This is a genomic window from Pseudomonas sp. CAU 1711 (genome assembly GCF_039888625.1).
Taxonomy (GTDB): domain Bacteria; phylum Pseudomonadota; class Gammaproteobacteria; order Pseudomonadales; family Pseudomonadaceae; genus Aquipseudomonas.
In genome coordinates this window covers 55,361-239,417 of record NZ_JBDQQT010000007.1, presented here as the reverse complement: position 1 = coordinate 239,417, position 184,057 = coordinate 55,361, and the positions used below count along the sequence as shown (strand labels likewise).

Sequence of the window (184,057 nt, the reverse complement as noted above, 5' to 3'; positions counted from 1 at the left end):
GAGCATCCGTTCCGGGTGATCAAGCGCCAGTTCGGCTACACCAAGGTGCGCTTCCGTGGCTTGGCCAAGAACACCGCGCAACTGGTGACGTTGTTTGCGCTATCGAACCTGTGGATGGTGCGCAGACATTTGCTGGCGAATGCAGGAGAGGTGCGTCTGTAATACGGAAAATGGCTGCCGCGAGGTGCTTGCGGCGGCCAGAAACACCGTAATGAGCGAGCCATCTGGTCGATTTTGACCCACTGGCCGCTTTCAAAGTTGGCGAAGGCCGAAGTCAGCCAGAAAAACCGGTCTAGTTCAGACCTTCCTTAGCGGTATCACGGCCACGGCCGGACTTTTCTTGGTTCAGGTCTGCGGCTGTTGTTCTCCCTCTCCCCCTGGGAGAGGGTCGGGGTGAGGGACTCGCCGAAACACCCTCACCTCCAGCCCCTCTCCCGGCGGGAGAGGGAGCACTTAGGACGCCTTTTACCGGGAGAACATCCAAGCAAGGGCATTGCGCAGTGTGCCCTCAGGCAAACACAAGCCAGAAAAACGCCGCGGCTCTGTAAAGAAGTCGCGGCGTTTCTTAAGTGAACAGCATGACCGCATTGGCGGGGCTCTTCATGTTGCGGATGAACTCATTCGTCCATCTGCGACTGCAGGTAGTTCTCCAGGCCGACTTTCTCGATCAGGCCGAGTTGGGTTTCCAGCCAGTCGATATGCTCTTCCTCTGACTCGAGGATGTCTTCCAGCAGCTCGCGGCTACCATAGTCGCCGACGGTTTCGCAGTAGGCGATGGCCGCCTTGAGGTCGGGCAGGGCGGCCTGTTCCAGCTTGAGGTCGCAGGCCAGCATTTCCTTGGTGTTCTCGCCGATCATCAGTTTGCCGAGGTCCTGCAGGTTGGGCAGACCCTCGAGGAACAGGATGCGCTTGATCAGCTTGTCGGCGTGCTTCATCTCGTCGATGGACTCGTGATACTCGTGCTCGCCGAGTTTCTTCAAGCCCCAGTCTTCGTACATGCGCGCATGCAGGAAGTACTGGTTGATCGCCACCAGTTCGTTACCGAGGATCTTGTTCAGATGCTGGATGACTTTCTTGTCGCCTTTCATGATTCGCCTCGAATCCGGATGGTGGTCGGTAAGCCCCGAGTCTGCGCCAGGTATTGCTCTTCGTCAAATGTAAGTGTCTGAATTATATATAAAAATAAATATAAATAAGAATGCTTAAGTTCTTCATCAAGGTAGTAAGTTATTGAATATTCTGGACAAGTTTAGGCGCCCAGGTTTAATGCGCATGGGCGTGCTGGAGAGGGAGCGAATAATGGAATTAATCGCAGTGGCCATGTCGCAACTTGGCATAAATCCACGGGGGCCTAGGCGATGAGCCTGCGTCTGGCGGCCGATGCCGTGGTGGTGCTGCACCTGGCCTTTATCCTGTTCGTGCTGTTCGGCGCTCTGGTGGTGCTGCGCTGGCCGCGTCTGGCCCTGCTGCACGTGCCGGCGGTGGCCTGGGGGGCGGCGGTGGAGCTGCTGCACCTGTATTGCCCGCTGACGCCGCTGGAGAACGAGCTGCGCCGGGCGGCCGGGGAGGCCGGCTATGCCGGCGGCTTCGTCGAGCACTATGTGATTCCGCTGATCTACCCGCCGGGGCTGACGCCGGAGCTGCAGCTGTGGCTGGGGGGGCTGGTGCTGCTGGTCAACCTGCCGGCCTATGCCTGGCTGGGCTGGCGACTGTTGCGGCGTTAGGGCCCGTCATTCAGCCGCCTGATGCAGCGCCGCGTGGCGGAGGGCCTTGGCTACACTGGCCGCAACCTCACCACAGAACAAGGCAACAAGAGTATGCAGAACCGCATGATGATCACCGGTGCCGGCTCGGGACTCGGTCGCGAGATCGCCCTGCGCTGGGCCCGCGAGGGCTGGCGTCTGGCATTGTGCGACGTCAACGAGGCCGGCCTGGCGGAGACCCTCAGGCTGGTACGCGAGGCCGGCGGCGACGGTTTCACCCAGCGCTGCGACGTGCGCGACTACAGCCAGCTGACTGCGGTGGCCCAGGCCTGCGAGGAGCGTTTCGGCGGCCTCGACGTGCTGGTCAACAATGCCGGCGTGGCGGCCGGCGGCATGTTCGCCGACCTCAGCCTGGAAGACTGGGACTGGCAGCTGTCGATCAACCTGATGGGCGTGATCAAGGGCTGCAAGGCCTTCCTGCCACTGCTGCGCGCGAGCCAGGGCAGGATCGTCAACATCGCCTCCATGGCGGCGCTGATGCAGGGACCGGCGATGAGCAACTACAACGTGGCCAAGGCCGGCGTGGTGGCGCTCTCCGAGAGCCTGCTGGTGGAGCTCAAGGCCGAGGGCGTGGGCGTGCATGTGGTCTGCCCGTCGTTCTTCCAGACCAACCTGCTGGATTCCTTCCGTGGCCCGACCCCGGAGATGAAGCAGCAGGTCGGCAAGCTGCTGGAAGGCAGCCCGATCAGCGCGGCGGACATCGCCGGCTATATCCACGACGAGATGGCCAAGGGTGAGTTCCTGATCCTGCCGCACGAGCAGGGACGCATGGCCTGGGAGCTGAAACGGCACAACCCGCAGGCGATCTACGAGGAGATGATTCAGATGTGCGAGAGGATGCGCGCCAAGCTCGGCGCGGCCTGATTGCACGGGCAAGCAAAGGGGCAGCCTAGGCTGCCCCTTTGCGGTTGCGCGCGTGTTCCCTCTCCCCAGTGGGGAGAGGGTTAGGGAGAGGGGGGGTGGCTGCACCCTCTCCCCCGGCCCCTCTCCCGCACGCGGGAGAGGGGAGGTCGCGTAGCCCGGATGCAATCCGGGCTACGGCACGATGCGGGACGAGCCTATCAGCCCGCCACCAGCACCCGGATCGCCTCCAGGCGCAGGGCCGCCTTGTCGAGGAAGGCCAGGCCGCTGTCGCGCTGCTTGCGCAGGGCCTCGATCTCGGCCGGGCGTACCGTCGGGTTGACCGCCTGCAGGGCGCTCATGCGGGCGATTTCCTCGTCCAGGGCGGCGGCGAAGCGCTGCCGCGCCTCATCCACGCGGGCGGCATGGCGCGGCTGCACCTTGGCCTCGGCGGTGCCGATCTGCTTGGCCAGCACGTCGCGCTGGGCCTGCACGAACTTGTTGGCGCTGGCCCGCGGCACGCTTTCCAGCTGGTCGTTGAGGGTGTCGAAGGCGACCTTGCCGGCCAGGTCGTTGCCGTTCGGGTCGAGCAGGCAGCGCAGTGCCACCGGCGGCAGGTAGCGCCCCAGCTGCAGCGCCTTGGGCGCCACCACCTCGCTGACGTAGAGCAGCTCGAGCAGCACGGTGCCGGGCTTGAGCGCCTTGTTCTTGATCAGCGCCACCGCGGTGTTGCCCATCGAGCCGGACAGCACCAGGTCCATGCCGCCCTGCACCATGGGGTGTTCCCAAGTGAGGAACTGCATGTCCTCGCGGGCCAGGGCCTGGTTGCGGTCGTAGGTCACGGTCACCGCCTCGTCGTCGCCGAGCGGGAAGCTGGCGTCCAGCATCTTCTCGCTGGGGCGCAGCACCAGGGCGTTCTCCGAATGGTCCTCGCTGTCGATGCCGAAGGCGTCGAACAGCTCCTCCATATAGATCGGCAGGGCGAACTGGTCGTCCTGTTCGAGGATCTCCTCGACCAGCCGCTCGCCCTCGCCGGCGCCGCCGGAGTTGAGCTCCAGCAGGCGGTCGCGGCCGCTGTGCAGCTCGCCCTCGAGGCGCTCGCGCTCGGCACGGGCCTCGCCGAGCAGGGCATTCCAGGCGCCCTCGGCGTGTTCTTCCAGCAGCGGCAGCAGGCGCGGGCCGAACTGGTGCTGCAGGGCGTTGCCGGTCGGGCAGGTGTTGAGGAAGGCGTTGAGCGCCTGGTGGTACCACTGGAACAGGCGCTCCTGCGGGCTGCCCTCCAGATAGGGCACGTGCAGCTGGATGGTGTGGCGCTGGCCGATGCGGTCGAGGCGGCCGATGCGCTGCTCCAGCAGGTCCGGGTGGGCCGGCAGGTCGAACAGCACCAGGTGGTGGCTGAACTGGAAGTTGCGGCCCTCGGAGCCGATTTCGGAGCAGATCAGCACCTGGGCGCCGAACTCCTCGTCGGCGAAGTAGGCGGCGGCGCGGTCGCGTTCGAGGATGCTCATGCCCTCGTGGAATACGGTGGCGGGAATGCCGGAACGTACGCGCAGGGCGTCTTCCAGGTCCAGGGCGGTCTCGGCATGGGCGCAGATCACCAGCACCTTGAACTTCTTGAGCATCTTCAGGGTGTCGATCAGCCAGTCCACGCGCGGGTCGAACTTCCACCAGCTCTCGTCCTCGCCCTGGGCCTGGTAGCCGACTTCCGGGTACAGCTCGGCATGCTCGCCGGGCTGCAGCTCGGCGTACTGCTCGGGGCAGGGCAGCGGGTAGGGGTGCAGCTGGCGCTCGGGGAAGCCCTGCACGGCGGCGCGGGTGTTGCGCAGCAGCACGCGGCCGGTGCCGTGGCGGTCCAGCAGCTCGCGGATCAGCCGCGCGCGGGCGCTCTCGTCGCCGCCGGCCAGGGCATCGAGCAGCGCATGGCCGGCGTCGCCGAGGAAGCCCTCGATGGCGGCGCGGGCGGCCTGGCTCAGGCTGCCCTGGTCGAGCAACTGCTGCACGGCTTCGGCCACCGGGCGGTAGTTGGCGCTCTCGGCGCGGAAGGCGTCGAGGTCGTGGAAGCGATCCGGGTCGAGCAGGCGCAGGCGCGCGAAGTGGCTCTCCAGGCCCAGCTGCTCGGGCGTGGCGGTGAGCAGCAGGACGCCAGCGATGGCGCGTGCCAGCAGCTCGACCAGGCGGTATTCGTCGCTGGCCTTCTCCGGGTGCCAGACCAGGTGGTGCGCCTCGTCGACCACCAGCAGGTCCCAGCCGGCCTCCAGCGCGGCCTGCTGGGCGCGCTCGTCGTCCTTCAGCCATTCCAGGGCGACCAGCGCCAGCTGGGTGTCTTCGAAGGGGTTGTCGGCATCGCTCTCGGCGAAGCGCTCGGCGTCGAACAGGGCCACCTGTAGGTTGAAGCGCCGGCGCATCTCCACCAGCCACTGGTGCTGCAGGTTCTCCGGCACCAGGATCAGCACCCGTGCGGCGCGGCCGCTGAGCAGCTGGCGGTGGATCACCAGGCCGGCCTCGATGGTCTTGCCCAGGCCGACCTCGTCGGCCAGCAGGACGCGCGGGGCGATGCGGTCGGCAACGATGCGGGCGATATGCAGCTGGTGGGCGATCGGCTGGGCACGGGCGCCACCCAGGCCCCACAGGTCGGACTGCAGCAGACGGCTCTGGTGCTCCAGGCTGTGGTAGCGCAGGGCGAACCAGTTCAGCGGGTCGATCTGCCCGGCGAACAGGCGGTCGCTGGCCAGGCGGAACTGGATGAAGTTGGACAGCTGGGTCTCCGGCAGGCTGTAAGGCTCATGCTGAGCGTTGAAGCCGTGGTATACCAGCAGGCCGTCGATGTCCTCGACCTCCTGCACGGTGAGCTTCCAGCCCTCGAAGTGGGTGATCTCGTCGCCCGGGGCGAAGCGCACGCGGGTCAGCGGGGCGTTGCGCAGGGCGTACTGGCGGGTCTCGCCGGTGGCCGGGTAGAGCACGGTGAGCAGGCGGCCGTCGGAGGTGAGGATGGTGCCCAGGCCGAGTTCGGCCTCGCTGTCGCTGATCCAGCGTTGCCCCGGTTGGTACTGCACGATGCCACTACTTGCCATGAAAAGCCCCAGCTGCGAAAAAAGCCGCGTATGTTAGCGGAACGCCGTGCCGAGGGCGACGTCCGCGCGAACCGATGCGTGCGTCCCGAGTCGCAAGTGTAGCGAGCGCCGCTTCAAGTTGGAGGCCACTCGGCCGACACTGGGGGTATCCAGGGAGAAACGCCGATGCTGCCGCCCATTCCACACAGCCTGGTTCCGGTCACCGCCCAGCAGGACGTGCCCAAGCCGCGCCCGGACATTCCGCCGGTCACGCCGAGCAACGAGAGCTCCAAGGAGAGCGCGGTGGAGCTGGACAAGCGCCACCCGCAGGAGGCCGAGATGCTCCTGCGCGAGGAGCAGAAGCGCCGCCAGCGCCGCGGCTACAGCGCTGAGGAGCTGGCCGAGGGCGAGGTGAGCGAGGACGACGAGACGCTGCTGGAGGAGCTGCCGCGCCAGGGCCTGTGGGTGGATGTGGAAGTCTGATCGGCGGACAATGATCGCCCAACCCCGTATTACGACCGCCGTGGACCTGTTCGCCGATACCCCCATCGCTCTGCCCGATGCCGAGCTGCAGTTCCTGCCGCACTGGCTCGATGCCGCCACCGCCCAGGCCTGGTTTCGCCAGTTGCAGGCCGAGACGCCCTGGCAGCAGCCGGAGCTGTTTATCCATGGCCGGAGCATCAGAGTGCCGCGCCTGCTGGCCTGGTACGGCGATGCCGAGGCGAGCTACCGCTATTCCGGGCTGGAGCACCGGCCGCTGCCCTGGACGCCCCTGCTGGCCGAGATTCGCGGGCGCATCGAGGCGCTGGCCGGCCAGCGCCTCAACGGCGTGCTGCTCAACTACTACCGCGACGGCGACGACTCCATGGGTTGGCACAGCGACGACGAGGCGGAGCTGGGCGCCAATCCGCTGATCGCCTCGCTCAACCTCGGCGGCACTCGGCGCTTCGATCTGCGCCGCAAGGGCGGCGGCCGCATCGTGCATTCCCTGGAACTGGTCGACGGATCGCTGCTGGTCATGCGCGGCGCGACGCAGCATCATTGGCAGCATCAGGTGGCCAAGACCCGCAAGGCGGTGGCGCCACGCATCAACCTGACCTTTCGCCTGATCCGGGGCAGAGCATGAGCGACGACAAGCTGATCGATTTCGCCGCCGAGCGCGGCAAGCGTATCCACGACCTGCACGACAGAAAGCTGGACGATATGCGCCAGGCCTTCGAGCAGGCCATGCCGCTGGCCAAGGCGAAGAAGAAGGCCAAGCCGAAGAAGAAGCGCTGACCCCTGCGGCGCCCTGTCGCGGCGCCCACCTCGCCGGACATTGATCCGGATCAATTGTCCTCCGTGCGCCTGCCCTAAGCTGGAGCCCAGCAAGACCAGGCTCCAGCGCAAAGGAGGCAGCCATGTTTCTCGACACCGTGGTTCTCGCCGGTATCGGCACAGTCGCCCTGATGCTCGCCTTCTTCGGCGGCGTCGGTTACTTCATCTGGAAGGATGCGCACAGGCAGGCCAAGGCCGGTGCCAAGGGCCGGTGAGCCTTCCGCAATCGTGCACGCAAGGCATTTGGGCGACTTCGGTCGCCCGTTTTTTGCCTGGCTTTTGTAGTGGCGAGCCCGGCTCGCGAGTTCTGCCGGGCAAGAGCGCTAGGCGCCTTCCTCTCGCGGATGGATTCGCTGCCACAGGCGAAACGCCGGCTCGGCGAGAAACAGTACGCAGACCAGGCGCAGCACCTGCAGCCCGGTGATCAGCGGCACCGACAGGGCCAGGGCCTCGGCGGTCAGGCTCAGCTCGGCGATGCCGCCGGGCATCATGCCCAGCAGCAGCGCGCGCCGGTCCAGTGCCCCCAGCCAGCCCAGGGCCAGCGCCCCCAGCGTGGCGGCGAGCATGGCCAGCAGGGTGGCCAGCAGCACCAGGGCGACGAAGCGCGGCGCGTGGCGGAAGAAGGCGCGCTGGAAGTGGCAGCCCAGGGCGCTGCCGATCAGCCACTGGCCCAACTCGCTGGTGCCGAGCGGCAGACTCAGCGGGAGGTCGAGCAGGACGGCGGCCACGCCACTGAACAGCAGCGGCGCGAGCAACCAGGGGTTAGGCTGGCCCAGGCGCTGCCAGAGCAGCGCCAGCAGCGCGCCACCGCCGAGCAGCGCTCCCAGCAGCGGCAGATCGTTATCGCCGGCGCCGTGCGCCAGGACGGGAGGCACGCCCAGCCACCACTGGAACAGCGCCGGCACGCAGAGCACCACCAGCAGCAGGCGCAGGCTCTGCCCGGCGGCCACCCGGCCGGGATCGGCGCCATTGCGCAGGCCCAGGTTGACCATTTCGCTGGCGCCGCCGGGCAGGCTGGCGAAGAAGGCGGTGGCGCGGTCGTGCCCGGCGCTGCGCAGCAGGACTATGCCGATCAGGCAGGTCAGGCTGGTGAGCAGGGCGCCGCTCAGCAGCAGGCCGCCGTGCGCGACCACCTGCTGCAGCACCACCGGGCTGAAGTGCAGGCCGATGCCGGTGCCCACCAGCCACTGTCCGGCCTTGCGCGCGCCGGGCACCTCGCGCAGGTTCAGCCCGGCCAGGCAGCGCAGCAGCAGGACCGCCAGCAAGGAGCCGACCAGCCACGGCAAAGGCCAGCCCACCAGGCTGGCCAGGACGCCGCCGGCGGCGCCGGCGACGGGGGTGAACAGCCAGTCAGGCATGTGCCAGCTGCAGCTTGCGCCGGTTGCGCCACCAGCGCAGGCCGGGCAGGGCCAGCATCAGCAGGGCCAAGGCCCAGAGGGCGATGGTGATCGGGCTGGACCAGAGGATCGCCAGGTCGCCGTTGCTGATCGACAGGGCGCGGCGCAGGTTGGATTCCATCATCTCGCCGAGGACGAAGCCCAGGATCAGCGCCGACAGCGGGAAGTCCATCTTGCGCAACAGGTAGCCGAACACGCCTAGGCCGATCATCAGCACCAGATCGAAGGTGGTGCTGTGCACGGCGTATACGCCCACCACCGAGACGACGGTGATGGCCGGCACCAGGATCCAGGTCGGCACGCTGAGCATGCGGGCGAACAGGCCGACCAGCGGGATGTTCATCGCCAGCAGAATGACGTTGCCGATGAACAGCGAGGCGATCAGGCCCCAGACCACGTCCGGTTGCTGCTCGAACAGCAGCGGGCCGGGGGTGATGTTGTACAGGGTCAGGGCGCCGATCATCACCGCGGTGGTGCCCGAGCCCGGCACGCCGAGGGTCAGCATGGGGATCAGCGAACCACAGGCCGAGGCGTTGTTGGCCGCCTCGGGGGCCGCTACGCCGCGCAGGTCGCCTGCGCCGAAACGGCCCTTGTCACCGGCCATGCGCTTCTCGCTCATGTAGGTGATGGCGCTGGCGATGGTCGCCCCGGCGCCCGGCAGCACGCCGATGACGAAGCCGGCCACGGCGCTGCGCAAGGTGGTCCACCAGACGCTGGCGAACTCCTTGAAGTTGAACAGCATGCGCCCGCCGGCCTTGACCGCCTGCTGGCCGGTGGCGGTGTGTTCGAGCATCAGCAGCACCTCGCTGACGCTGAACAGGCCGATCACCACGATGACGAACTGGATGCCGTCGGACAGGCTGACGCTGTCGAAGGTGAAGCGATACACGCCGGTGGTGGCGTCGACGCCGACCGTGGCCAGGCCCAGGCCCATCAGCGCGGCCATCAGGGTCTTGACCGGCTTGTCGCCGACCATGCCGCCCAGGCAGGCGATGGCGAACACCATCAGCATGAAATACTCGGCCGGGCCGAAGGCCACCGCCCAGCCGGCCAGGATCGGCGCGAACAGCACCACGCCGAGGGTGGCGACGGTGCTGCCGATGAACGAACTCATGGCCGACAGCGACAGGGCGATGCCGCCCTTGCCCTGGCGTGCCAGCGGGTAGCCGTCGAGGGTGGTCATGATCGCCGCGGCATCGCCCGGCACATTGAGCAGGATGGCGGAGATGCGCCCGCCGTACTCGCAGCCCAGGTACACGGCGGCCAGCAGGATCAGCGCAGTCTCCGGCGGCAGGCCGAGGGCGAAGGCCAGCGGCAGCAGGATGGCCACCCCGTTGATCGGTCCCAGACCCGGCAGCAGACCGACCACGGTGCCAACGAAGGCGCCGAACAGCGCCACCAGCAGGTTGGTCGGCCGGGTGGCGACGTCGAAGCCCTGCATCAAGAAATTCAGCGTTTCCATCTCAGCTCTCCAGGAAAGCGGCGAACAGGCCGAGCGGCAGCGGCACGTCCAGCAGATAGTCGAACAGCAGGTACAGCAGCCCGCCCATCAGGGCGCCGCTGAGGGCGCTGGGCAGCGGGCGGCCGCCGAACAGCAGGCCGAGGGCGAAGCCGGCCAGGGCGGTGCTGAGGATGAAGCCCAGTGACTCGAACAGCAGGGCATAGGCGAGCAGGGCGGCGACGCACAAGCCGACCCGGAGTGCCAGGGGCCAGGAGATAGGCGGGGTCGGCTCGTCGCTGGGCTTGCACAGCAGCCACAGGGCCGCGGCGGCCATCAGGGTCAACAGCAGCAGCGGGTAGGCGCGCGGGCCGACCGGGTCATACGAGAAGGGCGCCTGGAAGCCCCAGGCGATCACGGCGAGAAAGGCGCAGACGAGCAGCCACACCGCGGCAAACAGGCGGACGTACATGGTGGTATTCCTGAGTAGGCATGATCGTTCCCCTCTCCCCTCGGGAGAGGGGCCAGGGGTGAGGGAGGTAGTGCCCCTCACCCGGCCCTGTGGGCCACCCTCTCCCGGGGGAGAGGGAAGTCCCTACTACTGCACCAGACCGAACTCGCCGGCCAGGGCCTTGTAGTCCTGCACCTGCTTGAGTACGTAGGCCTTCAGCTCGTCGCCAGTCATGTTCAGCGGGAACAGGTCGCGCTGCTCGCGCAGCTTGGCGAACTCCGGGCTGGCCAGCAGGCTGTCGAACTGGCCCTTCCACCAGGCGTAGTCTTCATCGCTGACCTCCGGGCCCATGTAGAAGCCGCGGATCACCGGCCAACTGATGTCGTAGCCCTGCTCCCTGGCGGTGGGGATGCTCGCCAGCTTGCCCGGCAGGCGCTGCTCGGAGAGCACCGCGAGGATGCGGATCTTGTCCGCCGCCAGCTGCGGGGTGACTTCGCCGAGGCCGCTGGAGGTGACCTGCACATGGCCGCCGAGCATGGCGGTGAGGGTTTCGCCACCGCCTTCGAAGGCCACGTAGCGCAGCTTCTGCGGGTCGATGCCGGCGGCGCGGGCGATCAGCGCGGTCTGCATCCAGTCCTGGCCACCGATGGTGGCGCCGGCGCCGAAAACGATGCTGCCGGGGTCTTTCTTCAGCGCCTGGACCAGCTCGTCGAGGCTCTGGTAGGGCGAGTCGGCGCGCACGCTGATGGCGCCGTAGTCGGTGCCGATGCCGGCCAGCCAGCGCACGGCGTTTTCGTCGTAGCGACCGAACTTGCCCTGGGCCAGGTTGAGCAGGGAGCCGGAGGAGAAGGCGGTGATGGTCCCGGCCTCTTTCGGCCGCTGCGCCACCACGGCGTTGTAGGCGACGGCGCCGACACCGCCGGGCATGTAGGTGACGCGCATCGGCGCCTGCAGCAGGCCGTTATCCTTGAGGCCGCTCTGGGCCAGTTTGCAGGTCAGGTCGAAGCCGCCGCCGGGCTTGGCCGGGGCGATGCATTCGGGGCGCTTGGGTTCGGCCAGCAGTTGGCCGGACAGGGCCAGGGTGGCGCAGGCGAGGGCGATGCGGGACAGGGCAGTTTTCATCGTGGGTCTCCCGTGGAGTCTTATTGTGGCTTACCAGATCGGCAGGCTGTAGCCGACGATCAGGCGGTTCTCGTCCGCATCGCGGGCGAAGCTGGAGCGGAAGCTGGCATTGCGCATGCGTACGTAGAGGTCCTTGAGCGGGCCGGACTGCACCACGTACTTGAACTCGATGTCGCGCTCCCACTCGCGGCCTTCTTCCGTGCTGCCGGCCACCCGGGCGTCGTCGCCCTTGATGTAGCGGGTCAGGAAGCTCAGGCCGGGCAGGCCGAGGGCGGCGAAGTTGTAGTCGTAGCGGGCCTGCCAGGAGCGCTCGTCGGCGTTGGCGAAGTCGTTGATCTGCACGAAGTTGACCAGGAAGGGGTCACTGCCATCGATGTAGGCGAAGCCGGTGTCGCCGCTCATCTGCTGGTAGCCGAGGCTGAACTTGTGGCCGCTGTGGGCATAGCCGAGCATGCCGTTCCAGGCGCGGTTGTCGATCGTGCCGGCCTTGGCCGAGCCGCTGTCGTCGCTGATCGACACTCGCAGGTCGGCGCTCAGGGTGCCGCCGCCCAGCGCATGGCTGGTCAGCAGGCCGAGGAAGTGCTGGCGGTAGATGTCTTCGACGTCGGCATAGTAGTAGCGGCCGGTCAGGCCCTTGGCGAACTGGTAGTCGATGCCGGCCAGGTCCATGTGATCGGCCGTCACGCCGCTGGCGAAGCGCTTGTTCTTGCTGTTGAGGAGCAGCTCCTCGGAGTTGGTCGAGGCGCGGTCGATCACCTTGTCCAGGCGCCCGCCGATAAAGCTCAGGTCGTCGATCTCGGCAGAGCTCAGCAGGCCGCCCTCGAACACCTGGGGCAGCAGGCGGCTGTCGCTGGCCTTGACCACCGGCAGCTCGGGTATATGCGAGCCGTAGCGGAACTCGCTCCGGGACACTTTCACCTTGCCGGTCAGGCCCAGGCGGCCGAACTGGTCGGGGGTGCCACCGTCGTCCTGCACCGGCAGCAGGTCGGTACCGGTGCGGCCGCCACCGGAGTCGAGCTTGACGCCGAGCATGCCGAGCGCGTCGAGGCCGAAGCCGACGCTGCCTTCGGTGTAGCCGGACTGGATGTCGAGGAGCAAGCCCTGGCCCCATTCCTCGCGCTTGTTCTGCCCGTCGCCTTCGCGGAAGTCGCGGTTCAGATAGATATTTGTGGTGCTCAGGCTGGCGCTGCTGTCTTCGACGAAGGCGGCCTGCGCCGTGGAGGCGGCTGTGGCGGCGAGAATCGCCAGGGCGAGGCGGTGTGCAGGCAATGCAATGCGCATGCAGGTGGTCTCCGATGTTGTTTTTGTCGCGCCGGTGCAACCACGCGGCCGGCGCTCTGGCGGGTGGTTCTTGCCACCCTGAGAGCGATGCTAGGAGGCGAAACTTTCGCCAGGCTTTCAGGCTGAAAGATTCCGCACGCACCCTTCACAGGGCCCGCGCGCTGGTTAAACTCGGCCGCACAACGACAAGAATGCGGAGCGACTGCCGTGCGAATCCTGCTGGTCGAAGACCATCTGCCCCTGGCCGAGAGCGTCGCCCAGGCCCTGCGCGGGGCCGGGCTGACGGTGGACGTGCTGCACGACGGGGTGGCCGCCGAGCACGCCCTGGCCTGCGAGGACTACGTCCTGGCGGTGCTGGACGTCGGCCTGCCACGGCTCGACGGCTTCGCCGTGCTGGCGCGCACCCGCGACCGCGGCAAGACCCTGCCGGTGCTGATGCTGACCGCCCGTGGCGAAGTGAAGGATCGTGTGCACGGCCTCAACCTGGGCGCTGACGATTACCTGGCCAAGCCCTTCGAGCTGTCCGAGCTGGAGGCGCGGGTCAAGGCCCTGCTGCGCCGCAGCGTGCTCGGCGGCGAGCAGCAGCAGCGCTGCGGCGCGCTGCTTTACGACCTGGGCACGCGGCGCTTCAGCCTGAACCAGCAGCCGCTCAACCTGACCTCGCGCGAGCAGGCCGTGCTGGAGGCGCTGATCGCCCGCCCGGGGCGGGTGATGAGCAAGGAGCAGCTGGCCGACCAGGTGTTCGGCCTGGACGAGGAGGCCAGTCCGGACGCCATCGAGATCTACGTCCATCGCCTGCGCAAGAAGCTGGAAGGCGGTAGCGTGCGCATCGTCACCTTCCGTGGCCTGGGCTACCTGCTGGAGGCGAGTGGTGACTGAGGGGCGTGCCGGCAGTCTGCGCGGCCGTCTGCTGCGCCGGCTGGCGATACTGCTGGCCATCCCGCTGCTGATCGGCAGCCTGAGCGCCTACTGGAACGGCCGCGCCGCCGCCGACGCCGCCTACGACCGCACCCTGCTGGCCTCGGCGCGGGCCATCGCCGATGGCCTGTATACCGAGGACGGCAGGTTGCGCGCCGACGTGCCCTATGTGGCGCTGGACCCCTTCGCCTACGATCTGCAGGGGCGCATCTTCTACCAGGTCGGCGATCTGCAGGGGCAGCTGGTGTCCGGCTATGCCGACCTGCCGCCGCCGCCGCCGGGCACTCCGCGCACCGACGACTATCCGGCCCTGGCGAGCTTCTACGACGGCGAGTACCAGGGCGTCGGCGTGCGCCTGGTCAGCCTGCTGCAGCCGGTCAGCGAGCCGGGGATGAACGGCATGGCGGAGATTCGCGTGGCCGAGAGCGACGTGGCGCGCGAACGCATGGCGCGTGGCCTGCTGCTCGACACCCTGTGGCGCATGGGCCTGCTGGCGCTGATCACCCTGGCCCTGGTGTGGCTGGCGGTGAGCGCCGCGTTGCGCCCGCTGGAGCGCCTGCGCGCGGCCGTCGAGGAGCGCCAGCCGGACGATCTGCGCCCGCTGCCGCTGGTCGAGGTGCAGGACGAGCTGCACCCGCTGGTGGCCTCGCTCAATCACTTCACCGAGCGCCTGCGCCAGCAGTTCGAGCGCCAGGCGCAGTTCATCGCCGATGCCTCCCACGAGCTGCGCACGCCGCTGGCGGCACTCAAGGCGCGCATCGAGCTGGGCCTGCGCGAGCGCGAGCCGGCGCTGTGGCATGCCACGCTGGAGAAGGCGGCGCAGAGCACCGACCGCCTGACCCACCTGGCCAACCAGCTGCTCTCGCTGGCGCGCATCGAGCGCGCCGCCCGCGCCATCGCCGAGGGCGGCGCGCAGCGGGTGGAATTGGCGGCGCTGGTGCGCGAGCTGGCTATGGCGCTGGCCCCGCTGGCGCATCAGCGCGGCGTCGCCCTGGCCCTGGAGGCCGAGGAGGGGGTGTGTATCCAGGGCGAGCCGACCCTGCTCAACGAGCTGGTCTACAACCTGGTGGACAACGCCCTGGCGCATACCCCGCCGGGCGGCAATCTGATCCTGCGGGTCATGGCGCCGGCCGCGCTGGAGGTGGAGGACGACGGTTCCGGCATTCCGGTCGAGGAGCGTGAACGAGTGTTCGAGCGCTTCTACCGGCGCAACCCGCAGGGCGGCGGCGCCGGACTGGGCCTGGCCATAGTCGGTGATATCTGCCGTGCCCACCTGGCGCAGATCGGCCTGCACGAGGGGACTGGCGGCGGCCTGCGGGTGCGAGTGGATTTCCCCGGAGTTAGGGCACCAGACTGATGGGTTGCTGGATCTCCAGCAGATACTGGGACACCTTGCCGCTGTCGCGCAGGGCCTTGAGGCCGCGATTGAATAGCTCCATGCGCTCGGCGTTGCCGGCCACCTTCCTCGATAGCAGCAAGTGCAGGCTGTCGCTGCGCAGCGGCAGCGGGTGGAAGGACAGCTGGGCGCGCTCTTCACGGCTGAACTTGCTGTACAGCATGTCGAAGGCCACCACCTTGTCCATCGGGAACACGTCGAGACGGCCGGCCAGCAGCATGCGCATGCCCTGTTCCTCGCTGCTCAGGCGGCGAACCTGGATCAGGCCGTCACGCTCGGCCTGTTGGAAGCTCTCGCCGTAGTCGTAGTCGATGGCGCCGCCGATGCGCAGCGGCGCCAGGTCGCCGACCTGGCGCCAGTCGAAGGCCTTGTCCTTGTGGTGGAACAGGTAGTAGCCGCTCTCCACCACGGGGTCGCTGATGAAGAAGGCCTGCTCGCGCTCCGGGCTGCGCAGCCACACGGCGCTGCCGTCGCTCTTGCCGCGCTCGGCGCTGCGCAGGGCGCGGGCCCAGGGGTAGAACTCCCAGTGCACGCGCACGCCCTCCAGGGCGAAGGCCTCCTCGACTATGCGCGAGGCGACGCCGTGATGGGGCAGGTTCTGGCCGAGGTAGGGGCTCCACTCGCCGTTGGTCAGGCGCACTTCGTCGGCGGCCGTGGCGTGCGTCGCCACGGCGAGGGGCAGCAGCAGAGCGAAGAGTAACGACTGCAGGCGCATGGCACGCTTCCTTACCCGGGGCCATGCGGGGCGGGGCCGAGTCCTTCGGCGCCGCGGCGTACGGCCTGGATCGCCGCCCGGCGTGGTCCGGGCATGCTTGCAGTCTAGTCGTGATGTATGCGTGCTGTCGCGGGTTATTGCAGCATGCTGGCGGCGGCCTCCATGGCCGCCGAGAGGTCCTCGTCGGCCTGCATGTCGACGTTGGGATCGAGGCCGAGCTTGGCGAAGGCCGGGATCTTGCTCCAGTCCAGCTGGGTGTAGGGGTGCTCGCTGCCCAGGTAGCTCTGCAGGGTGGCGACCTGAACGATGTCCACATAGTCGGCCTTGGCCGAGTCGCGGGTGAAGTCCAGGTGCTGGCTCGGCACTATGGCGATCGGCTCGGGGAACTCCCAGGCGCGCAGGATCTTTTCGCCGATGATCGGGTGAATCTTCTCGATCACATGGTTGAGGCTGATGGAGTCGGCCAGCAGGGCGTTGTTCTCTTCGGCGTAGGTGAGGATCGGCAGCACGCCGATCTGGTGCACCAGGCCGGCGAGGGTGGCCTGGTCGGGCATCAGCTTGGTGTAGTGGCGGCACAGGACGTGGCAGATGCCGGCGATTTCCGTGCTCTTGTTCCAGACTTCGCGCATCTTGCGGTCGACCACGTCGCTGGTGGCCTGGAACATCTGCTCCATGGCCAGGCCGGTGGCCAGGTTGCAGGTGTAGTTGATGCCCAGGCGGTTGACGGCCATCTGGATATCGGTGATTTCCTTGCTGGTGCGCAGCAGCGGGCTGTTCACCACCTTGATGATGCGCGCGGTCAGCGCCGCGTCGTTGCCTATCACTTTGCTCAGGGCGGGAATGCTGACGTTGGGGTCTTCGGCCGCCTCGCGCACCTTGAGCGCCACTTCCGGCAGGGTCGGCAGGACCAGCTCGTCGTTGTCGATGGCCCGGATCAGTTCTTCTTGGACTTTCTCGGCAAGCTTGCTCATTTTGCTTCTCTGCTTGGGCGACCACCTCAGTTTAGGCGGCGCTGCGAATCGATTCTCGGATGCCTGTTTTTACCGTGTTTTGCCCCGGCCACGCATCCGCTTTTTCTTCTAGCGCTGGATTTCGCGATCGGCGTCCAGGTTGTAAGGCAGGTCGAGCAGGCTCAGCGCCGGGCCCTCGGCGCTGCCGAGGCGGATGCGGCCATCGGCCGCGGCATCTTCCTGCAGCACGGCCAGCAGTTCCACGCCGCTCTCCGCGCGTGCGGCCAGCACCACCTCGCCGACGCTGGAGCCATGCACCGGGGAGAACAGCTCGGTGCTCGCCGCCGGCGGCTCGTCGCCGGCCAGGGCCAGGCGCTGCAGGCGGCGCTTGAGTTTGCCCAGGTACTGCATGCGCGCGACGATTTCCTGGCCGGTGTAGCAGCCCTTCTTGAAGCTGACCCCGCCCAGCGCCTGCAGGTTGATCATCTGCGGGATGAACAGCTCGCGGGTGGCGCCGAACACCTGGCCGATGCCGGCGCGCACCTGGCCGAGCAGCCAGTCGTTGAGCGGGGCCTCGGGCAGCCGGGTGGCCAGTTGCGCGCGCAGGTCGTCGGCCTGGGCACGCGGGGCCCAGAGCTCGGCGCGCCCGCCGGGCAGGCGGATGGCGATCAGATCGTCCGCGCGGGCCATGGCGTCGGCCTGGGTCGGCAGCTCCAGGCCCAGGGCCAGGAGGGTGGCGTCGCCGCCGGCCAGGCCGAAGCGCGCCCAGGCGGCGGATTCGTCGGCCAGGGCCGACTTGGAGAACACCGCGTACTTCTTCAGGTCGCTCAGCTGCGCGTCGAGCAGTTCGGCGGCCATGGCCAGCAGGTAGCCGTCGCCGTCCTGGACGATGCGGAAGCTGGAGGTCATGCGGCCCTTGGGGGTGCAGCGCGCGCCCAGGCTGGAGGTGTTGGCGCCCAGGTAGTTGAGGTTGCAGGTGAGCTGGCCCTGGAGGAACTTGGCGGCGTCCGGGCCGCGCACGGCGAGCAGGGCTTCGTGGTCGAGCGGGGTGAAGAAGGCGAGATCGGCCATGGGGATCGCAGGTAGAAGAGTCCGGGGCGTCATCATAGAGGCCGCTCGTCGCCTTGTCAGCGGGTGCCGAGTGCGGGCGGCGCCGTTATACTGCGCGTCTTCTCAAAGGAGCCGATGCATGGCCGACGATATCGAACTGAAGCGACTCTTCTGGCACAGCCGCCGCGGCATGCTGGAGCTGGACGTGCTGCTGGTGCCCTTCGTGCAGGAGGTCTACCCCGGCCTGGACGCCGAGGACCAGGCGCGCTACCGCAAGCTGCTGGAGTGCGAGGACCAGGACATGTTCGGCTGGTTCATGCAGCGCGGTGAGCCGGAAGATGCGGACCTGCGCCGCATGGTTCGCATGATCCTGGACCGTGTCCAGCCCAAGTGAGCGCTTCGAGTGCCGCTGGCGGGCCTCGCGCCTGCTGCTGGCGGCCTATCTGGCGGCGCTGAGCCTGGCGCTGCTCACGCTGTTGCTCATCGACCTGCCGTTGTGGGGCGCCCTGCTCGGGACCCTCGCCTGCCTGGCGCATGCCGCCTGGGCGTTGCCGCGGCAGATACTGCTAAGTCACCCCGCGGCCTTTACCGGCCTGCGCCGCGACGAGCGGGGCTGGCAGCTGTTCAGCGCGCGTGGCGGCTGGCAGGCGGTGCAGCTCAGGCCAGACAGCCTGGCGCTACCGCTGGCGGTGGTGCTGAGTTTTCGCCTGGCCGGCGAGCGTCGGGTGCGCGGGCTGTGCATCCCGCGCGACGCGCTGCCGCGGGATCTGCACCGACGCCTGCGCGTGCGCCTGAAGTTCAGCCGGCGTAGGTGGGCGGCGCCAGAATAGTGTCGCGGGCCTCGGGCAGCAGCCCCGGGTGGTCCAGGGTGTAGTGCAGGCCGCGGCTCTCGCGGCGCAGCATGGCCGACTCGATCATCAGTTCGGCGACCTGGGCCAGGTTGCGCAGCTCGATCAGGTCGCGGCTGACCTTGTAGTTGGAGTAGAACTCGTCGATCTCGTCCAGCAGCAGGCGCACCCGGTGCCGGGCACGCTGCAGGCGCTTGTCGGTACGCACGATGCCGACGTAGTCCCACATGAAGCGCCGCAGTTCGTCCCAGTTGTGCGCGATGATCACGTCCTCGTCCGAGTCGGTGACCTGGCTGGCGTCCCAGTCGGGCAGGGAGGCGGGCAGTCGCACCCGGTCGAGTTGGGCGAGGATGTCCTCGGCGGCCGCGCGGGCGTAGACGAAGCACTCCAGTAGCGAGTTGCTGGCCATGCGGTTGGCGCCGTGCAGGCCGGTGAAGCTGGTCTCGCCTATGGCGTACAGGCCCGGCACGTCGCTGCGGCCGTGGCGGTCGACCACCACGCCGCCGCAGGTGTAGTGCGCGGCCGGCACCACCGGAATGGGCTGGCGGGTGATGTCGATACCGAACTGCAGGCAGCGCTCGTACACGGTGGGGAAGTGCGACTTCACGAACTCGGCCGGCTTGTGGCTGATGTCCAGGTATACGCAGTCCACGCCCAGGCGCTTCATCTCGTGGTCGATGGCGCGGGCGACTATGTCGCGCGGGGCCAGCTCGCCGCGCGGGTCGAAGCGCTCCATGAAGCGCTCGCCATTCGGCAGCTTGAGGTGCGCGCCTTCGCCGCGCAGCGCCTCGGTGATCAGGAAGCTCTTGGCCTGTGGGTGGTACAGGCAGGTCGGGTGGAACTGGTTGAATTCCAGGTTGCCGACCCGACAGCCGGCGCGCCAGGCCATGGCGATGCCGTCGCCGCTGGCGCCGTCCGGGTTGCTGGTATAGAGGTAGACCTTGGCCGCGCCGCCGGTGGCCAGCACCACGAAGCGCGCGCGATAGGTGTCCACCTCGCCGCTGGCGCGGTTCAGCACGTAGGCACCGACGCAGCGCTGGCCGGGCAGGCCGAGCTTGCGCTCGGTGATCAGGTCGACCGCCACCCGCTGCTCCTGCAGCTCGATGTTCGGCCGCTGGCGAGTCTGCTGCAGCAAGGTGTTGAAGATGGCTGCGCCGGTGGCGTCGGCGGCGTGGATGATGCGCCTGTGGCTGTGGCCACCCTCGCGGGTGAGGTGGAACTCGAAGCCGCCGTCCTCGCGGTCCTGTTCCTCGTCGCGGGTGAAGGGCACGCCCTGTTCGATCAGCCACTGGATGGCCTCGCGGCTATGCTCCACGGTGAAGCGCACGGCGTCCTCGCGGCACAGGCCGCCGCCGGCATTGAGGGTGTCGGCGACGTGCGACTCCACGGTGTCGGCGTCGTCCAGCACCGCCGCCACGCCGCCCTGGGCCCAGTAGGTGGAGCCGTTGGCCAGATCGCCCTTGCTCAGCACGGCGATGCGCAGGTGCTCGGGCAGGGTCAGGGCCAGGGTCAGGCCGGCCGCACCGCTGCCGATGACCAGGACGTCGTGTTGATAGTGTTGGCTCATCTACTGCTGATTCCGCGAATGGGGGCGGGGGAAGCCGCAGTGCCTAGTATATAGAGGGGGTGGGCGGCACAATAGCTTGCTTATGACCCAGGAAAACTTCCGGGAACTTTCTTAGTCGTTCGGGTTCCATAACGAGTCACCGAGCCATCTCGGGCAACAGATTACAGGCATCGGGCGTCGATCCCGCTGCGGTGCTTCGTGCGGGTTGAGGTCAGCCGTGCGAGGCTTGTTTCGGAGGGGAGAACTTTTGCAGGGCGTCCGAGTCTATCTTGGCAGACCGACTGACTGGCAGGCGCGAGGCTCCTCCGAAGATCACGAGGAGTATTCATGCTAGCCCAGGAAGACGATCAGCGGCTGGTCGAACGAGTGCAGCGCGGCGACAAGCGGGCCTTCGATCTGCTGGTGCTCAAGTACCAGCACAAGATTCTCGGCCTGGTCGTGCGCTTCGTGCACGACAGCCACGAGGCTCAGGATGTCGCCCAGGAAGCCTTCATCAAGGCCTATCGGGCGCTCGGCAATTTTCGTGGAGACAGCGCTTTCTACACTTGGCTGTACCGCATCGCCATCAACACGGCGAAGAACTATCTGGTCTCGCGCGGCCGTCGGCCGCCGGACAGTGATGTGAGCGCAGAGGATGCCGAGTTTTACGAGGGCGATCATGCGCTCAAGGACATCGAGTCGCCGGAGCGCGCCATGTTGCGCGATGAGATCGAGGCCACCGTGCATCGGACCATCCAGCAGCTGCCCGAGGACTTGCGTACGGCCCTGACCCTGCGGGAGTTCGACGGCCTGAGTTACGAGGACATTGCCAATGTGATGCAGTGTCCGGTCGGCACCGTGCGTTCGCGGATCTTCCGCGCGCGCGAGGCCATCGACAAAGCCCTGCAGCCCTTGCTGCGGGATGCCTGAGACAGCGGCGCTAGCCAAGAGAGGAACCACCATGAGTCGTGAAGCCCTGCAGGAATCGCTGTCCGCGGTGATGGATAACGAAGCGGACGAACTGGAGCTGCGTCGCGTGCTGGCCGCCGCCGGCGAGGATGCCGAGTTGCGTGGTACCTGGTCGCGATATCAGATCGCCCGTGCGGTGATGCACAAGGAGCTGCTCGAACCGCGTTTGGATATCGCCTCAGCGGTATCCGCCGCATTGGCCGACGAGGCCGTGCCGGGCAAGGCGGCCAGCGCACCGTGGCGCAGCCTGGGGCGCGTCGCCGTGGCGGCCTCGGTGACGCTCGCCGTGCTGGCCGGTGTGCGTTTCTACAACCAGGATGAGTTGGCTGCTAATCAGCTGGCCCAGCAGGGGGCGGCGCCCAGTCTGACCCTGCCGCAGGTGCAGGGGCCCGCCGTGCTGGCCGGCTATAGCGAAGGCGCCGCCGTCCAGCAGGGGCCGGTACAGCCCAGCAGCTCGGGCTGGCATGAGCAGCGTCTGCCGTCCTATCTGCGCCAGCATGCCCAGCAGGCCGCCGCCAGTGGAGCCGACTCGGCATTGCCCTACGCCCGTGCCGCCAGCCTGGAAAATCGCTGAGAGGCTGCATGCGCATACTCCCGCTGATCGCCCTGCTCGGCGGCGCCCTGGCCGGCCAGGCGCGCGCCGACGAGGCGCAAGACTGGCTGCGGCGCCTGACCCAGGCCGAGCGGCAAGACTTTCAGGGCACCTTCGTTTACGAGCGTAATGGCAGTTTCTCCACTCACAGCATCTGGCATAAGGGGCGCGCGGGTGACGTCACGGAGCGCCTGCTGCAGCTGGATGGTCCCGCTCAGGAGGTGCTGCGCGTGGGCGGGAGGCCGCAGTGCGTCAGCGGTGCGCTGGTCGATCAGGTGGCGGACGTGCACTGGCCGGCCCGTCACCTGGATGCCGCCCAGTTGGAAAAACGCTATGAGTTGCGTCTGCTCGGTCGCTCCCGGGTGGCGGGGCGCCCGGCCATGGTGCTGGCTCTGGTGCCACGCGACCAGCACCGCTATGCCTTCGAACTGCACCTGGATGAGGAAAGCGCTCTACCGCTCAAGTCCCTGCTGATCAGCGAGAAGGGGCAGCTGCTGGAGCGCTTCCAGTTCGTCAGCCTGCAGTTGGCGGAACGCCTCGACGAACGGGCCTTGCGGCCCGGCAGCAGCTGCAAGGAGGTGAGCCTGAGCAAGGCCAGCGTGCTGTCGCCGGCCTGGAAGGCGGGCTGGGTTCCGCCCGGCTTCGAGCTGAGCCAGGCCTTGCAGCGATCCAGCCCCGCTTCCAGCGAGCCGGTGGTCAGCCTGCTGTATGGCGATGGCCTGGCGCGCTTCACCATATTCCTCGAGCCCCTGCATGGTGCGGGTGCCGAGGATGCACGCAGCCAGCTCGGGCCGACGGCAGTGGTGTCGCGGCGAATGAGCACCACAGACGGCGACCTGATGGTCACCGTGGTCGGCGAGATTCCCCTGGGCACGGCCGAGCGCGTCGCCCTGTCCATGCAGAGTGTGGCGGGCGGGCAATGATCGAGGAGCAGGGCAGGGTGGTCGCCATCGAGCCCGGCGCGGTCTGGGTCGAGACGCGGCGCCGGAGCACCTGCTCCAGTTGCTCGGCCAGCGCCGGATGTGGCCAGGGTCTGATGGACAAGCTCGGCGTCGGCCGCGAGCGCGGCCTGGTGCGCGCGCTCTGCGATCTGCGCCTGCAGGTCGGCGATCCGGTGGTGATCGGCGTGCGTGAGGACTTGCTGCTGCGCGGCTCGTTGCTGGTCTACCTGTTGCCGCTGTTCTGTCTGTTCGCCGCGGCCCTGCCGGCCCAGGGCATGGGCCTGGACGAGCCGCTGGTGATAGGCGCCGCTCTCGTGGGATTCGCCGCTGGCTGGTTGCTGGTGCGTTGGCGCAGTCGGGCGATAGCCGACCGGCCCGAGCTGCAGCCCGTGGTGCTGCGCGCCCTGCTGGCAGGTCAATGAAAATCGTTGTTTATCCGTGATGGAGCTGAAGTCGATGCCTAGCCTGAAATCTTCGCTGTCCGGCCTCTGCGCCCTGTTGCTGCTGGGGCAGATGTCCCTGGCTCGCGCGGCGCTGCCGGAGTTCACCGAGCTGGTGGAGGATGCCTCGCCGGCGGTGGTGAACATCAGTACGCGGCAGAACCTGCCGCAACGCGATGTCGCCATGCAGGGGCAGATTCCCGATCTGGAGGGTTTGCCGCCGATGTTTCGCGAGTTCTTCGAGCGCAACATCCCACAGGTGCCGCGCGCCCCGCGCGGTGGGCGCCAGCGTGAGGCGCAATCGCTGGGCTCGGGCTTCATCATTTCCGACGACGGTTATGTGCTGACCAACAACCATGTGGTGGCCGACGCCGACGAGATCATCGTGCGCCTGTCCGACCGCAGCGAGCTGGAAGCCAAGCTGATCGGCGCCGATCCGCGCACCGACGTGGCGCTGCTCAAGGTCGAGGGCAAGAAACTGCCCACCGTCAAGCTGGGCAAGTCCGACGAACTCAAGGTGGGCGAGTGGGTGCTGGCCATCGGCTCGCCCTTCGGTTTCGACCATTCGGTGACCGCCGGCATTGTCTCGGCCAAGGGGCGCAGCCTGCCCAACGAGAACTATGTGCCTTTCATCCAGACCGATGTGGCGATCAACCCGGGCAACTCCGGTGGTCCGCTGTTCAACCTGGATGGCGAGGTGGTAGGCATCAACTCGCAGATATTCACCCGCTCCGGCGGTTTCATGGGGCTGTCCTTTGCCATTCCCATCGACGTGGCCATGGACGTGGCCGACCAGCTGAAGCGCCAGGGCAAGGTCAGTCGCGGCTGGCTGGGCGTGGTGATCCAGGAAGTGAACAAGGACCTGGCCGAGTCCTTCGGCCTGGACAAGCCGGCCGGTGCCCTGGTGGCCCAGGTGCTGGAGAACGGACCCGCGGCCAAGGGCGGCTTGCAGGTCGGTGACGTGATTCTCAGTCTGAACGGCCAGTCGATCGTTATGTCCGCCGATCTGCCGCATCTGGTCGGGGCGCTCAAGCCGGGCGCCGAGGCCGTGCTGGAGGTGGTGCGCGAGGGCGAGCGCAAGCGTATCTCGCTGGCGGTGGGGGCGCTGCCGGAAGAGGGTGAGGAAATGGCGCTGGGCGAATCGTCGGGCGCCGAGCGCAGCAGCAACCGCCTCGGCGTCTCCGTGGTGGAATTGACGGCCGAGCAGAAAAAGGCCTTCGACCTGCGTGGTGGCGTGGTGATCAAGGAGGTGCAGAACGGCCCGGCGGCGCTGATCGGCCTGCGCCCGGGCGATGTCATCACCCACCTGAACAATCAGGCCATCTCCTCCGCCAAGCAGTTCGCCGAGGTGGCCAAGTCGTTGCCGGTCAATCGCTCGGTGTCCATGCGCGTGCTGCGCCAGGGGCGCGCCAGCTTCATCACCTTCAAGCTGGCCGAATAGCCGCAAATCGGCAGGAAAGGGCGGCCAGGCCGCCCTTTTTTGTGTTTGCGTGACGGCCTAGTCGTCGATCGGGTAGAATTCGCGGCTATTTTCGGCGGGCAGCCTGCCTGCGGCTTTTTCGAGTGTTGATCCGTGAGTGACCTGAGTCATATCCGCAATTTCTCCATCATCGCCCACATCGATCACGGCAAGTCGACCCTGGCGGATCGCTTCATCCAGATCTGCGGCGGCCTTTCCGATCGCGAGATGGAGGCCCAGGTCCTCGACTCCATGGATCTGGAGCGCGAGCGCGGCATCACCATCAAGGCGCACAGCGTGACCCTGCACTACCCGGCGCAGGATGGTAAGACCTACCAGCTCAACTTCATCGATACCCCCGGCCACGTCGACTTCACCTACGAGGTCAGCCGCTCCCTGGCGGCCTGCGAGGGCGCCATCCTGGTGGTGGACGCCGGCCAGGGCGTGGAAGCGCAGTCGGTCGCCAACTGCTACACCGCCATCGAGCAGGGCCTCGAGGTCATGCCGGTGCTGAACAAGATGGACCTGCCCCAGGCCGAGCCGGAGCGGGTCAAGGACGAGATCGAGCACATCATCGGTATCGACGCTACCGACGCCGTGCCTTGCAGCGCCAAGAGCGGCATGGGCGTGATCGATGTGTTGGAGCAGCTGGTCAAGGTGATTCCGCCGCCCGAGGGCGAGATCGAGGCGCCGCTGCAGGCGCTGATCATCGATTCCTGGTTCGACAACTACCTGGGTGTGGTCTCGCTGGTGCGGGTCAAGCACGGTCGGGTGAAGAAGGGCGACAAGATTCTGGTCAAGTCGACTGGCAAGATTCACCAGGTCGACAGCGTCGGCGTATTCACCCCCAAGCACACCGAGACCGCCGACCTCAAGGCCGGCGAGGTGGGCTTCGTCATCGCCGGCATCAAGGACATCCACGGCGCGCCGGTGGGCGATACCCTGACCCTGTCCGCCACCCCGGACGTGGACGTGCTGCCGGGCTTCAAGCGGATCAAACCGCAGGTGTACGCCGGCCTGTTCCCGGTCAGTTCCGACGACTTCGAGGACTTCCGCGAGGCTCTGCAGAAACTGACCCTGAACGACGCGGCCCTGCAGTACGAGCCGGAAAGCTCCGATGCCCTGGGCTTCGGCTTCCGCATCGGCTTCCTCGGCATGCTGCACATGGAGATCATCCAGGAGCGCCTGGAGCGCGAGTACGACCTGGACCTGATCACCACTGCGCCGACCGTAATCTTCGAAGTGGAAATGAAGAACGGTGAGACGATCTACGTCGACAACCCGTCCAAGCTGCCCGATCCGGCCGGCATCCTCGACATGCGCGAGCCGATCGTGCGCGCCAACATCCTGGTGCCGCAGGAGCATCTGGGCAACGTCATCACCCTGTGCATCGAGAAGCGTGGCGTGCAGCGCGACATGCAGTTCCTCAGCAGCCAGGTGCAGGTGTCCTACGACCTGCCGATGAACGAGGTGGTGCTGGACTTCTTCGATCGCCTGAAGTCGGTGAGCCGCGGTTACGCCTCGCTGGACTACAGCTTCGACCGCTTCCAGTCGGCCAACCTGGTGCGTCTGGATGTGATGATCAACGGTGAGAAGGTCGACGCCCTGGCCCTCATCGTGCATCGTGATCGTGCCCACCAGAAGGGCCGGGTGCTGACCGAGAAGATGAAGGAACTGATCCCGCGGCAGATGTTCGACGTGGCGATCCAGGCGGCCATCGGCGGGCAGATCATCGCCCGCACCACGGTCAAGGCATTGCGCAAGAACGTATTGGCCAAGTGCTACGGCGGCGACGTCAGCCGTAAGAAGAAACTGCTGGAGAAGCAGAAGGCCGGTAAGAAAAGGATGAAGCAGGTCGGCAGCGTGGAAATCCCGCAGGAAGCCTTCCTCGCCGTGCTCAAGGTGGATAGCTAAGCCCCATGTCGTTCAATTTCCCGCTGATCCTGGTCATCGCCGTCGCGGTTAGCGGCGCCCTCGCACTGCTCGACCTGCTGCTGCTGGCGCCCCGCCGGCGGGCGGCCATCGCCACCTACGAGGGGCAGGTCGGCGAGCCGGACGAGCAGGTGCTGCAGCGCCTGAACAAGGAGCCCGTGCTGGTCGAGTACGGCAAGTCGTTCTTCCCGGTGCTGGCCATAGTCCTGGTGCTGCGTTCCTTCCTGCTGGAGCCCTTCCAGATCCCCTCCGGGTCGATGAAGCCGACCCTGGAAGTGGGCGACTTCATCCTGGTCAACAAGTTCGCCTACGGCATCCGCCTGCCGGTGATAGACACCAAGGTGATAGAGGTGGGCGATCCGCAGCGCGGCGACGTGATGGTGTTCCGCTACCCGAGCAACCCCAGCATCAACTACATCAAGCGGGTGGTCGGCTTGCCGGGCGACCGCATCGCCTATACGGCGGACAAGCGCCTGCTGGTCAACGGCCAGCCGGTCGCCGAACAGTTCCTCGGCGAGGAACCGGGCAGCCTGGGGCGGGTGCTGCGCTACCGGGAGAAGCTCGGCGAGGTCGAGCACATGATCCGCAAGCAGCTGCACCGCAACATCCTGCCGGGGCGCGAGTGGGTAGTGCCGCAGGGCCACTACTTCATGATGGGCGACAACCGCGACGACTCCAACGACAGCCGCTACTGGCAGGACGCGCATATTCCCGCCGAGGAGTGGGGCATGGTCCCGGACCGCAACATAGTCGGCAAGGCCTTCGCTGTATGGATGAGCTGGGCGGATCCCAAGTTCGGCAACCTGCCCAGTTTCTCCCGGGTCGGCCTGATTCGCTGAGCTGTTCGATTTGCGAGGCGCTGTTCAATCGAGCGGCGCCCGCTTATATATAGTCACGGACTTCACAATAACTCTGAACATTGGGGTCGAGCATGAAATTTGCGCGTTCGCAGAAAGGCATGTCCATGCTGGGTTGGATGGTGGTGCTGGCGTTGGTGGCTTTTTTTGCCAGCACGGCGTTCAAGATGCTTCCGCACTACATGGACTTCTGGTCGCTGGAAAAGGCCATCACTTCTCTGGAGACGGATCGCGCCGCCGAGGTGAGGACGGTGCGTGACTTCTACGCTCATGTGGAAAAGGCGATGCAGGTCAACGGTATTCGCGATATCAAGCTGGACGATGTATTGGAGGTGCAACTCGAGGGTAATGAGTTCCTTGCCCATCTCCAGTACGAAAAACGTGAGCCACTGATCCAGAACCTCGATCTGGTTGCCAACTTCGACAAAGAATTCAGAATCCGCGCCCAGTGAGCCAATCCCTTTCTCGTCTCGAGCGTCAGCTCGGTCATAGCTTTCACAACCAGGAGCTGATGCTCCTGGCCCTGACCCACCGCAGTTTCGCCGGGCGCAACAACGAGCGCCTCGAATTCCTCGGCGACGCCATCCTCAACTTCGTCGCCGGCGAGGCGCTGTACGAGCGCTTCCCGCAGGCCCGCGAGGGCCAGCTGTCGCGTCTGCGCGCGCGCCTGGTCAAGGGCGAGACCCTGGCCGTGCTGGCCCGCGGCTTCGAGCTGGGCGAGTACCTGCGCCTGGGCTCGGGTGAGCTGAAGAGCGGCGGTTTTCGCCGTGAATCGATCCTCGCCGACGCCCTCGAGGCGTTGATCGGCGCCATCTACCTGGATGCCGGCATGGATGTGGCGCGCGAGCGGGTGCTGGCCTGGTTGGCCGGCGAGCTGGATGGTCTGACCCTGGTCGACACCAACAAGGATCCCAAGACCCGCCTGCAGGAGTTTCTCCAGTCGCGCGCCGCCGAATTGCCGCGCTACGAGGTGGTGGACATCCATGGCGAGCCGCATTGCCGCACCTTCTTCGTGCAGTGCGAAGTCGCCCTGCTCACCGACAAGACCCAGGGCCAAGGCGCCAGCCGACGCATCGCCGAGCAGGTGGCCGCCGCCGCCGCGCTGGTGGCCCTGGGCGTGGAGAACAGTCATGACTGATGCACCCGTGACCCGCTGCGGCTATGTCGCCATCGTCGGCCGCCCCAACGTGGGCAAGTCGACACTGCTCAACCATATCCTCGGGCAGAAGCTGGCGATCACCTCGCGCAAACCGCAGACCACTCGCCACAACATGCTCGGCATCAAGACCGAGGGCGAGGTGCAGGCCGTCTACGTCGATACCCCCGGCTTGCACAAGCACAACGACAAGGCGCTCAATCGCTATATGAACCGCAGCGCCAGCACCGCGTTGAAGGACGTCGATGTGGTGGTGTTCGTGGTTGACCGTACCCGCTGGACCGATGAGGACCAGATGGTGCTGGAGAAGGTGCAGCACCTGAAGTGCCCGATCCTGCTGGCGGTGAACAAGGCCGACCGCCTTGAGGACAAGAGCGAGCTGCTGCCGCACCTGGAATGGCTGGCCACCCAGCTGCCGCAGGCCGAAGTGGTACCGATCTCCGCCCTGCACGGGCAGAACCTCGACACTCTGGAGCGCCTGGTCGGCGAGCGCCTGCCGGAGTCCGAGCACTTCTATCCGGAAGACCAGATCACCGATCGCTCCAGCCGCTTCCTCGCTGCCGAGCTGATTCGCGAGAAGATCATGCGCCAGCTCGGCGCCGAGCTGCCCTACCAGATCACCGTGGAGATCGAGGAATTCAAGCAGGAGGGGCGCATCCTGCATATCCATGGCCTGATCCTGGTGGAGCGCGACGGGCAGAAGAAGATCATCATCGGCGACAAGGGCGAGCGCATCAAACGCATCGGCCAGGACGCGCGCAAGGACATGGAGACCATGTTCGATTCCAAGGTGATGCTCAACCTCTGGGTCAAGGTGAAGGGCGGCTGGTCCGACGACGAGCGAGCGTTGCGCTCGTTGGGCTATACCGACTTCTAATCCATGCTCACCGGCGCGCTTCCGGCCTTCGTCCTGCACAGCCGGCCCTACAAGGAAACCAGCGCGCTGGTCGACTTCCTCACCCCCGAGGGCCGCCTGCGTGCGGTGTTGCGTGGCGCGCGCGGCAAGACCGGCAGCCTGGCGCGACCCTTCGCGCCGCTGGAGCTGGAACTGCGCGGGCGCGGCGAACTGAGGAATGTCGGTCGCCTCGAGGCCAGCGGCATCGCCATTTGGCTGCAGGGGCAGACCCTGTACAGCGGCCTCTACCTCAACGAGCTGCTGTTGCGCCTGCTACCGGCCGAGGACGCCCATCCCGCCCTGTTCGAGCACTATGCCCTGACCCTGCAGGCGCTGGCTGCCAACCCGCCGCTGGAGCCGCTGTTGCGTGCCTTCGAATGGCGCCTGCTGGACGAGCTGGGCTATGGTTTCGCCCTGGATAGCGATATCGCCGGCCGGCCCATCGCCGCCGACGGCCTCTATCGGCTGCAGCCGGACGCCGGCCTGGAGCCGGTGGGCCGGTTGCAGCCGGGCCTGTTTCAGGGCGCCGATCTGTTGGCCATGGCCGAGGCCGACTGGTCGTCCCCGGGGGCCCTGGCCGCCGCCAAGCGCCTGATGCGCCAGGCCCTGGCCCCGCATCTGGGCGGCCGACCGCTGGTCAGCCGCGAACTCTTCATGACTCTCAAGGAATCTGCCCGTGACTGAAGCCAACCGCATCCTGCTCGGCGTCAACATCGACCATGTCGCCACCCTGCGCCAGGCCCGTGGCACCCGTTATCCGGACCCGGTCAAGGCCGCGCTGGACGCCGAGGAAGCCGGCGCCGACGGCATCACCGTGCACTTGCGCGAGGATCGCCGGCATATCCAGGAGCGCGACGTGCGCCTGCTCAAGGAGGTGCTGCAGACCCGGATGAACTTCGAGATGGGCGTCACCGACTTCATGCTCGACTTTGCCGAGCAAATTCGCCCGGAGCATATCTGCCTGGTGCCCGAGACCCGCCAGGAGCTGACCACCGAGGGTGGTCTGGACGTGGCCGGCCAGGAGGAGCGGATCAAGGCGGCGGTGCAGCGTCTGGCCAAGCTGGGCTGCGAGGTGTCGCTGTTTATCGACGCCGAGGAGCGGCAGATCGAGGCGGCCCGCCGTATCGGCGCGCCGGCCATCGAGTTGCACACCGGTCGCTATGCCGATGCCCATACGCCGGAAGAGGCCGCCCGCGAGCTGGCGCGCATCCGCGATGGCGTGGCCTGTGGCCTGGCCCATGGGTTGATCGTCAACGCCGGCCACGGCCTGCACTACCACAACGTCGAGCCGGTGGCGGCGATTGCCGGCGTGCACGAGCTGAATATCGGCCACGCCATAGTCGCTCACGCCCTGTTCGTCGGCTTCAAGGGCGCGGTGGCGGAGATGAAGCAACTGATAGTCGATGCCGCCAAGCGCGGCTGATGGGCCTAATCGTTTGCCAGCGCGAGTGTCCTGTGCCGCTGGACGATACGCGCATACTCGCCGCTGTCGCGTAGCCGAGTCAGGCCGGCGTTGAATCGCTCGATCAACGCCTGAGCGCCGGGGCGGTTACGCGGCACTATCAGATGCAGGCGGTTGCGGGCCACGACCGCCCGGGACTCCTGCAGCTCGTGCGCCACGCCGGCCTGGCGGATGGCGCGCTGGCCGAGCAGGTCGTCGGCGACGAAGAAATCGTCGCGCCCCAGGGCCACCAGTCGGGCGCAGGTGGCCAGATCCTGCGGTTCATGGCGCTGCAGCCGGCCGCTTTCCAGCAGCGTCAGCAGCGGGGTGGGGGCCTGCCAGCCGAGCGGCAGGCAGAAGCGCCTGCCGGCCAGCTGTGCAGGTTCCAGGGCTTCCCCGCTGCGGCTAAAGACCTTCTGCGTGGTCTCGTAGAGCGGCGTGGAGAACAGGAATTCCGCCTCGCGCTCCGGCGAAGGCAGGTAGGGGAAGGTGGCATCGTACTGGCCCTTGAGCGTGGCCTGATAGCCGCGTTTCCAGGGCTGCCAGGCCAGTTGCGGCGGCTGGTCGGCCTCCTGCAGCACCCGCAGTACCAGTTCGGTGAGCATCCCGCCATTGGGCAGGGTCTGCCCGGTGAAGGGTGGGTACTGGTCGCCCGTTACCAGCCTCAGGGGCGCAGCCTCGGCGAGGCCGATGCTGCACAGCAGGGCTAGCAGCGACAACAGTGGGCGAATGCTCATGGACTCTGGCGGGCCTCGGGTCGTAACGGCCATGGGCCGCCAGAGTCAGTCTAGCGGCTCACATCATCTTGCGCAGTCGGTGCAGGCGGTGCTGCAGGCCAACGGCCCAGGCCGGGCTGGCCTGGCCGGTTCCGGCCAGTTCCAGGCGCGGGTGCTGGGCCAGCGCCTGGCTGAGGATGGGCTCCTGGGCCGGGCTGACATCGACGAAGAACAGGTGCTTGCCCGCGTGCAGCTGGTCGGCGAAACGGCGGAAGGCGGCGTTGGGGCGCTGCAGGCCGAACAGGCTGCCCTCCCAGATGCTGAAGCCGAGCAGCGCCACGGCCAGAAACAGGAAGGGAATCCAGCCGGCCGCGCTGCTCGTCCAGTCGTTGAGCCAGGCCAGCAGCAGAATCAGTACGGCCAGGGCCACGCCGACCAGGCTGCCGATGCGCCCGGCGTGGACCAGATCCTGCTTCATGAAGGAGTTGACGTCATGCAGTTGGTGGCGCTCGACTTCGGCGTCGCGCTCGCTGAGCACATGAATCTGCTCGGTGGCGATGCCGCCGGCCTCCAGCTCGCTCTCCAACTGCTCCAGCTCGTCCAGGTTGTCGCTGATGTAGTAATGCCGATTCATGGCACACCTCCCATCGTCTCCAGGACCGGTGCCCCCGAACGGTCGTTGATTGCCCGTTTACAGTGTAGACAGCGTCTGGCCGACCCGGTTGTCTTCGATGACGATGCGGTCGCGCCCGTCGCTCTTGGCCTGGTACAGGCACTGGTCGGCCCGTTGCAGCCATTGCGTCCAGGACTCGTCGCGCTGCAGCAGGGCGCCGCCGATGGACACCGTCACCGTGCCGCCGGGGCCGCGCAGCCCATCGCGCACGGCCTGCAGCAGATGGCTCGCGGCCGCCTGCAGGCCTTCGGCATCGCAGTCCGGCAGGAGCAGCAGGAATTCCTCGCCGCCGAAGCGGAACAGACGGTCCTCCTCGCGCGAGTTGGCCCGGATCAGGTCGACGAAGTCCACCAGCACCTGGTCGCCGGCGTGATGACCGAATCTGTCGTTGATCTGCTTGAAGTGGTCCAGATCCATGGCCAGCACGCCGTAGTGGCGGTCGCGGCGGCGCTTGCCGGAAACGGCAATCTTCAGCTCCTCGTTCATCGCGCGGCGGTTGCGCGCGCCGGTCAGCGGATCCTGAATGGCCAGTATCTGCAGCTGGTCGCGCTGGGTGCGGGTGCGGTAGGCGAAGATGAAGGTCAGTACCCCGGCCATGGCATTGGTCACCAGGAAGGAGACCATCTGGTAGTGGCTCTCGAACACCGTGCCGGGTACCAGCAGGGCGTGGGCGACCAGGGCGGCTAGCACCGACAGCGAGGCGACGATCGCCTTGCCTGGAGAAACCATGAAGAAGTTGAACAGGATCAGCGGGTAGATCCAGAACAGACCGTTGACCCCCAGATTGATGGCGATCAGCGTGGCGCCCACGGAGAACACTGCGGCCAGGTAGATGCCGGGCTTCTCCGTGTTGCCGGTGCGCCAGGCGTAGAGCACGGCGGCCAGGGTCGACAGCACTATCACGCTGTCGGCGATACCCACCAGATAGTTGCCGCTCAGCAAGCGATAGATGGCGTAGGGCGTGATGCCCAGCACCCCGATGATGCCCATCAGGGTGATGATCGACAGTTGGAAGTTGCGTCGCAGTCGCTTGAACATCGCTCTGTTCTGGGAGCCTTGGACTCCGCTTGTTGTTGTGCGAGCAAGAATGCAGCGCTTTCCCGGGATCGGCAAGGCGCTGCTGGGCGAAGTGTCGGTGTTATTTCTTGCCCAGACTGATATGCCGGCTGGGGGTTTTCCAGTCCTGGCCGCTCACGCCCTTGGCGACCTGCTGGATTTCCCCACCCGAGTTGAGGAAGGCGGCGACCTGGGCTTCGAGGGATTCACTGGTCGCCACGGCGGCTGGTGGCTTGGGTTGCTGGGATTGCTTGGTGCGCATGCTTCCCCCCTGAGGAACTCGTCGCGGTTTGCGAAAAAAGAAGATAAAAAAACCGGCCCGAGGGCCGGTTCTCTGGCGGGCGGGTCAGATCAGATGACCTGAACCTCGTCGGCCTGCATGCCTTTCTGGCCCTGAACGGCGATGAAGGAGACCTGCTGGCCTTCCTTCAGGCTCTTGAAGCCGGCGCTCTGGATGGAACGGTAGTGCACGAACAGGTCGGCGCCGCTTTCCGGGGTGATGAAGCCGAAGCCTTTCTCGTCGTTGAACCACTTGACGGTGCCGGTTTGACGTACGGACATGGAATTTCTCCTTGAACAAAGTGGGCACGGCACTGGAACAGCCCAGGCCATGACTGAGTGCAAAGAGCGAAGAAACCGAGGGTCGGAGCCAGGACAAATGCAGCACAGTTCTATCAGGGTACAGGGATCGGCGACATTCTCCTAAGGATTTCTGCTTTTTCCGTTGAACGGAGTGCTTCAACGACAGCGGCTCAGGTCCACGGAGCCGACGAAGGGGTTGCCCCAACCCATCACACAGGCAATGCGCTGGTTGCGCTGGCGCTCCCAGGGCTCGACCGGATAATGCCGACTCCAGGCCTCGAACAACTGGCGCTGCTGGTTCGACAGGCGCAGGTCGTAACGCTGGCTCATATAGAAGTAGGTGCGGGCGATCATCCCGCGCACCCGCGGGCGCGGCATGGCCTTGCGCGCCTTGAAGTCCACCACCATGGAGCAGGCGCCGTACTGGTGCGGTGCTTGCGGCAGCCAGGCGAAGGCGAAGTTGCTGCGGTCGCCGTTGATTTCGCCGATGCTCGGCACCAGGTTGAACAGGTCTGCCTCGGCGCGGCGGAAAGCCTCGTCATGGCGCGCGCAGTGCTGGCGTCCACCCTGTTGCCAGCAGCGCCTCTGGTGGCCGATGAGCCAGGCCGGGACCAGATGCTCCCACTCGATGCGCGCTGCCCGTTGCGGATTCTTGCGCGGCTGATAGCCGCAGCTCTGCAGGTCGACCCGCTTGCCGCTGTAGCGACAGCCGCAATAGAACTCGACCGACTGCTGGGCGTAGAGCCGCCAGGCGACATTCTTGGCTTCGGCGAAGGTGCGCGGTGGTGCGGCGAGGGAGGGCAGGGCGATACAGCTGAGCAACAGCAGGGCCAAGCGCATGGGCATGGATACGGCATCCCAAAAAGCGCCGCATCATACCGATGCTCGCGCGCCTGCCAATCGTGGCAGCTGGCCAGGGGCTACTGTACGGCCTTGCCAAGGCGTAGCATCGAGCCATGAGAGCGATTGGAGCGTCGCCATGCGCAACACGATCCTGCTGCTGAGCGGCCTGTTCAGTGGCCTGGCGCTGGCCGCCGAGCCCGTGCGCCAGCCCATGCCCATCGAGTACGTCAGTCCCGGCGCCTCCGGCAGCATCAGTGGCTCCGTACGCAGCCAGAGCTACGACGTCTACGGTGGCCATGCCGTGCCCAGCCAGGGCTATGGCAGCAGTCGGGTGCAGATCCAGGGCGGTTCCAGCGTTCGCCAGAGCGGCGGCATTCGGCAGAGCATCGAGTACCCCGGCGGCATCGAGATACAGCGTCTCCCGGGGCAGCACAGCTACGAGGTTCAAGGCAGTCGCTAGCGCTTGCCGTTGCTCGGTCAGAACCACCTTTCTCGGATAACTTGCCCCTCGACCGGCATCGGATGATGGTCCTGGCATGTCGTGCCGGTCGCTGACGACTGCTTAACAGTTCGCGTCTATCGGGCTGACAGTCTCGATACGGCGTCGCATCATGCGCCTCAGTGCAGTAAGAGAGTGAAACAGTCATGTCGACGCAGTCCCTGGTGTATGCGGCGCAGAGCGTTGCCGGGCGAGTACGGACGCACAACGAGGACGCCGTGCTTTGCCAGCCCCGGCTCGGCCTGTGGGCGGTCGCCGATGGCATGGGCGGGCATCAGTGTGGCGAGGTGGCCAGTGGCCTGGCCGTCGAGCACCTGGCCCAGGCCGTGGCCGCCGGCAACGATCTGGACGGCGCCATCCATGCCGCCAACCGGGCCATCCTGGCCGAGGTGCAGGAGCAGGGCGGCCGGCGCATGGGCAGCACCCTGGTGGCGGTGCGCTTCCAGGATGACGACTTCGAACTCGCCTGGGTCGGCGACAGTCGCGCCTACCGCATCAGCCTAGAGGGCATCGAGCGTCTCAGCCACGATCACAGTTGGGTGCAGGCGATGGTCGACGCCGGCCAGCTGAGCGCCGAGGAGGCGCGCCATCATCCGCGGCGCAATCTGGTCACCCAGTGTCTGGGGCAGAACGATCAGGCCCTGGACGTGGGGCGGGTGCAGGGCAGCCTGGCACCGGGCGAGTTGCTGCTGCTGTGCAGCGACGGCCTGACCGGCGAACTGGAGGACGAGCAGATCCACAAGCTCTGCGCCAGCGCGACGACCCTGGACGCGCTGGTCGAGCAACTGGTGGGGCTGGCGAATCAGCAGGGCGGCAGAGACAATATCTCCTGCATCGTACTCGGGCGCCAACTGGACGAGTCGACCGAGGTCGACGCCAGACCCCGCAACTTCATCAGCCGTTGGCTGCAATCGCGCAGGCACTGACAAGCAACCATGAGCGACACTCTGCTGGATATCCCCGGTTACCGCGTGCACGGCCGGCTGGGCAAGGGCGGCATGGCCGAGGTCTACCTCGCCACCCAGGAGTCGCTGCACCGCAAGGTGGCGATCAAGGTGCTGCGCAGCGCCGAGGATCAGAGTTTCGGGGCGCGCTTCGTCAAGGAAGCGCACATAGTCGCCTCGCTCAATCACCCGTCGATCATCACTATCTTCGATGTCGACTGCCTGCCCGACGGCCGCCACTACCTGGCCATGGAGTTCCTCCCCGGCGGCGACCTGGCGCGGCGCAAGGGCGAGCTGTTCGCCCCCGAGCGTGCCCTGCAGATCGTCCGTCAGATCGCCAGCGGCCTGGCCGTGGTGCACGACAGGGGCCTGGTGCACCGCGACGTGAAGCCGGCCAACATCCTGTTCCGCGACGACGGCACGGCGGTGCTGACCGACTTCGGCGTGGCCAAGGACCTGGACATCGACAGCGAGCTGACCCAGTTCGGCGTGGCCGTCGGCAGCCCGGCCTACAGCAGCCCGGAGCAGGCCCAGTGCCAGGCGCTGGACGCGCGCAGCGACATCTACAGCCTGGGCGTGATCCTGCTGGAGATGCTCACCGGCAGCAATCCCTTCCGCGGCGGCAACTACACCCAGACCGTGGTCAACCACGTGCAGCTGGAGCCGCCGCTGCCGTCCAGCCTGGGCGCCTGGCGCGGCGTGCTGGCGCGCATGCTGGCGAAGGAGCCGGGCGAGCGCTTTGCCGATTGTCGGGAACTGCTCGCCGCCCTGGAGCAGATGGAGCTGAGCGACCTGGAGCAGACCCAGCTGCGCCCGGTGGCGAAGCTGCTCGAGGCGCCGCCTGCGCCGCGCAAGCGCCGCTCGGCCATGCCGCTGCTGCTGGCGCTGAGCCTGCTGGTGTTGCTCGGCACCCTGACCTCGGCCGGCCTGTACATCCGCGAGCAGCGGCAGATCGGGGCGCTGCTGGCCCAGGCCGAACAGCGCTTCGCCGCCGGCCAGTTGATCGAACCGGAGCAGGACAGCGCCGAGCACTACTTCCGCCAGATTCTCGTCCTGGACGCCGACAATGGCGAGGCCCTGGCCGGCCTGCAGCGCATCCGCGACGCGCGCATCGCCGCCTTCCTCGAACAGGCCGAGCGGCGCCTGGCCGATGGCCTGCTCACCGCGCCGGCCGAGGACAATGCCGACTACTACTTCCGCCAGGCCCTGCTCGTCGACCCGCAGCATGCCGCCGCCCTGGACGGCCTGCAGCGCGTGCTCGCCGCGCGCGTCGCACGCAATCTGCAGTTGGCCGAGCAGAGCATCGCCGACAAGCGCCTGTTGCTGCCCGAGGAGGACAGCGCGGTGTACTACTATCGACAGATCCTCGGTTGGGCGCCGGACCACGCCGATGCACTGGCGGGGCTCAAGCGAGTAGCCCTGCTGTACCGTGACCTGGCCAATGCCGCCTACCGCCGCAGCGACTTTCCCGCGGCGCTGGCCATGATCGAGCGCGGCCTGCAGGCCGAGGAACAGAATCCCGAGCTGCTCGCCATGCGCGACGAGCACCAGCGCCTGCTCGACGAGGCGCGTAGTGCCCGTGCCCGCGCGGCGACTCGCGAGGCTCGTGAGACGCGGGAAAACAAGGAAAACCCGATCAAGCGGGTGTGGAACAATATCTTCGGCCAGTGACCGTCAGGACTCCCTGCATCATGCTCAAACTGCACTTCAAGGACGGCCGTCAGGCACCCATCTGGCTGGTCGAGGAGCGTATCGCCCTGGGCAGCGACCGGCGCAACCAACTGGTCATCGAGGCGTCTGGAGTCGGCGCCTTCCATGCCGAGCTGCGCCAGGAGCACGGTCACTACTTCGTCAGCGACTGCGGCAGTGAGTCGGGCACCTTCGTCAACGACGAGCGAATCGCCGGCCGTTATCAACTGCGCGCCGGCGACTGCCTGCGCCTGGGCGAAGTGGAGCTGCTGCTGAGCGACCCGGGCAAGGCCCAGCCGCGCGCCGAGGCCGCCCAGCGCTGGTTCCTCCAGGTGCTGCAGGGCGAACACGAGGGACGCAAGTTTCATGTCGCCGGCTCCATGACCTTCGGCCGTTCGGTGAAGTGCGAGCTGTGCTTCGGCGATGCCCAGCTGTCGCGCCGCCACTGCGAGTTCTATCTCAAGGACGAGGTGCTGCAGGTCAAGGACCTGGCCTCGGCCAACGGCGTGTTCGTCAACGGCGAGAAGGTCGCTGCCGCCCTGCTCAAGCCCGGCGACCAGCTGCGCATGGGCTCGGTCACCCTGCTGGTGATAGGGCCGCGAGTGGAGGCCGAGCAGGTCGCGGAGGAGAACGAGGACGCCACCCAGTTCGTGCGCGCCGTCGATCTGCCCAAGCCGCTGGCCAAGGCGTCGCGCCCCGCTGCTGCCCAGGCGGCGCTCAACCCGCTGCATGCGGCGGCCCGGGCGCAGGCGACGCCGACGCCGCAGCCGCCGAGCAGGGTGCTGCCCATGCTGCTGGGGCTGATGCTGTTGGCGGCGCTGGGTGGGCTCGCCGCCTGGCTGCTCTGATGCCCGATCGGTGAGTGCGACTGGCGCGAGCCGACAGTGCCTGCGCGCGCTTCGCTGGGTAGGCTGGCGCGCCACAATCCGCTGTCCGGAGCCGTCGTGAGAGTCGCCGTCCTGCTGTGTGCCGCCCTGCTGGGCGGCCTGTCTAGCCAGTCCCTGGCCTGGTCCAACCATAGCCTCGGCAGCCTGCTGGCGCTGCGCGAGGAGGCGAGCCTGCGCGAGTCGGTGCAGGTGGAGCCGCTGGAGGCCTTCCTCGCCGACCAGGCGCCGGCCATCGAACGGCTGCTGGACGAGCAGGAGGCCTTCGCCCGCGAGCACTTCGCCTATTATCCGGCGCGTCCGGACCAGCTGCGCTGGCGCGCCGGCGCCGGCGGTGACCGCCGCAGCGCCTTCCTCCAGGCCCTGCGCATCAACCCGCAGATCAAGCTAGCCAGCTTCATCCAGCAACTGCCGGGGCAGGATGGCGGCGCTCGTGCGCTGCTGCGTGGCGAGGACGTGCTGGTGTTCCGCAAGGTCGGCCCCTGGACCCACTGGCGTTACCTGGCCCTGCAGGACGGCGAGCAGGTCGAGGCGCTGCAGGTGCTGGCCAGCGCGGCGGACGAGCCGGACTACGGCCACGACATCAATCTGTTCAGCGACAACCCCGGCGAGGCCGGACAGCGCTACAACTTCGGCCCGCAGCCGTTCGGCGACGCACGCTTCGAGTACTCCTCGCAGGCGCCGTTCCACATCGGCTACTACCACGAGTCGGCGCTGATCTTCGCCGCCGCGCCCTATCTGGCGCAGACCCTGCCGCACTGGCGCATCTACCAGTACAGCGGCCTGGCCCGGCTGGCCTTCGCCAGCGGTCACCCCTACTGGGGCTACCGCTTCCTCGGCTGGGCCATGCACTACCTGCAGGACCTCACCCAGCCCTATCACGCCAGCGTGCTGCCGGGCGTGGACAGCGCCGGCATGCTGCTGATCGCGGCCAAGGCCGAAGTCGGCTATCCCGAGGAGCGCGAGGCGGCGATCCAGCGCGTGGCCGACCGCCACACGGCCATCGAGCAGTACCAGTTCGAGCGCATGCAGGGGCTGCTGAATGCCGGCAGGCTGGACGACCCGCTACTGCGGGCCTATGCCGACCGGAGGCTGGACGCCGCTTATCCGGCCTTCGACGTCGACTACGCGGCGGACGTGGTGGCGGCCGAGTCGCATGCCCGCGCCGACGAGTTCGATGCGTTGATCGGCGCGTGGATGGCCAAGGAAGCGGCCGCCAAGGGCTTCAGCGAGGGCAACAGCCTGCCCCGGGCGCAACCCGATCCGGCCCTGGAGGCAGTGCTGATCGAGCTGTTCCGCCACTTCGGCGCGCACAGCCGCAACGCGCTGCGGGGCTCGCGCCCCGCCGACTGAGGCTCAGGGGCGGTACCACAGCTCGGCGCGCTGCAGCGGTGTCTGTGCCGGCAGCAGCGGGTTGTCCAGTTCGATGATCCGGCGCCGCTCCAGGCGGGCCAGGCGCAGGTCGGCGCCATACTGTTGCCGGAACAGCCGCTCGAAGGAGCCATCGGCCAGCGCCAGCTCCAGGCCGCGGCGCACGATCTCGGCCTGGCCGGGGTTGCTGCGCGAGAAGAAGAAGTACAGCGCGGTGGGGTAGTGCAGCACCAGATGGCTGTCCAGCGTCAGCTCCGAGGCGTTCTGCTGCCGCAGCTCGGCGCGGGCCTCCAGCACGGCGCGGGGGAAGTAGTCGAAGCGCCCGGCGCGCAGCATCAGGAACAGGCTGTCGTAGCTGGAACTGGTCTGCACCTGCAGGCCATGGCCGCGCAGGATGCGGGTGTCGGGCCAGTCGTGGCCCTGGCCGGCACGCAGTGCGTGCAGGTCGGCCAGGCTGTCGACGTCGCGCAGCAGCTCGCGCCGGTCGGCCCGCAGCAGGGCGATGCGCCAGCCGTACAGGCCCTTGTCCAGCGGGATGCGCACCGGCAGCAGGCGACTCTCGCGCTCGCGGCTGGTCATGGTCCAGACCACATCCACCGCCTCGCCCTGTTCCAGGCTCACCAGCGCACGTTCCTGTTCCATGGGCTGGTGCGAGGGCCGGATGCGCAACTCGCTGCCGGCCTTGCGCAGGGCCAGTTCGAGCAGGGCCAGCGGATAGACGGCGCGGAACTCGTCGCCGGCCGGTGCGCGCGGATAGCGCAGCACGCCTTCCGCGGCCAGGCAGGGCGGGGCAATCAGCAGCAGGGCCAGCAGCAGGCGCCGCATGGGCATCGATGGCATTCCTTTCCGAGCGCTGGGCGATGCGCACGCGCATCGGGTGATGGGCGCATTATGCCAGCACCGTCGAGCCTGGGGCTTATGAGTACGGCGGGCAAACTACCCGGTCTGCTCTGGCGGATAGGTGCGAGGGGGCGACACCCGGCGGAGCCGGGTGCGCGAGGGCGTTACTGGTTGGGGGAGTGGCTGCCCAGCAGGGTGTTGCCGGATTTCTTGGAGCGCTTGGCCAGGCGCTTCTCCTGGGCGGTTTTCAGAGGCTTCTTCTTCGCCTCCTTGTGCCGGTCTAGACCTTTGCTCATGGTGCTTACCTCCGAAATTGACGGGATCGACTCCTTGGCTCGAATGTCACCCTCACCTCCCAGGCTGCGCCAGCCTGAATGCCGCACTGTTTAGAGCATAGCCCCGAAGTGGGCGGGTGGCTCAGCCCTGCGCCAGGTGGCGCAGGGCCGGCAGCACGTGCAGGCGCAGCAGGGGCGCCAGGTCGTCGCCGTCGGGCTGGTGCGGGTCGTGCCAGCGCAGCTCCTCCAGCTCGGCGGCGGCCTGCACCGGACGGGGCAGGCGGGCGAGGTAGACGCTGGCGTCGATCCGGGTGTCGGCCTCGTTGGCGGCCTCGGCCCGGTAGCGCCCCAGCGGGCGCAGCGCGGTCTCGTCCAGGTGCAGGTCGAGCTCCTCGTGCAGCTCGCGGGTGAGGGCGGCGAGCAGTTCCTCGCCGGCCTCGACCTTGCCACCGGGCAGCATGAAGGCACGGGTACCGCGCTTGCGTACCAGCAGCAGGCGGCCGTCGGCGTCCAGCAGGCAGGCGGCGGCGATGGTCAGCAGGCTCATGGGCCGTTCAGGCGTTGCAGTTCGCGGCGCACCATGGCCGCGTATTCGGGCGGGGTGAGGCGGTACAGCTCGGCGGCCACCCAGTCCAGCCAGCGCGCGCCCAGGCTGGCGCGCTCGGCCAGCAGGCGCCGGGCCTCTGCCTCGGCGCGTGCGGCGTGCTGCTGGTGGTAGTCGGCTCGGCTCATCAGCCGCCGAGGCCGACGTAGACGTTCTGCACGTCGTCGTGGCCGTCGATGGCTTCGAGGAAGGCTTCGACTTCTTCTAGCTGCTCGGGCGTGAGGCTGGTCACCGGGTTCTTCGGCCGGTAGCCGAGCTTGGCCGAGTTGACGGTGAAGCCCTGCTCCGGCAGCGCCTTGCACACGGCGTCCAGGTCGGTCGGGTCGGTGATGAACAGAGTGCTGCCTTCGTCGTCCGGGGCGAAGTCCTGGGCGCCGGCCTCGATGGCGGCCAGTTCCGGATCGGCACCGCTGTCGCTGCTGGCCTCGATCAGGCCGACGTGGTCGAAGTCCCAGCTCACCGAGCCGGAGGCGCCCAGCTGGCCCTTGCGGAACAGCACGCGGATCTCGGCCACGGTGCGGTTCACGTTATCGGTCAGGCATTCGACGATCAGCGGCACCTGATGCGGAGCGAAGCCCTCGTACAGGGTGCGTTCGTAGTTGACCACCTCGCCGGAGAGGCCCGCGCCTTTCTTGATGGCGCGCTCCAGGGTGTCCTTGGGCATGGACGCCTTCTTGGCCTGGTGCACGGCCAGGCGCAGCTTGGGGTTCATGTCCGGGTCGGCGCCGTTACGCGCGGCGATCATGATTTCCTTTACCAGTTTGCCGAAGATCTTTCCTCGGGCATTGGCGGCGGCTTCTTTGGGTTTGGCTTTCCACTGGGCGCCCATGATGTTGCTCTCACGGTTTGCGGGTAACGAAGCCCCGCGTGGCGGGGCGCATTGAGGGGGTGATTCTAACGGGTTGCGACGAGCCCGGCATCCGTGCCGCATGGATTGCGTCGGCTTGCCTGGCTGTTCAGAATTCGCGCTTTTTCAAGGAGAGAAACGATGCGTGCGACGAACTCACTGGCGATGGCGGCGGTGGTCCTCTGGCTCGGGGGCGCCCAGGCGGCGGCCCAGCTGGAGCGGGAGGCGAGCTGGAATTGGCAGGGGGCCGAGCTGAGCCTGGGTCTCGGTTACCTGACCGGCCGCTCCCAGGAGAAAGTCTATGACCCACAGAGCGGCGCCAAGATCAGCCAGCTGTTCTGGGAGATCGAGCAGGCGCCCACCCTGCACGCTGGGCTTGTCGTCGAGCCCAGGCCCTGGCTGGGCCTGAGCCTGAGCGGCTGGACCAAGCTGGACTCCGGCAACAGCACCATGACCGACTACGACTGGCTGGTCGAGGGCGAAGGCGCCTGGAGTGATCGCTCTTACCATCCCGATACTCGGCTGATGCGGGCCTACCAGGTGGATGCCGCGGCCAGTTTCTGGCTGCTGCGCGAGGACGACTGGCAGCTCGGCCTGCTGCTCGGCTATCAGCACACCCATTACAAGTGGGAGGCGAAGGGCGGCAGTTACACCTACTCCTCGGATTTCGGCTTTCGCGACCTGCAGGGCAATTTCCCCGACGGCGAGCTGGGCATCACCTACGAGCAGACCTACAAGGCACCCTACCTCGGTGTGGTCGGGCGCTATCGTTGGGGAGACTGGCAGATCGATGCCAGCCTCAGGGGCAGCCGCTGGGTGGATGCCGAGGACTACGACATCCACCACCAGCGTGACACTACCTTCACCGGTACCGGTGAAGGCTCGCACCTGCGCGCCGCCAGCCTGGGCCTGGCCTATAGCTTCAGCGAGCGGCTCAGCCTGCGCGGCCAGGTCGACTATCAGGAGTTCAGCGAAGGCAAGGGCAAGGTACGCATCGACGAGGGCGGTGTTCGCGAGATCGTCGAGGGTGATGCCGGTGGCATGTCCAACCGCACGACGCAGGGCAGTCTGGCGCTGCGCTATCGCTTCTGAGGCGCTGGCCCGCGGCCGCCCGGGGGAGCCCGGTGCGGCCGTGCAGAGCACGGCAAAAGTTTTTCGCCGTGCTTCCGGCTATTCACTTTACCCCTGGAGGGCGTAGTCTGGAGCTGCCGCCCTGGAGGCGGCTCATGGTTGAAGTTGAATAAGGAAGGCTTTATGCAAATCCAGGTTCACAGCGATAACCATATCGACGGCAGCGCCCGTCTCGTCAACTGGGTCAGCGCCACCCTCGGCAGCCAACTGGAGCGCTACGACGAGGAGCTGACCCGCGTGGTCGTGCATTTCAACGACGAAAACGGCAGCAAGGCCGGCGCCAACGACAAGCGCTGCCAGATCGAGGCGCGGCCCAAGGGGCTTCAGCCGCTATCCGTCACCCACAGGGCCGAGTCCCTGGAGTTCGCCTTCGACGGCGCCATGGCGAAGCTCGGCCACGCCCTCGAACACCAGATCGGCCGCTTGCGTGGCAAGCGCAGCCCGAGCCACCGCGATAGCGTCGAGAGCGGCAATCCGCTGCTGCGGGACATGCTGCTGGAAGAGGACTTCCTGGCCGAGCAGCGATTGCGCAGCAGCTAAGCCATTCACCACGAAAAACGCCGGCATCAGCCGGCGTTTTTGCATGTCCGCGGACCTTCAGTCCTGGCGGCTGGTGACTTCCACCAGGTGGTAGCCGAACTGGGTCTTCACCGGGCCCTGGACCACGCCGACCGGGGCGCTGAACACCACCTGATCGAATTCGCGAACCATCTGGCCCGGGCCGAAGCTACCCAGGTTGCCGCCGTCGCGGCTGGACGGGCAGGTGGAGTGTTCCTTCGCCAGCTGGGCGAAGTCGGCGCCGCCTTCGATGGCGGCCTTCAGTTCGTTGCACTTGGCTTCGCTGGAAACCAGGATGTGGCGGGCGCTGGCGCGGGGCATGGGATGTCCTCCTGTTGAATAGGGGGCAGAGCCTAGCGCAAAGGGCGGCGCTATGGCAGGTCGCCCGTCGCTACTGTGCGCTGCAGCCACTCCTCGCGGCTGATCTGCCAGATTTCGGTGGCGAGGCGACCGCCGACATAGTCGCTCTCGCTCACGTCGACCAGGCGCATGCCAAGGCGCTCTGAGATGCGTCGCGAGGCCCGGTTGGCCATGGCCTTGGGCGCGCGCAGCAGCGGCCGTTGCAGCACTTCGAACCAGTAGGCGGTCACCGCCGCGCAGGCCTCGCGCATCAGGCCCTGGCCCTGCCAGTGCGGGTCGAGCCAGAAGCCGCGGTTATCGTCCGGATTGTCGTAGAGGCTGATCAGGCCGATCAGGGTCTGCGGCTGCTGCCGCGGGAAGAGGCTCCAGTGCCATTCGCTGCCGCGGCGCATGGCCGGCAGGCAGAAGTCGCGCACATAGGTCAGGGCACCATCGGCCGGATAGGGCCAGGGCACCCGCTTGGCCAGGTAGCGGACGATCTGCCACTGCGGAAACAGGCGCTGGATGGCAGGCGCGTCGTCCAGCTGCAGCGGGCGCAGCGTCAGGCGGGCGGTGGTGAAGCTGGGGAGGTCGGGCATTTTCTGTCCTGTCGGCAATCCATTGCGGCCCATGGTGCCAGTCGCGCCAGCCTGTTCGCCAGTGCCGAGCGCCTGGGCGGCAAGGCCTTGCCCGGAGCGGCAAGGCATTTCCTGCCCGGGTACTGCAGAGATGCTCTGCAGGCCTTTAATCATGGGCTTTCGGGGATCTGGCCCGCATTCTGCTTCGCTAGTCGAAACGGACTCTCGCAGGGCACTGCCATGACCACCATCAACGGCACCGCGCCGCTGGCCAGCTACCTCGCCAGTGCCGCCAAGATCACCCCCGCCACTTCGGGCGCCAGTCAGGAGAGGCCCGCCGAGGGCAGCAAGGACCCCGTCGCCGAACTGCGCGCCCTGGCGCGGCAGCTGCTGGCGCGTGGCGAGGGCGGCCTGCTGCGCGCGCTCGACAGCGGCCGTGGTCTGCACCTCGGCGCCAGTCAGCGGGCGCAAGAATTGTCGAGCGGGATCGAGCTGCCCGATGTGGCGGCCATGGACCGCGACGATGCCGGCAAGCTGCTGGCCCAGGTGGAGAAACTGATCGACGCCGGCCTCGGCGACAGCGATGGCTTCGTCGGCTTCAACGACGGCCAGCGCACCGAGTCGCTGGCCACTTACCGCGACTGGCTGCAGGCACGCGGCGGCGTCAGCATCTACGTCTAGTGGCCTGTGCGGTTAATTCGTGCATTCAAGTTCGAGTGCCAGGGTTTGCCAGACTAGGCGCCGCGACGAGTCGTAGCAGAGCTACGGCGAGGAGCGGCAACGACGTATGGCGAAGCCTGGCGCCGAAATTGGATATTTGAATTAGCCAAACAGGCCACTAGTGGTCTCGCACCGCCTGCAGGCTGTAGCTCAGCGGCAGGCGCCAGCGCTCGCGCTGCAGCCGCCATTCGCCCAGCTCGTCCAGGCACATCTGCCCGGGCAGCGCCTCCCAGGGCAGGCTGTCGTGCTCCTCCAGCGCGGTCAGGCGCATGCCCTGGGCCAGCAGCGCGCCGATGACTTCGCCCAGGCCATGGTTCCACTCGTGAGTCAGGCTGGCGTTCAACTTGCCGTCGGTCTGTACATAGGTGCTGTCGTCGTCCCACACCAGCGGCTCCTCGCGCTCGAAGTAGGCATGGCGGATCACCAGTTCGTTCTGGCGCTCCTCGTCCAGCGCCATCGCCATCGGGTGCCATTCACGCATGAACAGCCGCCCGCCCGGCTTGAGCAGGCTGGCCACGGTGCGCGCCCAGGGTTCGATGCGCGGCAGCCAGTTGAGGGCGCCGATGCCGGTGTAGATCAGGTCGAAGGAGCCGGGCTGCAGCACCTGGGCGGCGTCGTAGACGGATGCCTCGACATAGTCGATGGCCGTGGCGCAACGCTCTGCCAGGCGGCGCGCCTCGGCGAGCGAGGCGGCGGAGAAGTCCAGGCCGGTCATCCGCGCGCCCAGGCGGGCGAGCGACAGGGTGTCGGTGCCGATATGGCATTGCAGATGCAGAGCGCGCAGCCCGGCGATGTCGCCCAGGCGCGGCAGATCGAAGCGCACCACCTCCGACAGGTGCTGCGGCTCGGCGACGAGGCGCTCCACTTGGTAGTCGACGGAGGCCGCGTGCAGGGGCGCACGCTCGTCCCAGTTGGCCTGGTTCAGCTTGAGGTAATCGGTCATGCGCGAACTCCTGTTCTCGGGCTATCCATGGACCGCCCAAGCTAGCCGTTGCGCACACCGGCGACAAGCTGCGCCAGCGGCGAAAATCGCGCATCATGCCGCCATCCGAACCCGGGAGGTGTGCATGCGCGTCAGCTCTTTCGTCCTGTTGTCCTTAGGCCTCTGCGCCACCGTCGCCCAGGCGGCCGACGAGGCCCGCCTGATCGAGGCGATCAACGCCTATCGCGGCCAGGTGCAGCGCTGCGCCGAACAGGCCTCGGCGGAACTGCCGCCGCTGAGCGGCGACCCGCGCCTGGTGCTGTCGGTGGCCGGCGGCGACCTGCAGGACGCCCTGGCGCGCACCGGCTACCCCATGGTCAATGTGCAGGCGATCACGCTGTCGGGGCCGCGCGACGCCCAGTCGGCCATGCAGGCGCTGCGCGAAAGCTTCTGCCGGGTGCTGCTCGATCCGCAGTTCGTCGATATCGGCGTCAGCCGCGCCGAGCGCGACTGGCGCATCGTCCTGGCCCGCCCGCTGCTCGGCGGGCGCCTGGGCGATTGGCAGGCGGAAGGGCAGAAGCTGCTGGAGCGGATCAACGCGGCCCGCGCCCAGGCCCGCCAGTGCGGCGGCCAGCCCTATGCCGCCGGCGCGCCACTGGCCTGGAATGCCACCCTGGCCAGCACGGCGCAGAGCCACAGCCGCGCCATGGCCAACGGTAACTACTTCGACCACCGCGACCGCGACGGCCGCACCCCCGGCGACCGCGCCGAGCTGGCCGGCTACGCGGGCGGGATGATTGGCGAGAATATCGCCGCCGGCCTGGACGCGGCGGACCGGGTGGTGGCCGGCTGGCTGGCCAGCCCCGGGCACTGCGCCAACCTGATGAACCCCGCGTTCAGCGAACTGGGCGCCGCCTATGCGGTGGACCCCAAGAGCGACGCCGGCATCTACTGGACAGCGCTGTTTGGCGCGCCCTGAGCGCCGCCAGGCAGGTATAGGAAAACGCCGCACTGGCTGGGCGGCGCGGCGTTTCTCGCGGGCGCTGGAACTGGCGTGGCCGGCCGGAACGTCACCGTCAGTGGCTGTAGCCCGGCTTGTTGCGGATGGTCTTGAGCAGGTCTTCCGGGCTGATGCTGGCGACCATCTTGCTGTGCGCCGCGCTGCCCGGCTGCGGCAGGTCGAGGATATGCCCCTTCATCTTGCCGACCACGTGCATCTCGCAGGGCTTGCAGTCGAACTTCAGGGTCAGCACCTCGTCGCCCTGGACCAGCTGCATCGGCGCGACCTTGGTCTTCACTCCCGTTACGCCCTTGGCCTGCTTGGGGCAGAGGTTGAAGGAGAAGCGCAGGCAGTGCTTGGTGATCATCACCGGCACTTCGCCTTCTTCCTCGTGGGCCTCGTAGGCCGCGTCGATCAGCTGCACGCCGTGGCGGTGGTAGAAGTCGCGGGCCTTCTGGTTGTACACGTTGTAGAGAAACGACAGGTGCGACTCGGGGTACACCGGCGCAGGAATCGCCTCGGCCTTGCGCGAGCCGCGCGGATGGGCGGCCACGCGTGCCTCGGTCAGCTTGTCGATGGCCTCGCGGCGCAGGGCCTTGAGCTGCGAGTTGGGCACGAACAAGGCCTGCGGGGCATCCAGCGCCACGTCCAGAGCGTGGTAGTCGGTGGTGCCGAGCTGGGTCAGCAGGTCGCGCAGGCCGTCCAGTGCCTGCTCAGGTTTGTTGGCCAGGCCGAACGGGCCGGGAAGCTCTACATCGACGCTGATGCCTTCCTCGCTGGTGGCGGTCAGTTTCAGCTGCTCTTCGCGTAGCGAAACCTTCCAGCTAACGCCGATACGGCGTTCGGCCGAAGTCTTGAGCAGCGCCTGCTGCCAGTTATGGTCCAGGTTGCGGGAGAGCGGATGGTTGGGGCGCAGGCGCAGCAGGCCCTCGGGCATCTCGTTGGGTTCGACGCGGTAGCGGTAGCGCTTCTCGCCGTCTTCCTCGAACTCATTTTTCAGCTCGGCGATATTGGCGCGAAAACCCACCACCTCGCGCTTGACCAGCACGTTGAGGCCGTCGCCGTTGGACAGCGGGGTATCGGTGACGGCGATCAGGTCGCGCTTATTCACTTTCTCAACAAAGCCCACAGCCAGGCCGGTGAAGGTCGGCGAGTCGAAGGCGCCGATGTCGACCTTGCGCTCGGTGACGAAGTAGTCGGTGCTGCCGCGGTGGAAGGTCTTGTCCGGATCGGGCACGAAGAAGTGCGCGGTGCGGCCGCTGGAGGCGCGAGCGAGGTCCGGGCGGTCTTCGAGGATGGCGTCGAGCAGCTGGCGGTAGTGGGCGGTGATGTTCTTCACGTAGCCCATGTCCTTGTAGCGCCCCTCGATCTTGAACGAGCGCACGCCGGCCTCGACCAGGGCGCGCAGGTTGGCGCTCTGGTTGTTGTCCTTCATCGACAGCAGGTGTTTCTCGTAGGCGATCACCCCGCCTTTCTCGTCCTTCAGGGTGTAGGGCAGGCGGCAGGCCTGCGAGCAGTCGCCGCGGTTGGCGCTGCGCCCGGTCTGCGCATGGGAGATGTTGCACTGGCCGGAGAAGGCCACGCACAGCGCGCCGTGGATGAAGAACTCGATGGCCGCGTCGGTGGCCTCACTGATGCGGCGGATTTCCTGCAGGTTCAGCTCGCGCGCCAGCACCAGCTGGGAGAAACCGGCCTGGTCGAGGAACTTGGCCCGTTCCAGGGTGCGGATATCGGTCTGGGTGCTGGCATGCAGCTCGATGGGCGGAATATCCAGCTCCATCACCCCCATGTCCTGCACGATCAGCGCATCGACGCCGGCGTCGTAGAGCTGGTGGATCAGTGTGCGCACCTGCTCCAGCTCGTCGTCGTGGAAGATGGTGTTGAGGGTGGTGAACACCCGCGCGTGGTAGCGGCGGGCGAACTTCACCAGCTCGGCGATATCGCTGACCTCGTTGCAGGCGTTGTGCCGCGCGCCGAAGCTCGGCCCGCCGATGTACACGGCATCGGCCCCATGCAGGATGGCCTCGCGGGCGATGCTCACATCGCGGGCAGGGCTGAGCAGTTCCAGATGGTGTTTGGGCAGGGACATGGCGGTTCTTCTTTATTCAGGCGCGGCACGGCGAGGCGCGCATTGTAGCGGGGCGCGGGGAGGGTGGCACGGCGAGATGCCGGGCGGTGTGCCCGGCGCGGGAGTCAGGGCTGCCGTCGGCGCCGCTTGCGCAGCTGTTCGAGCGTCACCCACAGCAGGCTGATCAGCAGGTACATGCCCAGCCCGCCGATGCAGGCGAACACGGCCAGGCCGGTGATCAGCGGTGCGCCGACATCGCCGATGCGCTGCCAGATCGAGCGCTGGTCGGCGGCCGGCTCCAGCGGCACCGGCAGCTCCGGCGCGGCCTCGACCTCGGCACCGGTGAGGCGCGCGCCGACCCGGTAGGCGGCGTAGTAGACCGGGGCGAAGGTGACCGGGTTGGTCACCAGGGTGCTGGCCGCCGCCGCCGGCACGTTGGCTCGCAGCACCACGGCGGCACCGACCGAGAAGGGAATCTGGGCGATGGGGATGAGCAGGCCGAAGAAGATGCCGATGCTCACGCCCAGCGCCACGCCATGCCGCGACCAGACCCACAGGTGGGTGTGGTGCAGGAAGGGCCCCAGCCAGCGCAGGAAGCGATTGCGGGCGAGTTGTTCACGGCTGGGCAGGTGGCGGGCGAGAAAAGGCGGCATGGAGGACTACGAATGACGGACGGCGGGAGACTCTTTTACCCCAAGCGACTGGCCACGGCATGTGCGGGCGAGCGCGCAAGGATTACCGCATGTTACCCCGGCCGGAATCACGCGAGATAGGCCTTCAATCGGCCACCGGCCGTACGGCGCTGTCGCGACTTCGCGGCGCAGGGCGGGCACCGAGTCCGACGAATTGCTGCGAATTCGCATTTGCTAACGATTGATCCTTGCTTATCATTGCGCCGCTTCTCATCGGGGGGTGGTGTGTGGAAGAGTTGTTGCCGCTCTACGAGCAGGCGGGCGTGCTGCTGGCCGCACTGATCAAGCAGGTCAGGGGGCTGTTCGACCTTAACGGGCGCATCGGCGTCTTCTTCATCGGCCTGTCCTATGGCGTGGCCTATCTGCTGTATCGCCGGCGGCGCCACCTGGGGCAGAGCGAGGCGCGTTCCTTCTGGCAGTTCATCGGTGGCAGCCGCGTGCACCTGCACCCCTCGGCACTGCTCGACTACCGCTACTACTTCGTGCGCGTGCTGCTCAAGCTGTTGCTGGTGCTGCCGATCATCGGCCTGGTCGACCCCTATGTGCTGCGCTCGGCCGATTACGCGGCCTTCTTCACCCGACTCTGGGGCGCGCGCCCGCAACTCGGCGAGAACCTCGGCCTGAGCCTGCTCTACGGCCTGGGCGTGTTCCTGATCAGCGACTTCGCCAGCTACTGGACCCACCGCGCCTTCCATACCCGCTGGCTGTGGGAATTCCACAAGGTGCATCACGCCGCGCCGGTGCTGGTGCCGCTGACCGCCAGCCGCGTGCATTTCGTCGAGAAGATCGTCGACAGCCTGTTCACTGCCGTGCTGCTCGGCGCCTATGCCGGCACCTTCTGGTACCTGTGCGGCGGCGAAGTCAGCCGCTACACCCTGTTCGGCGTGACCTACCTGGTGTTCGTCTTCAACTGTCTGGCCGCCAACCTGCGCCACAGCCACGTCTGGCTGTCGTTCGGGCCCCGTCTGGAGCATCTGATCAACAGCCCGGCGCAGCACCAGATCCACCACAGCGACGCGCCACACCACTTCCACAAGAACTTCGGCACCAACCTGTCGATCTGGGACTGGATGTTCGGCACCCTCTACACCACCACGGCCGAGCCGGAGCGCCTCAACTTCGGCACCGCCGAGCGTGACCCGCATCGCTACCTGACCCTCTACAGCCTGACCCTGCGGCCTTTCGTCGACACCGCGCACAAGCTGTTCGCCGCGTATCGGTCTCGCGTGCCGGGTTGAGTGGCGCGCCGCCTATACTGAAGCGGCACAGGGGTGCTCCGCAGGCTGCGGCCGGGAGGTGGGCGTGGACAAGCGGCAACAGGCAGGCGCGGGCCTTACGCGGCGCCACTTTCTCTATGGTGGATTGATCCTCGGTGGCGGTCTGCTGGCCGCTCCGGCGCTGGCGGGGCAGGGCTGCCGCATCGCCAGCGGCGATATCCTCGGGCCCTACTACCGTTTCGGCGCACCCTTTCTGGCCAGGCTGGCCGGATCGCAGGAGCCTGGCGAGCGCCTGGTGGTGAGCGGCACCGTGCTCAGCGCCGACTGCCGCACGCCCGTGCCCAACGCCCTGGTCGAGGTCTGGCAGGCCAACAGTGTCGGCCTGTACGACACCCAGACGCCAGGCAACTACACCGACAAGGGCAACTTCCACCTGCGCGGCATGCTCTACACCGATGCCCAGGGCCGCTATCGCATCGAGACGGTGATGCCCGGGCGCTACCCGGTGCCAGCGAACCTGCCGGGGCTGGAACAGTACGGTGGAAACACCCGGCCGGCGCATATCCACTTCCGGGTGATGGAGGCGCTGCACGTGCCGGTGACCCTGCAGCTGTACTTCGCCGGCGACCCCTACATCGCCAAGGCCCCCTGGGCCAGCGAGCATCCGGACAACGTGATCGAATTGCGGGCCGAAGGCGCGGGGCGCAGCGGGGTGTTCGACATCGTCCTGGCGCAGGGCTTGCGGACGTCGGCGCGAGCTACTGGTCGCACGGTCGGCAGACCGGGTCTTATTTGACGCTGGCGAGGCGCTGGTCGGTGAACACGCAGACCACGCCGGCGCGGTTGTGCATCACCTCATGAGCGAAGTCGCAGTAAGCCGCCGCCACGCTCAGCGCCATCTGCTCGGTGATCAGCTGGCCGTTCTCCGGGCGGAACCAGGCCATCTGCCCGGCCTTGCAGCGCTCGGCCTGGGCATCGGTGTTGTAGACGCAGAGTTTGCTCTGCACTTCGTCCGGTTTCTGCTCGAAGCAGGCGGCGAGCGACAGGGCGACGACGCTCAGCAGGCACAGGCGGACAAGGGTGGGCATGCTCGGGTTCTCGCTGGGGGGCAGGGAGACGCTTAGGGGCGTGCATGGAGGCAAGGTTCCGCAGCATCCCGCGAATCTGTCGCGGTTGTGAACCCTGCACGGCCCGGCAGGCGCAGAAACACCCGGGGCATCAGGCCGCCCCGCAGTGCGGGATGGCGTGGCGTGGCGTGCTAGCTACGCAACCAGGCTTCGGCACTCTCCTCCTGGTCCCGGGCGAAGGCCTTGATCTTCAGACCCGGGATCAGGGCACCCTCGATCTCGCTGGCGGTGCGCAACCACTGCTTGTCGGCCACCACGGCCATGCGCTCGAAGCGCCGGGCGAAGCGGATCATGCGCGGCAGGCGCGTCATCTCCTCGCCGAAGGCGCCCAGGGTCGGCAGCTTGAACTCGCCGATGCGGTAGAGCATACGGCCGTGCTCGATGCCCTCGGCCTGGCGCTCCAGCTCGTCCAGCGCGCTGCGCATCTCGGCGCGGTCGAGCTTGCCGGCGAAGTCCACATCGAGACGGTTATCGCCTTGTCGTTTCACCTGGAACATGGCCCATCCTCCCTCGGCTGTTTCTCCCACCATACGCCGGCTGCGCAAACGCGGCGTTTTCTGGACGATTGGTCGGTCGGCTTCAGCTCGCGCGCGGCGGCTTGGGATATGATGCGCCGCCCTCCAGCTTGCCCCTCTGACTCGCAGGTTCCCATGCCCGGCAATGCGCTCTATACCGACCTGTCGGGTTACTACGATCTGATGTGCGCGGACATCGACTACCAGGCGCAGAGCCGCAGTGTGCAGCGCCTGATGCAGCTGTTCGGCAATGGCGGCAGGCGCCATCTCGACCTGGCCTGCGGAACCGGCCCGCATGTGCGGCACTTCCTCGATGCCGGCTACTGCAGCAGCGGCCTGGACATCAACCAGCCGATGCTCGACCGCGCCGCCCTGCGTTGCCCGCAGGCGCGTTTCAGCCTGCAGGACATGTGCGCCTTCCGCGTGGACGAGGCGCAGGACCTGATCACCTGCTTCCTCTATTCGATCCACTACAGCGCCAGCATCGCGCGCCTCAAGGCCTGCATCGCCAGCGCCCATGCCGCCCTGGCCGCAGGCGGGCTGCTGTGCTTCAACGCGGTGGACAAGCACAGGATCGACAACGCCTCGTTCGTCTCGCACAGCGCGCGGCATGCCGATGGCCTGTTCACCTTCGGCTCCGGCTGGCACTACCGCGGCGAGGGCGAACAGCAGGCGCTGCGCCTGCGCATCGAGCGGCAGCAGGACGACCGGCATCAGGTGTGGCACGACGAGCACCCGATGGTGGCGGTGAGCTTCGCCGAGTTGCAGGCGCTGCTGCAGCCGCATTTCGAGGTGCAGGTTTTCGCCCACGACTACCAGAAGATCATTCCCTGGGACGGCGCCAGCGGCAACGCGCTGTTCGTCTGCGTCAAGCGCTGAGGCTCAGTGCAGGCGCCGGCGCTGTTGCACCAGCGCCTCGGCCTGGTAGGCCAGCTGGTCGAGCAGGCGGTCGCGCTGCTTCTCGGCGTCGCGCATGGCCTTTTGGCCGTGCTGCTTGAGCAGATAGGCATGGATCTGCCGGACTTCCTTGGACTGGAAGATCGGCGCCAGATCCTGCACCGCGACCAGGCCGTCCGAGGCCTGGTCGCGGCTGTTCATCAGCACCTGCGGCCCGCGCGCGCCCAGCACCTGAAAGCCCATGGCCTCGAAGGTCGGCACGCGGCTGGCTACGCAGGCCAGCGCGGCATGCGGGTGCAGCAGCTGCATCTGCGCCAGCATGGCGCGGGCGATGCCGCGGCGCCGGTGGCTGGGCTGCACCGCCAGGTAGAGCAGGGTGCAGGCGTCGGCATCGTCCGGGCTGGGCAGGTAGAGGGCGAAGCCCAGCACGCGGGACGGGTCCTCATCGTCCAGCGCCAGGATCAGCCGCGCGCAGCTGGCCGGGTCGCCGCCCATGGCCTGCAGGTACAGGTGCACCTCGAAGCCGATCACGTACTGGTACAGCTGGTACAGCGGGTTGCTGGGGGCGAGCGGTGCCGGGCTGAGATCGCCGAAGCAGTCCACCACCATCTGCAGCACCTGGCTGTTCAGGGACTCGGGCGGCGGGGTGGTCAGGTGGGTCAGGGTGAACATGGAAGGCGTGGCTCCGGGCAGGCCCGATCGGGGTGGGCATTGTAACGCCTCTGGCGTGTCTCCCAGGCGGTACAAGACTTCCCGCGCAAAAGCCGGATAATGGCGGCCTTTTCGTCTCGCCTGCGTTCGGTAGCCCCATGGAAATCAAGGTCAACTTTCTCGACAACCTCCGTCTCGAAGCCAAGTTCGATGACTTCACGGTGATCGCCGACCAGCCCATCCGCTACAAGGGCGACGGCTCGGCGCCGGGGCCGTTCGACTACTTCCTGGCGTCCTCGGCGCTGTGCGCGGCCTACTTCGTCAAGCTGTACTGCCAGACGCGGGGCATCCCCACGGATAATATCCGCCTGTCGCAGAACAACATCGTCGACCCGGACGACCGCTACAAGCAGATCTTCAAGATCCAGGTCGAGCTGCCGGCGGACATCTCCGAGAAGGACCGCATCGGCATCCTGCGCTCCATCGACCGCTGCACCGTGAAGAAGGTGGTGCAGACCGGCCCCGACTTCGTCATCGAGGAAGTGGAAAACCTCGATGCCGACGCCCAGGCCCTGCTGATCCCGGCGCTGACCGCAGGCCCGGGCACGCGCATTCTCGGCAAGGACCTGCCGCTGGAGCAGACCATCGCCAACATGTCCGGCATCCTCGCCGAGCTGGGGATGAAGATCGAGATCGCCTCCTGGCGCAACATAGTGCCCAACGTCTGGTCGCTGCATATCCGCGACGCCCAGTCGCCGCTGTGCTTCACCAACGGCAAGGGCGCGAGCAAGGAGAGCGCGCTGGCCTCGGCGCTGGGCGAGTTCATCGAGCGGCTGAACTGCAACTTCTTCTACAACGACCAGTTCTGGGGCGAGGAGATCGCGGGCGCCGACTTCGTGCATTACCCCAACGAGCGCTGGTTCAAGCCGGGCCCGCGCGACGCGTTGCCGGAGGAGATCCTCGACGACTACTGCCTGGCCATCTACAACCCGGACGGCGAGCTGCGCGGCTCGCACCTGTACGACACCAACTCCGGCAACAAGGCGCGCGGCATCTGCTCGCTGCCCTTCGTGCGCCAGTCGGACGGCGAGACGGTGTACTTCCCGTCCAACCTGATCGAGAACCTCTACCTGTCCAACGGCATGAGCGCCGGCAACACCCTGGCCGAAGCGCAGGTGCAGTGCCTGTCGGAAATCTTCGAGCGCGCGGTCAAGCGCGAGATTCTGGAAAACGAGCTGGCCCTGCCGGACGTGCCGCAGGAAGTGCTGGCCAAGTACCCGGGCATAGTCGCCGGGATCAAGGGCCTGGAGGAGCAGGGCTTCCCGGTGCTGGTCAAGGACGCATCCCTGGGTGGCGAATTCCCGGTGATGTGCGTGACCCTGATGAACCCGCGCACCGGCGGCGTGTTCGCCTCCTTCGGCGCCCACCCGAGCTTCGAGGTGGCGCTGGAGCGCAGCCTCACCGAACTGCTGCAGGGGCGCAGCTTCGAGGGCCTCAACGACCTGCCGCAGCCGACCTTCGAGAGCCAGGCGCTGACCGAGCCGAACAACTTCGTCGAGCACTTCATCGACTCCAGCGGCGTGGTGTCCTGGCGCTTCTTCAGCGCCAGGGCCGACTACGAGTTCGTCGAATGGGACTTCTCCGGCCAGGGCGAGGACTCGAACCAGCAGGAGGCGGCGACCCTGTTCGGCATCCTCGAAGACATGGGCAAGGAGGTGTACATGGCCGTGTACGACGACCTCGGTGCCAACGCCTGCCGCATCCTGGTGCCGGGCTACTCGGAGATCTACCCGGTCGAGGACCTGATCTGGGACAACACCAACAAGGCGCTGATCTTCCGCTCCGACATCCTCAACCTGCACAGCCTGAGCGACCTGCGTCTGAAGAGCCTGCTCAAGAGCCTGGAGCAGTGCGAGGTCGATGACTACACCGATATCAGTACCCTGATCGGCATCGAGTTCGACGACAACACCGTCTGGGGCCAGCTGACCATCCTCGAACTCAAGCTGCTGATCTATCTCGCCCTGAAGAAGTTCGACGAGGCCAAGGCGCTGACCGAGGCCTTCCTGCAGTACAACGACAACAGCGTCGAGCGCGGCCTGTTCTACCAGGCGCTCAACGTGGTGCTGGAAGTGCAGCTGGACGACGACCTGGAGCTGGCCGACTATGAGGCCAACTTCCGTCGCATGTTCGGCGATGAACGCATGGATGCGGCCATAGGTTCGGTCAACGGCAGCGTGCGTTTCCATGGCCTGACCCCCACCAGCATGAAGCTGGAGGGCCTGGACAAGCACCTGCGCCTGATCGACAGCTACAAGAAGCTGCATGCCGCCAGAGCCAGGGCGGCCTCCGTCTAGCGGGGGCGGGGCGAGCGCGAGCCGTGACAGTGGCCACGGCTTGCGCCGATGGGGCGGGTTAGCCTCTGCCGGGCCGATATGGGTGGCAGCCGTCGCTTGCCCACTCGACCTCATCCACAGGGAAGAATCATGAACACAAGGAATGTCGCGTTTTGCGCCTTCAGCCTGTTGGCGCTGTGCCTGGCCGTGAATGCATGGGTCTGGCTTCTCTACCTGGGCACCCTCTGGCAAACCCAGGCGCTGGTCTCCCTGAGCGATCTGCTGCATAGCGTCGGCCCGCTGAAGACGGCCCTGACGGCCTTTGTGGTTCTGCTGGTGCCCGCGCTCCTGGCGGGCTTTCTCCTGCGCGACAGGCTGTCAATGGGGCCGCGCATCGCTATTCACGCTCTGCTGGGGGGCGTCTGCGGCCTGCTCTATCTGCTCTTCCTGTTCGGCCAGGTCCCGCTCTATGCCCTGCAGCAGGCGGCGCTCTATCTCGCTGCCGGCAGCCTGGCCGGCCTGGTCAACGGCGGCGTGCTGGAGCTGGCGCCCGGAGCGCACCGCCCGGCGCCGGATGACGTTTCCTGCCGGCGCCGCAAGCTGCTCGGCTCGCTGGGGCTGTTCGCCGGCGGGGCCGGGGCGCTGGGCTCGCTGTTCGGGCCCTGGCAGCTGTGGAAGAGGCGCAACGATTATCTCGATGTGGATATCAGCGGCCTGCAGGAAGGCCAGATGATGACGGTGGAACTGGCGAGAAAGCCCGTGTGGATTGTCCGCCGCTCGGCGCAAGCGCTGCGCCTGCTCGAGGAGCAGAACCCGCGCCTGCTCGACCCGCTGTCCGAGTCGTCGCAACAACCCGAGCAGGCACGCAACGCGCATCGCTCGTTGCGGCCGGAGTACTTCATCGCCTACGGCATCTGCACGCACCTGGGATGCATTCCCGAGTACCGGGCGCAGGACAGCGCCGGCCAGATGCCTTCCCCGTACCCCGGGCCACAGTTCTTCTGCCCCTGCCACGGCGGCGTCTTCGACCTGGCCGGTCGGGTCTACCAGAACATGCCGCCGCCCAGGAATCTGGAGGTGCCGGAGCACGAGTTCCTCTCCGCGCAGATCGTCCGCCTGCATGCCCCCTCGTTGGCGCAGGAGTGGCGTCGCTAGCGCCAGCGGCGATAATCGACAGGCGAGGGCTGCAAGAGGCATCGCGGCGCCTCGGTCGCCAGGGAGGAGCGACAAGGAGAAATAGGAATCTGACCCCCTTGCCAAGTTATTCAACCTGAACAAAGCTGTGACAGGTGTCGCACCAGTTAAGTGCGGACACATCGCCAATGCACACCTTTCGCTCACTGCCAGAGAGACGAAGCAGGCGGGCAGTTCCCCCGCCTTTCTGACAGGAAGTCATCCAGCTCCGCTAAGGAGGGCCGCCATGTCTGTTCAACGCCTGTTTTCCCTGATTTTTGCCGCCATCATTCTCTGCACCAGCCTGCTGGCGATTCTGGTCATCCTGATGATCCGCAATCAGGGCCAGCTGACCGAAAGCCAGGAAAATCGCTACCAGTCCTACCTGCTGGCCGATGAGCTGCGCCAGAGCTCCGATGACCTCACCCGCCTGGCGCGCACCTATGCGGTCAGCGGCGAGCCGCGCTACGAGGAGCAATACTGGCAAGTGCTGGATATCCGCAATGGCAAGCTGCCGCGCCCGCAGCAGTACGAACGGCTGTACTGGGACTTCATCGCCGCCGGCCAGCCGGTCACGCGTGGCACCGGTGAGACCGTGTCCCTGCTCGAACTGATGCGCCGCCAGGGTTTCAGCGAGGCCGAGCTGGCCAAGCTGGCCGAGGCCCAGGCCAATTCCGACCATCTGGTGCAGATCGAAACCGTCGCGATGAATGCCGTCAAGGGCCTGTTCGCCGATGGCCAGGGCGGTTTCACCCGCAAGGGCGAGCCCGACCTGGCCATGGCCAGCCGGCTGATGCATAACGCCGAATATCACCAGGAAAAGGCCAAGATCATGCGCCCGGTGGACGACTTCTACGCCCTGCTGGACCAGCGCACCGGCGCTGCCGTGGCCCACTATAGCCGCATAGGTGAGCGCTATATGGTCGCCGTCAGCACTGTGGTCGTGCTGCTGGTGGCGATCTCCGCGCTGGGCATAGTGGCGATCCGGCGCAAGGTCAGCGGCGCCCTGTTGCGCCTGAGCGACGAGGCCCGCAAGGTGGCCGCCGGCGAGCTGGGCGCCCATCACGACGGGCAAAGCAGTGGCGAGTTCGGCGTGCTCTCGCATTCCTTCGGTCAGATGGTCGGCAAGTTGCGGGAGATCGTCAGCAGTGTGGTGCATTCCAGCACCCAGCTGAGCGTTTCCGCCTCGCAGCTGACCAGCACTACGACGTCCACCCAGCACAACCTCCTGCAGCAGGAGCAGCACACCACCGAGGTGGCCGCCGCCATGGCCGAAATGGCCGCGACCGTGCAGGAGGTCGCCCGCCATTCGAGCCAGACCGCCGATGCCGCGCAGCGCGCCGATCAGGCCGCCAATAACGGGCAGCAACTGGTGGGGCAGATGGTCGGCTCGATCAGAGCCCTGTCCCAAGAGATCGACGATGCCGCCACTGTGGTGCAGGCCCTGGCTCAGGACACCGCCAACATCGGCGGCATCCTCGACGTCATCCGAGGCATCGCCGAGCAGACCAACCTGCTGGCGCTCAATGCCGCCATCGAGGCTGCGCGCGCGGGCGACCAGGGCCGCGGCTTTGCCGTGGTCGCCGACGAGGTGCGCTCGCTGGCCAAGCGCACCCAGGACTCCACCATGGAAATCCAGGGCATGATCGAGCGTCTGCAGAGCGGCGCGCAGAAGGCCGCCAGCGTCATGGGGCAAAGCCGCGTCCAGGCGGAGACGGGGGCCGACCAGGCCGTGGAGGCCGGGCATGCCCTGGATATCATCACCGCGGCCAACCGCGAGATCAGCGAAATGGCCATTCAGATCGCCAGCGCGGCCGAGCAACAGGCGGCCGTGGCCAATGACATCAGCCAGCGCATCGAGATGATCCGCGACCTGGCCAGCGACAACAGCGAAGGCTCCAACGAAGTCACCGAGGCCAGTCAGAGTCTCGCCGTGCTGGCCGAGCGCCTGCATGCCCAGGTGCGCCACTTCAATCTGGGTACGGGCTCCAGCTGAGCGCGGCGCTCCCGGCATGACGCAGCCTGTCCATGGCAGGCTGCGCTGTGGCAGCGCCGCGCAAGCCCGCATGAGATGCCCGTCTCAGGCCGGCTGCGGCGTGCGCTCAGGCTGCAACTCGCGCTGCAGCTGTGCCACCAGGCCATCGACCTGGCCCAGGGCGCGGGCCACCGACGCGGCCAGCAGCTCGCCGCCGACTTCCTGACCCTCGATCGCGATCTGGTGCACCCGGGTGATGCCGATGAAGCCCAGGGCGGTGATCAGGCTCGGCTCCAGATGATTCATGTGCGCCAGATCGCCGTCGGCATCGAAGCCGATTCCGCCCCTGGCCGCGAGGATCACGGCATGTCGCGGACGGTCCGCCAGCAGGGGGATGTAAGGGTCGAGCAGGTTGCTCTCGTCGAAGTCCACGGTTCTGCCGGTGCGCACGATCTGGTCGATCCAGGCCTTGAGCGCGGCCGGCATGCCGAAGTTGTACAGCGGCGCGCCGATCACCAGCACGTCCGCCGCCAGCAGCTCGTCGACCAGCAGGTCGCTCTCCGCCAGCGCATCGCGCATCCAGGGCTCGCGCTGCTCCTCGGCGGTGAAGGAGGCGGCGATCCAGTCGTGATCGATGATGGACGGCGGGTTCCGGCCGATGTCGCGGTAGGTGACGCTGTCCTGGGGGCGGCGCGCCCGCCACTGGCTGACGAAGCGCTGGCCCAGGTTGCGGCTGTGGGAACCGTGCGGGTCCTTGCCGGCGAGGCCGGGACGGGCGCTGGCGTCCAGATGCAGGATGTGCGGCATGTCGAGTCTCCTTATCTAAGTTGAATTCATCTATAACTCGCGACAGACTCAGGCTAAGTTCGGTCTTTACGGACGACAAACGATGATTATTTTTCGCTACGACTGAGAGAAACTCATCTATGGCTCAGCGTTGGTTACCCTCGCTCTCGGCCCTGCGGGCCTTCGAGGCGGCCGCCCGCCACGAGAGCGCCAAGCAGGCGGCGGAAGAACTCTCGGTGACCGCCACGGCGATCAGCCACCAGATCCGCGCGCTGGAAGAGTCGCTCGGCGTGCCGCTGTTCCTGCGCCGGCCGCGCCGGCTCGAACTGACCGCCCAGGGGCGCGAGCTGCAGCAGACTCTGGAGAGCGCGTTCGACAGCATCAGCGCCACGGCCAGGCGCCTCAGCGCGCGGCCCTGGCGCCAGGCGATCACCCTCAGCACCACGCCGGCCGTGGCGGTGCGCTGGCTGCTGTCCTGGGTGTGCCTGCTGCGCGAGTCCCATCCGGACATCGACCTGCGCATCCATGCCTCGCACGAGCCGGTCGCGCTGGATGGCGTCACCGCGGACATCGCCATCCGTTACGGCGACGGCCGCTGGCCGGGGCTGGTGGCGGAGAAGCTGTTCGACAACACCTTCATCCCGGCCTGCAGCCCGCTGCTCGGCCTGCACGATGTGGCCGAGCTGCCCAGGCACTCGCTGATCCACTTTCGCAATGCGGCCATCGTCCCGGCTCCCATCGATTGGGCCCTGTGGCAGAAGCAGGCCAGGGTGCCGGGGCTGGATGTCGGCGCCGGGCTGGTGTTCTCCGACGAGACCCACGCCGTCTCTGCCGCCATCGGCGCGCAAGGCGTGGCGCTGATGAGCCGCCAGCTGATCGAGGACGAGCTGAAGGAGGGGCGCCTAGTGCAGCCATTCGGCCCGGAGCTGGAGGGCAAGCCGTTCTTCCTGGTGTATCCGGAGAGCCGCAAAAACGATCCGGCCATCCGGGCCATTCGCGACTGGGTGATGGCGGTGCCGGGAGGGATCTGCACGCTGTAGATCACGCCCGCTTCTTCCTTGAGGGCCGCTTGCCTGGCGCTGGTGCGTGCGCCACTCGGCTGGTGCTCTATGCTGGTTAAGAACCTGTTGAAGGTGGCCATGCGTCGCCCACAACAGGCCGGGACGCGGCGTCTCGGAAGCCGCTTGCGGCTAACGCGCTCAGTGCGGCCGAGGGGCGAGCGAAGCGAGTCATGCTCATTGACCACCTGTAAACCCGAGTACGAGCCCGGTGCTCTGCTCGCCTGTTTGCAGGGGCGCCTGGCTCTGGCTTGGCTCCAGTGCGCAAGACCTTGAACAGATTCCAAGGAGTCTGAACGGCTGGCGGCTCGATATGCGATTTCGACTCTGGCGGTGGCCGGTGCTGTTATTGCTGGTGGTTGTCTGTGCGGTTTTCGCAGAGGAGCAGGTTGTCCGTTACCCAAGGCCCGAGACGGACTTCGACAAGCGCACCGAATACCCGCTGAAGCTCCTGCAGCTGGGCCTGGAGCGGGCCGGGCAGCGTCATGTCCTGCGGCCAACCCAGCAGATCATGAACCAGGGCCGCGCCCTGCAACAGCTGAAGCTGGGGCAGGGCGTGGATGTGGTCTGGAGCATGACTTCCCAGCAGCGCGAGCAAGACCTGCTGCCTGTGCGCATACCCATCTACAAGGGCCTCATCGGGTGGCGCATCTTCCTGATCAACGAAGCAGACCGGGAGCGCTTCGAGAGGCCGATGACGCTGTCGGACCTGCAACAGTATCGCCTGGTCCAGGGCCATGACTGGCCGGACACCAGCATCCTGCGCGCGAACGGCTTCCAGGTGACGGGCTCGGCCAGCTACCAGGCCATCTTCGAGATGCTGGCGTACAAGCGGGTCGACCTGTTTCCGCGCTCCATCGTGGAAATCTGGGCGGAGCAGGCGGCTCATGCCGAGCAGGGCATTGGCGTGGAGGGAACCAAGCTGCTCTATTACCCGACGGCCTTCTATTACTTCGTCGCTCCAGACAATCCGGCGTTGGCACAGACCATCGAGCGGGGGCTCAACCTGGCGATAGAAGATGGCAGCTTCGAGCGGCTCTTCCAGCACTACCATGCCGAACTGCTGGCCCGGGCCAGGCTCGATCAGCGCCAGGTCTACCGGCTGGAGAACCCGATACTGCCCGCCGCCACCCCTCTGCAGCGTAAGGAGCTGTGGTATCGAGGCTACTGATTGCGCGAGGCGGCCGCGCAATGGCGTGGAACGCTAAGCGGTCCCTTTCTTCCAGTCTTTGGTGCAGCGCCGGCCGAATGCCCGGCTTACCTGTTCGCCACGGTGCCGCTACGGCTCGACAGCCTTTTCAATACCGCCTGCTCGCTCAGCCTGAAGATCAGGTAGAAGGCCATGGCCAGCAGCGCCTTCAGGGTGAGTTGGATGAACTGCAACAAGCCGCCACTCATCAAGGCCAGCCAACCGTGCTTGACGATAAAGGCCGCATTGCTGCCGATCAGCCTCACTAGGTCGATGGTGAAGTAACCGAAGGCCAGGAAGCTTGCCGTCATCAGCAGGAAACTCAGCACCGGATGCTGGTGCAACCACCGATAAAGCGAGTTTTCTGCGGGCATAGTCACTCCGTCGAAATGGCAGCCTGTCTGGGCGGGATCGCCGTTGGCGCGGGCGCATGGGGGGACAGGAAATGTAGCTTAAGCGGCAGGAAGGCATGCCCGATGTCCGGGCATAAGCCAGTCCGGGTGCGCAGCGTATTTCACCGCTTCTCACTCCCCCTAGTAGCCATAATCCGACAGCGCATTGCCACACCCGTCCGGATAGAGCTCCATCGCCACCGCTCGGTGGAAGCTTGATCTGCTCAGTGGCTCAGAAATAAACCTTTCCCGAATGGCAGAACCCGCGCAACCGGGGTGAAGCACCCTGTAAACAGCAGCGACACGAAAACTCTTCAAAGCCCTGCTGCCCTTGTAGGAGAGGTCCCGGCCGCAATACAGGCAGCGCCAAAGCAACAGTCGCGGCCAAGGCCCCTCCGGCGAGAAGCAAGAGCTGATTGGATGTCGCTTGTGGCTCCGTTCTGTGTGAGTGGCTGCCATGTACTTCAGCAACCTGTTGACCGCAGTAGGCCGACCAGGCAATCGCTCCCGCCGCCCGCGGCGGCTAACCTGCAAGCGAAATAACGCCCGGCGCCGGCGGTAGTGCTCCGCGACCCGCACCATCCGCTCGGGGAGAGGGGGAAACAACAGTTTCTCTGGGCCATCGGTCCTCTCCGGCCCGCGCAGGTAGCAAGTGAACAACTTTACGGCGCAGGCCGTGCGTTGCGGCGGTCCCGGGCGGGGAGCGGGATGCCCGCTCACTCGTCCGGTGTGATCGGGTCGGGCACCCGGTTACTCACCGAGGGGATGGTCTGCAGGTAGGCATAGATGGCCGCCAGGTCGCTGTCGGTCATGTTCCGGTACACCTGAACCGGCATGGGGGGCAGCACCGGGCGCCCACGTCCCAGGTGGCGGCCCGTGCGGATGGTCTCGATGAAGTTGCGCTCGGTCCACTTACCCAGGCCGGTCTCCTTGTCGGGCGTCAGGTTCGCCGTGAAACTGACGCCCCAAGGCCCGGCCCAAGCGGTGTTGCTGGCCGCGCTGATGACCTGCCAGGGCCCCTCGGGCAGCTTGGGCACGGGCGGCATCTGCAGCGACTGGGGGTGGCCGGACAACGCGCGGCTCATGTCCGGGGCCGGGCCGTCCGGGCCCATCGCCCAGGGCGTGTGGCAGTCATGGCAGCCCGAGGTTTCGACCAGGTATTTGCCGCGGGCCACGCCGCTGGAAGCGCCCTCGGCGCTGGCGTCGCTCGCCGCCAGCGCACCGCCGGTGAAGCCGATCAGGTACAGCAGCGAGGCGCTGCGAAGAACCGAGCGTACAGTTCTCATGGTTTTTGCTCCTGTAGATGGGGAAGTTCATGCACGATCCAGCGCTCGATCAGAGCGTTGGCTTGGGTATCCGTCCGCGCCGTGCCGAGCGGAGGCATTTGCAGTACCGGATTGCGGGAACGCATGCGCAGCAGAAGCAGGCTGCGCGCCGCGTCGCCGGGAACGATGCGGGTGTCCAGGTTCTTCAGGCGTGCATCGCTCGAGCGGCCCACGGTGGTGCGCAGGCTGTGTTCGGTGTCGGCGGCCGAGCCGGTGCCCTGGGTCAGGCTCAGTTCCAGCAGCGCCAACGGCCCGGTGGCGTTATGACAGTGCCCGCAGTTGCCGTGCAGATAGCCCAGCGCGGCCCGCTCGGTCGGCGAGCGGGCCTCGATGCGCGGCGGCCGGTCGATCAGGGCCTGCGGCAGGTTGCGCAGCAGCCCGCGCGTCAGCAGCCCCTGCAGGTCGATCACATCCGCAGCGGGGCTTTCGGCGTGCGGTGCCTGGGCATCCCGCTCAGGCGATAGTTGCAGGGCGCTGAACCCCAGCACAGGGGTCGGTCCGGCCTCGTGGCAGGCACGGCAGTCGTCGCGCGAGGGCACGGCATAGCGCCCTGCCGGCGCCGCAGCGACGCTCAGCGAGGCGCCTGCGGCCGGCGCCAGCGTCGCGTCCAGGCCGTCGGCCTGCCAGATATAGGTGGCGTAGCGCCAGGCACCGTCCGCCAGCCGCTCGATAAAGCGCGTCTCTACGGGCCGGCCGCCTTGGGCGAACTCCTTCCACAGCCGCGTGCCCACGGGGAAAACCCAGGCATCCGGGGCCGCTGCGTCGATGACCGAGCCCGGCGGCACTGCCAGCCAGCGGCGCTTTACGGCACCGTCGGACCACAGCGGGTACTGCGGCGAGAAGGCCAGCAGGCCGGGTGCGATTGAGTGGGAGTCGGGTGCGAACAGCCCGGTGTCGCTGAGGCGCGCCGGTGGCTCGGCCGGCGGTTGCGCCAGGCCGGTGGCCGGCGCGAGCTCGAGTGCCACAACCAGCGCAGCAAACCAGCCGAACAGCCCGCTGTGCCGCCGCGGCGGAGTGGCCAGCAGCGCGCCGTCACGCCGAGCGCCATCGGCTCCGACAACTCTGCACGGGTTTGGACTCATCACCGCGTTCTCCGCACTCATCCGCTGGGCCGGCCAGCGTGGCCGGGTGGGCGCACTTTATGGGCACGCGGCAGAGGGATAAACGGCGATACACTGAATGGATGATTCGGTGATTCGGAACAATGAGATGGACCAGCTGGCTTGCATGCGGATCTTCGTGAGGGTGGTCGAGCACGGCGCCTTCGTCCGGGCCGCCGACAATCTGAATATGTCCCGCGCTTCGGTCACCACCGCCGTCGCGCAATTGGAGCAGCATCTGGGCGTGCGCCTGCTGAACCGCACGACGCGGCGCCTCGGCCTGACCGAGGAGGGCCGCGCGTTCTACCAGGACTGTGTGCGCATTCTCGGCGAGATCGCGGAGGCCGAGGACAACCTGTCCAGCGTGCGCGCCCAGCCTCGCGGTCGTCTGCGGGTATCGGTGGCGCAATCGTTCGTGCACCTGGCGTTCTTCTCGAAGCTGGCGCAGTTCATGGCCAGCTACCCCGACCTCTCGGTGGATGTGATCACCACCGATCGCCTGGTCAACCTCGTCGAGGAAGGCATCGACTGCGCCCTGCGCAGCGGCAGAGTCCCGGCAGACGCCGACCTGGTGGCGCGCAAGCTGACCAGCGTCCGCTGGCTGACTTGCGCCGCCCCCAGCTATCTCGCCGGGCGCACTGCGCCGCAGAGCATCGCCGACCTGAGCCAGCACGATTGCATCCAGTTCGTCTCGCCCTCGACCCGACGCGGATGCGACTGGCAGTTCGATGACAACGGCAAGCCGGTCGCCTTCACGCCTCAAGGCCGACTACGCCTGACGTCCCTGGACGCCACCATCTCCGCGGCGACCGCTGGGTTGGGGGTGGCCTACGTGCCCGAGCCGCTGGTGCATGACGCCATTCTCGGCGGCCAGTTGCTACCCTTTCTTACCGAGCATGCGGTCGAGGCACTGCCGCTGGTGCTGGTCTATCCCGGCAACCGCTACCTTCCGGCGAAGGTGCGCGCCTTCGCGGAGTTCTTCGAGAAGGCCTACCCGCGGGAGGGCTCGTGGCCGACCGTCGTCTCTGCTGCGGAAAAGCCGGCGGCGAAAACAGCAGGCGCCCAGTAACAGGTGGAGGGCAGGGGCAGAGCCCAGATCATCTCGATGCGGGGGCGGGGCACCCCGTCATATCCGCAAGACATACGCCCGCAAGCCCTGCGAAGCCCACTGCCTACAGGCCAGCCCGGTCGATATACCATGACCGGGATGTCGCGGTGTCTTGAGAGCGCCCCCTCTCCCGCCGGGAGAGGGGCTGGGTATCGCCTACTCGTTGCCTGGCCCCTCACCCCGACCCTCTCCCAGAGGGAGAACAACATCCGCGGTGCCGACTCAATCAAAGTTCGGCCGAGCGCGATGTCGCTAAGTGAACAGCATTATGGCCAGCCCCAGCATGATGGCGATGCTGCTGAGCGGGCTGCACCAGCACGCCTCAGCCACTCTGGGGCTACACTGCCAGTGATAAGAAAAAGTGCCGTTGACGGCCACAAACGGAGGCACCGTTCCGTGCACCTGTACCGGGTAGTCCGCATGCTGGTTGTAGTCTTGCTGGCCGGTCTGAGCCCTGATGCCTGGCCACAACCGGGGCCGATCGAGATTACTCCAGCGTCCAAGATCCAGGCCCACTTCGAGTTCTGGGAGGACGTCACGGGCGAAGCCTCGATTGAGCAGGTGGCAACCCTGCCGGACGAACGCTGGTCGCTGGTGCCCGAGGGCCGCGCCACATTCGGCCTGACCCAATCGGCCTACTGGCTTCGATTTTCGGTCAAGAACCGAACCCCGATACACCAGAACCTGATTGCCGAACTGGCTTACTCACAGCTGGACGATGTGACTTTCCACGTATTCGATGAAGACGTCGAAGTCAAAACGCTCAAGACGGGTGACAGCCAGGCTTTCTACCCACGCGATGTGGACCATCCGAGCATTCTGTTGCGCGTGTCGCTGGCCCCCGATGAGGTGAGGACCCTATTTGTCCGCGTAGCGACGAACGGGACCATGGTCATCCCCCTGATGATCTGGCGCGAGCAAGCGTTTTTCGAGTCCGCCGCCTACGAGCTCAAGCTGCACTTTTTCTACTACGGCAGCATCTGCGTCATCATCCTGATCAATCTCGCCGTATTCCTCAGCCTGCGCGAAAAACTGTACCTCTACTACGCGCTCGCCCTGGTGGGCTACCTGCTGTTTTTTGCCTCGATCAAAGGGTTCAGCTTTCAACACCTGTACCCAAGCATGCCGCAGCTGCATGCCAAGATTCTGCTGGTCTCGATACCTGCTCTGGCACTGTTTTCACTGCTGTTCTGCCGGGAGTTCCTGAACACCCGCGTCAACACGCCGAGGCTGGATAAGCTACTGATCGGGATGATGATTTTTGAGTCGCTGTTTCTCCTCTCCGCCCCTTTTCTGGATTATTTCCAGGGCATTCAACTGGCTTCGTTCTCAGCCATCTTCTTCTTCTCGCTGCTGCTGGTCGCCGGTCCGATAGCCTGGGCAGCCGGCGTGCGGGCCGGGGTATTCTTTACCCTGGCCTGGACGCCCTTGACGATTGGCGTCATGGCCACGGCCGGTAGAGCGCTTGGCGTCTTCCCTGAAAACTTCTTCACGGAAAACGCGATGCAGATGGGCTCAGGCATCGAAGCCTTTATCCTGACCCTGGCGCTGGCAGACCGTCTCTATCGGGAGCGTGAAGACAAGATCATCGCCCAGGCGGCCAGCTTGCAGGAGGCGCAATCCCGAAATATCGCCCAGAAACAGCTCACCGAGGCACTGACCCATGACCCGGTGACCGGTCTGCCTAACCGCAACCGCTTTGAGTTGATGGTGGATCAACAACTGCAAGAACACCCCGAGCGCCACTACATGGTGGGCTTGGCCCGTATTTCCCGCCTGGATGACATCAACCGCACCCTGGGCCTGGCCAGAAGCGAATGGGTGATGAAATGCGTGGCGCGGCAGATGACAGAGTTGGCCGCCGGCTTGCCCTTCATCCAGGTCACGCTCGACGACCAAGGCCGCGAAGAACGTGTGTACCACCTTTCAGGCGACTGCTTCTGCCTGCTGGTGGACATGGAGAAGGCCGAAAACAACTTTGCAGCGCTCAACCGCGCGCTCAGACAACTGGCCGAACCCTTGCAGCTGGACCACCTTGCCATCGAGCTACAACCGCGCTTCGGTGCAGCCGCCTACCCCCAGCATGGCCAATCGGCTGCCGAGCTGATTCGTAACGCCCATGTCGGCATGGAAATCGCGCCTCGCAGCGGCAATGAAACCGGCATCTACTCACGCAAGTACGATATCTACAGCGAGAGCCGCCTGACGCTCATGGCCGACCTGCGCAATGCCCTGCAGCAGGGACGGCTGGCGCTGCATTACCAGCCCAAACAGAACATTGCATCCGCACAGATCGATGGCGTAGAAGCCCTGGTACGCTGGCACCACGCCGAGCGTGGCTGGGTAAGCCCAGCCAATTTCATCCCCCTTGCAGAAGAAACGGGCGTGATCACCCAGCTCACCCACTGGGTCATCCAGCAGGCCACACAGGACCTGGCAGACCTGCGCCAGACAAACCCGGCGCTAACCGTGGCGGTCAACCTGTCGGCACGTGACCTGGAGTCTGCCGACCTCAAGGGCGTATTGGAAATGGCGCGCCAGCACCACCGACTGCCGGCCAGCGCGATCACCCTGGAGATCACCGAAACAGCGGCAATGCGCGACCCCGAAAACAGCCTGCAGGCGCTCAATGGCCTGGCCGCGCTGGGATACAAAATCTCCATCGACGATTTTGGCAGCGGCTACTCCTCCCTCTCCTACCTCAAGCAACTCCCCGCCGCGGAACTCAAGCTGGATCGCTCGCTGATTCATGACATCTGCACCCGCGAAAACGCGGATGTCATCGTCACGACAACCATCCAGATGGCTCACAGCCTCGGCTATCGCGTGGTCGGCGAAGGGATAGAAAACGGCGAAACAGCCAAGCGCCTGAAAACAGAACGCTGCGACTTCATACAAGGCTTTTGGCTGTGCAGGCCCAAGCCGATCGATGAGCTTAAACAGTGGCTTGTTGAATTCGATAAAGCAGATTGGATAGCTCAGTACGAATCAGCGGAGTCGCTGAAAAAGACTTCCTGATTTTGGCTACTCCCCGCCGAGCTTTCCGCTGAAGCTGTTGCGCAGGCGAATGTGGCAGCTCGTCTTGGCGTTGGCCCGGGACATCGTTCCCCGTAAGCGCTCCCTAAACCCCGCCTGCTGCCGATGGAGGTTAAGTGACGTTCCGCGCATCTCGTGGAGTTCGTCTCGGGATGCGCAAGATTTTGCGCATGGGGCCTGGAGTAGGATTTGCCCGAACCTACAAGGAGGTAGCCCATGAGCGGAAAGCCTGCTGCTCGACAGACCGATCCAGTTGCCTGCCCCGTGCCGGGACATGGCACCAACCCCCTGGTTACGGGATCGCCGAACGTACTGATGGATGGCCTGCCGGCCGCCCGCCTGTCCGACACATCCGCCTGCGGCAGTGCGGTGGTGGGGGCGGTTGCCAGTACGGTGTTCATCAACGGCCTGCCCGCCGCGACGCTGGGTAGTACGGGGGACCACGGCAGTGTGATCGTGGCAGGGTCGGGAACGGTGATCATCGGTAGTGGCGGCGGAGGCGCGGTTTTCACCCCGGTGTCACCGCTGTCCATCGCCTCTGCTGTCATTGGCCAGGCCGGCCCGGCACTGCTGGCCGAGCAGGCCGATGCGATCTTCAATGACCGATTCGTGTTGATCGACAGCAGGAGCGGGAAGCCACTGGCCAACCGGAACTACGCCATCAGGCGCGAGAATGGTCAGCTGGAGTATGGCCAGTCTGACGAGCAGGGGCTGACCGCACTCGTCTCCTGCGCCACGCATGCCGAAACCATTGAAATCTATGTGGAGGACTGAGCATGGAAGTCGATGCGATCGTGTTGCCAAACGGCAACACCGCCAAGCTGGCGGCGAAGCCAACACTGACGCCTGTCGCAGATCAGAACCCCAAGCCCGTTGAATTGAAGAATTGCCGAGCGATCGCGTTCTTCATTGGTGGAGCCGGGGATAAAGAGTCCTACTACTTTGCAGGGCCCTATAAGAACATTACCTATGCTCAGGATCCATTTAATCGAAGAATGGAGGCTGCGGGTAAGGGGAAGCTGTTTAGATCCATTTATCGCGGGTATAACGAAGTTCGTGGTAGCTCCGATATCAAGAGGCATGTGGTTGCTCACATCCCTGATAAGGCCACTCCAGTCTACATCGTGGGGCATAGTCTGGGTGGCTGGAATGGCGCGCATTTGTCGAACCTGCTTGCAGGTGATGGTTATCGAGTGGAAATGCTGATTACGCTCGACCCGGTAGGCGAGGGAGCCTTGGTATGGCTAGGTTCAGATATCCATTACAGCAAACCGGAGCCTAAAAGCGGGTATTGGATAAACGTACGTGCCGAACCGTCTGTGCCCGATCCATCAGACTCCGTAGCCGAGTTTGGGGAAAAGTGGTCGGTGCATAGCGGGCCGGATATAAACTGCGTGATGAATGTCAATCATGCTAACGCCTGGGGTATGTTTCTCAACCCTATTCAGGGCGAGATGTCGGCGGCGGATTATATGTATGAATCAGTCATTAGTTACATGGTGGGTTGATATGAAGTGGCTGTCTTTGTTTACGCTTTTCATGCTGTGCTCCGCATGTGCTAAAGAGCATGGTAAGCCGATTGCCAATCTCACCTATCTGGATGTCTCTGGTACGGAAGATGGGTTTTATGACTTGAGCTTTAGCTCAGATGTTGATCTTCTGAGTCTCTTCAGGCCTGGGGAGGGATTTGTGGGAGGGTGGTTGAAGTGTGCTTTGGCCGGAGACACGGATTTTTCCGTCGAGAATGTGATGCAACAGTCCGGCTATGGCCCTCTGGAATCAGTCGAGTCCGGCTATTCTGGTAGTGGCTTTCCCTTCGTTGCCTCACTTTCTTTTCGCGAGACGGATGCAGATGGTGCATCTAGCCGTCCACTGAGTGGCAGCGAGGTTAGCGTTCTGCTAGCGGGTAAGCAGGATATTCCCTGTAGATATGTGGCGACGATATTTGGCGCTAAGCCCTATTACTCAGGCACTTTGATGATGCCGGTGAGGGATATTTTGCGTGAGGTTCACAGGTAGAGGTTTCGCATCTGTGATCCTGCTGTGATTTCTGTTCTATATGTTCAACTGCAGTTTCTTCTGTTGATCGTTACCACGCGGAGCGTGGGAACGATCAATGCGCGGAGCGCAGAGAAAAGCCATCAGGCAACCCGGATGTCGGGGGGGGCTTTCTCTTTGGTTGCTTTCTCTTGAGCACGAAAGAGAAAGTGACTCGCCATAAAGGCGAAAGAGGAAGATTTGTTCGGCGCATTGGCTTGGAAAATAAGTCTGTCCCCTTTTCCGTTTTCCGGAGTTTTCGTGCCGCTGCTTGTTTTCGCGTTGGCTGGGGCAGTGGTTCCGCCCTGCTGGGCGGGTCACTTTTGCCAGTCGCGGCAAAAGTAACCAAAAGCGCTTGCCCCCGACATCCGGCCCCGCCTGCGGCGGGGTTCCCTCACTCCATCATTGCTCCAGGGGCCGGCGTACAAGGGCCGTCCTGGCCCTTTACGCCTCTCGCCGCATCCATGCGGCTCGCTCCCTTCCACAACGATTGCGTTCGGCCTCCTGAAGGGGGCGGGGGAGTTGCCTGAAAGTTCGGTGTCTTTCCCAAAGGAATGAGAGAGCCCTGACTGTAGGAGCGAGCTCTGCTCGCGAAGCTTTCTGCGGGGTCAAATTCGCGAGCAGAGCTCGCTCCTACGGAGTCAGCGAAGCCAAGAAAAACCACCAAGCAACTCGGAGCCCGAGTCCCCGTCAGTAGGCCGAGTGGAGGTGTTGCGCAGGGGGACGCGAGGCAGGACGCCGAGCGAGGAGCGATGGGACAGGGACGTCCCATCGTGACGGCCCCCGGAGCGGCACCGGAAGGAGGGAAGTCTGGCGGCGCAGCCGCCAGACCCGGATGTCGGGGGGCCCTTCTCTTTGGTTACTTTCTCTTGGGCACGCAAGAGAAAGTGACTCGCCGTAAGGGCGAAAGGGGAGAATTCGTTCAGCGTATTAGCTAAGAAAATAAATCTGTCCCCAATATCCGCGGATGTCGGGGTGCCCTTCTCTTTGGTTACTTTCTCTTGGGCAAACAAGAGAAAGTGACTCGCCGTAAGGGCGAAAGGGGAAATCTCATTCAGGGCATTGGTTTAGAAAAATAAATCAGTCCCCTTCTAATTTTTGAAGCGTGCTGCTATTGCTTGGGTCGCTCTAAATCCCTCGACTTTTATAGTTGAAGAGCCTTCTCGTGTGTATACGGTATCCGCGATGTCGGACACATCTTGTTGTACAGGAATCCAAATGCAGATTATCGAGTTTCCGCGATAGTCAATGCAGTCAATTGTTCCGAGTATTGCGGATCGAAGAGGTTCGCTCAGTCTTGATTTAGAGAAGTGTTCAACGATTTTTCTTTTGTAACCCTCTATATCGAGCTTTGTGTGTGGTAGCTCTCTTTCAATGCCGACAACATATCTGCTGCCTACTCGGAGAGCCTCAACTTTATCAAGCTCAAGTATTCTGTCCGCTTGCTGTACGTCATCCGCCACCCCGATGAATATTGCGCCGGATGAGTCGGGGCCTGCGTTTGCAATTCCGCAGGCTGTCTCAACTAGTCTATCCAGTAGCCCTTCGTTCAACGTTCGGTTTGCGTCTAATGAAACCAACCCTTGTTTGCACTCATAAGTCGCTGTTTCTATTTTGGAACGACGAAGAGCATTCTCGAAACGAATAGCAAGGCCGGCACCTTGCTGGGCAATACCAGGTCGTTGTTCTTCAAAGTAACGCTGGATTAGTCCTTTTGTTACTGCAATATTTTGTGTCCTTGGGATGGAGCGAATTTGTCCAGCGGCAACGTGTAAGCGGCCTTGGAGGTTTTGCAGTGCCGCCATTATGCCAGCGCTGTCAAACGGAGATTTTCCTTCCTTAAAGCAAAGCTCGTAAAACGCCATGAAGACTGCATAGAATCCGGTTTTAATTGGGTTGGCGCCTGCTTCGGGGTGAATGGTGCGACGCAAGGCGTTTGGTGCGCTGTCTATGAACTCGATGGTTTCTCTGATTACAGAGATTGTAGTGATAATTGCGTTCTTAAGGGCATCTGCACCATATGCGTGTATTCTTGCGTTTATTGACCGGAAGGCTTCGGTGTCGGGAGAGTAATATTCATCTAGTGCTGAACCACTAAATCCAAAAGGTTCATCCTCTAGGATGGATATTGCTAGATCGGCAATAAACTGTTCGTCCTCTGCCTCTCTTAGTTGATTTTTTCTTAATACTCCCTGCTTGCACCAGAATGTATTCTCTGCGTGAACTCCATAGGAAAGATCATCCCCGTTTATATCTATGCTGATCTCTGGCATTGCAGAGAGGTTTAAGAAGTTTGCGGATGCGTCACCTCTGAGTTCGGCTGCTACTTCTCTAATGAAGTTGGCGAATGGAGAAATTATGCCTGCTTGCCGCTTTTCTTGTGCGCTTAATTGGCGGCCATATGCATTGATTCGGCCGAATACTTCGTTAACCGCGTTGGGGTCGACGGCCGGGAATTCAGTTACGGCAAAGGTGTACTCTAAAAGGCGAGCGCAGGAGTCGTCATCTAATAGGTTTTCTTGATTTTGGTGAGCGGTTATTTGCCCGCGCTCAGCAAGTTGCTTTGCTCGTGCTAGTTGCTCTACGTTGAAGTATTTGTCATTAGAGCTAAATATGTTTTCAATGTAAGAAAATACAGCATTTAAGCGCTGCATTCCGTCAATTATTTCGTATGTCTTATTTCCTTCTTCGTCGGTGTTTGTTGCAAGAAGGATTAAAGGTATTGGATAGCCTTGGAGAATGCTGTCGATTAGTTTTCTCTTTTCGTCAGTGGTCCAAACTAGCTTTCTTTGGTATTGCCGATTAACTATAAAGTTTCCGTCGGTATACTCTCGATAAGCTTCTTGGATACTCATCCCTCTTGGCGTTACGCTCATGGTTCCCTCAACATCGAAATTAAAGAAAAAGCCCCGCACTAGGCGGGGCTTTTAGTTTCTCTCGCTACCCCGAACATCCATTCTCAGGCAAAGCGCTTTCTAATCTGTCCTAACGGTCTAGACCCAGGCATCAATCCCAGCTCAACGCACCACCAGTCTGATACTCGATCACGCGAGTCTCGAAGAAGTTCTTCTCCTTCTTCAGGTCCATGATCTCGCTCATCCACGGGAACGGGTTGCTCGCCCCCGGATATTCCTCTTTCAGACCGATCTGCGTCAGACGACGGTTGGCGATGAACTTGAGGTAGTCCTCCATCATCGCCGCGTTCATGCCCAGCACGCCGCGCGGCATGGTGTCACGCGCGTATTCGATCTCCAGCTGGGTACCCTGCAGGATCATCTGGGTCGCTTCGTCCTTCATCTGCGCGTCCCACAGATGCGGGTTCTCGATCTTGATCTGGTTGATCATGTCGATGCCGAAGTTCAGGTGCATGGACTCGTCGCGCAGGATGTACTGGAACTGCTCGGCGGTGCCGGTCATCTTGTTGCGGCGGCCCATGGAGAGGATCTGGGTGAAGCCGCAGTAGAAGAAGATGCCTTCCAGTACGCAGTAGTAGGCGATCAGGTTGCGCAGGAACTGGCGGTCGGTTTCCGGGGTGCCGGTTTCGAAGCGCGGGTCGGAGATCGAGCGGGTGTATTTCAGGCCCCAGGAGGCCTTCTTCGCCACGCTGGGGATCTCGTGGTACATGTTGAAGATCTCGCCTTCATCCATGCCGAGGGACTCGATGCAGTACTGGTAGGCGTGGGTGTGGATCGCTTCCTCGAAGGCCTGGCGCAGGATGTACTGGCGGCACTCGGGGTTGGTGATCAGGCGGTACACGGCCAGCACCAGGTTGTTGGCCACCAGGCTGTCGGCGGTGGAGAAGAAGCCCAGCGAACGCTTGACGATGCGGCGCTCGTCTTCGGAGAGGCCGTCCTTGCTCTTCCACAGGGCAATGTCGGCGTTCATGTTCACTTCCTGCGGCATCCAGTGGTTGGCGCAACCATCCAGATACTTTTGCCAGGCCCAGTCGTACTTGAACGGCACGAGCTGGTTGAGGTCGGCGCGGGCGTTGATCATCTGCTTGTCGCCGACGTGTACGCGGGCGGCGGAGCCTTCCAGATCGTCCAGACCTTCCTGGATATCCAGGTCATTGAGCGCTTTTTTAGCGCGGGCCACGGCGTCGGAGTCGTCGGCCGATACGGCGCGGGCCTGCTCGACGGAGCCGGCGGCGTCGTCGTCCAGTTGATCGGCCGCGGCGCCGACTACGGCGGCTGCGGCTTTGGCGGGGGCCGCTTCGGCGGCGTCTTCCTTATCGAATTCGTCCCAGCTGAGCATGGTGGTCTCCTGCTTGGTGCTTACGGCCACAAATTGGCGGCCTGTATGAATGTCCAGTGATTCTGATTATGTTCCGTTGCGGTGTGCACGCAAGGGTCAAACGCTGCCACCCGACTGGTGGCGCCCAGGCCCGCGTGGGCGGGCGAGGGGAGGGCTGGCGCTGGGCCGGGGTCCCTCACCCCTGGCCCCTCTCCCGGGGGGAGAGGGGAAGCAAGCGGTTCGAGTGGCTTGTGGCTTCTTGCTGTTACCAGGCCACTCGGTGCGAGCGGTTTGCAGAGCGAGGCAGCGCTAGGCGCCCGGTAGGGTGGAGCCCCTGAGCGTGCTGTAGCACGTGATGGGGCCGCCCTGCCGGGCAACAACGTGAAGTCCGCTCTGCGGGCCGCGACTTATTGGCACGCTTCGCAGTCGGGGTTGTCGATGGAGCACGCCTTCGGCACCGGAGCCGGGCCGGCCGGGGCGGCGAAGCTGCCCTCGTCGATCGCACCACTGGACACGGCGTTGAGCTTGCCGGTGTTGATGGTGGATTTCTCGGTGCTGGTGGCGGCCAGGGCACGGAGGTAGTAGGTGGTTTTCAGGCCACGGTACCAGGCCATGCGGTAGGTCACGTCCAGCTTCTTGCCCGATGCGCCGGCGATGTACAGGTTCAGCGACTGCGCCTGGTCGATCCACTTCTGGCGGCGGCTGGCGGCGTCGACTATCCACTTGGTTTCCACTTCGAACGCGGTGGCGTACAGGTCCTTGAGGTCCTGCGGGATGCGCTCGATCTGCTGCACGGAACCGTCGTAGTACTTCAGGTCGTTGACCATGACGCTGTCCCACAGGCCGCGGTTCTTCAGGTCGCGTACCAGGTAGGGGTTGATCACGGTGAACTCGCCGGAGAGGTTCGATTTCACGTACAGGTTCTGGTAGGTCGGCTCGATCGACTGCGACACGCCGATGATGTTGGAGATGGTCGCGGTCGGCGCGATGGCCATGATGTTGGAGTTGCGGATGCCCTTCTTCACGCGCTCGCGCACCGGCGCCCAGTCCAGCGACTCGGACAGGTCGACGTCGATGTACTTCGCACCGCGCGCCTCGATCAGGATCTGCTGGGAGTCCAGCGGCAGGATGCCCTTGGACCACAGCGAACCTTCGAAGGTGCTGTAGCTGCCGCGCTCTTCGGCCAGGTCACAGGAAGCCTGGATGGCGTAGTAGCTGATCGCTTCCATCGACTTGTCGGCGAACTCGATGGCCGCCTCCGAGCCGTAGGCGATGTGCTGCAGGTACAGGGCGTCCTGGAAGCCCATCAGGCCGAGGCCGACCGGGCGGTGCTTGAGGTTGGAGTTGCGCGCCTGCGGAACCGAGTAGTAGTTGATGTCGATGACGTTATCGAGCATGCGCACGGCGGTCTTCACGGTGCGGCCGAGTTTCTCGGTGTCCAGCTTGCCGTCGACGATGTGGTTGACCAGGTTGATCGAGCCCAGGTTGCAGACGGCGATCTCGTCGGCGTTGGTGTTCAGGGTGATCTCGGTGCACAGGTTGGAGCTGTGCACCACGCCCACGTGCTGCTGCGGGCTGCGCAGGTTGCACGGGTCCTTGAAGGTCAGCCAGGGGTGGCCGGTCTCGAACAGCATGGACAGCATCTTGCGCCACAGGTCCTTGGCGGCGATGGTCTTGTACACCTTGATCTTGCCGTAGCCGGCCAGGGCTTCGTAGTACTCGTAGCGCTCTTCGAAGGCCTTGCCGGTGAGGTCGTGCAGGTCCGGCACTTCGCTCGGCGAGAACAGGGTCCACTGGCCGTCGTCGAACACGCGCTTCATGAACAGGTCGGGAATCCAGTTCGCGGTGTTCATGTCGTGGGTGCGGCGGCGGTCGTCACCGGTGTTCTTGCGCAGTTCGAGGAATTCCTCGATGTCCAGGTGCCAGGTCTCCAGGTAGGCGCACACGGCGCCCTTGCGCTTGCCGCCCTGGTTCACCGCCACGGCGGTGTCGTTGACCACTTTGAGGAAGGGCACGACGCCCTGGGATTTGCCGTTGGTGCCCTTGATGTAGGAGCCCAGCGCGCGCACCGGGGTCCAGTCATTGCCCAGGCCGCCGGCGAATTTGCTCAGCATGGCGTTGTCGTGGATGGCCTGGTAGATGCCCGACAGGTCGTCCGGCACTGTGGTCAGGTAGCAGGACGACAGCTGCGGGCGCAGGGTACCGGAGTTGAACAGGGTCGGGGTCGACGCCATGTAGTCGAACGAGGACAGCAGGTTGTAGAACTCGATGGCGCGCTCTTCTTTTTTCGGTTCTTCAATCGCGAGCCCCATCGCTACGCGCATAAAGAACACCTGCGGCAGTTCGAAGCGGATGCCGTCCTTGTGGATGAAGTAGCGGTCGTACAGGGTCTGCAGGCCCAGGTAGGTGAACTGTTGGTCGCGCTCGTGTTCCAGGGCCGCGCCCAGCTTGGCCAGGTCGTAGCTCTTCAGCTTGGGATCGAGCAGTTCGAACTCGACGCCCTTCTCGACATAGGCCGGCAGGGCCTTGGCGTACAACTCGGCCATCTCATGGTGGGTGGCGCTGCTGGCGATGCCGAGGAAGCCCAGGGCCTCGGCGCGGATGTTGTCCATCAGCAGGCGGGCGGTGACGTAGGAGTAGTTCGGCTCGCGCTCGACCAGGGTGCGCGCGGTCATCACCAGGGCGGTGTTGACGTCCTTCTCGGCCACGCCGTCGTACAGGTTCTTCAGGGTCTCGGACTCGATCAGCGCGCCGTCGACTTCGGCCAGGCCCTCGCAGGCCTCGCGGATGATGGTCTGCAGGCGGCCCATGTCGAGCGGCTGCACGCTGCCGTCGGCCAGGGTCACGCGGATGCTCGGGTGCGGCTGGGCCACTTCGGCGCTGCCGGCCTTGCGCTTGGCGGCCTGGGCTTCGCGGTAGATCACGTAGTCGCGGGCGACCTTCTGCTCGCCGGCGCGCATCAGGGCCAGTTCGACCTGGTCCTGGATCTCCTCGATATGGATGGTGCCGCCGGAGGGCATGCGCCGCTTGAAGGTGGCGGTGACCTGCTCGGTCAGGCGCGCGACGGTCTCATGGATGCGCGACGAGGCGGCGGCGGTGCCGCCTTCAACTGCGAGAAAGGCCTTGGTGATGGCCACGGTGATCTTGTCGTCGGTGTAAGGCACCACGGTGCCGTTACGCTTGATCACACGCAGCTGGCCGGGCGCGGTGGCGGCCAGGCCCTGGCTGCTGTCGCCGGCCTGCGGCGCCACGGCCTGCGGGTTCTCGCGAGTTGTGTCGATCTGCATGGGGGTCTCCCGTCTCCATTTATTAGTAGGGCGTCGGCAGGCGGGGAGGGTTCCGCCTGACCAACGGCCACAGCTTTTCTGTTCAAAACCGGCCGCATAGCGAAGCCGCCAGAGGCTCCGGAATGCGGGTATTACTGCTACAACGGGGTGGAGGCGTGGACTCAAATGCCTCCATGGCCCAAGTCAAACATCACGGTCTATGCAAGACCGCGACCACAATACCTAGTGGTAGGTGTCGCCAGGACACGTACCGCTGGCGGCCTGGGGCGATCACCATTTTGCCCGTGGCCGGAGACCGACGGCAGGTGCCGGTCCGGTGGAACTGGTGCTGCGACAAACCGGGGGAGGCCGACGAAAGGGCCATCACGACATTGATTCTTCTTAGTGTCCGGCAGTCTGGCCAAAACCCAACATATAGTGGCTTGGCGTTGTGGGGGTACAAGATAATGCGCTACCTGGCGCAATGCAAGGCGACTTGCCTGGGATATCCTGTGGATAAATTGTGGGTGTTTTGTGTGTGAAAAAGGCGGGGGCGGCGCAGGCCGCATCATTGCTGGGACCTGCCGTTCGTCGCCCTCGCTCGGTGCGCGAGCGGCTGGAAAAAGACCGCCTCGGGCGAGGGGTTAACCACAACATATAGTGTTGTGCCTGTCCAGTGGCGCGGGCTGTGCGGCGGCGGCGCGGTTGCTAGAATGCCGACCCCGCCGACGAGGCGGCTGAGGAGTGGATGTGGAACGACAAGCGCAGATCCTGATCGTCGAGGACGACCAACGCCTGGCGGAGCTGACCCGCGAATATCTGCAGGCCAACGGCCTGGCCGTGGCCATCGAGGCCGACGGCGCCCAGGCCGCGGCGCGTATCCTCAGGGAGCAGCCGGACCTGGTGGTGCTCGACCTGATGCTGCCCGGCGAGGATGGCCTGTCCATCTGCCGCAAGGTGCGCGGCCAGTATGCCGGGCCGATCCTGATGCTCACCGCGCGCACCGACGACATGGACGAGGTGCTCGGCCTGGAGATGGGCGCCGACGACTATGTGTGCAAGCCGGTGCGCCCGCGCGTGCTGCTGGCGCGCGTGCGCGCCCTGCTGCGGCGCAAGGAGGGCGGGGCCGAGGCGCCGCTGGAGCCGCAACGGCGCCTGGAGTTCGGCCCGCTGGCGATCGACAGCGCCATGCGCGAGGCCTGGCTGCGCGGCGAGAGCATCGAGCTGACCAGCGCCGAGTTCGACCTGCTCTGGCTGTTGGCGGCCAATGCCGGGCGCATCCTCTCGCGCGAGGAGATCTTCGCCTCCCTGCGCGGCATCGAATACGACGGCCAGGACCGCTCCATCGACGTGCGCATCTCGCGCATTCGGCCGAAGATCGGCGATGACCCGATGCATCCGCGCCTGATCAAGACGGTGCGCAGCAAGGGCTACCTGTTCGTCGCCGAGGCGGCCAGCGCGCTGCAATGAACACCATTTTCCTGCGCATTTACGGCGGCATCATCGCCGCCCTGGTGCTGGTCGCCCTGCTCGGCGTGGGCGCCCTGCAGCTGTCCAACGAGGTGCGCAGCGACCAGTACCGCGAGCAGCTGGCGCGCGGCACCTTCCGCCTGATGGCCGACACCCTGCAGCCGATGGCCGAGGTCGACCGGCGTCGCGCGCTGGTCACTTGGAGCCGTTTGCTCGGCGTGCCGCTTGAGCTGCGGCCGCTGTCCGCCGCGTCGCTCGATGGCCGCTCGCGCGGTCGCCTGCTGCGCGGCCAGGTGTTGGTTGAGCAGACCGGGCCGCACGCGGCGCGGGTCTACGCGCTGGTCAGCGCGGCCGAGAAGCTGGTGCTGAGCACCGAGGTGGAGCAGGTCAGCGAGCAGCTGGCGCGCGCCACCGTGTATCTGGTGATGGACGAGCTGGTGCGCCAGCCCATCGCCGAGCAACCCAAGCGGCTGAAGGCGCTGAAGGAGGAGAAGCAGTTCGGCTTCGACCTGCGCCTGGCCACCCTGGAGAAGCTCGACCTGGACGAGGACCAGCAGCGCCGGGTGGAGGAAGGCGACACCGTGCTGGCGCTGGGCAAGGGCGGCGACTCGATCCGGGTGATCGCCGGCATGGTCGGCACGCCCTGGGTGCTGGAGGTCGGCCCCATCTATCAGATGAATCCCTATCCGACCGAGCTGCTGGTGCTGATCGGCGCCCTCGGCCTGAGCCTCACCGGGTTGATCCTCTATCTGCTGGTGCGCCGCCTGGAGCGCCGCCTGCAGGCCCTGGAGAACGCCGCCGCGCTGATCGCCAGCGGCCGCCTGGAGGCGCGCGCGCCGACCCAGGGCGCCGACTCGGTGGGGCGCCTGGCGAGCACCTTCAACGCCATGGCCGAGCAGCTGCAGCGCCTGCTCAGCGTGCAGCGCGAGATGGTCCGCGCGGTGTCCCACGAGCTGCGCACGCCGGTGGCGCGCCTGCGCTTCGGCCTGGAAATGATCGCCGATGCCGACGGCGACGAGGCGCGGCGCAAGTACATGGACGGCATGGACGGCGATATCCAGGAGCTGGACAAGCTGGTCGACGAGATGCTGGTCTACGCTCGCCTGGAACAGGGCTCGCCGGAGCTGAACTACCGGCGGGTCGACCTGCGCGAGCTGCTCGATCAGGTGATCGGCGAGCTGGCGCCGCTGCGCCCGGCCATTCGTGTCGAGCGCGGCCAGTGCCGCGACGCGCCCGAGGGCGGCGCCCTGGTCGAGGCCGAGCCGCGCTACCTGCACCGCGCCCTGCAGAACCTGCTGAGCAACGCCCTGCGCCACGCCGAATCGCGGGTGCGGCTGAGCTACCAGATCGGCCACAAGCGCTGCCGCATCGATATCGAGGACGACGGCCCCGGCGTGCCGGAGGAGGCCTGGGAGCGGGTGTTCACGCCCTTCCTGCGCCTGGACGACAGCCGCACCCGCGCCTCCGGCGGGCATGGCCTGGGCTTGTCCATCGTGCGGCGAATCATCTACTGGCACGCCGGCCGGGCCCATGTCGGGCGCAGCGCCAGGCTCGGCGGCGCGCAGTTCAGCCTGGTCTGGCCACGCCGCCAGGAGGCGGCGAGCCAGGCCTGACGGACGGCCGATGCACGGGCGGCCGAGGCGGGCGAGTCACTACCGTTCGGCTGCCTTCATCAAATTGTCATCGAACTGTGGCAGCGCCCGCGAACGAACATCCGCAGACTCGCGATTCACTGGGGTTTTGCGTTTCGGATGTTGCATGCGAGTTCTACTCTTCCTTGCCGCGCTGCTGTGCGGCCTGCCGACCTTTGCCGCGAGCCGCTGTGAGGCTCGGGTGCCGACCGAGCTCGTGCGGGTCGGCGAGGTGCGCCTGGCCTATCAGAGCATCGGCCGCGTCGAGGACCCGGCGCTGCTGCTGGTCATGGGCCTCGGCGGGCAGCTGATCCACTGGCCCGACGAGGTGGTGAGCAGCCTGTGCCAGCAGGGCTTCCGGGTGATCCGCTTTGACAACCGCGATGTCGGCCTGTCGTCCTGGGTCGGCGCGGCGCCGCAGCCGGACCTGGGCTACCAGCTGCTGCGCTATCGCCTGGGGCTGGCGGTGCAGGCGCCCTACAGCCTGCGTGGCATGGCCGGCGATGCCCTGGGCCTGATGGACGAGCTGGGCGTGCGGCGCTTCCATGTGCTGGGCGCCAGCATGGGCGGGATGATCGCCCAGCACCTGGCGGATATGGCGCCACAGCGGGTGCAGAGCCTGACCCTGCTGATGACCAGTTCCAGTGCGCCGGGCCTGCCGGCACCGGATGCGCGCCTGCTGCAGCGCCTGGCCCAGCGCGAGGCTCCGGATCGGGAGGCGGCCATCGCGCAGCAGGCCGATCTGCTGGCGGCGCTGGGCAGCCCGCGCCTGCCCAGCGAGCGCCAGCAGCTGCTGGACGAGGCGCGTCGGGGCTACGACCGGGCGCACAACCCCCAGGGCGTGCAGCGGCAGATCCTGGCGATCCTGGCCGAGCCGAGCCGGGTCGAGCTGCTCGATCGCCTGCGCGCGCCGACCCTGGTGGTGCACGGCACCGCCGATCCGCTGCTGCCGGCGATGCATGGCGTGCACGTGGCCGCGCATATCAAGGGCAGCGAGCTGAAGCTGATTTCGGGGCTGGCCCACCGCTTCCAGCCGGCGTTCAAGGAGCCGCTGCTGGCCGCGGTGCTGCCCTATCTGCGCGAGCGGCGCATGAGCGATGCGCAGCTGGCGCAGGGCGGCGAGGAGGAGGGCGGGCGCTCGCGGTTGTAGCTGTGGGAGCGAGCTCTGCTCGCGAATGACCTCCGCTTGAAGCCTTCGCGAGCAGGGCGTGTGCGCCATTACACGGCTACGACATTGGCCGGGGCCTGGTTCAGATAGTCCCTGAGTCGGGCCTGCTGACCGGTCGTCATGAACAGCCCCAGTTTGGTTCGCCGCCAGAGGATGTCTTCGGCGCTCATGGCCCATTCCTCGCGGCGCAGATAGTTCACCTCGCGGGTGTACAGGCCGGCGCCCAGGTGTTCGCCGAGTTCCTCCTGATGATGCACGCCATCGAGCAGGCGCCAGGTGCGGCTGCCGTAGGTGCTGGCCCAGCGCCGCGCCAGTTCGCGGTCGAGCCAGCCGAAGCGGGCGATCAGCTTGTCCACTAGGGCCTCGCGGCTGTCCATGTTCTCGCCGCCGGGCAGCGGTGCCTTGGCCGTCCAGGCCGGGCACAGGTGCGGAAAGTGCGGGGCGAGCAGAGCCAGGGCCGATTCGGCCAGCTTGCGGTAGGTGGTCAGCTTGCCGCCGAACACCGACAGCAGCGGCGCCTCGCCCGGCGCGCCGGCCAGCACCAGGGTGTAGTCGCGGGTGATGGCCGAGGGCTGGTCGGACTCGTCGTCGCACAGCGGGCGTACGCCGGAGTAGGTGTGCAGGATGTCGCTGCGTTGCAGCTGCTTCTTGAAGTGGGCGTTGACCACGCCGAGCAGGTAGTCGGTCTCCGCATCGCTGATCTGCACCCGGGCCGGATCGCCGCGGTATTCGCGGTCGGTGGTGCCGATCAGGCTGAAACGCTCCAGCCAGGGGATGACGAAGACGATGCGCTGGTCCTCGTTCTGCAGGATATAGGCCTGCTCCTGGTCGTGCAGGCGCGGCACCACGATGTGGCTGCCCTGGATCAGGCGAATGCCGTAGGGCGTCTTCTGCTTCAGGTCGTCCTGCAGGAAGCGCGCGACCCAGGGGCCGGCGGCGTTGACCAGGGCGCGCGCGCGGATGGAGAACAGGCTGCCGTCGGCGCGCTCCAGATGCAGGTGCCACAGGCCCTTGCTGCGCCGCGCGCTGACGCAGCGGGTGCGGGTGTGGATGTGCGCGTGGCGCTCGCGCGCGGCCATGGCGTTGAGCACCACCAGGCGGGCGTCGTCCACCCAGCAGTCGGAGTACTCGAAACCGCGGCCGATCTCCGCCTTGAGCGGGCTGCCGGCGCCGAAGCGCAGGCCGTGCGAGCCCGGCAGCTTCTCGCGCTTGCCCAGGTGGTCGTAGAGGAACAGGCCGGCGCGGATCATCCAGGCCGGGCGCAGATGCGGGCGATGCGGCAGGATGAAACGCATAGGCTTGACGATATGCGGCGCCTTGGCCAGCAGCACCTCGCGCTCGGCCAGGGCCTCGCGCACCAGGCGGAACTCGTAATGTTCGAGATAGCGCAGGCCGCCGTGGATCAGCTTGCTGCTGGCCGAGGAGGTGTGCTGGGCCAGGTCGTCGCGTTCGCAGAGGAACACCGAGAGGCCGCGGCCGGCTGCGTCGGCGGCGATACCGACGCCGTTGATGCCGCCGCCGACCACGGCCAGGTCATAGATTTCGGCGATGGGGGCTGTCTGGCTGAGCGACATGGCGAGGGACCGTCTTGTTTGTAATGTGAACGTGGAAATGTTCGATATCGAAAATAGCCTAGCCGAGATTTTGCGCTTTCGCCAGCCCGAGAAGCGCTCGGACGTCGGAAATGGGGATGCTGAGCAGAAAGCTCCCCTCTCCCGCTCGCGGGAGAGGGGCTGGGGGAGAGGGCGGGCGCCGCTACCGCCCTCCCATCAATGGGAGAGGGAACGCTGGCCTGTAGCCCGGATGCAATCCGGGAAGCAGGCAGCTCCGATCCCGGATTGCATCCGGGCTACAGGGTCAAACCAGATGCAACTGGATCTTGCGCTCGTTGAGCAGGTGGAGCAGCGGCGGGGCGGGTGGGGCATCGGTGTAGAGGTGATCGACCAGGGCGATGGAGCCCAGGCGCACCACGGCGTTGCGGCCGAACTTGCTGGAGTCGGCGGCCAGCAGCACCTGGCGGGCGTTGTCGATGATCGCCTGGGCCACCCGCACTTCCTGGTAGTCGAAGTCCAGCAGGCTGCCGTCCTCGTCGATGCCGCTGATGCCGATCACGGCGAAGTCGACCTTGAACTGGGCGATGAAGTCCGCCGCCGCCTGGCCCACCACGCCGCCGTCGCTGCGCACGCTGCCGCCGGCCACCAGCACCTCGAAGTCGGCCTTGTCGGCCAGGGTGGCGGCCACGTGCAGGTTGTTGGTGATCACCTTGAGGTGCTTGTGCCCGAGCAGGGCGCGGGCGACGGCCTCGGTGCTGGTGCCGATGCCGACGAACAGCGAGGCGTGGTCGGGAATGCTCGCGGAGATGGCCTCGGCGATGCGCTGCTTCTCGTCGCGCATCTGCCCGGCGCGCATGGCGTAGGCGGTGTTTTGGATGCTCGATGCCTCGCTCGCCGCTCCGCCGTGGGTGCGCCGCAGCAGGCCCTGCTCGGCCAGCTGGTTGATGTCGCGGCGGATGGTCTGCGGGGTGACGGCGAAGGCCTGGGCCAGTTCGTCGATGCTCACGTAGCCGCGTTCGCGGGCGCGTTCGAGAATGCTCTGCTGGCGGGGCGGGAGGCTCATGGGCTGTCCTTTGTGATGACGCGGCGCATTATAGCGGGGAGCTGTCGAGCGACGGCTTTTCCGTTAAGGTAGGCGTCTTCGTCAGAGGATTTTCATATTCGAACATGACTCCCGCCATCGATCTGCTGAAAAAGGCCAAGGCCGAGCACCGGGTGCACAGTTACCAGCACGACCCCAAGGCCGCCTCCTATGGGCTGGAGGCCGCGGAAAAGCTCGGCCTGGAGCCGGCACGAGTGTTCAAGACGCTGCTCGCCACCACCGACAAGGGCGAGCTGCTGGTGGCCGTGGTGCCGGTGGCCGGCACCCTCGACCTCAAGGCCCTGGCCCAGGCGGCCGGGGCCAAGAAGGCCGACATGGCCGACCCGCAGCAGGCCCAGCGCAGCACCGGCTATCTGGTCGGCGGCATCAGCCCGCTGGGGCAGAAGAAGCGCCTGCGCACCTTCATCGACGAGAGTGCCCTGCAGTACCCGAGCATCCACGTCAGCGCCGGCCGTCGAGGCCTGGAGCTGGAGTTGGCGGCCGAGGTGCTGGCCCGGCACACCCAGGGCAGCTTCGCCGCCATAGGGCGGGAATGATCGGCTCCCTCACCCCAGCCCTCTCCCGGGGGGAGAGGGGGATCAACGCATAACAACAAGGAAACGCGCATGTCCCACTACTTGCTTGCCATCGACCAGGGCACCACCAGTTCCCGTGCCATCGTCTTCAGTGCCCAGGGCCTGCCACTGGTCAGTGCCCAACGCGAGTTCAAGCAGTATTTTCCCAAGGACGGCTGGGTCGAGCACGACGCCGAGGAGATCTGGCTGAGCACCCTGGAGGTCTGCCGCCAGGCCCTGGCCGGCAAGGGCCTGAAGGCCGAGGAGGTGCGCGCCATCGGCATCACCAACCAGCGCGAGACCACCATCGTCTGGGATGCCGCGACCGGCGCGCCGATCCACCCGGCCATCGTCTGGCAGGACCGGCGCACCGCCGACTACTGCGCCGGGCTCAAGGCCGCCGGCCACGAGGCCGCCGTGACGGAGAAGACCGGCCTGCTGATCGATCCCTATTTCTCCGCCACCAAGCTGCGCTGGGTGCTCGACAACGTGCCCGGTGCCCGCGCGCGTGCCGAGCGTGGCGAGCTGCGCTTCGGCACCGTCGACTGCTTCCTGCTGTGGCGCCTGACCGGCGGCAAGGCGCACCGCACCGACGCCAGCAACGCCTCGCGCACCCTGCTGTTCAATATCCATAGCCAGCAGTGGGACGAGGAGCTGCTCGAACTGTTCGGCATTCCGCGCAGCCTGCTGCCGGAGGTGCTCGATTGCGCCGCCGACTTCGGCAGCACCGAACCCGCGCTGCTCGGCGCCAGCATCCCGGTGCTGGGCATGGCCGGCGACCAGCAGGCCGCGCTGATCGGCCAGGCCTGCTTTCAGCCCGGCATGGTCAAGAGCACCTATGGCACCGGCTGCTTCATGATCCAGAACACCGGCGACGTGCCGGTGGTGTCGCAGAACCGTCTGCTCACCACCGTGGGCTATCGCCTGAATGGCAAGGTCACCTATGCGGTGGAGGGCAGCATCTTCGTCGCCGGCGCCGCCGTGCAGTGGCTGCGCGACGGCATCAAGCTGATCGACCATGCGCGCGACAGCGAGGCCCTGGCCGAGCAGACCGGCGATGCCTGCGGCGTGTACCTGGTGCCGGCCTTCACCGGGCTCGGCGCGCCCTACTGGGACCCCAAGGCGCGCGGCGCCATCTTCGGCCTGACCCGCGACACTGGGATCAAGGAGATCGTCACCGCCGGCCTGCAGTCGGTCTGCTATCAGACCCGCGACCTGCTCGAGGCCATGCACCGCGACGGCGCCGCCGAGCCCAGCGCGCTGCGGGTGGACGGTGGCATGGTGGTGAACAACTGGGTCATGCAGTTCCTCGCCGACATCCTCGGCGTGCCGGTGGAGCGCCCGGAGGTGACCGAGACCACCGCTCTCGGCGTGGCCTACCTGGCCGGCCTGCAGGCCGGGCTGTACCGCGACCTGGACGAGATCGCCGGCCACTGGCATCGCCAGCGCAGCTTCGCCCCGCGCATGGCCGAGGGCCATCGCAGCAAGCTCTATGCCGGCTGGCTGGATGCGGTGCAGAGGGTGCGCAGCGAGGCCTGAGGGTGGTACAACGGGCCTGACCCTGGTTCGAGGTGAGCGCATGGAGTTTGCCGTGAAGGCATTGTGTCGTGTCCTTGCCCTGCTGCTGATCGCCCCGGTTCTGGTCGCGCGCGGCGAGACGCTGGTGATCGCCGCCGATGTCTGGTGCCCGATCAACTGCCAGCCCGGCTCGCAGCGACCGGGCATCTTCGTCGAGCTGGCGCGCGAGATCTTCGCCGAGCACGGCATCGACGTGCGCTACGAGGCGCGCAACTGGGCGCGGGTGCTGCAGGAGGTGCGCCGCGGCGAGACCAACGCGGCCATCGGTGCCGGCCGCGAGGATGCGCCGGACTTCCTCTTCACCGCCACACCTGTGGCCCTGTCGCGCAACTGCTTCTATACCCGTCACGACTCCGCCTGGCGCTATACCGGCATCGAGTCGCTGGCGACCGTGCGCCTGGGCGTGATCAACGACTACAGCTACGGCAAAGAGCTCGATGCCTACATCGAGGAGCGCCGGGGGCGCCGTGGCCGGGTGCTGGTGGCCTCCGGCGACAATGCCCTGCATCTCAATCTGAGCAAGCTCAGGCGCGGCCGCATCGACACGCTGATCGAGAACAGCTGGGTGGTCCAGGCGCGCCTGGCCGCGCTCGGCCGCGTCGGCGAGCTGCGCGAGGCCGGCTGTCGCGAGCCGGACGTGCCCATCTATCTGGCCTTCTCTCCGGCCCGGGCGGACAGCCCGCGCTATGTCGAGCTGTTCGAGCGGGGCCTGCAGCGCTTCCGCGCCGACGGCCGCCTGCGGGCGTTGCTGCAGGCCTACGGCGTGCAGGAGTAGCCGCGCCGCTAGGAGCCCTGGCGCATCACCTGCTCATAGGCGCCGGTCAGCTCGTGCATCTGCCACAGCAGGGTCTCGGTGGTGGTGGCGATCACCGTCGGCACATATTGCGCGTCGGCGGACAGGCGAAAGCCGGCGCGGGCGAAGCGCCACTGGGCCTCGACCCGGTGCAGCGCCGTGGCGATCTGCGCGGTGTTCTGCCTGGCGCCCTGCAGTTCGCGCAGGGCCGCTTCGAATTCCTCGGTGGCCTGCTGCAGCTGCTGTTCCAGGCCTTCGACCGGCAGGCGCCAGCTCAGCGCCAGATAGAGCTTGGCGATGCGCTGGCTGAGCATACGCTGGCGCCCGCTGCGATTGACCAGGCGGGCGTCGGCGCTGCCGGTATGGGCCTCGATCCGCCGCACCAGATCCTCGCTCTGCGCCAGCAGCCGGTCGCTGAGGCGCAGCAGCTCCACCGCCCGTTCGCGCGTGGGCCGGCTCAGGGCCAGCTCGCGGTAGTGCTGCCAGCTCTGCCCGACCTGCGCCAGGGCGGCCTCGATCTGTGGCGTGGGGGCGTACTCGGCGAGCGCCTGATAGTTGCTCTCGAAGCGCGCCACGCTCTGATCCAGCTGCTCGATGGCCAGCTCGCTGCGCACCTCGGCGCCGATCATCAGGTAACTCTTGGCGATGCGCTGGCTGAGCATGCGCTGCATGCCGGACAGGTTCATCGCCTCGGCATCGCCGATGGCCGCCAAGGCGGGCGGGCAGAGCAGGGCGCAGGCGAGGGCGAGCGTCACAAGTCGCTTCAACATGAGACCTCCGAAGGCGCGCGGCGGGGCCGCGCGCCGTTAGCCGGTTAGTAGGTGTATTGCAGCTGCAGCCAGAACTTGTCGGTGTCGATGTTGGCTACATTGCCTCGCAGTAGCGGGGTGTCGTCGTCAGCGCGATAGCTGGCGTACTTGACCAGCGCGACCAGTCCCGGTACGGCCGGGATGGGGTGGCCGTAGGAGAGGTCGAACTCGTCGCCATAGCTGTCACCGCCTCGCTCGGCATTGAAGTCGTGGTACCAGGCTTGCAGCTGGCCGCCCCACAGTGGCGCGGTGACACCGACGTAGGCGTCTTCGATGCCGTCGGCCGGGGTGGTGAGGAACACGTCGGCCCAGCCCTGGAAGGCGTGCTTGGTGGCCAACGGAGTCTGGAAGGCGCGGTTACCGGTGCCGCCATCACCGCCCAGCACTTCGTAGCCGCCCTTGAATACCATGCCTTTCCAGTTGTAACCGAGTTCGGCCAGGTAGTAGTCGCTGTCCAGGTCCTGTGGATTGTCGGCGTAGTCGCTCTGCTGGGCATACTCGGCGACCAGGCTGACCGGGCCGATGGCGGCATTGGCGCGCAGGCCGTTGGTGCGGCTGGACAGACTGCCCAACGCGGCAGTCCTGGTCACGGCGATGTTGTCCAGACCGAGCAGGTAGCTGTAGCCGGTCAGGGTCAGTTGCGGGGCGCCGCGACGATCGCGCAGGAGAATGTACTGGGCATTGAACAGGTGGCTGTGGCCTTCGATGTTGGCCGGGTTGAGCTTGGTGTCGAAGCGGTTGTCGCCCGGGCCGAAGATGGTGTTGACGTTGTCGATGTAGCTGTAGGTCAGGGTCATGCCGGTGATCGGCTTGAGCTGACCGAGCACTCCGTCGAAGGTCTGTTCGTTCTGCCGCCAGGCCACGCCGCCGACGAAGCGCTGGTTGTCCAGAAGGATGCGCTGGCGACCCAGCACGGCGTTGCCCTTCTTGAAGTCATAGCGCAGCAGCGCCTGGTTGATCTCGCTGCCATCCGGGTCGGCCACTACGGCGAAATCGCTCTGACCGTTGCGGGTGCTGTTGTAGGTGGCATCGCCAATGCGGCTGACATTGTCGGCCTCGACCAGTGCGGAAAGGCCGTACCACTTGCCGCTCTGCAGGCTGATGCGGGTGCGGACGGTCTGGGCGTTGGCGTTGTTCTGGTTTTGGTTGTCCGGATCGACGTGCTCATAACGGTAGCGAACATCGAGGGTAGCCTTGCCGCGATCGACCAGATTAGCGATGTCCTCGGCGGCGAAGGCGTTCTGGCCGAGGCTGGCGCAGACGACGGCGAGGGACAGCAGGGACGGTTTCATCATGCTCATAGCGGTCTCCAATAACGCAAAAAAAACGCCACGGCGCCGGGCTCGGGAGGAGCGGCTTCCGTGACGTCGTTGTCGGTTGAGTGGCAGACACGCCGTTGTGCTGACCGGAGCCGGCCTAAGCAGGCGGCGTGCCAGGATTGCCAAGTGACTGATTTATGATGAATTAATGACCTCTTAGAGATTTTCGCGATTAATCTGCTGCACCGCGCTCGCTCGCCGTGCCTTCGGACAGTGCAGCTGTAACGGCGCAAAACCCCTGCACTGTACCGGGTGCCCGGCGCCTGGGCGCGGCATGCTGCCAAACCATCCCCAGCCCCTCGGAGCCCCGTCGCCATGCCGCTCGAATTCCACCAGATCGATGCCTTCACCGACCGTCCCTTCGCCGGCAACCCGGCTGTGGTCTATCGCCTGCAGGCCTGGCTGGACGAGGCCCTGATGCAGCGTATCGCCGCCGAGCACAACCAGGCCGAGACCGCCTTCTGCGTGCGCGAGGGGGCGGGCTGGCGCATCCGCTGGTTCACTCCGAGCTGCGAGGTGCCGCTGTGCGGCCACGCCACCCTGGCCACGGCCCATGCCCTGTTCGAGCTGTACGGCGAGCCGGGCGAGCGCCTGGACTTCGTCTGCCAGTCCGGCGCGCTGGCGGTGAGCCGCGAGGCGGGGCGGCTGGTGCTGGACTTCCCGACCATGCGCCTGGAGCCGGCGGATATGAGTGCCGAGGTCGCCCGAGTGCTCGGCCAGGAGGTGCTGGAGGTGCGGGTCGGCAAGGAACTGCTGGCGCTGCTGCCGTCGGAGCAGGCGGTGCGCGATTGCGCTCCGGACCTCAAGGCCCTGGCGCAGCTGCCGGGCCTGGGCGTGATAGTCACGGCGCCGGGCCGCGAGCACGACTTCGTCTCGCGCTACTTCGCCCCGGGCATCGGCATCGACGAAGACCCGGTCACCGGCGCCACCCACTGCATCCTCGCGCCGTACTGGGCGGCGCGCCTGGACAAGAGCGAGCTGCGCGCGCGGCAGTGCTCGGCGCGTGGCGGCGAGCTGCACTGCACGCTGGCCGGGGAGCGGGTGAAGATCGCCGGCCAGGCGGTGCTGGTGGCCAGCGGCACACTGTTTATCTGAGGCGCGGCTTTCCCTCACCCCGGCCCTCTCCCAAGGGGAGAGGGAGCAAGACCACCTCGTCGCCATCTCCCGGGGGAGGCAGAGCAGGATCGCTTTGTGGGGCAGGCGGAGCAGGCCACCTTATCCCCCTCTCCCTCCGGGAGAGGGGCTAGGGGTGAGGGAGATACGTCATCGGGGCGTAGGCTGGGTAGAGCGCAGCGAAACCCGGCAACCAGGCGCCACCAAGCGCCTCTGCCTGCGCGCCCCGACGTGCCTAGTTGCTGCTGTAGCGACGCACGCCGGAGTCGCCGAGGTTGACCTGGGCGGCCACGCTGCCCGGCGCGGCGAACACCACCAGATGGTCGGCGGCGATGCGGATGCCCACCTGCTGACCCGGCTGGTGATCGGCGTGGCTGGGGAAGATGGCCTCCAGCTGGCTGCCGGTGGGCAGCTGCAGGCGGTACAGGGTGGCGGCGCCGAGGAAGGTTTTGCCGACTATCTGCGCGCGCAGCTCGCCGTCCGGCGCCGGCACTATGTCGTCCGGGCGCAGCAGCACGTCCACCGCGCTGCCCGGCGCCAGGGTATAGGCGCGGTTGCCACGGATCACGCCCAGTTCGGTCTGCACCGTGTCGGGGCTGAGCAGCTGGCCGCGGATGAAGTAGCCCTGGCCGACGAAGCTGGCGACGAAGGGCGTCAGCGGCTCGTGGTAGAGGTTGAAGGGCGTGTCCCACTGCTCCAGCCGACCTTCGCGGAATACGCCGACGTGATCGCTGACGGCGAAGGCTTCCTCCTGGTCGTGGGTGACCAGGATGGCGCTGGTGCCGCGCACCTTGAGGATGTCGCGCACCTCAAAGCTGAGGCGCCGGCGCAGCTCGCCGTCGAGGTTGGAGAAGGGCTCGTCGAGCAGCAGCAGCTGCGGTTCCGGCGCCAGCGCGCGGGCCAGGGCAACGCGCTGCTGCTGGCCGCCGGACAGCTCGTGGGGGAAGCGCTTGCCCAGGTGGGTCAGCTTGACCAGCTCCAGCAGCTCGGCGGTGATGCGCGCGCACTCGGGGTGCTTGCGGATGCCGAAGGCGACGTTGTCCGCCACGCTGAGGTGGGGGAACAGGGCGTAGTCCTGGAACACCATGCCGATGCGGCGTTTCTCCGGCGCCAGGGTGAAGCCGGCGCGGGAGATCACCTGGCCGGCCAGTTCGATCTCGCCTTCCTGCACCGGTTCGAAGCCGGCGATGGCGCGCAGGGTGGTGGTCTTGCCGCAGCCGGAGGGGCCGAGCAGGCAACCGATGTCGCCGGCGTTCAGGTGCAGGTCGAGCGACTGCACAATGCGGTGGCCCTGGTAGCCGCAGGCCACCCCGCGCAGCGATAGCAGCAGTTGGCTCATGCGTCGTGCAGACCCGGGGCGACCAGCATCTCCAGCAGCGCCTTCTGCGCGTGCAGGCGGTTCTCGGCCTGCTGCCAGGCCAGCGAACGCGGATCGTCGAGCAGGTCCGCGCTGATCTCCTCGCCGCGGTGGGCGGGCAGGCAGTGCAGGAAGATCACGCTCGGGTCGGCGGCGTCCAGCAGGGCGCGGTTGACCTGGTAGGGGGCGAACAGCTTGAGGCGCTCGGCGCTCTCGTCTTCCTGGCCCATGGAGGCCCACACGTCGGTGCTGACCAGGTGGGCGCCGGCCACCGCCTGTTGCGGATCGCGAACGATGCGCACCCGTTCGCCGGCGGCTTGGATGAATTCGGCCTTGGGCTCGTAGCCCTCGGGGCAGGCGATGCGCAGCTGGAAGTCGAACTGCTGCGCCGCCTCGATGTAGCTGTTGCACATGTTGTTGCCGTCGCCGATCCAGGCCACGGTCTTGCCCTTGATGCTGCCGCGCGCCTCCGCGAAGGTCTGCATGTCGGCCAGCAGCTGGCAGGGGTGCAGGTCGTCGGACAGGCCGTTGATCACCGGCACCGCGCTGTTGGCGGCGAACTCGGTGAGGGTGCTGTGGGCGAAGGTGCGGATCATCACCGCGTCGAGCATGCTCGACATGACGATGGCGGTGTCGCCGATCGGCTCGCCACGGCCCAGCTGGGTGTCGCGCGGGGAGAGGAAGATGGCCTGGCCGCCGAGCTGGATCATGCCGGCCTCGAAGGACAGGCGGGTACGGGTCGAGGCCTTCTCGAAGATCATGCCCAGCACCCGGCCCTTCAGCGGCTCGTGGGCGATGCCACGCTTACGCAGGTCTTTCAGCTCGATGGCTCGACGGATCAGGCCGCCGAGCTGCTGCGGGCTGTAGTCCATCAACGAGAGAAAGTGCCTGGCGCTCATCTTGTTCACTACCTTAATTTCGACTGCCGTCGCGGCCCCGATTTTTCCGGGGAAAAGCCTTCCACACAGCGGCTGGAGCCGCGCGGGGGCGACGAATGGGGAAGGCGCGATCTTATAAGCAAAGGACGCTTTGGAGCAAATTGGCCGACCGGCAGCCCCGCGCATAACTGTATCGCGCGGCTCGCGCTCAACTGTGTTTGATATATTGAACGCCTTGTGCTGCCATAGCCACCTTCAACCTGATTCTCGGAGGCGGCCGTGCAGCTGTCGGGTCGCGGTGTGGCGCTGTCGGTGGCGGCGTCGGTGATGTTCGTGCTGATTCCCGGCTATGTGCGAGAGCTGGCGCCGCTGGACGGCCTGCAGGTGTTCGCCCAGCGCGTGCTCTGGTCGATTCCGGCGGTGCTGCTGCTGGTGGCCCTGGCGCGCCAGTGGGGCGTGCTGGGCGCGGCCTTCGTGCGCCTGCGGCGCGAGCCGCTGCTGCTAGCCGCGCTGCCGCTGGCGGCGGCGCTGATGGGCGTGCAGTGGTACCTGTTCGTCTGGGCGCCGCTGGCCGGGCGCATGCTCGATGTGTCGCTCGGTTATTTCCTGCTGCCGCTGGCCATGGTGCTGGTCGGTCGGCTGTTCTACGGCGAGCGCCTGCGCCCGTTGCAGCAACTGGCCGTGGCCTGCGCCCTGCTCGGCGTGCTGCATGAACTGTGGCTGACCCGGGCCTTCTCCTGGGTGACCCTGGTCGCCGCGCTGGGCTACCCGCCCTATTTCATGCTGCGCCGCTGGATGCGCCTGGACGCGCTGTCCGGCTTCGTCCTCGAGATGCTGGTGCTGGCGCCGCTGGCCATCTGGCTGATCCGGGCCCATGGCCCGGCGGACCTGTTCGTCCAGGCGCCGCAGCTGTGGTGGCTGCTGCCCGGCCTGGGCCTGCTCAGCGCCCTGGCCTTCGGCGCCATGATGGCGGCCAGTCGCCTGCTGCCTATGGGGCTGTTCGGCATCCTCAGCTACGTCGAGCCGGTGCTGTTGTTCGCCCTGGCCGTGCTGTTCCTCGGCGAGGCCTTCGATCCGCAGCAGCTGTGGACCTACGGGCCGATCTGGCTGGCCGTGCTGCTGACCGGCTGGGACAGCGCGCGCCTGCTGCGCAAGCAGGCGCGGCGGGGGCTGTGAGTCAGTCGAGCACGTTCTCGATGATCTCGTAGATCAGCCCGCTGGCCAGGGCCACCAGCACCACGTCGGTGCCGACCTGGCGCCATTCGTAGCCGTCGTAGCGCGGCAGCTGGCCGAGCAGGCGGTTGTCGAAGCGCTTGGCGATGCCCGGTGGCAGCGGCTTGCCGCGCGCCAGGTTCTTGCGGATGCCCGGTGGCAGCGACTGCGCCGGGCCGATCAGGTCGCGATTGTCGCCGAGGATGATGCGCACCCGGCCGATGTCGATGCTCGGCCCGCGCAGGTCGACGGCGACATCCGCACCGCCGCCATGCTTGTCGTGCTTGTCGTGTTTGGGGGCGGCCTGGGCCGGACCGAGGTTCAGGGCCAGCGCCAGGCCGGCCAGGGCGATCAGCGGGGTGCGCATCTTGAGTCTGCTCCGAGGGGGTGACGAGTCGTTGGATGCCGTCGACTCGCCCGCGTTCCCCGGGCGGCGCGTTCAGGCGGTCTGGGGGCGACGGGCGGACAGCATCCAGAGTATGGCTCGCAGCAGCACGCCGTAAATCGGCACGAACAGCAGCAGGCTGACGGCCAGCTTGACCCCGTAGTCCACCGTGGCGATCTCCACCCAGTGTTCGGCCATGAAGGGGTTGTCGCTGCGCCAGAAGGCCACCGAGAAGAAGGCGAAGGTGTCCAGCAGGTTGCCCAGCACGGTCGAGGCGCTCGGCGCTATCCACCACTGCGGCAGCTGGCGCAGGCGGTCGAACACCTGGATATCGAGGATCTGCCCCAGCACATAGGCGAGGAAGCTGGCCAGCGAGATGCGCAGGACGAACTCGTTGTACTCGCCCAGGGCGCCGAGGCCGCGGAACGCGCCTTCCTGGAACACCACCGAGATCAGGTAGGAGGCGACCAAGGCCGGGACCATCACCCGGGCGATCACCTGGCGCGCCGGGCGCTTGCCGAGCAGGCGCACGGTGAGGTCGGTGGCCAGGAAGATGAAGGGGAAGCTGAACGCGCCCCAGGTGGTGTGCCAGCCGAACAGGGTGATCGGTAGCTGCACCAGGTAGTTGCTGGCGATGATGATCAGGATATGGAAGGCGATCAGCGCCGCAAGGGCGGAGCGCGAGCGGGACGCGGCGAGTGGCGGCATGGTGCGGGCCTTTTTCGTGGATGGGGTTAGGGAACCCATGCCGTCCGGGATTGGCGGCGGCGCGCATTCTAACTTTCGGGTCAGGTTTGTGCAAATCTTGAGCAGGCTGATGGCATCCCGTGCGATGCGCCGGCCGAGCGGTTAACCTATGCAGCTGTTTTCCGATTGCGCCGAGGTAATACCCGTGTTCACCCAATTCGCCCTGCACGAACGCCTGCTCAAGGCCGTCGCCGAGCTGGACTTCACCGAGCCGACGCCGGTGCAGCTGGCGGCCATCCCGCCGGCGCTGGAGGGGCGCGACCTGCGGGTGACGGCGCAGACCGGCAGCGGCAAGACCGCGGCCTTCGTCCTGCCGCTGCTCAACCGCCTGCTCGGCGACGCCAGCGCCAAGCAGCGCACCGACGTGCGCTCGCTGATCCTGCTGCCGACCCGCGAGCTGGCCCAGCAGATTCTCAAGGAGGTGGAGCGCTTCTCCCAGTACACCTTCCTCAAGAGCGCCCTGGTCACCGGCGGCGAGGACTTCAAGGAGCAGGCCGCATTGCTGCGCCGCCAGCCGGACCTGTTGATCGCCACCCCGGGTCGGCTGATGGAGCACCTCAATGCCGGCAGCCTCAAGCTCAACGGCGTCGAGGTGCTGGTGCTGGACGAAGCCGACCGCATGCTCGACATGGGCTTCGCCGAGGACATCGAGCGCATCACCGCCGAGTGCGCCAACCGCCAGCAGACCCTGCTGTTCTCCGCCACCGGCGGCGGCAAGGTACTGCGCGAGATGATCGCCAAGGTGCTGCGCGAGCCCCTGCACCTCAAGCTCAACAGCGTCGACCAGCTCAGCGAGACCACCCGCCAGCAGATCATCACGGCCGACGATCCCATGCACAAGGAACGCCTGGTGCAGTGGCTGCTGTCCAACGAGCCGCACCGCAAGGCGATGATCTTCTGCAACACCCGCACCCAGGTCGACCGCCTCTATGGCCACCTGGTGGCGCTGGACTACAAGGCCTTCGTGCTGCACGGCGAGAAGGACCAGAAGGACCGCAAGCTGGCCATCGACCGCTTCCGCCAGGGCGGCAGCAAGGTGCTGGTGGCCACCGATGTGGCGGCGCGCGGCCTGGATATCGAAGACCTGGATCTGGTGATCAACTTCGACATGCCGCGCAGCGGCGACGAGTACGTGCACCGCATCGGCCGCACCGGTCGCGCCGGCGCCGAGGGCCTGGCCATCTCGCTGATCTGCCACAACGACTGGAACCTGATGTCGAGCATCGAGCGCTATCTCAAGCAGCGCTTCGAGCGCCGGGTGATCAAGGAGCTCAAGGGCAGCTACCAGGGGCCGAAGAACGTCAAGGCCTCCGGCAAGGCCGCCGGGGTGAAGAAGAAAAAGAGCGACAAGAAGGATGGCGCCAAGAAGCCGGCCGCCAAGACCGCGCCAAAGCGCCGGCCCAATGCGCCCAAGGCGCCGTCCGGGCTGGTCAGCCAGGACGGCCTGGCACCGCTCAAGCGCAAGAAGCCGGCGGCGGAGTGAGGCTGTTGCCCCCTCTCCCACATGTGGGAGAGGGGAGCATGTAGCCGGCGGTGAAACGAGAAGGGGGCCCGCAGGCCCCCTTTTCTTTTTGCGCGAGCCGCTCAGGGCACGATAAGGATCTTGCCGTCGCGCTCGCCGGCCGCGGCCGCGGCCACCGCTTCCTTGATCTGGTCGACCTTGTAGGTGGCGGCGATGCGCGCCTTGAGCTTGCCGCTGGCGATCAGCTGGGTCAGCTCGCCGAACACCTTCATCTGCTCGGCCGGAGTGGCCTTCTGGAACCACTTGGCCAGCCAGAAGCCGCGCAGGGTCACGTCACGGAACACGAAGGAGGCCGCCGACACCTGGCACGGCTGGCCGCTCATCAGGCCATAGTTGACCAGGGTGCCGCCCTCGCTCAGGCAGGCGGCTACATGGTCGGTGGCGGCGCCGCCGACGGCGTCGATGCCGAGCATGACCTTGGCGCCACCGGTGGCCTCGCGCACGCGCTTGTGCAGGTCGGGGCCGTCGACCAGCACCAGATCGCCGCCCTCGGCCTGCACGCCGGCCACCGCCGCCTCGCGGCGCACCACGTTGATGGTCTTGAAGCCGCGCAGCCTGGCCAGCTGGATCAGATAGCCGCCGACCCCGGAGTTGGCGGCGTTCTGGATCACCCAGTCGCCCGGCTGCAGGTCGACGAACTGGCTGAGCAGCAAGGAGGCGGTCGGCGGGTTGATGGTCATCATCGCCAGTTGCTGCGGGTCGGCCTCCGGCAGCGGGATCAGCTTGGCCGCCGGCGCGTGCAGATGGGTCACCCAGGTGCCGCAGCCGACCGGCAGCAGCACCAGTTGGCCGGGCTTGAGGTGGCTGACGCCTTCGCCGACCTGCTCGACGCGGCCGACGCCCTCGTTGCCGCCGATGGCCGGCAGCGGCGGCAGCATGCCGTATTCGCCGGTCAGGGTGAGCACGTCGGAGGGGTTGATCGGCGCCGCCAGTACCTTGACCAGTGCCTCGCCGGCGGGCAGCGGCGGCAGCTCCAGTGCGACTGCGGCGATCACGTCCTGCGGAACCTTGCCGCGCTGTTGGTATTCGGCTTTGAGCATGGCGATTCTCCTCTGTGCCACGGGCGATTGAAGCTCTGAGTCTAGCCGTTGGTCGCCGTGGGCGGATGAATCGCACGGCATACGCCGGAGTGATGGCGTCGCAGGCACAGGGAGGGGGCTAAGCTAAGAAGCGATGCTTGAGAGGCTTCCGCATGTCGTCGCGTATCTGGGTCTGCTCGTTGTTGCTGTTCGCGCCGCTGCTGCAGGGCGAGACACTGAGCATCGGCCTCGGTACGCACAAGCCGCCCTATATCATCGAGGGCGAGCCGCGCGGGCTGGAGTTCGAGATCATCGCCGCCGCCGTGCGTGCCGCCGGCTACGACCTCGATGCGCGCTACGCGCCCATGGAACGCCTGCACCTGGCGTTGCGCCGCGGCGAACTGGACGGCATCGCCACCACCAACGCCCACAGCGGCATCCAGGCGCATTACTCGGCCCCCTATATCTACTACCGCAACGTGGCCGCGGCGTTGCGCTCGCGCGGCTATCGCATCCACAGCATCGCCGACCTGGGCCGTTATTCCATCAGCTCCTTCCAGCGTGCCCGCTATCTATTGGGGCCGGAATTCCAGGCCATGACCGAGGCCAACCCGCGCTACCGCGAGGAGGCCCAGCAGATCAACCGCAATCGCCTGCTCTACAGCGGCCGGGTCGAGGTGGTGGTGGGCGATGTGCGCATCCTGCGTTACTTCAACCGCGAGGTGGCCGAGCAGGTCGACACCACACAGCCGTTGACGCTGTACCTGCTGTTCCCGCCCACCGGCTATAGCGTCGGCTTTCGCCGGCTAGTGCAGCGCGAGCGCTTCGACCGGGGCCTGGCGGCCATCCGTGCCAGCGGTGAGTACGAGGAGATAGAACGGCGCTACGCCGACTACTAGAACTTCTCGTTCGGTCCCAGATAGCGCCACTGGCCGACCGGCAGCTTGGCCAGGCCGCTGCGGCCGAAGCGCAGGCGGCGCATGCCCAGCACCTGCAGGCCGACACTCTCGCACATGAAGCGCAGCTGGCCCGGCTGCACCGCCTTGATGGCGAAGCGCAGGCGCGTCTCGCTCTGCCAGCTGACCTTGCTCGGCGGCAGGGTTGCGCCCTTGTAGCTGATGCCGAAGGCCAGGCGCTTGAGGCCTTTGTCGTCGAGGTTGCCGGCGACCTCCACCAGATACTCCTGCTCCAACTCCGCGCCCTTGTCCTGGAACAGGCGGATCACTCCGGGGTTCTGGCTGAACACCAGCAGGCCGCTGGCATCGGTCTCCAGCGGGGTGAGCAGCTGCAGGCGGCGCAGGTGGCGCTGCAGCGGGCGGATGCCACTGGCGTCCTCGCTCCAATGGTGGACATGGCTGAGCAACTGCTGGGTGGAGTTGGCACCCAGGCCGCAGCCGAGGCCGACCGGCTTGTGCAGCAGCAGGGTGATCGGCGGCTGGGTCTCGGCGCGGGCGCCGGGCAGCAGCTCGATCCGCTCGTTCAGTACCGGGTGCTGCGGCTCCTCGACCACCTGGCCGTCCACCGTGACCCAGCCGCCCTCGATATACAGCTCCGCCTCGCGGCGCGAGCAGGCGATCTGCTGGATCAGGCGTTTGGACAGGCGTTCGGCTTCGGTCATGGCGGCGGGCGTCGTAGGGGGAAATGAACGGCATTGTAACCGGCCTGGGCCTGGCGCCGGGATTGGACTACAAGGTTAGCGTCGAGAAGGAGGATGAGCATGAGAGCCGTACTGATGCTGCTGTGGTTGGCGCTGGCCCCGCTGGTGCTGGCCGAGCGCAGCGAACTGGGCGAGTTGCAGCTGACCGAACTGGTCGGTGGCCTGGAGCATCCCTGGGCCCTGGCCTTTCTGCCGGCCGGGCAGGGCAGCCTGATCAGCGAGCGCCCGGGGCGCCTGCGCTGGCTGGACGGCCAGGGGCGCCTGTCGCCGGCCATTGCCGGGGTGCCGGCGGTCTACGCCCGCGGCCAGGGCGGCCTGCTGGACGTGGCGTTGTCGCCGAGCTTTGCCACGGATCGCCTGGTCTATCTGAGCTATGCCGAGGCGGATGCCCAGGGCGACAAGGCCGGTACTGCGGTCGGGCGCGGGCGCTTGACGGAGGGCATGAGCGCGCTGCAGGACTGGCGGGTGATCTTCCGCCAGCAGCCCAAGCTGTCCGACGGCATCCACTTCGGTTCGCGCCTGGCCTTCGACCGCCAGGGCCGTCTGTTCGTGACCCTCGGCGAAAACAACCAGCGGTCCACGGCCCAGGAGCTGGACAAGCTGCAGGGCAAGCTGGTGCGGCTCGATGCGGACGGCGGCGTGCCGGCGGACAACCCCTTCGTCGACACGCCCGGGGCGCGCGCTGAAATCTGGTCCTACGGCCACCGCAACCCCCAGGGCCTGGCGCTCAACCCCTGGACGGGACGCATCTGGCTGCACGAGCACGGCCCGCGTGGCGGCGACGAGATCAACATCCCCGAGCCGGGGCGCAACTATGGCTGGCCGCTGGCCACCCACGGGGTGAACTACAGCTTCCTGCCGATTCCCGAGGCCAAGGGCGAGCGGGTGCCCGGCACCGAGCCACCGCACCATGTATGGGCAAAGTCGCCGGCGATCTCCGGCATGGCCTTCTACGACGGCAAGCGCTTCCCGGCCTGGCGCCACAGCCTGTTTATCGGCGCGCTGGCCGACCAGGCCCTGCTGCGTCTGCGCCTGGATGGCGACAGGGTGGTGCACGAGGAGCGCCTGCTGGAGGAGCGTGGCTGGCGCATCCGCGACGTGCGCCAGGGCCCGGACGGCTACCTCTACCTGCTGACCGACTCGGCGGACGGCAAGCTGATCAGGCTGGGGCTGGAGGCGGCGCCGTAGCCTTGACTCCCTTGTGCAGTGGTGGAAAGGGAAGGCGACTGCCCCTCTACCTGGCCCTTTCCCGTGGGGAGAGGGGACAAGGCGGACTACACATTGGTTCGCAGGTTAGTGCGCAGCCGCCTCCGGCGTCGTGCCGACCGCCTGGTTGGCCACCAGCTCCGGTGGCAGCGGCTCGGTGACCACGCTGAAGTCGCTGATGCGGATGGCGCCGTGGCCCTCGCCGAGCAGGTGGAAGGAGAAGGCCTTGCGCGTCTGCGGGTTGGCGAAGTCGAAGCTCAGCTGGATGCTCTCGCCGCGCTTGAGCGGCGGCAGCGCGGGGATGGCCAGGCTGGTGTCGCGGTCGAACTCCTTGGTCAGCAGGCGCAGGTTGGCGCCACGGCGGTCCAGGCTGAGGGCATCGATCTTCAGGCTCACCCGGGTGCGGGTGCCCTTGGGCAGTTCCAGGTACTGGGCGCCGATCAGGTTGTCCGCCCAGTCGTCGCGCGACTCGGGCTTGAGGTCGATGCGCTCGCGGTTGGCGAACTGGTAGCGCTGGCCGAGTTGCCCGCCGCTGATGGACTGGTCGAGCAGGGCGGCGCGCTGGCCGACCAGGCGCGCCTGGCGGCCGCTGACCCGGCCCAGGTACTTGGCATGGTCGGCGATAAAGCCGCTACTCTCGTAGCGCCGGCACACCTGCTGGAAGTTGCATTCGGTGAAGACCTTGCCGTCGTGCTGGCGCAGCAGGCCGTTGGTATAGGAGATGATCTCGCGCGGCGTGGCGTAGTCGCGCAGCAGCGAGCGGCCGGCGATGTTGTCCGGCACCGGCAGGGCGAAGTAGTCGAGCAGCGAGGCGGTCAGGTCGACATGGCCATAGACGCCGGTCTTGACCGCCGGCAAGCGGTCCTGCTTGGGCGCCAGCATCAGGTTGAAGCCCCAGGCCGAGGCCAGGCGCACATTCTCCAGGCCATGGGACTCGTCGGAGGTGACCACCACCAGGGTGTCTTCCAGCACGCCCTGTTTCTCCAGGGCGGCGAGGAAATCGCTGACGGCGTCGTCGAGGTAGCCGATGGCGGCCTGCTTGGCCGTGGGGTAGCGCTGCAGGTAGGCCGGCGGCGCGGAATAGGGCTGGTGGGTGCCGACGGTGAGCAGGGTGAGCATCCACGGCTGGCGCTCGCGACGCAGCTGCTGTACGTACCGCAGCGCGCCCTCGAAGTAGGCCTTGTCGTCCATGCCCCAGGGGAATTCCAGGTAGGGCTTGTTGCGGAACCAGTCGCGCCCGTGGGCCTGCTCGAAGCCCATGTGCGGCATGATCTGGTCCTTGGCCATAAAACGCAGCCCGGCGCCCTGCAGGAAGTGGGTGCGAAAGCCCATGGCGCGCAGCTGGTGCGGCAGGCACTGCAGGTTGCGGGTCTGGCTGGCGAGCAGCTCCACGCCCTTGGGCGTGCCGGAGTCGAGCTTGCCGTAGTCGCCGCAGAGCATGGCGTACAGGCCGCGGATGGTCTGGTGGCTGTGCAGTACGTAGTCCGGGGTGAGCATGCCGCGCTCGGCCCACTGGCTCAGGCGCGGCATCAGGTCTTCTTTATAGGGGGTGCCGAGCAGCTGGCGACTCTTGCCGATATAGGCGCCGGGAATGCCTTCCAGGGTGACGATCAGCAGGTTGCGCGCCTTGCCGCCGCCGGGCAGCAGCGGCGTGCCGGAAAGATCGAGCCTGCTCAGGCCGGCGATATCCGGCGGCAGGCCGGAATCCTCGCCGGCGTACCAGTCCTCCAGGGCCACGCGGGCACGGCTGATGCCCTCGGCCAGGGCCTTGTGCGGCAGGCTGAACAGGTGCCACTGGTCGTCTTCGCTGGGCGCGCGGTACTGCTGGACGGCATGGCCGAGCAGCAGGGCCAGCGGCAGCGCGTAGGCATAGCGCGGCGGTCTGGGGCCGCCGCTGCGGCCGAGCAACAGGCAGGCCAGCACGGCGAGCGCCAGGGCGCCGGCAAGCCAGGGGTAACGGATGCCGCCGCCCTGGGTCGATTGGCTGACGAACTGCGGATCGCTCAGGTACTTGAGGTCGCTGGGTTCGGGCATGCGGCCCACGGCGTTGACCAGCTCGGCATTGCCCAACAGCAGCAGCGCCCAGGCCAGCGCCAGCGGCGCGGCCAGCCAGGGGCGTCGATAGCTCAGCAGCAGGAGCAGGCCACCCAGCCCCAGATCGGAAACATAGCCCGGCCAGCTCGACCAGCCCAGCCAGTAGCGGCAGGCCATGGGCAGGGCGAGGAACAGCAGGCCAAGGGCAGCAAGAGACGCGGCAGGATACGGCAGCCAGCGACTGGAAAGGGGCACAGGAACTCCAGGGGTGATACGGCGATGATCCGTGACCATCGGACAGATGGATAGGACCCGAGTTGCAGCATGCCATGATTCTGAAACATGACCGTGCTAGGCGCCAGTGGCACAGGTCGGCAGGGTGTAGAATGCGGGTCCTTTTCTCGTGGGTGATCAACATGGCTCTGATCGGGCGCTACAACTCTCTGCAGGTGGCCAAGCTGGCCGACTTCGGCCTGTTCCTCGACGGCGGTGCCGACGGCGAAATCCTCCTGCCCAAGCGCTATATCCCCAAGGGCGAACCCTGCGAGGTCGGCGACTGGCTCAACGTGTTCCTCTATCTGGACAGCGAGGACCGCCTGATCGCTACCACCGAGAAGCCCAAGGTGCAGGTCGGCGGCTTCGCCAGCCTCAAGGTGGTGGACATCAACCGCATCGGCCTGTTCTTCGACTGGGGCCTGCCCAAGGACCTGCTGATGCCGCACTCCGAGGAGAAGCGCCCGCTGCAGGTCGGCGACTACTGCGTGGTGCACGTCTACCTCGACCCGCGCACCCGCCGCATCACCGCCACCGCGCGCCTGGACCGCTACCTGGACAAGACGCCGCCGCGCTACCAGGTCGGCCAGGAAGTCGACCTGCTGGTGGTCGAACAGACCGACCTGGGCTTCAAGGCCATCATCGACGGCCAGCACTGGGGCCTGATCCACAAGAACGAGGTGTTCAAGTTCCTTCGTGGCGGCTCCCGGGAGAAGGGCTACATCAAGGAGCTGCGCGACGACGGCAAGATCAGCCTGAGCCTGCAGCCGGTCGGCCAGCAGGCCCGCGACCAGCTCTCCGAGCAGATCCTCACCGCCCTGCGCGAGGCCGGCGGCAGCCTGGCGCTGTCCGACAAGAGCCCGCCGGAGGCGATCAGCAAGGCCTTCGGCGTGAGCAAGGGCAACTTCAAGAAGGCCATCGGCGGGCTGTTCAAGCAGGGCCTGATTCGCATCCTCGACGAGCGCATCGAGCTGGTCTGAGGAAGCCACCACGTCAGGTTCGGCGCAGCGCAATTGGTAGGCTGGGTTAGCCGCAACGCGGCGTAACCCGGCGAAGCGCGTTCGAGCTGGGTTACGGTCGCCGGCCTAACCCAGACTACGAAACGATCCGTTCAGGGCTTGCGCGCCAGCAGCACGGCGCGGGTCGGCGCCGGCAGGCCCTCGACGGTGCGGCCGTGGTCGGCCGGGTCGAGGAACTCCGGCAGCGACTGGAAGCGCATCCACTCGGTCGAGCGCTGCTCCTCCACGCTGGTGGTGGAGACGTCCACGCAGCGCACGTCGACGAAGCCGGCGCGGCGCAGCCACAGTTCCAGCGCCGGGATCGACGGCAGGAACCAGACGTTGCGCATCATCGCGTAGCGGTCCTCGGGCACCAGCACCTGCTGGGCGTCGCCTTCCACCACCAGGGTCTCCAGCACCAGCTCGCCACCGCGCAGCAGCTTGTCCTTGAGGTCGAGCAGGTGGTCGATGGGCGAGCGGCGGTGGTACAGCACGCCCATGGAGAACACCGTGTCGAAGCCTTCCAGCCTGGCCGGCAGCTCTTCCAGGGCCAGCGGCAGGTGCCAGGCCGGCGCCTCGGGCAGGTAGTGCTTGATCGCGAGGAACTGGTTGAGGAACAGCCAGTTGGGGTCGACGCCGATCACGCTGCCGGCACCGGCGCCGAGCATGCGCCACATGTAGTAGCCGTTGCCGCAGCCGACGTCGAGGATGCGCTTGCCGGCCAGATCCAGGTGCGGCGCCACGCGCTGCCATTTCCAGTCCGAGCGCCACTCGGTGTCGATATGCACGTCGAACAGACGGAAGGGCCCCTTGCGCCAGGGGATCAGGCCCTGCAGGGCGGATTTCAGGGCGGCGCGCCGGGCGTCATCGCAGGCACCGTCCAGGCGCAGTTCGTCACGCAGCTCCGTGACCTCGGCGGCCAGCGGCGGCAGCGCCTCGACGGCGGCGTACCAGCGCTGGAGGTCGCCATGGCCGACGGCGAGCTTGGCGTCGAGCTGGGCGGGCAGGTCGGCGGCCCAGTCCTGCAGTGGGCTGCCCGCCAGGTGCTGTTGCAGGGCGTCGAGGTCGAGACGGGAGAAGATCATGGCAGGGCGATCAGCGAGGCGAAGTTGAGGCACTGGAACCAGGGCACGACCTTGGAGAAGCCTGCGGCCAGCAGGCGCTCGCGGTGCTGTTCCAGGCTGTCGGGCTTCATCACGTTCTCGATGGCGCTGCGCTTCTGCGCGATCTCCAGTTCGCTGTAGCCGTTGGCACGCTTGAAGGCCAGGTGCAGTTCGCCGAGTAGCTTGTGCTCGGCGTCATCGGCGAAGCGCAGCTTCTCCGAGAGGATCAGCGCGCCGCCGGGCAGCAGGGCCTGGCGGATGCGGGTCAGCAGCTCCAGGCGGCGCTCGGGGGCGACGAACTGCAGGGTGAAGTTGAGCGCCACCAGCGAGGCCGGCTGCAACTCCAGGGCGAGGATATCGGCCTCGATCACCTCCGCCGGCAGCAGCTCCTGAAACATGGCGTCCTGGGCATGCAGGTACTCGCGGCAGCGTTCGACCATGGCGTGCGAGTTGTCCACGGCGATCACCCGGCAGTCGTCGGCCTTCACATGGCGGCGCAGGGCCTGGGTCACCGCGCCGAGCGAGCAGCCGAGGTCGTACAGGGCGCTGTGCGGGCGGGCGAACTGCGCGGCCAGCACGCCGAGGTTCTCGACTATGGTCGGGTAGCCCGGCACCGAGCGCTTGATCATGTCCGGGAAGACGCGGGCCACGTCTTCGTTGAACACGAAGTCCGGCACCTGATCCAGGGGCTGGGCGAAGAGGCGGTCGGGCTGCTGTTTCACGGCGGTCGGTCCGGGCGGAAAAGGCCGGCATTCTAGCCAAGAGCTTGCGGCAACCCAACCGCCATCACGGCAACTGATCCATGATGAACTCGCCACCACCCTGCAGCGGGCCCAGTGGGTTGCGCTTGACCTCGTAGCGACGAATGTTCGGCTCGCCGTTGCTGACCTTGTGCACCAGGGTGTCGTCGACCAGCACGAACACGGCGCGGAAGCTCCAGCCTTGCAACTCTCGAGTCTTGCGGAAGTTGAGCACGTCGGCCCAGAAGTTGCCGACCCTCTGGGTGTCGGTTTTGTTGAATTCGAAGGCGTAGCCGACGCAGCGGTCCTTGGCCTCCAGGCACTGCAGCATGCCCTCCGGCAGGTACTCGATGGGGATGTTGGGCTGGACGAACAGCAGACGCAGGTCGATAAAGGAGAGCATCTTGCCGTTGCCCTGGGTCAGCGGATCGAAGCCCAGGGAGAACAGCTCGGAGCGGGTGGTCTTGCCCGGCTGCGCCTGGGCGTAACGGATCTCCGTGTCGGTGTAATCGCCGAAGGGCGAGACCACTTCCGCGCGCTGGCTGGGTAGCAGGCTGCTGCAGCCTGCCGACAGGAACAGGGGAAGCAACAGCAGCGTACAGCGACGGCTAGGCATGACATCCTCCTACTACGATTTCCCTTCTTCCTCATATAGACGATTCGGAGCCGGCTTGCCGTCTCAGGCGGGGCATACGGTCGCCGGAGGCGACGGTCAGAGGTGCATGGCTATCTCGGTGGTAACGGTTACTCTTGTTCCACAACGGAACTGAGGGCCGCGGTAACGATGCGGACTATGACTCGACTTCAGGCCGGCTTCGTGCTGGCGCTCTTCATGCTCAGCCTCAACCTGCTGCTGCCTGTGCTCGGGGCACGTTGGCTGGAGGAAACGCATCAGCGTTCCGAGCATGAGAAGGACAAGCAGGAGCGCAGCGAGTTGCTGCTATCGGCCCTGGTGAATGGCGAGACCGGTCAGCGTGGTTTCGTCATCACCGGCCGTGAGGATTTTCTCACCCCGCTCTACCAGGGCTTCGCCGCAGCCGACAAGTTGATGCGGGAGCTGCAGGTCGGCCTCACCGGCGACGATGAGCTGCGTGAGGCTCTGGATGGCCTTATGCCGGTGGTCGCCGAACAGCGCGGCTACCTTGTCAAGGTCATCGAGCTACGCCGCACCCAAGGCATGTTGGCCGCCAGCGAGTTGATCAGCCAGGGCAAGGGCAAGCAGCTGATGGACGATCTGCGCGCGCGAATCGGCAAGATGCAGGGGTTGATCCAAGGTCGTCTGCTGCTGTTGGAGCAGCGCCGCCAGTGGCAGCAGCAGGTCGTGGTGGCTCTGCTGGTGCTGCTCGGCCTGCTGGACCTGGCGGTGATCGGCCTGCTGTTCCACTTCACCTTCCGCCTTCTGCGCGAGGGGCGAGTGATACGGCAGAACCTGCAGGCTCTGAGCGAGCAGTTGTCCGGCGGCCTGCAACGCCTGGAACTGCGCAACCGCGAGATTTCCCTGCTCAGCCGAATGGCCGGCGCACTGCACTCGATCAATAGCTTCGACGAGTGCTACGGCATCATCGGTCGCTTCGCCGGCCAGCTGTTCCCCAACGATGCCGGCAGCCTGAGCCTCTATCACCCCTCGCGCGACGTGTTGGGGGATGTCGCCCATTGGAATGGCTGGCCGGACGGCCTGGATCTGTTCGAACCGCACGCCTGTTGGGCCATCCGCCGTGGTCAGAGCCATCAGGTGTTGGAGCCGGACAAGGATCTGCCCTGTCCGCACCTGCAGGGCACGCCCATGTCCGGGCAGGGCTATGTCTGCGTGCCGCTGATGGCCCAAGGCGAGCCACTCGGCGTGCTGACCCTGAGTGGGGCAAAGGCGCCCGACCTGGAACTGGCCGAGGCCTTCGCCGAGCAGGTGTCGCTGGCGGTTTCCAACCTGTCGCTGCGGGAAAGCCTGCGTCAGCAGTCGCTGGTCGATGCGCTGACCGGCCTGCACAACCGTCGCTTCCTCGACGAGACCCTGCGTCGCGAGCTGCTGCGCGCCGGACGCAAGCAGGCACCGGTGGCCGTGGTGCTGCTCGATGTGGATCACTTCAAGCGCTTCAACGACAGCTTCGGTCACGAGGCCGGCGATCTGGTGCTGCGCCAGCTGGCCACCGAGATAAAGCGCAGCGTGCGCAGCAGCGACCTGGCCTGTCGTTATGGCGGCGAGGAGTTCGCCCTGGTGATGCCGGAGATCGGTCCCGAGGAGGCCATCGAGCGTTGCGAGGCCCTGCGCCTGGCAGTCGGCCGCCTGCAGGTGCGCTATGGCGGCCAGCCGCTGGGGCCGATCAATATTTCCCTCGGCCTGGCCTGGTTCCCCCAGGACGGCGAGCGGATGGATGCGCTGCTGAATGCCGCCGACCTGGCGCTGTACCAGGCCAAGCGCGGCGGGCGCAATCGCCTGTGCATCTACCGCGCGGAGATGGATGGCGCCGAGCAGGCGCCCTCCAGCTGAGGCCGGTTCAGCACCGCCGAGGCGGCGATGCCCAGCTGCCCCAGCCAGTAGCTGAGGATGATGGCGTAGCCCGCGCCCTCGAAGGGGGCGACGAAGCGGCTGATGCCGATCAGGCTGTCCGACAGCACGAACAGCACCGCGCCAGCGGCGGCCAGCCAGGCGCTGCGGGCCGGTACCGCGCCGATCCGGGCCAGGGCGCGCCAGAGCATGGCGCCGATGGCCAGGCTGTAGAGCGCTACCGGCAACAGCAGCGACCCCAGGCCGGCCCTCGCTAGCACGGCGAACATGGCGCTGGCGGCCGTTGCCGCTACCAGGAGTTCGAGTGGCGCCAGGCGGCGACTGTCGCCGAGGTAGGCGAGCAGATACGCCAGATGGGCAAGCAGGAAGGCACCCAGGCCGAAGACGAACAGATCGGCAGGCCACTCCAGCAGCATGTCACCCAGCAGGGAAAAGCCCAATCCTATGCCGACCCAGCGCCTGTAGGCGCCAACCGGTGCCGCGTGCAGCCAGAGCAGTAGGCCGATTACCGGTACGGGCTTGCTGAGCAGGGTGAGCCACTTGAGTTCGAGGTGCAGGCCGAGCAGGAACAGGACCACGCCAACCAGGGTGGCGAGCAGGAGCAGTGGGCGCATGGCGGGCTCCCTTCTGACTGTGGCGCCATTATCGTGAGCGCAGAGCTCGCCGACGCGACAGGGGGTGACAACCCGGGCGGCTTTTCGCGTCAGCGCGCCACGCTCGATGCATCGAGGCTGGTCCGCCAGTCCCGTGTATGCGGCGCAAGGCGGTATAAGCAATCGGTCTCGGCAGACGGTTAGCGAGCGCCTAATCTGGCCTGCTTATTACTCTCGGGCTACCCATCTTCCTCAAGCGTCTCGGCCAGTACGGCCAATCAGATCTGCCTGAACACCGCAGCAGTCAGGATGCCGATGGCAATCGCGGGTAGCGGCTTCTTCACCAGCAGCATGGTCACGGCCGTGGCGGCGAGCGCCAGCCGCGCCGCGTTATCGCCTTGCACGGCCATGGGCGCCAGGATGGCGACCAGCACCGAGCCGGACATGGCGCCGATGAACTGTTTGACGCGAAAGCCGATGGGCACGTACGACATCACGTAGACCCCGCCCCAGCGGGTGGCCAGCGTCACCAGCGCCATCAGCACGACCAGCAGCAGGGCGCCGTAGCCTGCGCTTTCAAGGCTCATTTCCTGCCCTCCGTCCAGAACATCCCGGCCACGCCGCCGGCCAGCGCGCCCACCACCACATGGCTGTTCTCCGGCAGGTAGCGCCAGGCCAGCAGCGAAGCGCCGGCCGCCACCAGCCAGATGAACAGCAGGCGCAGGTTCTTCTCCCCGCCCACGACCATCGCCAGCAGGAAGCACCCCATCACCATATCCAGGCCGAGGGTCTTCGGGTTGTGGATGGCGCCGCCGAAGTACAGGCCCAGCCAGGTGCCCAGGACCCAGAACGCCCACAGCGCCAGCCCGCCGCCCAGCAGCAGGCCGATGCCCGGCTGGCCGCGGTTGAGCGCCTGCATGGACATCGCCCAGTTGGCGTCCGAGGCGGTCAGCATCACCCCGTAGCGGCGCAGGGGCGGCAGCTGGCGCAGCCAGGGATAGAGCGTGGCGCCCATCAGCAGGTGGCGGGCGTTGATGGCGAACACGGTGATGGCCAGGGTGAAGATCGGTACCTGGGGCCCCCACAATTCGAGCGCGGCGAACTGCGACGCCCCGGCGAACACCAGCGCGCTCATCGCCATGATGGTCAGGCTGTCCAGCCCGGCCTGCACCGCGGCCAGGCCGAAGGCCGCGCCAAACAGGGTAACGAACAGCGACAGCGGGATGAGCTGGCGGAAGCCATCCCAGACCATCTGGCTGTCGAATTCGTGCAGATTCGTATCGGCGTCTGCCATGCCTCACTCCAAGCGAGTACTGCCTCTCTTGGGTGCACTATGCGATGCGTCTTTGATTAAGGAAAACGAATAATTCAGCTATAAGCTATCCGCTAAACGAATCCATAGGCCGAGACCATGAACTATCAGGATCTCCAGATCGACTGGCTGAAATGCTTTGTCGCCGTGGTAGGAGCCGGCTCGCTCTCCGCCGCGGCGCCCGAAGTGCATCGCTCGCAATCGGCCGTGAGCATGCAGCTGAAGAAGCTGGAGGCCGCGCTGAACTGCCAGTTGCTGATTCGCGGTCCCCGCCAGCATCAGTTGACCCCCCAGGGAAAACTGCTGCTGGGCTATGCACAACGCATGCTCGACCTGCATGCGCAGACCCAGGCGGCATTCCATGGCCAGGAGATGACCGGGCAGATTCGCCTGGGCGTGCCGGACGACTATGCGGCAAGCTACCTCACTCCGGTGCTCAAACGTTTCGCCCAGAGCCACAGCAGCGTGGAGATCGAGCTGCTGTGCGAGCAGTCGACCTCGTTGATTCCCCGTGTCGAGAAGGGCGACCTCGACCTCGCCCTGGTCTCGCGCGACCATCCCAGGCAGGGCACCCTGTTGTTCTACGAGCCGCTGGTGTGGGTCGGCTCGGCCCAGTTCCAGGCCTGGCGCCGTGACCCGTTGCCGATCGCCGTCTACGAAAGCACCAGCCTGGCCAAGCGCAACGCCATCAACTCGCTGGCCATGCAGGGGCGCCGCTACAAGGTGGTGTACAACAGCTCCAGCCTGGCCGGGCAGATCGCCGCGGTCGACAGTGGCCTGGCCATCGCGGTACTGACCCAGTGCAGCGCCCCCGCCCATCTGGAAGTGCTCGGCGCCGAGCACGGGCTGGGGCCGCTCGAACCCATGGAAGTCGCGGTCTACCGCAGCCGCGCCTCGCAAGCATCGGCGGCGGTCGACAGGCTGTACGACCTGCTGATCGAAACGCACCGGCTTTCCTCTTCCTCGGGAAGGGCTGCCAGTTCAGGTGCGGGGTAGGGCGGGTTAGCCGAAGGCGTAACCCGCCGAGCGATGTATCGCCATCCACCCAAGCCATGTTGCCACCCTGCCCGCAGGCGCCGCGGAGTGGCGGTGGACCTCATTCAGCGCGGGTCAATGACCCGCCCTACAGGGCTGAGCATCTGCTACGCCCCTGGCCCGACCGGGAAAATGCTGATGAACTTCGGCCCCATCAACCAACGTGGCGGCGAAAAGCGCCTGAACGTAATTTTTAGCCGCGCCCGTCAGCGCATGGCCATCGTCACCAGCATCCACTCCGACGCCATCACCAACACCCACAACGACGGTGCTTCGGCGCTGAAAGCCTTCCTGCAATTCGCCGAAGCCAGCTCCCGCGGCGAAAGCGAGCGCGCACAAAGCATCCTCAGCACCCTCAACCCCGGCGCGCAACGCTCATTCACCACCGCCGCGCCCTACAGTGCCCTGCGCACCGCCCTGGCCAATGCCCTGCGTGCCAAAGGCCATGTGGTGCATGAACACGTCGGCAGCTCGCAATTTCGCTGCGATTTGGCCATCGTTGACGAAGCCACTAGCGCTTATCGGCTCGGCATTCTACTGGACGGCAGCCGTGACGGCAGCGCCGTCGAAGTGCGCGAACGCTACGTCTTCCAACCCACCGTGCTGCGCAGTTTTGGCTGGAAAGTCATCGACGTGCCCGGCAAACAATGGCTCGCCGACCCCGCCGGTCTGCTCGCTCGCATCGAAGCCGCCCTGTGCGACGACAGCCCAGCGCTAGTCGAACAGGAAGAGGTGTTGAAGGAGATCGCCGACGTCTGCATCCCCGAGCCCGAGGTGTCACCCATCACCACCGACCTGCAGGAGTTCCGCTTTGAACAAGGCGGCTCGGCGAAATTCTGGAAGATCGGCGTGGTGGGAGATGAGCTCACCGTGACCTTCGGGCGCATGGGCAGTAAGGGGCAGACCCTGATCAAAAGCTTCGACAGCAACGCAAGAGCCGAGCATGAAGCTCGCAAGCTGATCGACGAGAAAGTTCGTAAGGGGTACGTGGAGTGGTCGGAGTAGAGCCGGAAGGCACTGCGACACGATGAGCTGAGGCTAAATCGCATCGGGTAGAGACCGGCTTATCTGTTGTAACCGGACTCCTACCAGTAGCCCCTGACTCCTGCCACTCACCCCAACGCCTGTTTGCTCCGGCGATGGCCGGTCATCCGGTTACAGCCAGATTTCCCCCGAACGAGGCGACTCCGCGATCCTGCGTAGCACCCGCTGCGCCTCTTCGCGGTTCCTGCAGGCCAGCAGGAAGCGGTTCTTGCCGGACTTGCGGGGCGTGCCGCCTTGGCGGTGAAGATTTCGCCGCTGCCCAGATGCTCGGGGATGCGCACGCCAGTCATGGCGCGGGGGATCAGCGCACGCCGATTTGGCAGTCGATGGTCTTGGCCGGTGGCACCTCCACCTCCCAGGGGCGGCGGTAGTGCATGAGCAGGCGGCCGGAGCCGGTCTGGTAGGCCTGGTAGCGCCACACGGACTGGCCGCCGGCGCCCACCAGGCCGGCCTCCTCGGGCGTCATGTAGACCTCCGGGCCCAGGCTGCGCAGCACGCCGGGGGCGGCGTCGGCCACCACCCAGCGAAAGCCGGTGGTGGGGTTGCTCGGCAGGGTGATGGTCAGGCTCTGGCCCTGGCGCAGCTGCATCGGGCACTGGCCCAGCTGCTTCTCCTCCAGGCTGACGCTGGGCTTGGGTTGTGTGCTGCAGGCCCCCAGCAGGGCGAGGACGCAGGGCAGCAGCAGGCGGTGGGGGCGGTTCATGGCGGACTCCTGTCGAGCGAAAACCCGCACAGCATAGCCGCTGCGCGGGGCCGGGTCAGTCGAACAGCACACTGGCCACGTCGGCGAAGCGCTTGGCGAAATGCACGGTCAGGCCTTCCTGCAGATGGTCCGGCAGTTCGGCGAAGTCGCCGCGATTGGCGTCCGGCAGGATCAGTTCGAAGAGCTTCTGCCGGCGCGCCGCGATGACTTTCTCGCGCACCCCGCCGATGGCCAGCACTCGGCCGGTGAGGGTCAGCTCGCCGGTCATGGCCACGCCTTTTTTCGGTGCCTGGCCGCGCGCCAGCGAGAGCAGGGCGCTGGCCATGCTGATGCCGGCGCTGGGGCCGTCCTTGGGCGTGGCGCCTTCGGGCACGTGCAGGTGGACGAAGGCCTGGTCGAAGAAGCCGGGATCGCCGCCGTACTGCTGCAGATGGGCGGTGATGTAGCTGTAGGCGATCTCCGCCGATTCCTTCATCACCTCGCCGAGCTGGCCGGTGAGTTTGAAGCCACGGTTGAGCCTGTGGATGCGCGTGGCCTCGATCGGCAGGGTGGCGCCGCCCAGGCTGGTCCAGGCCAGGCCGGTGATCACGCCGACCCCGGCCAGCAGTTGCTCGCCGCGAAACGGCGGCATGCCCAGGTAGCCCTCCAGGTCCCTGGGGCCGATCTTCACTTTCTCGTCCGGTTCCTCGAGCAGCTTGACCACCGCCTTGCGCACCAGCTTGCCGAGCTGCTTCTCCAGCTGGCGCACGCCGGCCTCGCGGGCGTAGCCCTCGATCACCGCCCTGAGCGCGGCGTCGCCGATGCCGAGTTGCGCCTTCTTCACCCCGGCCTTTTCCAGCTGGCGCGGCCACAGGTGCTGCTTGGCGATGGCCAGCTTCTCCTCGGCGATATAGCCGGACAGGCGGATCACCTCCATGCGGTCGAGCAGCGGCCCGGGGATCGAGTCGAGGGTGTTGGCGGTGCAGACGAACAGCACCTTGGACAGGTCCAGGCGCAGGTCCAGGTAGTGGTCGAGGAATTCGACGTTCTGCTCCGGGTCGAGAGTCTCCAACAGCGCCGAGGCCGGGTCGCCCTGGTAGCTGGCGCCCATCTTGTCGATCTCGTCGAGCATGATCACCGGGTTCATCACCCCGACTTCCTTCAGCGCCTGCACCAGCTTGCCGGGCATGGCGCCGATATAGGTGCGGCGGTGGCCCTTGATCTCCGCCTCGTCGCGCATGCCGCCCACGCTGAAGCGGTAGAAGGGCCGGCCGAGGCTCTCGGCGATGGACCGGCCTATGCTGGTCTTGCCCACGCCGGGCGGGCCGACCAGCAGCACTATGCTGCCGGCGATCTCGCCCTTGAAGGCGCCGACGGCGAGGAACTCGATGATGCGCGCCTTGATGTCGTCCATGCCGGCGTGGTGCCTGTTCAGCACCTTGCGCGCGTGGCCGAGGTCGAGCTTGTCCTGGCCGAGCACGCCCCAGGGTAGGCTGGTGGCCCAGTCCAGGTAGTTGCGGGTCACCGCGTACTCGGGCGAGCCGGTCTCCAGGATCGACAGCTTGCCTAGCTCCTCGTCGATGCGCTTGCGTGCCTGTTCGGGCAGGCTCTTGCCCTCCAGGCGGGCGCGGAACTCGTCGGCGTCGGCGCTGCGGTCGTCCTTGGTGATGCCCAGTTCCTGCTGGATCACCTTGAGCTGCTCCTTGAGGAAGAACTCGCGCTGGTGCTGGGCGATCTTGCGGTTGACCTCGGCGGACAGCTCGTTCTGCAGGCGCGCGACTTCCACTTCCTTACGCAGCAGCGGCAGCACCTTCTCCATGCGCCGCAGGACGGGCACGCAGTCGAGCACCTCCTGCAGTTCGGCGGCGGGGGCGGTGGTCAGGGCGGCGGCGAAGTCGGTGAGCGGCGCCGGGTCGTTGGGGCTGAAGCGGTTGAGGTAGTTCTTCAGCTCCTCGCTGTACAAGGGGTTGAGCGGCAGCAGCTCCTTGATCGCGTTGATCAGCGCCATGGCGTAGGCCTTGACCTCGTCGCGCGGGTCGTCGGCGCTGCGCGGGTAGTCGACCTCGGCCAGGTAGGGTGGGCGGTGGCGCTTGAGCCAGCCGCGCACGCGTACCCGCGACAGGCCCTGGGCGACGAACTGCAGCTTGCCGCCTTCGCGGCTGGCGTGGTGCACGCGCACCAGGGTGCCGTGCTCGGGCAGGCTGTCGGTGTCGAAGTGGCGCGGGTCGCTCACCGGCTGGTCGACGTAGAACAGCGCCAGGCACTTGTGCTCGGTGTTGGCCACCAGCTCCAGGGTCTCGCTCCAGTGTTCCTCGTTGACTATCACCGGCAGCACCTGGGCCGGGAAGAACGGGCGGTTGTGGATGGGGATCACATAGAGCTTGTCCGGCAGCGACTGGCCGGGCAGGGCCAGGGCGGTGGTGCCGGCCTCGATGATTTCCGGGGAGTTGTCCTGATCGTTCATGGCGCACCCTTGCTGATTCCTTGGGTGCTAGATGGGGCCCTCCGGCTCTATTTCAACCGCGCTTCAGGCGCTGCCGAGACGGGTGCTGTGCAGCAGGCGCTCGATCGGCGGGGTGAGCAGGGCGAAGCAGTCGGCCGGCGCCAGGCGCGGCTGGCGCGCCTCGATCAGCTCGCTGCGCAGCTGCGCCAGCAGGCCGCGCAGCTGCTCGTCGGTGTCGCGCTTGGCGATGCGCGCGCACAGCTCGCGCATCTGCCGCTGCAGCACCGGCGGGCATTGCCCGTAGTTGGCGGCGCGCACCGCCAGGCCGCGCAGGCGGGCGAGGTCTTCCAGGTGGCGGCAGGTGTCGGCCAGGCCCTGCACGGCCAGGCGCTCGCCGAGGGTCTCGATGACGCCGAGCAGGGCCTCGATCACCCGGCTGTGGCTGTCGAAGTCGGCCGGCTTCATGCGCAGCATCGGCCATTCGCAGTGCAGCGGCGGCAGTTCCAGGCTCTCGCCGGGCCAGTTCAGCCACAGCTGGTCGAGCTGGCGGGCCAGGGCGTTGCGCTGGCTGACCGCGGGCAGCTCCTGCTGGGCGCCGAGCCCGCGATGCTTCTGCAGGGCACGCAGCAGTTCCAGGCTGCGTTGCAGGCACTGGGCCTGCAACTGTTCGAGCGTGGCGCGGTGCATGCGCGCGGCGTGGCGGGTCAGCAGCTGGCCGAGCACCAGCAAGGCCAGGCCGAGGCCCAGGGCGAAGACGAATTCGGCGCTCAAGTACGGGGCTCCTGGTGGTTGCGGTCGGCGACGAGCAGGCGCTGGCGCAGGGCGCCGAGCTGCTCGTCGATCAATGGGGTGAGCAGTTCGAAGCATTCCTGTGCGCTGATGCCGACCTGCAAGGGCTCGATCAACTGGCGCTGCAGGCGCTCGAGGGCGCTGGCCAGGGCGCCGTGCGGGGCGGCGCCGCGTTGCAGGCGCAGGCTCAGGTAGCGCAGCTGCACCTGCAGCGGCAGAGGGCAGCGCGAGGCGCGGGCGCCGCGCACCGCCAGGCCGCGCAGGCGCGCCAGCTCCTCCAGTTCGCGACATTGGCGGGCGATGTCGAGTTCCTCGCCCTGGCGCAGCTCGAACAGTTGCATGGCGGTCAGCAGTCGCTCGATCAGGCGGCAGTGGGCATCGAAGTCGTCGGGGCGGCTGCGTGGGCCGGGCCAGTCCCGCTGCAGTTCCTCCAGTTCCTGGGCGGCGGGTGGCAGGTTGCGCCACAGCCGCTCCAGTTCGTCGGCCAGCTGCCGGCACTGGTTGCGCGCGGCGGCGCTGTCCTGGCCGCCGAGGCCGCGATGCTTCTGCAGACGCTGCAGCATCTCCAGGCTGTGCATCAGGGCCTGCAGCTGGGCGTGGTTGTGCCGGCGCTCCCGCTGGCGGGCCTTCTGGCGATAGAGCAGGGCCGCCAGCAGACCGGCCACGAGCAGGGCCAGGGCGATGCTCATGCGGCGTCCCCTCCGGTGAGGCGCGCCAGGTACTGGGTCAGGCCGTGCAGTTCGCGGTTCTGCGCGCTCTGCTGGGTCAGCGCGGCATCGATCTCGTGCAGTTGCAGGTTGAGTGCCTGGTTGGCCTGGGTGTGCTCGGCGAGCGCCTGGCGCATGGCGCCGAAGCCCTGCAGGTGGGTGCTGCTGAAGCCGGCCTGGGCGTGCAGCTGCTCGGCCAGCGCCAGGCTGCGCTGGCAGCCCTGGCCGAGCAGCGCGCGATGCTCGTCGACCTCGCCGCGCACCCGTTGCACGGCCAGGCCGATGGCGCCGACGGCGGTGGCGATCTCGCCGGTCGCGGCGGCGGTGGACTGCGCCAGGTTGCGCACCTCGCCGGCGACCACGGCGAAGCCGCGGCCCTGCTCGCCGGCGCGCGCGGCCTCGATCGAGGCATTGAGTGCCAGCAGCTGGGTCTGCTTGGCCAGCGCCTCGATCAGCTGCACAGCCTGTTCGACCGCCCTGTTGTGCCGCTGCAGCTGTTCCACCGCATCGGCGGTGCGACTCAGGCTGGCCTGGATGCGCTGCATCTCCTCGCCCACGAAATGGGCGTCGCGCTGGCCGGCCTCACTCATTTGGTGCAGGCGCTGGAAGGCCAGCAGGGCTTCCTCGGCCAGCTCGCCGATGTGCACCAGGGTCTGGCCGATCTGCTCGCTGGCGGCGGCGATGCTGCCGACCCGCAGGTTCTGCGCCTCGCCCTGGCGCTCGGTGTGCTCGGCCATGCGCTCCAGCGCCTGGGCGGCGAAGCGCACCTCGCTGCGCAGGCGCTCGCTAGCGCGCTGCTCGCCGCCGCAGGCGACCAGCAGGCGGCCGTGCTCGGGGCTGCCGCCGAACAGCGTGGCCAGCTGTTGCAGCAGCCTCTGCTGGGCCTGCTGCTGGCGGCGCCAGCTCAGGCTCTGGGCGCCGCCCAGATAGAACAGCAGAAGCAGCAGGGCGAGGGCCGCCACGGCCTGGTCGAGCAGCGCCAGCAGCGTGCAGGCCAGCGCCAGGGCGCCCAGCAGCCAGGGGCGCAGGGGGCCGCAGCGGTGCAGACAGGAGATGCCGAGTTCCAGCATGGCGAGGTCCAGCGAGGCAGTCAGTGGTGGTCTTCAAGCAAGATGGAGGCCACTGGCCGGGTGCGACCACCTGTTTTGTGGGTGTCACTCGTCGCAACCTGTGTCGTTTCGAGGTGCAACCTGATAGGGTTCGCACTTGTCTCAAACCGGAACCCGAGCATGCTCAACGCGCGCCTGCTGCGCCTGGACGACCAGGCCCACCAACACGCCCACGACCACCATCAGCTGGTGATGTCGCTGGCGGGGCGCGCCGAGTTCGAGGTCGGCGGGCGTGGTGGCGAGGTGTGCCGGATGCGCGCCTGCCTGGTGCCGGGCGATGCCGCGCACGAGTTCGCCGGGGTGGGCGACAACCGCATGCTGATCCTCGACCTCGACGAGCAGGGCACCTCGCCCGAGGACCTCGGCCTGCTAGCCGAGCTGTTCGAGAGCCCGCGCTACCCGACCCTGGATGCCGACTTCCAGAACCTGCTGAGCTACGCCGGCGCCGAGCTGGCACGCTACGGCAGCGACCCGCACCTGGCCCGGGCCCTCGGCGGCGTGCTGCTGCGCGCGCTGCACCTGCGCCTGTTCGGCGAGCGGGTCCGCCGCGCCGCCGGCGGCCTCGACCTGGAACGCCTCGACAGCTACATAGTCGAGCACCTGGCGCGGCGCATCACGGTGATCGAACTGGCCCAGGTGGCCTGCCTCAGCCCCAGCCATTTCCATGCCCAGTTCAAGGACTGCGTGGGCCTGACCCCGCACCAGTACCTGCTCAAGACCCGCCTCGACCACGCCGCGCGCCTGCTGCGCGAGAGCTCGCTACCGCTGGTGCGGATCGCCGAGGAATGCGGCTTCTCCAGCCAGAGCGCGCTGACCACGGCGATGCGCCGCTATATGGGGCTGACGCCCAAGCGCCTGCGCGGTTTGTAGCCCAGGCGGGCCTTGGTTGCGATCGGCGACTCCCTCACCCCGGCCCTCTCCCGGAGGGAGAGGGAGTACAGGGGCTGCGTCGACACTCTTCCCCTCTCCCCCCGGGAGAGGGGCGGGGGTGAGGGGGGCAGACGGCTGGACGCATCCCTTCTTCGGCGGCTCAGTCGCCGGTCGCCACCGGCCGCGCCGGGTCGGTGATCCATTCGCTCCAGGAACCGGCATACAGCGGCGCCAGCGGGTAGCCGGCCAGGCTCATGGCGAACAGGTTGTGGCAGGCGGTGACGCCCGAGCCGCAGTAGGCCACCAGCGACTCCACCGGGCGCGCGCCGCGCAGGGTGTCGAAGCGCGCGCGCAGCCGTTCGGCCGGGAGGAAGCGGCCATCGTCGCCCAGGTTGTCGGTGAACGCCGCGCACTGGGCGCCGGGGATATGCCCGGCCACCGGGTCCAGCGGTTCCACCTCGCCGCGAAAGCGCGGCAGGGCGCGGGCGTCCAGCAGAGTCAGCTCGGCGCCGCCGAGGCGCTGCTGCAGCTGCGTGGCGCTGAGCAGCAGGGCGGCGTCGGCCTGGCCTGTGAAGCTGCCCGCGGCCGGTGTCGGGGTGTCGTTGTCCAGCGCCAGGCCGGCGTCCTTCCAGGCCTTGAGGCCGCCATCGAGCAGGTAGACACCGTCACGCTTGCCCAGCCAGGCCAGCAGCCACCAGGCGCGGGCGGCGAAGGCGCCGGGGCTGTCGTCGTAGAGAACGACCTGCGAGTCGTTGTCGATGCCCCAGGCGCGCAGCTTGTCGATCAGGGTGGAGGGCTCGGGCAACGGATGGCGGCCGGTCACGCCCTTGACCACGGGGGCCGACAGGTCGTGCTCCAGGTCGGCGAAGCGGGCGCCGGGGATATGCCCCTCGGCGTAGACGCGGGCGCCGTAGGTCGGGTCGTCGAGCGCGAAGCGGCAGTCGAGTAGTACCAGGCCGGGCTCCTGCAGACGGCTGTGCAGGCGTTCGGCATCGATCAGCTGGGCGAGTGGCATGGGAGCTCCTGTGTCGCATGCATGACTAGGCGCATCATAAGGACGGATACGAATAATCAGAAGCGAACAGCCCCCAGGTTCGCCATGCGAGGAAGCCGTTTCATGCTCAGCCTGCAACCTGCCATCGAAAGCGCCAACCTGGCCCGCCGCATCGGCGTGGTCCTGGGCTCGCTGCTGGTCACCTGCTACTACTGCAGCAAGGTGCTGTTGCGCGCCCTGGTCGGGCGGCTCGGGCGCACCGACGTGGACCGCTACACCCGGCGCTGGTCGGGCCTGCTGCTGCGCCTGGTGCGCATGCGCCTCAGCGTGCATGGCGAGATTCCGGATTTCAGCGACGGGCACCGCTATATCCTGCTCAGCAGCCACGCCAGCCATTACGACATTCCGGCCAGCTTCGTCGCCCTGCCGGGCTCGATCCGCATGCTGGCGAAGAAGGAGCTGTTCCGCATTCCGCTGTTCGGCGCGGCGATCCGCGCCGCCGAGTTCCCCTCGGTGGACCGGCACCATCGCCATCAGGCGGTGAAGGATCTGGAGAAGGCCCGGCAGATGATGGAGAGCGGCATCGTCCTGTGGGCCGCGCCCGAAGGTACCCGCTCCCGGGACGGCCAACTGCTGCCATTCAAGAAGGGCTGTTTCCGCCTGGCCCTGGATACCAACGCACTGATTGTGCCGATGGTGTTTCGCGGCATTCACGAAGTGCTGCCGGCGCGCACCTGGCGCTTCAACCTGGGCCTGCCGGTGCAGCTGCATATCGGCGCGCCGATAGATGCCAGCCGCTACGGCGTGGAGCAACTGGCCGAGCTGATGGCGCAGACCCGCCTGAGCATGCAGGAACTGCTGGGCGAACCGGCGCCGAGTCGGCAGCCGCGGGGCCTGAGCGAACAGCCGATTTAGCGAGATATCTCCCTCTCCCCAAGGGAGAGGGTTGGGGTGAGGGGCGAGTTGTCGATAATCTCCCTCACCCCTGGCCCTTCTCCCGGGCGGTGAGGGGAGTCTCAGCGAATCCTCAGCCTGCCGATGCGGTCGTTGTCCAGGCTGCCCAGGTACAGGTAGTCGCCCACCGGCTTGACCGAGGTGACCATGCGCAGGTGGCTGCCGCTAGTGTCGTGCAGGCTCTGCACGATCTCGCCCTGTTCGTCGAGGGCGATGGCCAGGCCGTAGAGGGTCGGCTTCGGCCACAGCGCGCGCGGCAGCTTGGCCAGCTGGGCCTTGAGCCAGGGCTGGTTCTGCAGGAAGTCGGCATCGCCCTTGCGCGGCGTCGGCAGGGCCACCCAGAAGGTGCCGGCGCCGTCGCCCTGCAGGTTGTCCGGCATGCCCGGCAGATTGTCGGCGAACACCTCGCTCTGTCCGGCCTTGTCGCCCTTCAGCCAGTAGCGCTGGATGCGGTAGCGGTAGGTCTCGTTGACCAGCACGAAGTCCTCGTCCTTGGACAGCGCCACGCCGTTGGCGAAGTACAGGTCGTCGAGCAGCACTTCGGTCGTGCCGTCGGCCGGATCGAAGCGCATCAGGCGGCCGTGCGGGCGACCTTCGAGCAGGTCGAGCAGGTAGTCCGGCTGCTGGAAGCGGCTGGAGGCGTCGGTGAAGTAGATGCGCCCGTCGCTGGCGATGTCGAGGTCGTCGGTGAAGGCGAAGGGCAGGCCGTCGGTCTCGGTGCTGAGCACCTCGATCTGCCCCTGCGGGTCGATGCGCAGCAGGCCCTTGTAGGCGTCGGCGAGGATCAGGTTGCCGGCCGCGTCGAAGTCCATGCCCAGCGGGCGGCCGCCGGTGTCGGCGAAGGTCTCGACCCGGTCCTCGGCGATGCGCACCACACGGCCGTCGTGCAGGCCGGCGTAGAGGCGGCCCTGGGCGTCCACTGCGCTGTCTTCCGGGCCCTGCACCTGCCCCAGGGCCAGCAGCTCGGCCTTCATCAGCGCGTCGTTGGGTTCCAGTGCGCCGGTCATGGCCGGTGCCGGCTGAGGTTGCCAGGCCAGCGGGTCGATGGGGCTGGGGGTGACGGCGAGGTAGGTGCCGGCGCCGGCGATGGACAGGGCCAGCAGGCCGAGTAGCTTCTTCATTGTTGTTCTTCCCTGTAGAGAAGTGGCGCAGTGTACACGCCATGCAGGGCGTGAATGTCCTGTATCCGTGCCGGGCATATATACTGCGCGGCATTGCCGAAGGAGAGCCGCGTGGCTATCGATATTCAATGGATCCTCGACGACGCCAGTCTGGCGCGTCATTGCGCCGAGTGGCGGCAGTTGCCCTACGTGGCTCTCGATACCGAATTCATGCGGGTCGACACCTTCTACCCCATCGCCGGCCTGCTGCAGGTGGGCGATGGCCAGCGCGCCTATCTGATCGACCCCCTGCAGGTGCAGGACTGGGCGCCCTTCGCCGAGCTGCTGGAAGACACCCGCGTCACCAAGGTGCTGCATTCCTGCAGCGAGGACCTGGAAGTCTTCCTGCGCCTGACCGGCGCGCTGCCGCAACCGCTGTTCGACACCCAGCTGGCCGCCGGCTACCTCAATATCGGCTTCTCCATGGGTTACTCGCGCCTGGTGCAGGAAGTGCTCGGCATCGAGCTGCCCAAGGGCGAGACCCGCTCCGACTGGCTGCAGCGCCCGCTGTCGGCGACCCAGGTCAGCTACGCCGCCGAGGATGCCCAGCACCTGGCCGAGCTGTATCGGGCGCTGCTGCCGAAGCTGCCGGCCGACAAGCTGGCCTGGCTGCTGGAGGATGGCGCCGAGCTGGTCGCCAACCTGCGCCGCGAGACCGACCCGGACGAGGCCTACCTGGAGGCCAAGCTGGCCTGGAAGCTGTCGCCCCAACAGCTCGCCGTGCTGCGCGCCCTGTGCGCCTGGCGCGAGCGTCAGGCACGCGCGCGCAACCAGCCGCGCAACCGCATCCTGCGTGAACACTCGCTGTGGCCGCTGGCGCGCTTCCAGCCGGATAACACGGTGGCCCTGGCGCGTATCGAGGACATGCACCCACGCACCGTGCGCCAGGATGGCGAGACCATCCTCAGGCTGATCCGCGAGGCCGCCGCGCTGCCGCCCGAACAGTGGCCCGCGGCGCTGCCCATGCCGCTGCCGATCGAGGCCGGCGCGCTGCTGAAGAAACTGCGCGCGGTGGGCCAGCGCGAGGCCGAGCGCCTGCAGATGGCGCCCGAGCTGATGCTACGCAAGAAATCCCTGGAGGCCCTGCTCAAGAGCGGCTTCCCCGACGGCCCATGGACGTTGCCGGACAACCTGCGCGGCTGGCGCCGCGAACTCATGGGCCAGGCCCTGCTGGACGAACTGCAATGAAGAAGATCTGCTCCATCTACAAGAGCCCACGCAAGAACGAGATGTACCTCTATGTGCTCAAGGCCGAGGCCCTGAGCCGTGTGCCCGAGGGCCTGCTGGCCGCCTTCGGCACCCCGCAGCTGTGCTTCGAGATGATCCTCACCCCGGAGAAGAAGCTGGCCCGCGAGGACATCGCCCAGGTGCTGGAGAACCTCGACAAGCAGGGCTACCACCTGCAGATGCCGCCGCCCGAGGACGACTACATCGAGCACCTGCCGGAAGAGCTGCTGCGGCGCAACGATCCGGTCTGATGTCGCCCACTCCTTCGGCCTCTCTGTCGCAGGCGGGAGAGGAGAGCCAGATGCGCGTCCTGCTGCTGGAGCGCGAGCAGGCCCGCTACGCTGAGCTGCTGCGCTCCGCCGAGCCCGACCTCGAACTGCTGCACGACCCGGCCCAGGCCGCCAGTTGCCCGGTCTGGCTGGTGCAGCCGGACCTGGCCGTGCCGTTGCTGCGCCAGGGCCTGCGACCGGCCTGGTTGCAGTCGACCTGGGCCGGCATCACCCCGCTGCTCGCCAGCGGGCTGCCGCGCGACTACCGCCTGAGCCGGGCCGTGGGCATCTTCGGCCAGCCGATGGCCGAGTACCTGCTGACCTACCTGCTGGCCCATCGCCGGCGCCTGCTGGCGCGCCTGGCCAGCCAGGTGGAGCGGCGCTGGGACGACCGGGCGCCGCCCAGCCTGCGCGGCTGCAAGCTGCTGATAGTCGGTGCCGGCGACATAGGCACGCAGGTGGCGCGCCTGCTCGCGCCCTTCGGCGTGGAGCTGCGCGGTATCGCCGCCCGGCCCAGGGTCATCGCACCCTTCGCCGAGGTGCACGGTCTCGATGCGCTGGCCGAGCAGGCGGCCTGGGCCGACTGCGTGCTCAACCTGCTGCCGGATACCCCGGCCACCCGCGATCTCTACGACGCCGCGCTGTTCGCCGGGATGCGCGCCGATGCGCTGTTCGTCAATGCCGGGCGTGGCTCGGCGATGGTCGAGGCCGACCTGCTCGCGGCGTTGCGCGGCGGGCGGCTGGCCGGCGCGGTGATCGACGTGTGCCGCGAGGAGCCGCTGCCGCCCGGGCATCCCTTCTGGGAGGCGCCGAACCTGCTGCTCAGCGGGCACAGCGCGGCGCCCACGGATCCGGCGGCCATGGCCGAGCTGTTCCTCGACAATCTGCGCCGCTATCGCTCCGGGCAGAGCCTGCGCGGCGAGGTGGACTTCGTGCGCGGTTATTGACCGCGTCAGAAGCTGAAACGCTGCAGCATGTTCTGCAGGCGTCCGGACATGCTCTGCAACGCCTGGATGGCCTGGACTATGCCGCCCTGGGCGGCGGAGTTCTCCTCGACCACCTGCGCCACCCGCTCGACATTGGCCGCCACCTGTTCGCTGGCGGCACGCTGTTCCTGCAGCGCGTCGGAGATCATCCGCACCGCGGCCAGCGACTCGTCCAGCGCCGCGCGGATATCGCGCATCGACACGCCGGCCTTCTGCACCAGACTCGTGCCCCGATCCAGGCGTTCGCGACCGGCGCCCATGCTGCTCCTGGCCTGGTCCACGCCGCTTTGGATGGACTCGACCAGGGCCACGATCTCGGTGGTCGACTGCGCCGTGCGGCTGGCCAGACTGCGCACCTCGTCGGCCACCACGGCGAAGCCGCGACCCTGCTCGCCGGCACGGGCCGCCTCGATGGCGGCGTTGAGCGCCAGCAGGTTGGTCTGCTCGGCGATGCCCTGGATCACGTCGACTATGGCGCTGATGTCGGCCGACTGGGCGGCCAGCCGCTCGATATCGCTCGAGCTCTGCTGCACCAGCTCGGCGATGCGGTTCATCTCCGCGCTGGCGGCCTCGGTCACCCGCAGGCCGTCGTCGCTGAGGTCTCCGGCCTTCTGCGCGCGGTCGCGGGTGTGCTGGGCATTCTCGGCGATCTGGCCGATGCTCACCGCCATCTGCTCCATGGTCGCGGCGATGGCCGCGGCGGTGTCGCTCTGCACGTTGGCGCTGTTGAGCACCTGCTCGGAGGAGGTGGCCAGCTGCAGCGAGGCGCATTCGATCTGCTCGGAGGCCTCGCCGATATTGCCGATCATGTCGCGCAGGCCGTGGCGCATGCTCTGCACCGATTTCATCACCCCGGTGCTGGCGGCGTCCGCGGCGCTCTGGGTGTCCAGCCGGCCGGCGGCGATGCGTGCGCTGAGCGCCTCCAGCTCACCGGGCTCGGCGCCCAGCTGGCGGTGCAGCAGGCGGCTGAAGTGCAAGGCCTGGACGCTGCCCAAGCTGAGGGCCAGGAGCAGCACGCCCAGGCTCAGCGCGAGGCTTTCGGCATAGGCGGCCTGGCCGAGGTCGTACTGGCGCTTGGCCTCGCCGAGCTGGGCCTCGATCAGCTCGGCGAACTTGGCCGACAGCGGGTCGATCAGCGGGTACAGGCGCTGGTCGGCGAAACGCCGCATGGCGGCGCGGTCTTCGTTGTGCAGCAGCGTCTGCAGTTGATTCAGGGGCTGTTCGGCGGCGGCCATCAGCGGCTTGATCTCGGCGATCAGGCGCTGCTCCTCGGGGATTAGCTGGGTGGTCAGGTAGGCCTGCCAGGTCTGGTCGATCTCGCCGCGGGCCTCGGCGATCAGCTGCTGCGCGGCGCTGGGGCTGAGGCTGCCGCTGTTGGCCTTGTGGGTGGCGTCGACTATGTTGACGGCGTACAGGTCGGCGATTCGCTTGAGGTCGCGCAGCGGCACGACGCGGTCCAGATAGACCGTTTCCAGGCCACGCACCGTGAATTTCAATTCGTGCAGGCCGAGCAGGCCGACCAGCAGCAGGCTCAGCAGCAGGGTGCCGATGAGCAGGAACAGATGGGTTCTGATCTTCCAGTTTTTCATGGCGTTCATCCTTGAAACTGGGCAGGGAGTGGCCAGGGGCCATAACAGATAAGAGCCTAGATCAGCCCGGGGGGAAATCCGCGTCGTTGGTCGGGTAAACCTCCCGTTTCCCGACCGCCAGTCGCCCCTGCTTGGCCGCCCATGCTCCAGGGGCTAGACTGCCGACCTTTTCCGCAGCACCCGCAGTCATGGCCGCCATCGTTCAACCCTTCTGGAAACGCAAGACCCTCGCCCAGCTCGACCAGGACGAGTGGGAGTCGTTGTGCGACGGCTGCGGCCTGTGCTGCCTGCAGAAGCTGGAAGACGAGGACGACGGCAGCGTCTATTACACGCGCATCGCCTGCAAGCTGCTGGACCTGAAGACCTGCCGCTGCACGGACTACGCCAATCGCCGCCAGCAGGTGCCGGACTGCGTCCAGCTCACGCCGGCCCAGGCCGACCAGTTCGAATGGCTGCCGCCGACCTGCGCCTATCGCCTGGTCAGCGAGGGCAAGGACCTGCCGCTCTGGCATCATCTGGTCTGCGGCGATCCCGATGCCGTCCACCACGAACGCATTTCCCAGTCCGGACGCATGCTCGCCGAAGGCAGCGTGGCGGAAGAGGACTGGGAGGAGCATCTGATCTTTCGCGCCGGTTGAGCCCGCGCGCTCGGCTTGGACGCCGTCATTCGGATAAGCTTCCGGCATCTCTTCCCTTCTGTCGGACTCTACCTATGCCTGCCCGCAAGCTGCTCGCCGCCACCCTCCTGCTCGGACTGAGCGCGCCCCTGTGGGCGGCCAAACGGGTCGATCTGGACTACCGCGTGCGCTTCCTGCCCGAGACCGGCCAGGCCGAGGTGCGCCTGACCCTGGAGCGTGGCGAGGCCGTGCGCAGCCTGGATTTCGATCTGGGCGGCGCGGGGCTCTACAGCGACTTCAGCACCGCAGGCGAGTGGGCCCAGGAGAGCCCCGAGCGCGGCACCTGGCGGCCGGGCGAGGGCAAGGCCAGCCTGAGCTACAAGGTGCGCATCGACCAGCCGCGCAAGGGCGGCACCTTTGACGCGCGCATCACCCCGGACTGGGCCCTGCTGCGTGGCGACGACCTAGTGCCCAGCGCGCGCATGATCAGGGACGACAAGTTCGAGCTGGTGGCGCGCCTGCAGTTCGACCTGCCCAAGGGCTGGAGCGGTGTCGAGACTGGCTGGCCGAAAATCGGCAAGAACCGCTTTCGCATCGACAACCCGGCGCGCAAGTTCGACCGCCCGACCGGCTGGATCCTGGCCGGCAAGCTGGGCAGCCGCCGCGCCCAGCTTGGCGATACCGACGTCACCGTCAGCGCGCCGGTGGGTGAGGGCATGCGCCGGATGGACATCCTGACCCTGCTGACCTTCGTCTGGCCCGAGGCCCAGGCCGTGTTCCCGCGCGACCCGGGCAAGCTGCTCATCGTCGGCGCCGGCGACCCCATGTGGCGAGGCGGCCTGTCGGCGCCCAACTCGATCTATTTCCACGCCGGGAGACCCTTGGTCAGCGAGAACGGCACCAGCTCGCTGGTGCACGAACTGGTCCATGTGTTCAGCCGCATTCGCGACACCGACAAGAGCGACTGGATCAGCGAGGGCCTGGCCGAGTACTACGCCATCGAGCTGGTGCGCCGCGCCGGTGGCATGAGCGAGGATCGCTACCAGGCGATCCGCAAGAAGCTGATGAAGTGGAGTCGCAAGGTCGACAGCCTGCGTACCGAGGACTCCACCGGACCGGTGACCGCGCGCGCCGTGCTGCTGCTGCAGGAACTGGACCGCGAGATTCGCCAGCACACCGACAACCAGCGCTCGCTGGACGATGTCACCCGCGGCCTGATGCGCCTGGAGAAGGCCAGCACCAAGGATCTGGTGGAGATCAGCGAGAACGTCATGGGGCGCGCCTCCGAGGTGCTCGACAGCAAGCTGTTGCGCTGAGGGGCGAGCATGTCATTCAAATGACATGCGCCCTTCATTCATCGGTCATCTGACTCGGGCAATTTGCACGGCCATTACAACAGCCCGCTAGGAGTCGCCATGTCCGTTCTCAAACCCCTGTCCGCCGTTTTGTTGGCAGCGACTCTCGCCGCCTGCGCCGCCCCCATGCAGGTGGCCAAGTCGGAGTCGCCGAACAACGAGGACTGGTACCAGGTTCGCAGCGAGACCCAGGTATTCGTGTTCGACGACCTGCAGGTGTTCAAGGATTTCCTCGCCACCGGCACGGCTCCGGTGCTGCGCACGCTGGAGGAGAAGGACCCGGCCGGCCAGGAACTGATCCTGGCCCTGCGCGCCGAGGACCAGGGCAAGGCGCTGGACAAGATCGCCGCCTACCGCTTCCTGAAGATGTCCCAGGTGCCGGCCCACCCCTTCTATGGCGAAGTGCGCCAGGAAGGCAACATCTACGTGTTCAAGCGCTATGGCGACATGATGGACATGATCAAGCTGGGCGAGCCGATCTTCCGCTACAGCGATATCGGCAGCGGCCCGCAAGGCAAGACCGTGACCTACGGCCTGATGAAGGAAGAGGGGCGTCCGGATTCGACCATCGACCAGTTCAAGAAGAACCACATGATGTAAGCGCTCGCTTGTCGAGCCCTGCGACGCCCGCTCTGGTAGCGGGCGTCTGCATTTCAGGCGTCGGGATTGCCCTTGCCGAGCAGGGCGGCCAGCCCGGCCAGGCCCTTGTGGGTCACCTTGCTGCCTGAGCCGCCGCCGGCGGCTTCCTCCTTCTGGTAGTGCAGATCGACCTGGCGCTGGTGCTCGTTGTCATGGCAGTACAGGCACAGCAGCTCCCAGTTGGAGCCGTCTTCCGGGTTGTTGTCGTGGTTGTGGTCGCGGTGGTGCACGGTCAGTTCGCTCAGGCGCTTGCCGCTGAACTCGCGGCCGCAACGGCCGCAGATGTGCGGGTACATCCTCAGCGCCTTCTCGCGGTAGCTGGTTTCGCGTCGGCGCTGGGCCTCGGCGAGGATCTGGTCGAGCTTGCTCATGCTTGCACCTGTGGTCGGCTGCGCCGCCGGGCTGGGCGGCTACTGCCAGAATAAGGCCAAATCGCCGTCGCGGGAGAGCCCATGCGTCTTCTATCGCTTGCCCTGGCGCTGGCCTGCAGTGCAAGCGCCCAGGCCCAGGCGCCGGGCGCGCCCGGCACCGCCACTCCGCAGCCCTATGCCCAGCCGCGCATCGACGCGCCCTCCATGGCGCCACGCAACGGCCCGCCGCTGCTGGTCAAGCCCGGTCAGCCTTCCTCGCGCGTGCCCGTGCTCGCGCCGCAGGTGGTGCCCCGGGACCGGCCCTTGCCGGCGCTGCAGTTGCAGCGGCGCCAGCAGCAGGCGGAAGCGGCCGAGGCCCTCGACAACCCCTAGTCGGCACCGGCCAGCTGACGCAGGGCCGGCGCGAGCTCCGCGAAGCGGAAGTCGTAACCCTGGGCGAGGAGCTTCTGCGGCAGCACGCGTTGGCCGCTGAGCAGCACCTCGTCGGCCATTTCGCCGACCAGCGCTCGCACCAGCAAGGCGGGTACCCGGACCTTGAGCCGCGCCTGGGGCAGCTGTGCCTTCAGCAGGGCGCAGAAGCTGGCGTGGGTGACCGGCTGCGGCGCCGTGAGGTTCACGGCGCCGCGGATGCTCGGCGTGGCGATCAGGAAGGCGCAGATATCGAGGACGTCGTGCAGGTGAATCCAGGGCATCCACTGCCGGCCATCGCCCAGCTGGGTGGCCAGACCCAGGTCGAAGGGGCGGCGCAGCTCCTGCAGCGGGCCGCCGTTCGGGCCCAGAACGATGCCGATGCGCAGCAGGCAGACGCGCACGCCGTAGCTTTCCATGCGCAGCGCGCGTTCTTCCCACTGGGCGCAGAGCCGGTGGGAGAAGCAGTCGTGCGCCGGGCTCTGTTCGTCGAGCGGCTCGTCCCGCCAGTGTCCGTAGTAGCCGACGGCGGAGCCGTTGAGCAGCACCTCCGGCTTGTGCTGCAGGCGCTGCACCAGGCTCAGCAGCTGGTCGGTGACGCGCAGCCGGCTGTGCAGGAAGCGCTGCTTGCGCGCAGCCGTCCAGCGCCCGCCGGCCAATGGCTCGCCGGCGAGATTGACGATGGCGTCCAGGCGCTCGTCGTCGGCGATCTGCTCGAGGCTGGTGAGGCAGGTCACCCGGCCGCGGATATCGCGCAGGTTGGCCGGGTCGCGGGTCAGCACCAGCACCTCGTGGCCGGCCGCGCTCAGGGCATTGGCCAGCGGGCTGCCGATGAAGCCGCTGCCGCCGGTCAGCAGCACTCGCAGCCGAGCGGCGGGCAGATGGCGCAGGGCCAAGGCGGGCTGCGCTGAGCGGGCGAGCGGCTTTAGCCAGACCAGCGGCAGGGCGAGCGACAGCGCCGCCGCGCCATTCAGATAGGCATGTAGGTTCAGGCCGAAGTACAGCGAGATGCCGCTGTCCAGCGCGCACCAGACCAGCAGGGCGGCGAACAGCGCCGGCTTGATCAGGCGATGGCCGTGCCCGCGATAGAGCACCAGCAGCGTGCAGAACAACAGGCCCCAGCTGGCCACGGTCGGGCCGAACAGGCCGACCATGGTGCGCAGCAGGCCCTGGTACTCGGCGCTCGGCGGCTGGGCGGCGGCGCTGGCGAAGAGGTAGTCGAAGTAGGCCTGGGTAAGCGGCAACTGGGCGGCGAAGGCGAGAGCGATGCCCAGCAGCACATGGCCCAGGCCGACGGCGAGCAGCCAGCGATAGAGTAGGGTCTGCATGGTGGCTTACAGATTCTTCAGGGCGGCTTCCAGCGCCCCTGAGCACACCATGATTCCCGCACCGCGAGACAGGCACTCGAAGCGTTCGCGATCCCTGCCCGTGCTGGCCAGGCAGTTCTGCATGGTCAGGTGTTTCTTGGCTTCATCGAGACCTTTCAGCGCCTGCTTATGCTGGTCTGCCGTGATCTTGCCGGCCTTCTTGCGTTCACCGGCAATCTCCTTGAGGTTGGGGATGTCGATGGCCGTCCAGCGCATTGCCTCGCTGCACATGGCTTTGCTTGAGGGCGCCTTTGCCGCGCTCGCTTCCGCAGTTGCAGATTCCGAGGTGGCGTCAGGGGTGGTTTCCACGACTGCGGGTTGTTGCCCGTCGCTGCTGTAGCCCTGACGGATGTCGACCGTTTCCACCTGTTGCTCCGGTGTCGGTGGCTGACTACCGAAGTGCTTCTGGCCGTTGGCATCGACCCATGTGTAAACCTGTGCCTGCAACGAAGTGGCGCTGCACAGCAATAGCAGTGTCAACAAATGATGAGTACGCATCCTACGTGATCCTTTCCTGGCAGAGGCCTGGGCGGCACCTTAGGGTTTGTCTGAATGGATGCCAAGTACTTTGAACAGGAAGGCGTACTCCAGCGCCACGTCCTTCAGCGCCTGGTAGCGCCCGCTCATGCCGCCGTGGCCGGCGCCGAGGTCGGTCTTCAGCAGCAGCGGGTTGCCGTCGGTCTTCAGCTCGCGCAGCCTGGCCACCCACTTGGCGGCCTCCCAGTACTGCACGCGGCTGTCGTGGTAGCCGGCCACGGCGAGGATGGCCGGGTAGGCCTGGGCGCGCACGTTCTCGTAGGGCGCATAGGCCTTGATGCGTTGGTACACCTCGGGCTGGCCCGGGTCGCCCCACTCGTCGTACTCGGTCACCGTCAGCGGCAGCTCGGGGTTCTGCATGGTGTTGAGCACGTCGACGAAGGGCACCTCGGCGATGGCGGCGGCGAACAGCTCGGGACGCTGGTTGAGCACCGCGCCGATCAGCAGGCCGCCGGCGCTGCCGCCGCTGATGGCCAGTTGCGTGGGGGTGGTCAGGCCATCGGCGATGAGCTTTTCGGCGCAGGCGATGAAGTCGCCGAAGGTATTCTGCTTGTGTTCCAGCTTGCCGGCGCGGTACCAGGCCTCGCCCAGCTCGCCGCCGCCGCGCACATGGGCGATGGCGAAGACGAAGCCGCGCTCCAGCAGGCTCAGGCGCGCGTGGCTGAACCAGGGATCGAGGCTCTCGCCGTAGGCGCCGTAGCCATACAGGTAGAGCGGGGCGGGTGTGCTGGCGGCGAGCACCTCCTTGCGCGCCACCAGGCTGATCGGCACGCGGGCACCGTCGCTGGCGGTGGCCCACAGGCGGCGGCTCTCGTAGGCGTCGGCGTCGAACGGGCCTTCCACCGGGGTCTGCTTGAGCACCCGCTGCGCGCCGCTGGCCAGCTCCAGCTGGCGGATCTGCGCCGGGCGATTGAGCGCCTCGTAGCGCAGGCGGATCGCCTCGCTGTGGAACTCCAGGCTGTCCTGCACATGCAGGCTGTAGGCGGCGTCCGGCAGTTGCACCGGGTAGGGCGCGGCGCCGCGCGGGTGCACCTCGATGATCGGCAGGCCGCCCTCGCGCAGGCTGAGGACGAAGGCGTCGCGGTTGAGGGTGATGCCTTCCAGCATGCGCTGCGGGTCATGGCCGATCAGCTCCTGCCAGTAAGTGCGGGTCGGCTGCACTTCGTCCGCCGTGTACAGGGCGAAGTTGATGCCGGCCTGGTTGCTGCGCACGAACCAGGTCCAGGCACCGTCCAGCAGGCCGTGGTCGACGTCGTATTCGTGTTCCTCCTGGCGCGGCGCCAGGCAGCGGAACTCGCCCCACGGGGTGTCGGCATCCAGCGCCCAGGCCTCGCTGGTGGTCTTGCTGCCCAGGCTGAGGATCAGCTGGCGCTCGGAGCTGGAACGGTAGCAACTGAGGAAGAAGCGCCCGTCGGCCTCCTCGAACACCAGCTCGGCGCCGGCCGTGCCCAGACGGTGGCGGTGCAGGCGATGCGGCCTGTGGGTGTCGTCGAGGGTGACGAAGAACAGCGTCTGGCTGTCATTGGCCCAGACCAGTTGGCCGTCGCAGTCGGCGAACGGCAGCTCGCTGACCGCGCCGCTGTCCAGGTCCTTGACGAACAGGCGGTAGACCTCGTCGCCGGCGCTATCCAGGCTGTAGCCGAGCAGGCGCTGGTCGGGGCTGACGGCGAAGGCGCCGAGGGCCAGGTAGCCGCCGTCGGCCAGGGCGTTGGGGTCGAGCAGCAGCTGCTCGGCGCCCTCGTCCACCGTCAGCGAGCCGTCGCTCGGGCGCGGGCAGCGGTAGTGGCGCGGATACTCGTCGCCGGCGGTGGTACGGGTGTAGTACAGCCACTCGCGCCAGGGCGTGGGTAGCGACAGGTCGGTCTCGCGGATGCGCCCCTTGATCTCCTCGAACAGCGCCTCGCGCAGCTCGGCGCGGTCGGCCAGCTGCGCCTCCAGATAGGCGTTCTCGGCCTTGAGGTGGTCGAGCACCTCGGCGGCATCGCGCTGCTCCAGCCAGCGGTAGGGATCGGCACCGGCTGCGCGGCGGGCAAGGGGGGCGTCGGTCATGGCGGCTCTCGGCGTGCGGGGCGACCGCGGGGAGGCGCAGGTCGCGCAAAAGCCGCTATCATAAGCGCCCCTTAGCCGGCCAAGCCACGACAAGCCATGACCGAACAAGACTATCTGCTCGCCTGGGCCGCCTACGCCATCGCCGCGCTGGGCTGCCTGCTGGTGTGGTGCCGCATGACCGGCTGGATGTGGCGCTGGCTGCGCGAGCCCCTGCGCCTGCTGGTGGCCGTGCTGCTGCTGACCCCGACCATAGTCGACCCGGCCCGCGAGCTGTTCGCCCCGGCCATCGCCATCACCGCCCTGGACCTGCTGTTCAAGGTCGGCAACAACGCCTGGCGCGCGGTGGCCGACCTGTCCATCTACGGCCTCATCGCCTTCGCCCTGTGGCTGGGTTTCTGTGCCCTGCGCTGGCCGATTGAACGCTGGTGGCAGGGGCGCCAGGGCCAAGCCGAGCCGGAGCAGTCGAGCGAGGACGAGCCGACCCTGCGCGAGCTGATGGGGCGCGACATGCAGCCCGAGGCCGATACCCGCATGGACGCCCGTGGCGAGCGCCGCCTGCGCATCGAACCGCGCCTGTAGCCGGTGGGTCTATCGTGAGGGAGAAGAAAACGGGGCCAGTGCGGGCCCCGTTTTGTTTTGCGCCGGCAGTCGGGCTGCAGACCGCAGCTCAGGGGGCTAGTGGCGGTTCACCTGCCACTGCCCTTCGCTGGCGATATCGTCATAGTTGAGCCAGACCTGGCTGTAGCCCACTGCCTCCTTGGCCGCTCGCAGCGCTTGGTTGGCCTGGCTGTTGGTCGGCGCGGCGAAGCTGAAGCTGCCGCCCAGGGTGGCGCACATGGCCTGGCCGTCGCTCCACTGACCGGTGCGGTTATCCGGCACCTGCCAGTTGCCGCCGTCATCCCGGCAGGCGAACGGCAGCAGGGTGCTGCAGCTGGCGTCATTCCAGCGGCCGTTGGCCTTCTGCACGGCACAGTCTTCGTTGTTGGCGTTATTGGGTTCGTTGTTGTCCCAGCTCCAGATCGCCGCACTGATACGCCCGTCACTGGTGACCATGTCATCGAGGTTGACGATATTGGCGCCGGTCAGGAAGGCGTTGCGTACATCGCTGGCGCTGAGGCTCTTGATGCCACCGTCGAAGAACTCGGCAATGCTGCCCAGGGTAGTGGAGTCTTCCCAGATGCGGCCGATCTCCCCCAGGCCGGTGAAGGCCATGTTGGCCATGCTTGCCGTACTGGAGCAGCCGCCATCCTTCCACAGCACCACCTGTTTGCCGGCGGCCAGTACCTGAGCCTTGGTCAGGGTCGTGGGAATGGCCTTGCACCCATTGCTGGCATAGATTTTCGCGCCGAAGTACTTGTTCAGCTGGCTGGCCAGATCGCTGTGACGGCCGCTGCTGTGATCCTCGATGTAGAGGATGATCACCTCGTCGGCGTTTCTGCTGTCGTTCAGCCAGCTGGCGACTTCGCTGAAGCCTTCGGTGGCGTATTTGTCGTTGAGGCTGCAGACCCCGTGGCACAGCAGCAAACGTTTGGGGTAGGAGAACAGACTCTCCATTTTCGCCGTCCAGTGCACGTCCAGTTCGATGAAGCGGGCGCCCATGCGCAACTGATCCTTGATCGAGTATTTCTGCTGGGGGTCCAGGTAGCGGCAGCCCACCGAGAAGTTGCAGCTGGTATAGGCCTCGGAGTTGTAGGTGTTGTGGGTGCCCAGGATGTTGTTGTCGCTCATGGGGGCAGCGTTATCCAGGGCGCGTTGCAGGTCGAGGGCTTTACCGCTCCAGCTGTTGTTGAAGTTGTCAATGGTGTCGGCCGAGGCGAGGTTGCTCAGCGTCAGGCTGGCCGATAGGCTGATGCCCAGCAGGACGGCTAGGGTATTAGGCTTCATGGACTGTTCCGTATGGTTTTTATAGTTGTTCCAGGGACCGGTCCGCATTGCCCGGCTTCCCCTGGGAGGGGGCAAGGAAACGCTCCGCTCGGCTCTGAGGCTAGCCTCGAAAAACCGACGAGCAAGGGGCGAGGGCATGGCAGAAATGCCAGAGTCACGGGCATATTGTCGGGCTCTCGCCACGTCACTTCGCTGCGGAGAAAGAAGCGCCGCGTCGCTGCGCTTGCCGGGCCTTGTGCCTGACCGACCGTCCGTTCAGCATCGGCTTTTCCCAGCAAGGAGAGGAAAGGGGGTATGGATTGTGTGTTTTGCGCCATTGTCGACGGCCAGCTGCCGGCCCATATCGTCCATGAGGACGAGTATTTCCTGGTGCTGCTGGATATCTTCCCGCTGCGCCCGAGCCATGTGCTGATCGTCGCCAAGGGGCATGCGCCCCTGCTCGGCGATCTGCCGGCCGAACCGCGCGATGCCCTGCTGGCGCTGGCCGACCGGGTTGCCCGCGCGCTGTACCGCAGCGATCCGGCCGTGCTCGGCATCAACCTGCTGCTCAATGACGGCCCGGCCGCCAACCAGCACGTGCCGCACCTGCACCTGCACCTGATCCCGCGCCGCGCCCGCGACCTGCCGGCGCTGTGCTGGCGCACCCTTACCCGCTTCCTGCCGCTGGGGCGCAAGCGCATCGAGGCGCGCCTGGCCGGCGAGGCCGAGCGTCTGCGCGCGGCCCTGCGCGAGGCCTGAGCCATGTGCGAACTGCTCGGCATGAGCGCCAACGTGCCCACCGACATCGTCTTCAGCTTCACCGGGCTGATGCAGCGTGGCGGCGGCACCGGCCCGCACCGCGACGGCTGGGGCATCGCCTTCTACGAAGGAAGCGGCCTGCGCCTGTTCCAGGACCCGGCGGCCAGCGTCGAGTCCGAAGTGGCGCGCCTGGTGCAGCGCTACCCGATCAAGAGCGAGACGGTGATCGGCCATATTCGCCAGGCCAACGTCGGCCGCGTGTGCCTGGCCAATACCCATCCCTTCGTCCGCGAACTGTGGGGGCGCAACTGGTGTTTCGCCCATAACGGCCAGCTGAGCGGCTTCGCGCCGAGTTTCGATTTCTACCGGCCGGTGGGCGACACCGACAGCGAGGCGGCCTTCTGCGACCTGCTCAACCGGGTGCGCGGCGCCTTCCCCGAGCCGGTGCCGGTGGAGGCGCTGCTGCCGGTGCTGGTGCAGGCGGCCCAGGAGTATCGCGGCCTGGGTGTGTTCAACTGCCTGCTCAGCGACGGCGACTGGCTGTTCTGCTTCTGTTCGACCAAGCTGGCGTGGATCACCCGACGCGCGCCCTTCGGCCCGGCGCGGCTGAAGGATGTGGACGTGACGGTGGACTTCCAGGCGGAGACCACGCCCAACGACGTGGTCACGGTGATCGCCACCGAACCCTTGACCGACAACGAACGCTGGAGCTTGCTGCGGCCCGGCGAATGGGGCCTGTGGCGACGCGGCGAGCGCATCGCCCACGGACAGATGGGAGAGTGAGGATGTTCAGGAGCTATCTGCGCCTGCTGGTGTTCGCCTTCGGCCTGCTGCTCGGGGTACAGGTGCCGGGGCTGATCGACGACTACGCCAAGCGCGTGGCGGCCCAGCGCGCGGAGTCCGAGGAGAGCCTGCTGGGCTTTCGCGAGACCGCCGCGCGTTTCTTCAATGCCGACTTGGGCGCGCTGGTCGCCCACTACCGGGCCAGTAACGACCAGGTGATGCGCAGCGACGCCGACAGCGTCGCCCATCTGGTGGCGCGCTCCGAGTTGCTCGAGGCCGAATGGCTGGCCATGCAGGGGCCCTGGTACCACCAGGCCTGGCACCTGGCGACCGGCGCCAACCGCGAGATGCTGCAGCAGACCCTGGACGCCTACAGCTACCAGGTGCTGCTGGCGCCCCAGGCCATCGCCTGGGCGCTCGGCGTCGGGCTGATCCTGGCCTGGCTGGCGGAGCTGCTGGCGCTGGGCATCGGCTGGACCTTCGGCATCGGCCGCAAGCACAAGACCATCGCCTACGAGAAACGTCACTGGCGCTAGATGCAGCAATACGGCGTGCTTGCAGGTCTCTGCTGACCCCTTTCCGTAGTGCAGCGAGAGGCTTGGCTGGCTATCGAAACGATTAGTCATCAGGAGGGCAGCTGCCTGACTTTCGACAGTTTAGTGGTGTTGGGAGATCGCCGAAGCGCTGCCATTCGATGGCTCCGCCTGCGAGATCCGGCTCGGCCTTGAAGTGCACGCCACTCATCGATTGCCGATGTGATGCGGGTGATGGCGATCAAATGTTTCTAAAAATTTCAAAATATTTCCAGTATTGACGAGGCGCCGTGCTAGGCTCTGCTGCCTTTCTGAAGCCTGTAGTCATGGAGTCTTTATGTTGATCAAGGAACTGATCCTGGCCAGCCTGTTGGTTGCTGCCTCCCTCACTTATGCCGCTACCCCTGTAGACAGTCCCGATTCTGCCGAGAATCAGGGGGGTGTCGCCGAGGAGGCCCCAGGCACGGGAAGTGCCACCGCTAAGGCATTCGTCGACAGCTTGCATTTCAAGACAGGCAAGGTGGTTTTGGGCGACAACCTTGCGACGCTCAATCTGCCAGAGCAGTTCGTCTTTCTCGACAGTACCGATGCCGAGCGAGTGCTGGTGGATGCCTGGGGCAATCCGCCGGATGAAAAGCTGCCAATGGGCATGATCCTACCCGCCGGCATCTCTCCGTTGAGCGGCGATTGTTGGGCGGTGACGATTGAATACGATGAGAGCGGCTATGTATCAGATGAGGACGCCGCTGATATCGACTACGAGGAAATGCTCGAGGATCTCAAGGAACAGGCCAAGGAAGACAACCAATGGCGTGCGGAGAATGGCTATGAGTCGGTGGAGTTGATCGGCTGGGCGTCAGCGCCGCGCTATGACTCTCAGGGCAAGAAGCTGCACTGGGCCAAGGAGCTGAAGTTTGGCGACAGTGAGGCCCACACCCTCAACTACAACATTCGAGTGCTTGGCCGTAAGGGAGTGCTGGTACTCAATTTCATCGCCGGCATGGATCAACTTCCGCAGATTGAGCAGAGCGTACCTTCGGTGCTGGCCATGGCCGAGTTCAATGATGGCAGTCGTTATGCCGACTTCAATCCAGATATCGACAAAGTCGCCGCATACGGCCTGGGCGCGCTCGTTGCTGGCAAGCTCGCTGCCAAGGCTGGGCTGTTTGCGACGGCGCTGTTGTTGTTGAAGAAGTTATGGATGTTGCCCGTGCTGTTGTTTGGTTGGATCGTCAAGCGCTTGGGGGGCAAGAAGTCAGCGCCATGATCTGAGAGAGAAAGGGCCCTGCAGGGCCCTTTCTCTGGATGGGGTTTCGATTTTCACTCGGCTCGTTGATCAGTTCTCGCGGCCATGGGCCTGCTCGGCCAGCCGTCCGGTATCCACCCGCACGAACACCGAATCGCCGATGGCGGTCAGCTGTTCGCCGGCGTAGATCTCGCAGATCACCCGGGTCTTGCGTGCCACCTCGCCCTCGACGCGCGCGCGCAGTTGCAGCGGCACGCCCATGGGCGTCGGCTTGATGAACTTGATGCCGAGGTTGCCGGTGACGCACTCGATGCGCGGCAGGCTGCCGGGTTCGCGGCCCTCGGCGCGGTAGTGATGGGCCATGGCGGCCCAGTTCGAGTGGCAGTCCACCAGCATGGCGATCAGTCCGCCGTAGACCAGGTCAGGCCAGCCGCAGTGCATGGGGTCGGGCAGATGTTCGGCGACGACCTGTAGGCCGTCCTCGTGCCAGCGGCTCTTGACGTGCAGGCCGTGCGGGTTGCGGCTGCCGCAGCCGTAGCAGACGCCGTCCGGTGCGGCGGCGTCCTGCAGGGAGATAGGGTGCATGGAAAACTCGTCGGTAGGAAATACCGGGCAAGCCTAACGGCTTTCGCCGTAAAGCAGAACGGGCCCGAGGGCCCGTTCGCGTTACTTGGAGAGGAAGCGCATGCCTTCTTCCAGGCCCCGCAGGGTCAGCGGGTACATCTGGTCATCGATCAGCTCGCGGACGATGCCGGTCGAGGCCGTGTAGTTCCAGCTGTCCTTGGGGTAGGGGTTGATCCAGATGAGTTTCTTGTACTTCTCCATGAAGCGCTTCATCCACACATAGCCGGCTTCCTCGTTCCAGTGCTCGACGCTGCCGCCGGCCTGGGTGATCTCGTAGGGCGCCATGGCCGCGTCGCCGACGAACACCACCTTCCAGTCCGGGCCGTACTTGTGCAGCAGGTCGTGGGTGGCATAGCGCTCGCTGGTGCGGCGCAGGTTGTTCTTCCACACGCTCTCGTAGATGAAGTTGTGGAAGTAGAAGTACTCCAGGTGCTTGAACTCGGTCTTGCAGGCCGAGAACAGCTCCTCGCAGACCTTGACGTGGGCGTCCATGGAGCCGCCGATATCGAACAGGATCAGCAGCTTCACGGTGTTCCTGCGTTCCGGGCGCATCTGGATATTGAGCAGGCCGGCGTCCTTGGCGGTGTGGTCGATGGTGCCGGCCAGATCGAACTCCTCGGCGGCGCCTTCGCGGGCGAACTTGCGCAGGCGGCGCAGGGCCACCTTGATATTGCGCGTGCCCAGCTCGACCTGGTCGTCGAGGTTCTTGTACTCGCGCTGGTCCCACACCTTGACGGCGCGGCCCTGGCGCTTGCCGGCGTCGCCGACACGAATGCCCTCGGGGTTGTAGCCGCCGGAGCCGAACGGGCTGGTGCCGCCGGTGCCGATCCAGCGGTTGCCGCCCTGGTGGCGTTCCTTCTGCTCCTCCAGGCGCTTCTTGAACTCCTCGATCAGCTTGTCCAGGCCGCCCAGGCTCTGGATCTGCGCCTTCTCCTCCTCGGTGAGGTGGCGCTCGAACTCCTTGCGCAGCCACTCCTCGGGAATCAGCGCCTCGATGTGCTGGTTGAGGTTCTCCAGGCCCTTGAAGTAGGCGCCGAAGGCGCGGTCGAACTTGTCGAAGTGGCGCTCGTCCTTCACCAGAATCGCCCGCGCCAGGTAGTAGAACTCGTCCATGTCGGCGAACACGACGTTGTGCTTGAGCGCGTTGATCAGGTCGAGCAGCTCGCGCACCGACACCGGCACCTTGGCCGCGCGCATTTCATTGAACAGGTTGAGCAGCATGGGCATGCCCTCGGGGAATTGCGGGTTGTTCCTTCTCCCTCTGGGAGATGGCTAGGGTGAGGGGGCTGCAGGCGACATCGAGATGCCGGAGAGTCCCTCTCCCCCGGCCCCTCTCCCGGGGGGAGAGGGGAGACAATTAGCGGCTGGCGCGGCGCGCCATGAAGGCCAGGCGCTCGAGCAGCTGCACGTCCTGCTCGTTCTTCACCAGGGCGCCGGCCAGCGGCGGGATGGCCTTGGTCGGATCGCGCTCGCGCAGCACGGCCTCGCCGATATTGTCGGCCATCAGCAGCTTCAGCCAGTCGACCAGCTCGCTGGTCGAGGGCTTCTTCTTCAGGCCCGGCACCTTGCGCACGTCGAAGAACACGTCCAGCGCCTCGGCCACCAGCTCGCCGCTGATGTTCGGGTAGTGCACGTCGACGATCTTCTTCAGGGTGTCGCGATCGGGGAAGGCGATGTAGTGGAAGAAGCAGCGGCGCAGGAAGGCGTCCGGCAGTTCCTTCTCGTTGTTCGAGGTGATGATGATGATCGGGCGCTGCTTGGCCTTGATCGTCTCGTCGGTCTCGTAAACGTAGAACTCCATCTTGTCGAGTTCCTGCAGCAGGTCGTTGGGGAACTCGATGTCGGCCTTGTCGATCTCGTCGATCAGCAGGATCACCCGCTCCTCGGACTCGAAGGCCTCCCACAGCTTGCCCTTCTTGATGTAGTTGCGTACGTCGTGGACCTTGTCCGAGTTGAGCTGCGAGTCGCGCAGGCGGCTGACCGCGTCGTACTCGTACAGGCCCTGGTGGGCCTTGGTGGTGGACTTGATGTGCCAGGTGATCAGCTTGGCGCCGAAGGCTTCCGACAGCTGTTCGGCGAGCATGGTCTTGCCGGTGCCCGGCTCGCCCTTGACCAGTAGCGGGCGCTGCAGGGTGATGGCGGCGTTGACCGCGAGCTTGAGGTCGTCGGTGGCGACGTAGGACTGGGTGCCTTCGAACTTCATCTTGTGTTCCTCGAACGGTAACGCGCGGGCGCTGCCCGGCACGGCAAAAAGCTGAAAAACCGACTATACCCCGCCCCTCGGCGCACTGTGAACGCAGACGCGCCATTCAGTCACTGAATGGCAAGTCACCCGCTCTGCGACCACGGCTGGACGCCCGCGCGGGCTGGGCATAGGCTTGGAGGTCCGCCTCATCCCGCACAAGGATTCCCGCCATGAGCCGTATCTTTACCGACAACGCCCAGTCCATCGGCAACACGCCGCTGGTACAGATCAATCGCCTGGGGCCCAAGGGCGTGACCATTCTGGCGAAAATCGAGGGGAGAAACCCGGGCTATTCGGTCAAATGCCGGATCGGCGCCAGCATGATCTGGGACGCCGAGGCCCGCGGCGCGCTGAAGAAGGGCATGACCATAGTCGAGCCGACTTCCGGCAACACCGGCATCGGTCTGGCCTTCGTCGCCGCCGCCCGCGGCTATCCGCTGTTGCTGACCATGCCTGCCTCGATGAGCCTGGAGCGCCGTCAGGTGCTCAAGGCCCTCGGCGCCGAGCTGGTGCTGACCGAGCCGGCCAAGGGCATGAAGGGGGCCATCGAGAAGGCCAACGAGATCGTCAATTCCGATCCGAGCAAGTACTTCCTGCCCGGCCAGTTCGACAACCCGGCCAACCCGGCCATCCATGAGAAGACCACCGGTCCGGAAATCTGGAACGACACCGACGGCGCCATCGACGTGCTGGTGGCCGGCGTCGGCACCGGCGGCACCATCACCGGGGTGTCGCGCTACATCAAGCACAACCGGCACAAGCCGATTCTCTCGGTGGCGGTGGAGCCGGTCTCCTCGCCGGTGATCAGCCAGACCCTGGCCGGCAGCGAGGTCAAACCGAGCCCGCACAAGATCCAGGGCATCGGCGCCGGCTTCGTGCCGAAGAACCTCGACCTGTCCATGGTCGACCGGGTCGAGCAGGTCACCGACGAGGAGGCCAAGAGCATGGCCCGGCGCCTGATGCAGGAGGAGGGCATTCTCTGCGGCATCTCCTGCGGCGCGGCGATGGCCGCTGCCGTGCGCCTGGCCGAGAAGCCGGAGATGCAGGGCAAGACCCTGGTCGTGATCCTGCCGGACTCGGGCGAGCGCTACCTGTCGAGCATGCTGTTCAGTGACCTGTTCACCGATCAGGAGCTGCAGCAGTAAGCAGCCGTCGCGCATGAAAAAAGCCGCCTTCGGGCGGCTTTCTATTTCCCATCTCCCTCTGGGAGAGGGGATACCTTGGCCGGCGCCGCGCTTGGTGCACTCGGGCGGATCACCAGCCACAGCGCCAGACCGATCAGCAGGCAGCCCGGCAGGTAGTCCCAGGTCAGCGGCTCGCCCAGCAGCAGCGCGCCCCACAGCACGCCGAAGGGCGGAATCAGGAAAGTGGTGGTGCTGGCCCTGATCGGCCCTATGTCGGCCAGCAGGCGGAAGTACAGGACATAGGCGAACGCGGTACAGACCAGGCCCAGTCCGGCCAGCGACAGCCACACCGCTGGCCCGCCCCAGCTGGTGGGCGGCTGCCAGGCCAGGCTGCCGGCGAGCAGCGGCAACTGGAACAGGCTGGCGCCGACCAGACTGGCGCAGGCCACCAGGCGGTTGTCCAGGCCCAGCGGACCTATCCAGCTGCGGGTGAGGAAACCGGCGAAGCCGTAGCAGGTGGTGGCCACCAGGCAGGCGGCGGCGCCGAGCAGCAGGGGCAGGTCGAAGTCCACCGGGCCGGTGCGGGTCAGCACCGCCACGCCGAGCAGGCCCAGCGCCACGCCGGCGGCCTTGTTCGCGCTCAGCCCTTCGCCGAAGAACAGCGCGCCGACCAGCACGCTCATCAGCGGCGTGGTGGCGTTGAAGATCGACGAGTAGCCGGCCGGCAGCACCTGCGCCGCCAGGCAGTACATCACCGAGGGCAGGCCGGCGTTGATGACACCCAGTAGCAGGCAGGCGCGCAACTTGCCTTGATAGCTCCACACCGGGCGCAGCACCAGGAGGAAGGCCAGCAGGCCGAGGGCGCCGAGCGAGGCACGCAGGAAGGCAGTGGGCAGGCTGCCGAGTTCCGGCACGGCGATGCGCATGAACAGGAAGCTGGCGCCCCAGATGGCGGCGAGCAGCAGCAGGCGAAACAGGTCGGCGGGTGTCATGGGCGGCTCCGGAGAGGAGCCGCCAGATTACGCCGGCGGGCGGGCGGCGCAACCCGCAGCTGGCTTGCAAATCGGCCGTACAGTTAGAAGGTCTTGCTGGCGCTGAACACCAGGTCGGCCCCGCACAGGTCGTCGTAACCGGTGAAGCTCAGACACTCGTCGTCCGACAGGTCGGTGTCGACGTAGCTGACCCCCCAGGTCACCCCCGCCAGCTCGCGTTCGAGCGAGACCCGCCAGTTGTCGTAGTCCTCGCGCGCGTCGCTGTAGTCGGCGTTGAAGAACACATCGTCCTTGTTGTCGACGTTTTCCCAGCGCAGCTCCAGGCCGATCTCCAGCGGCAGCTGGGTGCGGTAGCCGGCGTATTGGGTGAAGGCGGTCTGCTCGGTGGCGTGGGAGTGCTTGGCGCCGACGAAGAAGCCGTAGGCCTCCAGGGTCAGGTAGATGTCGCTGCCGTTGAACTGGCTCTCGCCCGGGTAGGTGTAGCGGTTGTAGTAGGTGTCCAGGCTGATGGCGTCGGTGATCTGCCAGTAGTAGCCGAGGTAGTAGTCGATCTCCTGACGCGTGCCGAAGTCGTCGTCGTTCTGCCAGTCGTAGCCGTATTCGACGTTGCTGGTCCAGATGCCGGCGTACAGGCCGCTGGCGTGGCTGAGCATCAGGTCGAGCTGGGCGGCGGGATCGCCCAGGGTCTGGGAGATGCCGTTGTTGCGGTAATCGCTGTACAGGGCGGGGGTGATGGCCAGAGTGAACTGGTCGTTGAGTTCGATGGCCTGGGCCTGCAGGGTGCAGCCGGCGGCGAGAGCCAGGGCGAGGTGGCGATGGATGCGCATGATGGTTGCCTTGTTGTTGTGGTTGTCGGGGCGAGCGGACCCGCCGCGCGACCGATGTCGCGCGGTGGAGTCGCTGGGGTGGGTCAGGGCTTCTGGGCGATACCGGCGTCGGCCCGGTATACCGGCTGGCCGGCGAAGTAGGTGGTCAGCACCCGGGTGTCGAACAGCTCCTCGTCGCTGACGGCGAACACGTCGCGGTCCAGCACGATCAGGTCGGCCTGCTTGCCGGGGGCCAGCGAGCCGATGCGGTCTTCCAGGCGCAGGGTTCTGGCGGCGTTGATGGTGTAGGCGCGCAGCATGGTTTCGCGGTCGATGCTCTCGGCGGCGTTGAGCACGCCGAGCGGGCCCTTGCGGGTGCTGGCCTGGGCGATGGCGTTCCACGGATTGGGGCTGGACACCGGCCAGTCGCTGGCCCCGGCAATGGTGGCGCCGGCCTTGTACAGCGAACGCGCCGGGTACTGGAAACGGTAGGCGTAGGCGCTGACGTAGGGCTTGACCAGCTCCTCGGTGTAGCTTTCGGCCGTGGCCCAGAGCAGCTGCATGGAGGCGATCACGCCGAGCTCCTTGAAGCGCGGGAACTCCTTGGGGTTGACCAGTTGCAGGTGACTGATGCTGTGCGGTACCGGCGTCGGGCTGAGGCGGCGGGCTTGTTGCACGGCATTCAGCGACTCCCTGACGGCCCTGTCGCCCACCGCGTGCATATGCACTATCCAACCACGTTTCTCGGCGGCCACCATCAGCTCGCCGAAATGCTCGGGATCGATCAACAGCTGGCCCTGCTTGTGGCTGTTGGTATAGGGGTCGATCACCGCGGCGGTCTGCCCCGGGTATTCGAGGATGCCGTCAACGAACACCTTGAGGCCGGGGAAGCTCAGGTTGGGCACGCCGGCGAACTGGCGCATCACTTCGGCCTGCACGGCGAGGTCGTCCGGCTTGCTCTGCGGATGGGTTAGCAGCAAGGCGGCGACATGCGCGCTGAGCTCGCCCTTCTCGGCCAGCGCGCGGTATAGCGGCAGCACGCCGAGGTCCTTGGTGGTGGGACGCATCTCGAACAGCGACTGCTCGCCGCCGCCGTTGGCCGCCGCGTCCATCCAGGCGGTGACGCCCACTTCGTTGTTGATGCGTACCGCTTCACGGGCGGCCTTCAGCATCATCTCGTTCGAGGGCTTGGGCAGTTGGCTGCGCACCCGGTCCCAGCCGGTCTCGCTGAGGTAGCCGGTGGGCGTCAGGTCGGCCTCGTGCTCGATGTAGCTGGCCTCCTTGTCGGCCAGGGTCGCGATCAGCGCGGCATCGATGCCGACGCGCCGGAGCATGGCCTGGTTGGCCCAGCCGGTGTGGCCGTCGATGCCGTCGAGCACCAGCGGCTGCTCGGCCCAGCGGCCCCGGTTGAAGCGCTTGGCCAGCTCGCGGCTGTCCTTCCAGTAGGCTGAGCTGGCCCCGGAGATCACGATGATGTCGCCCAGGCGCGCGCTGCCGGCCTGGTCCTGTTCGATGATCCAGCGCTCCAGCTCGGCCAGCGGCATGACCTCGTCGTAGAGGTTGGCGCGCAGGCTGGCCAGGGCGCCCATCACCGGGTGGCTGTGGGTATCGATCATGCCCGGCATCAGCACCTTGCCGCCCAGGTCGACGCGCTGTGTGCGCTCGTCGGCCAGGGCGAGCACCTCGGCGTCGCTGCCGACCCCGAGGATCTTGCCGTCCTCCACGGCCACGGCCTGGGCCCTGGGTTGGCCGGCCTCGGCGGTGAACACGCGGCCGTTGAACAGTACCAGATCGGCGGCGGCCATGGCTTCCAGAGAGGAAAAGACCAAAGCACTCGCTAGTAACGCTCTTTTCACAGCAGACCCCTTGTTTTTATTGATCTGCAAGCGAGACTAACGAGCAAGGCGGATCGGTAGAACGACCGATTCGCGCAAAATCCTTTTGCCTGATTGGAAAAAGACCATGGATAAACTCGGCGCCCTCGCCATGTTCGTCGCCACGGCCGAGCAGGGCAGTTTCAGCCGCGCCGCCGAACTGCTGGGCAAGACCCCCTCGGCGCTGACCAAGGCGGTCGGCCATCTGGAGCGCGAGCTCGGCGCGCAGCTGTTCGAGCGCAGCACCCGACGCATCGTGCTGACCGAGGCCGGGCGCCTGTACCTGGACACCGCGCGCCAGGTGCTGCAGCGCCTGCACGAGGCGAACGAGGAGATCGGCCAGCTGCAGCACGGCCTGCACGGCAGCCTGCGGCTGACCGCGCCGCTGGCCTTCGGTCGCGCTTTCCTCGACCGGGTGTGCGCCGACTTTCTCGCCCTGTACCCGCAGATCCGCCTGCGCGTGGACCTGTGCGACCACTTCGTCGACCTGGTCGAGGCCGGCTATGACCTGGCCCTGCGCGAGGGGCCCAGCGACCTACCCGGGCTGATCGCCAAGGTGGTCGGCAAGAACCGCATCTGCCTGTGCGCCAGCCCGGCCTACCTGGCGCGCAATCCGCAGCCGCTGACCCCGCAGAGCCTCGACGAGCACGACTGGCTGATGTACGCGCACCCGGCCCTGGGGCGCGAGGGCTGGTGGGTGGAGCGGGGCGGCCAGCGCCTGCGTCTGCCGCACCCGACGCGGGTGCGTCTGGAGAGCGACAACTACGACCTGCTGCTGGGCAATGCCCTGGCCGGGGTGGGCGTGCTGCACTGCCCGCTGTGGAGCGTCGCCGCCCACCTGGCCGAGGGGCGCCTGGTGCGCCTGATGCCGGACTGGCGCATCGATCCGGATGCCTTCGGTGAGGACATCCTCGCCGTCTACCCCAGCCACCGCCGCGCCACCGGCAAGGTGCACGCCTTCATCGAGCATCTGCAGCGCAGCCTCGCCGGCACCGGCTGAGCGCTAGGGTCAAGTGCGGCGAGCGCTGGGGTCATTGAGCGCCGGCCGGCGCGGGCCTACCTTGAGCGGGCCGGCACTGTGTCGGCACCCTTCACGCCGCCCTGGAAAGACTGAGACCATGAAAGGCCCGCTGTCCTCGCTGAAAGTCCTCGACTTCTCCACCCTGCTGCCGGGGCCGTTCGCCTCGCTGCTGCTGGCCGACATGGGCGCCGAGGTGCTGCGCATCGAGTCGCCGACGCGCCTGGACCTGGTGCGCGTGCTGCCGCCGCACGTCGACGGGGTGTCCGCCAGCCATGCCTACCTCAACCGCAACAAGCGCTCGCTGGCGCTCGACCTGAAGAAGCCCGAGGCGCTGGAGGTGGTCAGGCGCCTGGTGCAGGAGTACGACATCCTGCTGGAGCAGTTCCGCCCCGGGGTGATGGACAAGCTCGGCCTCGGCTATGAGGCGCTCAAGGCGCTCAACCCGCGGCTGATCTACGTCTCCATCACCGGCTACGGCCAGACCGGGCCCTACAAGGACCGCGCCGGCCACGACCTCAACTACCTGGCCCTGAGCGGCCTGGCCAGTTACACCGGGCGCCGCGACAGCGGCCCGCTGCCGCTCGGCGTGCAGGTGGCGGATATCGCCGGCGGTTCCCTGCACGGGGTGATCGGCCTGCTCGCCGCGGTGATCGCCCGGCACAGCACGGGGCAGGGCCAGCGGGTCGATATCAGCATGACCGACTGCGCCTTCAGCCTGCACGCCATGGCCGGCGCCGGCTATCTCGCCGCCGGGGTGGAGCCGGACATGGAGAACCAGGCGCTCAACGGTGGTAGCTTCTATGACTACTACCGCACCCGCGATGGTCGCTGGCTGTCGGTCGGCAGCCTGGAGCCGCAGTTCATGCAGCAGTTCTGCGCCGCCCTCGGCCGCCCCGAGTTGGCCGCGCTGGGCCTGGCGCCGAGCGAACAGAAGCGCCTCAAGCGCGAGATCGAGATCGAGATCGAGAAGCACGATCTGGCCGAATGGCAGCAGCGTTTCATCGCCCTGGACGCCTGCGTCGAACCGGTGCTGAAGCTGTCCGAGGCCATCGAGCATCCGCAGCTCAAGGCCCGTGGCGTGGTCACCGAGGTGCCGCGCGAGGGCGCCGCGGCGCAGCGTCAGATCGCCTGCCCGATCCGCTTCTCCGAGGGCCTGCAGGCGCCACGCCATATCGGCAGCGCGCTCGGCGCGCACGGCCTGGAGGTGCTGCGCGAGCTGGGTTACGACGAGGAGCAGATAGCCGCGCTCAAGGCCAGCAAGGCGCTGGGCTAAACGCTCAGTGAGCGGACGGCAACTCCGGCCGTAGCCCGGATGCAATCCGGTAAAGCAGGCAGCGCCGCCCCCGGATTTCATCCGGCTACAAAAGCTACGGCACCCGTAGGATGGGTTGAGCGTAGCGATACCCATCACCCCGCCCGATAGGTAAAGGCATCCGCATTGGCTGTGCGCCTGTTTACTGCGCCAGCGGCAACTCCAAGGTGGCGATAAAGCCGCCGTCCGGGTGATTGGCCAGCAGCAGGCGGCCGCCGTGGCGCTCGGCGGCGCGGCGGGCGATGGCCAGGCCCAGGCCGTGGCCGGCGGCCTCCTGATTGGGCGCGCGGAAGAAGGGCTCGCCCAGACGCGCCAGCAACTCGGGCGCTGCGCCGGGGCCGTGATCGCGCACGGCGATATGCAGGCACTGCTCGCGGCGGCTCACCTCGATCTCCACCGGGCTGCCCGCCGGGCTGAAGCGCAGGGCGTTGCGCAGCAGGTTATCCAGCGCACGGGCGAGCATGTCCGGCCAGCCGGAGAGCGGCAGCGGGCGGCTGTCCATGCGGATCTGCAGGGGCTGTTCGGGGGCGGCCAGGGCGGCGTCGGCCTGCAGCTGGTCGAGCAGTGGGCGCAGGTCGATAGGCTGGGCGCTGCCGGGGTCGGCATCCAGGCGGGCGAGGGCGAGAATCTCGCCGATCAGCGCTTCCAGGCGGTCGCATTCCCGCGTCAGACGCCCCCACAGCTTGTCCCGCTCGGCCGCTTCGGCGCGCTCGGCCAGGGCCAGGGCCACGCGCAGGCGCGCCAGCGGCGAGCGCAGCTCGTGGGAGACGTCGCGCAGCAGCTGGCGCTGGCTGCCGATCAGGTCCTGCAGGCGCGCGCCCATGCGATTGAAGTCGCGGGCCAGCACGCCGAACTCGTCGCCGCGCGCGGCCAGGCGCGCCAGGCTGTGCTGCTGGTAGGCGGTCTGGCCGAGATCGTGCACGGCGCCGCGCAGGCGTCCGAGCGGGCGGGTGATGGACAGGGTCAGCAGCAGGCTGATGGCGGTCAATACCACCAGGGCTATGCCCAGGGCGCTGAGCGGCCAGAGCAGGCTGCCGCGGTGCCATTCCATCAGCTCCGGGTGAGGGATGCGGTAGATGAACAGGTAGGTGGTGCCGCTCGGGCCGGTGTATTCCTCGGTGAGGCGGCGCCAGGGCAGGCGCTGGGGGTTGTCCTGGCGTGCCTCGAAGGCAGCGGCGCGGCGTGGAAAGGTGCCATAGACCAGCGGTCGGCCGGCTTCGTCGAGCACCTGGGTATCCACGCGGAAACGCTGCTTGCGCCGTTCCAGCAGGCTTTGGGCGGCCTCGGGGCCTCGCTCCTCGTAGCGCTGCGCCCAGCGCTCGGCCAGGTTTTCCACGGCAGGATGGTGGGCCAGAATCCAGGCGTCCTGATTCAGGGCACGGCCCAGCAGCAGGGACAGGCCGGCGACCAGGGCGACGGCCAGCCAGAAGCTGGCGAAGATGCGCCAGAACAGTGAGCGCATGAGGACTCCTCGAACGAGCGAGCCCGGCTCCAGTGGCCGGGCTCGGGCAGTTTAGCGGCAGCGGGCGCGGCGGCCCAACGGGTCACTGGGCCTGCTGCTCCTTCTCGGCCTTCCAGGCCTGGAACTCCTCGCGTTCGGCGCGGCGCTTGTCCATCTCGGCCTTGCGCGCATCGAAGGTCTTCTGCTGCTCCGGGGTGAGGATGGCGCGCACGGCCTTCTCGTGTTCCAGGCGGGCGGTCTCCAGTTCCTTCTTCAGGGCTTCCTGGTCGGCCTTGGGCAGCTTCTCCAGGTATTTGCGGGTGATCTCGCGCGGGTCGCCCTTGCGCTCGCGCATCAGCGTGCTCATCTGCTCGCGCTGTTCGGCGCTGAGGTCGAGCTCCTTGAACAGCTGCATGCCGTGGCCGCGCTGCTCGCCGTGCATCGGCGGGTTGCAGGGGCCGCCTTGCGGCATGGCCAGGGCGAGGGCCGGCAGGCTGGCGGCGAAGGCCAGGGCGATAAGGGTCTTGCGCATGATGTGTCTCCTTGTCTGAACCCGGTGGGTTACCGGATGAGGCTCAGTCTAGGGAGGCCAGGGTCAAGCGCGGTCAGGCCAGGGTAAAGGCTGGGTAAAGAGGGGGGTCAGGGCGCGTAGTAGTAACCGCGGCCGCGCAGGGCGACGATGCGCGGGCGGCCGTCGGCATGCGGGCCGAGCTTCTTGCGCAGGTTGCTGACGTGCATATCCAGGCTGCGGTCGTACAGGGTCAGTTTGCGGCCCAGGGCCAGCTGGGCCAGGGCCTGCTTGTCCAGCGGCTCGCCGGGTTGCTGCAGCAGGGCTTCGAGGATGCGTCCCTCGGACAGGGTCAGGGCGATCTCCCGCTCGCCGAGGCTGGCCACGCCGCGCTGCGGGCTGTAGCTGAGGTCGCCCAGCTCCAGGCGCGAGGGCGCTGCGGCCGGCTGGCTGCGGCGCAGCACGGCGCGCAGGCGGGCGGTCAGCTCGCGCGGGTCGCAGGGTTTGGCCAGGTAGTCGTCGGCGCCCAGCTCCAGGCCGAGGATGCGGTCCAACGGCTCGCCGCGGGCAGAGAGCATCAGCACCGGCAGCTCGGCGTGCTCGCTGCGCAGCTGCTTGAGCAGTTCCAGGCCGCTGCCGTCGGGCAGCATCACATCGAGTATCACCGCCGCCGGGCTGCGTTCGGCCAGCGCCGTGCGGGCGGCCACGCCGTCGTGGCTGGCACGCACCTCGAAGCCTTCCTGGCGCAACCAGCTGGCCAGTAGCTCGCAGAGTTCGCGGTCGTCGTCGATCAGCAGCAGTTCGGTCATGGTGGCGGGGTCAGGCTGGGGACGGGCTCAGACCCACTCGCTGCGCCTTTTGTTCCGCGTGCCTGCAGTCAGGCGGCCGATGACGAAGGCCAGCAGGGTGGAGCCGCCGCCGATGGCGTACCACATCTGCTGCTCGCTGAGCAGGCGCGGTGGCTGCTGCGCCTGGGCCTGCTTGAGCTGCAGCTTGAGGCGCTGGTTGTCCTGGCTCAGGCGGCTGATCTGGGCATTGGCGCGCTCGCCGCCCGTGCTCTGCAGCTCGCCGAGCTGGCGCTGGCTCTCGGCCAGTTGCTGCTGCAGGGCGGCAACCTGAAGGCTGCCATCGCCGCCGGGCGTCGGGTCGAGCGCCAACGGCTGGGCCTCCTCGGCGTGCAGCAGCGGGCTGGCGCAAAGTGCGGTGAGCAACAGGTAGAGCGGGCCTTGGCGCATGGGAACTCCCGATTCCGAATTATTGTTATGGGCCTGCGGGGGCTACTGTCGAGTCTAGTGTGCTGTCTGGCGCTCAGAAAACCCGCTTGAAGGGTTTGACCAGCACGCTGGCGTAGACGCCGGCGGTGCGATAGGGGTCGGCGTCGGCCCAGCTCTGCGCGGCGAACAGCGACTCGAACTCGGCGACGATCAGGCTGCCGGAGAAACCGGCCGGGCCCGGGTCGGGGCTGTCGATCGCCGGGTGCGGGCCGGCCAGTACCAGGCGGCCCTCGTTCTTCAGCTGTTCCAGGCGGGCCAGGTGGTCCGGGCGCGCGGCCAGGCGTTTTTCCAGGGAGTCGGGGGCGTCGCTGGCGATGATGGCGTAGAGCATGTCAGTCCTTGCTTTGCTGGGGGGCGTCGTCGTGGATGTGACGGGCGAGATAGACGCCCTGGGCGACCAGGAACAGCACGGTCATGCCGAGGCTACCGAAGACTTTGAAGTCGACCCAGATGTCGTGGAAGGTGAAGGCGACGAACAGGTTGGCGCAGCCGCTGAAGACGAAGAAGGCGACCCAGGCCAGGTTGAGGCGGGTCCAGATCTGCTCCGGCAGCTGCACGGCGTGGCCCATGATGCGCTGGATCAGCACCTTGTCGCCGATGAAGTGGGTGGCGGCGAAGCCGACGGCGAACAGCCAGTTGACCACCGGCGCCTTCCACTTGAGGAAAGTCTCGCTGTGGAAGGCCAGGGTCATGCCGCCGAACAGCAGGCAGGCCGCCAGGGTCAGCCACTGGCCCTTCTCCAGCTTGCGTTGCAACACCAGCAGCGCGCCGTAGACCACCACCGAACTGGCGATCAGCACGGCGGTGGCGCTGAAGATGCCGCCCAGCTCGAAGCTCTGGCCGGCCAGTTCGACGTTGCGCGGTTCGAGTTTGTAGACGATGAAGAACAGGATCAGCGGGATGAAATCGATGAATTGTTTCACGGCGGCAGCCAGAAGCGGGATGTGGCGGCATAATAACAAACAACTTATTTAGCGAAAGACGCGCCATGAAGGTCGACCTGCACTGCCACAGCACCGCATCCGACGGCGTCCTCGCGCCCGCCGAGGTGGTCGCGCGCGCCCACGGCCGCGGTGTCGAACTGCTGGCGCTGACCGATCACGACACCCTGGAGGGCCTGGACGAGGCGCGCCGCGCCGCCGACCGGCTGGGCCTGCGCCTGGTCAACGGGGTGGAGCTGTCCTGCACCTGGGGCGGCGCCACCATTCATGTGCTGGGTTACGCCTTCGCCAGTGATGCGCCGGCCCTGCGCCAGGCCATCGACGAGCTGCACCATGGCCGCTGGCTGCGCGCCGAGGAAATCGACCGGCGCCTGGCCGCCAAGGGCATGCCCGGCGCCCTGGAAGGTGCCCGCGAGGTGCAGCAGGGCCTGGGCGACAGCGGCAACGCGCCGGCGCGGCCGCACTTCGCCGAATTCCTGGTGCGCGCCGGGCATGTGCGCGATCACGCCGAGGCGTTCCGCAAGTGGCTGGGCGCCGGCAAGCTGGGCGACGTCAAGCAGCACTGGCCCACGCTGGAACAGGCGGTCGGCACGCTCAAGGCGGCCGGCGCCTGGATCAGTCTGGCGCATCCCTGGCAGTACGACTTCACCCGCAGCAAGCGCCGCCGTCTGGTGGCCGACTTCATCGCCGCCGGTGGTCACGCGCTGGAAGTGGTCAACGGCCTGCAGCCGGCCGAGCAGGTCGGCGGCCTGGCCATACTGGCGCGCGAGTTCGGCATGCTGGCCAGCGTCGGCAGCGATTTCCACGCCCCCGGCGACTGGTCGGAACTGGGCATGTACCGTCCCCTGCCGGATGACCTGCCGCCTCTATGGGAGCGCTTCGACCATGCACGCGCTACTACCGCCTGAACAGGGAGAGTTCATGAGCCAGTTCTTCCAGGTCCACCCGGAGAACCCGCAGCCGCGCCTGATCAAGCAGGCGGTGGAAATCCTCCGTGGCGGCGGAGTGATCGTCTATCCGACCGACTCCTCCTACGCCATCGGCTGCCTGATCGGCGCCAAGGGCGCGGTCGAGCGCATCCGCCGCCTGCGCCAGCTGGACGACAAGCACAACTTCACCCTGGTGTGCAGCGACCTGTCGCAGATCGGCCTGTTCGCCAAGGTCGACACCGGCGCCTTCCGCCTGCTCAAGGCGCACACGCCGGGGCCCTACACCTTCATCCTCGGCGCCACCCGCGAGGTGCCGCGCATGCTGCTGCACCCCAAGCGCCGCACCATCGGTTTGCGCGTGCCGGCCCATCCCATCGCCCTGGCCCTGGCCGAGCAACTGGGCGAGCCGCTGATGAGCGTGAGCCTGATCCTGCCCGGCGACGACCTGCCGCTGAGCGACCCCTACGAGATGCGCCAGATTCTCGAGCACCAGGTCGACCTGATCATCGACGGCGGCTACGGCGGCCTGGAGGCCTCCACCGTGATCAACCTGGCCGACGGCGAACCCGAGGTGATCCGCGTCGGCTGCGGCGACCCGACGCCCTTCGAGGAGGACGCGGCGTGAGCGAGCAGCTCGACAGCCAGGCCGGCGCATGGAGTCTGCCTCAGCGCTCGCGAGCTAGCGCGAGGCAAGGCGGAAGTCGCCGAGGAAGCGGAGTTTACGCATGGTAAATGAGCATTCCGAGGCGGCTTCCAACGCAGCATCGCCGACGCGCAGCAGCGGTGAGGCGGGCTCTCAGCAGGAGCTGCCCTTTGCCCTGGTCTACGGCCAGGCCGTCACCGAGCTACCGCTGGACCTGTATATCCCGCCGGACGCCCTGGAGGTGTTCCTCGAAGCCTTCGAGGGGCCGCTGGACCTGCTGCTGTACCTGATCCGCAAGCAGAATATCGACATCCTCGACATCCCGGTGGCGGAGATCACCAAGCAGTACATGGGCTACGTCGAGCTGATGAAGTCGGTGCGCCTGGAGCTGGCGGCCGAATACCTGGTGATGGCCGCCATGCTGGCCGAGATCAAGTCGCGCATGCTGCTGCCGCGCTCGGCCGAGGCCGAAGACGAGGAAGACGACCCGCGCGCCGAGCTGATCCGCCGCCTGCAGGAGTACGAGCGCTACAAGGCCGCCGCCGAGGGCATCGACGCGCTGCCGCGGGTCGGCCGCGACCTGCACGTGCCGACCGTCGCCGCGCCCGACGCACGGGCGCGCAAGCTGCTGCCGGACGTGAGCATGGAGGAGCTGTTGCTGTCGATGGCCGAGGTGCTGCGCCGCGCCGACATGTTCGAGAGCCACCAGATCACCCGCGAGACGCTGTCCACCCGCGAGCGCATGAGCGAGGTGCTGGAGCGGCTCAAGGGCGCCGGCTTCGTCGCCTTCGTCAGCCTGTTCAGGGTGGAGGAGGGGCGCCTGGGCGTGGTGGTGACCTTCATGGCGGTGCTCGAACTGATCAAGGAACAACTGGTGGAACTGGTGCAGAATGAGCCCTTCGCGCCCATCCACGTCCGTGCCCGAGCCGAATAGATGAACCTCGCCGACCCGCAAGAACTCGCCTCCCTGATCGAAGCCTGGCTGCTCGCCTCGGGCCGCCCGCTGTCGCTGGAGCGCCTCGGCGAGCTGTTCGAGGAAGGCGAGCGGCCGGAGCCGGCGCAGCTGCGCGAGGCCCTCGAGGTGCTGCGCGAGAGCTGCGCCGGGCGCGCCTACGAACTGAAGGAAGTGGCCTCCGGCTACCGCCTGCAGATTCGCGAGAAATTTTCGCCCTGGGTCGGCCGGCTGTGGGAGGAGCGCCCGCAGCGCTACTCGCGCGCCATGCTCGAGACCCTGGCGCTGATCGCCTACCGCCAGCCGATCACCCGTGGCGAGATCGAGGACGTACGCGGCGTGGCGGTCAACAGCCAGATCGTCAAGACCCTGCTGGAGCGCGACTGGATCCGCGTGGTCGGCTACCGCGACGTGCCGGGCAAGCCGGCGATGTTCGCCACCACCCGCGCCTTTCTCGACTACTTCAACCTGAAGAGCCTGGAGCAGCTGCCGCCGCTGGCCGAGTTGCGCGAGTTGGAGCCGGAGCCCGAGCTGGCGCTGGACGACGAGGCGCCGGTGCCCGAGGGCCTGCAGGCGCGTGCCGATCTGGCCGGCGCCGAGGAACCGGCTGAGCCGCGCGAGGAAACCAGCTTCCGCAGCCTGCTGGTCGAGCTGGATCAGATGGAGCAGGGCCTGAAGACCGACTTCGACGACCTCAGCGAGGCGCCGGAGGCGCAGCGGGTCGAGGCGGACGCGGAGCAGACCGGCCTGTCCTGAGCACCGCCTCCTCTCCCTCGCAAGAGAAAGCCACAACGAGCTCGTCGGCTCTTCTATAGTCATCCGTGCGTCCGCGTGGCCGAGCGCGTATGATGCGCGCCCCTTTTATCCTCAGACTCACCGGGAGGTGCCCTAATGAGCGAATCCGAATTCGAACCCCGTCCCAGCGGCGAGAAGCTGCAGAAAGTCCTGGCCCGCATGGGCATGGGCTCGCGCCGCGATATCGAGACCTGGATCAGCGAAGGCCGGGTCAAGGTCAACGGCGAGATCGCCACCCTCGGCGCTCGGGTCGAGCCGCGCGACGCCATCAGCGTCGACGGCCACCTGCTCAAGCGCGAAGAGGCCAACGTGGTGCGTCGCGTGCTGATCTACAACAAGCCCGAGGGCGAGATCTGCACCCGCAGCGACCCGGAAGGCCGGCCCACGGTGTTCGACCGCCTGCCGCGGCCCAAGGAAGGCCGCTGGATCAACATCGGCCGCCTGGACATCAACACCACCGGCCTGCTGCTGTTCACCACCGACGGTGAGCTGGCCAACCGCCTGATGCACCCCTCCTACGAGATGGACCGCGAGTACGCCGTGCGCGTGCGTGGCGAAGTCACCGAGGAGATGATCGAGCAGCTCAAGGCCGGCGTGATGCTGGAAGACGGCCCGGCCAAGTTCACCGACATCAAGGAGGCGCCGGGCGGCGACGGCCTCAACCACTGGTACCACTGTGTGGTGATGGAGGGCCGCAACCGCGAGGTGCGCCGCCTGTGGGAGTCCCAGGGCGTGGTGGTCAGCCGCCTCAAGCGCGTGCGCTTCGGCCCGGTGTTCATGACCTCCGACCTGCCCATGGGCCGCTGGCGCGAAATGGGCCAGCGCGAACTGGACATCCTCAGCGAGGAGGTCGGCCTCAAGCCGATGGCCTTGCCGGCGATGAAGGAGAAGATGCGCGAGAAGCTCGACCGCCTGCAGCGCAAGTCGGCCAAGCCGCTGAGCCGCAGCGAGCGGCCCAAGCGCGTGCTGCGCCCGTCCGCCGATGCGGCCGCTGCCGAGCGTTCCGAGCGCGTCCCGCGTGCGCAGGAGCGTGCTCCGCGCAAGCCGGCCGGCGAGCGCCGTGAAGGCGGGCGCGGTAGCGAGGTGGCCGAGCGCCCGGCCGACGTCAACCGCAAGCGCAGCCCGCGTCCGGCCGCGGAGCAGGGCCGCAAGCCGCGTTCCGAGAAGCCGGGAAGCGGGCGCAAGCGCTGAGGGCTGCCGCCGTGGCAGATCCTGCCACGGCATCGTTTCCGTGCCTTTGCGGCGAAACGGGAAGTGACTCCAGGGAAAGATTCCCGGCCTGCGGCCGGCGTCACAAAAGTGACACACCGGCTTGCCGGCGCCAAAGGGCCGCCCCTACCATGCGCCCGCCTCAACGGCATCCCGCGATGCCCCGCAACGGGGCGTTATGGAATCTTCAATGCAAAGGAGTCTTGCATGAAACACGTAGCCTATGCCGCCGCTTTTTCCGCTCTGGCCCTGCTGACTGGCTGTGCCAGCCAGAACTACAGCCAGCCGAGCGCCCCGCTCAATGGTGAAGTGGAAACCAACCTGAAAGCGGACGTGAAAGTCGGCGAGTCCATCAGTGGCGAATCCTCGGTGAACATCCTGTTCGGCATGTTCAAGCTCGGTGGCGACACCCAGTTCGCCGACGGCGTGACCTACGGTGGTGGCGAGGGTGGTTTCGCTCTGGGCCTGGACCCGGTGGCAGCCGCCAAATCCGCAGCAGCCTTCAAAGCGGTGAAAACCTCCGGTGCCGACCTGATCGTCGCGCCGCGCTATGAAGTCAGCGTGCAGGATTATGTGGTGTACAAGGCCGTCAACGTCAAAGTGACCGGCAACAAAGGCACCGTAACCGCAATCCGTTAAGCCTTGCGGGGCGCGCCAGCCGGTGCGCCCCTGTGACCGCTTTGGTTTGTGTCTGAATCGGTGGGCATGATGCCCGCCGATTCATGAAGCGAAGGCCACTGGCCAACCCTCCCTCCAGCCTCCATAGTCTTGCCATCGCGACCCGAGCGGTCGTCTCGGACAAGAACAAGAGGCTAGGCCATGACCAAGACCCTCCATCACCGTGCCTGTCACCTGTGCGAGGCCATCTGCGGCCTGACCATCGAAACCGAAGAGCGCGCGGACGGTAGTCGGCAGATTCTCTCCATCAAGGGCGACGCCCAGGACAGTTTCAGTCGCGGCCATATCTGCCCCAAGGCCGTGGCCCTGCAGGATATCCAGAACGACCCGGATCGCGTGCGCCAGCCGCTGCGCAAGGTCGCCGGGCAATGGCAGCCGATCGCCTGGGACGAGGCCTTCGAGCTGGTCGCCGAGCGTTTGGCGGCGATCCAGGCCGAGCACGGCAGGAACGCCGTGGCCGTGTACCAGGGCAACCCCAGCGTGCACAACTACGGGCTGATGACCCACAGCAACTACTTCCTCGGCCAGCTGAAGACGCGCAACCGCTTCTCCGCCACCTCGGTGGACCAGCTGCCGCATCATCTGACCAGCTACCTGATGTACGGCCACGGCCTGCTGCTGCCGATTCCGGACATCGACCAGACTCAGTTCATGCTGATCCTCGGCGGCAACCCGCTGGCCTCCAACGGCAGCATCATGACCGTGCCGGACGTGGAGAAGCGCCTCAAGGCGCTCAAGGCGCGCGGTGGCCGGCTGGTGGTGGTCGACCCGCGGCGCAGCGAGACGGCCGCCATGGCCGACCAGCATGTGTTCGTGCGCCCGGGCAACGATGCGGCGCTGCTGCTGGGCCTGCTCAACACCCTGTTCGAGGAGGGCCTGACCCGCGCGACGCCGCTGCCGGTCAATGGCCTGGAGCAGGTCAGGGCCGCCATTGCGCCTTTCACCGCCGAGGCCATGAGCGCGCGCTGCGGCGTGGCGGCGGCGGACATCCGCCAGCTGGCCCGCGACTTCGCCGCCGCCGAGTCGGCGGTGTGCTACGGGCGCATGGGCGTCTCCACTCAGGCCTTCGGCAGCCTGTGCCATTGGTTGATCCAGCTGATCAACCTGGTCAGCGGCAACCTCGATCGGGTCGGCGGTGCGCTGTGCACCAGCCCGGCGCTGGACCTGGTGGCGAGCACTTCGGGCGGCCACTTCAATGTCTGGCAGAGTCGCGTCTCCGGCCTGCCCGAATACGGCGGCGAGCTGCCGGTGGCGGCGCTGGCCGAGGAGATGCTCAGCCCCGGCGAGGGCCAGGTGCGCGCCCTGGTCACGGTAGCCGGCAACCCGGTGCTGTCCACCCCCAACGGCCGCCAGCTGGAGCAGGCGCTGGACGGACTGGAGTTCATGGTTTCGGTCGATCTGTATATCAACGAGACCACCCGCCACGCCGACCTGATCCTGCCGCCCACCGCGCCGCTGGAGCACGACCACTACGACACCACTTTCAATATGTTCGCCGTGCGCAACGTCACCCGCTTCAACGAGCCGGTGCTGGCCAAGCCCGCCGGCGCGCTGGACGACTGGGAGATCTTCGTCGGCCTGGCCCGGGCCTTCGCCGCGAAGAACGGTACCGAGCTGAAGCCGACCCTGCCGCCGCAGCAGATGATCGACATGGGCCTGCGCTTCGGCCCCTATGGCGACAAGTCCGAGCACCAGCTGAGCCTGGCGGCGCTGCGCGATGCGCCACATGGCATCGACCTGGGCCCGCTCAGGCCGAACCTGGCGGCGCGGCTGAAGACCGAGTCCGGGGCCATCGAGGCCGCGCCCGAGCTGCTGGTGGCCGATCTGGCGCGCTTCGCCGCCCAGCCGCAGCCGGCGGCGGACGAGCTGGTGCTGATCGGTCGCCGCCATGTGCGCAGCAACAATTCTTGGATGCACAACTACCAGCGCCTGGTGAAGGGCAAGCCGCGTCATCAATTGCTGATGCACCCGGACGATATGGCCGGCAGGGGATTGCGTGACGGCCAGCGCGTGCGCGTGCGGTCGCGGGTCGGGGTGATCGAGGTGGAGGCGCTGGCCAGCGACGAGATGATGCCCGGCGTGGTCAGTCTGCCGCACGGCTGGGGCCACGCTCGCCCGGGCGTGCAGATGGCCATCGCCAGTGCCCAGCCGGGGGCCAGCGCCAACGACCTGACCGACGAGCGCCGGCTCGACGCGGTGTCCGGCAATGCCGCGCTCAATGGCGTGCCGGTGCGGGTCGAGGCCGCCTAGCCGGAGCTACAGGTGCACGCCGTAGCGGGCGTAGATCCGCTCGATGGTGCCCTGCTGCTTGAGCTGGATGATCGCCGCGTCCAGCCTGTCCAGCCAGGCCTCGTGCTTGGGATGGATGCGCATGCTGACGTCGTATGAGCTGATCACGTCGCCGATCTTCAGCTGGCGGTAATCCGCAACCTGCAACAGGTTGTACTGGGCGACTGCCTTGTTGACGATGACCTGGTCGAAGCGCGATTTGGCCAGCATGCCCAGCAGTTGCTGCTCGTTCAGGCCGTTGCGGCGATCCAGTTGCCCGGCGGCGATCAGCGGGGCCAGTTCGGGGTAGGCGTAGCCGCGCACCATGCCCACCGACTTGCCGCGCAGGTCCTCGGGCTGCCTGACCGAGAAAGCCTTGTGCGGGGCGAACACCAGCACGTCGACCACCTTGCCGAAGGGCGCCGAGAACAGCCCGGGCGTCGCCTGCTTCTGCACCCAGCCGGGGTAGACGCCTGGCTCGATGTCGAGCTTGCCCTCGTTGAACAGCAGGCCGATGCGCGGGTAGGGGTAATACTCGATGTCGAAGCGGTCGCCGGTGAGCCTGGCCAGCTCATCGAAGATGTCCTGGTAGATGCCGCTCCTGTCCTGCGCGATCATCATCGGCGGATAGTCGTAGAAGCCCACCGTGAAAGACTCGGCGAGGGCGCCCGGCATGGAGCAGGTGAAGCACAGCGCGCATGCCGCCCGGGTCAGCCACTTCACGATGTTGCCCTCGCTCGATTTTGCCCCAGCATAGCCGGCAGAGGCGGGATGCGGCCATCCCCGAGCCCGCCGCTGGGTCTTTCGTGTACAATCGGCCCACCGTGCCCGGCTCAAACCGGGAAAGTTCAGTCGAGGTGAGTCGTGGATATTATCGATACCATCAAAGAGCAGATCGCCAACAACACCATCCTGCTGTACATGAAGGGTTCGCCGAACGCCCCGCAGTGCGGTTTCTCCGCCCGCGCCGCGCAGGTGGTGATGGCCTGTGGCGAGAAGTTCGCCTATGTGGACATCCTGCAGAACCCGGAAATCCGCGCCAACCTGCCCAAGTACGCCAACTGGCCGACCTTCCCGCAGCTGTGGGTGGGCGGCGAACTGGTCGGCGGCAGCGATATCCTGGTGGAAATGTTCGAGAAGGGCGAGCTGCAGACCCTGATCAAGGACGCCGCCGAGAAGGCCAAGGCCGAGTAAGCCGAGCCGCTGCACCCGAAAGCCGATGCGCCTGCATCGGCTTTTTCATTTGTGCCCCGCAAGGGTCGGCTGCGTAGGCTGGCGGGCCGCGCGGGTAGAGGCGCGTAGCGCGAGACCTGGTTGAGGCTGCGCTGGGTTTCGCTGTGCTCTACCCAGCCTACGGGGTGCGCTGGGTTATAACAGGCGCGCCTGCGCCGGTGCGGGCGGTGCGCCGCAACCGGTCTGCCCGGTCGGCTCCAGGTAGGGCGTGAGGATGGGCGCCATGCCCTTGAGCACCTGCACCGGCAGCGCCGAGGTGAAGCGGAACTTGTCCGCCGCCTGGCCGGGCACGAAGGCGGTGAGGGTGCCGAAGTGGCGCGGGCCCAGGTAGAAGACGAAGGTGGCGGTGCGGTTCAGCGCCCGCGAGCTGATCACGTGGCCGCCGCGGCTGGTGCTCTCGATGCGGTTGTCGCCGGTACCTGTCTTGCCACCGAGCACCAGCGGGGTACCGTCGGCCAGCTGGAAGCTGCCCTGCAGGCGCCGCGCGGTGCCGGCCTCCACCACCTGTGAGAGGGCGCCGCGCAGAGCCGCCGCCACCGCCGAGGGCAGCACCCGCACGCCGCGCTGGCCGTCCTGCTGCAGATGGGTCTCGTAGGGCGTGTCGGCGGCGAAGTGCAGGCTGGCGATGCGTACGCTGGGCTGACGGATGCCGTCGTTCTGGATGATACCCATCAACTCGGCCAGTGCCGCCGGGCGGTCGCCGGAGCTGCCGATGGCAGTGGCCAGCGACGGCACCAGGTGCTCGAAGGGGTAGCCCAGGCGCTGCCAGCGCTGGTGGATGTCGAGGAAGGCCTCGACCTCCAGCATGGTACGGATGCGGCTGTCGCGGGCGCTGCGGTGACGGGTCTTGAACAGCCAGCCATAGACCTCCTGGCGCTCGTCCGTGCTGGCCGCCACCGCTTCCTTGAAGCTGGCCTGCGGGTTTTCGATCAGGTAGCCCAGCAGCCACAGCTCCAGCGGGTGGACGCGGGCGATGTAGCCCTGGTCCGGCAGGCTCCACACGCCCGGGCCGTAGTCCAGATAGAGACGCTCAAGTTTCTTGTCGGTGAGCTTCTCGTTGTTGGCGTGGGCCTTGATGAAGGTGGCGAACGTGGCCTGGTCCACCTCCGGCATCAGGTAGCGGTGCACCGCGGCCAGGCGCACGGCGGTCGGTCGCAGGCCGTCGAGGAAAGTGTCCAGTCGCTCCTGGGCGTTCTTGCCCTGATACTTGCGCCAGAAGCGCAGCAGGAAGGTGGTGCCCTCGCGGTCGGCGAAGCGCTTGAGATAGTCGGCGCGCAGCGGGTGCTTGTCGTCCTGCAGCAGGGCGGCGCTGTTGCTCTCGCCGTGGTAGGTGCTGTAGCGCACCAGATCGCGCAGCAGGCGGATGAAGGGCAGGTTGATCGACTCGCGTAGGGCCTCGCGCAGGGTGGGGATGCGACCGTTGTCCTCGCGCTTGAAGTTGCTGAAGGTGTGCGCGCCGCCGCCGGTGAAGAAGGTCTCGTAGGGGCTGGCCGAATACTTGCGCTCCAGGGCCTGCTCCAGCATTTCGGGCAGCGCCAGATCGGGCGCGGCGATCAGGCGGTCGAGCGCCCAGCGGGTCAGATGGTCCTGCGGGGCCACCTCGACCTTGCGCAGCGCCTCGGGGCTCTGCCCGGCGTAGAGGTTGTGTAGCTCGGCGATCACTTCCAGGTAGGTGGTCAGCACCCGCAGCTTGGCGGTCGAGCCCAGCTCCAGCTTGCTGCCCTCGTTGATGTCGAAGGGCTGGTCGGTGCTGTCGGTCTGCACCCGCACCCGCGCGCCGTCCGGGGTGCGTTCGAACAGGGTGAAGCTGTAGCGCACCTCGGTGGTCTTCTCCGGCGACAGCAGGCGCTCGCCGTACAGGCCCACCTGCCCGGCGAACTCGGGGTCGGCCAGTTTGCGCAGGTAGGCACTGGCCTGCTGCTGCAGCTCGGCGTTGAGCGTGCTGGTGGCGGACAGGTCGAGGCGGTCGAGGTCGTACAGCGGCATGTTGAGCAGGCCGGACAGGCGCGAGCGGGCCACACTGATGCCCTTGTTGCCCTCCACCGGCTGGATCGCCGGATTCTGTTGCAGGTCGCGGAAACTCAGCTTCTGCGCCAGCGCCGCGTCGCGCAGGGCCCAGTCGATCACTCCGCCGCTCGCCAGCACGCGGATATGCGCCTCGGTCAGCGTCTCCAGTTCCTTGCGGCCTTGGGCCAGATAATAGGAGGGGCGCCGTTGGGCGATCATCAGTGCCAGCACCTGACGCAGCGCCAGGCCGCGCTCGGCGCGGCTGGCCAGCGGCGTGCGGGTCGGATCGAGCAGGGCGTTGACCCGCGCGAAGTCGGCGCCGAACCACACCCGCAGGCCATCGGCCAGGCCGTGCACCTCGCCGTGCCCGGGGGCGGCCGAGAGCGGCACGCTGTTGAGGTAGTCGCGCACTATCTGCTGGCGCGCAGCGAAGGTCTGCGGGCCCTGCCGGTAGGCGCGCACGCTGGCGGAGACCATCTGCCGCAGCTTCTCCATGGCCGACAGGGTCAGGCCGTCCGGCGAGTGGCGGTACTTCTCCAGCTGGGTGGCCAGGGTGCTGCCGCCGGCCGACTGCTCCTGCAGGGCGAAGTTCTTGCCGATCTGCGACAGGGCGGCCTTGGCGAAGCGTGGCCAGTCCACCGCGGGGTTGGCCAGTGGCTGTTCGCGGTCGAGCAGATAGCGGTTCTCGATGAACAGCAGGCTGCTGACCACCAGTGGCGGGATGTCGTCGAAGCGCGGGTAGAGCTGCTGCGGGTAGCGGAACAGGTAGAGCGGCTCGCCGCGGCAGTCGGCGATGGCCAGGCCGGTCTGCATCTTCTCGGTGAAGGGCGGAAAGAAGCCGTGTTCGGCGTAGCGCAGCAGCGCGTCGGACTGACGGGCCTGGGCGCTGATCAGGAAATGCCGCTGCTGCAGGCGCTCCAGCAGCAGCGGCAGGTGGGCATAGCCCAGGCGCTTGTCGAAGGGGCCGTCGTCGGGGAAGGCGATGCTGGCGCTGGGGCCGGGTTCGACCCGATAGGTGAGGCTGGCGGCCAGGCGGCTGAACTCGCGGGCCTGCAGGCGCGAGGTGGTGATCTCGCGGTGCGCGAGTATGCCGGCGGCGATCAGGGCGATGACCAATAGCAGCCAGATAAGGCGGCCCCACCTGCGGCGCCGTGGGCTTTTCGGCGATAAAAGCGGCTCAGGGCCGCTCACGGGGAGCGCAGTCTGGGGTGTCTCTGATTGCCATATAACGCCCATGTTCGACCGGCCTGGCTGTCAGTTGTGCTCTCTTGTTTCAAGCTTAGCCGGCCTGGGGCGAGGTCGGACTTTTTGTCGTCGACGACGAACGGCGACAGTCCCTCCCGAGGCAGCTGCTTCACTGTGGCGGGGCGCCGCGGTCGCGGCGAAACGATTAGGGAGAACCACCATGGATCAGGCTTCCACTCTCATTCCCTGCGTGCTGTATCGCGACGCGCCGATGGCGATGGCCTGGCTATGCCAGGTGTTTGGCCTGCGCGAGCAGCTGCGCGTGCCGGGCGAAGGCGGCAGCATCCAGCACGCCCAGCTGGTGCACGGCGGCGGCATGCTGATGCTCGCTTCCCTGAAAGAGGGCGAGTACGGCCGCCACCTGCGCGACCCTCGGCAGGTCGGCGGCAATACCCAGGGCATCTATCTGCTGCTGGCGGATGTCGATGCCGCCTACGCGCGGGTGCAGCAGGGCGGCGGCGAGATTCTCATCCCGCTCAGGGACGAGGAGTACGGCGGGCGTGGCTTCACCTGCCGCGATCCGCAGGGCCAGCTGTGGAGCGTCGGTAGCTACGACCCCTGGGCCGAGTAGGCTCAGGGGTGCTGGGCGGCGCCGTAGAACTCGCTCCAGATCGCCGCGTAGCGACCGTTGCGCCTGAGCTCGGCCAGGCCGTGGTCGAACAGCTCCAGGTAGTGGAGGTTCTCCTCGCGTTGGCGGGAGAAGATCAGGTGGTAGTCCCAGCGCTGCAGCGGCGCGGTGCTGGCCAGGCTGTCGCGCTCGCGCGGGCTCAGGCGGCGGTTGATCAGGTAGGTGGCGGAGCCCTTGACGATGTCCAGGGCGTCGATGCGCCCGGCGGCCAGTTTGCGCAGGTTGGTCATCTCGTCGCCGCCTATCTCGTAGCTCACCCAGCCGAGCCGCTCCGCCTCGGCCAGCACCGGCGACTTGGCCGAGCCCAGCGGCAGGCCGATGCGTAGGCCGCGCAGGCGCTGGCCGGCCTGTTCCAGGCTGCCGTCCCAGTGCAGCGGCCTGGCCTTGTTGTAGAACAGCACCACCTCGTCGCTGTAGAGCACTTCGGAGAACCAGCAGTCGCGCTCGCGCTCGGGCGTCTTGCCCCACACCGCCGAGGCGTGCCAGCGTCCGCGGCGCACTTCCTCGTAGGAGCGCTTCCAGGGAAAGAAGCCGTATTCCACTGTTACACCCTGGCTGGCGAAGACCTCGCTGATCAGGCGCGGCAGTACGCCGTTGCCCGGCTGGCCGGCACTGATGAAGGGTGGCCACTCGCCGATGGTGATGCGCAGTGTCTCCTCCGCCCAGGCTGCACGGGGCAGCAGGGTGCAGAGCAGCGCCAGGACGAGCGCATAGCGACGCATGGACCTTCCTCGCGGTGGGCGTTACCCAAGCAAAGCACAGTCTCAGCCGCGCGCGGCGCTGACGCCCTCCAGGGTGGCGAAGGAGGTGTCCTTGGCGGTGAGCAGGAAGTCGCGCATGAACGGCGCGTCCAGCATGTCGGCACGGATGGCGGCGAACAGCGTGCAGTACAGGCCCTTCTCGCCGAGGCGCTTGGCGGTGACGTAGCCGCGCGAGCTGTACTCGTGCAGCGCCCAGTTGGGCAGGCTGCACACGCCGCGGCCGCTGGCCACCAGCTGCATCATCATCACCGTCAGTTCCGAGGTGCGCACCTGCGCCGGCTCGATGTCGGCCGGTTCGAGGAAGCGGGTGAAGATATCCAGGCGATCGCGGTCGACGGGGTAGGTGATCAGGGTTTCCTTCTCCAGGTCCTCGGGGAGGACATAGGGCCGGCTGGCCAGGGCGTGCTGGTTGGCCAGCGCCAGCAGCGCCTCGTAGGTGAACAGCGGCACGTAGGTGATGCCGGCCAGCTCCACCGGGTCCGAGGTCACCACCAGGTCGAGGTCGCCGCGCGCCAGGGCCGGCAGCGGGGCGAAGGAGAAGCCCGAGGCCAGGTCCAGCTCCACCTCCGGCCAGGCGTCGCGGAACTGGTCGATGGTCGGCATCAGCCACTGGAAGCAGCTGTGGCACTCGATGGCCATATGCAGCCTGCCCGCCGTCCCGCCGGCCAGGCGCGCCAGGTCGCGCTCGGCCGCGCGCAGCTGCGGCAGCAGGCTGTCGGCCAGCTGCAGCAGGCGCAGGCCGGCGCTGGTGAAGCGCACCGGCTTGGTCTTGCGCACGAACAGCTGCATCCCTAAGCGCTCCTCCAGTTCCTTGAACTGATGGGAAAGCGCTGACTGGGTCAGGTGCAGGCGCTCGGCGGCCTCCACCAGGCTGTCGGTCTCGCGCAGGGCGTGCAGGGTCTTGAGGTGGCGCAGTTCCAACATGAGTGAGTCTCAATGAATAAAACTTGTGATGATCACGAATATGTTGAGTTTGTCTCATGAGGCGGCCGGTGTCGAGAATGTGTGCCATTGACGAACACTGGAGATGGACCCATGGCACTGGCACACAACCTCGGTTTCCCGCGCATTGGCCGCGACCGCGAACTGAAGAAGGCCTTGGAAGCCTATTGGAAGGGCGAGCTCGACGAGGCCGGCCTGCGCGCCGTCGGCCGCGAGCTGCGTGCCGCCCATTGGCAACTGCAGAAGGACGCCGGCATCGAGCTGCTGCCGGTCGGCGACTTCGCCTGGTATGACCAGGTGCTGACCCACTCGCTGACCTTCGGCGTGATCCCGGAGCGCTTCCATGTGCACGGCGGCAAACCGACCCTCGACACTCTGTTCGCCATGGCCCGTGGCGTTTCCGCCAACAAGAGCAGCCAGGACAGCTGCTGTGGCGGCGCCCATGCCCAAGAGATGACCAAGTGGTTCGATACCAACTACCACTACCTGGTCCCCGAGTTCAGCTTTGATCAGCGGTTCGCCCTGAGCTGGGAGCAGCTGTTCGAGGAGGTGGAGGAGGGCAAGGCCCTGGGCCACAGCCTCAAGCCGGTCATCATCGGCCCGCTGACCTACCTGTGGCTGGGCAAGTGCAAGGGGGGTGAATTCGACAGGCTCGATCTGCTCGAGCGCCTGCTGCCGGTCTACGGCGAGATATTCCGGCGCTTGGCCGCCCAGGGCATCGACTGGGTGCAGATCGACGAGCCGATCCTCGCCCTCGACCTGCCGCAGGACTGGAAGAACGCCTTCGAGCGCGCCTACAACCTGCTGCAGAGGGAGCCGGGCAGGAAGCTGATCGCCACCTACTTCGCCGGCCTGGAGGACAACCTCGGCCTGGCCGCCGGCCTGCCGGTCGATGGCCTGCATATCGATCTGGTGCGCGCACCGGAGCAGTTCCCCAGCATTCTCGACCGCCTGCCGGCCTACAAGGTGCTGTCGCTGGGCGTGGTCAACGGCCGCAATGTCTGGCGCACCGACCTGGAGAAAGCCCTGAATGTGCTGCAACAGGCGCAGGAACGCATCGGCGCGCGTCTGTGGGTGGCGCCGAGTTGCTCGCTGCTGCACAGTCCGGTCGACCTGGGCCGCGAAGACCAGCTGGATGCCGAGCTGAAAAGCTGGCTGGCCTTTGCCGTGCAGAAGTGCCAGGAAGTCGCCGTGCTGGCCAGGGCCCTGCGCGAGCCGCAGGCCGCCGAGGTGCGGGCCGCGCTGGCCACGAGCCGCCAGGTACAGGCCAGTCGCGCCGCCTCGCCGCGCATCCACAAGCCGCAGGTGCAGGCGCGCCTGGCTGCCATCACGGCAAGCGATAGCCGGCGCCAGTCGCCGTTCGCCGAGCGCATCGCCAGGCAGCGCGCGCTGCTCGACCTGCCGCCGTTCCCCACCACCACCATCGGTTCCTTCCCGCAGACTTCGGCGATCCGCCTGGCACGTCAGTCGTTCAAGGCCGGCAAGCTGTCCGCGGCCGAGTACACCGAGGCCATGCACGCCGAGATCCGCCATGCGGTGCAGATTCAGGAACAACTGGGACTGGACGTGCTGGTGCATGGTGAAGCGGAACGCAACGACATGGTCGAGTACTTCGCCGAGCAGCTGGACGGCTACGCCTTCACCCGCTTCGGCTGGGTGCAGAGCTACGGCTCGCGCTGCGTCAAGCCGGCGCTGATCTATGGCGACCTGAGCCGGCCCAGGCCGATGACCGTGGCCTGGATCGAGTACGCCCAGCGCTGCACCGACAAGGTCATGAAGGGCATGCTGACCGGCCCGGTGACCATGCTGATGTGGTCCTTCCCGCGCGACGATATCTCCCGCGAGCAGCAGGCGCGCCAGCTGGCCCTGGCCATTCGCGACGAGGTGGTCGATCTGGAAGCCGCCGGCATCAAGGTGATCCAGATCGACGAGGCCGCCTTCCGCGAAGGTCTGCCGCTGCGCAAGGCCGGCTGGCAGCACTATCTGGATTGGGCCACCGAGGCCTTCCGCCTGGCCGCCTGCGGCGTGCGCGACGAGACGCAGATCCACACCCACATGTGCTACAGCGAGTTCAATGACGTGATCGAGTCCATCGCCGCCATGGATGCCGACGTGATCACCATTGAGACCTCGCGCTCGGACATGGAACTGCTGCGCGCCTTCGAGGCCTTCGACTATCCCAACGAGATCGGTCCGGGCGTCTACGACATCCACTCGCCGCGCGTGCCGGACAGTGCCGAGATGGCCCAGCTGCTGCGCAAGGCCGCGCAGTGGGTGCCGGCCGAGCGGCTGTGGGTCAACCCGGACTGCGGCCTGAAGACCCGCGCCTGGGCGGAAACCGAGGCGGCGCTGGTGAACATGGTGGCTGCCGCCCGTCAGTTGCGCGCCGAGCTGGCCTGATCGCCGGGCTTGCCGCCAACTCCTGAAACTCTCACCCACCTGTGGGAGAGGGGCGCTTCGGCCAGCCCGAACATCTTGTTTTCTGTAGAGCGAGCTCTGCTCGCGAAGCAAGCAGCTACGGCGTTTCGCGAGCAGAGCCCGCGCCTACGAATGTGTTGTTCCGCGTGCAGAGTTTGGCAGCTACTCGACCCGCTGTTCGCCGCTGTACACCAGGGTCGCCTTGCAACGCCGGCAGAAGTAGCGCCGGCCCTTGCGCACCAGGCCATGGCGCTGGGCGGAGAAGGGGAACTCGCCATCCGGGCAGCTGCACAGGTAGAGATAGCGGATGGCCTGGCGCCGGCTCACCTCATAGCTGTGGCAGCGATCCGGAGGCAGTTCGTAGACGCCGCGCATGATCAGCTGCCATTCCTCGCCATGCGGCTGGATGCGCGGGCCGAACAGCTGGTGCGCGACCAGGTGCGCCACCTCGTGGGCCACCGTCTGCTGGAGGAAGTGCTCGCGGTTCTCCGCATACAGCTTGGGATTGAAGCGCAGCAGGTTCTCGTTGAGATGGGCGACGCCGGCCTTCTGCCCGCGCAGCCTGAAGCTGACCTCGGGGCGGGGGAAGGTGCGTTTGAAGAAGTTTTCGGCCAGCTGGTAGCAGGCCTCGACGCGGGCATGGAGCAGTTCGGGCATGGCGCGATTATGCCGGGCCAAGGCGCGCCCTGAAACAGGAAGCCGCCCGAAGGCGGCTTCTTGTGGCGGCAGGCCGGGGATTTCTAAACAAGAATCTCAGCTGGTATACACAGGGCCTACGCCGAAGCCCCAGAGGATCACCGAGCAGGCGATCATCGCCACCAGCACCACCAGGCCGACGGCCAGGACCGAGCTGGAGAACATGAAGCCTTCGTCCTCGGGTATGCCCATGAAGGTGGGAATGCCGGCGTACAGCAGGTAGACCGTGTAGCAGATCGCCGCCGTGCCGATGAACATGCCTAGCCACAGGCTCGGGTAGAGCGCGGCGACGCCGCCGACGAACAGCGGGGTGGCGGTATAGGCGGCAAATACCACGCACTGGGTCAGGGTCGGGTTGGAGTCGTAGGTGCGCGCCATCCAGTGGATGAAGCCGCCCATCACGGCCACGCCGGCGAGCATCGCCAGGTAGGACATGAGGGTCATCTGCATCGCGCTGGTCGTGGTGAGCTTGACCGGGTCGCCGTCGCCGACCGTCCAGCCCACCTCGGTGGTGCCGAAGTAGGCGCACAGCGCGGGGATGGCAGCGAGAATCAGCACGTGGGTCAGGTACATGTGGCTGATGCTTTCCTCTTCGCCACGGATTTCCTGCCACTCCTGGTCGGGATGGGTGAAGAGCCCCCAAACATGGTGGATCATGCGGACACCTCCTCTTGTTATTGTCGATCGCCCCCGAGCGTAGCGCCCGGCGCGCGTGATCAGCGGCGCCGGGTGCAGGCCGAATTAGCTGCGACCGTATGCCGCAGTATAGGGGAAGGGCGGAGCCCGCGTGAGCCGTGGCTTTAGAGCGAATCGCTCTCTGTAGGTCAGCCGTAATAGCGCTGCAGTATTTCCATCGCCAGGTTGATCGACTGCAGGCGGCTGGTGCTGCCGCCTCGGTCCGGGTGGTGCTGGCTGACCAGCTGGCGGTAGCGCAGCTTGATCGCAGCCAGATTCAGGGCGCGGTCGCCGTCCAGCTCGAACAACTCCAGCGCCGCGCGCTTCTCGTCGCCACCCTGCATGCGCGTCCAGAAGCTGGCCAGCAGTTTCTCCACGTCGTCCTCGGTGGTGTCGCGCAGGTTGGCCAGGTCCAGGTAGTAGTCGCGCAGCGGGTCGTGCTCGGCCAGGCCGCTGGCGCCGGGGCGCCAGGGCTGCAGCTGCACGCACAGCGGGCTGATGTGCAGATGGGCCTGCTGCTGGCCCCACAGGCGGTCGCGCAGCAGGTACAGGGCGTTGAACAGCAGGAAGTGGGTACGGAACAGCACCAGCTTGTCGGCCAGGCCGAGGTGCGGGATATGCGTGGAGTGACGGGCCTTGAGCTGCTGGATCAGCTGGAATTCGCTGATTCCGGCCGGTTCTGCCTGCAGCAGCTCATGCAATTGTTCGGACAGATCGAGACTGGGATTGAGATCGTTCATCCGTTCAGCCTAACACGGGCTGCCGTGCGCGCCCTTTGTGCGTAAAATAGCCAGCTTTTCGTCTTCGCCCCGGATCGTCCAGCACCATGCCCAGCACCCTCTCGGTCAACCAGAACAAACTGCAGAAGCGCCTGCGCCGCCAGGTCGGCGAGGCCATCGCCGACTTCAACATGATCGAGGATGGCGACAAGGTGATGGTCTGCCTGTCCGGCGGCAAGGACAGCTACACCATGCTCGATATCCTGCTGTACCTGCAGAAGGTGGCGCCGATCAAGTTCGAGATAGTCGCGGTGAACATGGACCAGAAGCAGCCCGGCTTCCCCGAGCACGTGTTGCCGGCCTACCTGGAATCCATCGGCGTGGCGTACCACATCATCGAGAAGGACACCTACTCGGTGGTCAAGGAGAAGATCCCCGAGGGCAAGACCACCTGCTCGCTGTGCTCGCGCCTGCGCCGCGGCACCCTGTACACCTACGCCGACGAGATCGGCGCGACCAAGATGGCCCTCGGTCACCACCGCGACGACATCCTCGAGACCTTCTTCCTCAACATGTTCTACGGCGGCACCCTCAAGGCCATGCCGCCCAAGCTGCTGTCCGACGACGGCCGCAACGTGGTGATCCGCCCGCTGGCCTACTGCCAGGAGAAGGACATCGAGGCCTACTCGGCGATGAAGGAATTCCCGATCATCCCGTGCAACCTGTGCGGCTCGCAGGAGAACCTGCAGCGCCAGGTGGTCAAGGAGATGCTTACCGAGTGGGAGCGCAAGAGCCCGGGCCGTACCGAGATCATGTTCCGCGCCCTGCAGAACGTGGTGCCGTCGCAACTGGCCGACCGCAACCTGTTCGACTTCCAGAGCCTGAAGATCGACGACAGCGCCACGCCGCGCTTTCTCGATGTGATGAGCCTGTGATTCATGGGTCCCTCTCCCGTTTACGGGAGAGGGTTGGGGAGAGGGCATAGGTACTCACCCTCTCCCCCGCCCCTCTCCCACCCGTGGGAGAGGGGAGCTGCTAATCGCGCATAATCAGCTCGGGCACCGCGCGCTCCTCGACGAAACGCTCCCGTACCAGACGCTTCACCTCTTCCGCATTGCGTATGCGGTACCACTCGCCGCTGGGGTAGAGGCTCAGGGTCGGCCCCTGATCGCAGGGAAACTGGCACTGGGTGCGGGTGATATGCACGCCATCCTCGGTCTCCAGGCGACCGGCCGCCTTCAGTTCCTCGCGCAGCAGCTTCCATAGCGGCAAGGCGCCGCGCCGGGTGCAGCGCGGGCCATTGCACAGCAGCACCCGATGGCGGTGCGGCGGGATGCACGACCAGCTGTGGCGCTGCGGCAACTGCGGCACGTCCACGCAACCCAGATGACGCTCGGGCTGTTCGATCAGCTCGGCCAGCGCCGCCAGGTTCTCGGCATTGCCGGCGCAGACGAACAGCCGGTCGGCGTGCTCGCCGGCCAGGGCCTGCAGCTCGCCGCGCAGCCAGTCCAGCTGCGGGCTGCCGCCCAGCGGGTCGAGGTCGACCAGCAGCAGCGGCAGCTCGCCGCTCTCCAGGCACTGGCGCAGCCGTGCCCACAGTTCGTCGTAGCCGGCGTTTGTATCGAGCAGGTCGTCCAGCACGGCGGCGCCGAACTGCTCGGCGAACTGGCGGCGGGTCAGTTCGGCGAAGCTGCCCTGGGCCAGGTCGGGGCCGACGAACAGCACGCGGGCGTAGTTTTCGGTGTTCATGGGTTCTCTCGCAGCAGCGGCCGCAGGGCCTGCCACAGTTCATCGGGATCGGCGAAATGGCGCTGCACCGCCGGCAGTTCGGGACGCGCCAGCAGCAGCACCGGCAGGCCGCGCTCGCGGGCCACCTGCAGCTTGGCCTCGGTGGCGTTACCGCCGCTGTTCTTGCTCACCAGCACATCGAAGCCTGCGGCGGCGAACAGCGCGCGCTCCTCGTTTAGCTCGAACGGGCCGCGGGCGGCGATGCAGCGCGCGCGTGGATGTTCGGGCTGGGCATCGAGCAGGCGCAGGGTCCAGTGCTGGTGCGCGGGAATCTCGTCGAGATGCGCCAGCGGCTCGCGGCCGAGGGTGAAGAAGGGCTTGTGGAACGGCTGCAGCGCCCGGACCAGCGCGGCCCAGTCGGCCACCTCGCGCCAGTCGTCGTCGGGCCCCGGCTGCCAGTCGGGACGGCGCAGCGCCCAGCAGGGCACGCCGGCCAGGTGCGCGGCGGAGGCTGCATTGGCGCTGATCTGTGCGGCGTAGGGATGGGTGACGTCCAGCAGCAGATCGAAGCCTTCGCTGCGAATGAAATCGGCCAGGCCCTCGGCACCGCCGAAACCGCCCACTCGAATCTGACAGCTCAGATCGCCGGGCACCTTGCCCAGCCCGGCCAGGCTGTACAGATGCTCGGGGCCCAGGCGGCGGGCCAGGCGCAGCGCATCGCCGACGCCGCCGAGCAGCAGCATGCGGGTCATGGTTTGTGCACGTGCAGCAGGGTGATCGGCAGGGCGCTGCGCCAGGTGTCGAAGCCGCCCAGCGCCTGTGCCTGGGCCACGGCGATGCGGGTCAGCTCGCCGCCATGCTGTTCGCGGAAGGCCACCAGCATCGCCTCGCTCTGCAGGGTCACGGCATTGGCGATCAGCCGGCCGCCGGGCTTGAGCGCTTGCCAGCATTGCTCCAGCACGCCGGGCACGGTCACGCCGCCGCCGATAAAGATGGCGTCGGGCGCTTCCAGCCCGGCCAGGGCTTCGGGCGCCTCGCCGGCCACCAGTTGCAGCTGCGGCGCGCCGAGGGCGTCGCGGTTATGCGCGATCAGCTGCTGGCGGCCCTCGTTGGCCTCGATGGCGATGGCGCGGCAGCTCGGATGGCTGCGCAGCCACTCGATGCCGATCGAGCCGCAGCCGGCGCCGACATCCCACAGCAGCTCGCCGGGGCGCGGCGCCAGGCGGGCCAGGGTGATGGCGCGCACGTCGCGCTTGGTCAACTGGCCGTCGTGGCGATAGGCCTCGTCGGGCAGGCCGACGGTCAGCGGCAGCGGCTGCACGCCGGCATCGGCGCGGCACTCGACGGCCAGCAGATTAAGTGCGGCGACTTCTTCCACATTCCAACTGGCGGCCAGGCCATCGATGCGCCGCTCCAGCGGCCCGCCGAGGTGCTCCAGCACGCTCAGGCGGCTGGCGCCGAAGCCGCGCTGGCGCAGCAGGGCGGCGAGGGCGGCGGGACTGCCGCCGTCGTTGCACAGGATCAGCAGGCGCTGGGCTTGATGTAGATGCGCAGTAATGCTGGCCAGCGGGCGCGCCACCACCGACAGCAGGGTGACCTCCTGCAGCGGCCAGCCCAGCCGCGCGGCGGCCAGGGAGTAGGAGGAGGGCGCCGGCAGCACCAGCATCTCGCGTTCACTCACCTGGCGCGCAAGGCTGGCGCCGACGCCATAGAGCATGGGGTCGCCGCTGGCCAGCACGCAGGTCGGCGTGCCGCGCCGCTGCAGCACCGGCTCCAGGGCGAAGGGGCTAGGCCAGGCCTGGCGCGGGGCGCGGATGCACGGCGGCAGCAGCTCCAGCTGGCGCGGCGCGCCGACGATGCACTCGGCCGCCAGCAGCGCGCGCCGCGCCGCCTTGCCCAGGCCGGCATAGCCGTCTTCGCCGATTCCCACCACCGTCAGCCACTGCGCCATCGGCGCCTCCTACCTGTTGTCGAGACGCATGTCGCTGCGCCGGGCAAAGCGGGCATAATAGCGCCTTCGTCGGTGCCCGGCCCCCCATGGGGCATATGCGGGCCTAAGAGGGAACACGGTACAAGCCGTGGCTGCCCCCGCAACTGTAAGCAGCGAGTCGCTCCACATCCGCGCCACTGAGTAATCGGGAAGGCCGTGGGGCGGCGAGGACCTGTCAGCCAGGAGACCTGCCGACGACGCAGTCGCGAGTGCCAACATCGGGCGGGGTGTACCGATGCCGAGGAAGCCCCCGGGCTTGCTCTGGTCCGGTCGCCGCGTCGTTTTTTGTCGGTGACCGTTTGAAACCCGCTGCCCCTGCCACCTCCGCTGCGCATCCCTCGGCTTGCCCGGGGCTGTGGCGCGTCGTACCCGCACGCGACGGCGGCATCTGCCGGGTCAAGCTGCCCGGTGGCCTGCTCAGCAGCGCCCAGGCCCGCGCCGTGGCCGAGGCCGCGCACCTGTGCGGCAACGGCGTGCTGGAGCTGACCAACCGCGGCAACCTGCAGATTCGCGGCGTGCGCGAGGCATGCCAGGACCAGCTGCTGCGGCGCCTGCTGGCCGCCGGCCTGGGCCCGCGCGACCCCGCCGCCGACGATGTGCGCAACCTGCTGCTCAGCCCAGCCGCCGGTCGCGACTCGGCCGCCCATCTCGATACCCGGCCGCTGGCCGAACGACTGCTGGCGCTGCTGCAGGACCGCCCCGAGTTCCACGGCCTGTCCGCCAAGTTCGCCCTGCAACTGGACGGCGGCGAGGCCCTGGCCATGCTCGACCACCCGCACGATATCTGGCTCAGCGCCTTGCCCGGTGGGCAGCGCCTGGCCTTCGGCCTGGCCGGCAGCCCGCGCGACGCCGCGCTGGGTGCGGTCGCGGTCGCCGACGCGGTACCACTGGTGGAGGCGCTGCTGCGCCTGTTCCTGCGACAGGCCGGCGAACATACGCGCATGCGCCAGCTGCTGGCCGAGCGGCCGCTGGCGGCATTTCTCGCCGATCTGCCCGTGGCGCTGGAGTCCGCTCCGGCGCGGCCGGCACGCCTGCGGCAGGAGGGCCCGCCGCTGGGCGTGCATGCCCAGGTCCAGGCAGGATTGGTGATGCTGCTGGCCGGCGCGCCGTTGGGGCGACTGCAGGCCGAGCAGCTGCAAGCCCTGGCCGAACTGGCCGAGGCCGAAGGCAGCGGCGAACTGCGCCTGACACCCTGGCAGGGCCTGCTGCTGCCGGATGTGCGGGCCGAGCGCCAGGCCCGGGTGGCCGAGGCCATGCAGGGCATCGGCCTGCTGCTCGATGCCCGCGCGCCGCTGGCCAGGATGCTCGCCTGCAGCGGCAGCGCCGGCTGCGCCAGGGCGGAGGCGGACACCAAGGCCGACGCCCGGCGCCTGGCCGAGCGCCTGGCGCCGGGCTGCGCCCAGGTGCATCTGAGCGGCTGCCCGCGCAGCTGCGCCGCCGCCCATGTCGCGCCCTACACCCTGCTGGCCCGGCCCGGCGGGCGCTACGACCTCTATCGACGCGAGCGGGGGCAGGCCGGGTTCGGCCGCCCGCTGGCGTCGTCCCTCGACATCGACCAAGCCGGCGACTGGCTCGCCGCAGGAACGCCCGAATGATCGATTACATCCGCGATGGTCAGGAGATCTATCGCCAGTCCTTCGCCACCATCCGCGCCGAGGCCGACCTCGGCGCGATTCCCGCCGACCTGGAGAAGCTCGCCGTGCGGCTGATCCACGCCTGCGGCATGGTCGACGTGGTGCAGGACCTGCGCTTCTCGCCCGGTGCCGGCGCCGCCGGCCGCGCGGCGTTGGCCAGCGGTGCGGCGATTCTGTGCGACGCGCGCATGGTCGCCGAGGGCATCACCCGCGCGCGCCTGCCGGCGAACAACCCGGTGATCTGCACCCTCAACGAGGCGGACGTGCCGCAGCGGGCCCGCGAGCTGGGCAACACCCGCTCGGCGGCGGCGCTGGAGCACTGGCGCGAGCACCTGGAGGGCAGCGTGGTGGTGATCGGCAACGCGCCCACCGCGCTGTTCTACCTGCTGGAGATGCTCGACGCCGGCGCGCCCAAGCCGGCGCTGATTCTCGGCATGCCGGTGGGCTTTATCGGCGCGGCGGAATCGAAAGACATGCTCGCCGCCGACAGTCGCGGCGTGCCCTATGTGATAGTGCGTGGCCGCCGCGGCGGCAGCGCCATGGCCGCCGCGGCGGTCAACGCCCTGGCCACGGAGGTGGAATGATGCGCAAGGGACGTCTGCTCGGCCTCGGCGTCGGCCCCGGCGATCCGGAGCTGATCACCCTCAAGGCTCTGCGCCTGCTGCAGTCGGCGCCGGTGGTGGGTTACTTCGTGGCCAAGGCCAAGGCCAGCAAAGGCCAGGGCGGCAACGCCTTCGGCATTATCGAGGCCCATCTCACGGACGAGCAGCGCCGGCTGCCGCTGGTCTACCCGGTGACCACCGAGAAGCTGGCGCCGCCGCTGTCCTACGAGGACGTGATCGCCGACTTCTACGACACCTGCGCCGTGCAGATCGCCGCCGAGCTGGACGCCGGCCGCGACGTGGCGGTGATCTGCGAGGGCGACCCGTTCTTCTACGGCTCCTACATGTACCTGCATGACCGCCTGGCCGAACGCTACGAAGCCGAGGTGGTGCCCGGCGTGTGCTCCATGCTCGGCTGCGCCTCGGTGCTCGGTACGCCGCTGGTGTACCGCAACCAATCCTTGAGCGTGCTCTCCGGCGTGCTGCCGGAAGAGGAGCTGGAACAGCGCCTGCGCCATGCCGAGGCGGCGGTGGTGATGAAGCTCGGGCGCAACTTCGACAAGGTGCGCCGGGTGCTGCAACGCCTCGGCCTGGCCGAGCGTGCCCACTATGTGGAGCGCGCGACCATGGACAACCAGCGCATCGTGCCACTGGCCGAGGTCGACCCGCTGGCCTCGCCCTATTTCTCCATGATCCTGGTGCCGGGGGAGCAGTGGCGTGGTTGATTCGATAAGCACAGTCGTTCCTCCCCAGAGCGACCGGTGGAGAGGGCTGCTCCGGACAGCTCGCAGTATCTTCGGCGCACGGCGTGCCATTGGCTCCCTCACCCCAGCCCTCTCCCGGGGGGAGAGGGGGATACACGAGTTGTTTGGTGGCCTGAGTGGTAGGTGGTCAGCATGAATCCAGCTCCCGCCATCGTTATTCTCGGCCTTTCGGCTCTAGAGACCGCGTGCCGTATACAGCAGCGCTATCCCGAAGCGCGCATTCATGGCTTGAGTGGGCGCGTCGATGCAGTCGACGAGAGCTACCGCGAGTTCGCCGAACACCTGCGCGACCTGTACCGCGCCGGCACGCCGATCGTCGCCCTGTGCGCCGCCGGCATCGTCATTCGCAGCCTGGCGCCGCTGCTGGCGGAGAAGGGCGCGGAGCCGCCGGTGCTGGCCCTGGCCGAGGACGGCAGCGCCGTGGTGCCGCTGCTCGGCGGCCTGGCCGGGGTCAACCGCCTAGCCCGCGAGCTGGGCGAATGGCTGGCGGTGGCGCCGGCCATCACCACCAGCGGCGAGCTGCGTTTTGGTACCTGCCTGCTCGACCCGCCGCAGGGCTATGCCCTGGCCGATCTGGAGCAGGGCAAGCGCCTGGTCAGCGACCTGCTCGGCGGCGCGCGCTTGCGCGTCGAGGGCGAGGCGCCCTGGCTGCAGCAGGCCAATCTGCCGCTGCATGCCGAGGGCGAGCGCTGCCTGCGCATCGACGTGGCGGCCGACCGAGGCGGCGACGCCCTGTTGATCCACCCGCGCCAGTTGCTGGCACGCTGCACCGAGCCCGACGCCGGGCAGGTGCGCGCCGTGCTGGCCGAGGCCGGCCTGGCCGAGGCGGCGCTGGCCGCGCTGCTGGTCGGGGGCGCTGGCCGCGCGCTGCCGTCTGCCGAGCGGGCGGCCGCCGAACTGGAGGTGCCGCTGCGCTTTATCGACGCGACGGCCGCGCTGCCGCCCGCCGTTTACGAGGCGCCGGGGCTGAGCCTGCATCTGGCCGATAGCCCGCAAACCGCCGCCGCGATCGGCCGCCCGCGCGGGCGCCTCAGCGTGGTCGGCATCGGCCCGGGCTGCGCCGAGCTGCTGGCCCCGGCCGTGCGCCGTGCGCTGGACGAGGCCGAGGACGTGCTCGGCTACGAGACCTACGTGCGCATGGCCGGCCCCTATCGCCAGGACCAGTGCCTGCACGCCAGCGACAACCGCGAGGAACTGCAGCGCGCCGCCCATGCCTTCGAGCTGGCCGCACAGGGCCGGCGGGTGGTGATGCTGTCGTCCGGCGACCCCGGCGTGTTCGCCATGGCCGCCGCGGTGATGGAGGCGCTGGAGGCTTCGAGCGACGCGCGCTGGCAGGGCGTCGAGCTGGAAGTGCTGCCCGGCATCTCCGCCGCCCTGGCCACCGCCGCCCGCGCCGGCGCGCCGCTGGGCCACGACTTCTGCCTGATCTCGCTGTCCGACAACCTCAAGCCCTGGGCGGTGATCGAGCGGCGCCTGCAGCACGCCGCCGCCGCGGACCTGGCCATGGCCTTCTACAACCCCATCTCCAGGGCCCGCCCCTGGCAGCTCGGTCGCGCCCTCGACCTGCTGCGCCAGCAGCGCGAACCGCAGACCCTGGTGGTGCTCGGCCGCGACATCGGCCGCCCGGCCGAGAGTCTGCGCGTGCTGACCCTGGGCGAGCTGACGCCGGAGCTGGTGGACATGCGCACCCTGGTGATAGTCGGCTCCAGCCAGACCCGGCGCTTCCCGCGCCAGGGCGGCGGCGACTGGGTGTATACGCCGAGGTGGTATCCGCAGGAGTAGGTTATCTCAACGGAAAGTGATGTTTTTCGTGATTTTCCGTTGAGTTCTATCGGGCCTAGCTTTAGGTTAAATGACAGTAAACGTTACTTTCCGTAGAGCCATCGTCATGGGTCCAGTTCGCGAGCACCTCCAGCCCATCCGTCGCCTGTATGCCGGCCTGGACGATCTGGCATCTCCCGAGCGCTATCTGTTCACCCCCTCGGACATTCGCACGCTGGTACCGGACATATCCGCCGAGGCCTACCGGGCCCTGCTCAGTCGGGCCGCCAGGGATGGCAGGCTGGAGCGGGTCTGCCGTGGTCTGTATTTCTACCGTCCGGCGAGGGCCAACACTGGGTCGCTGCTGTTTCATGCCGCCGCTCGCCTGCGAGCGCAGGAATTCAACTACATCAGCCTGGAGACGGTGCTCAGCGATGCCGGCGTCATTTCGCAGGTTCCGCTGAACTGGATCACCCTCATGTCGTCCGGGCGCAGCAGCCGCATCGCCTGCGGCCGTTGGGGCACCATCGAGTTCGTGCATACCCGGCAGAAACCGCAGGACCTGCTCGACCAACTCGACTATGACAGGCGTTGCCGGCTGTGGCGGGCCAGGCCGGCTCAGGCCATGCGCGACATGAGGGTGGCGAAGCGGAATCTTGACCTGATCGACTGGAGTGCCGCCAATGAACTTGTTTGATCGTCTGGTTGATCAGGCCCTCACCCAGAATGCCGAGCTGGCGAGCCTGCGCGTCGTAGTGGAAAAGGAGCTGCTGCACCACGACATCCTGTTGGCGCTGAGCGAGGCCGGTCTGCTGGAGAGGCTGTGTTTCATTGGCGGCACCTGCCTACGGGCCTGTTACGGCTCCAATCGTCTGAGCGAGGACTTGGACTTCACCGGCGGCAGCGATTTTCGCCGCGAGGATCTGGCCCAGCTGAGTACCACGCTGATCGACAAGCTGCAGAGCAAGTACGGGCTGCTGGTGGAGGTCAGCGAACCGAGCAAGGAGACAGGCAATGTCGATACCTGGAAGCTGCGAATCCAGACTCGCCCCGAGGCCAAGCATCTTCCGGCCCAGCGCATCAATATCGATGTCTGCGCCATCCCCACGCACAGGAGCCGGCCCCAGACCCTGCGCAATCCCTATGGCGTCGACATGGGTACCCAGGGGCTGATCCTCAATGCCGAGACGCTGGAGGAGATCTACGTCGACAAGATCCTGGCTTTCGTCCTGCGCCGTGGGCGCATCAAGAACCGCGACCTCTGGGATCTTTTGTGGTTGAAGCAGCAAGGCGTGCAGCCGGAGCTGCAGCTGCTGCCGATCAAGCTCGACGACCATCGAGTGCCTGTGCAGGACTTTCTGGCCAGGGCCGGTGAGCGTATGGCTGCGCTGGCCTCGGACCCTCAGGTTAAGCAGGACTTCCGCAATGAGATGCAGCGCTTTCTGCCTCCGCGCATCGTGGCCGAGACGGTGCACAGCGACAGGTTCTGGGATTATCTGGCTGCCGAGATTCCTGCCCTGGTACGGCAGGCCGTGGAGCGACTCGGGGGCGCTGCGCCAGCGGCGGAAGGGTTCCTTATGTAGCCAGG

182 protein-coding genes, 1 pseudogene and 1 riboswitch are annotated in these 184,057 nt (G+C 66.9%); of the genes and pseudogenes, 94 read left to right on the top strand and 89 right to left on the bottom strand.

All coding sequences use genetic code 11. The features are described 5' to 3' along the window. Nucleotides 1-162, top strand: a 162-nt coding sequence (locus tag AAFN46_RS10405) for a transposase (protein WP_347807349.1), incomplete at its 5' end; no start/stop codon positions are given. Between the two features lie 455 nt (nt 163-617). Here the strand turns inward: AAFN46_RS10405 and bfr are convergent. Next, on the bottom strand, nt 618-1,088 hold the full coding sequence (gene bfr, locus AAFN46_RS10400; RefSeq protein WP_347808610.1) for a bacterioferritin: 471 nt from the start codon (nt 1,086-1,088) through the stop codon (nt 618-620). A gap of 270 nt (nt 1,089-1,358) precedes the next feature. On the opposite strand from bfr, the gene AAFN46_RS10395 reads away from it, so the two are divergent. Beyond that, on the top strand, nt 1,359-1,724 hold the full coding sequence (locus AAFN46_RS10395; RefSeq protein WP_347808609.1) for a DUF2784 domain-containing protein: 366 nt from the start codon (nt 1,359-1,361) through the stop codon (nt 1,722-1,724). Nucleotides 1,725-1,817: 93 nt separating this feature from the next. Further along, the gene (locus AAFN46_RS10390; RefSeq protein ID WP_347808608.1) at nt 1,818-2,627 is read left to right on the top strand and encodes an SDR family oxidoreductase; all 810 of its coding nucleotides are present in this window, start codon (nt 1,818-1,820) and stop codon (nt 2,625-2,627) included. 197 nt (nt 2,628-2,824) lie between these two features. On the opposite strand, the gene rapA is transcribed toward AAFN46_RS10390, so the two are convergent. Continuing rightward, nucleotides 2,825-5,674 (bottom strand): RNA polymerase-associated protein RapA, encoded by a 2,850-nt coding sequence (gene rapA / locus AAFN46_RS10385; protein ID WP_347808607.1) that lies wholly within the window; start codon nt 5,672-5,674, stop codon nt 2,825-2,827. A gap of 165 nt (nt 5,675-5,839) precedes the next feature. Between rapA and AAFN46_RS10380 the strand changes: the two genes are divergently transcribed. From AAFN46_RS10380 to ccoM, 4 genes are all read left to right on the top strand, one after another. Then, nucleotides 5,840-6,136 carry an aspartate-semialdehyde dehydrogenase gene (locus AAFN46_RS10380; RefSeq protein ID WP_347808606.1) on the top strand — a complete coding sequence of 99 codons (297 nt, stop codon included), beginning with the start codon at nt 5,840-5,842 and terminating at the stop codon, nt 6,134-6,136. A gap of 40 nt (nt 6,137-6,176) precedes the next feature. Then, on the top strand, nt 6,177-6,779 hold the full coding sequence (locus tag AAFN46_RS10375) for an alpha-ketoglutarate-dependent dioxygenase AlkB (protein WP_347808616.1): 603 nt from the start codon (nt 6,177-6,179) through the stop codon (nt 6,777-6,779). Then, entirely contained in the window at nt 6,776-6,931 is a 156-nt protein-coding gene (locus AAFN46_RS10370) for a hypothetical protein (RefSeq protein ID WP_347808605.1), read from the top strand. Before AAFN46_RS10375 ends, AAFN46_RS10370 begins: the two co-directional genes overlap by 4 nt. Before the next feature lie 122 nt (nt 6,932-7,053). After that, nucleotides 7,054-7,185 carry a cytochrome c oxidase subunit CcoM gene (gene ccoM, locus AAFN46_RS10365; RefSeq protein ID WP_347808604.1) on the top strand — a complete coding sequence of 44 codons (132 nt, stop codon included), beginning with the start codon at nt 7,054-7,056 and terminating at the stop codon, nt 7,183-7,185. A gap of 108 nt (nt 7,186-7,293) precedes the next feature. Here the strand turns inward: ccoM and AAFN46_RS10360 are convergent, their stop codons facing one another. The 5 genes from AAFN46_RS10360 to AAFN46_RS10340 form a co-directional block, all read right to left on the bottom strand. Continuing rightward, entirely contained in the window at nt 7,294-8,328 is a 1,035-nt protein-coding gene (locus tag AAFN46_RS10360) for an AbrB family transcriptional regulator (protein ID WP_347808603.1), read from the bottom strand. Then, entirely contained in the window at nt 8,321-9,829 is a 1,509-nt protein-coding gene (locus AAFN46_RS10355; protein ID WP_347808602.1) for a tripartite tricarboxylate transporter permease, read from the bottom strand. Before AAFN46_RS10355 ends, AAFN46_RS10360 begins: the two co-directional genes overlap by 8 nt. Before the next feature lies 1 nt (nt 9,830). After that, nucleotides 9,831-10,277, bottom strand: coding sequence for a tripartite tricarboxylate transporter TctB family protein (locus AAFN46_RS10350; RefSeq protein WP_347808601.1), 447 nt, complete (start codon nt 10,275-10,277; stop codon nt 9,831-9,833). A 126-nt stretch (nt 10,278-10,403) separates the two neighbouring features. Next, nucleotides 10,404-11,378, bottom strand: coding sequence for a tripartite tricarboxylate transporter substrate binding protein (locus AAFN46_RS10345; RefSeq protein ID WP_347808600.1), 975 nt, complete (start codon nt 11,376-11,378; stop codon nt 10,404-10,406). A 30-nt stretch (nt 11,379-11,408) separates the two neighbouring features. Then, on the bottom strand, nt 11,409-12,659 hold the full coding sequence (locus AAFN46_RS10340; RefSeq protein ID WP_347808599.1) for an OprD family porin: 1,251 nt from the start codon (nt 12,657-12,659) through the stop codon (nt 11,409-11,411). Between the two features lie 207 nt (nt 12,660-12,866). Between AAFN46_RS10340 and AAFN46_RS10335 the strand changes: the two genes are divergently transcribed. Both AAFN46_RS10335 and AAFN46_RS10330 read left to right on the top strand, forming a co-directional pair. Continuing rightward, nucleotides 12,867-13,538 carry a response regulator gene (locus AAFN46_RS10335; RefSeq protein WP_347808598.1) on the top strand — a complete coding sequence of 224 codons (672 nt, stop codon included), beginning with the start codon at nt 12,867-12,869 and terminating at the stop codon, nt 13,536-13,538. Further along, the gene (locus AAFN46_RS10330) at nt 13,531-14,934 is read left to right on the top strand and encodes a sensor histidine kinase N-terminal domain-containing protein (RefSeq protein WP_347808597.1); all 1,404 of its coding nucleotides are present in this window, start codon (nt 13,531-13,533) and stop codon (nt 14,932-14,934) included. Before AAFN46_RS10335 ends, AAFN46_RS10330 begins: the two co-directional genes overlap by 8 nt. Here the strand turns inward: AAFN46_RS10330 and AAFN46_RS10325 are convergent. The 3 genes from AAFN46_RS10325 to AAFN46_RS10315 all read right to left on the bottom strand — a co-directional run bounded on the left by AAFN46_RS10325 (nt 14,918) and on the right by AAFN46_RS10315 (nt 17,709). After that, entirely contained in the window at nt 14,918-15,688 is a 771-nt protein-coding gene (locus AAFN46_RS10325) for a transporter substrate-binding domain-containing protein (RefSeq protein WP_347808596.1), read from the bottom strand. The two genes, AAFN46_RS10330 and AAFN46_RS10325, sit on opposite strands and share 17 nt — an antisense overlap. A gap of 134 nt (nt 15,689-15,822) precedes the next feature. Continuing rightward, complete coding sequence (locus AAFN46_RS10320; protein WP_347808595.1) at nt 15,823-16,659, bottom strand: HDOD domain-containing protein; 837 nt, start codon at nt 16,657-16,659, stop codon at nt 15,823-15,825. A gap of 108 nt (nt 16,660-16,767) precedes the next feature. Continuing rightward, nucleotides 16,768-17,709, bottom strand: coding sequence for a folate-binding protein YgfZ (locus AAFN46_RS10315; protein ID WP_347808594.1), 942 nt, complete (start codon nt 17,707-17,709; stop codon nt 16,768-16,770). Nucleotides 17,710-17,827: 118 nt separating this feature from the next. Between AAFN46_RS10315 and AAFN46_RS10310 the strand changes: the two genes are divergently transcribed. Further along, on the top strand, nt 17,828-18,082 hold the full coding sequence (locus tag AAFN46_RS10310) for a succinate dehydrogenase assembly factor 2 (protein ID WP_347808593.1): 255 nt from the start codon (nt 17,828-17,830) through the stop codon (nt 18,080-18,082). Further along, nucleotides 18,066-18,518: a protein YgfX gene (locus AAFN46_RS10305; RefSeq protein ID WP_347808592.1), complete on the top strand. Its 453-nt coding sequence runs from the start codon at nt 18,066-18,068 to the stop codon at nt 18,516-18,518. Before AAFN46_RS10310 ends, AAFN46_RS10305 begins: the two co-directional genes overlap by 17 nt. Here the strand turns inward: AAFN46_RS10305 and nadB are convergent. Continuing rightward, nucleotides 18,487-20,103, bottom strand: a complete 1,617-nt coding sequence (nadB, locus tag AAFN46_RS10300; protein WP_347808591.1) for an L-aspartate oxidase — start codon at nt 20,101-20,103, stop codon at nt 18,487-18,489. The genes AAFN46_RS10305 and nadB overlap by 32 nt on opposite strands. Nucleotides 20,104-20,430: 327 nt before the next feature. Between nadB and rpoE the strand changes: the two genes are divergently transcribed. The 12 genes from rpoE to pdxJ all read left to right on the top strand — a co-directional run bounded on the left by rpoE (nt 20,431) and on the right by pdxJ (nt 30,746). Further along, a complete protein-coding gene (gene rpoE, locus AAFN46_RS10295) occupies nt 20,431-21,012 on the top strand; it encodes an RNA polymerase sigma factor RpoE (protein ID WP_347808590.1) in 582 nt (193 codons plus the stop codon). 31 nt (nt 21,013-21,043) lie between these two features. Continuing rightward, nucleotides 21,044-21,625 (top strand): RseA family anti-sigma factor, encoded by a 582-nt coding sequence (locus AAFN46_RS10290; protein ID WP_347808589.1) that lies wholly within the window; start codon nt 21,044-21,046, stop codon nt 21,623-21,625. Nucleotides 21,626-21,633: 8 nt separating this feature from the next. Beyond that, complete coding sequence (locus AAFN46_RS10285) at nt 21,634-22,566, top strand: MucB/RseB C-terminal domain-containing protein (RefSeq protein ID WP_347808588.1); 933 nt, start codon at nt 21,634-21,636, stop codon at nt 22,564-22,566. Next, nucleotides 22,563-23,006 (top strand): SoxR reducing system RseC family protein, encoded by a 444-nt coding sequence (locus AAFN46_RS10280; RefSeq protein ID WP_347808587.1) that lies wholly within the window; start codon nt 22,563-22,565, stop codon nt 23,004-23,006. The genes AAFN46_RS10285 and AAFN46_RS10280 overlap by 4 nt, the downstream gene beginning before the upstream one ends. A gap of 34 nt (nt 23,007-23,040) precedes the next feature. Then, the gene (locus AAFN46_RS10275) at nt 23,041-24,465 is read left to right on the top strand and encodes a DegQ family serine endoprotease (RefSeq protein WP_347808586.1); all 1,425 of its coding nucleotides are present in this window, start codon (nt 23,041-23,043) and stop codon (nt 24,463-24,465) included. A gap of 132 nt (nt 24,466-24,597) precedes the next feature. After that, nucleotides 24,598-26,397 (top strand): translation elongation factor 4, encoded by a 1,800-nt coding sequence (gene lepA / locus AAFN46_RS10270; RefSeq protein ID WP_347808585.1) that lies wholly within the window; start codon nt 24,598-24,600, stop codon nt 26,395-26,397. A 5-nt stretch (nt 26,398-26,402) separates the two neighbouring features. After that, nucleotides 26,403-27,254 (top strand): signal peptidase I, encoded by an 852-nt coding sequence (gene lepB / locus AAFN46_RS10265; RefSeq protein WP_347808584.1) that lies wholly within the window; start codon nt 26,403-26,405, stop codon nt 27,252-27,254. Nucleotides 27,255-27,346: 92 nt separating this feature from the next. Next, the gene (locus AAFN46_RS10260; protein WP_347808583.1) at nt 27,347-27,724 is read left to right on the top strand and encodes a DUF4845 domain-containing protein; all 378 of its coding nucleotides are present in this window, start codon (nt 27,347-27,349) and stop codon (nt 27,722-27,724) included. Next, on the top strand, nt 27,721-28,410 hold the full coding sequence (rnc, locus tag AAFN46_RS10255; RefSeq protein WP_347808582.1) for a ribonuclease III: 690 nt from the start codon (nt 27,721-27,723) through the stop codon (nt 28,408-28,410). The genes AAFN46_RS10260 and rnc overlap by 4 nt, the downstream gene beginning before the upstream one ends. Then, nucleotides 28,403-29,305: a GTPase Era gene (era, locus tag AAFN46_RS10250; RefSeq protein ID WP_347808581.1), complete on the top strand. Its 903-nt coding sequence runs from the start codon at nt 28,403-28,405 to the stop codon at nt 29,303-29,305. The genes rnc and era overlap by 8 nt, the downstream gene beginning before the upstream one ends. 3 nt (nt 29,306-29,308) lie before the next feature. Continuing rightward, nucleotides 29,309-30,007 carry a DNA repair protein RecO gene (recO, locus tag AAFN46_RS10245; protein ID WP_347808580.1) on the top strand — a complete coding sequence of 233 codons (699 nt, stop codon included), beginning with the start codon at nt 29,309-29,311 and terminating at the stop codon, nt 30,005-30,007. Beyond that, nucleotides 30,000-30,746, top strand: a complete 747-nt coding sequence (gene pdxJ, locus AAFN46_RS10240) for a pyridoxine 5'-phosphate synthase (protein WP_347808579.1) — start codon at nt 30,000-30,002, stop codon at nt 30,744-30,746. The genes recO and pdxJ overlap by 8 nt, the downstream gene beginning before the upstream one ends. Before the next feature lie 5 nt (nt 30,747-30,751). Here pdxJ and AAFN46_RS10235 read toward each other — a convergent pair whose 3' ends face one another. From AAFN46_RS10235 to AAFN46_RS10210, 6 genes are all read right to left on the bottom strand, one after another. Then, nucleotides 30,752-31,501: a transporter substrate-binding domain-containing protein gene (locus AAFN46_RS10235; RefSeq protein WP_347808578.1), complete on the bottom strand. Its 750-nt coding sequence runs from the start codon at nt 31,499-31,501 to the stop codon at nt 30,752-30,754. A gap of 58 nt (nt 31,502-31,559) precedes the next feature. Then, nucleotides 31,560-32,114, bottom strand: coding sequence for a magnesium transporter (locus AAFN46_RS10230; RefSeq protein ID WP_347808577.1), 555 nt, complete (start codon nt 32,112-32,114; stop codon nt 31,560-31,562). 57 nt (nt 32,115-32,171) lie between these two features. Then, nucleotides 32,172-33,191, bottom strand: coding sequence for a GGDEF domain-containing protein (locus tag AAFN46_RS10225; RefSeq protein WP_347808576.1), 1,020 nt, complete (start codon nt 33,189-33,191; stop codon nt 32,172-32,174). A gap of 100 nt (nt 33,192-33,291) precedes the next feature. Continuing rightward, on the bottom strand, nt 33,292-33,471 hold the full coding sequence (locus AAFN46_RS10220; protein ID WP_347808575.1) for a hypothetical protein: 180 nt from the start codon (nt 33,469-33,471) through the stop codon (nt 33,292-33,294). Between the two features lie 89 nt (nt 33,472-33,560). After that, nucleotides 33,561-33,770 (bottom strand): cold-shock protein, encoded by a 210-nt coding sequence (locus AAFN46_RS10215; RefSeq protein ID WP_021699263.1) that lies wholly within the window; start codon nt 33,768-33,770, stop codon nt 33,561-33,563. Nucleotides 33,771-33,947: 177 nt separating this feature from the next. Next, complete coding sequence (locus tag AAFN46_RS10210) at nt 33,948-34,631, bottom strand: endonuclease I family protein (protein ID WP_347808615.1); 684 nt, start codon at nt 34,629-34,631, stop codon at nt 33,948-33,950. A gap of 139 nt (nt 34,632-34,770) precedes the next feature. Between AAFN46_RS10210 and AAFN46_RS10205 the strand changes: the two genes are divergently transcribed. From AAFN46_RS10205 to AAFN46_RS10185, 5 genes are all read left to right on the top strand, one after another. Continuing rightward, nucleotides 34,771-35,094 carry a hypothetical protein gene (locus AAFN46_RS10205; RefSeq protein WP_347808574.1) on the top strand — a complete coding sequence of 108 codons (324 nt, stop codon included), beginning with the start codon at nt 34,771-34,773 and terminating at the stop codon, nt 35,092-35,094. 185 nt (nt 35,095-35,279) lie between these two features. Beyond that, the gene (locus tag AAFN46_RS10200; RefSeq protein ID WP_347808573.1) at nt 35,280-36,059 is read left to right on the top strand and encodes a protein phosphatase 2C domain-containing protein; all 780 of its coding nucleotides are present in this window, start codon (nt 35,280-35,282) and stop codon (nt 36,057-36,059) included. Between the two features lie 9 nt (nt 36,060-36,068). Further along, nucleotides 36,069-37,748 carry a protein kinase gene (locus AAFN46_RS10195; RefSeq protein WP_347808572.1) on the top strand — a complete coding sequence of 560 codons (1,680 nt, stop codon included), beginning with the start codon at nt 36,069-36,071 and terminating at the stop codon, nt 37,746-37,748. 20 nt (nt 37,749-37,768) lie between these two features. Further along, the gene (locus tag AAFN46_RS10190) at nt 37,769-38,614 is read left to right on the top strand and encodes an FHA domain-containing protein (protein ID WP_347808571.1); all 846 of its coding nucleotides are present in this window, start codon (nt 37,769-37,771) and stop codon (nt 38,612-38,614) included. Between the two features lie 96 nt (nt 38,615-38,710). Continuing rightward, nucleotides 38,711-40,003, top strand: a complete 1,293-nt coding sequence (locus tag AAFN46_RS10185; RefSeq protein ID WP_347808570.1) for a phospholipase — start codon at nt 38,711-38,713, stop codon at nt 40,001-40,003. 3 nt (nt 40,004-40,006) lie between these two features. On the opposite strand, the gene AAFN46_RS10180 is transcribed toward AAFN46_RS10185, so the two are convergent. From AAFN46_RS10180 to AAFN46_RS10160, 5 genes are all read right to left on the bottom strand, one after another. After that, entirely contained in the window at nt 40,007-40,852 is an 846-nt protein-coding gene (locus AAFN46_RS10180) for a hypothetical protein (RefSeq protein ID WP_347808569.1), read from the bottom strand. A gap of 173 nt (nt 40,853-41,025) precedes the next feature. Then, nucleotides 41,026-41,157: a hypothetical protein gene (locus AAFN46_RS10175; RefSeq protein ID WP_347808568.1), complete on the bottom strand. Its 132-nt coding sequence runs from the start codon at nt 41,155-41,157 to the stop codon at nt 41,026-41,028. Between the two features lie 121 nt (nt 41,158-41,278). Beyond that, nucleotides 41,279-41,683, bottom strand: a complete 405-nt coding sequence (locus tag AAFN46_RS10170; RefSeq protein ID WP_347808567.1) for an NUDIX domain-containing protein — start codon at nt 41,681-41,683, stop codon at nt 41,279-41,281. Then, on the bottom strand, nt 41,680-41,868 hold the full coding sequence (locus tag AAFN46_RS10165) for a hypothetical protein (protein WP_347808566.1): 189 nt from the start codon (nt 41,866-41,868) through the stop codon (nt 41,680-41,682). Before AAFN46_RS10165 ends, AAFN46_RS10170 begins: the two co-directional genes overlap by 4 nt. Then, on the bottom strand, nt 41,868-42,569 hold the full coding sequence (locus AAFN46_RS10160; RefSeq protein WP_347808565.1) for a YebC/PmpR family DNA-binding transcriptional regulator: 702 nt from the start codon (nt 42,567-42,569) through the stop codon (nt 41,868-41,870). Before AAFN46_RS10160 ends, AAFN46_RS10165 begins: the two co-directional genes overlap by 1 nt. Before the next feature lie 159 nt (nt 42,570-42,728). Between AAFN46_RS10160 and AAFN46_RS10155 the strand changes: the two genes are divergently transcribed. Then, nucleotides 42,729-43,679: an omptin family outer membrane protease gene (locus AAFN46_RS10155; RefSeq protein WP_347808564.1), complete on the top strand. Its 951-nt coding sequence runs from the start codon at nt 42,729-42,731 to the stop codon at nt 43,677-43,679. A gap of 162 nt (nt 43,680-43,841) precedes the next feature. Further along, nucleotides 43,842-44,258, top strand: coding sequence for an HPF/RaiA family ribosome-associated protein (locus AAFN46_RS10150; protein WP_347808563.1), 417 nt, complete (start codon nt 43,842-43,844; stop codon nt 44,256-44,258). Nucleotides 44,259-44,315: 57 nt separating this feature from the next. Here the strand turns inward: AAFN46_RS10150 and AAFN46_RS10145 are convergent, their stop codons facing one another. Next, nucleotides 44,316-44,597, bottom strand: a complete 282-nt coding sequence (locus AAFN46_RS10145; RefSeq protein WP_347808562.1) for a peptidylprolyl isomerase — start codon at nt 44,595-44,597, stop codon at nt 44,316-44,318. A gap of 50 nt (nt 44,598-44,647) precedes the next feature. After that, nucleotides 44,648-45,214 (bottom strand): GNAT family N-acetyltransferase, encoded by a 567-nt coding sequence (locus AAFN46_RS10140; RefSeq protein WP_347808561.1) that lies wholly within the window; start codon nt 45,212-45,214, stop codon nt 44,648-44,650. 219 nt (nt 45,215-45,433) lie between these two features. Here AAFN46_RS10140 and AAFN46_RS10135 point away from each other — a divergent pair, with 219 nt between their 5' ends. After that, a complete protein-coding gene (locus AAFN46_RS10135) occupies nt 45,434-45,874 on the top strand; it encodes a hypothetical protein (RefSeq protein ID WP_347808560.1) in 441 nt (146 codons plus the stop codon). Nucleotides 45,875-46,031: 157 nt separating this feature from the next. Here the strand turns inward: AAFN46_RS10135 and AAFN46_RS10130 are convergent, their stop codons facing one another. Beyond that, nucleotides 46,032-46,856, bottom strand: a complete 825-nt coding sequence (locus AAFN46_RS10130) for a class I SAM-dependent methyltransferase (RefSeq protein ID WP_347808559.1) — start codon at nt 46,854-46,856, stop codon at nt 46,032-46,034. A gap of 124 nt (nt 46,857-46,980) precedes the next feature. On the opposite strand from AAFN46_RS10130, the gene AAFN46_RS10125 reads away from it, so the two are divergent. Beyond that, nucleotides 46,981-47,814 carry a CAP domain-containing protein gene (locus AAFN46_RS10125; RefSeq protein ID WP_347808558.1) on the top strand — a complete coding sequence of 278 codons (834 nt, stop codon included), beginning with the start codon at nt 46,981-46,983 and terminating at the stop codon, nt 47,812-47,814. Nucleotides 47,815-47,911: 97 nt separating this feature from the next. Here the strand turns inward: AAFN46_RS10125 and AAFN46_RS10120 are convergent, their stop codons facing one another. Beyond that, complete coding sequence (locus AAFN46_RS10120; protein ID WP_347808557.1) at nt 47,912-49,924, bottom strand: U32 family peptidase; 2,013 nt, start codon at nt 49,922-49,924, stop codon at nt 47,912-47,914. A 104-nt stretch (nt 49,925-50,028) separates the two neighbouring features. After that, nucleotides 50,029-50,556, bottom strand: a complete 528-nt coding sequence (locus AAFN46_RS10115; RefSeq protein ID WP_347808556.1) for a DUF2062 domain-containing protein — start codon at nt 50,554-50,556, stop codon at nt 50,029-50,031. Nucleotides 50,557-50,831: 275 nt separating this feature from the next. Here AAFN46_RS10115 and AAFN46_RS10110 point away from each other — a divergent pair, with 275 nt between their 5' ends. Beyond that, nucleotides 50,832-51,833, top strand: a complete 1,002-nt coding sequence (locus AAFN46_RS10110; protein ID WP_347808614.1) for a sterol desaturase family protein — start codon at nt 50,832-50,834, stop codon at nt 51,831-51,833. Nucleotides 51,834-51,897: 64 nt separating this feature from the next. Next, a complete protein-coding gene (locus AAFN46_RS10105) occupies nt 51,898-52,608 on the top strand; it encodes a twin-arginine translocation pathway signal protein (protein ID WP_347808555.1) in 711 nt (236 codons plus the stop codon). On the opposite strand, the gene AAFN46_RS10100 is transcribed toward AAFN46_RS10105, so the two are convergent. Both AAFN46_RS10100 and AAFN46_RS10095 read right to left on the bottom strand, forming a co-directional pair. Continuing rightward, on the bottom strand, nt 52,601-52,900 hold the full coding sequence (locus AAFN46_RS10100; protein ID WP_347808554.1) for a hypothetical protein: 300 nt from the start codon (nt 52,898-52,900) through the stop codon (nt 52,601-52,603). The genes AAFN46_RS10105 and AAFN46_RS10100 overlap by 8 nt on opposite strands. Before the next feature lie 170 nt (nt 52,901-53,070). After that, nucleotides 53,071-53,436 carry an STAS/SEC14 domain-containing protein gene (locus tag AAFN46_RS10095; RefSeq protein WP_347808553.1) on the bottom strand — a complete coding sequence of 122 codons (366 nt, stop codon included), beginning with the start codon at nt 53,434-53,436 and terminating at the stop codon, nt 53,071-53,073. A gap of 153 nt (nt 53,437-53,589) precedes the next feature. Between AAFN46_RS10095 and AAFN46_RS10090 the strand changes: the two genes are divergently transcribed. Beyond that, nucleotides 53,590-54,333, top strand: coding sequence for a class I SAM-dependent methyltransferase (locus AAFN46_RS10090; RefSeq protein ID WP_347808552.1), 744 nt, complete (start codon nt 53,590-53,592; stop codon nt 54,331-54,333). Between the two features lie 3 nt (nt 54,334-54,336). Here AAFN46_RS10090 and AAFN46_RS10085 read toward each other — a convergent pair whose 3' ends face one another. Then, the gene (locus AAFN46_RS10085) at nt 54,337-55,023 is read right to left on the bottom strand and encodes a GNAT family N-acetyltransferase (protein WP_347808551.1); all 687 of its coding nucleotides are present in this window, start codon (nt 55,021-55,023) and stop codon (nt 54,337-54,339) included. A 137-nt stretch (nt 55,024-55,160) separates the two neighbouring features. Between AAFN46_RS10085 and AAFN46_RS10080 the strand changes: the two genes are divergently transcribed. From AAFN46_RS10080 to AAFN46_RS10070, 3 genes are all read left to right on the top strand, one after another. After that, nucleotides 55,161-57,359 (top strand): OsmC domain/YcaO domain-containing protein, encoded by a 2,199-nt coding sequence (locus tag AAFN46_RS10080; RefSeq protein ID WP_347808550.1) that lies wholly within the window; start codon nt 55,161-55,163, stop codon nt 57,357-57,359. A gap of 129 nt (nt 57,360-57,488) precedes the next feature. Further along, on the top strand, nt 57,489-58,493 hold the full coding sequence (gene petA, locus AAFN46_RS10075) for a ubiquinol-cytochrome c reductase iron-sulfur subunit (RefSeq protein ID WP_347808549.1): 1,005 nt from the start codon (nt 57,489-57,491) through the stop codon (nt 58,491-58,493). 265 nt (nt 58,494-58,758) lie between these two features. Beyond that, complete coding sequence (locus AAFN46_RS10070) at nt 58,759-60,507, top strand: methyl-accepting chemotaxis protein (protein WP_347808548.1); 1,749 nt, start codon at nt 58,759-58,761, stop codon at nt 60,505-60,507. A gap of 84 nt (nt 60,508-60,591) precedes the next feature. Here the strand turns inward: AAFN46_RS10070 and AAFN46_RS10065 are convergent, their stop codons facing one another. Then, a complete protein-coding gene (locus AAFN46_RS10065) occupies nt 60,592-61,293 on the bottom strand; it encodes an NAD(P)H-dependent oxidoreductase (RefSeq protein ID WP_347808547.1) in 702 nt (233 codons plus the stop codon). Between the two features lie 119 nt (nt 61,294-61,412). Here AAFN46_RS10065 and AAFN46_RS10060 point away from each other — a divergent pair, with 119 nt between their 5' ends. Both AAFN46_RS10060 and AAFN46_RS10055 read left to right on the top strand, forming a co-directional pair. After that, entirely contained in the window at nt 61,413-62,312 is a 900-nt protein-coding gene (locus tag AAFN46_RS10060; protein ID WP_347808546.1) for a LysR substrate-binding domain-containing protein, read from the top strand. 358 nt (nt 62,313-62,670) lie between these two features. Next, nucleotides 62,671-63,501, top strand: a complete 831-nt coding sequence (locus AAFN46_RS10055) for a hypothetical protein (protein WP_347808545.1) — start codon at nt 62,671-62,673, stop codon at nt 63,499-63,501. Between the two features lie 86 nt (nt 63,502-63,587). On the opposite strand, the gene AAFN46_RS10050 is transcribed toward AAFN46_RS10055, so the two are convergent. The 3 genes from AAFN46_RS10050 to AAFN46_RS10040 form a co-directional block, all read right to left on the bottom strand. Then, the gene (locus tag AAFN46_RS10050) at nt 63,588-63,893 is read right to left on the bottom strand and encodes a hypothetical protein (RefSeq protein WP_347808544.1); all 306 of its coding nucleotides are present in this window, start codon (nt 63,891-63,893) and stop codon (nt 63,588-63,590) included. A gap of 734 nt (nt 63,894-64,627) precedes the next feature. Beyond that, a complete protein-coding gene (locus tag AAFN46_RS10045; RefSeq protein ID WP_347808543.1) occupies nt 64,628-65,197 on the bottom strand; it encodes a hypothetical protein in 570 nt (189 codons plus the stop codon). Beyond that, the gene (locus AAFN46_RS10040; RefSeq protein ID WP_347808542.1) at nt 65,194-66,339 is read right to left on the bottom strand and encodes a hypothetical protein; all 1,146 of its coding nucleotides are present in this window, start codon (nt 66,337-66,339) and stop codon (nt 65,194-65,196) included. Before AAFN46_RS10040 ends, AAFN46_RS10045 begins: the two co-directional genes overlap by 4 nt. Nucleotides 66,340-66,415: 76 nt before the next feature. Here AAFN46_RS10040 and AAFN46_RS10035 point away from each other — a divergent pair, with 76 nt between their 5' ends. From AAFN46_RS10035 to AAFN46_RS10015, 5 genes are all read left to right on the top strand, one after another. Next, nucleotides 66,416-67,405: a LysR family transcriptional regulator gene (locus AAFN46_RS10035; RefSeq protein ID WP_347808541.1), complete on the top strand. Its 990-nt coding sequence runs from the start codon at nt 66,416-66,418 to the stop codon at nt 67,403-67,405. Between the two features lie 459 nt (nt 67,406-67,864). Next, nucleotides 67,865-70,462 (top strand): EAL domain-containing protein, encoded by a 2,598-nt coding sequence (locus AAFN46_RS10030; RefSeq protein ID WP_347808540.1) that lies wholly within the window; start codon nt 67,865-67,867, stop codon nt 70,460-70,462. Nucleotides 70,463-70,696: 234 nt separating this feature from the next. Beyond that, nucleotides 70,697-71,254, top strand: coding sequence for a PAAR domain-containing protein (locus AAFN46_RS10025; protein ID WP_347808539.1), 558 nt, complete (start codon nt 70,697-70,699; stop codon nt 71,252-71,254). A 2-nt stretch (nt 71,255-71,256) separates the two neighbouring features. After that, on the top strand, nt 71,257-71,988 hold the full coding sequence (locus tag AAFN46_RS10020) for an alpha/beta hydrolase (RefSeq protein ID WP_347808538.1): 732 nt from the start codon (nt 71,257-71,259) through the stop codon (nt 71,986-71,988). Next, entirely contained in the window at nt 71,957-72,499 is a 543-nt protein-coding gene (locus AAFN46_RS10015) for a hypothetical protein (RefSeq protein ID WP_347808617.1), read from the top strand. Before AAFN46_RS10020 ends, AAFN46_RS10015 begins: the two co-directional genes overlap by 32 nt. 1,109 nt (nt 72,500-73,608) lie before the next feature. On the opposite strand, the gene AAFN46_RS10010 is transcribed toward AAFN46_RS10015, so the two are convergent. The 3 genes from AAFN46_RS10010 to AAFN46_RS10000 form a co-directional block, all read right to left on the bottom strand. After that, on the bottom strand, nt 73,609-75,372 hold the full coding sequence (locus AAFN46_RS10010; RefSeq protein ID WP_347808537.1) for a DUF262 domain-containing protein: 1,764 nt from the start codon (nt 75,370-75,372) through the stop codon (nt 73,609-73,611). Between the two features lie 151 nt (nt 75,373-75,523). After that, nucleotides 75,524-76,771: a ribonucleotide-diphosphate reductase subunit beta gene (locus AAFN46_RS10005; RefSeq protein WP_347808536.1), complete on the bottom strand. Its 1,248-nt coding sequence runs from the start codon at nt 76,769-76,771 to the stop codon at nt 75,524-75,526. 386 nt (nt 76,772-77,157) lie between these two features. Beyond that, nucleotides 77,158-80,037 carry a ribonucleoside-diphosphate reductase subunit alpha gene (locus AAFN46_RS10000; protein WP_347808535.1) on the bottom strand — a complete coding sequence of 960 codons (2,880 nt, stop codon included), beginning with the start codon at nt 80,035-80,037 and terminating at the stop codon, nt 77,158-77,160. 729 nt (nt 80,038-80,766) lie between these two features. Between AAFN46_RS10000 and AAFN46_RS09995 the strand changes: the two genes are divergently transcribed. From AAFN46_RS09995 to AAFN46_RS09985, 3 genes are all read left to right on the top strand, one after another. Further along, nucleotides 80,767-81,486, top strand: coding sequence for a response regulator (locus tag AAFN46_RS09995; RefSeq protein WP_347808534.1), 720 nt, complete (start codon nt 80,767-80,769; stop codon nt 81,484-81,486). Continuing rightward, on the top strand, nt 81,483-83,099 hold the full coding sequence (locus AAFN46_RS09990) for an ATP-binding protein (RefSeq protein ID WP_347808533.1): 1,617 nt from the start codon (nt 81,483-81,485) through the stop codon (nt 83,097-83,099). Before AAFN46_RS09995 ends, AAFN46_RS09990 begins: the two co-directional genes overlap by 4 nt. Before the next feature lie 145 nt (nt 83,100-83,244). Next, nucleotides 83,245-84,267, top strand: coding sequence for an alpha/beta hydrolase (locus tag AAFN46_RS09985; RefSeq protein WP_347808532.1), 1,023 nt, complete (start codon nt 83,245-83,247; stop codon nt 84,265-84,267). 68 nt (nt 84,268-84,335) lie between these two features. On the opposite strand, the gene glpD is transcribed toward AAFN46_RS09985, so the two are convergent. Together glpD and AAFN46_RS09975 are read right to left on the bottom strand one after the other, a co-directional pair. Continuing rightward, nucleotides 84,336-85,859, bottom strand: coding sequence for a glycerol-3-phosphate dehydrogenase (gene glpD, locus AAFN46_RS09980; protein WP_347808531.1), 1,524 nt, complete (start codon nt 85,857-85,859; stop codon nt 84,336-84,338). Nucleotides 85,860-86,142: 283 nt separating this feature from the next. Beyond that, nucleotides 86,143-86,901: a DeoR family transcriptional regulator gene (locus AAFN46_RS09975; RefSeq protein ID WP_347808530.1), complete on the bottom strand. Its 759-nt coding sequence runs from the start codon at nt 86,899-86,901 to the stop codon at nt 86,143-86,145. Between the two features lie 104 nt (nt 86,902-87,005). Between AAFN46_RS09975 and ybaK the strand changes: the two genes are divergently transcribed. The 3 genes from ybaK (at nt 87,006) to AAFN46_RS09960 (ending at nt 89,847) form a co-directional block, all read left to right on the top strand. Then, nucleotides 87,006-87,476, top strand: coding sequence for a Cys-tRNA(Pro) deacylase (ybaK, locus tag AAFN46_RS09970; RefSeq protein ID WP_347808529.1), 471 nt, complete (start codon nt 87,006-87,008; stop codon nt 87,474-87,476). 69 nt (nt 87,477-87,545) lie between these two features. Continuing rightward, nucleotides 87,546-89,033 (top strand): glycerol kinase GlpK, encoded by a 1,488-nt coding sequence (gene glpK / locus AAFN46_RS09965; protein ID WP_347808528.1) that lies wholly within the window; start codon nt 87,546-87,548, stop codon nt 89,031-89,033. A 40-nt stretch (nt 89,034-89,073) separates the two neighbouring features. Next, nucleotides 89,074-89,847 carry a transporter substrate-binding domain-containing protein gene (locus tag AAFN46_RS09960; RefSeq protein WP_347808527.1) on the top strand — a complete coding sequence of 258 codons (774 nt, stop codon included), beginning with the start codon at nt 89,074-89,076 and terminating at the stop codon, nt 89,845-89,847. Between the two features lie 8 nt (nt 89,848-89,855). On the opposite strand, the gene AAFN46_RS09955 is transcribed toward AAFN46_RS09960, so the two are convergent. Both AAFN46_RS09955 and AAFN46_RS09950 read right to left on the bottom strand, forming a co-directional pair. Continuing rightward, nucleotides 89,856-90,635 carry a type IV pili methyl-accepting chemotaxis transducer N-terminal domain-containing protein gene (locus AAFN46_RS09955; protein ID WP_347808526.1) on the bottom strand — a complete coding sequence of 260 codons (780 nt, stop codon included), beginning with the start codon at nt 90,633-90,635 and terminating at the stop codon, nt 89,856-89,858. Between the two features lie 44 nt (nt 90,636-90,679). Continuing rightward, nucleotides 90,680-91,975, bottom strand: coding sequence for a hypothetical protein (locus AAFN46_RS09950; RefSeq protein ID WP_347808525.1), 1,296 nt, complete (start codon nt 91,973-91,975; stop codon nt 90,680-90,682). 333 nt (nt 91,976-92,308) lie between these two features. On the opposite strand from AAFN46_RS09950, the gene AAFN46_RS09945 reads away from it, so the two are divergent. Further along, the gene (locus tag AAFN46_RS09945) at nt 92,309-93,088 is read left to right on the top strand and encodes a PhzF family phenazine biosynthesis protein (RefSeq protein ID WP_347808524.1); all 780 of its coding nucleotides are present in this window, start codon (nt 92,309-92,311) and stop codon (nt 93,086-93,088) included. Between the two features lie 253 nt (nt 93,089-93,341). Here the strand turns inward: AAFN46_RS09945 and AAFN46_RS09940 are convergent, their stop codons facing one another. Then, nucleotides 93,342-94,445, bottom strand: coding sequence for an ABC transporter ATP-binding protein (locus tag AAFN46_RS09940; RefSeq protein WP_347808523.1), 1,104 nt, complete (start codon nt 94,443-94,445; stop codon nt 93,342-93,344). Then, entirely contained in the window at nt 94,442-95,362 is a 921-nt protein-coding gene (gene argF / locus AAFN46_RS09935) for an ornithine carbamoyltransferase (protein WP_347808522.1), read from the bottom strand. Before argF ends, AAFN46_RS09940 begins: the two co-directional genes overlap by 4 nt. Before the next feature lie 258 nt (nt 95,363-95,620). Here argF and rarD point away from each other — a divergent pair, with 258 nt between their 5' ends. After that, nucleotides 95,621-96,517: an EamA family transporter RarD gene (rarD, locus tag AAFN46_RS09930; RefSeq protein WP_347808521.1), complete on the top strand. Its 897-nt coding sequence runs from the start codon at nt 95,621-95,623 to the stop codon at nt 96,515-96,517. Between the two features lies 1 nt (nt 96,518). Here the strand turns inward: rarD and AAFN46_RS09925 are convergent, their stop codons facing one another. Together AAFN46_RS09925 and AAFN46_RS09920 are read right to left on the bottom strand one after the other, a co-directional pair. After that, nucleotides 96,519-96,920 carry an anti-virulence regulator CigR family protein gene (locus tag AAFN46_RS09925; RefSeq protein WP_347808520.1) on the bottom strand — a complete coding sequence of 134 codons (402 nt, stop codon included), beginning with the start codon at nt 96,918-96,920 and terminating at the stop codon, nt 96,519-96,521. A gap of 72 nt (nt 96,921-96,992) precedes the next feature. Continuing rightward, on the bottom strand, nt 96,993-97,646 hold the full coding sequence (locus AAFN46_RS09920) for a 7-cyano-7-deazaguanine/7-aminomethyl-7-deazaguanine transporter (protein WP_347808519.1): 654 nt from the start codon (nt 97,644-97,646) through the stop codon (nt 96,993-96,995). A gap of 184 nt (nt 97,647-97,830) precedes the next feature. On the opposite strand from AAFN46_RS09920, the gene AAFN46_RS09915 reads away from it, so the two are divergent. Then, nucleotides 97,831-99,168 carry a DEAD/DEAH box helicase gene (locus AAFN46_RS09915; protein WP_347808518.1) on the top strand — a complete coding sequence of 446 codons (1,338 nt, stop codon included), beginning with the start codon at nt 97,831-97,833 and terminating at the stop codon, nt 99,166-99,168. 101 nt (nt 99,169-99,269) lie between these two features. Here the strand turns inward: AAFN46_RS09915 and AAFN46_RS09910 are convergent, their stop codons facing one another. Continuing rightward, entirely contained in the window at nt 99,270-100,247 is a 978-nt protein-coding gene (locus tag AAFN46_RS09910) for a zinc-dependent alcohol dehydrogenase family protein (RefSeq protein ID WP_347808517.1), read from the bottom strand. A 152-nt stretch (nt 100,248-100,399) separates the two neighbouring features. Here AAFN46_RS09910 and AAFN46_RS09905 point away from each other — a divergent pair, with 152 nt between their 5' ends. Then, on the top strand, nt 100,400-101,125 hold the full coding sequence (locus tag AAFN46_RS09905; RefSeq protein ID WP_347808516.1) for a transporter substrate-binding domain-containing protein: 726 nt from the start codon (nt 100,400-100,402) through the stop codon (nt 101,123-101,125). On the opposite strand, the gene AAFN46_RS09900 is transcribed toward AAFN46_RS09905, so the two are convergent. Continuing rightward, complete coding sequence (locus AAFN46_RS09900) at nt 101,122-101,844, bottom strand: rRNA pseudouridine synthase (RefSeq protein WP_347808515.1); 723 nt, start codon at nt 101,842-101,844, stop codon at nt 101,122-101,124. The genes AAFN46_RS09905 and AAFN46_RS09900 overlap by 4 nt on opposite strands. 99 nt (nt 101,845-101,943) lie before the next feature. On the opposite strand from AAFN46_RS09900, the gene AAFN46_RS09895 reads away from it, so the two are divergent. Further along, nucleotides 101,944-103,071: a PQQ-dependent sugar dehydrogenase gene (locus tag AAFN46_RS09895; RefSeq protein ID WP_347808514.1), complete on the top strand. Its 1,128-nt coding sequence runs from the start codon at nt 101,944-101,946 to the stop codon at nt 103,069-103,071. 105 nt (nt 103,072-103,176) lie between these two features. On the opposite strand, the gene AAFN46_RS09890 is transcribed toward AAFN46_RS09895, so the two are convergent. Continuing rightward, nucleotides 103,177-105,378: an LTA synthase family protein gene (locus AAFN46_RS09890; RefSeq protein ID WP_347808513.1), complete on the bottom strand. Its 2,202-nt coding sequence runs from the start codon at nt 105,376-105,378 to the stop codon at nt 103,177-103,179. Nucleotides 105,379-105,539: 161 nt separating this feature from the next. On the opposite strand from AAFN46_RS09890, the gene AAFN46_RS09885 reads away from it, so the two are divergent. After that, nucleotides 105,540-106,376, top strand: coding sequence for a S1-like domain-containing RNA-binding protein (locus AAFN46_RS09885; RefSeq protein ID WP_347808512.1), 837 nt, complete (start codon nt 105,540-105,542; stop codon nt 106,374-106,376). A 131-nt stretch (nt 106,377-106,507) separates the two neighbouring features. Here AAFN46_RS09885 and cmoB read toward each other — a convergent pair whose 3' ends face one another. The 3 genes from cmoB to AAFN46_RS09870 all read right to left on the bottom strand — a co-directional run bounded on the left by cmoB (nt 106,508) and on the right by AAFN46_RS09870 (nt 108,853). Continuing rightward, nucleotides 106,508-107,479 (bottom strand): tRNA 5-methoxyuridine(34)/uridine 5-oxyacetic acid(34) synthase CmoB, encoded by a 972-nt coding sequence (gene cmoB / locus AAFN46_RS09880; RefSeq protein WP_347808511.1) that lies wholly within the window; start codon nt 107,477-107,479, stop codon nt 106,508-106,510. Further along, nucleotides 107,476-108,219 (bottom strand): carboxy-S-adenosyl-L-methionine synthase CmoA, encoded by a 744-nt coding sequence (gene cmoA / locus AAFN46_RS09875; RefSeq protein ID WP_347808510.1) that lies wholly within the window; start codon nt 108,217-108,219, stop codon nt 107,476-107,478. The genes cmoB and cmoA overlap by 4 nt, the downstream gene beginning before the upstream one ends. 64 nt (nt 108,220-108,283) lie before the next feature. Beyond that, nucleotides 108,284-108,853 carry a hypothetical protein gene (locus AAFN46_RS09870; protein WP_347808509.1) on the bottom strand — a complete coding sequence of 190 codons (570 nt, stop codon included), beginning with the start codon at nt 108,851-108,853 and terminating at the stop codon, nt 108,284-108,286. Between the two features lie 177 nt (nt 108,854-109,030). Between AAFN46_RS09870 and AAFN46_RS09865 the strand changes: the two genes are divergently transcribed. After that, a complete protein-coding gene (locus AAFN46_RS09865; protein ID WP_347808508.1) occupies nt 109,031-110,722 on the top strand; it encodes a diguanylate cyclase in 1,692 nt (563 codons plus the stop codon). Here AAFN46_RS09865 and AAFN46_RS09860 read toward each other — a convergent pair. From AAFN46_RS09860 to AAFN46_RS09850, 3 genes are all read right to left on the bottom strand, one after another. Then, on the bottom strand, nt 110,677-111,354 hold the full coding sequence (locus tag AAFN46_RS09860; RefSeq protein WP_347808507.1) for a lysoplasmalogenase: 678 nt from the start codon (nt 111,352-111,354) through the stop codon (nt 110,677-110,679). The two genes, AAFN46_RS09865 and AAFN46_RS09860, sit on opposite strands and share 46 nt — an antisense overlap. A gap of 257 nt (nt 111,355-111,611) precedes the next feature. Beyond that, nucleotides 111,612-111,920: an AzlD domain-containing protein gene (locus AAFN46_RS09855; RefSeq protein ID WP_347808506.1), complete on the bottom strand. Its 309-nt coding sequence runs from the start codon at nt 111,918-111,920 to the stop codon at nt 111,612-111,614. Then, nucleotides 111,917-112,627, bottom strand: a complete 711-nt coding sequence (locus AAFN46_RS09850; protein WP_347808505.1) for an AzlC family ABC transporter permease — start codon at nt 112,625-112,627, stop codon at nt 111,917-111,919. Before AAFN46_RS09850 ends, AAFN46_RS09855 begins: the two co-directional genes overlap by 4 nt. 117 nt (nt 112,628-112,744) lie before the next feature. On the opposite strand from AAFN46_RS09850, the gene AAFN46_RS09845 reads away from it, so the two are divergent. Together AAFN46_RS09845 and AAFN46_RS09840 are read left to right on the top strand one after the other, a co-directional pair. Then, a complete protein-coding gene (locus AAFN46_RS09845; RefSeq protein WP_347808504.1) occupies nt 112,745-113,641 on the top strand; it encodes a LysR family transcriptional regulator in 897 nt (298 codons plus the stop codon). A 135-nt stretch (nt 113,642-113,776) separates the two neighbouring features. Then, a pseudogene (locus tag AAFN46_RS09840) lies at nt 113,777-114,685 on the top strand (WGR domain-containing protein); the annotation flags it as partial. A gap of 340 nt (nt 114,686-115,025) precedes the next feature. On the opposite strand, the gene AAFN46_RS09835 reads toward AAFN46_RS09840, so the two are convergent. From AAFN46_RS09835 to AAFN46_RS09815, 5 genes are all read right to left on the bottom strand, one after another. Beyond that, entirely contained in the window at nt 115,026-115,427 is a 402-nt protein-coding gene (locus AAFN46_RS09835) for a protease inhibitor I42 family protein (protein ID WP_347808503.1), read from the bottom strand. A gap of 55 nt (nt 115,428-115,482) precedes the next feature. Continuing rightward, entirely contained in the window at nt 115,483-117,870 is a 2,388-nt protein-coding gene (lon, locus tag AAFN46_RS09830; RefSeq protein ID WP_347808502.1) for an endopeptidase La, read from the bottom strand. Between the two features lie 63 nt (nt 117,871-117,933). Further along, nucleotides 117,934-118,620: a hypothetical protein gene (locus AAFN46_RS09825; RefSeq protein ID WP_347808501.1), complete on the bottom strand. Its 687-nt coding sequence runs from the start codon at nt 118,618-118,620 to the stop codon at nt 117,934-117,936. Then, complete coding sequence (locus AAFN46_RS09820; protein ID WP_347808500.1) at nt 118,617-119,327, bottom strand: hypothetical protein; 711 nt, start codon at nt 119,325-119,327, stop codon at nt 118,617-118,619. The genes AAFN46_RS09825 and AAFN46_RS09820 overlap by 4 nt, the downstream gene beginning before the upstream one ends. Further along, the gene (locus AAFN46_RS09815; RefSeq protein WP_347808499.1) at nt 119,324-120,415 is read right to left on the bottom strand and encodes a methyl-accepting chemotaxis protein; all 1,092 of its coding nucleotides are present in this window, start codon (nt 120,413-120,415) and stop codon (nt 119,324-119,326) included. The genes AAFN46_RS09820 and AAFN46_RS09815 overlap by 4 nt, the downstream gene beginning before the upstream one ends. A gap of 159 nt (nt 120,416-120,574) precedes the next feature. Here AAFN46_RS09815 and AAFN46_RS09810 point away from each other — a divergent pair, with 159 nt between their 5' ends. Continuing rightward, a complete protein-coding gene (locus tag AAFN46_RS09810) occupies nt 120,575-121,324 on the top strand; it encodes an AraC family transcriptional regulator (protein ID WP_347808498.1) in 750 nt (249 codons plus the stop codon). Between the two features lie 160 nt (nt 121,325-121,484). Here the strand turns inward: AAFN46_RS09810 and AAFN46_RS09805 are convergent, their stop codons facing one another. After that, nucleotides 121,485-122,339, bottom strand: a complete 855-nt coding sequence (locus AAFN46_RS09805) for a sulfurtransferase (protein ID WP_347808497.1) — start codon at nt 122,337-122,339, stop codon at nt 121,485-121,487. Between the two features lie 102 nt (nt 122,340-122,441). Between AAFN46_RS09805 and AAFN46_RS09800 the strand changes: the two genes are divergently transcribed. Beyond that, entirely contained in the window at nt 122,442-123,233 is a 792-nt protein-coding gene (locus AAFN46_RS09800; protein WP_347808496.1) for a lysophospholipid acyltransferase family protein, read from the top strand. Between the two features lie 101 nt (nt 123,234-123,334). Here the strand turns inward: AAFN46_RS09800 and AAFN46_RS09795 are convergent, their stop codons facing one another. Then, nucleotides 123,335-124,393 (bottom strand): SMP-30/gluconolactonase/LRE family protein, encoded by a 1,059-nt coding sequence (locus AAFN46_RS09795; protein ID WP_347808495.1) that lies wholly within the window; start codon nt 124,391-124,393, stop codon nt 123,335-123,337. A gap of 111 nt (nt 124,394-124,504) precedes the next feature. Here AAFN46_RS09795 and rnd point away from each other — a divergent pair, with 111 nt between their 5' ends. Genes rnd through AAFN46_RS09780 form a run of 3 tightly spaced genes read left to right on the top strand, consistent with a single transcriptional unit; the run spans nt 124,505 to nt 126,875 of the window. Beyond that, nucleotides 124,505-125,620 (top strand): ribonuclease D, encoded by a 1,116-nt coding sequence (gene rnd, locus AAFN46_RS09790; protein ID WP_347808494.1) that lies wholly within the window; start codon nt 124,505-124,507, stop codon nt 125,618-125,620. Then, a complete protein-coding gene (locus AAFN46_RS09785) occupies nt 125,617-125,910 on the top strand; it encodes a YcgL domain-containing protein (RefSeq protein WP_347808493.1) in 294 nt (97 codons plus the stop codon). Before rnd ends, AAFN46_RS09785 begins: the two co-directional genes overlap by 4 nt. Before the next feature lie 50 nt (nt 125,911-125,960). Beyond that, complete coding sequence (locus AAFN46_RS09780) at nt 125,961-126,875, top strand: D-2-hydroxyacid dehydrogenase (protein ID WP_347808492.1); 915 nt, start codon at nt 125,961-125,963, stop codon at nt 126,873-126,875. Between the two features lie 5 nt (nt 126,876-126,880). On the opposite strand, the gene AAFN46_RS09775 is transcribed toward AAFN46_RS09780, so the two are convergent. After that, complete coding sequence (locus AAFN46_RS09775) at nt 126,881-128,503, bottom strand: methyl-accepting chemotaxis protein (protein ID WP_347808491.1); 1,623 nt, start codon at nt 128,501-128,503, stop codon at nt 126,881-126,883. Between the two features lie 188 nt (nt 128,504-128,691). On the opposite strand from AAFN46_RS09775, the gene AAFN46_RS09770 reads away from it, so the two are divergent. The 3 genes from AAFN46_RS09770 to AAFN46_RS09760 all read left to right on the top strand — a co-directional run bounded on the left by AAFN46_RS09770 (nt 128,692) and on the right by AAFN46_RS09760 (nt 131,075). Next, the gene (locus AAFN46_RS09770; RefSeq protein WP_347808490.1) at nt 128,692-129,141 is read left to right on the top strand and encodes a YcgN family cysteine cluster protein; all 450 of its coding nucleotides are present in this window, start codon (nt 128,692-128,694) and stop codon (nt 129,139-129,141) included. 74 nt (nt 129,142-129,215) lie between these two features. Continuing rightward, the gene (locus AAFN46_RS09765; protein ID WP_347808489.1) at nt 129,216-130,436 is read left to right on the top strand and encodes a hypothetical protein; all 1,221 of its coding nucleotides are present in this window, start codon (nt 129,216-129,218) and stop codon (nt 130,434-130,436) included. Between the two features lie 99 nt (nt 130,437-130,535). Then, a complete protein-coding gene (locus AAFN46_RS09760; RefSeq protein ID WP_347808488.1) occupies nt 130,536-131,075 on the top strand; it encodes a hypothetical protein in 540 nt (179 codons plus the stop codon). 53 nt (nt 131,076-131,128) lie between these two features. On the opposite strand, the gene AAFN46_RS09755 is transcribed toward AAFN46_RS09760, so the two are convergent. Beyond that, nucleotides 131,129-131,485, bottom strand: a complete 357-nt coding sequence (locus tag AAFN46_RS09755; protein WP_347808487.1) for a YajD family HNH nuclease — start codon at nt 131,483-131,485, stop codon at nt 131,129-131,131. Between the two features lie 81 nt (nt 131,486-131,566). Between AAFN46_RS09755 and AAFN46_RS09750 the strand changes: the two genes are divergently transcribed. Next, complete coding sequence (locus AAFN46_RS09750) at nt 131,567-131,857, top strand: hypothetical protein (RefSeq protein ID WP_347808486.1); 291 nt, start codon at nt 131,567-131,569, stop codon at nt 131,855-131,857. On the opposite strand, the gene AAFN46_RS09745 is transcribed toward AAFN46_RS09750, so the two are convergent. From AAFN46_RS09745 to AAFN46_RS09735, 3 genes are read right to left on the bottom strand one after another with little or no spacing between them, the layout of a single operon-like run. After that, nucleotides 131,854-133,221 carry a TIGR01777 family oxidoreductase gene (locus tag AAFN46_RS09745; RefSeq protein WP_347808485.1) on the bottom strand — a complete coding sequence of 456 codons (1,368 nt, stop codon included), beginning with the start codon at nt 133,219-133,221 and terminating at the stop codon, nt 131,854-131,856. The genes AAFN46_RS09750 and AAFN46_RS09745 overlap by 4 nt on opposite strands. A 6-nt stretch (nt 133,222-133,227) precedes the next feature. Further along, nucleotides 133,228-133,758, bottom strand: coding sequence for a DUF4124 domain-containing protein (locus AAFN46_RS09740; RefSeq protein WP_347808484.1), 531 nt, complete (start codon nt 133,756-133,758; stop codon nt 133,228-133,230). A gap of 39 nt (nt 133,759-133,797) precedes the next feature. Then, a complete protein-coding gene (locus AAFN46_RS09735; RefSeq protein WP_347808483.1) occupies nt 133,798-135,846 on the bottom strand; it encodes a S9 family peptidase in 2,049 nt (682 codons plus the stop codon). Between the two features lie 96 nt (nt 135,847-135,942). Here AAFN46_RS09735 and AAFN46_RS09730 point away from each other — a divergent pair, with 96 nt between their 5' ends. Beyond that, the gene (locus AAFN46_RS09730; protein WP_347808482.1) at nt 135,943-136,425 is read left to right on the top strand and encodes an MFS transporter; all 483 of its coding nucleotides are present in this window, start codon (nt 135,943-135,945) and stop codon (nt 136,423-136,425) included. Nucleotides 136,426-136,521: 96 nt separating this feature from the next. Here AAFN46_RS09730 and AAFN46_RS09725 read toward each other — a convergent pair whose 3' ends face one another. Next, nucleotides 136,522-137,730: a phosphatidylinositol-specific phospholipase C domain-containing protein gene (locus AAFN46_RS09725; RefSeq protein ID WP_347808481.1), complete on the bottom strand. Its 1,209-nt coding sequence runs from the start codon at nt 137,728-137,730 to the stop codon at nt 136,522-136,524. Nucleotides 137,731-138,024: 294 nt separating this feature from the next. Here AAFN46_RS09725 and AAFN46_RS09720 point away from each other — a divergent pair, with 294 nt between their 5' ends. From AAFN46_RS09720 to AAFN46_RS09705, 4 genes are all read left to right on the top strand, one after another. After that, nucleotides 138,025-138,468, top strand: a complete 444-nt coding sequence (locus AAFN46_RS09720) for an HIT family protein (protein WP_347808480.1) — start codon at nt 138,025-138,027, stop codon at nt 138,466-138,468. A gap of 3 nt (nt 138,469-138,471) precedes the next feature. Continuing rightward, nucleotides 138,472-139,251, top strand: coding sequence for a class II glutamine amidotransferase (locus AAFN46_RS09715; protein WP_347808479.1), 780 nt, complete (start codon nt 138,472-138,474; stop codon nt 139,249-139,251). Nucleotides 139,252-139,253: 2 nt separating this feature from the next. After that, a complete protein-coding gene (locus AAFN46_RS09710) occupies nt 139,254-139,787 on the top strand; it encodes a DUF2937 family protein (RefSeq protein WP_347808478.1) in 534 nt (177 codons plus the stop codon). Between the two features lie 334 nt (nt 139,788-140,121). Next, the gene (locus tag AAFN46_RS09705) at nt 140,122-141,051 is read left to right on the top strand and encodes a DUF2167 domain-containing protein (protein WP_347808477.1); all 930 of its coding nucleotides are present in this window, start codon (nt 140,122-140,124) and stop codon (nt 141,049-141,051) included. A 69-nt stretch (nt 141,052-141,120) separates the two neighbouring features. Here the strand turns inward: AAFN46_RS09705 and AAFN46_RS09700 are convergent, their stop codons facing one another. From AAFN46_RS09700 to AAFN46_RS09690, 3 genes are all read right to left on the bottom strand, one after another. Then, nucleotides 141,121-141,615, bottom strand: coding sequence for a PaaI family thioesterase (locus AAFN46_RS09700; protein WP_347808476.1), 495 nt, complete (start codon nt 141,613-141,615; stop codon nt 141,121-141,123). Nucleotides 141,616-141,696: 81 nt separating this feature from the next. Further along, nucleotides 141,697-142,875, bottom strand: a complete 1,179-nt coding sequence (locus AAFN46_RS09695) for a VWA domain-containing protein (RefSeq protein ID WP_347808475.1) — start codon at nt 142,873-142,875, stop codon at nt 141,697-141,699. Nucleotides 142,876-143,011: 136 nt separating this feature from the next. Continuing rightward, entirely contained in the window at nt 143,012-143,857 is an 846-nt protein-coding gene (locus AAFN46_RS09690; protein ID WP_347808474.1) for a MoxR family ATPase, read from the bottom strand. A 212-nt stretch (nt 143,858-144,069) separates the two neighbouring features. Here AAFN46_RS09690 and cysK point away from each other — a divergent pair, with 212 nt between their 5' ends. Next, complete coding sequence (cysK, locus tag AAFN46_RS09685) at nt 144,070-145,044, top strand: cysteine synthase A (protein ID WP_347808473.1); 975 nt, start codon at nt 144,070-144,072, stop codon at nt 145,042-145,044. Between the two features lie 41 nt (nt 145,045-145,085). Here the strand turns inward: cysK and AAFN46_RS09680 are convergent, their stop codons facing one another. The 3 genes from AAFN46_RS09680 to AAFN46_RS09670 form a co-directional block, all read right to left on the bottom strand. Beyond that, complete coding sequence (locus tag AAFN46_RS09680; protein WP_347808472.1) at nt 145,086-146,015, bottom strand: DMT family transporter; 930 nt, start codon at nt 146,013-146,015, stop codon at nt 145,086-145,088. Between the two features lie 83 nt (nt 146,016-146,098). Then, nucleotides 146,099-146,842, bottom strand: coding sequence for a TorF family putative porin (locus tag AAFN46_RS09675; RefSeq protein ID WP_347808471.1), 744 nt, complete (start codon nt 146,840-146,842; stop codon nt 146,099-146,101). An 83-nt stretch (nt 146,843-146,925) separates the two neighbouring features. Then, nucleotides 146,926-148,626 (bottom strand): amidohydrolase, encoded by a 1,701-nt coding sequence (locus AAFN46_RS09670; protein WP_347808470.1) that lies wholly within the window; start codon nt 148,624-148,626, stop codon nt 146,926-146,928. A 157-nt stretch (nt 148,627-148,783) separates the two neighbouring features. Here AAFN46_RS09670 and AAFN46_RS09665 point away from each other — a divergent pair, with 157 nt between their 5' ends. Then, the gene (locus AAFN46_RS09665) at nt 148,784-149,695 is read left to right on the top strand and encodes a LysR family transcriptional regulator (protein WP_347808469.1); all 912 of its coding nucleotides are present in this window, start codon (nt 148,784-148,786) and stop codon (nt 149,693-149,695) included. A gap of 118 nt (nt 149,696-149,813) precedes the next feature. After that, nucleotides 149,814-150,989, top strand: coding sequence for a CaiB/BaiF CoA-transferase family protein (locus AAFN46_RS09660; protein WP_347808468.1), 1,176 nt, complete (start codon nt 149,814-149,816; stop codon nt 150,987-150,989). 181 nt (nt 150,990-151,170) lie between these two features. On the opposite strand, the gene AAFN46_RS09655 is transcribed toward AAFN46_RS09660, so the two are convergent. The 6 genes from AAFN46_RS09655 to AAFN46_RS09630 all read right to left on the bottom strand — a co-directional run bounded on the left by AAFN46_RS09655 (nt 151,171) and on the right by AAFN46_RS09630 (nt 155,174). Continuing rightward, entirely contained in the window at nt 151,171-152,490 is a 1,320-nt protein-coding gene (locus AAFN46_RS09655; protein WP_347808467.1) for a HAMP domain-containing sensor histidine kinase, read from the bottom strand. Nucleotides 152,491-152,572: 82 nt separating this feature from the next. Beyond that, complete coding sequence (locus AAFN46_RS09650; RefSeq protein WP_347808466.1) at nt 152,573-153,001, bottom strand: Spy/CpxP family protein refolding chaperone; 429 nt, start codon at nt 152,999-153,001, stop codon at nt 152,573-152,575. Nucleotides 153,002-153,108: 107 nt separating this feature from the next. After that, complete coding sequence (locus tag AAFN46_RS09645) at nt 153,109-153,786, bottom strand: response regulator transcription factor (protein ID WP_347808465.1); 678 nt, start codon at nt 153,784-153,786, stop codon at nt 153,109-153,111. Between the two features lie 27 nt (nt 153,787-153,813). Further along, nucleotides 153,814-154,212 carry a hypothetical protein gene (locus AAFN46_RS09640; protein WP_347808464.1) on the bottom strand — a complete coding sequence of 133 codons (399 nt, stop codon included), beginning with the start codon at nt 154,210-154,212 and terminating at the stop codon, nt 153,814-153,816. A 73-nt stretch (nt 154,213-154,285) separates the two neighbouring features. Beyond that, nucleotides 154,286-154,582, bottom strand: a complete 297-nt coding sequence (locus AAFN46_RS09635; protein WP_347808463.1) for a YciI family protein — start codon at nt 154,580-154,582, stop codon at nt 154,286-154,288. A 1-nt stretch (nt 154,583) separates the two neighbouring features. Continuing rightward, a complete protein-coding gene (locus AAFN46_RS09630) occupies nt 154,584-155,174 on the bottom strand; it encodes a septation protein A (protein WP_347808462.1) in 591 nt (196 codons plus the stop codon). A 65-nt stretch (nt 155,175-155,239) separates the two neighbouring features. Between AAFN46_RS09630 and AAFN46_RS09625 the strand changes: the two genes are divergently transcribed. From AAFN46_RS09625 to AAFN46_RS09595, 7 genes are all read left to right on the top strand, one after another. Continuing rightward, a complete protein-coding gene (locus tag AAFN46_RS09625; RefSeq protein ID WP_347808461.1) occupies nt 155,240-156,100 on the top strand; it encodes a PHP domain-containing protein in 861 nt (286 codons plus the stop codon). A gap of 13 nt (nt 156,101-156,113) precedes the next feature. Continuing rightward, on the top strand, nt 156,114-156,746 hold the full coding sequence (locus AAFN46_RS09620; RefSeq protein WP_347808460.1) for an L-threonylcarbamoyladenylate synthase: 633 nt from the start codon (nt 156,114-156,116) through the stop codon (nt 156,744-156,746). Between the two features lie 253 nt (nt 156,747-156,999). Continuing rightward, the gene (locus AAFN46_RS09615) at nt 157,000-157,698 is read left to right on the top strand and encodes a ScpA family protein (protein WP_347808613.1); all 699 of its coding nucleotides are present in this window, start codon (nt 157,000-157,002) and stop codon (nt 157,696-157,698) included. Then, nucleotides 157,699-158,472 (top strand): SMC-Scp complex subunit ScpB, encoded by a 774-nt coding sequence (gene scpB, locus AAFN46_RS09610; RefSeq protein ID WP_347808459.1) that lies wholly within the window; start codon nt 157,699-157,701, stop codon nt 158,470-158,472. It abuts the gene before it with no gap. Between the two features lie 135 nt (nt 158,473-158,607). Then, on the top strand, nt 158,608-159,702 hold the full coding sequence (gene rluB / locus AAFN46_RS09605) for a 23S rRNA pseudouridine(2605) synthase RluB (RefSeq protein WP_347808458.1): 1,095 nt from the start codon (nt 158,608-158,610) through the stop codon (nt 159,700-159,702). Nucleotides 159,703-159,927: 225 nt separating this feature from the next. Then, a complete protein-coding gene (locus tag AAFN46_RS09600) occupies nt 159,928-160,359 on the top strand; it encodes a hypothetical protein (protein ID WP_277688995.1) in 432 nt (143 codons plus the stop codon). A 180-nt stretch (nt 160,360-160,539) separates the two neighbouring features. Continuing rightward, entirely contained in the window at nt 160,540-162,648 is a 2,109-nt protein-coding gene (locus AAFN46_RS09595; RefSeq protein ID WP_347808457.1) for a molybdopterin-dependent oxidoreductase, read from the top strand. Between the two features lie 6 nt (nt 162,649-162,654). Here AAFN46_RS09595 and AAFN46_RS09590 read toward each other — a convergent pair whose 3' ends face one another. Beyond that, on the bottom strand, nt 162,655-163,389 hold the full coding sequence (locus tag AAFN46_RS09590) for a transporter substrate-binding domain-containing protein (protein WP_347808456.1): 735 nt from the start codon (nt 163,387-163,389) through the stop codon (nt 162,655-162,657). A gap of 141 nt (nt 163,390-163,530) precedes the next feature. Between AAFN46_RS09590 and grxD the strand changes: the two genes are divergently transcribed. Continuing rightward, nucleotides 163,531-163,860: a Grx4 family monothiol glutaredoxin gene (gene grxD, locus AAFN46_RS09585; protein WP_347808455.1), complete on the top strand. Its 330-nt coding sequence runs from the start codon at nt 163,531-163,533 to the stop codon at nt 163,858-163,860. 174 nt (nt 163,861-164,034) lie between these two features. On the opposite strand, the gene AAFN46_RS09580 is transcribed toward grxD, so the two are convergent. Next, nucleotides 164,035-167,142, bottom strand: a complete 3,108-nt coding sequence (locus AAFN46_RS09580) for a transglycosylase domain-containing protein (RefSeq protein WP_347808454.1) — start codon at nt 167,140-167,142, stop codon at nt 164,035-164,037. A 169-nt stretch (nt 167,143-167,311) separates the two neighbouring features. On the opposite strand from AAFN46_RS09580, the gene AAFN46_RS09575 reads away from it, so the two are divergent. Next, nucleotides 167,312-167,722, top strand: coding sequence for a VOC family protein (locus tag AAFN46_RS09575; protein ID WP_347808453.1), 411 nt, complete (start codon nt 167,312-167,314; stop codon nt 167,720-167,722). Between the two features lie 2 nt (nt 167,723-167,724). On the opposite strand, the gene AAFN46_RS09570 is transcribed toward AAFN46_RS09575, so the two are convergent. Both AAFN46_RS09570 and metR read right to left on the bottom strand, forming a co-directional pair. Continuing rightward, the gene (locus AAFN46_RS09570) at nt 167,725-168,501 is read right to left on the bottom strand and encodes a transporter substrate-binding domain-containing protein (RefSeq protein ID WP_347808452.1); all 777 of its coding nucleotides are present in this window, start codon (nt 168,499-168,501) and stop codon (nt 167,725-167,727) included. 42 nt (nt 168,502-168,543) lie between these two features. After that, nucleotides 168,544-169,464: a transcriptional regulator MetR gene (gene metR / locus AAFN46_RS09565; RefSeq protein ID WP_347808451.1), complete on the bottom strand. Its 921-nt coding sequence runs from the start codon at nt 169,462-169,464 to the stop codon at nt 168,544-168,546. 111 nt (nt 169,465-169,575) lie between these two features. On the opposite strand from metR, the gene metE reads away from it, so the two are divergent. Next, nucleotides 169,576-171,882, top strand: a complete 2,307-nt coding sequence (gene metE / locus AAFN46_RS09560) for a 5-methyltetrahydropteroyltriglutamate--homocysteine S-methyltransferase (protein ID WP_347808450.1) — start codon at nt 169,576-169,578, stop codon at nt 171,880-171,882. Nucleotides 171,883-172,062: 180 nt separating this feature from the next. Here metE and AAFN46_RS09555 read toward each other — a convergent pair whose 3' ends face one another. The 3 genes from AAFN46_RS09555 to AAFN46_RS09545 all read right to left on the bottom strand — a co-directional run bounded on the left by AAFN46_RS09555 (nt 172,063) and on the right by AAFN46_RS09545 (nt 174,011). Further along, nucleotides 172,063-172,578: a SprT family zinc-dependent metalloprotease gene (locus AAFN46_RS09555; protein ID WP_347808449.1), complete on the bottom strand. Its 516-nt coding sequence runs from the start codon at nt 172,576-172,578 to the stop codon at nt 172,063-172,065. A 75-nt stretch (nt 172,579-172,653) separates the two neighbouring features. Then, nucleotides 172,654-173,253: a Yip1 family protein gene (locus AAFN46_RS09550; RefSeq protein WP_347808448.1), complete on the bottom strand. Its 600-nt coding sequence runs from the start codon at nt 173,251-173,253 to the stop codon at nt 172,654-172,656. Between the two features lie 167 nt (nt 173,254-173,420). Then, entirely contained in the window at nt 173,421-174,011 is a 591-nt protein-coding gene (locus tag AAFN46_RS09545) for a DNA-J related domain-containing protein (protein ID WP_347808447.1), read from the bottom strand. An 86-nt stretch (nt 174,012-174,097) separates the two neighbouring features. Here AAFN46_RS09545 and ttcA point away from each other — a divergent pair, with 86 nt between their 5' ends. Next, on the top strand, nt 174,098-174,925 hold the full coding sequence (ttcA, locus tag AAFN46_RS09540; protein ID WP_347808446.1) for a tRNA 2-thiocytidine(32) synthetase TtcA: 828 nt from the start codon (nt 174,098-174,100) through the stop codon (nt 174,923-174,925). A gap of 100 nt (nt 174,926-175,025) precedes the next feature. Here the strand turns inward: ttcA and AAFN46_RS09535 are convergent, their stop codons facing one another. Genes AAFN46_RS09535 through cbiE form a run of 3 tightly spaced genes read right to left on the bottom strand, consistent with a single transcriptional unit; the run spans nt 175,026 to nt 177,669 of the window. Continuing rightward, nucleotides 175,026-175,739 (bottom strand): (2Fe-2S) ferredoxin domain-containing protein, encoded by a 714-nt coding sequence (locus AAFN46_RS09535; RefSeq protein WP_347808445.1) that lies wholly within the window; start codon nt 175,737-175,739, stop codon nt 175,026-175,028. Beyond that, nucleotides 175,736-176,470, bottom strand: coding sequence for a cobalt-precorrin-6A reductase (locus tag AAFN46_RS09530; protein ID WP_347808444.1), 735 nt, complete (start codon nt 176,468-176,470; stop codon nt 175,736-175,738). Before AAFN46_RS09530 ends, AAFN46_RS09535 begins: the two co-directional genes overlap by 4 nt. After that, nucleotides 176,467-177,669 carry a precorrin-6y C5,15-methyltransferase (decarboxylating) subunit CbiE gene (gene cbiE, locus AAFN46_RS09525; RefSeq protein WP_347808443.1) on the bottom strand — a complete coding sequence of 401 codons (1,203 nt, stop codon included), beginning with the start codon at nt 177,667-177,669 and terminating at the stop codon, nt 176,467-176,469. Before cbiE ends, AAFN46_RS09530 begins: the two co-directional genes overlap by 4 nt. Before the next feature lie 53 nt (nt 177,670-177,722). Next, nucleotides 177,723-177,919: riboswitch (cobalamin riboswitch) on the top strand. An 88-nt stretch (nt 177,920-178,007) separates the two neighbouring features. Between cbiE and cobG the strand changes: the two genes are divergently transcribed. From cobG to AAFN46_RS09495, 6 genes are all read left to right on the top strand, one after another. Beyond that, nucleotides 178,008-179,303, top strand: coding sequence for a precorrin-3B synthase (gene cobG / locus AAFN46_RS09520; RefSeq protein ID WP_347808442.1), 1,296 nt, complete (start codon nt 178,008-178,010; stop codon nt 179,301-179,303). Continuing rightward, complete coding sequence (locus AAFN46_RS09515; RefSeq protein ID WP_347808441.1) at nt 179,300-179,926, top strand: precorrin-8X methylmutase; 627 nt, start codon at nt 179,300-179,302, stop codon at nt 179,924-179,926. The genes cobG and AAFN46_RS09515 overlap by 4 nt, the downstream gene beginning before the upstream one ends. Then, nucleotides 179,923-180,669: a precorrin-2 C(20)-methyltransferase gene (locus tag AAFN46_RS09510; RefSeq protein WP_347808440.1), complete on the top strand. Its 747-nt coding sequence runs from the start codon at nt 179,923-179,925 to the stop codon at nt 180,667-180,669. The genes AAFN46_RS09515 and AAFN46_RS09510 overlap by 4 nt, the downstream gene beginning before the upstream one ends. Before the next feature lie 171 nt (nt 180,670-180,840). After that, a complete protein-coding gene (gene cobJ, locus AAFN46_RS09505) occupies nt 180,841-182,490 on the top strand; it encodes a precorrin-3B C(17)-methyltransferase (protein ID WP_347808439.1) in 1,650 nt (549 codons plus the stop codon). A 106-nt stretch (nt 182,491-182,596) separates the two neighbouring features. Further along, the gene (locus AAFN46_RS09500; protein ID WP_347808438.1) at nt 182,597-183,166 is read left to right on the top strand and encodes a type IV toxin-antitoxin system AbiEi family antitoxin domain-containing protein; all 570 of its coding nucleotides are present in this window, start codon (nt 182,597-182,599) and stop codon (nt 183,164-183,166) included. Beyond that, nucleotides 183,153-184,052: a nucleotidyl transferase AbiEii/AbiGii toxin family protein gene (locus AAFN46_RS09495; protein ID WP_347808437.1), complete on the top strand. Its 900-nt coding sequence runs from the start codon at nt 183,153-183,155 to the stop codon at nt 184,050-184,052. Before AAFN46_RS09500 ends, AAFN46_RS09495 begins: the two co-directional genes overlap by 14 nt. The last annotated feature ends 5 nt before the right edge of the window (nt 184,053-184,057 follow it).

What these genes read in the sequence shown, in the direction of transcription:
- AAFN46_RS09670 (WP_347808470.1), bottom strand. Translation starts at nt 148,626, where the DNA reads ATGGCCGCCGCCGATCTGGTACTGTTCAACGGCCGCGTGTTCACCGCC.
- AAFN46_RS10175 (WP_347808568.1), bottom strand. Translation starts at nt 41,157, where the DNA reads ATGAGCAAAGGTCTAGACCGGCACAAGGAGGCGAAGAAGAAGCCTCTG.
- AAFN46_RS10090 (WP_347808552.1), top strand. Translation starts at nt 53,590, where the DNA reads ATGCCCGGCAATGCGCTCTATACCGACCTGTCGGGTTACTACGATCTG.
- AAFN46_RS10225 (WP_347808576.1), bottom strand. Translation starts at nt 33,191, where the DNA reads ATGTTCAAGCGACTGCGACGCAACTTCCAACTGTCGATCATCACCCTG.
- AAFN46_RS09745 (WP_347808485.1), bottom strand. Translation starts at nt 133,221, where the DNA reads ATGCAGACCCTACTCTATCGCTGGCTGCTCGCCGTCGGCCTGGGCCAT.
- AAFN46_RS09645 (WP_347808465.1), bottom strand. Translation starts at nt 153,786, where the DNA reads ATGACCGAACTGCTGCTGATCGACGACGACCGCGAACTCTGCGAGCTA.
- AAFN46_RS09735 (WP_347808483.1), bottom strand. Translation starts at nt 135,846, where the DNA reads ATGACCGACGCCCCCCTTGCCCGCCGCGCAGCCGGTGCCGATCCCTAC.
- AAFN46_RS10015 (WP_347808617.1), top strand. Translation starts at nt 71,957, where the DNA reads ATGAATCAGTCATTAGTTACATGGTGGGTTGATATGAAGTGGCTGTCT.
- AAFN46_RS09545 (WP_347808447.1), bottom strand. Translation starts at nt 174,011, where the DNA reads ATGAACGATCTCAATCCCAGTCTCGATCTGTCCGAACAATTGCATGAG.
- AAFN46_RS10085 (WP_347808551.1), bottom strand. Translation starts at nt 55,023, where the DNA reads ATGTTCACCCTGACCCACCTGACCACCCCGCCGCCCGAGTCCCTGAAC.
- AAFN46_RS09655 (WP_347808467.1), bottom strand. Translation starts at nt 152,490, where the DNA reads ATGCGCTCACTGTTCTGGCGCATCTTCGCCAGCTTCTGGCTGGCCGTC.
- recO (WP_347808580.1), top strand. Translation starts at nt 29,309, where the DNA reads ATGCTCACCGGCGCGCTTCCGGCCTTCGTCCTGCACAGCCGGCCCTAC.
- AAFN46_RS10115 (WP_347808556.1), bottom strand. Translation starts at nt 50,556, where the DNA reads ATGCCGCCTTTTCTCGCCCGCCACCTGCCCAGCCGTGAACAACTCGCC.
- AAFN46_RS09690 (WP_347808474.1), bottom strand. Translation starts at nt 143,857, where the DNA reads ATGAAGTTCGAAGGCACCCAGTCCTACGTCGCCACCGACGACCTCAAG.
- AAFN46_RS10000 (WP_347808535.1), bottom strand. Translation starts at nt 80,037, where the DNA reads ATGCAGATCGACACAACTCGCGAGAACCCGCAGGCCGTGGCGCCGCAG.
- AAFN46_RS09795 (WP_347808495.1), bottom strand. Translation starts at nt 124,393, where the DNA reads ATGAAGAAGCTACTCGGCCTGCTGGCCCTGTCCATCGCCGGCGCCGGC.
- AAFN46_RS09760 (WP_347808488.1), top strand. Translation starts at nt 130,536, where the DNA reads ATGTCCGTTCTCAAACCCCTGTCCGCCGTTTTGTTGGCAGCGACTCTC.
- AAFN46_RS09975 (WP_347808530.1), bottom strand. Translation starts at nt 86,901, where the DNA reads ATGAGCCTCCCGCCCCGCCAGCAGAGCATTCTCGAACGCGCCCGCGAA.
- AAFN46_RS09815 (WP_347808499.1), bottom strand. Translation starts at nt 120,415, where the DNA reads ATGCTGGAACTCGGCATCTCCTGTCTGCACCGCTGCGGCCCCCTGCGC.
- era (WP_347808581.1), top strand. Translation starts at nt 28,403, where the DNA reads ATGACTGATGCACCCGTGACCCGCTGCGGCTATGTCGCCATCGTCGGC.
- AAFN46_RS09680 (WP_347808472.1), bottom strand. Translation starts at nt 146,015, where the DNA reads ATGACACCCGCCGACCTGTTTCGCCTGCTGCTGCTCGCCGCCATCTGG.
- AAFN46_RS10325 (WP_347808596.1), bottom strand. Translation starts at nt 15,688, where the DNA reads ATGCGCCTGCAGTCGTTACTCTTCGCTCTGCTGCTGCCCCTCGCCGTG.
- AAFN46_RS10320 (WP_347808595.1), bottom strand. Translation starts at nt 16,659, where the DNA reads ATGAGCAAGCTTGCCGAGAAAGTCCAAGAAGAACTGATCCGGGCCATC.
- AAFN46_RS10395 (WP_347808609.1), top strand. Translation starts at nt 1,359, where the DNA reads ATGAGCCTGCGTCTGGCGGCCGATGCCGTGGTGGTGCTGCACCTGGCC.
- AAFN46_RS09835 (WP_347808503.1), bottom strand. Translation starts at nt 115,427, where the DNA reads ATGAACCGCCCCCACCGCCTGCTGCTGCCCTGCGTCCTCGCCCTGCTG.
- AAFN46_RS10200 (WP_347808573.1), top strand. Translation starts at nt 35,280, where the DNA reads ATGTCGACGCAGTCCCTGGTGTATGCGGCGCAGAGCGTTGCCGGGCGA.
- AAFN46_RS09705 (WP_347808477.1), top strand. Translation starts at nt 140,122, where the DNA reads ATGTTGATCAAGGAACTGATCCTGGCCAGCCTGTTGGTTGCTGCCTCC.
- AAFN46_RS09625 (WP_347808461.1), top strand. Translation starts at nt 155,240, where the DNA reads ATGAAGGTCGACCTGCACTGCCACAGCACCGCATCCGACGGCGTCCTC.
- AAFN46_RS10165 (WP_347808566.1), bottom strand. Translation starts at nt 41,868, where the DNA reads ATGAGCCGAGCCGACTACCACCAGCAGCACGCCGCACGCGCCGAGGCA.
- AAFN46_RS10170 (WP_347808567.1), bottom strand. Translation starts at nt 41,683, where the DNA reads ATGAGCCTGCTGACCATCGCCGCCGCCTGCCTGCTGGACGCCGACGGC.
- AAFN46_RS09495 (WP_347808437.1), top strand. Translation starts at nt 183,153, where the DNA reads ATGAACTTGTTTGATCGTCTGGTTGATCAGGCCCTCACCCAGAATGCC.
- AAFN46_RS10315 (WP_347808594.1), bottom strand. Translation starts at nt 17,709, where the DNA reads ATGGCCGATCTCGCCTTCTTCACCCCGCTCGACCACGAAGCCCTGCTC.
- AAFN46_RS09575 (WP_347808453.1), top strand. Translation starts at nt 167,312, where the DNA reads ATGGATCAGGCTTCCACTCTCATTCCCTGCGTGCTGTATCGCGACGCG.
- AAFN46_RS09900 (WP_347808515.1), bottom strand. Translation starts at nt 101,844, where the DNA reads ATGACCGAAGCCGAACGCCTGTCCAAACGCCTGATCCAGCAGATCGCC.
- AAFN46_RS10355 (WP_347808602.1), bottom strand. Translation starts at nt 9,829, where the DNA reads ATGGAAACGCTGAATTTCTTGATGCAGGGCTTCGACGTCGCCACCCGG.
- AAFN46_RS09775 (WP_347808491.1), bottom strand. Translation starts at nt 128,503, where the DNA reads ATGAAAAACTGGAAGATCAGAACCCATCTGTTCCTGCTCATCGGCACC.
- AAFN46_RS09510 (WP_347808440.1), top strand. Translation starts at nt 179,923, where the DNA reads ATGATGCGCAAGGGACGTCTGCTCGGCCTCGGCGTCGGCCCCGGCGAT.
- AAFN46_RS09805 (WP_347808497.1), bottom strand. Translation starts at nt 122,339, where the DNA reads ATGCCACTCGCCCAGCTGATCGATGCCGAACGCCTGCACAGCCGTCTG.
- AAFN46_RS10120 (WP_347808557.1), bottom strand. Translation starts at nt 49,924, where the DNA reads ATGTCCCTGCCCAAACACCATCTGGAACTGCTCAGCCCTGCCCGCGAT.
- AAFN46_RS10065 (WP_347808547.1), bottom strand. Translation starts at nt 61,293, where the DNA reads ATGCCGCACATCCTGCATCTGGACGCCAGCGCCCGTCCCGGCCTCGCC.
- AAFN46_RS09710 (WP_347808478.1), top strand. Translation starts at nt 139,254, where the DNA reads ATGTTCAGGAGCTATCTGCGCCTGCTGGTGTTCGCCTTCGGCCTGCTG.
- AAFN46_RS09640 (WP_347808464.1), bottom strand. Translation starts at nt 154,212, where the DNA reads ATGCGCCAAGGCCCGCTCTACCTGTTGCTCACCGCACTTTGCGCCAGC.
- AAFN46_RS10150 (WP_347808563.1), top strand. Translation starts at nt 43,842, where the DNA reads ATGCAAATCCAGGTTCACAGCGATAACCATATCGACGGCAGCGCCCGT.
- AAFN46_RS09885 (WP_347808512.1), top strand. Translation starts at nt 105,540, where the DNA reads ATGGCTCTGATCGGGCGCTACAACTCTCTGCAGGTGGCCAAGCTGGCC.
- petA (WP_347808549.1), top strand. Translation starts at nt 57,489, where the DNA reads ATGAACACAAGGAATGTCGCGTTTTGCGCCTTCAGCCTGTTGGCGCTG.
- AAFN46_RS09910 (WP_347808517.1), bottom strand. Translation starts at nt 100,247, where the DNA reads ATGCTCAAAGCCGAATACCAACAGCGCGGCAAGGTTCCGCAGGACGTG.
- AAFN46_RS09715 (WP_347808479.1), top strand. Translation starts at nt 138,472, where the DNA reads ATGTGCGAACTGCTCGGCATGAGCGCCAACGTGCCCACCGACATCGTC.
- AAFN46_RS10390 (WP_347808608.1), top strand. Translation starts at nt 1,818, where the DNA reads ATGCAGAACCGCATGATGATCACCGGTGCCGGCTCGGGACTCGGTCGC.
- AAFN46_RS10095 (WP_347808553.1), bottom strand. Translation starts at nt 53,436, where the DNA reads ATGTTCCAGGTGAAACGACAAGGCGATAACCGTCTCGATGTGGACTTC.
- glpK (WP_347808528.1), top strand. Translation starts at nt 87,546, where the DNA reads ATGTCCCACTACTTGCTTGCCATCGACCAGGGCACCACCAGTTCCCGT.
- AAFN46_RS10030 (WP_347808540.1), top strand. Translation starts at nt 67,865, where the DNA reads ATGCTGGTTGTAGTCTTGCTGGCCGGTCTGAGCCCTGATGCCTGGCCA.
- AAFN46_RS10190 (WP_347808571.1), top strand. Translation starts at nt 37,769, where the DNA reads ATGCTCAAACTGCACTTCAAGGACGGCCGTCAGGCACCCATCTGGCTG.
- ccoM (WP_347808604.1), top strand. Translation starts at nt 7,054, where the DNA reads ATGTTTCTCGACACCGTGGTTCTCGCCGGTATCGGCACAGTCGCCCTG.
- AAFN46_RS10145 (WP_347808562.1), bottom strand. Translation starts at nt 44,597, where the DNA reads ATGCCCCGCGCCAGCGCCCGCCACATCCTGGTTTCCAGCGAAGCCAAG.
- AAFN46_RS09530 (WP_347808444.1), bottom strand. Translation starts at nt 176,470, where the DNA reads ATGACCCGCATGCTGCTGCTCGGCGGCGTCGGCGATGCGCTGCGCCTG.
- AAFN46_RS10280 (WP_347808587.1), top strand. Translation starts at nt 22,563, where the DNA reads ATGATCGAGGAGCAGGGCAGGGTGGTCGCCATCGAGCCCGGCGCGGTC.
- scpB (WP_347808459.1), top strand. Translation starts at nt 157,699, where the DNA reads ATGAACCTCGCCGACCCGCAAGAACTCGCCTCCCTGATCGAAGCCTGG.
- AAFN46_RS10205 (WP_347808574.1), top strand. Translation starts at nt 34,771, where the DNA reads ATGCGCAACACGATCCTGCTGCTGAGCGGCCTGTTCAGTGGCCTGGCG.
- AAFN46_RS09515 (WP_347808441.1), top strand. Translation starts at nt 179,300, where the DNA reads ATGATCGATTACATCCGCGATGGTCAGGAGATCTATCGCCAGTCCTTC.
- AAFN46_RS10040 (WP_347808542.1), bottom strand. Translation starts at nt 66,339, where the DNA reads ATGAGTGCGGAGAACGCGGTGATGAGTCCAAACCCGTGCAGAGTTGTC.
- AAFN46_RS09730 (WP_347808482.1), top strand. Translation starts at nt 135,943, where the DNA reads ATGACCGAACAAGACTATCTGCTCGCCTGGGCCGCCTACGCCATCGCC.
- AAFN46_RS09650 (WP_347808466.1), bottom strand. Translation starts at nt 153,001, where the DNA reads ATGCGCAAGACCCTTATCGCCCTGGCCTTCGCCGCCAGCCTGCCGGCC.
- AAFN46_RS09595 (WP_347808457.1), top strand. Translation starts at nt 160,540, where the DNA reads ATGACCAAGACCCTCCATCACCGTGCCTGTCACCTGTGCGAGGCCATC.
- AAFN46_RS09860 (WP_347808507.1), bottom strand. Translation starts at nt 111,354, where the DNA reads ATGCGCCCACTGCTCCTGCTCGCCACCCTGGTTGGCGTGGTCCTGTTC.
- metE (WP_347808450.1), top strand. Translation starts at nt 169,576, where the DNA reads ATGGCACTGGCACACAACCTCGGTTTCCCGCGCATTGGCCGCGACCGC.
- AAFN46_RS09535 (WP_347808445.1), bottom strand. Translation starts at nt 175,739, where the DNA reads ATGAACACCGAAAACTACGCCCGCGTGCTGTTCGTCGGCCCCGACCTG.
- cobJ (WP_347808439.1), top strand. Translation starts at nt 180,841, where the DNA reads ATGAATCCAGCTCCCGCCATCGTTATTCTCGGCCTTTCGGCTCTAGAG.
- AAFN46_RS09895 (WP_347808514.1), top strand. Translation starts at nt 101,944, where the DNA reads ATGAGAGCCGTACTGATGCTGCTGTGGTTGGCGCTGGCCCCGCTGGTG.
- ybaK (WP_347808529.1), top strand. Translation starts at nt 87,006, where the DNA reads ATGACTCCCGCCATCGATCTGCTGAAAAAGGCCAAGGCCGAGCACCGG.
- AAFN46_RS09720 (WP_347808480.1), top strand. Translation starts at nt 138,025, where the DNA reads ATGGATTGTGTGTTTTGCGCCATTGTCGACGGCCAGCTGCCGGCCCAT.
- AAFN46_RS09660 (WP_347808468.1), top strand. Translation starts at nt 149,814, where the DNA reads ATGAAAGGCCCGCTGTCCTCGCTGAAAGTCCTCGACTTCTCCACCCTG.
- AAFN46_RS10345 (WP_347808600.1), bottom strand. Translation starts at nt 11,378, where the DNA reads ATGAAAACTGCCCTGTCCCGCATCGCCCTCGCCTGCGCCACCCTGGCC.
- AAFN46_RS09850 (WP_347808505.1), bottom strand. Translation starts at nt 112,627, where the DNA reads ATGGCAGACGCCGATACGAATCTGCACGAATTCGACAGCCAGATGGTC.
- AAFN46_RS09700 (WP_347808476.1), bottom strand. Translation starts at nt 141,615, where the DNA reads ATGCACCCTATCTCCCTGCAGGACGCCGCCGCACCGGACGGCGTCTGC.
- AAFN46_RS10125 (WP_347808558.1), top strand. Translation starts at nt 46,981, where the DNA reads ATGCGCGTCAGCTCTTTCGTCCTGTTGTCCTTAGGCCTCTGCGCCACC.
- AAFN46_RS10360 (WP_347808603.1), bottom strand. Translation starts at nt 8,328, where the DNA reads ATGCCTGACTGGCTGTTCACCCCCGTCGCCGGCGCCGCCGGCGGCGTC.
- AAFN46_RS09810 (WP_347808498.1), top strand. Translation starts at nt 120,575, where the DNA reads ATGCTCAACGCGCGCCTGCTGCGCCTGGACGACCAGGCCCACCAACAC.
- AAFN46_RS09695 (WP_347808475.1), bottom strand. Translation starts at nt 142,875, where the DNA reads ATGCTGCTCAACCTGTTCAATGAAATGCGCGCGGCCAAGGTGCCGGTG.
- AAFN46_RS09985 (WP_347808532.1), top strand. Translation starts at nt 83,245, where the DNA reads ATGCGAGTTCTACTCTTCCTTGCCGCGCTGCTGTGCGGCCTGCCGACC.
- AAFN46_RS10050 (WP_347808544.1), bottom strand. Translation starts at nt 63,893, where the DNA reads ATGCCCGCAGAAAACTCGCTTTATCGGTGGTTGCACCAGCATCCGGTG.
- AAFN46_RS09855 (WP_347808506.1), bottom strand. Translation starts at nt 111,920, where the DNA reads ATGAGCCTTGAAAGCGCAGGCTACGGCGCCCTGCTGCTGGTCGTGCTG.
- AAFN46_RS10275 (WP_347808586.1), top strand. Translation starts at nt 23,041, where the DNA reads ATGCCTAGCCTGAAATCTTCGCTGTCCGGCCTCTGCGCCCTGTTGCTG.
- nadB (WP_347808591.1), bottom strand. Translation starts at nt 20,103, where the DNA reads ATGAGCCAACACTATCAACACGACGTCCTGGTCATCGGCAGCGGTGCG.
- AAFN46_RS09765 (WP_347808489.1), top strand. Translation starts at nt 129,216, where the DNA reads ATGCCTGCCCGCAAGCTGCTCGCCGCCACCCTCCTGCTCGGACTGAGC.
- AAFN46_RS09870 (WP_347808509.1), bottom strand. Translation starts at nt 108,853, where the DNA reads ATGCCTAGCCGTCGCTGTACGCTGCTGTTGCTTCCCCTGTTCCTGTCG.
- AAFN46_RS10230 (WP_347808577.1), bottom strand. Translation starts at nt 32,114, where the DNA reads ATGAATCGGCATTACTACATCAGCGACAACCTGGACGAGCTGGAGCAG.
- AAFN46_RS09960 (WP_347808527.1), top strand. Translation starts at nt 89,074, where the DNA reads ATGGAGTTTGCCGTGAAGGCATTGTGTCGTGTCCTTGCCCTGCTGCTG.
- AAFN46_RS10070 (WP_347808548.1), top strand. Translation starts at nt 58,759, where the DNA reads ATGTCTGTTCAACGCCTGTTTTCCCTGATTTTTGCCGCCATCATTCTC.
- argF (WP_347808522.1), bottom strand. Translation starts at nt 95,362, where the DNA reads ATGAGCGCCAGGCACTTTCTCTCGTTGATGGACTACAGCCCGCAGCAG.
- AAFN46_RS10140 (WP_347808561.1), bottom strand. Translation starts at nt 45,214, where the DNA reads ATGCCCGACCTCCCCAGCTTCACCACCGCCCGCCTGACGCTGCGCCCG.
- AAFN46_RS09580 (WP_347808454.1), bottom strand. Translation starts at nt 167,142, where the DNA reads ATGGGCGTTATATGGCAATCAGAGACACCCCAGACTGCGCTCCCCGTG.
- AAFN46_RS09675 (WP_347808471.1), bottom strand. Translation starts at nt 146,842, where the DNA reads ATGCGCATCCATCGCCACCTCGCCCTGGCTCTCGCCGCCGGCTGCACC.
- AAFN46_RS09785 (WP_347808493.1), top strand. Translation starts at nt 125,617, where the DNA reads ATGAAGAAGATCTGCTCCATCTACAAGAGCCCACGCAAGAACGAGATG.
- AAFN46_RS09990 (WP_347808533.1), top strand. Translation starts at nt 81,483, where the DNA reads ATGAACACCATTTTCCTGCGCATTTACGGCGGCATCATCGCCGCCCTG.
- cmoB (WP_347808511.1), bottom strand. Translation starts at nt 107,479, where the DNA reads ATGATCTTCTCCCGTCTCGACCTCGACGCCCTGCAACAGCACCTGGCG.
- AAFN46_RS09820 (WP_347808500.1), bottom strand. Translation starts at nt 119,327, where the DNA reads ATGAGCATCGCCCTGGCCCTGCTCGTGGCCGGTCTGCTGGCGGCCCTG.
- rluB (WP_347808458.1), top strand. Translation starts at nt 158,608, where the DNA reads ATGAGCGAATCCGAATTCGAACCCCGTCCCAGCGGCGAGAAGCTGCAG.
- AAFN46_RS10035 (WP_347808541.1), top strand. Translation starts at nt 66,416, where the DNA reads ATGGATGATTCGGTGATTCGGAACAATGAGATGGACCAGCTGGCTTGC.
- AAFN46_RS10290 (WP_347808589.1), top strand. Translation starts at nt 21,044, where the DNA reads ATGAGTCGTGAAGCCCTGCAGGAATCGCTGTCCGCGGTGATGGATAAC.
- AAFN46_RS09950 (WP_347808525.1), bottom strand. Translation starts at nt 91,975, where the DNA reads ATGAGCATGATGAAACCGTCCCTGCTGTCCCTCGCCGTCGTCTGCGCC.
- AAFN46_RS09500 (WP_347808438.1), top strand. Translation starts at nt 182,597, where the DNA reads ATGGGTCCAGTTCGCGAGCACCTCCAGCCCATCCGTCGCCTGTATGCC.
- AAFN46_RS09725 (WP_347808481.1), bottom strand. Translation starts at nt 137,730, where the DNA reads ATGAAGCCTAATACCCTAGCCGTCCTGCTGGGCATCAGCCTATCGGCC.
- AAFN46_RS09945 (WP_347808524.1), top strand. Translation starts at nt 92,309, where the DNA reads ATGCCGCTCGAATTCCACCAGATCGATGCCTTCACCGACCGTCCCTTC.
- AAFN46_RS09600 (WP_277688995.1), top strand. Translation starts at nt 159,928, where the DNA reads ATGAAACACGTAGCCTATGCCGCCGCTTTTTCCGCTCTGGCCCTGCTG.
- AAFN46_RS09940 (WP_347808523.1), bottom strand. Translation starts at nt 94,445, where the DNA reads ATGAGCCAACTGCTGCTATCGCTGCGCGGGGTGGCCTGCGGCTACCAG.
- AAFN46_RS10340 (WP_347808599.1), bottom strand. Translation starts at nt 12,659, where the DNA reads ATGCGCATTGCATTGCCTGCACACCGCCTCGCCCTGGCGATTCTCGCC.
- AAFN46_RS10100 (WP_347808554.1), bottom strand. Translation starts at nt 52,900, where the DNA reads ATGCCCACCCTTGTCCGCCTGTGCCTGCTGAGCGTCGTCGCCCTGTCG.
- rpoE (WP_347808590.1), top strand. Translation starts at nt 20,431, where the DNA reads ATGCTAGCCCAGGAAGACGATCAGCGGCTGGTCGAACGAGTGCAGCGC.
- AAFN46_RS10130 (WP_347808559.1), bottom strand. Translation starts at nt 46,856, where the DNA reads ATGACCGATTACCTCAAGCTGAACCAGGCCAACTGGGACGAGCGTGCG.
- AAFN46_RS10005 (WP_347808536.1), bottom strand. Translation starts at nt 76,771, where the DNA reads ATGCTCAGCTGGGACGAATTCGATAAGGAAGACGCCGCCGAAGCGGCC.
- AAFN46_RS09755 (WP_347808487.1), bottom strand. Translation starts at nt 131,485, where the DNA reads ATGAGCAAGCTCGACCAGATCCTCGCCGAGGCCCAGCGCCGACGCGAA.
- AAFN46_RS10235 (WP_347808578.1), bottom strand. Translation starts at nt 31,501, where the DNA reads ATGAGCATTCGCCCACTGTTGTCGCTGCTAGCCCTGCTGTGCAGCATC.
- AAFN46_RS10370 (WP_347808605.1), top strand. Translation starts at nt 6,776, where the DNA reads ATGAGCGACGACAAGCTGATCGATTTCGCCGCCGAGCGCGGCAAGCGT.
- metR (WP_347808451.1), bottom strand. Translation starts at nt 169,464, where the DNA reads ATGTTGGAACTGCGCCACCTCAAGACCCTGCACGCCCTGCGCGAGACC.
- AAFN46_RS10020 (WP_347808538.1), top strand. Translation starts at nt 71,257, where the DNA reads ATGGAAGTCGATGCGATCGTGTTGCCAAACGGCAACACCGCCAAGCTG.
- AAFN46_RS10060 (WP_347808546.1), top strand. Translation starts at nt 61,413, where the DNA reads ATGGCTCAGCGTTGGTTACCCTCGCTCTCGGCCCTGCGGGCCTTCGAG.
- AAFN46_RS09920 (WP_347808519.1), bottom strand. Translation starts at nt 97,646, where the DNA reads ATGCCGCCACTCGCCGCGTCCCGCTCGCGCTCCGCCCTTGCGGCGCTG.
- AAFN46_RS10215 (WP_021699263.1), bottom strand. Translation starts at nt 33,770, where the DNA reads ATGTCCGTACGTCAAACCGGCACCGTCAAGTGGTTCAACGACGAGAAA.
- AAFN46_RS09570 (WP_347808452.1), bottom strand. Translation starts at nt 168,501, where the DNA reads ATGCGTCGCTATGCGCTCGTCCTGGCGCTGCTCTGCACCCTGCTGCCC.
- AAFN46_RS10195 (WP_347808572.1), top strand. Translation starts at nt 36,069, where the DNA reads ATGAGCGACACTCTGCTGGATATCCCCGGTTACCGCGTGCACGGCCGG.
- glpD (WP_347808531.1), bottom strand. Translation starts at nt 85,859, where the DNA reads ATGTCGCTCAGCCAGACAGCCCCCATCGCCGAAATCTATGACCTGGCC.
- AAFN46_RS09620 (WP_347808460.1), top strand. Translation starts at nt 156,114, where the DNA reads ATGAGCCAGTTCTTCCAGGTCCACCCGGAGAACCCGCAGCCGCGCCTG.
- cysK (WP_347808473.1), top strand. Translation starts at nt 144,070, where the DNA reads ATGAGCCGTATCTTTACCGACAACGCCCAGTCCATCGGCAACACGCCG.
- AAFN46_RS10010 (WP_347808537.1), bottom strand. Translation starts at nt 75,372, where the DNA reads ATGAGTATCCAAGAAGCTTATCGAGAGTATACCGACGGAAACTTTATA.
- rapA (WP_347808607.1), bottom strand. Translation starts at nt 5,674, where the DNA reads ATGGCAAGTAGTGGCATCGTGCAGTACCAACCGGGGCAACGCTGGATC.
- AAFN46_RS09955 (WP_347808526.1), bottom strand. Translation starts at nt 90,635, where the DNA reads ATGTTGAAGCGACTTGTGACGCTCGCCCTCGCCTGCGCCCTGCTCTGC.
- AAFN46_RS09780 (WP_347808492.1), top strand. Translation starts at nt 125,961, where the DNA reads ATGCGCGTCCTGCTGCTGGAGCGCGAGCAGGCCCGCTACGCTGAGCTG.
- AAFN46_RS09925 (WP_347808520.1), bottom strand. Translation starts at nt 96,920, where the DNA reads ATGCGCACCCCGCTGATCGCCCTGGCCGGCCTGGCGCTGGCCCTGAAC.
- AAFN46_RS10210 (WP_347808615.1), bottom strand. Translation starts at nt 34,631, where the DNA reads ATGCGCTTGGCCCTGCTGTTGCTCAGCTGTATCGCCCTGCCCTCCCTC.
- lepB (WP_347808584.1), top strand. Translation starts at nt 26,403, where the DNA reads ATGTCGTTCAATTTCCCGCTGATCCTGGTCATCGCCGTCGCGGTTAGC.
- AAFN46_RS10285 (WP_347808588.1), top strand. Translation starts at nt 21,634, where the DNA reads ATGCGCATACTCCCGCTGATCGCCCTGCTCGGCGGCGCCCTGGCCGGC.
- AAFN46_RS10350 (WP_347808601.1), bottom strand. Translation starts at nt 10,277, where the DNA reads ATGTACGTCCGCCTGTTTGCCGCGGTGTGGCTGCTCGTCTGCGCCTTT.
- AAFN46_RS10080 (WP_347808550.1), top strand. Translation starts at nt 55,161, where the DNA reads ATGGAAATCAAGGTCAACTTTCTCGACAACCTCCGTCTCGAAGCCAAG.
- AAFN46_RS10135 (WP_347808560.1), top strand. Translation starts at nt 45,434, where the DNA reads ATGACCACCATCAACGGCACCGCGCCGCTGGCCAGCTACCTCGCCAGT.
- AAFN46_RS10380 (WP_347808606.1), top strand. Translation starts at nt 5,840, where the DNA reads ATGCTGCCGCCCATTCCACACAGCCTGGTTCCGGTCACCGCCCAGCAG.
- AAFN46_RS09905 (WP_347808516.1), top strand. Translation starts at nt 100,400, where the DNA reads ATGTCGTCGCGTATCTGGGTCTGCTCGTTGTTGCTGTTCGCGCCGCTG.
- AAFN46_RS09750 (WP_347808486.1), top strand. Translation starts at nt 131,567, where the DNA reads ATGCGTCTTCTATCGCTTGCCCTGGCGCTGGCCTGCAGTGCAAGCGCC.
- AAFN46_RS09800 (WP_347808496.1), top strand. Translation starts at nt 122,442, where the DNA reads ATGCTCAGCCTGCAACCTGCCATCGAAAGCGCCAACCTGGCCCGCCGC.
- lon (WP_347808502.1), bottom strand. Translation starts at nt 117,870, where the DNA reads ATGAACGATCAGGACAACTCCCCGGAAATCATCGAGGCCGGCACCACC.
- AAFN46_RS10260 (WP_347808583.1), top strand. Translation starts at nt 27,347, where the DNA reads ATGAAATTTGCGCGTTCGCAGAAAGGCATGTCCATGCTGGGTTGGATG.
- AAFN46_RS09550 (WP_347808448.1), bottom strand. Translation starts at nt 173,253, where the DNA reads ATGATCCACCATGTTTGGGGGCTCTTCACCCATCCCGACCAGGAGTGG.
- cbiE (WP_347808443.1), bottom strand. Translation starts at nt 177,669, where the DNA reads ATGGCGCAGTGGCTGACGGTGGTGGGAATCGGCGAAGACGGCTATGCC.
- AAFN46_RS10310 (WP_347808593.1), top strand. Translation starts at nt 17,828, where the DNA reads ATGGCCGACGATATCGAACTGAAGCGACTCTTCTGGCACAGCCGCCGC.
- AAFN46_RS09740 (WP_347808484.1), bottom strand. Translation starts at nt 133,758, where the DNA reads ATGCGTACTCATCATTTGTTGACACTGCTATTGCTGTGCAGCGCCACT.
- AAFN46_RS10220 (WP_347808575.1), bottom strand. Translation starts at nt 33,471, where the DNA reads ATGCGCACCAAGCAATCCCAGCAACCCAAGCCACCAGCCGCCGTGGCG.
- ttcA (WP_347808446.1), top strand. Translation starts at nt 174,098, where the DNA reads ATGCCCAGCACCCTCTCGGTCAACCAGAACAAACTGCAGAAGCGCCTG.
- AAFN46_RS10025 (WP_347808539.1), top strand. Translation starts at nt 70,697, where the DNA reads ATGAGCGGAAAGCCTGCTGCTCGACAGACCGATCCAGTTGCCTGCCCC.
- bfr (WP_347808610.1), bottom strand. Translation starts at nt 1,088, where the DNA reads ATGAAAGGCGACAAGAAAGTCATCCAGCATCTGAACAAGATCCTCGGT.
- AAFN46_RS10155 (WP_347808564.1), top strand. Translation starts at nt 42,729, where the DNA reads ATGCGTGCGACGAACTCACTGGCGATGGCGGCGGTGGTCCTCTGGCTC.
- AAFN46_RS09665 (WP_347808469.1), top strand. Translation starts at nt 148,784, where the DNA reads ATGGATAAACTCGGCGCCCTCGCCATGTTCGTCGCCACGGCCGAGCAG.
- AAFN46_RS09635 (WP_347808463.1), bottom strand. Translation starts at nt 154,582, where the DNA reads ATGCTCTACGCCATCATCGCCAGCGACGCCCCCGACTCCCTGGAAAAA.
- AAFN46_RS09845 (WP_347808504.1), top strand. Translation starts at nt 112,745, where the DNA reads ATGAACTATCAGGATCTCCAGATCGACTGGCTGAAATGCTTTGTCGCC.
- AAFN46_RS10180 (WP_347808569.1), bottom strand. Translation starts at nt 40,852, where the DNA reads ATGCCCATGCGGCGCCTGCTGCTGGCCCTGCTGCTGATTGCCCCGCCC.
- AAFN46_RS09770 (WP_347808490.1), top strand. Translation starts at nt 128,692, where the DNA reads ATGGCCGCCATCGTTCAACCCTTCTGGAAACGCAAGACCCTCGCCCAG.
- AAFN46_RS10045 (WP_347808543.1), bottom strand. Translation starts at nt 65,197, where the DNA reads ATGAGAACTGTACGCTCGGTTCTTCGCAGCGCCTCGCTGCTGTACCTG.
- AAFN46_RS10160 (WP_347808565.1), bottom strand. Translation starts at nt 42,569, where the DNA reads ATGGGCGCCCAGTGGAAAGCCAAACCCAAAGAAGCCGCCGCCAATGCC.
- AAFN46_RS09865 (WP_347808508.1), top strand. Translation starts at nt 109,031, where the DNA reads ATGACTCGACTTCAGGCCGGCTTCGTGCTGGCGCTCTTCATGCTCAGC.